The organism is Aeromonas rivuli, assembly GCF_020149575.1.
Classification (GTDB): Bacteria; Pseudomonadota; Gammaproteobacteria; order Enterobacterales; family Aeromonadaceae; genus Aeromonas; species Aeromonas rivuli.
Genome location: NZ_CP079742.1, coordinates 1,829,813 through 2,055,700 on the forward strand (window position 1 = coordinate 1,829,813; position 225,888 = coordinate 2,055,700).

General features: G+C 60.6%; 209 protein-coding genes, 19 tRNA genes, 1 pseudogene and 1 riboswitch (1 of these 230 running past the window's edge). Of the genes and pseudogenes, 121 read left to right on the forward strand and 108 right to left on the reverse strand.

Annotation, left to right across the window (positions count from 1 at the left end):
* Positions 1–447, reverse strand: the start of a protein-coding gene (locus KYK33_RS08625; RefSeq protein ID WP_224432713.1) for a GGDEF domain-containing protein. The gene continues 1,152 nt to the left of window position 1, outside the view; the window shows 447 of its 1,599 coding nt (coding positions 1–447); the start codon lies at positions 445–447; its stop codon lies off the left edge, out of view.
* Between the two features lie 94 nt (positions 448–541).
* Between KYK33_RS08625 and KYK33_RS08630 the strand changes: the two genes are divergently transcribed.
* The 6 genes from KYK33_RS08630 to maiA all read left to right on the forward strand — a co-directional run bounded on the left by KYK33_RS08630 (position 542) and on the right by maiA (position 6,164).
* The gene (locus tag KYK33_RS08630) at positions 542–1,186 is read left to right on the forward strand and encodes a TIGR01621 family pseudouridine synthase (protein ID WP_224432978.1); all 645 of its coding nucleotides are present in this window, start codon (positions 542–544) and stop codon (positions 1,184–1,186) included.
* Positions 1,186–1,926: an HAD family hydrolase gene (locus KYK33_RS08635; RefSeq protein WP_084218258.1), complete on the forward strand. Its 741-nt coding sequence runs from the start codon at positions 1,186–1,188 to the stop codon at positions 1,924–1,926. Before KYK33_RS08630 ends, KYK33_RS08635 begins: the two co-directional genes overlap by 1 nt.
* A 213-nt stretch (positions 1,927–2,139) precedes the next feature.
* Positions 2,140–3,237 (forward strand): 4-hydroxyphenylpyruvate dioxygenase, encoded by a 1,098-nt coding sequence (gene hppD, locus KYK33_RS08640; RefSeq protein ID WP_224432714.1) that lies wholly within the window; start codon positions 2,140–2,142, stop codon positions 3,235–3,237.
* 71 nt (positions 3,238–3,308) lie between these two features.
* The gene (locus tag KYK33_RS08645; protein WP_224432715.1) at positions 3,309–4,448 is read left to right on the forward strand and encodes a homogentisate 1,2-dioxygenase; all 1,140 of its coding nucleotides are present in this window, start codon (positions 3,309–3,311) and stop codon (positions 4,446–4,448) included.
* A 39-nt stretch (positions 4,449–4,487) separates the two neighbouring features.
* Positions 4,488–5,483, forward strand: a complete 996-nt coding sequence (locus KYK33_RS08650; RefSeq protein ID WP_224432716.1) for a fumarylacetoacetate hydrolase family protein — start codon at positions 4,488–4,490, stop codon at positions 5,481–5,483.
* Positions 5,484–5,528: 45 nt separating this feature from the next.
* On the forward strand, positions 5,529–6,164 hold the full coding sequence (gene maiA / locus KYK33_RS08655) for a maleylacetoacetate isomerase (RefSeq protein WP_224432717.1): 636 nt from the start codon (positions 5,529–5,531) through the stop codon (positions 6,162–6,164).
* A 92-nt stretch (positions 6,165–6,256) separates the two neighbouring features.
* On the opposite strand, the gene KYK33_RS08660 is transcribed toward maiA, so the two are convergent.
* The 4 genes from KYK33_RS08660 to KYK33_RS08675 form a co-directional block, all read right to left on the reverse strand.
* Positions 6,257–6,691, reverse strand: a complete 435-nt coding sequence (locus KYK33_RS08660; RefSeq protein ID WP_224432718.1) for a PAS domain-containing protein — start codon at positions 6,689–6,691, stop codon at positions 6,257–6,259.
* 8 nt (positions 6,692–6,699) lie between these two features.
* Positions 6,700–7,755: a response regulator gene (locus tag KYK33_RS08665; RefSeq protein WP_224432719.1), complete on the reverse strand. Its 1,056-nt coding sequence runs from the start codon at positions 7,753–7,755 to the stop codon at positions 6,700–6,702.
* An 84-nt stretch (positions 7,756–7,839) separates the two neighbouring features.
* Positions 7,840–8,733 (reverse strand): LysR family transcriptional regulator, encoded by an 894-nt coding sequence (locus KYK33_RS08670; protein ID WP_042043805.1) that lies wholly within the window; start codon positions 8,731–8,733, stop codon positions 7,840–7,842.
* A 72-nt stretch (positions 8,734–8,805) separates the two neighbouring features.
* Positions 8,806–9,501, reverse strand: a complete 696-nt coding sequence (locus KYK33_RS08675) for a DUF2982 domain-containing protein (RefSeq protein ID WP_042043806.1) — start codon at positions 9,499–9,501, stop codon at positions 8,806–8,808.
* 136 nt (positions 9,502–9,637) lie between these two features.
* Here KYK33_RS08675 and KYK33_RS08680 point away from each other — a divergent pair, with 136 nt between their 5' ends.
* The 4 genes from KYK33_RS08680 (at position 9,638) to KYK33_RS08695 (ending at position 13,926) form a co-directional block, all read left to right on the forward strand.
* On the forward strand, positions 9,638–11,611 hold the full coding sequence (locus tag KYK33_RS08680; protein ID WP_224432722.1) for a putative bifunctional diguanylate cyclase/phosphodiesterase: 1,974 nt from the start codon (positions 9,638–9,640) through the stop codon (positions 11,609–11,611).
* 66 nt (positions 11,612–11,677) lie between these two features.
* Entirely contained in the window at positions 11,678–12,403 is a 726-nt protein-coding gene (gene nfsA, locus KYK33_RS08685; protein WP_224432723.1) for an oxygen-insensitive NADPH nitroreductase, read from the forward strand.
* Positions 12,404–12,581: 178 nt separating this feature from the next.
* Positions 12,582–13,349: a hypothetical protein gene (locus tag KYK33_RS08690; protein WP_042043811.1), complete on the forward strand. Its 768-nt coding sequence runs from the start codon at positions 12,582–12,584 to the stop codon at positions 13,347–13,349.
* A 1-nt stretch (position 13,350) separates the two neighbouring features.
* Positions 13,351–13,926 carry a VOC family protein gene (locus KYK33_RS08695; RefSeq protein WP_224432724.1) on the forward strand — a complete coding sequence of 192 codons (576 nt, stop codon included), beginning with the start codon at positions 13,351–13,353 and terminating at the stop codon, positions 13,924–13,926.
* An 11-nt stretch (positions 13,927–13,937) separates the two neighbouring features.
* Here the strand turns inward: KYK33_RS08695 and KYK33_RS08700 are convergent, their stop codons facing one another.
* Positions 13,938–15,140, reverse strand: coding sequence for an MFS transporter (locus KYK33_RS08700; RefSeq protein WP_224432725.1), 1,203 nt, complete (start codon positions 15,138–15,140; stop codon positions 13,938–13,940).
* A gap of 89 nt (positions 15,141–15,229) precedes the next feature.
* Between KYK33_RS08700 and KYK33_RS08705 the strand changes: the two genes are divergently transcribed.
* Both KYK33_RS08705 and cysB read left to right on the forward strand, forming a co-directional pair.
* Positions 15,230–16,123 (forward strand): LysR family transcriptional regulator, encoded by an 894-nt coding sequence (locus KYK33_RS08705; RefSeq protein ID WP_224432726.1) that lies wholly within the window; start codon positions 15,230–15,232, stop codon positions 16,121–16,123.
* 44 nt (positions 16,124–16,167) lie between these two features.
* Positions 16,168–17,142 (forward strand): HTH-type transcriptional regulator CysB, encoded by a 975-nt coding sequence (gene cysB, locus KYK33_RS08710; RefSeq protein ID WP_042042922.1) that lies wholly within the window; start codon positions 16,168–16,170, stop codon positions 17,140–17,142.
* A 122-nt stretch (positions 17,143–17,264) separates the two neighbouring features.
* Here cysB and ribA read toward each other — a convergent pair whose 3' ends face one another.
* Positions 17,265–17,858 (reverse strand): GTP cyclohydrolase II, encoded by a 594-nt coding sequence (gene ribA, locus KYK33_RS08715; RefSeq protein ID WP_042042921.1) that lies wholly within the window; start codon positions 17,856–17,858, stop codon positions 17,265–17,267.
* Between the two features lie 255 nt (positions 17,859–18,113).
* Here ribA and cmk point away from each other — a divergent pair, with 255 nt between their 5' ends.
* The 6 genes from cmk to pyrF all read left to right on the forward strand — a co-directional run bounded on the left by cmk (position 18,114) and on the right by pyrF (position 23,295).
* A complete protein-coding gene (gene cmk, locus KYK33_RS08720) occupies positions 18,114–18,806 on the forward strand; it encodes a (d)CMP kinase (RefSeq protein ID WP_042042920.1) in 693 nt (230 codons plus the stop codon).
* A gap of 93 nt (positions 18,807–18,899) precedes the next feature.
* Complete coding sequence (gene rpsA, locus KYK33_RS08725; protein WP_042042919.1) at positions 18,900–20,570, forward strand: 30S ribosomal protein S1; 1,671 nt, start codon at positions 18,900–18,902, stop codon at positions 20,568–20,570.
* Between the two features lie 92 nt (positions 20,571–20,662).
* Positions 20,663–20,947 carry an integration host factor subunit beta gene (gene ihfB / locus KYK33_RS08730; RefSeq protein WP_005908129.1) on the forward strand — a complete coding sequence of 95 codons (285 nt, stop codon included), beginning with the start codon at positions 20,663–20,665 and terminating at the stop codon, positions 20,945–20,947.
* A gap of 158 nt (positions 20,948–21,105) precedes the next feature.
* Positions 21,106–21,402, forward strand: a complete 297-nt coding sequence (locus KYK33_RS08735; RefSeq protein WP_005908128.1) for a LapA family protein — start codon at positions 21,106–21,108, stop codon at positions 21,400–21,402.
* Between the two features lie 9 nt (positions 21,403–21,411).
* The gene (gene lapB, locus KYK33_RS08740; RefSeq protein ID WP_224432727.1) at positions 21,412–22,578 is read left to right on the forward strand and encodes a lipopolysaccharide assembly protein LapB; all 1,167 of its coding nucleotides are present in this window, start codon (positions 21,412–21,414) and stop codon (positions 22,576–22,578) included.
* A gap of 15 nt (positions 22,579–22,593) precedes the next feature.
* On the forward strand, positions 22,594–23,295 hold the full coding sequence (gene pyrF / locus KYK33_RS08745) for an orotidine-5'-phosphate decarboxylase (protein WP_224432728.1): 702 nt from the start codon (positions 22,594–22,596) through the stop codon (positions 23,293–23,295).
* Here the strand turns inward: pyrF and rrtA are convergent.
* Positions 23,270–23,848 (reverse strand): rhombosortase, encoded by a 579-nt coding sequence (rrtA, locus tag KYK33_RS08750; protein WP_224432729.1) that lies wholly within the window; start codon positions 23,846–23,848, stop codon positions 23,270–23,272. The genes pyrF and rrtA overlap by 26 nt on opposite strands.
* On the opposite strand from rrtA, the gene KYK33_RS08755 reads away from it, so the two are divergent.
* The 5 genes from KYK33_RS08755 to KYK33_RS08775 are packed head-to-tail and all read left to right on the forward strand — an operon-like array spanning position 23,847 to position 26,684.
* On the forward strand, positions 23,847–24,470 hold the full coding sequence (locus KYK33_RS08755; RefSeq protein ID WP_224432730.1) for a tRNA-uridine aminocarboxypropyltransferase: 624 nt from the start codon (positions 23,847–23,849) through the stop codon (positions 24,468–24,470). The genes rrtA and KYK33_RS08755 overlap by 2 nt on opposite strands.
* Positions 24,471–24,483: 13 nt before the next feature.
* The gene (gene queC / locus KYK33_RS08760) at positions 24,484–25,173 is read left to right on the forward strand and encodes a 7-cyano-7-deazaguanine synthase QueC (protein WP_042042914.1); all 690 of its coding nucleotides are present in this window, start codon (positions 24,484–24,486) and stop codon (positions 25,171–25,173) included.
* 51 nt (positions 25,174–25,224) lie between these two features.
* The gene (gene queE / locus KYK33_RS08765; protein ID WP_224432979.1) at positions 25,225–25,896 is read left to right on the forward strand and encodes a 7-carboxy-7-deazaguanine synthase QueE; all 672 of its coding nucleotides are present in this window, start codon (positions 25,225–25,227) and stop codon (positions 25,894–25,896) included.
* On the forward strand, positions 25,897–26,127 hold the full coding sequence (locus KYK33_RS08770; RefSeq protein WP_042042913.1) for a DUF3820 family protein: 231 nt from the start codon (positions 25,897–25,899) through the stop codon (positions 26,125–26,127).
* Positions 26,124–26,684, forward strand: a complete 561-nt coding sequence (locus KYK33_RS08775; RefSeq protein WP_042042912.1) for a cob(I)yrinic acid a,c-diamide adenosyltransferase — start codon at positions 26,124–26,126, stop codon at positions 26,682–26,684. The genes KYK33_RS08770 and KYK33_RS08775 overlap by 4 nt, the downstream gene beginning before the upstream one ends.
* A gap of 97 nt (positions 26,685–26,781) precedes the next feature.
* Here KYK33_RS08775 and KYK33_RS08780 read toward each other — a convergent pair whose 3' ends face one another.
* On the reverse strand, positions 26,782–27,183 hold the full coding sequence (locus KYK33_RS08780) for an H-NS family histone-like protein (protein ID WP_042042911.1): 402 nt from the start codon (positions 27,181–27,183) through the stop codon (positions 26,782–26,784).
* Between the two features lie 318 nt (positions 27,184–27,501).
* Positions 27,502–27,673: riboswitch (Lysine riboswitch) on the forward strand.
* An 84-nt stretch (positions 27,674–27,757) separates the two neighbouring features.
* Between KYK33_RS08780 and KYK33_RS08785 the strand changes: the two genes are divergently transcribed.
* Positions 27,758–29,332, forward strand: coding sequence for a Na+/H+ antiporter NhaC family protein (locus tag KYK33_RS08785; RefSeq protein WP_224432731.1), 1,575 nt, complete (start codon positions 27,758–27,760; stop codon positions 29,330–29,332).
* 85 nt (positions 29,333–29,417) lie between these two features.
* Positions 29,418–29,999 carry a thymidine kinase gene (locus KYK33_RS08790; protein WP_042042909.1) on the forward strand — a complete coding sequence of 194 codons (582 nt, stop codon included), beginning with the start codon at positions 29,418–29,420 and terminating at the stop codon, positions 29,997–29,999.
* 106 nt (positions 30,000–30,105) lie between these two features.
* Here the strand turns inward: KYK33_RS08790 and KYK33_RS08795 are convergent, their stop codons facing one another.
* Positions 30,106–31,443 carry a flavohemoglobin expression-modulating QEGLA motif protein gene (locus tag KYK33_RS08795; RefSeq protein ID WP_224432732.1) on the reverse strand — a complete coding sequence of 446 codons (1,338 nt, stop codon included), beginning with the start codon at positions 31,441–31,443 and terminating at the stop codon, positions 30,106–30,108.
* Positions 31,444–31,598: 155 nt separating this feature from the next.
* Here KYK33_RS08795 and KYK33_RS08800 point away from each other — a divergent pair, with 155 nt between their 5' ends.
* Both KYK33_RS08800 and KYK33_RS08805 read left to right on the forward strand, forming a co-directional pair.
* Entirely contained in the window at positions 31,599–32,054 is a 456-nt protein-coding gene (locus KYK33_RS08800) for a type III secretion system chaperone family protein (RefSeq protein WP_083940412.1), read from the forward strand.
* 135 nt (positions 32,055–32,189) lie between these two features.
* Positions 32,190–32,277 (forward strand) — tRNA-Ser (locus KYK33_RS08805).
* Between the two features lie 214 nt (positions 32,278–32,491).
* Here KYK33_RS08805 and cspD read toward each other — a convergent pair.
* Positions 32,492–32,710 (reverse strand): cold shock-like protein CspD, encoded by a 219-nt coding sequence (gene cspD, locus KYK33_RS08810; RefSeq protein WP_005907684.1) that lies wholly within the window; start codon positions 32,708–32,710, stop codon positions 32,492–32,494.
* 230 nt (positions 32,711–32,940) lie between these two features.
* Here cspD and clpS point away from each other — a divergent pair, with 230 nt between their 5' ends.
* Positions 32,941–33,258, forward strand: coding sequence for an ATP-dependent Clp protease adapter ClpS (clpS, locus tag KYK33_RS08815; RefSeq protein ID WP_005907683.1), 318 nt, complete (start codon positions 32,941–32,943; stop codon positions 33,256–33,258).
* A 59-nt stretch (positions 33,259–33,317) separates the two neighbouring features.
* On the forward strand, positions 33,318–35,570 hold the full coding sequence (gene clpA, locus KYK33_RS08820) for an ATP-dependent Clp protease ATP-binding subunit ClpA (protein WP_224432733.1): 2,253 nt from the start codon (positions 33,318–33,320) through the stop codon (positions 35,568–35,570).
* A gap of 65 nt (positions 35,571–35,635) precedes the next feature.
* Here the strand turns inward: clpA and infA are convergent, their stop codons facing one another.
* The 3 genes from infA to aat all read right to left on the reverse strand — a co-directional run bounded on the left by infA (position 35,636) and on the right by aat (position 37,343).
* Positions 35,636–35,854: a translation initiation factor IF-1 gene (gene infA / locus KYK33_RS08825; RefSeq protein ID WP_005300033.1), complete on the reverse strand. Its 219-nt coding sequence runs from the start codon at positions 35,852–35,854 to the stop codon at positions 35,636–35,638.
* Between the two features lie 68 nt (positions 35,855–35,922).
* A complete protein-coding gene (locus tag KYK33_RS08830) occupies positions 35,923–36,639 on the reverse strand; it encodes an arginyltransferase (protein WP_042042905.1) in 717 nt (238 codons plus the stop codon).
* Positions 36,636–37,343 carry a leucyl/phenylalanyl-tRNA--protein transferase gene (gene aat / locus KYK33_RS08835; RefSeq protein ID WP_224432980.1) on the reverse strand — a complete coding sequence of 236 codons (708 nt, stop codon included), beginning with the start codon at positions 37,341–37,343 and terminating at the stop codon, positions 36,636–36,638. Before aat ends, KYK33_RS08830 begins: the two co-directional genes overlap by 4 nt.
* Before the next feature lie 20 nt (positions 37,344–37,363).
* Between aat and KYK33_RS08840 the strand changes: the two genes are divergently transcribed.
* The gene (locus tag KYK33_RS08840) at positions 37,364–37,834 is read left to right on the forward strand and encodes an outer membrane lipoprotein (RefSeq protein WP_042042904.1); all 471 of its coding nucleotides are present in this window, start codon (positions 37,364–37,366) and stop codon (positions 37,832–37,834) included.
* 191 nt (positions 37,835–38,025) lie between these two features.
* On the opposite strand, the gene trxB is transcribed toward KYK33_RS08840, so the two are convergent.
* Both trxB and ald read right to left on the reverse strand, forming a co-directional pair.
* Positions 38,026–38,976 (reverse strand): thioredoxin-disulfide reductase, encoded by a 951-nt coding sequence (gene trxB / locus KYK33_RS08845; protein ID WP_042042903.1) that lies wholly within the window; start codon positions 38,974–38,976, stop codon positions 38,026–38,028.
* Between the two features lie 168 nt (positions 38,977–39,144).
* Positions 39,145–40,260, reverse strand: a complete 1,116-nt coding sequence (gene ald / locus KYK33_RS08850) for an alanine dehydrogenase (protein ID WP_224432734.1) — start codon at positions 40,258–40,260, stop codon at positions 39,145–39,147.
* Positions 40,261–40,410: 150 nt separating this feature from the next.
* On the opposite strand from ald, the gene lrp reads away from it, so the two are divergent.
* The 8 genes from lrp to purF all read left to right on the forward strand — a co-directional run bounded on the left by lrp (position 40,411) and on the right by purF (position 51,174).
* On the forward strand, positions 40,411–40,902 hold the full coding sequence (gene lrp / locus KYK33_RS08855; RefSeq protein ID WP_005300047.1) for a leucine-responsive transcriptional regulator Lrp: 492 nt from the start codon (positions 40,411–40,413) through the stop codon (positions 40,900–40,902).
* A gap of 191 nt (positions 40,903–41,093) precedes the next feature.
* Positions 41,094–43,595 carry a DNA translocase FtsK gene (locus tag KYK33_RS08860; RefSeq protein ID WP_224432735.1) on the forward strand — a complete coding sequence of 834 codons (2,502 nt, stop codon included), beginning with the start codon at positions 41,094–41,096 and terminating at the stop codon, positions 43,593–43,595.
* Positions 43,596–43,652: 57 nt separating this feature from the next.
* Positions 43,653–44,261, forward strand: a complete 609-nt coding sequence (lolA, locus tag KYK33_RS08865; protein ID WP_042042900.1) for an outer membrane lipoprotein chaperone LolA — start codon at positions 43,653–43,655, stop codon at positions 44,259–44,261.
* Positions 44,261–45,598, forward strand: coding sequence for a replication-associated recombination protein A (locus tag KYK33_RS08870; protein WP_042042899.1), 1,338 nt, complete (start codon positions 44,261–44,263; stop codon positions 45,596–45,598). Before lolA ends, KYK33_RS08870 begins: the two co-directional genes overlap by 1 nt.
* Before the next feature lie 302 nt (positions 45,599–45,900).
* Positions 45,901–47,196, forward strand: coding sequence for a serine--tRNA ligase (gene serS / locus KYK33_RS08875; RefSeq protein WP_042042897.1), 1,296 nt, complete (start codon positions 45,901–45,903; stop codon positions 47,194–47,196).
* A gap of 234 nt (positions 47,197–47,430) precedes the next feature.
* Positions 47,431–49,020 carry an AbgT family transporter gene (locus KYK33_RS08880; protein WP_224432736.1) on the forward strand — a complete coding sequence of 530 codons (1,590 nt, stop codon included), beginning with the start codon at positions 47,431–47,433 and terminating at the stop codon, positions 49,018–49,020.
* A 123-nt stretch (positions 49,021–49,143) separates the two neighbouring features.
* Positions 49,144–49,635 (forward strand): CvpA family protein, encoded by a 492-nt coding sequence (locus KYK33_RS08885; protein WP_224432737.1) that lies wholly within the window; start codon positions 49,144–49,146, stop codon positions 49,633–49,635.
* A gap of 18 nt (positions 49,636–49,653) precedes the next feature.
* A complete protein-coding gene (purF, locus tag KYK33_RS08890; RefSeq protein ID WP_042042894.1) occupies positions 49,654–51,174 on the forward strand; it encodes an amidophosphoribosyltransferase in 1,521 nt (506 codons plus the stop codon).
* Between the two features lie 84 nt (positions 51,175–51,258).
* On the opposite strand, the gene KYK33_RS08895 is transcribed toward purF, so the two are convergent.
* Complete coding sequence (locus tag KYK33_RS08895) at positions 51,259–51,858, reverse strand: Yip1 family protein (protein WP_042042893.1); 600 nt, start codon at positions 51,856–51,858, stop codon at positions 51,259–51,261.
* 151 nt (positions 51,859–52,009) lie between these two features.
* Between KYK33_RS08895 and miaE the strand changes: the two are divergent.
* A pseudogene (miaE, locus tag KYK33_RS08900) lies at positions 52,010–52,778 on the forward strand (tRNA isopentenyl-2-thiomethyl-A-37 hydroxylase MiaE).
* 159 nt (positions 52,779–52,937) lie between these two features.
* Here miaE and KYK33_RS08905 read toward each other — a convergent pair.
* The 6 genes from KYK33_RS08905 to pspF all read right to left on the reverse strand — a co-directional run bounded on the left by KYK33_RS08905 (position 52,938) and on the right by pspF (position 59,603).
* Entirely contained in the window at positions 52,938–53,738 is an 801-nt protein-coding gene (locus tag KYK33_RS08905; protein ID WP_224432739.1) for a peptide ABC transporter ATP-binding protein, read from the reverse strand.
* Between the two features lie 97 nt (positions 53,739–53,835).
* Positions 53,836–54,834: a peptide ABC transporter ATP-binding protein gene (locus KYK33_RS08910; protein WP_224432740.1), complete on the reverse strand. Its 999-nt coding sequence runs from the start codon at positions 54,832–54,834 to the stop codon at positions 53,836–53,838.
* A gap of 64 nt (positions 54,835–54,898) precedes the next feature.
* Complete coding sequence (locus KYK33_RS08915; RefSeq protein WP_224432741.1) at positions 54,899–55,792, reverse strand: ABC transporter permease subunit; 894 nt, start codon at positions 55,790–55,792, stop codon at positions 54,899–54,901.
* Positions 55,776–56,735 (reverse strand): ABC transporter permease, encoded by a 960-nt coding sequence (locus KYK33_RS08920; RefSeq protein WP_042042888.1) that lies wholly within the window; start codon positions 56,733–56,735, stop codon positions 55,776–55,778. The genes KYK33_RS08915 and KYK33_RS08920 overlap by 17 nt, the downstream gene beginning before the upstream one ends.
* Positions 56,736–56,855: 120 nt before the next feature.
* The gene (gene sapA / locus KYK33_RS08925; RefSeq protein ID WP_224432981.1) at positions 56,856–58,451 is read right to left on the reverse strand and encodes an ABC transporter substrate-binding protein SapA; all 1,596 of its coding nucleotides are present in this window, start codon (positions 58,449–58,451) and stop codon (positions 56,856–56,858) included.
* Between the two features lie 84 nt (positions 58,452–58,535).
* Positions 58,536–59,603: a phage shock protein operon transcriptional activator gene (gene pspF, locus KYK33_RS08930; protein WP_224432742.1), complete on the reverse strand. Its 1,068-nt coding sequence runs from the start codon at positions 59,601–59,603 to the stop codon at positions 58,536–58,538.
* Between the two features lie 195 nt (positions 59,604–59,798).
* Here pspF and pspA point away from each other — a divergent pair, with 195 nt between their 5' ends.
* The 11 genes from pspA to KYK33_RS08985 all read left to right on the forward strand — a co-directional run bounded on the left by pspA (position 59,799) and on the right by KYK33_RS08985 (position 69,585).
* Complete coding sequence (gene pspA / locus KYK33_RS08935; RefSeq protein WP_042042885.1) at positions 59,799–60,476, forward strand: phage shock protein PspA; 678 nt, start codon at positions 59,799–59,801, stop codon at positions 60,474–60,476.
* 3 nt (positions 60,477–60,479) lie between these two features.
* Entirely contained in the window at positions 60,480–60,716 is a 237-nt protein-coding gene (pspB, locus tag KYK33_RS08940) for an envelope stress response membrane protein PspB (RefSeq protein ID WP_005907556.1), read from the forward strand.
* A gap of 192 nt (positions 60,717–60,908) precedes the next feature.
* The gene (pspC, locus tag KYK33_RS08945; RefSeq protein ID WP_224432743.1) at positions 60,909–61,316 is read left to right on the forward strand and encodes an envelope stress response membrane protein PspC; all 408 of its coding nucleotides are present in this window, start codon (positions 60,909–60,911) and stop codon (positions 61,314–61,316) included.
* Positions 61,313–62,728, forward strand: coding sequence for a YcjX family GTP-binding protein (locus KYK33_RS08950; RefSeq protein ID WP_224432744.1), 1,416 nt, complete (start codon positions 61,313–61,315; stop codon positions 62,726–62,728). Before pspC ends, KYK33_RS08950 begins: the two co-directional genes overlap by 4 nt.
* Positions 62,729–62,915: 187 nt before the next feature.
* A complete protein-coding gene (locus tag KYK33_RS08955; RefSeq protein WP_042042882.1) occupies positions 62,916–63,941 on the forward strand; it encodes a YcjF family protein in 1,026 nt (341 codons plus the stop codon).
* Between the two features lie 214 nt (positions 63,942–64,155).
* Complete coding sequence (gene phhA / locus KYK33_RS08960) at positions 64,156–64,950, forward strand: phenylalanine 4-monooxygenase (protein ID WP_224432745.1); 795 nt, start codon at positions 64,156–64,158, stop codon at positions 64,948–64,950.
* A 58-nt stretch (positions 64,951–65,008) separates the two neighbouring features.
* Positions 65,009–65,347 (forward strand): 4a-hydroxytetrahydrobiopterin dehydratase, encoded by a 339-nt coding sequence (locus KYK33_RS08965; RefSeq protein ID WP_042042880.1) that lies wholly within the window; start codon positions 65,009–65,011, stop codon positions 65,345–65,347.
* Positions 65,348–65,508: 161 nt separating this feature from the next.
* Positions 65,509–67,056 carry a transcriptional regulator TyrR gene (gene tyrR, locus KYK33_RS08970; protein WP_042042879.1) on the forward strand — a complete coding sequence of 516 codons (1,548 nt, stop codon included), beginning with the start codon at positions 65,509–65,511 and terminating at the stop codon, positions 67,054–67,056.
* Positions 67,057–67,283: 227 nt separating this feature from the next.
* Positions 67,284–67,841: a YfiR family protein gene (locus KYK33_RS08975; protein ID WP_224432746.1), complete on the forward strand. Its 558-nt coding sequence runs from the start codon at positions 67,284–67,286 to the stop codon at positions 67,839–67,841.
* Positions 67,838–69,106, forward strand: a complete 1,269-nt coding sequence (locus KYK33_RS08980) for a diguanylate cyclase domain-containing protein (protein WP_224432747.1) — start codon at positions 67,838–67,840, stop codon at positions 69,104–69,106. Before KYK33_RS08975 ends, KYK33_RS08980 begins: the two co-directional genes overlap by 4 nt.
* Positions 69,106–69,585 (forward strand): OmpA family protein, encoded by a 480-nt coding sequence (locus tag KYK33_RS08985; RefSeq protein ID WP_224432748.1) that lies wholly within the window; start codon positions 69,106–69,108, stop codon positions 69,583–69,585. The genes KYK33_RS08980 and KYK33_RS08985 overlap by 1 nt, the downstream gene beginning before the upstream one ends.
* A gap of 64 nt (positions 69,586–69,649) precedes the next feature.
* Here KYK33_RS08985 and KYK33_RS08990 read toward each other — a convergent pair whose 3' ends face one another.
* Positions 69,650–70,372 carry a TerC family protein gene (locus tag KYK33_RS08990; RefSeq protein WP_224432749.1) on the reverse strand — a complete coding sequence of 241 codons (723 nt, stop codon included), beginning with the start codon at positions 70,370–70,372 and terminating at the stop codon, positions 69,650–69,652.
* A gap of 112 nt (positions 70,373–70,484) precedes the next feature.
* On the opposite strand from KYK33_RS08990, the gene KYK33_RS08995 reads away from it, so the two are divergent.
* The 3 genes from KYK33_RS08995 (at position 70,485) to KYK33_RS09005 (ending at position 73,744) form a co-directional block, all read left to right on the forward strand.
* The gene (locus KYK33_RS08995; RefSeq protein ID WP_224432750.1) at positions 70,485–71,600 is read left to right on the forward strand and encodes an ATP-NAD kinase family protein; all 1,116 of its coding nucleotides are present in this window, start codon (positions 70,485–70,487) and stop codon (positions 71,598–71,600) included.
* Positions 71,601–71,702: 102 nt separating this feature from the next.
* Complete coding sequence (locus KYK33_RS09000) at positions 71,703–71,981, forward strand: YfcL family protein (protein WP_042042874.1); 279 nt, start codon at positions 71,703–71,705, stop codon at positions 71,979–71,981.
* A gap of 98 nt (positions 71,982–72,079) precedes the next feature.
* Positions 72,080–73,744, forward strand: a complete 1,665-nt coding sequence (locus KYK33_RS09005) for an AMP-binding protein (protein ID WP_042042873.1) — start codon at positions 72,080–72,082, stop codon at positions 73,742–73,744.
* Between the two features lie 84 nt (positions 73,745–73,828).
* Here KYK33_RS09005 and KYK33_RS09010 read toward each other — a convergent pair whose 3' ends face one another.
* From KYK33_RS09010 to KYK33_RS09025, 4 genes are all read right to left on the reverse strand, one after another.
* The gene (locus tag KYK33_RS09010; RefSeq protein ID WP_224432751.1) at positions 73,829–76,930 is read right to left on the reverse strand and encodes an efflux RND transporter permease subunit; all 3,102 of its coding nucleotides are present in this window, start codon (positions 76,928–76,930) and stop codon (positions 73,829–73,831) included.
* Between the two features lie 3 nt (positions 76,931–76,933).
* The gene (locus tag KYK33_RS09015; protein ID WP_224432752.1) at positions 76,934–78,076 is read right to left on the reverse strand and encodes an efflux RND transporter periplasmic adaptor subunit; all 1,143 of its coding nucleotides are present in this window, start codon (positions 78,074–78,076) and stop codon (positions 76,934–76,936) included.
* A gap of 276 nt (positions 78,077–78,352) precedes the next feature.
* Positions 78,353–80,038 carry an aspartate:alanine antiporter gene (locus tag KYK33_RS09020; protein WP_005905620.1) on the reverse strand — a complete coding sequence of 562 codons (1,686 nt, stop codon included), beginning with the start codon at positions 80,036–80,038 and terminating at the stop codon, positions 78,353–78,355.
* Positions 80,039–80,807: 769 nt separating this feature from the next.
* Positions 80,808–80,883 (reverse strand) — tRNA-Asn (locus tag KYK33_RS09025).
* Between the two features lie 133 nt (positions 80,884–81,016).
* On the opposite strand from KYK33_RS09025, the gene uvrB reads away from it, so the two are divergent.
* The 3 genes from uvrB to KYK33_RS09040 all read left to right on the forward strand — a co-directional run bounded on the left by uvrB (position 81,017) and on the right by KYK33_RS09040 (position 84,088).
* Positions 81,017–83,029, forward strand: coding sequence for an excinuclease ABC subunit UvrB (gene uvrB / locus KYK33_RS09030; protein ID WP_041994126.1), 2,013 nt, complete (start codon positions 81,017–81,019; stop codon positions 83,027–83,029).
* On the forward strand, positions 83,026–83,322 hold the full coding sequence (locus KYK33_RS09035; protein ID WP_042042869.1) for a YkvA family protein: 297 nt from the start codon (positions 83,026–83,028) through the stop codon (positions 83,320–83,322). Before uvrB ends, KYK33_RS09035 begins: the two co-directional genes overlap by 4 nt.
* A 124-nt stretch (positions 83,323–83,446) precedes the next feature.
* On the forward strand, positions 83,447–84,088 hold the full coding sequence (locus tag KYK33_RS09040) for a DedA family protein (protein ID WP_224432753.1): 642 nt from the start codon (positions 83,447–83,449) through the stop codon (positions 84,086–84,088).
* A 117-nt stretch (positions 84,089–84,205) separates the two neighbouring features.
* Here the strand turns inward: KYK33_RS09040 and ycaO are convergent, their stop codons facing one another.
* Positions 84,206–85,966 carry a 30S ribosomal protein S12 methylthiotransferase accessory factor YcaO gene (gene ycaO / locus KYK33_RS09045; protein ID WP_224432754.1) on the reverse strand — a complete coding sequence of 587 codons (1,761 nt, stop codon included), beginning with the start codon at positions 85,964–85,966 and terminating at the stop codon, positions 84,206–84,208.
* A gap of 355 nt (positions 85,967–86,321) precedes the next feature.
* Here ycaO and KYK33_RS09050 point away from each other — a divergent pair, with 355 nt between their 5' ends.
* Positions 86,322–87,035, forward strand: coding sequence for a B3/B4 domain-containing protein (locus KYK33_RS09050; protein WP_224432755.1), 714 nt, complete (start codon positions 86,322–86,324; stop codon positions 87,033–87,035).
* Here KYK33_RS09050 and sugE read toward each other — a convergent pair.
* Positions 87,032–87,346 carry a quaternary ammonium compound efflux SMR transporter SugE gene (sugE, locus tag KYK33_RS09055; RefSeq protein ID WP_042042865.1) on the reverse strand — a complete coding sequence of 105 codons (315 nt, stop codon included), beginning with the start codon at positions 87,344–87,346 and terminating at the stop codon, positions 87,032–87,034. The genes KYK33_RS09050 and sugE overlap by 4 nt on opposite strands.
* 358 nt (positions 87,347–87,704) lie before the next feature.
* On the opposite strand from sugE, the gene asd reads away from it, so the two are divergent.
* Positions 87,705–88,820, forward strand: coding sequence for an aspartate-semialdehyde dehydrogenase (gene asd, locus KYK33_RS09060; RefSeq protein ID WP_042042863.1), 1,116 nt, complete (start codon positions 87,705–87,707; stop codon positions 88,818–88,820).
* Positions 88,821–88,974: 154 nt separating this feature from the next.
* On the opposite strand, the gene KYK33_RS09065 is transcribed toward asd, so the two are convergent.
* A complete protein-coding gene (locus tag KYK33_RS09065; RefSeq protein ID WP_224432756.1) occupies positions 88,975–90,138 on the reverse strand; it encodes a trans-sulfuration enzyme family protein in 1,164 nt (387 codons plus the stop codon).
* Between the two features lie 113 nt (positions 90,139–90,251).
* Positions 90,252–91,376, reverse strand: coding sequence for an isopenicillin N synthase family dioxygenase (locus tag KYK33_RS09070; RefSeq protein ID WP_224432757.1), 1,125 nt, complete (start codon positions 91,374–91,376; stop codon positions 90,252–90,254).
* A gap of 250 nt (positions 91,377–91,626) precedes the next feature.
* On the opposite strand from KYK33_RS09070, the gene KYK33_RS09075 reads away from it, so the two are divergent.
* Positions 91,627–93,015 (forward strand): GGDEF domain-containing protein, encoded by a 1,389-nt coding sequence (locus KYK33_RS09075; protein WP_224432758.1) that lies wholly within the window; start codon positions 91,627–91,629, stop codon positions 93,013–93,015.
* Between the two features lie 85 nt (positions 93,016–93,100).
* Here the strand turns inward: KYK33_RS09075 and KYK33_RS09080 are convergent, their stop codons facing one another.
* Positions 93,101–93,739 carry an NAD(P)-dependent oxidoreductase gene (locus KYK33_RS09080; protein WP_224432759.1) on the reverse strand — a complete coding sequence of 213 codons (639 nt, stop codon included), beginning with the start codon at positions 93,737–93,739 and terminating at the stop codon, positions 93,101–93,103.
* A gap of 101 nt (positions 93,740–93,840) precedes the next feature.
* Between KYK33_RS09080 and KYK33_RS09085 the strand changes: the two genes are divergently transcribed.
* Positions 93,841–94,743: a LysR family transcriptional regulator gene (locus KYK33_RS09085; RefSeq protein ID WP_224432760.1), complete on the forward strand. Its 903-nt coding sequence runs from the start codon at positions 93,841–93,843 to the stop codon at positions 94,741–94,743.
* A 90-nt stretch (positions 94,744–94,833) separates the two neighbouring features.
* On the opposite strand, the gene folD is transcribed toward KYK33_RS09085, so the two are convergent.
* A complete protein-coding gene (folD, locus tag KYK33_RS09090; RefSeq protein ID WP_042042858.1) occupies positions 94,834–95,688 on the reverse strand; it encodes a bifunctional methylenetetrahydrofolate dehydrogenase/methenyltetrahydrofolate cyclohydrolase FolD in 855 nt (284 codons plus the stop codon).
* A gap of 215 nt (positions 95,689–95,903) precedes the next feature.
* On the opposite strand from folD, the gene KYK33_RS09095 reads away from it, so the two are divergent.
* From KYK33_RS09095 to ykgO, 6 genes are all read left to right on the forward strand, one after another.
* Positions 95,904–95,980: transfer RNA gene (locus KYK33_RS09095), tRNA-Pro, on the forward strand.
* A gap of 69 nt (positions 95,981–96,049) precedes the next feature.
* Positions 96,050–96,126: transfer RNA gene (locus tag KYK33_RS09100), tRNA-Arg, on the forward strand.
* A 36-nt stretch (positions 96,127–96,162) separates the two neighbouring features.
* Positions 96,163–96,238, forward strand: a tRNA-His gene (locus tag KYK33_RS09105).
* 62 nt (positions 96,239–96,300) lie between these two features.
* Positions 96,301–96,384: transfer RNA gene (locus tag KYK33_RS09110), tRNA-Leu, on the forward strand.
* 485 nt (positions 96,385–96,869) lie between these two features.
* Entirely contained in the window at positions 96,870–97,139 is a 270-nt protein-coding gene (locus KYK33_RS09115) for a type B 50S ribosomal protein L31 (protein WP_042042857.1), read from the forward strand.
* Positions 97,136–97,261: a type B 50S ribosomal protein L36 gene (gene ykgO, locus KYK33_RS09120; protein ID WP_224432761.1), complete on the forward strand. Its 126-nt coding sequence runs from the start codon at positions 97,136–97,138 to the stop codon at positions 97,259–97,261. Before KYK33_RS09115 ends, ykgO begins: the two co-directional genes overlap by 4 nt.
* Before the next feature lie 84 nt (positions 97,262–97,345).
* Here ykgO and KYK33_RS09125 read toward each other — a convergent pair whose 3' ends face one another.
* Genes KYK33_RS09125 through KYK33_RS09135 form a run of 3 tightly spaced genes read right to left on the reverse strand, consistent with a single transcriptional unit; the run spans position 97,346 to position 100,152 of the window.
* Positions 97,346–98,116 (reverse strand): ABC transporter substrate-binding protein, encoded by a 771-nt coding sequence (locus KYK33_RS09125; RefSeq protein ID WP_224432762.1) that lies wholly within the window; start codon positions 98,114–98,116, stop codon positions 97,346–97,348.
* Between the two features lie 60 nt (positions 98,117–98,176).
* Positions 98,177–98,992: a carbon-nitrogen hydrolase family protein gene (locus tag KYK33_RS09130; protein ID WP_224432763.1), complete on the reverse strand. Its 816-nt coding sequence runs from the start codon at positions 98,990–98,992 to the stop codon at positions 98,177–98,179.
* Positions 98,993–99,000: 8 nt separating this feature from the next.
* Positions 99,001–100,152 (reverse strand): methionine aminotransferase, encoded by a 1,152-nt coding sequence (locus KYK33_RS09135; protein ID WP_224432764.1) that lies wholly within the window; start codon positions 100,150–100,152, stop codon positions 99,001–99,003.
* Positions 100,153–100,267: 115 nt separating this feature from the next.
* On the opposite strand from KYK33_RS09135, the gene KYK33_RS09140 reads away from it, so the two are divergent.
* Positions 100,268–101,158, forward strand: a complete 891-nt coding sequence (locus KYK33_RS09140) for a LysR substrate-binding domain-containing protein (protein ID WP_224432765.1) — start codon at positions 100,268–100,270, stop codon at positions 101,156–101,158.
* Between the two features lie 74 nt (positions 101,159–101,232).
* Complete coding sequence (locus KYK33_RS09145; RefSeq protein ID WP_042042851.1) at positions 101,233–101,481, forward strand: DinI family protein; 249 nt, start codon at positions 101,233–101,235, stop codon at positions 101,479–101,481.
* Positions 101,482–101,562: 81 nt separating this feature from the next.
* On the opposite strand, the gene KYK33_RS09150 is transcribed toward KYK33_RS09145, so the two are convergent.
* The 5 genes from KYK33_RS09150 to dcuC form a co-directional block, all read right to left on the reverse strand.
* Positions 101,563–102,339, reverse strand: coding sequence for a DUF2927 domain-containing protein (locus KYK33_RS09150; RefSeq protein WP_224432766.1), 777 nt, complete (start codon positions 102,337–102,339; stop codon positions 101,563–101,565).
* Positions 102,336–102,839 carry a M48 family metallopeptidase gene (locus KYK33_RS09155; protein ID WP_224432767.1) on the reverse strand — a complete coding sequence of 168 codons (504 nt, stop codon included), beginning with the start codon at positions 102,837–102,839 and terminating at the stop codon, positions 102,336–102,338. The genes KYK33_RS09150 and KYK33_RS09155 overlap by 4 nt, the downstream gene beginning before the upstream one ends.
* Positions 102,840–103,010: 171 nt before the next feature.
* Positions 103,011–104,654 carry a hypothetical protein gene (locus tag KYK33_RS09160; RefSeq protein ID WP_224432768.1) on the reverse strand — a complete coding sequence of 548 codons (1,644 nt, stop codon included), beginning with the start codon at positions 104,652–104,654 and terminating at the stop codon, positions 103,011–103,013.
* Between the two features lie 218 nt (positions 104,655–104,872).
* Positions 104,873–106,534 (reverse strand): bifunctional metallophosphatase/5'-nucleotidase, encoded by a 1,662-nt coding sequence (locus KYK33_RS09165; protein ID WP_224432769.1) that lies wholly within the window; start codon positions 106,532–106,534, stop codon positions 104,873–104,875.
* Positions 106,535–106,629: 95 nt separating this feature from the next.
* Positions 106,630–107,982: an anaerobic C4-dicarboxylate transporter DcuC gene (dcuC, locus tag KYK33_RS09170; protein ID WP_042042846.1), complete on the reverse strand. Its 1,353-nt coding sequence runs from the start codon at positions 107,980–107,982 to the stop codon at positions 106,630–106,632.
* A gap of 356 nt (positions 107,983–108,338) precedes the next feature.
* Between dcuC and KYK33_RS09175 the strand changes: the two genes are divergently transcribed.
* On the forward strand, positions 108,339–108,950 hold the full coding sequence (locus KYK33_RS09175; protein WP_224432770.1) for a DUF922 domain-containing protein: 612 nt from the start codon (positions 108,339–108,341) through the stop codon (positions 108,948–108,950).
* 121 nt (positions 108,951–109,071) lie between these two features.
* On the opposite strand, the gene mnmC is transcribed toward KYK33_RS09175, so the two are convergent.
* A complete protein-coding gene (gene mnmC, locus KYK33_RS09180) occupies positions 109,072–111,087 on the reverse strand; it encodes a bifunctional tRNA (5-methylaminomethyl-2-thiouridine)(34)-methyltransferase MnmD/FAD-dependent 5-carboxymethylaminomethyl-2-thiouridine(34) oxidoreductase MnmC (protein ID WP_224432771.1) in 2,016 nt (671 codons plus the stop codon).
* A 90-nt stretch (positions 111,088–111,177) separates the two neighbouring features.
* Between mnmC and fabB the strand changes: the two genes are divergently transcribed.
* Positions 111,178–112,389, forward strand: coding sequence for a beta-ketoacyl-ACP synthase I (fabB, locus tag KYK33_RS09185; RefSeq protein ID WP_042042842.1), 1,212 nt, complete (start codon positions 111,178–111,180; stop codon positions 112,387–112,389).
* Between the two features lie 76 nt (positions 112,390–112,465).
* On the opposite strand, the gene KYK33_RS09190 is transcribed toward fabB, so the two are convergent.
* Together KYK33_RS09190 and ppnP are read right to left on the reverse strand one after the other, a co-directional pair.
* Positions 112,466–112,978 (reverse strand): GNAT family N-acetyltransferase, encoded by a 513-nt coding sequence (locus KYK33_RS09190; RefSeq protein ID WP_224432772.1) that lies wholly within the window; start codon positions 112,976–112,978, stop codon positions 112,466–112,468.
* A gap of 129 nt (positions 112,979–113,107) precedes the next feature.
* Complete coding sequence (ppnP, locus tag KYK33_RS09195) at positions 113,108–113,392, reverse strand: pyrimidine/purine nucleoside phosphorylase (RefSeq protein ID WP_042042839.1); 285 nt, start codon at positions 113,390–113,392, stop codon at positions 113,108–113,110.
* A gap of 269 nt (positions 113,393–113,661) precedes the next feature.
* Between ppnP and KYK33_RS09200 the strand changes: the two genes are divergently transcribed.
* Positions 113,662–114,900, forward strand: coding sequence for a dicarboxylate/amino acid:cation symporter (locus KYK33_RS09200; RefSeq protein ID WP_042042838.1), 1,239 nt, complete (start codon positions 113,662–113,664; stop codon positions 114,898–114,900).
* Between the two features lie 175 nt (positions 114,901–115,075).
* On the opposite strand, the gene KYK33_RS09205 is transcribed toward KYK33_RS09200, so the two are convergent.
* Positions 115,076–115,495, reverse strand: coding sequence for a MerR family transcriptional regulator (locus tag KYK33_RS09205; RefSeq protein ID WP_042042927.1), 420 nt, complete (start codon positions 115,493–115,495; stop codon positions 115,076–115,078).
* Positions 115,496–115,912: 417 nt separating this feature from the next.
* On the opposite strand from KYK33_RS09205, the gene KYK33_RS09210 reads away from it, so the two are divergent.
* Entirely contained in the window at positions 115,913–117,076 is a 1,164-nt protein-coding gene (locus tag KYK33_RS09210) for a thiolase family protein (RefSeq protein ID WP_224432773.1), read from the forward strand.
* Here KYK33_RS09210 and KYK33_RS09215 read toward each other — a convergent pair.
* The 11 genes from KYK33_RS09215 to KYK33_RS09265 all read right to left on the reverse strand — a co-directional run bounded on the left by KYK33_RS09215 (position 117,073) and on the right by KYK33_RS09265 (position 129,497).
* Positions 117,073–118,293 carry an EAL and HDOD domain-containing protein gene (locus KYK33_RS09215; RefSeq protein WP_224432774.1) on the reverse strand — a complete coding sequence of 407 codons (1,221 nt, stop codon included), beginning with the start codon at positions 118,291–118,293 and terminating at the stop codon, positions 117,073–117,075. The two genes, KYK33_RS09210 and KYK33_RS09215, sit on opposite strands and share 4 nt — an antisense overlap.
* Positions 118,294–118,571: 278 nt before the next feature.
* Positions 118,572–119,846 (reverse strand): outer membrane protein transport protein, encoded by a 1,275-nt coding sequence (locus KYK33_RS09220; RefSeq protein WP_224432775.1) that lies wholly within the window; start codon positions 119,844–119,846, stop codon positions 118,572–118,574.
* A gap of 233 nt (positions 119,847–120,079) precedes the next feature.
* The gene (locus tag KYK33_RS09225; RefSeq protein WP_224432776.1) at positions 120,080–121,369 is read right to left on the reverse strand and encodes an outer membrane protein transport protein; all 1,290 of its coding nucleotides are present in this window, start codon (positions 121,367–121,369) and stop codon (positions 120,080–120,082) included.
* Positions 121,370–121,760: 391 nt separating this feature from the next.
* On the reverse strand, positions 121,761–122,516 hold the full coding sequence (locus tag KYK33_RS09230) for a DUF3379 domain-containing protein (RefSeq protein ID WP_224432777.1): 756 nt from the start codon (positions 122,514–122,516) through the stop codon (positions 121,761–121,763).
* Positions 122,509–123,090, reverse strand: a complete 582-nt coding sequence (locus KYK33_RS09235) for a sigma-70 family RNA polymerase sigma factor (RefSeq protein WP_224432778.1) — start codon at positions 123,088–123,090, stop codon at positions 122,509–122,511. Before KYK33_RS09235 ends, KYK33_RS09230 begins: the two co-directional genes overlap by 8 nt.
* On the reverse strand, positions 123,090–124,706 hold the full coding sequence (locus tag KYK33_RS09240) for a BatD family protein (RefSeq protein ID WP_224432779.1): 1,617 nt from the start codon (positions 124,704–124,706) through the stop codon (positions 123,090–123,092). The genes KYK33_RS09235 and KYK33_RS09240 overlap by 1 nt, the downstream gene beginning before the upstream one ends.
* Before the next feature lie 5 nt (positions 124,707–124,711).
* Positions 124,712–126,142: a vWA domain-containing protein gene (locus KYK33_RS09245; protein WP_224432780.1), complete on the reverse strand. Its 1,431-nt coding sequence runs from the start codon at positions 126,140–126,142 to the stop codon at positions 124,712–124,714.
* Between the two features lie 52 nt (positions 126,143–126,194).
* A complete protein-coding gene (locus tag KYK33_RS09250; protein ID WP_224432781.1) occupies positions 126,195–127,139 on the reverse strand; it encodes a VWA domain-containing protein in 945 nt (314 codons plus the stop codon).
* Complete coding sequence (locus KYK33_RS09255; RefSeq protein ID WP_224432782.1) at positions 127,136–127,648, reverse strand: DUF4381 family protein; 513 nt, start codon at positions 127,646–127,648, stop codon at positions 127,136–127,138. The genes KYK33_RS09250 and KYK33_RS09255 overlap by 4 nt, the downstream gene beginning before the upstream one ends.
* A complete protein-coding gene (locus KYK33_RS09260) occupies positions 127,645–128,556 on the reverse strand; it encodes a DUF58 domain-containing protein (RefSeq protein WP_224432783.1) in 912 nt (303 codons plus the stop codon). The genes KYK33_RS09255 and KYK33_RS09260 overlap by 4 nt, the downstream gene beginning before the upstream one ends.
* Complete coding sequence (locus KYK33_RS09265; protein WP_224432784.1) at positions 128,547–129,497, reverse strand: AAA family ATPase; 951 nt, start codon at positions 129,495–129,497, stop codon at positions 128,547–128,549. Before KYK33_RS09265 ends, KYK33_RS09260 begins: the two co-directional genes overlap by 10 nt.
* 183 nt (positions 129,498–129,680) lie before the next feature.
* Between KYK33_RS09265 and fadI the strand changes: the two genes are divergently transcribed.
* From fadI to KYK33_RS09285, 4 genes are all read left to right on the forward strand, one after another.
* A complete protein-coding gene (fadI, locus tag KYK33_RS09270; protein ID WP_042042826.1) occupies positions 129,681–130,991 on the forward strand; it encodes an acetyl-CoA C-acyltransferase FadI in 1,311 nt (436 codons plus the stop codon).
* On the forward strand, positions 130,991–133,138 hold the full coding sequence (gene fadJ / locus KYK33_RS09275) for a fatty acid oxidation complex subunit alpha FadJ (RefSeq protein WP_224432785.1): 2,148 nt from the start codon (positions 130,991–130,993) through the stop codon (positions 133,136–133,138). Before fadI ends, fadJ begins: the two co-directional genes overlap by 1 nt.
* A gap of 373 nt (positions 133,139–133,511) precedes the next feature.
* Positions 133,512–133,652: a TIGR02808 family protein gene (locus KYK33_RS09280; protein ID WP_084218221.1), complete on the forward strand. Its 141-nt coding sequence runs from the start codon at positions 133,512–133,514 to the stop codon at positions 133,650–133,652.
* A 207-nt stretch (positions 133,653–133,859) separates the two neighbouring features.
* Entirely contained in the window at positions 133,860–134,420 is a 561-nt protein-coding gene (locus tag KYK33_RS09285) for a YaeQ family protein (protein WP_042042825.1), read from the forward strand.
* Positions 134,421–134,553: 133 nt separating this feature from the next.
* Here KYK33_RS09285 and minE read toward each other — a convergent pair whose 3' ends face one another.
* Genes minE through minC form a run of 3 tightly spaced genes read right to left on the reverse strand, consistent with a single transcriptional unit; the run spans position 134,554 to position 136,391 of the window.
* Complete coding sequence (gene minE / locus KYK33_RS09290; protein WP_005895976.1) at positions 134,554–134,820, reverse strand: cell division topological specificity factor MinE; 267 nt, start codon at positions 134,818–134,820, stop codon at positions 134,554–134,556.
* A gap of 2 nt (positions 134,821–134,822) precedes the next feature.
* The gene (minD, locus tag KYK33_RS09295) at positions 134,823–135,635 is read right to left on the reverse strand and encodes a septum site-determining protein MinD (RefSeq protein ID WP_005895973.1); all 813 of its coding nucleotides are present in this window, start codon (positions 135,633–135,635) and stop codon (positions 134,823–134,825) included.
* A gap of 18 nt (positions 135,636–135,653) precedes the next feature.
* Entirely contained in the window at positions 135,654–136,391 is a 738-nt protein-coding gene (minC, locus tag KYK33_RS09300; protein WP_224432786.1) for a septum site-determining protein MinC, read from the reverse strand.
* A 106-nt stretch (positions 136,392–136,497) separates the two neighbouring features.
* Here minC and KYK33_RS09305 point away from each other — a divergent pair, with 106 nt between their 5' ends.
* On the forward strand, positions 136,498–136,782 hold the full coding sequence (locus KYK33_RS09305) for a YcgL domain-containing protein (RefSeq protein ID WP_224432787.1): 285 nt from the start codon (positions 136,498–136,500) through the stop codon (positions 136,780–136,782).
* Between the two features lie 541 nt (positions 136,783–137,323).
* Here the strand turns inward: KYK33_RS09305 and KYK33_RS09310 are convergent.
* From KYK33_RS09310 to pabB, 5 genes are all read right to left on the reverse strand, one after another.
* A complete protein-coding gene (locus KYK33_RS09310; protein WP_042044442.1) occupies positions 137,324–138,694 on the reverse strand; it encodes an L-serine ammonia-lyase in 1,371 nt (456 codons plus the stop codon).
* A gap of 292 nt (positions 138,695–138,986) precedes the next feature.
* Positions 138,987–140,369 carry an L-serine ammonia-lyase gene (locus tag KYK33_RS09315; RefSeq protein WP_224432788.1) on the reverse strand — a complete coding sequence of 461 codons (1,383 nt, stop codon included), beginning with the start codon at positions 140,367–140,369 and terminating at the stop codon, positions 138,987–138,989.
* Between the two features lie 140 nt (positions 140,370–140,509).
* On the reverse strand, positions 140,510–141,808 hold the full coding sequence (locus KYK33_RS09320) for an HAAAP family serine/threonine permease (RefSeq protein WP_224432789.1): 1,299 nt from the start codon (positions 141,806–141,808) through the stop codon (positions 140,510–140,512).
* Between the two features lie 216 nt (positions 141,809–142,024).
* On the reverse strand, positions 142,025–142,594 hold the full coding sequence (locus KYK33_RS09325) for a CoA pyrophosphatase (protein WP_224432790.1): 570 nt from the start codon (positions 142,592–142,594) through the stop codon (positions 142,025–142,027).
* Positions 142,591–143,880: an aminodeoxychorismate synthase component I gene (gene pabB / locus KYK33_RS09330; protein ID WP_263480047.1), complete on the reverse strand. Its 1,290-nt coding sequence runs from the start codon at positions 143,878–143,880 to the stop codon at positions 142,591–142,593. The genes KYK33_RS09325 and pabB overlap by 4 nt, the downstream gene beginning before the upstream one ends.
* Before the next feature lie 287 nt (positions 143,881–144,167).
* Here pabB and KYK33_RS09335 point away from each other — a divergent pair, with 287 nt between their 5' ends.
* Positions 144,168–145,694 carry a fumarate hydratase gene (locus tag KYK33_RS09335; RefSeq protein ID WP_042044445.1) on the forward strand — a complete coding sequence of 509 codons (1,527 nt, stop codon included), beginning with the start codon at positions 144,168–144,170 and terminating at the stop codon, positions 145,692–145,694.
* A gap of 352 nt (positions 145,695–146,046) precedes the next feature.
* On the opposite strand, the gene KYK33_RS09340 is transcribed toward KYK33_RS09335, so the two are convergent.
* On the reverse strand, positions 146,047–146,526 hold the full coding sequence (locus KYK33_RS09340; protein WP_224432792.1) for a cell division inhibitor: 480 nt from the start codon (positions 146,524–146,526) through the stop codon (positions 146,047–146,049).
* Between the two features lie 229 nt (positions 146,527–146,755).
* Between KYK33_RS09340 and KYK33_RS09345 the strand changes: the two genes are divergently transcribed.
* Complete coding sequence (locus KYK33_RS09345) at positions 146,756–146,956, forward strand: DUF4250 domain-containing protein (RefSeq protein ID WP_042044437.1); 201 nt, start codon at positions 146,756–146,758, stop codon at positions 146,954–146,956.
* Positions 146,957–147,381: 425 nt separating this feature from the next.
* Positions 147,382–149,856 carry a glycogen/starch/alpha-glucan phosphorylase gene (locus KYK33_RS09350; RefSeq protein WP_224432793.1) on the forward strand — a complete coding sequence of 825 codons (2,475 nt, stop codon included), beginning with the start codon at positions 147,382–147,384 and terminating at the stop codon, positions 149,854–149,856.
* 66 nt (positions 149,857–149,922) lie between these two features.
* On the opposite strand, the gene KYK33_RS09355 is transcribed toward KYK33_RS09350, so the two are convergent.
* From KYK33_RS09355 to trxC, 3 genes are all read right to left on the reverse strand, one after another.
* On the reverse strand, positions 149,923–150,477 hold the full coding sequence (locus KYK33_RS09355) for a cytochrome b/b6 domain-containing protein (RefSeq protein WP_224432982.1): 555 nt from the start codon (positions 150,475–150,477) through the stop codon (positions 149,923–149,925).
* 294 nt (positions 150,478–150,771) lie between these two features.
* Positions 150,772–152,157 carry an SLC13 family permease gene (locus KYK33_RS09360; protein ID WP_224432794.1) on the reverse strand — a complete coding sequence of 462 codons (1,386 nt, stop codon included), beginning with the start codon at positions 152,155–152,157 and terminating at the stop codon, positions 150,772–150,774.
* A gap of 154 nt (positions 152,158–152,311) precedes the next feature.
* Positions 152,312–152,749 (reverse strand): thioredoxin TrxC, encoded by a 438-nt coding sequence (gene trxC / locus KYK33_RS09365; protein ID WP_224432795.1) that lies wholly within the window; start codon positions 152,747–152,749, stop codon positions 152,312–152,314.
* Positions 152,750–152,882: 133 nt separating this feature from the next.
* Here trxC and KYK33_RS09370 point away from each other — a divergent pair, with 133 nt between their 5' ends.
* The 3 genes from KYK33_RS09370 (at position 152,883) to KYK33_RS09380 (ending at position 159,702) form a co-directional block, all read left to right on the forward strand.
* On the forward strand, positions 152,883–155,666 hold the full coding sequence (locus KYK33_RS09370) for a hybrid sensor histidine kinase/response regulator (RefSeq protein WP_224432796.1): 2,784 nt from the start codon (positions 152,883–152,885) through the stop codon (positions 155,664–155,666).
* A 221-nt stretch (positions 155,667–155,887) separates the two neighbouring features.
* Positions 155,888–157,624 carry an ABC transporter transmembrane domain-containing protein gene (locus KYK33_RS09375; RefSeq protein WP_224432797.1) on the forward strand — a complete coding sequence of 579 codons (1,737 nt, stop codon included), beginning with the start codon at positions 155,888–155,890 and terminating at the stop codon, positions 157,622–157,624.
* A gap of 326 nt (positions 157,625–157,950) precedes the next feature.
* Complete coding sequence (locus tag KYK33_RS09380; RefSeq protein ID WP_224432798.1) at positions 157,951–159,702, forward strand: ABC transporter transmembrane domain-containing protein; 1,752 nt, start codon at positions 157,951–157,953, stop codon at positions 159,700–159,702.
* 55 nt (positions 159,703–159,757) lie between these two features.
* Here KYK33_RS09380 and KYK33_RS09385 read toward each other — a convergent pair whose 3' ends face one another.
* On the reverse strand, positions 159,758–160,933 hold the full coding sequence (locus tag KYK33_RS09385; protein WP_224432799.1) for a hypothetical protein: 1,176 nt from the start codon (positions 160,931–160,933) through the stop codon (positions 159,758–159,760).
* A gap of 313 nt (positions 160,934–161,246) precedes the next feature.
* On the opposite strand from KYK33_RS09385, the gene KYK33_RS09390 reads away from it, so the two are divergent.
* The gene (locus tag KYK33_RS09390) at positions 161,247–161,720 is read left to right on the forward strand and encodes a PaaI family thioesterase (RefSeq protein WP_224432800.1); all 474 of its coding nucleotides are present in this window, start codon (positions 161,247–161,249) and stop codon (positions 161,718–161,720) included.
* Between the two features lie 133 nt (positions 161,721–161,853).
* Here KYK33_RS09390 and ybcJ read toward each other — a convergent pair whose 3' ends face one another.
* On the reverse strand, positions 161,854–162,087 hold the full coding sequence (gene ybcJ / locus KYK33_RS09395; protein WP_042042325.1) for a ribosome-associated protein YbcJ: 234 nt from the start codon (positions 162,085–162,087) through the stop codon (positions 161,854–161,856).
* Between the two features lie 261 nt (positions 162,088–162,348).
* Between ybcJ and KYK33_RS09400 the strand changes: the two genes are divergently transcribed.
* Positions 162,349–162,912: a VC2662 family protein gene (locus KYK33_RS09400; protein WP_224432801.1), complete on the forward strand. Its 564-nt coding sequence runs from the start codon at positions 162,349–162,351 to the stop codon at positions 162,910–162,912.
* 175 nt (positions 162,913–163,087) lie between these two features.
* Positions 163,088–163,843, forward strand: a complete 756-nt coding sequence (locus tag KYK33_RS09405; RefSeq protein ID WP_224432802.1) for a DUF429 domain-containing protein — start codon at positions 163,088–163,090, stop codon at positions 163,841–163,843.
* Positions 163,844–163,973: 130 nt separating this feature from the next.
* Here KYK33_RS09405 and KYK33_RS09410 read toward each other — a convergent pair whose 3' ends face one another.
* The 4 genes from KYK33_RS09410 to KYK33_RS09425 form a co-directional block, all read right to left on the reverse strand.
* Positions 163,974–164,798: an EamA family transporter gene (locus KYK33_RS09410; protein ID WP_224432803.1), complete on the reverse strand. Its 825-nt coding sequence runs from the start codon at positions 164,796–164,798 to the stop codon at positions 163,974–163,976.
* A 65-nt stretch (positions 164,799–164,863) separates the two neighbouring features.
* Positions 164,864–166,612, reverse strand: coding sequence for a putative 2-aminoethylphosphonate ABC transporter permease subunit (locus KYK33_RS09415; RefSeq protein ID WP_224432804.1), 1,749 nt, complete (start codon positions 166,610–166,612; stop codon positions 164,864–164,866).
* Entirely contained in the window at positions 166,600–167,619 is a 1,020-nt protein-coding gene (locus KYK33_RS09420; protein WP_396021386.1) for an ABC transporter ATP-binding protein, read from the reverse strand. Before KYK33_RS09420 ends, KYK33_RS09415 begins: the two co-directional genes overlap by 13 nt.
* Positions 167,620–167,872: 253 nt before the next feature.
* Complete coding sequence (locus tag KYK33_RS09425) at positions 167,873–168,877, reverse strand: putative 2-aminoethylphosphonate ABC transporter substrate-binding protein (RefSeq protein ID WP_224432805.1); 1,005 nt, start codon at positions 168,875–168,877, stop codon at positions 167,873–167,875.
* A 298-nt stretch (positions 168,878–169,175) separates the two neighbouring features.
* Between KYK33_RS09425 and phnW the strand changes: the two genes are divergently transcribed.
* Together phnW and phnX are read left to right on the forward strand one after the other, a co-directional pair.
* Entirely contained in the window at positions 169,176–170,282 is a 1,107-nt protein-coding gene (gene phnW / locus KYK33_RS09430) for a 2-aminoethylphosphonate--pyruvate transaminase (RefSeq protein WP_224432806.1), read from the forward strand.
* An 88-nt stretch (positions 170,283–170,370) separates the two neighbouring features.
* The gene (gene phnX / locus KYK33_RS09435; RefSeq protein ID WP_224432807.1) at positions 170,371–171,198 is read left to right on the forward strand and encodes a phosphonoacetaldehyde hydrolase; all 828 of its coding nucleotides are present in this window, start codon (positions 170,371–170,373) and stop codon (positions 171,196–171,198) included.
* 1,062 nt (positions 171,199–172,260) lie between these two features.
* Here phnX and KYK33_RS09440 read toward each other — a convergent pair.
* From KYK33_RS09440 to KYK33_RS09480, 9 genes are all read right to left on the reverse strand, one after another.
* Positions 172,261–173,664 (reverse strand): FAD-dependent oxidoreductase, encoded by a 1,404-nt coding sequence (locus KYK33_RS09440; RefSeq protein ID WP_224432808.1) that lies wholly within the window; start codon positions 173,662–173,664, stop codon positions 172,261–172,263.
* A gap of 128 nt (positions 173,665–173,792) precedes the next feature.
* Positions 173,793–174,527, reverse strand: coding sequence for a UTRA domain-containing protein (locus KYK33_RS09445; protein ID WP_224432809.1), 735 nt, complete (start codon positions 174,525–174,527; stop codon positions 173,793–173,795).
* 213 nt (positions 174,528–174,740) lie between these two features.
* Positions 174,741–174,817, reverse strand: a tRNA-Val gene (locus tag KYK33_RS09450).
* Between the two features lie 15 nt (positions 174,818–174,832).
* A tRNA-Val gene (locus KYK33_RS09455) sits at positions 174,833–174,909 on the reverse strand.
* 21 nt (positions 174,910–174,930) lie between these two features.
* Positions 174,931–175,007: transfer RNA gene (locus tag KYK33_RS09460), tRNA-Val, on the reverse strand.
* A 16-nt stretch (positions 175,008–175,023) separates the two neighbouring features.
* A tRNA-Val gene (locus tag KYK33_RS09465) sits at positions 175,024–175,100 on the reverse strand.
* Between the two features lie 16 nt (positions 175,101–175,116).
* Positions 175,117–175,193 (reverse strand) — tRNA-Val (locus KYK33_RS09470).
* Between the two features lie 264 nt (positions 175,194–175,457).
* Positions 175,458–176,816 (reverse strand): MATE family efflux transporter, encoded by a 1,359-nt coding sequence (locus tag KYK33_RS09475; protein ID WP_042042504.1) that lies wholly within the window; start codon positions 176,814–176,816, stop codon positions 175,458–175,460.
* A 243-nt stretch (positions 176,817–177,059) separates the two neighbouring features.
* Entirely contained in the window at positions 177,060–177,266 is a 207-nt protein-coding gene (locus KYK33_RS09480; RefSeq protein WP_005908580.1) for a YaeP family protein, read from the reverse strand.
* 132 nt (positions 177,267–177,398) lie between these two features.
* Here KYK33_RS09480 and KYK33_RS09485 point away from each other — a divergent pair, with 132 nt between their 5' ends.
* Positions 177,399–178,013, forward strand: a complete 615-nt coding sequence (locus KYK33_RS09485; protein WP_224432810.1) for a riboflavin synthase subunit alpha — start codon at positions 177,399–177,401, stop codon at positions 178,011–178,013.
* Positions 178,014–178,132: 119 nt separating this feature from the next.
* Here KYK33_RS09485 and KYK33_RS09490 read toward each other — a convergent pair whose 3' ends face one another.
* The 4 genes from KYK33_RS09490 to KYK33_RS09505 form a co-directional block, all read right to left on the reverse strand.
* On the reverse strand, positions 178,133–178,336 hold the full coding sequence (locus tag KYK33_RS09490; RefSeq protein WP_042042337.1) for a CPXCG motif-containing cysteine-rich protein: 204 nt from the start codon (positions 178,334–178,336) through the stop codon (positions 178,133–178,135).
* Between the two features lie 209 nt (positions 178,337–178,545).
* Entirely contained in the window at positions 178,546–179,211 is a 666-nt protein-coding gene (gene hxpB, locus KYK33_RS09495) for a hexitol phosphatase HxpB (protein WP_042042338.1), read from the reverse strand.
* Positions 179,212–179,339: 128 nt separating this feature from the next.
* Positions 179,340–180,518: a formate-dependent phosphoribosylglycinamide formyltransferase gene (gene purT / locus KYK33_RS09500; RefSeq protein WP_224432811.1), complete on the reverse strand. Its 1,179-nt coding sequence runs from the start codon at positions 180,516–180,518 to the stop codon at positions 179,340–179,342.
* Positions 180,519–180,589: 71 nt separating this feature from the next.
* Positions 180,590–181,480 (reverse strand): DMT family transporter, encoded by an 891-nt coding sequence (locus tag KYK33_RS09505; protein ID WP_224432984.1) that lies wholly within the window; start codon positions 181,478–181,480, stop codon positions 180,590–180,592.
* Between the two features lie 225 nt (positions 181,481–181,705).
* Between KYK33_RS09505 and KYK33_RS09510 the strand changes: the two genes are divergently transcribed.
* Positions 181,706–182,293 carry an FMN-dependent NADH-azoreductase gene (locus tag KYK33_RS09510; RefSeq protein WP_042042340.1) on the forward strand — a complete coding sequence of 196 codons (588 nt, stop codon included), beginning with the start codon at positions 181,706–181,708 and terminating at the stop codon, positions 182,291–182,293.
* A 90-nt stretch (positions 182,294–182,383) separates the two neighbouring features.
* On the opposite strand, the gene KYK33_RS09515 is transcribed toward KYK33_RS09510, so the two are convergent.
* The 4 genes from KYK33_RS09515 to KYK33_RS09530 all read right to left on the reverse strand — a co-directional run bounded on the left by KYK33_RS09515 (position 182,384) and on the right by KYK33_RS09530 (position 185,048).
* The gene (locus KYK33_RS09515) at positions 182,384–182,560 is read right to left on the reverse strand and encodes a hypothetical protein (RefSeq protein WP_198135277.1); all 177 of its coding nucleotides are present in this window, start codon (positions 182,558–182,560) and stop codon (positions 182,384–182,386) included.
* Between the two features lie 397 nt (positions 182,561–182,957).
* A complete protein-coding gene (locus tag KYK33_RS09520) occupies positions 182,958–183,146 on the reverse strand; it encodes a DUF4250 domain-containing protein (protein ID WP_224432812.1) in 189 nt (62 codons plus the stop codon).
* Positions 183,143–183,613, reverse strand: a complete 471-nt coding sequence (locus KYK33_RS09525) for a MarR family winged helix-turn-helix transcriptional regulator (protein WP_042042342.1) — start codon at positions 183,611–183,613, stop codon at positions 183,143–183,145. Before KYK33_RS09525 ends, KYK33_RS09520 begins: the two co-directional genes overlap by 4 nt.
* Positions 183,614–183,821: 208 nt before the next feature.
* On the reverse strand, positions 183,822–185,048 hold the full coding sequence (locus tag KYK33_RS09530; protein WP_224432813.1) for a UPF0149 family protein: 1,227 nt from the start codon (positions 185,046–185,048) through the stop codon (positions 183,822–183,824).
* Between the two features lie 249 nt (positions 185,049–185,297).
* On the opposite strand from KYK33_RS09530, the gene KYK33_RS09535 reads away from it, so the two are divergent.
* Both KYK33_RS09535 and KYK33_RS09540 read left to right on the forward strand, forming a co-directional pair.
* Positions 185,298–186,242: a CvfB family protein gene (locus KYK33_RS09535; protein ID WP_084218207.1), complete on the forward strand. Its 945-nt coding sequence runs from the start codon at positions 185,298–185,300 to the stop codon at positions 186,240–186,242.
* 1 nt (position 186,243) lies between these two features.
* Complete coding sequence (locus KYK33_RS09540) at positions 186,244–186,630, forward strand: cysteine-rich CWC family protein (RefSeq protein ID WP_224432814.1); 387 nt, start codon at positions 186,244–186,246, stop codon at positions 186,628–186,630.
* 132 nt (positions 186,631–186,762) lie between these two features.
* Here KYK33_RS09540 and KYK33_RS09545 read toward each other — a convergent pair whose 3' ends face one another.
* The 3 genes from KYK33_RS09545 to KYK33_RS09555 all read right to left on the reverse strand — a co-directional run bounded on the left by KYK33_RS09545 (position 186,763) and on the right by KYK33_RS09555 (position 188,480).
* Positions 186,763–187,086 carry an HI1450 family dsDNA-mimic protein gene (locus tag KYK33_RS09545; RefSeq protein WP_042042348.1) on the reverse strand — a complete coding sequence of 108 codons (324 nt, stop codon included), beginning with the start codon at positions 187,084–187,086 and terminating at the stop codon, positions 186,763–186,765.
* A gap of 337 nt (positions 187,087–187,423) precedes the next feature.
* Positions 187,424–188,107: a monofunctional biosynthetic peptidoglycan transglycosylase gene (gene mtgA / locus KYK33_RS09550; RefSeq protein WP_224432815.1), complete on the reverse strand. Its 684-nt coding sequence runs from the start codon at positions 188,105–188,107 to the stop codon at positions 187,424–187,426.
* Positions 188,108–188,156: 49 nt separating this feature from the next.
* Positions 188,157–188,480 carry an HI1450 family dsDNA-mimic protein gene (locus KYK33_RS09555; RefSeq protein WP_042042350.1) on the reverse strand — a complete coding sequence of 108 codons (324 nt, stop codon included), beginning with the start codon at positions 188,478–188,480 and terminating at the stop codon, positions 188,157–188,159.
* A gap of 228 nt (positions 188,481–188,708) precedes the next feature.
* Here KYK33_RS09555 and pdxY point away from each other — a divergent pair, with 228 nt between their 5' ends.
* Entirely contained in the window at positions 188,709–189,572 is an 864-nt protein-coding gene (gene pdxY, locus KYK33_RS09560; RefSeq protein ID WP_224432816.1) for a pyridoxal kinase PdxY, read from the forward strand.
* Between the two features lie 95 nt (positions 189,573–189,667).
* On the opposite strand, the gene KYK33_RS09565 is transcribed toward pdxY, so the two are convergent.
* The 3 genes from KYK33_RS09565 to KYK33_RS09575 form a co-directional block, all read right to left on the reverse strand.
* Positions 189,668–190,009 carry an antibiotic biosynthesis monooxygenase family protein gene (locus tag KYK33_RS09565; RefSeq protein ID WP_042042352.1) on the reverse strand — a complete coding sequence of 114 codons (342 nt, stop codon included), beginning with the start codon at positions 190,007–190,009 and terminating at the stop codon, positions 189,668–189,670.
* Between the two features lie 67 nt (positions 190,010–190,076).
* On the reverse strand, positions 190,077–190,715 hold the full coding sequence (locus KYK33_RS09570) for a GNAT family N-acetyltransferase (RefSeq protein ID WP_224432817.1): 639 nt from the start codon (positions 190,713–190,715) through the stop codon (positions 190,077–190,079).
* A 210-nt stretch (positions 190,716–190,925) separates the two neighbouring features.
* Complete coding sequence (locus KYK33_RS09575; RefSeq protein WP_224432818.1) at positions 190,926–191,324, reverse strand: NUDIX hydrolase; 399 nt, start codon at positions 191,322–191,324, stop codon at positions 190,926–190,928.
* Positions 191,325–191,679: 355 nt separating this feature from the next.
* Here KYK33_RS09575 and KYK33_RS09580 point away from each other — a divergent pair, with 355 nt between their 5' ends.
* The 4 genes from KYK33_RS09580 (at position 191,680) to KYK33_RS09595 (ending at position 194,040) form a co-directional block, all read left to right on the forward strand.
* Positions 191,680–192,525, forward strand: coding sequence for a DUF5718 family protein (locus KYK33_RS09580; RefSeq protein WP_224432819.1), 846 nt, complete (start codon positions 191,680–191,682; stop codon positions 192,523–192,525).
* Positions 192,526–192,725: 200 nt separating this feature from the next.
* On the forward strand, positions 192,726–193,058 hold the full coding sequence (locus KYK33_RS09585) for a YnfA family protein (RefSeq protein ID WP_224432820.1): 333 nt from the start codon (positions 192,726–192,728) through the stop codon (positions 193,056–193,058).
* Positions 193,059–193,093: 35 nt separating this feature from the next.
* The gene (locus tag KYK33_RS09590; protein WP_224432985.1) at positions 193,094–193,555 is read left to right on the forward strand and encodes a GNAT family N-acetyltransferase; all 462 of its coding nucleotides are present in this window, start codon (positions 193,094–193,096) and stop codon (positions 193,553–193,555) included.
* A gap of 44 nt (positions 193,556–193,599) precedes the next feature.
* A complete protein-coding gene (locus KYK33_RS09595) occupies positions 193,600–194,040 on the forward strand; it encodes an acetyltransferase (protein WP_224432821.1) in 441 nt (146 codons plus the stop codon).
* Positions 194,041–194,243: 203 nt separating this feature from the next.
* Here KYK33_RS09595 and KYK33_RS09600 read toward each other — a convergent pair.
* The 3 genes from KYK33_RS09600 to KYK33_RS09610 form a co-directional block, all read right to left on the reverse strand.
* A protein-coding gene (locus KYK33_RS09600; protein WP_224430502.1) for an IS3 family transposase occupies positions 194,244–195,598 on the reverse strand; the annotation gives its coding sequence in 2 pieces (ribosomal slippage) (positions 194,244–195,139 and positions 195,139–195,598; 1,356 coding nt in all).
* A gap of 112 nt (positions 195,599–195,710) precedes the next feature.
* Positions 195,711–197,135, reverse strand: coding sequence for a DEAD/DEAH box helicase (locus KYK33_RS09605; RefSeq protein ID WP_224432822.1), 1,425 nt, complete (start codon positions 197,133–197,135; stop codon positions 195,711–195,713).
* 320 nt (positions 197,136–197,455) lie between these two features.
* Complete coding sequence (locus KYK33_RS09610; RefSeq protein WP_224432823.1) at positions 197,456–197,932, reverse strand: glutathione peroxidase; 477 nt, start codon at positions 197,930–197,932, stop codon at positions 197,456–197,458.
* A gap of 192 nt (positions 197,933–198,124) precedes the next feature.
* On the opposite strand from KYK33_RS09610, the gene KYK33_RS09615 reads away from it, so the two are divergent.
* Positions 198,125–198,733 carry a 2OG-Fe(II) oxygenase gene (locus KYK33_RS09615; RefSeq protein ID WP_224432824.1) on the forward strand — a complete coding sequence of 203 codons (609 nt, stop codon included), beginning with the start codon at positions 198,125–198,127 and terminating at the stop codon, positions 198,731–198,733.
* A 228-nt stretch (positions 198,734–198,961) separates the two neighbouring features.
* The gene (locus tag KYK33_RS09620; protein ID WP_042042362.1) at positions 198,962–199,951 is read left to right on the forward strand and encodes a D-alanine--D-alanine ligase; all 990 of its coding nucleotides are present in this window, start codon (positions 198,962–198,964) and stop codon (positions 199,949–199,951) included.
* 62 nt (positions 199,952–200,013) lie between these two features.
* Here the strand turns inward: KYK33_RS09620 and KYK33_RS09625 are convergent, their stop codons facing one another.
* Positions 200,014–200,448 (reverse strand): VOC family protein, encoded by a 435-nt coding sequence (locus KYK33_RS09625; RefSeq protein WP_042042363.1) that lies wholly within the window; start codon positions 200,446–200,448, stop codon positions 200,014–200,016.
* Positions 200,449–200,613: 165 nt separating this feature from the next.
* Between KYK33_RS09625 and KYK33_RS09630 the strand changes: the two genes are divergently transcribed.
* Both KYK33_RS09630 and KYK33_RS09635 read left to right on the forward strand, forming a co-directional pair.
* Positions 200,614–201,387, forward strand: coding sequence for a tRNA-uridine aminocarboxypropyltransferase (locus tag KYK33_RS09630; protein ID WP_224432825.1), 774 nt, complete (start codon positions 200,614–200,616; stop codon positions 201,385–201,387).
* A 193-nt stretch (positions 201,388–201,580) separates the two neighbouring features.
* Positions 201,581–202,360 carry a TSUP family transporter gene (locus KYK33_RS09635; RefSeq protein ID WP_224432826.1) on the forward strand — a complete coding sequence of 260 codons (780 nt, stop codon included), beginning with the start codon at positions 201,581–201,583 and terminating at the stop codon, positions 202,358–202,360.
* A gap of 133 nt (positions 202,361–202,493) precedes the next feature.
* Here KYK33_RS09635 and KYK33_RS09640 read toward each other — a convergent pair whose 3' ends face one another.
* Entirely contained in the window at positions 202,494–203,342 is an 849-nt protein-coding gene (locus KYK33_RS09640) for a LysR family transcriptional regulator (RefSeq protein ID WP_224432827.1), read from the reverse strand.
* Positions 203,343–203,407: 65 nt separating this feature from the next.
* Positions 203,408–204,298 carry a DMT family transporter gene (locus tag KYK33_RS09645; RefSeq protein ID WP_224432986.1) on the reverse strand — a complete coding sequence of 297 codons (891 nt, stop codon included), beginning with the start codon at positions 204,296–204,298 and terminating at the stop codon, positions 203,408–203,410.
* 264 nt (positions 204,299–204,562) lie between these two features.
* Here KYK33_RS09645 and KYK33_RS09650 point away from each other — a divergent pair, with 264 nt between their 5' ends.
* From KYK33_RS09650 to yjjG, 14 genes are all read left to right on the forward strand, one after another.
* On the forward strand, positions 204,563–205,444 hold the full coding sequence (locus tag KYK33_RS09650) for a helix-turn-helix domain-containing protein (protein ID WP_224432828.1): 882 nt from the start codon (positions 204,563–204,565) through the stop codon (positions 205,442–205,444).
* A gap of 63 nt (positions 205,445–205,507) precedes the next feature.
* Complete coding sequence (locus tag KYK33_RS20140) at positions 205,508–205,630, forward strand: hypothetical protein (RefSeq protein WP_263480038.1); 123 nt, start codon at positions 205,508–205,510, stop codon at positions 205,628–205,630.
* A 79-nt stretch (positions 205,631–205,709) separates the two neighbouring features.
* Positions 205,710–207,347, forward strand: coding sequence for an ATP-dependent endonuclease (locus KYK33_RS09655; RefSeq protein ID WP_224432829.1), 1,638 nt, complete (start codon positions 205,710–205,712; stop codon positions 207,345–207,347).
* Positions 207,348–207,540: 193 nt separating this feature from the next.
* Entirely contained in the window at positions 207,541–208,263 is a 723-nt protein-coding gene (locus tag KYK33_RS09660; RefSeq protein WP_042042372.1) for a hypothetical protein, read from the forward strand.
* Between the two features lie 363 nt (positions 208,264–208,626).
* Positions 208,627–208,703 (forward strand) — tRNA-Met (locus KYK33_RS09665).
* A 94-nt stretch (positions 208,704–208,797) separates the two neighbouring features.
* A tRNA-Met gene (locus KYK33_RS09670) sits at positions 208,798–208,874 on the forward strand.
* An 80-nt stretch (positions 208,875–208,954) separates the two neighbouring features.
* Positions 208,955–209,031: transfer RNA gene (locus KYK33_RS09675), tRNA-Met, on the forward strand.
* Positions 209,032–209,111: 80 nt separating this feature from the next.
* A tRNA-Met gene (locus KYK33_RS09680) sits at positions 209,112–209,188 on the forward strand.
* Positions 209,189–209,268: 80 nt separating this feature from the next.
* A tRNA-Met gene (locus KYK33_RS09685) sits at positions 209,269–209,345 on the forward strand.
* A gap of 80 nt (positions 209,346–209,425) precedes the next feature.
* Positions 209,426–209,502 (forward strand) — tRNA-Met (locus tag KYK33_RS09690).
* A gap of 80 nt (positions 209,503–209,582) precedes the next feature.
* Positions 209,583–209,659, forward strand: a tRNA-Met gene (locus KYK33_RS09695).
* Between the two features lie 80 nt (positions 209,660–209,739).
* A tRNA-Met gene (locus KYK33_RS09700) sits at positions 209,740–209,816 on the forward strand.
* 231 nt (positions 209,817–210,047) lie between these two features.
* The gene (locus KYK33_RS09705; protein ID WP_396021387.1) at positions 210,048–211,556 is read left to right on the forward strand and encodes a M17 family metallopeptidase; all 1,509 of its coding nucleotides are present in this window, start codon (positions 210,048–210,050) and stop codon (positions 211,554–211,556) included.
* Between the two features lie 145 nt (positions 211,557–211,701).
* Positions 211,702–212,376: a pyrimidine 5'-nucleotidase gene (gene yjjG, locus KYK33_RS09710; RefSeq protein WP_224432830.1), complete on the forward strand. Its 675-nt coding sequence runs from the start codon at positions 211,702–211,704 to the stop codon at positions 212,374–212,376.
* Between the two features lie 356 nt (positions 212,377–212,732).
* On the opposite strand, the gene KYK33_RS09715 is transcribed toward yjjG, so the two are convergent.
* Positions 212,733–213,992, reverse strand: coding sequence for an amidohydrolase (locus tag KYK33_RS09715; protein ID WP_224432831.1), 1,260 nt, complete (start codon positions 213,990–213,992; stop codon positions 212,733–212,735).
* 1,026 nt (positions 213,993–215,018) lie between these two features.
* On the opposite strand from KYK33_RS09715, the gene KYK33_RS09720 reads away from it, so the two are divergent.
* The 5 genes from KYK33_RS09720 to rplY all read left to right on the forward strand — a co-directional run bounded on the left by KYK33_RS09720 (position 215,019) and on the right by rplY (position 221,877).
* Entirely contained in the window at positions 215,019–216,089 is a 1,071-nt protein-coding gene (locus KYK33_RS09720) for a helix-turn-helix transcriptional regulator (protein ID WP_042042378.1), read from the forward strand.
* Between the two features lie 72 nt (positions 216,090–216,161).
* Positions 216,162–216,584, forward strand: coding sequence for a CBS domain-containing protein (locus KYK33_RS09725; RefSeq protein WP_042042380.1), 423 nt, complete (start codon positions 216,162–216,164; stop codon positions 216,582–216,584).
* A gap of 151 nt (positions 216,585–216,735) precedes the next feature.
* Complete coding sequence (gene hrpA, locus KYK33_RS09730; RefSeq protein WP_224432833.1) at positions 216,736–220,623, forward strand: ATP-dependent RNA helicase HrpA; 3,888 nt, start codon at positions 216,736–216,738, stop codon at positions 220,621–220,623.
* A 75-nt stretch (positions 220,624–220,698) separates the two neighbouring features.
* Positions 220,699–221,481, forward strand: coding sequence for a hypothetical protein (locus KYK33_RS09735; RefSeq protein ID WP_224432834.1), 783 nt, complete (start codon positions 220,699–220,701; stop codon positions 221,479–221,481).
* A 108-nt stretch (positions 221,482–221,589) separates the two neighbouring features.
* Positions 221,590–221,877 carry a 50S ribosomal protein L25 gene (gene rplY / locus KYK33_RS09740; protein ID WP_005908201.1) on the forward strand — a complete coding sequence of 96 codons (288 nt, stop codon included), beginning with the start codon at positions 221,590–221,592 and terminating at the stop codon, positions 221,875–221,877.
* A 175-nt stretch (positions 221,878–222,052) separates the two neighbouring features.
* Here the strand turns inward: rplY and KYK33_RS09745 are convergent, their stop codons facing one another.
* The 3 genes from KYK33_RS09745 to selD are packed head-to-tail and all read right to left on the reverse strand — an operon-like array spanning position 222,053 to position 224,855.
* Entirely contained in the window at positions 222,053–222,697 is a 645-nt protein-coding gene (locus tag KYK33_RS09745) for an MBL fold metallo-hydrolase (protein WP_224432835.1), read from the reverse strand.
* Complete coding sequence (gene mnmH / locus KYK33_RS09750; RefSeq protein WP_224432836.1) at positions 222,691–223,821, reverse strand: tRNA 2-selenouridine(34) synthase MnmH; 1,131 nt, start codon at positions 223,819–223,821, stop codon at positions 222,691–222,693. Before mnmH ends, KYK33_RS09745 begins: the two co-directional genes overlap by 7 nt.
* Positions 223,818–224,855 (reverse strand): selenide, water dikinase SelD, encoded by a 1,038-nt coding sequence (gene selD / locus KYK33_RS09755; RefSeq protein WP_224432837.1) that lies wholly within the window; start codon positions 224,853–224,855, stop codon positions 223,818–223,820. Before selD ends, mnmH begins: the two co-directional genes overlap by 4 nt.
* Positions 224,856–225,210: 355 nt before the next feature.
* Here selD and KYK33_RS09760 point away from each other — a divergent pair, with 355 nt between their 5' ends.
* A complete protein-coding gene (locus KYK33_RS09760) occupies positions 225,211–225,855 on the forward strand; it encodes a glutathione S-transferase family protein (RefSeq protein WP_224432838.1) in 645 nt (214 codons plus the stop codon).
* The last annotated feature ends 33 nt before the right edge of the window (positions 225,856–225,888 follow it).

Genomic DNA, 225,888 nt, shown 5'->3' on the forward strand with positions numbered 1-225,888 from the left:
CAGCAACTCGGCGTCCTGATGCTCGGGGAACATCATGATGCGTTTGCCACGCATGTCGGCAAGGGTGAGAATATTGCTGTCGCGCCGGGCGAGGAAAATGGACGGAGAGTGCTGGAAGATGGCCGCCAGTGCCAGAAGGGACTCCCCTTCGGCGTACTGGGTCAACACCTCGGTATTGCCGACACCAAAGTCGGCCCGCCCGCTCAACACCTCTGCCACCGGGCTCAGCCCCTTGCCCCCCTGACGGATCTCGACGTCCAGGCCCAGTTCTGCGTAGAAGCCCTTGGCCTTGGCCTTGGCCATGTGATAGCCAACGAATTGGGGTTGATGTAGCCAGCGCAGTTGCAAGACAACACTGTCTGCACCGGGCGCAGTATCTTCGCTGGCCTGAGCCGAGGGAATGGTCTCAAGGCAGAGCAAGATCAAGTAAAATAGGCATCTCATCATCCGTGCGAGTCTTCAATTTGTGAGCCAGTGTGGGGTGTTATTATCGGGCACGTTTGAGTGCCAACTACCATGAGAATACGTCAAAATGTTGCCTATGTATCGCATCCTGTCACAAAACGAACACTTCCTGGTCATCGACAAAGGGCCTGGAATTGGCATGCATGACGAAGGAGGAGACGCGGGTCTGGTGAGCCTGGTGCGAGCCGATACCGGGCTCGAACTCTATCCGGTGCACCGGCTCGACAAGATGACCTCGGGCCTGCTGTTACTGGCCCGTACCCCGCAGGCGAATCGGGCGCTGAGCATGAGCTTTGCGGAGCGGCAAGTGAGCAAGCAGTATCTGGCTCTTTCTGACTGCAAACCCAAGAAGAAGCAGGGCTGGATCAAGGGCGACATGCAAAAGGGGCGAGGTGGCAGCTGGCTGCTGACCCGCAGCCTGGAGAACCCCGCCATCAGCTGGTTCGATTCCACGCCGGTGCGAGAGGGATTGCGCCTGTTTCGCATCAAGCCCCAGACCGGTAAGACCCATCAGATCCGGGTTGCCATGAAGAGCATAGGGGCCCCCATCCTGGGTGATGAACGCTATGGCGGTAGCCCGGCTGAGCGCGGTTATCTCCATGCATGGCGCCTCGACTTTGTCCTCTGGGATACCCCTTTTTCCTTCGAGTGTCCCCCCGAGTCAGGTCCGGCATGTAGCGCTCCTGAACTGGCGGCGGCGATGGCAAGGCTGGCGCCCTGATGCCAGCGCCCGGCGCAAGCCAGGATCCCGCGCTGCGGGAAGGGGGGCTCGGACCCATTGGTGAGGGTCTCATTCTGGCCGACTTCGATGGCACCCTGGCGCCGGGTGACAGCCATGCCGGTCTGCTGCGTTTCATCTTGGTCAGGCGCCGCTGGCCGCTGCTGCTGTTCCCTCTGCTGATCCTGGGGGCGCTGCTTGTTCTTTTACCTGGGAGGTCATTTGCCAGGGGGAGAGGGTGGGGGATCCCGCTCATCTGGTGGAGCATTACCTTGGGTCTCTCTCCCCTGGCCTGGCGAGCCTGGGTGCGTGCTTACAGCGCCAGCCGTCCGGGGCTCTTTGTTCCTGCCAGAGCCTTGCTGGCGGGCTACCATCACAGACTCTGGATAGTGTCGGCCAGCCCCCGGGCCCTGGTGCGAGGCCAGCTTGCCTTGGCACTGGCCCATGAGCCCGACGGCAAGCCATGGCCTGCTCATATTGAGGCGACCCGGCTGCGTTATGCCTTGGGTGGCTTGATCCCGCGCCACTACTGCCATGGCGCCGCCAAGATAACCCCGGTCATGGCCCGGTTGAAGGTCGCGCTCAGCCTGAGTGACAGCCTGCACGATCTGCCGCTGCTGCGCCTGGGCCGCGTGGCCTGGCTTATCAATCCGGCGCCCAGCCTGTTGCGCCGTGTCAGGACTCGATTACCCCATATTGTGGTCAAGCAGTGGCGGCTGCCTGCACTGCCCCCTCGCCCTTGAGCATCTTGTAAGCCAAAGCTGACAGCCTGAATGGGGGGCGGGGCCGTCACTACCCGTTGTCATTGCTTATGTAACTTATTATTTACATTCATTGCCCCGTTCAGCCCGCCGACTATCTGAGCCTGTCCTCTTTCCTTCCCGCGACAGCGCACCTCTAATGAAACAAGTTGTTAACACCCATGTTCAACCAGATTTCGTGCAAAGGAGCGCACCATGATTGCAGCCAAGGCGACCGCCGCCAACACCATCAATCCCCTCGGCACAGACGGCTTCGAGTTTGTCGAATACACGGCGCCCGATGGCAAAGGCATCGCCGCGCTCAAGGCCCTGTTTGTCTCCCTCGGTTTCGCCGAAGTGGCTCGCCACAAACACAAAGAGTGCTGGCTCTATCGCCAGGGGGAGATCAATTTTGTGGTCAACGCCGAACCGCACTCCCAGGCTGAGCAGTTCGCCAGCGCCCATGGTCCGAGCGTGTGCGGCATGGCGTTCAGGGTCGACAATGCGGGCAAGGCGCAGCAGTACGCCCTGGCTCAGGGCGCCAAGCCTTTCGTCGGCAAGATAGGGCCCATGGAGCTCAACATCCCCGCCATCTATGGCATCGGCGAGAGCACGCTGTCGTTTGTGGACCGCTATGGCAGTCGCGGCTCCATCTATGATGTCGACTTCGTCTTCCACCCAGACTGGCAGGCCCGGATGGAGGCGGTTGACGCCGGGCTCTACGAAATAGATCACCTGACCCACAACGTGCAGCGTGGCAACATGGATGTCTGGTCGAACTTCTATGAGCGAGTCGGCAATTTTCGCGAGATCCGCTACTTCGACATCGAGGGCAAATTGACCGGTCTGCATTCCCGCGCCATGACGGCTCCCTGCGGCAAGATCCGCATTCCCATCAACGAGTCCTCCGACGACAAGTCCCAGATAGAGGAGTACCTGCGCCAGTACAAGGGGGAGGGGATACAGCACATCGCCATGGCCTCCAGGGACATCTACCAGACGATCCGCACCCTGAGGGAGAGGGGCACCGCCTTCATGTCGACCCCTGATACCTATTACGAGAAGGTCGACGAGCGGGTGGCCGGTCATGACGAAGATCTGGCGGCGCTCAGGGCGCTGAGCATCCTGATCGATGGCGCCCCTACCAAGGACGGCATTTTGCTGCAGATCTTCACCGATACTGTGATAGGCCCCGTCTTCTTCGAGATCATCCAGCGCAAGGGTAATGAAGGATTCGGCGAGGGGAATTTCCAGGCACTGTTCGAATCCATTGAGCTGGATCAGATCCGCCGGGGTGTGCTCAATGATCAATAAGGTCGGGATGAGCCAATGTGGGATTCACCTCTTGTCCCGTGGCGGGATCAGCCCCGCGCAAGGAGTCCGTCATGCGTAACTGGATCAACTTCCCCCATAGAGAGGGCACGGCATCGCGCCAGGCTCATGCCGACTTGCCCGAGCAGGCCATCTTTGAGCGGGAGCTCGGCCGCTCCGGCTTCTTCGGTCCCGCCACCCACATGCATCACAAGCATGCCCCGACCGACTGGATCAGCTGGGAGGGGCCGCTGCGACCAAGGGCCTTCGATCTCAATGGTCTCCATGCAGAGATAGACTCGCTGTCGCCCTGGGTGGTGCCGGATCTGCTCCATAACGTGCACTGTCGTTACCGGGTCTGGCGGCTGGCGGACAAGATGCCCTTCCTGGTACGCAACGCCGATGGCGATGAGTTGCTGTTTATCCACGAGGGCAGTGGCGAACTGTTCTGTGACTATGGCCACCTCAGCCTGCGCGATGGGGACTATGTGGTGATCCCCCGAGGCACCATGTGGCGCATCGAGCCGCACGAGCCCCTGTTCATCCTGCTCATCGAGGCCACCAATGACAGCTATCAGCTGCCGGACAAGGGGCTGGTGGGCAATCATGCCATCTTCGACTCGGCCGCCCTGGTGGTGCCTGCCATCGACGAGGCGTTTCTCGCCCAGCAAGATGAGCAGCCCTGGTCGCTACAGATCAAGCGCCACAATCAGGTCTCTGTGGTGACCTGGCCCTTCAACCCCCTCGATGCCCTTGGCTGGCACGGGGATCTGACCCTGGTCAAGCTCAACTGGCGTGATATCCGTCCGCTGATGAGCCATCGCTACCACCTGCCACCCTCGGCGCACTCGACCTTTGTGGCGAGCCGCTTCGTGGTCTGTACCTTCGTGCCGCGCCCCATAGAGAGCGACCCCGGTGCGTTGCGGGTGCCCTTCTATCACAGCAACGATGATTTTGACGAGGTGCTCTTCTATCACGCGGGCGACTTCTTCAGCCGCGACAACATAGAAAAAGGCATGGTCACCTTTCATCCGGCCGGTTTCACCCATGGTCCGCACCCCAAGGCGTTCGCGGCAGGGCAGGCCTATGCCAAGAAGTTCACCGACGAGGTGGCCGTGATGCTCGATACCCGGGATGCCCTGCAGGTCGGGGGTCTGTGCGAACGGGTCGAGAATGGCCAGTATGTCAACAGCTGGCAGCCACTGCCGAAATAGCCCCAACCGCATGTTTGCATTGAGAGAAAAGGAACAAGGATGAAACTGGCAACCCTGAATAATGGCCGTCGCGACGGTGCCCTGCTGGTGGTGAGTCGCGATCTGGGCCGCGCCGTGCAGGTACCACAGATAGCCCCTAATCTGCAGGGGGCGCTGGATGAGTGGCACAGATTGGCGCCCCGTCTCGAAGCGGTTTATCAGGCCCTGAACGAGGGGAAAACCGACGGCGCCTGCGCCAGTGCGTTCCCCTTTGACGAAGGCGCTTGCCTCTCGCCGTTGCCCCGCGCCTATCAATGGCTAGACGGCAGTGCCTATGTCAACCACGTGGAGCTGGTGCGCAAGGCGCGCGGGGCCGAGATGCCGGCGAGCTTCTGGCAGGATCCCCTGATGTACCAGGGGGGATCGGACAGCTTTCTGCCGCCCCGTGGCCCCATCTTGATGGCCGACGAGGCCTGGGGTATCGATTTTGAGTCCGAGATCGCTATCGTCACCGACGATGTGCCCATGGGGACGCCGAAAGGCAAGGCGGCTCGCCACGTTCGGCTGCTGATGCTGGTCAACGATGTCAGCCTGCGCAATCTCATTCCGGGTGAACTGGCCAAGGGGTTTGGCTTCTTCCAGTCCAAGCCCTCCAGTGCCTTCTCGCCACTGGCCATTACCCCGGACGAGCTGGGGGAGGCCTGGGCGGATGGCAAGGTGCATCTGCCACTGCGGACTCACCTCAATGGCGCTCTGTTTGGGGCCCCCGATGCCGGGGTGGACATGACCTTCGATTTTCATGATCTCATCGCCCATGCGGCGCGTACAAGGCCGCTCGGCGCGGGCACCATCATCGGCTCCGGCACCATCTCCAACTATGATCGCAGCGCCGGTTCGGCATGCCTCGCCGAGCGCCGGATGCTGGAGATAATCGAGTCGGGTCAGGCAACTACTCCCTTTCTGCGCTTTGGTGATACAGTGTCCATCGCGATGCAGGATCGCAATGGACTGAATCTGTTTGGGACCATATCTCAACGAGTGACCCAAGCGGAATGACATGCAAAGGCGGGCATGCCCTGCCCGCCAGGACAGGGACAGACTATGTTGCAGTTGTATGGATATTGGCGCTCGTCAGCAAGCTATAGGGTCAGGCTGGTGTTGCAACTCAAAGGATTGAGTTACGAACAGAAAACCGTTCACCTGGGCAAGGGTGAGCAGAAAGATAAAGTCTTCAAACGCATCAATCCCCAAGGGCTGGTGCCCTTTCTCATCGATGATGAGATAGAGATAGGCCAGTCGGTGGCCATCATGGAGTACCTTGATGAAACCTATCCCGCTCACCCCCTGATGCCCTCAAAGGCTCAGGACAGGGCGCGGGTTCGCCAGATAGTCAACATGATTGCCTGCGATGTACACCCGCTCAACAACTTGCGGGTGCTCGACTATCTGGAACAGGAGCTGGGTCTGGGGCAGGATCGCCGGGATGAGTGGTATCGTCACTGGATTGATGAGACTTTCCGGGCGCTGGAGCCCCTGTTGATGACTACGGCCGGCGTCTATTGCGTCGGCAACGAGGTCACCCTGGCAGACTGCATGCTGGTGCCTCAGGTGTATAACGCCCGACGCTACCAGATGTCCCTGGATGAATATCCCACCATAGCGCGCATCGTCGCCAACTGTGAACCCTTGCAGGCCTTCGTCAAGGCCGCGCCCGAGCAGCAGCCCGACGCCCCCTGAGGTGACAACCTGAAACGACAGCGCCCTCGCATTGCGGGGGCGCTGTCGTATTGGCCCTTGACGAAGTCAGGGCCGCCTGGTCGCCGAGTGGGTCAACGGGTGGCGCGGGCCTGGCCGAGCAAGATGGCCTCGTCGGTGGCGTCGTAGATCATGACGCCGATATGGGTGACCTGGCCACAGAAGTCTGCCAGGGGCACCAGGGTCAGGTTCTGGTACATGAAGGGGGCCGCCCCCGTGATGGGGCGATAGTTGGAGAAGCGCAGCAGATAGGGGCGCTGTTCCCAGGTACTGAAGGCGCGGTTGTTGAGGGTGAATACCTGATTGGCCTTGCGCTCGAACCAGGGCCTGTCCAGCTCTTCGAACAGGGTGAACAGCTCACGGTCACGCACCTCGGCGGCCAGACGGCCGCTGTGGCTCTCCATGAAGCCGTTCCATACCTGAACCTTGAACTGGCGATCCAGCACGATCAGGCCCACATCCAGGTTCTGGACTATGTTCATCAGCCAGTGAAATTCCCGTATTTCCATGTGAACTCCTAGAGCAGGTGTTGAACCTTGTGATTCATGGTGGCGATGGAGTCCTCGGTGAACAGCAGCAGCAGATCGCACTGCACGCCATAGCCCTGGATCTTGTAGTTGATCTCGATGGCCAAGGTGCGGCGCCAGCGGTTTTTGTTGGTGTCGATGAGCTCGTGGATGGGTCTGTGCTGACCGAGTAATACCGGATGGCCTTGGCTGAAGTGGGTATCGAGCTGGGCACTGAAACCGCGCAGGAAGGCGCCGATCAGCACGTTGGCGGTGTCCATCAGCAGTTCCAGCTCGGCGGCTCTGTCGAGTTCCCCCTCATGCTTCATCAGCCGTGCCAGATCGGTGAAACTGGCATCGTGGAACAGCAGCAGCGCCTCACCGGCGATACCGGCCCCGATGAATCCCTGGCACAGGGCGGAGAGCGTCTCCGAGCGGGCGGCAGAAGAGAGAGCCATGTGCAGCTCCGACACCTCGAGCACATTGACGTTGGGGATGGGCAGGATGACGAAGGCGTCGAGCAGGCGGGCCAGCAGCGCGGCGGCCTGGCCCATGGCGACGTTGGCCAGCTCCTGATAGAGATCCCGAGTTTGGGGGCACAGTTGCAGCTCGCTCTGCGAGGGTGCATCCGCCGTGGCGTCATCGGCGCTGGCCAGGGCCATCACAGGGACTGTCGCGCTATGGAGACTGGCCTGTTCCTGTTTGGGTTGCCAGAAGCCGTGTTGTTGCAAGAAGGCTTGCAGCGTCTCGGGGGAGGCGGGTTTCTTGATGAAATCCAGTGCGCCCAGGGCCATGACCCTGGCATGCGCCTCGGGTTGTATGTCCCCCGAGACCACCAGCACCTTGCTGCGGATCCCTTCTCGCTGGAGGGTCTCCAGCACGCCATAGCCATCCATCTCTGGCATGGTGAGATCGAGCAACACCAGGTCGCCATGACCCATCAGGATCTGCTCCAACCCTTCCACGCCATTGGCTGCCTGGTGCAGGGTGATGGCCCACTCCTTGGGCAAGGCCCGGGCCAGCTGCTTGCGGGCAAAGCCCGAATCATCACAGATCAATACATTCATGGGGCCGCCCTCTTATAAATCCTGAAGATAAGTGTGGCCCGTCCACCTCAGCTGCCATGACATTGGGGTGGGCAACGGCGAGTGCTAGCGATCCCGCCGGTAACGTTCCGAGTACTTTTCGACAAACTCGGCAAACAGCTTAACACGCAGCGGGGCAAAATTGGGTTGCGTCACCAGCATGTAGAAGGGGCGACTAGCGGTTTTCCAGTCGGCGAGAACCGGATGAAGCTGACCTGCCTGCCAGGCCTGGTGTGCCAGATGGAGGGGCACATTGATGATGCCCAGATGCTGGCTGGCTGCCCGTACCGCGGCCTGAGTCTGGCTCACGGTCAATTTGGCCCGGGTGCGGATCTGGGCAACCGCCCCTTCCCGGTCGTTGAGCTGCCAGTGCTGGTGCGGCCAGCAGTAGATGAGATCGTGATCCGCCAGGGCATGTGGGTGCGCGGGCTGGCCCCGTTTTTCCAAATAGAGGGGAGAGGCAAAGAGGCCGTATTCGACCCGGCCCAGCAGGGTGGCATGGGCCAGGGTCTGCGGCAGTTCGCCATGGAACAGCACCAGATCCTTGTCGCCTTCGAACAGCTGTTGATGATCATTGGTCTGGCAGATGTCGAACTCTACTTCTGGATGGTGCAAGGAGAAGTCGGCCACCATGTCGATGAGCAGGGTGCTGGAGAGGGCAATCGGCGCCGCCAGCCGGATAAGACCAGCCAGGTCAGCCTCCTTGCCCTGGATCTCCCCCGTTGCCTGCTCGATCTGGGCCAGTGGCGTACAGAGTCGCTCGTAGTAGCGCAATCCTTCGTCGGTGAGGCGGATCTTGCGAGTGGATCTGTGCAGCAAGGGGTAGCCGAGGGCCTCTTCCAGATGAGTAATGCGGCGACTGATGCTGGCGGTAGGCATGCCCAGGGCACTGGCGGCGTGGGAGAAGCCCCCTTCCTGTACCACCTTGACGAATAAATAGAACTCTTCGATGAACTTCATAGGAGGCATGGCACTCGAGTCAAACAGTGACCTTAAGAAGCGGCCCCCTCCTTGGCAAGGGCAATCACGGCTTTAATTGATCTGGATTAGGTTCGACTCGAGTTGGTACTGATGCAACAGGCGCACGAACTCATCGGGCTCCCGATCCAGGCTGCTGACCGGTACCAGCAGATCGTAACCTATCAGTGTCCGCAGCCGGGTCATGCGGTTGGCCAGCATGGCTATCACCCCCTCGTAGTCCTGACCCTCCCCTGAGCGATAGTGACTCTCTTCGAACAAGTCATCGAACTGGCTGGCGCAGGTGCCTGTCGGGCAGTCGGCCTGCTCGCTCTGCAGCACCTGCATCAGCACGGCCCGTTGCTCGGTGAGTATGCCCACCGCCAGTCGAGGTGTGATCAAGTTCAAAAAACTGTCGTAATCTTTTATCCGCAAGCCAATGTAGGGGATCTCGACCAGATCCCAGCCCAAATGGATGCGGGGTCGATCGATCCGTTGGATATTTACCCATTTGAGAACCCATCCACCCTGTTTGTGGTGATATTGCAAGCAGTCGTGACAGAGAGAGAGACTGAAATGAGGCTCTCTTAGCTTCAATGAGCCGATAAACAGTGTCATCAGACCAGTCAGCAGGCCGCAATAGACAGGGATTAGTGGTTGTTCACTGAATAAAAAAAGTATAGAAATCATGGCAATGGTTACTATTAACCCGAGCAATACCAGCGTGAGTCCGTTTCTTCTGACCATGGGTTGTACGTGCAGTGTTTTCATATGAGGACGACCTTGCCGCTCTTCCTATATTTTCAGTCTAAGCCCCATATCAAGATATGTTGTAGTCAGGCAGATATGGCGCCGTGGACGATCGTTCCTCACTCTCAAGGAACAAGCTGATGAATCACCATAACAGATGAATACGCTCGACGAAGGCACCCTCGACAGCTTTGAGGTGCTGCACACACCTATCTGGGTCTATGACATTCTCCATCACCGCATTTTTTGGGCCAATGAAGCCGCCCTCGCTATCTGGGAGGCGAGCTCGCTCGCCGAACTCAAGGCGCGGGATTTTGGTGCCGACATGGCCGATGCCATCGCTCTGCTGCTGCAACGCTATCTCGGTGATTTCCAGCAGGGGCGCAGCTACAGCGAGTGGTGGAGCCTCTCCCCAAAGGGGGTCAAGAAGCAGGTCTATCTCCGTTTGTCCGGGGTGCAGCTGGCGGGGCGCCTGATGATGATGACCGAGGCGGTGATCGATGCTGACAGCCTCCATCAGCAATCCTCCCTCGCCACCGGTGATACCCTGGCCTGCTTGTTCGATGATGTCGGCCATCTGGTGAGTGGCAATCACCACTTCGACGCCTGCTTCGGGGGCACTATTGATACCCTTGGGCAGGTCTTCTCCGGTAATGACGATGCGTTTTTCAATAAGCTGTCGCGCCTCGATGAGGTAGTGACCGAGGGGGAGTGCCGCACCCTGCGGGGCATGCGCTGGTTCCAGTACCAGTTTCGCCATATCCAGCAGGGGGCGCAGACGCTGCTCACCATGCGAGACATCACGGATCGCAAGCTCGAAGAGCTGGAGCATCGCCATCTCGCCTGGCACGACTCCCTCACCGGCTTGCTCAACCGTTATGGTCTGATGAAGTCGCTGGAGGCTTACTGCGGCATGGGGGGCCGCTTCGCCCTGGTGTTCATGGATCTGGACAATTTCAAGCTGGTCAATGACAACTATGGTCACAAGGCCGGCGATCGCCTGCTCGAGCGGGTGGCGGGTCGTCTCAAGCAGGTCTGTCCGCGCGATGTGGAACTGGCCCGGCTCGGGGGGGATGAGTTTACGGCGCTGGTGCCTCTGACGAGCGGTAGCGAGCGGGCTCAGGAGGTGGCGGATCTGATGCTCTCCCAGATGAGTAAACCGCTGCAATTGAGCGGGGTGCCCGAGGTGACTATCGGCGGCAGCATCGGTATCGCCGTCTACCCGGACGATGCCGATGATGGTGACAACCTGATCACCCGCGCCGACATGGCCATGTACCAGGCCAAGCAGATGGGGCGGCTGCGTTGGCAGCGTTTCACCCCCAGCATGCAGCAGAACCTGCATCGCAAGCTGACCCTCAAGCAGTTCCTGGCCAAGGCCATAGGCCGCCAGGAGCTGAGCCTCAACTATCAGCCCCAGGTCGATGCCGCCAGCCAGCAACTGCTCGGCTTCGAGGCGTTGATCCGCTGGCATAATCCCGTGCTGGGGCAGGTCTCCCCGGGGGAGTTCATTCCCCTTGCCGAGGAGATGGGGCTCATACGCGAGATAGGGGGCTGGGTACTGGATAAGGCGCTGGCCCAAATGGCCCACTGGCAACGTCACTTTGGAGTGCGGGTGCCTGTCTCGGTCAATCTGTCCGGTTTTCAGCTGGCGCCCTCCCTGCCTGAGCAGGTGGCCGCCTCGCTCAAGGAGCATGGGGTGGATCCCCATCTGCTGACCCTAGAGCTGACTGAAACCGTGTTGATGCTCGACATGAACGGCTGCATCGGCATTCTGGATCGCCTGAGTGAGCAGGGGATCAAGATAGCCATCGACGATTTTGGCACGGGTTACTCCTCCCTGGCCTATCTCAACCGCTTGCCCATCGACACCATCAAGCTGGATCGCTCCTTCGTGGTGGGGCTCAACCTGCCGGTGATCCGCGCCACTGTCGCCATGGCAACGGGTCTGGGGCTTGGCATCATGGCGGAGGGGGTGGAGGAGGAGCATGAGCTGGTGGCACTGCGCTCCCAGGGATGCCATGTGTTCCAGGGTTTCCTGTTTGGCAAGCCGATGACGGTGGCCGACATTGAGGAGAGCCGCTTCATCCTCTACTGCCCGGTGGGGGAGTTTGTCCTCGGCCAGTCATAGATAGAAAGAGGGCCTTGGGGCCCTCTGTTTTTTTAGGTTAGAGTGTGGCCCTTATCAGGAGACAGCATGAACCAGACCATAGATCTTATTCTATCCCATCGCTCTATTCGCCAGTTCACACCGGATCCCATCGCGGCCGAGCAGCTGGATCTCATATTGCAGGCAGCCCAGGCGGCGGCCAGCTCCAGCTTCCTGCAAGCCAACAGCATCATACGGGTGACGGACATGGCACTGCGCCAGCAACTTGCCCAGCTGGCGGGGCCCCAGCCTTATGTGGCCCAGGCCGCCGAGTTTCTGGTGTTCTGCGCCGATTTTCATCGCCACCTGCAAATCGTGCCGCATGCCTACACAGGGTTCGTGGAGCAGCTGATGATTGGTGCCATCGATGGGGCCCTGATGGCGCAAAACGCCTTGCTGGCCGCTCAGTCTCTTGGCCTTGGCGGCGTCTATATCGGTGGCATTCGCAACCACCCCGTCGAGGTGGTGACACTGCTCGGTCTACCAAAGCATGTGATCCCGCTGTTTGGCCTCTGTCTGGGTCACCCCGAGCAGCAACCCGAGCAGAAGCCTCGTCTGCCCCAGGCCATGGTGGTGCATGAGAACCGTTATCCCGCGCAACTCGACAGGGAACTGCTTGCCGATTACGATCGCCAGATCCAGGCGTACTATCAGGCTCGCAGCAGCAACAACAAGGTGCAGACCTGGAGCAGCCAAATCGAGGCTACCCTCGGCAAAGAGGCGCGCCCCTTCATGGATGCTTTCCTGCAATCCCAGGGATTTAACCTCAAGTAAGGCCTCATTGGCGGGGGAGGCTACCCTGTTTGGCTCAAGTATTGACGGCGACGGACGATATTAAAGGCGCTCTCTCCTTGATGATGACTGGGTGAGACTGTGAGCCCTGCAGGCTATCGCACTGGGGTAAGCTGTTGTAGGATCAGGCAATTGGATAGGGAAGGAACGGATAAAGCCTATGATTTTAACACTGATATTGCTGTCGATCGGCGCGCTTCTGTTTCTGGTGATCGCCTATAACGTCATGCAGCAATATAAGCAGAAGGCGGAAGCCGACAAGCGCCAGGCCATTGCCAAGCACAAGTCCATCGCCGATGAGACCGAAGAGGTGCTGCTCAACGTCAACCTGGTGCCTTTCTCCAAGAATCTGGTGTTACTGCTCCAGCACAGGATCCTGGACGCTTACCGCGCCATCGCCCAAGTGATGCCGGGGAATGCTCAGATCCGTCAGCGTGTCTTGGATGTGCAGACCCAGATCAAGAATGTGCGGGAGAACTACAGTAGCCACGATGAGGGCCACTTCAAGACGCCGGAATCCGATCGCCAGGCGATCCAGATGCTGCAACTGGTCAAGAAGATGCGCGCCGTGCTGCGGGTCGAACACAACAAGGGCAAGATAGATCCTCAGGGCTTTGCCCAGGAAGATCGCCGCCTCGAACTGATGCAGCTCAAGATCAACATCGCCAACCTGCTCAAACGGGCCATGGATGCCCAGATCCAGGGGCAGTATGGAACCTGCCGCCAGCTGTTCACCAAGGGGCTGGCGGCGGTGAGCAATATCGGCGACAAGGATGCCTATTTGTTGGCCCGGGAGGAGGACATGCGTCAGGGGCTGCAATCGCTGGATGAACACCTGGCCCAGCAGAGTGAGTCCGAGCTGCAAAACATCAAGGATAAAGAGACCGATGAACTCGACATCCTGTTCCAACCCAAGAAGAAGTGGTGACATGACCCATCTCCTCGACGAAAAACTGGGGCCCATGGCCCCTTTTGTTATTGGTCTGCTGCGGGAGCTGGACGCGCTCGGTATCGATCTCTGCCAACCGGAGATCGATCACCTCTGCTATCGCGCGGCCAGCCCGGGTGAATACCTGCTTTTAAGCGACTGCCTGGCCGATGCAGGCGATCTGCTGGTGGAGGGCATGATAGGAGGGCGCCCCATCGCGACTTACCGTTTGCATCAACCGCTGCACATTCAAATGCGCAGCAAAGATGGCGCAGCGATCGACACCCAGGTGCCCTGCATCGAACTGGCAGCGCCCAAGCCGGGTCGCAATCATCAGGCGGGTCTGGAGCATATCGAACTGGTGGTGGCGAGTCTGCCAGCCCTGGTGGCGGCGCATCCCCAGCTTGCCTTCAAGACGGGCAACATGGGGGACAGTCGCAATCCGGATGTGGGACTGATGCTCGGCTCGGGGCAGGTGAAGTTCCACCTGCGCTCCCTCGAAGCTGTCATCGAAGAGGAGATTGGCACGGCGGCCGTGGTGCCGGTGCCGAAGGATTACTTCACGCAGCAAGATTGAGGCCTGTCAATTCAAATGGTCAATGGCTGATCGCGATGGGCCTTCTGGCGAGCCAGCCATAACGAGAGGCCAGCCGTTACCAGCAGCACCAGCTCTATTCCCAAGACCAGACCCGGCAACTGCCCTTGCTCCCAGAAGGGATGCAGATAGAAGCCCCCCAGGCTCGCCCCCAGGTAGTAGGCAACCAGATAGAGTGAAGAGGCCAGTGCCCGGTTGTGCTCCACATGCTGACCGACCCAGGCGCTGGCACAGGCGTGGGCGAGGAAGAAACCAAAGCTCGACACCAGCAAGCCCCCGAGAATAAACGCCAGTGTCTGGCCGAGCAGCAGCAGGCCCCCCAGCGCCATCAAGGCGATCCCCACCAGCAACAGCTGTTCTGCCCCGACTCGTTGGGCGCAGCGGCCGCTGATGGAGGAGGCCAGGGTGCCCGATAGATAGGTCAGGAACAGCATGCCGAGCCACTGGGGCGGCAGGGCGAAAGGCTCGGCCGAGAGCAAAAAGGTGAGGTAACTGAACTGATTGAGGAACACCAGAAAGTTGAGGCCGCCGATGAGGTAGGCGCCGACTAGCAAGGGATTGCGCAAGTGGCTTCCTAGCGCCTGCCTGAGCTGGCCGGGCGTGGCGAGGGCCGGGGTGAAGTTGCGCTGAACCGGTAGCAACCACACCACCAGGGGAAAGAGCAGCACGCTGATGACGCCTATGCCCAGAAACGTGGCGTGCCAACTGTCAAACCAGCCAGCCAACAGGCCGCCGAGCACCCGACCGGCAATGCCTCCCAGGGAGTTGGCGGCGATGTAGATCCCCACTGCCGAGATGAGGGCACGGCGATTGAACTCCTCACCCATGTAGGCGATGGCGGTGGCTGGCAACCCGGCCAGCAGCATGCCTTGCAGGATCCGCAGCAGGACAAGGGATTCAAACTGCTCGACACCGCTTGCGATCAGAGAGAGGGCAATGGCACCGGCCAGGGTCCACAACATGACTCGGCGGCGGCCGAAACGGTCGGCAAGGCGGGCACAGACCAGCAGGGCGAAGGCGAGCCCGGCGGTGCAGCCCGCCAGGGTCCAACTGGAGTAAAGGGAGCTGATGGAGAACGAGTTCGCCAGCATGGGGAGCAGGGGATGGGTCTGGTAGAGATTCAGAAACACCAGAAATGAGCCCAGGCTCAGGGCCAGGGTGGCGCGCAGCCACTCGCGACTTCCTACTTCGATCATGGGGAGACTCCAAGGTTTTCCCTAGATTAGTGGGTCGCCTTCTATAAATATAATATATTTAAGTTATCCAACTCATAACGAGAATTGATATGGACCTCAAGCAGCTCGGCTATCTGCTGGCGGTGCGGGATACTGGCTCCTTCACCCGGGCCGCCCAGCAACTGCATGTGGCACAACCTGCGGTCAGCATGGCCATTGCCAAGCTGGAGCAGGCATTGGCGCTGCGCCTGTTCGATCGCCAGGACAAGTCGGTGCGACTCACCCCTGAGGGGGAGGTGCTCTGTCGTCATGCCGAGCGCCTGCTGTTGCAGATGCATCAGGCCGAGGCCGAAATGGCCGAGCTCAAGGGATTGGAGCGAGGGGAGGTGCGCATCGGCATTCCCTACATGATGGGCTCTTACTATTTCCCACCCATTCTGATGGCCTTCAAGCACCAGTACCCTGGTCTCAAGATCCGAGTGGAGGAGGCGGGGACCCGGGAGCTGCTCAGCCGTATGGTGGCGGGGGAGCTGGATTTGGCCATCTTGATCACCAGCGATCTGCCGCCCGCCCTGGAGGGGGGACAGCTGCTGCGCGAGGAGATGCTGATGGTGGTGGGTCAGGATCACCCCTTGCATGGGGCTCCGAGTGTCACCCTGGCCGAGTACTTTCAACAGGAGCTGGCGGTGTTTCGCCGTGGCTTCTATCACAGGGAGCACATGGAGGCGCTCGCCCAGGGGCTCGGCATAGAACCCAATATCGCATTCGAGAGCAATCTCATCCCCCTGCTCAAGGCGGTGGTGCGCCAGGGCTTTGCGGTGAGTACCTTTCTGCGCATGGTGGTAGAAGAGGACGCTGAGCTGGAGGGGATTGCCTTCGAGCCGCCCATTTTTCTGGATCTCTGCGTCGCCTGGCGGCGGGGGGATCCCCTCTCTCTGGCCAATCGGGCCCTGCGAGATTTCCTGCTGTCACAGCCCATGACAGAAACGAAGGCTAATAACTAAAAGTTTGTTAGTATTAGTTGAAGTCGTCTTTAGAGCCTAACACCATGAAACTCCAACAGTTGCGCTATATCGTGGAAGTTGCCAACCACAGATTGAACGTGTCGGCAACGGCGGAGAGCCTGTATACCTCTCAACCGGGGATCAGCAAGCAGGTTCGCATGCTCGAAGATGAGCTGGGAATTCAGATATTTGAACGCAGCGGCAAGCATCTGACCCAGATCACGCCGGCCGGGCGGGACGTGATCAAGATTGCTAACGAGATCCTCGGCAAGGTGGAGGGCATCAAGTCGGTGGCGAGCCAGCATACTCACCCCGAGCAGGGGACCTTGCACATTGCCACCACTCACACTCAGGCCCGTTATGCCCTGCCTGACGTGATCAAGGGCTTTATCAAGCGTTTCCCCAAGGTCTCCTTGCACATGCATCAGGGCACCCCGACCCAGATCAGTGAGGCCGTGGTGAAAGGGTTGGCGGATTTTGCCATCGCCACCGAGGCGCTGCACCTCTATGAAGATCTCATCATGCTGCCCTGCTATCACTGGAACCGCAGCGTGATAGTGCCTCGTGGTCATCCGCTGACCCAGGTGAGCAAGATCTCCATCGCCGATATTGCGCACTACCCCCTGGTCACCTATGTGTTTGGTTTTACCGGCCGATCCGAGCTCGATACCGCCTTTAACCGCGCCGGTTTCGAGCCAAATATCGTCTTCACCGCCACGGATGCCGATGTGATCAAGACCTATGTTCGCCTCGGGGTTGGCATCGGTGTCATGGCCACCATGGCCCTGGACAAACAGACGGACACGGATCTGGTGGCGCTGGATGCCAGCCACCTCTTTGCTCACAGCACCACCAAGATTGGTTTTCGCAAGGGCTCCTTCCTGCGCACCTACATGTATGATTTCATGACCCGCTTCGCGCCGCATCTGACCAGAGATGTGGTCGAGAAGGCCATCGCCATGCGCTCCAGTGACGACGTGGATGCCATGTTTGCCAACATCGATCTGCCGGTTCGCTAACGGGGACTGGCACTTTAACGATGACGATGGCCAAGTTAAAAGTGCTGTAACGGGCTTTCTCATGCGCAATAAAAACGCCTCCCATCGGAGGCGTTTTTATTGCGTGGTGCAAGAGCGGGGGGTTATTTCTTCAGCATGTGGTCGAGCTTGTTCGCCTTGGTGGCGAGATAAAACTCGTTGTGGGGATTGCGCCCCTCTTGCAGCGGCACCCGCTCGGTGACGGGGATGCCGAAACTCTCCATCGCCTTGACCTTGCGTGGATTATTGGTCATCAGACGCAGACTCTTGATCTCGAGTGCCTTGAGCATGTCGGCGCAGATAGTGTAATCGCGCATGTCAGCAGCAAAGCCCAGGGCCACATTGGCCTCGACCGTATCGGCGCCTTGATCCTGCAGATGATAGGCTCGGATCTTGTTGAGCAGGCCGATCCCCCGTCCTTCCTGGCGCACATAGAGGAGCACGCCCCGGCCGGCTTCGGCAATATGCTGCAGCGCGGCCTGCAGCTGAAAACCGCAGTCGCAGCGCAAGCTGAACAGGGCATCACCGGTGAGACACTCGGAATGAATGCGACCGAGGACGGGTTCATCACCGCTGACATCGCCCATCATCAGGGCGGCATGATCTTTACCTGTGCCAACTTCCTGGAAGCCCACCAGGGTGAAGGTGCCCCAAGGGGTTGGCAATTTGGATTTGGCCACGAGAGTAATGCTACTCATGGGGTACTCCTTAACAACGAGGACGCGAAAAAAGGGGATCAGTTTAGCGCGCCTCGGGCTCCGCGACCATCAGAACCCGTCGGGAAGAGTCTGAATCCCCAGAAGAAACCTTGTACACAAAAACCTCAGTTACGACAGCTTTTACGCGGAACTGTGCGCTGGCGACTGCCAGCGACCTCACATTTGGGTATACTCTGCGCCCATTACCTCATCCCCGCCGGGATGATGCGCAACATCAAGTGCAGGAGATATCTTATGTCCCAAATGGCCCCCGTAATGACAGTCGATGGCCCGAGCGGTGCCGGTAAAGGCACCCTGTGCCAACTGCTGGCCGAACAGCTGGGCTGGCAGCTGCTGGATTCCGGTGCCATCTACCGGGTACTCGCCCTGGCGGCGCTGCATCATGATGTGGAGCTCGAGAGTGAAGCGGCGCTGGTCCCCCTGGCCGCCAATCTGGATGTGCAGTTTCCGGTCGAAAATGGCCACATGAAGGTGGTGCTGGAGGGCGAAGACGTCTCCCGCACCATACGCACCGAGACGGTGGGTAATGCGGCCAGCAAGGTTGCCGCTTTCCCGCGAGTGCGTGAAGCCCTGCTGCGCCGCCAGCGCGCATTTCGTCAGACCCCGGGCCTCATCGCCGATGGCCGCGACATGGGCACTGTGGTTTTCCCCGAAGCAGAGATCAAGATTTTCCTTGACGCAAGCGCCGAGGAGCGGGCCCAGCGCCGCTATAAGCAGTTGCAAGATAAGGGCTTTGATGTTAACTTTGAGCGTCTTTTAACCGAGATTCAGGAACGTGATGACCGCGACAGAAATCGCGCCGTAGCGCCACTGAAAGCGGCTGAAGATGCCCTGGTGGTGGATTCCACCGCGCTGACCATAGAGGAAGTACTGGCAACGGTATTATCCTATGCAAAGCAACAACTCAATGATGTCAGCTCACGCTGACATCAGTCGTCTGCGCCAAGGATGGAGCAGATTATTTCAAACAACCCCGCTGGTGCCGGATTGCTAGTGGATGTTTCATTTGTGACACAAACAATGATCGAATCTTTTGCTCAACTCTTTGAAGAGTCCCTGAATTCCGTTGAAACCCGTCAAGGTTCCATCGTTAAGGGTACCGTCGTTGGTATCAAGAACGGTTTCGTACTGGTTGATGCCGGTCTGAAATCCGAGTCTGCCATTCCTGCTGAAGAATTCAAGAACGCCCTGGGCGAGCTGGAAATCAACGTAGGTGACACTGTCGACGTAGCTCTGGACTCTATCGAAGATGGTTTCGGCGAAACCAAGCTGTCCCGCGAAAAAGCCAAGCGCCATGAAGCCTGGCTGCAGCTTGAGAAGGCTTACGAAGAGCAAGCTACCGTTATCGGTATCATCAACGGCAAGGTCAAGGGTGGTTTCACCGTTGAACTGAATGGCATCCGTGCCTTCCTGCCGGGTTCTCTGGTTGACGTGCGTCCGATCCGTGACACCGCTCACCTGGAAAACAAAGAACTCGAGTTCAAGGTCATCAAGCTGGACCAGAAGCGCAACAACGTTGTGGTTTCCCGTCGTGCCGTGATCGAAACCGAGAACACCTCCGAGCGCGAAAGCCTGCTGGCCAACCTGCAAGAAGGTCAAGAAGTTAAGGGTATCGTTAAGAACCTGACCGACTACGGTGCATTCGTAGATCTGGGCGGTGTTGACGGCCTGCTGCACATCACCGACATGGCGTGGAAGCGTGTTAAGCATCCTTCCGAGATCGTCAACGTTGGCGACGAGATCTCCGTCAAGGTACTGAAGTTTGACCGCGAGCGTACCCGTGTATCCCTGGGTCTGAAGCAGCTGGGCGAAGATCCCTGGGTTGCTATCGCCAAGCGTTACCCGGAGACCACTCGTCTGTCCGGCCGCGTGACCAACCTGACCGACTACGGCTGCTTCGTTGAAATCGAAGAAGGCGTTGAAGGCCTGGTACACGTTTCCGAGATGGATTGGACCAACAAAAACATCCACCCGTCCAAAGTTGTCAACGTTGGCGACCTGGTAGATGTCATGGTCCTGGATATCGACGAAGAACGTCGTCGTATCTCCCTGGGTCTGAAGCAGTGCAAATCCAACCCGTGGCAGCTGTTTGCCGAAACTCACGCCAAAGGCGACCGTGTTTCCGGCAAGATCAAGTCCATCACTGACTTTGGTATCTTCATCGGTCTGGATGGCGGCATCGACGGCCTGGTTCACCTGTCTGACATCTCCTGGAACAACCAGGGCGAAGAAGCCGTGCGTGAATTCAAGAAAGGCGACGAGATCGAAGCCGTTGTTCTGCAAGTGGATCCAGAGCGCGAGCGCATCTCCCTGGGCGTCAAGCAGATCGAAGAAGACCCGTTCAACAAGTACCTGGCTGACAACAAGAAAGGTGCTATTGTGATCGGTAAGGTTACCGAGGTTGATGCCAAAGGTGCCGTGATCGAACTGGCTGACGGCGTTGAAGGCTACCTGCGTGCCTCCGATGCAGCCCGTGACCGCGTAGAAGACGCGACGCTGGTTCTGTCTGTCGGTGACGAAGTTGAAGCCAAATTCATGGGTGTTGATCGTAAGAACCGCACCGTTAGCCTGTCCGTCCGTGCTAAGGACGAAGCTGACGAACGCGTTGCTATCGATAGCCTGAACCAACAAGAAGAAGTTGTGTTCAGCAATGCTATGATGGAAGCGTTCAAAGCAGCCAAGGGTGAGTAATCCTTGATGCGAGAAAAGGGCGGCATCACGCCGCCCTTTTTTATTTTGACGTCATGAATATTGCATGTGATCGGGGAAGGAGATTTAACGTTATGACCAAATCAGACCTCATCGAACAACTGGCTGCGAGCCGCATGCATATGCCGGCTAAGGATGTTGAGGCCGCTATCAAGGAGATCCTTGAGCAGATGGCATCGACTTTACAAAACGGCGATCGGATTGAAATTCGCGGTTTTGGCAGCTTTTCTCTGCACTATCGTGCTCCGCGGGTCGGGCGAAATCCCAAGACTGGCGACAAGGTGGAATTGACGGGCAAATATGTCCCGCACTTCAAACCGGGTAAAGAGTTACGCGAACGCGTCAACCTCGTTGAATAATGCAGAAAACGGCATACCTGAGTATGCCTTTTTTGTTTTTGTCCCTTTAATTGTGCCAATTCACTTGTTTCTGAAAGTCTTTTCCCATTCGCTCTAGAGTCTGCCGTGGATTTTAAGGATAATCATCAGGTCTTTTTCGATACTGACAGGAAGATCCTATGAAGCGTATCTTGGCCCTTATCCCGCTGGTGTTGGTCTTTATCTTCACCCTGGCCCTCGGCTCACAGAATGGTCAGTTGGTGCAATTCAACTATCTGATTGCCCAAGGCGAGTTTTCCCTTTCCCTCTTGCTTGGCCTCTTTTTTGGTACCGGCTTCCTGCTTGGCTGGCTGGTCTTTGGCCTCTTGTTCCTGCGCCTCAAGCTGCAGAATCGCACCTTGAATCGCACCGTGCGTCGGCAATCTCGCCAGTTAGAACTAGCCACTGCATCGGACAAGGGGTCCGGTAAGGAATAACGTTCCTCCATGCTTGAACTGCTTTTCCTGTTGTTACCCATTGCAGCCGGTTACGGCTGGTATATGGGGCGCAGGAGTGTTCGCCAGGACACCCAGAAACAGAGCAACCAGTTTTCCCGCCAATATGTGGCGGGCCTTAACTATTTGCTCTCCGACGAGTCTGACAAGGCCGTCGATCTCTTCATTCAGTTGCTTGAAGTCGACAGCGACACCATCGAAACCCATCTCTCCCTCGGCAATCTGTTTCGTCAGCGTGGGGAGGTCGATCGCGCCATCAAGATCCACCAGAACCTGGTCAGCCGCGAGCTGACGCGCGAACAGCGCCAACTTGCCCTGCAAGAGCTGGCGCGGGATTTTCTGGCTGCCGGTCTGCTCGACAGGGCTGAGGCCATCTGGGTTGAGCTGTGCGAGGATGGCGATTTCGAGGAGACGGCGCTCACCCAGTTGCTGATCATTCATCAACAGCTGCGGGATTGGCAGCAGGCTATTCTGGTTGCCCAGCGTCTGCAAAAATTCCCCGGCAAGAAGCTGGCCGAGCCCATCTCCCATTTCCATTGCGAACTGGCTGAGCAGGCACTGATGGATGGCGACCTGAGTGAGGGGCGTGCTCGTCTGAAGAAGGCATTGGGGGTCAATCCCCATTGCGCTCGAGCCAGCCTGCGTTTGGCCAAGCTGGACATGGAGGAGGGCGATTACCTGCAGGCGAGCCGCGAACTGCTGCGCGTCTTCGAGCAGGATATCGATTTTGCCTCCGAAGCCATGCCACTGCTGAGCGACTGTTATGAAAAGCTGGGCCGCAGTGCCGAGCTTATCCCGTTGCTTGAGAAAGCGGTGGAAGATCACGCAGGGGTGAGTGTCACCCTGGCGCTGGCCAAGCTGGTGGGAGAGCGTGATGGCCTGCACCAGGCTCGTGCCCTGGTATTGCGGCAGTTGCGCCGCCACCCCTCCATGAAGGGTTTCTACCAGCTGGTAGGCTTCCAGCTTGCCAGTGCGGAGCCAGGCCCCGCCAAGGAGAGCCTGGAGCTGTTACAGCAGTTGGTCGGCGAACAGATCAAAATAAAATCAACCCACAAGTGCCGCCAGTGTGGCTTTGCCACCCACTCCTTGTTCTGGCAATGTCCCTCCTGCCGGCAGTGGGGCTCCATCAAGCCGATCCGTGGTCTGGACGGTGAATAACCTATAGGAAGAGAAATGCTAGATCCCAAAGTTCTGGTCGCGCTGGATTATCAGTGTGAAGCCGATGCCCTGGCCTTCGTTGAACGGGTCTCACCGACCCAGTGCCGCCTCAAGGTGGGCAAGGAGATGTTCACGCTGTTTGGCCCCCAGTTCGTGCGTCAGCTGGTTGCCAAGGGCTTCGACGTCTTCCTGGATCTGAAGTTTCACGACATCCCCAATACGGTTGCCAAGGCCGTTGCGGCCAGTGCCGAATTGGGTGTCTGGATGGTGAACGTGCATGCCAGCGGGGGAGAGCGCATGATGCGGGCCGCCAAAGCAGCCCTCGTGCCTTATGGCGATAAAGCGCCGTTGCTCATTGGCGTGACGGTACTGACCAGCATGGAACAAGAGGATTTGCAGGGCATTGGTCTGGATATCAGCCCGGCCGAACAGGTGCTGCGCCTGGCTCGCCTTGCCAGGGCATCCGGGCTCGATGGAGTGGTCTGTTCTGCCAACGAAGCGAGGGAGTTGAAGGCCGCGCTGGGGGATGACTTTACCTTGGTGACGCCAGGAATACGCCCTCTGGGCGTGGCACAGGGCGATCAGCGCCGGGTGATGACGCCCCGTGAGGCAGTGGCTGCGGGGGCGGACTATCTGGTGATTGGGCGTCCGATCACCCAATCGGCCGATCCGGCTCTGACCCTTGCAGAAATCAACGACGATCTCGCCAGCCGCTGACCAAGAGCGTGAGCAGGCCAAGCACCAGGCCTGCTCCCGCACCGACCAGATGTGACCCTATGTGTACCTTGGCCCCGATCAGCATGGCGGCCGGACCATCCCCCCCGGAGTAGTGATCCAGTCCCAGTTTGATGGCAATCCCCAGCAGCATGAGCCAGCCCGAATGACGGCGGTGGCGAATGTCTTGAATGGCCCCCCAAACGAAGAGCCCATGCAGCATGCCGGACAGGCCCATGTACCATTGGGTGTGCGGATAGCCATACCACAGGCCCAGGCCCACGGCGAGACTGAGCACTGCCAGCAGCCGCGGCAAGGCCCAACCCTGCAGGTAATCACAGAACAAGGCATAGAGCACCAGCAGGCCGGCGAGGTTGAGCAGCAGGTGCCACAGATTGGTGTGAGCCAGATTGCCTGTTATGATGCGCCACCCTTCTCCCTGAGCTATCAGCGTCCGGTTGAAGGCGATGAGATCGTTTGGCACGGTAAAGAAGAGGATCAGGCAGGCGAGTGAAAGCGTGATGAGCCAGAATAGCCCGGATTTGACTGACAACATGAAAGGGCCCAACGAACAAAACAGTCGCTACTGTACACGCTGCGTCCGCGCCCTCAAAGCCTGTCTATGCGAATATATTCATCCCGTGGTGAATCGGGCCCCCCTGGTCATTTTGCAACACCCGAGTGAGGTGGGGCATCCCAAGGGTACCGCGTCCCTGCTGGCCGCCAGCCTGACCGAGGCCCAGATCTGGGTCGGGGAGACGTTCAGCGAGCACCCGGCACTGATGCAGTTGCTGGCCACTCGTCCCTGCTATCTGCTCTGGCCCGATGAACAGGCCCGGCCTCTGGCCGAGTTGCGTGCCTTGCCCCCGGCCTCAGCCCAGGGAGAGCCTTGCTTCCTGCTGCTCGATGGCACCTGGCGCAAGGCTTATAAAATGCTCTGTCTGAACCCGGCGCTAGCCGCCTTGCCGCGCATTGCCCTCGCCACCGCCCAAGGCCAGTACCTTATCCGCAAAAAGCCTTTTGCCACGGCCTTGTCGACCCTGGAGGCGGGCTATCATCTGTTATCGCAATGGGAGGGCGACCCGGCCAAATATGCCCCCTTGCCGAATCTGTTCCATCGTCTCAACGAGCAGTGGCTCTCCTATTCGACGCGCAAGCCAGCGGCCCTGCGCCCTTAAGAGGATCTATCAAGTGAGAAAAGCAGTTGTGGTGTTCAGTGGCGGTCAGGACAGTACCACCTGTCTGGTACAGGCCAAGGCGCAATATGACGAGGTTCACGCCATTACCTTCGACTATGGTCAGCGCCATCTGGCGGAGATTGAGACGGCCCGCACCCTATCCAAGGTGCTGGGCGTGGCTGCCCACAAGGTGATGGATGTCACCTTGCTGGGGGAGCTGGCCATATCGGCCCTGACCCGGGACGATATTCCGGTCAGTGGCGAGTTGCAGGACAATGGCTTGCCCAACACCTTCGTGCCGGGCCGTAACATACTCTTCCTGACCCTGGCGGCCATCTATGCCTATCAAGTGGGCGCGGAGGCGGTGATCACCGGGGTCTGCGAGACGGATTTCTCCGGTTATCCCGATTGCCGCGATGAGTTCGTCAAGGCGCTTAACCATGCGGTGGCGCTGGGACTGGATCGTGGCTTGCGTTTCGAGACGCCCTTGATGTGGCTCGACAAGGCCGAGACCTGGGCGCTCGCCGATACGTTCGGCCAGCTGAACCTGGTGCGCGAACAAACATTGACGTGCTACAACGGCCTGATTGGCGATGGCTGTGGGACCTGTCCCGCCTGCATACTGCGCCGCCGTGGTCTGGATCAGTATCTGGCTGATCGGGCAGGCGTCAGCCTGCGTCTGCAACACAAACAGGGGCGCTAGCCTTATTCACCCCGCACGGGGTCACAGTGATTGGTAACCAGTAGTTTTATGATGCTCTACCCGATTAACGAAATTTTTCAGACCATACAGGGGGAGGGGGTGTTCACCGGCCTGCCCGCTATCTTCGTGCGCCTGCAGGGCTGTCCCGTCGGCTGCCCCTGGTGTGACACCCGTCATACCTGGGTGGTGGATCCGGCGCGCCAGGTGCCGGTCAGCCAGGTGCTGGATTGCTCTAACGAATCCGATGGTTGGAGCCCGATGAGCGGCGCCCAGATATTGGCCAGTTTTGCCGAGCTGGGTTATCGGGCCAAGCACGTGGTGATCACCGGAGGGGAACCCTGCCTCTATGATCTGAACGAGCTCAGCGAGACCCTGTACCAGGCCGGTTATCAGCTGCAGATAGAAACGAGCGGTACCAGCGAGGTGCTGACCCATCCGGCGACCTGGGTCACCGTATCCCCTAAAATAGGGATGGCTGGCGGCTTGACTGTGTTGCCCAACGCCTTGGCCAGGGCCAATGAAATCAAGCATCCTGTGGCAATGATGCGACATGTCGAGGAGCTGGATGCCCTGCTCGCCGGCGCCCAGCTGCGCGAGGATGTGGTGATCGCGCTGCAACCCATCAGCCAGAAACCCAGGGCAACCCAGCTTGCCATGGCGGTCTGTATTGAACGTAATTGGCGCCTCTCTATCCAGACTCATAAATATCTGGAAATCGATTAAATGACCGGCTTGCCTGACGAACAGATATTGCTGACTCTGGCCACGCCAATGCCTTATGGCAAATATCGGGGGCGCAGGCTCATCGATTTACCTGAACCTTATCTGGTGTGGATGGCGCGGAGTGGATTTCCGGCTGGCTCTCTGGGGCAATCACTGGCATTGGCGTATGAGATAAAATTAAATGGGCTCGAGTCCATGATACTACCCATCATCGATAGGATATCAGTATGAGAATATATACCCGGCAAGGCGACAAGGGGATGACCCGATTGGCAGATGGTAGCCGCATTGCCAAAAGTCATCAGAGAGTGGCCAGTTATGGCGACATAGATGAATTAAATTCTCATATAGGTCTTCTTGCTGCGAAAATAACCGATCAGCAACCCCAGGTATTAGCCGAGTTGACCCTCATTCAGCAAGAGTTGTTTGACCTGGGAGGTGAATTGGCATTTTCGAGTGAGGCGCAGTCGAGTGCTATTTGGCAGGTCAGGGAGGAGTGGACGACGCGACTGGAATCCCAGATCGATCATTACACTGAACAATTAGCGCCGCTGCGCCAGTTTATTCTACCCGGCGGATCTGAAGCGGCTGCCCTGGCCCATGTGGTACGGACACTGACGCGGCGCTGTGAGCGACAGCTGCTTGTCCTGGCTGAACAGGAGCAGATCAACCCTGCCGTCATCCCCTACGTCAACCGGCTCAGCGACTGGTTCTTTACCCTGGCTCGCTACCTGGTCTGCCAAGAGGGCAAGCCGGAAGTGCATTGGATTAAAGCGGCAGACAGGTAAATACCCAGATGGTTCTGACGACAGAGTGAGCAACCTTGTCTGGAGCAAAAAAAAACCTCGCCATGCGAGGTTTTTTTATAGGGAATGCCTGGATAAATCAGATAGCGAAATCTGCCAGGGATTTACCTGCTTCAACGGCCTTGGCGATAGCGGAAGGCATACGACCCTGACCGGTCCAGGTTTTCTCGACACCGTTATCATCATAACGGTATTTCGGCGGACGCGGAGCGCGCTTGCTGCCTTTAGCCGGTTCGGCGGAAGGAGCCGTGCTAACCAATTCAGCTGGGTCGATCCCCGCGGCTTTCAGCATTTCGGTATATTCATTGATTTTACGCTGACGCTCTTCGCGAGCTTGACGATCGACGGCTTCATCTTGCTGACGTTCAGCAACGATGGCGGAGAATTTCTCCAGCCCTTCTTCCAGTTGTTCCAGAGTCAGCTCACGGCAAGCGGCACGCAGGCTACGGATATTCAGCAGTACTTTCAGAAATTCAGTCATAGTGGTTACCATGCGAGCAAGAAAGGGATAAATATTGGATAACTATTTTCTGGTAATTTATACGTCAGGACGACATTAAGTCAAGTCGAGATAATTAATAAATAATTTCCTGAAATTAAGATCATTATTTTTTAATCCCTGTCGACGGGTTAATTAGGGTGAGAAACCTCATCAAGGTGGGTGTCAGGCTAAAATCTCGTCAGATCTCTCCTTCGTGATATCTCTCACTGCCATTATGCGGAAAGACTTGATTCGAATGAGTATTAAATCAAAAAACTTGATATAAAATGTCAGCACGATAAAATGCCCGCCGAATACCTTTTAAGTAGAGGCGCGCTGCCTATAACTACTCATGCGGAGGGTGATGCCTGTGAAGTATGAGGAAAGGAGCCAGCGCCGAAGTGATCATGCCATCATGCAGGGTCGCTGGGACTGCATCGAACAGGTGCAGTACTGCCATAGTCAATCACTATGGAGCGCTACTGAAGGGGCTGAGGAGTAACCCTTCGCGGGCTCATTTTCTTCTTTATCCTCTCGGTAGATCTCCACCTTATGTTGTAGGTGTCAAGAGATCATGGACATTACCCATTACGCCGATTCGGCGTGGTCCCTCATTCCCCCTTTGGCGGCAGTCATACTGGCCGTCACGACCCGCAAGGTGCTGCTCTCCCTCGGCGTCGGCATCGTGCTGGGCTGCCTGCTGGTAAATCAGTTTGCCCCCCTGGCCAGTGCCGAGTATCTCGGCCAGGTGGCCAAGGGGATATTCTGGGCTGACGGCGCCTTGAATGGCTGGAACGTCAATATACTGATATTCCTGCTGCTACTGGGCGGCATCATCAGTCTGCTGACGGTGTCGGGCGCGACGCTGGCATTTGCAGAATGGGCGGCGCAGCGTATCCAGGACCGACGGGGGGCCAAGCTGCTGACCGGCCTGCTGGTGTTCCTGTTCTTCATCGATGACTATTTTCACAGTCTGTCGGTGGGCACCATCTGCCGTCCGCTGACCGATCGCTTCAATATCTCCCGGGCCAAGCTGGCCTATCTGCTTGATTCAACCGCCGCCCCTGTCTGTGTGTTGATGCCGATCTCCTCCTGGGGAGCTTATATCATCGCCCTCATCGGCGGCATCTTGACGGCCCATGGTATCCAGGATCAGAGTCCCATTTCTGCCTTCGTGCAGATGATCCCCATGAACTTCTATGCCCTGTTCACCCTGGCCATGGTATTGGTGGTGATAGTGTTCCAGCTCGACATCGGTCCCATGCGTGAGCATGAGCAGCGCGCCCTCAAAGGGCAGTTGTGGGATCCGGCCAAGGGTGTGCCCCCCGGCAGCAGCGGCGATCTGCCGGTCTCCAGTCGCGGCCGGGTCCTCGATCTGGTGTTGCCTATCCTGACCCTGACCGCGTCCACCGTCTATTTCATGATGGCCACCGGGGCTGCTGCCCTGGCCGAGAAAGGACTGCCGTTCGGGGTGCTGGGCGCGTTCGAGAATACCGATGTGGGTGCCTCTCTGGTCAATGGCGGCCTGTGCGGGCTTGGGGTGGCCGTGGTGCTGACTCTGCGCATGGGACTGAGCCTGCGCACCTGGCTCGAGGTCATCAAGCACGGCGTCATGGCCATGCTGCCCGCCATCTATATTCTGGTGTTTGCCTGGGCCATCGGCGCCGTCATCCGCGATGTGGAGACCGGTAAATATCTGGCTTCCCTGGCCCAGAGCGGGCTCCCCATCGAGTTGCTGCCTGTGGTGATGTTCTGCCTCTCCGGCGCCATGGCGTTTGCCACCGGCACCAGCTGGGGTACCTTCGGTATCATGCTGCCTCTGGCCGGTGATATGGCTGCTGCCAGCGAGATAAGCATGATGTTGCCGATGCTTTCTGCGGTGCTGGCCGGGGCCGTATTTGGCGATCACTGTTCACCGATATCGGACACCACCATCCTCTCCTCCACGGGGGCCGGTTGCCATCATATCGACCACGTGATGACGCAGCTGCCCTATGCGCTGACCATCGCCATCGGCGCTGCCTTCGGCTACCTGGTGCTGGGGCTGACCCACTCGGTCGGCGCAGGTTTTGTCACCAGCGGCGTCTGGTTCCTCGGGGTGACACTCTTCTACCTGAGAGCCAATCAGAAGGCGGCAGCCACCGCCTGATGAATGATGAGGGGCCTGCGGGCCCCTTTGTTTTTGACGCCATGCTGCGTTAGCATGCGCGCCATAAATTGGTATCGGAGCAGGCATGGCCTCACTACATTACAAATTCGCCGCGATGAATTCGGGCAAATCCACCCAATTGATCCAGGCACACTTCAACTATCTCGAGCGGGGCATGCACCCTCTGGCCATGACGCCAGCCATTGATGACAGATCCGGACTCGGGGTGATCAGCGCCAGGGTCGGGTTGACGTTAAAGGTGGAGGTGTTTAGCGACAGCTGCGATCTGTTCGAGATGGTCAAGGCTCGCCATGCGGAGCAGGCCATCGATGTGTTCATCGTCGATGAGGCGCAATTTCTCACCAAGGAGCAGGTCTATCAGCTGGCCCGGGTGGTGGATGAGGCGGGTATTCCCGTGATTGCCTATGGCCTCAAGATTGATTTTCGTGCCGAGCTGTTCCCGGGCTCCTACCATCTGCTCTGTCTGGCCGACAAGGTGGAAGAGCTCAAGAGCATCTGCTGGTGTGGCAACAAGGCGCACATGAATGCCAGGGTCAATGCCGATGGTCAGGTGGTGCGGGATGGCGCTCAGGTGGAGATAGGGGGCAATGCCCGTTATGTCTCCCTGTGCCGCAAGCACTATCTGGCTGGCCGGGCATTTCGTTAAGTTCAGCTAGTGCAGGCTTGAATTAGGATGAAAAGGGCCCGGTCGGGCCCTTTTCTGATGGTGGGTGCAGCCATGGGAAGTGGCTCAGGCAGGGGAGGCGGGGAGCTTAATCGAATTCGCTGTCGACCGGGGTAATGATGGGATCTGCCACCGGCAGTCGATGAAACAGCTGACGAAAGTGCTGCTGAACCCGGCCTATATCGACAAGGGACATGCCGGAGGCGAAACCGAACCAGACATAGAGACCTGTCAGGTCACGGAACATGGGGGGCAGGTACTTGGGGGCGGCGATCAGCCCCTCCAGATAGTGCTGATAGAGCACAGGAATGTCATCCAGGGTCACCTTGCCCACAAACAGCATGGGCAATATTTCGGGTACGCCCTCCAACACGGCGCTGCGGATGAAGTTGACCGTCTCCACATAGCCCTTTACGTAGGAGAGATCCTTGGTAAAGCAGGCGCCCCCCGCCACCATGCCGCCCCGGAATACGCGTTGGGTGATCTTGTAGGCATCATGCTCGCTCGCGCCCTTGTCCAGAAAATGGCGATAGAGTTCGATGAAGTCCGCGCCATTCTCGGCCATGTCGATGGCCATCACCCTGTCCGAGATGCGTTTAGCCCGGTCCGGGAAAGAGCTGAAGGTCAGAGTCTCTATCAGCACAGCCAACCCCTCCTGGCAGGCGGTGATGCGTGGTGAGCCGGCACTGAGCCAGGTCGCATAAGGTTGCTGTCGGCCATTAAGGGTGGTGCCGACATGAACCCAGCCCTCATGGACTTCCAACACCTGCAGATCCAGCTCGGAGAAGCGGGCATGACTGCTAAGCTTGATATAGTCACCGCCGGCTGCGGCATCCGAGACGATGCCATCGCTCAGCTTTACCTGCACCTGACCGTCGCGAAAGTAACTGGATAGTTTGTCCTGCAGCCGGTCGACCGCTGCCTGCCCCTCAAACTCCTTGGGATAGGGGCGCACCAGATGGCGGGCGCCAGGCAGGGAGAAGATGTCGCACAACCGCTCTCCCAGCTCGCGCAGTGTCTTGCGATCGCCACGCAGATGATCCCGGGCCGAGCCATAGAGACGCTGGCTGTAACGCAGAAAGTCCGGCTGACCGCGTTGGCGCAGCATCTCGATCACCACCATATATTGGTCGACGTTGGCCTGCAGTATGCGGCCCAGATCGTCATGGGGGCCCAGTTTGCGGCGGATCCTGTCCCTGAGCTCCTTGAGCTCCAGGTACTTGTTGCGCGGATCGAAGCCCAGATCCAAGCCCTGATAGAAGTTGGCATCGATGGCGGGGAGTTCACGGCCCCCCTTTGCCAGGAAGTCATGGCGGATATGATGGGGCCATTTGATGGCATCCAGAATGCGGATCGGCTTTTGCAACACCAGCAATTCATCGGAAAGGGACTTGAGGTGCAGGCGATATTTCTCTTGGATGGTCATCGATACTCGGCTGAGGGCTGCGCGCAGGTGGGCTGAGTATATGGACTGTCAGTGTCAAAAAGAAGCGCAAACAGAGGCGGGCAGGGGCCTCTGCTTTAGGTTGGCCACAAATTGGTTTAGACTGCGCCCCTCGCTTTCAAGAGTCCCATAACGTCATGATGAATACACCCAGCTCCGAAATGATAATGCGTTGGTTGCAACAGGCTCGTATCGAGCACTATGTCTGCGATCAGTGTCATGGCATCCATATCGTCTCCCTGCAATCGGTGGAAGGCATTCAGGAGAGCCGCGTCTTTGTCGAAGAGGAAGGACTGCTGTTCTCCTCCGAGCTGGAAATTCGCCCTGCGGCGCTGTTGCCCATGGTGGCCGAACTGGGCCGGCTCAACATGCAGTATCCCTCGCTCAAGGTGTTTCTCGACATCATTGATGACAATCTGCCACGGCTGGTGGTCGGTCATACGGTGTTTACCAAGGCGGGCCTCACGGTTGAGCAATTCATTCTGTTTGTGCAGAGCACCATAGCCGCGACCCATGACGTGGTTGCCGAGTGTGAGCGTCTGGGCTTCCTCAACCTGGTCGATGTGGTGGTTGAACCGGGTTCTGTGCATTAATCCGGCAGTCGAGCGCAAGAGGCGGAGAAAGCCGTTGACGGGCGAGCGGCTTTCCCCTAAATTACGCCCCGTTGTCGCGGCATTGGCCGTGAGCAACCCTGGTGATTGAACAGGTAAAGCAGCAGTCAAGAATTTGGTGAGGTGTCCGAGTGGCTGAAGGAGCACGCCTGGAAAGTGTGTATACGGCAACGTATCGAGGGTTCGAATCCCTCCCTCACCGCCATATTGAAAAGCCCGACTCAGGTCGGGCTTTTTGCTATCTGCTGTTTGCTGTTTGCTGTTTGCCAACATTCGTCACTCTGTCTCATGTTGAGGCTAGAGAACAGCACTGTCTCATCCTTTGTTACGCCTGACTGTGTGAGGAGGCGATTGTGGGCAGTGATAAATAAAAAATCCGGCCTAAATGAGGCCGGATTTTTTATTTATCCAACCTTGGCTCAGATGTTTTGTGCTTCATTCGGCACAATAACAGCGGCATGATTTCCCTTCGGACCCTGCTGCAGTTCAAACTGAACGGCTTGACCCGCTTTCAGGGTTCTGTAACCTTCCATTTGAATGGTGGAGTAGTGGGCGAAGATATCGTCACCGCCCCCTTCCGGACAGATAAACCCAAATCCTTTTGCGTTGTTGAACCACTTGACTGTTCCGGTTGCCATACATCTACATCCTTTTATTGATTACCCTAAAGTCGTTGAGTAACCTGCGCCAGCCCATTATAACTAGTGATATCAACCTAATAATGGTAGGGCGCCGATTAGCAAGTAACCAATTTAGTCCAACTGATGGTCGAGTCAAGAAGTTGTTAACAAGTCATGTGATCCAGTTAACAACTCTATTGACAGCCTGACGCCTGGCGGTAGTAATCTAGAGGTACCCAAGCACAATCATGAGTAAGCAAAAAGAACTCTTTGTTAATGAAGAGATTGCGCAGTCCGAGAAGACCAAGCTGCAGCCGCCATCCATGTACAAGGTGCTGCTCAATAATGACGACTACACCCCAATGGAGTTTGTGGTTGAAGTCTTGCAGCGGTTCTTCCGGATGGATCTGGATAAGGCTACCCAGATCATGCTGAGTGTGCATTATAGTGGTAAAGGAGTCTGTGGCACCTTCACCGCAGAGATAGCGGAGACCAAGGTGGTCCAGGTCAATACCTATTCACGTAATAACGAACATCCACTGCTATGTACGATGGAAAAGGCCTAAACGACATGACGTGATGACAGAACGACACCACATTGTTGCTGTACTTAGGGGAGGTGCCTATGTTGAACAAAGAGTTAGAAAAGACGCTGAACGAGGCTTTCAAGCTCGCTCGCGATGAGCGTCACGAATTCATGACCGTTGAGCACCTGTTGTTGGCCCTGCTGGATAACAGCTCAGCCCATGAGGCCTTGAGTTCATGTGGTGCGGATGTGGAGTTGATGCGCAAGGAGATTGCGGCCTTCATCAATCAGACCACGCCGTTGATTGCCGTCGATGACGAAGATAGAGAGACCCAGCCTACGCTAGGTTTCCAGCGTGTGTTGCAACGCGCAGTATTCCACGTGCAGTCCTCGGGCCATACCGAAGTCAGTGGCGCCAATGTGCTGGTGGCCATCTTCAGCGAGCAAGAGTCCCAAGCCGCTTATTTCCTGAAGAAATCCGATATCAGTCGACTGGATGTGGTCAACTTCCTCTCCCATGGTGTGCGCAAAGACAACAAGCCAGACACCCCGCAAAACAATACCGATGCTGACGATGATGTCTCAGCCGCCCAAATAGAGAGCTTTGCCACTAACCTGAATCAGCTGGTGCTTGAGGGCCGCATTGATCCCTTGATCGGGCGCGATCAGGAGCTGAGCCGCACCATACAGGTTTTGTGCCGCCGCCGTAAAAACAACCCCTTGTTTGTTGGGGAAGCGGGAGTGGGCAAGACCGCGATCGCCGAAGGCTTGGCTTATCGCATCGTCAAGGGCGATGTGCCTGAGGTCATTGCCGGCAGTACCATCTACTCCCTGGACATGGGGTCATTACTGGCCGGTACCAAATATCGTGGTGATTTCGAAAAGCGTCTCAAGGTGCTGCTCAAACAGATCGAGCGCCAGGAAGGGGCCATTCTGTTTATCGATGAAATTCATACCATCATAGGTGCAGGGGCGGCGTCTGGTGGCCAGCTGGATGCGGCAAACCTTATCAAGCCTCTGCTCTCTAATGGCTTGCTGCGCTGCGTGGGTTCCACCACTTATCAGGAATATGCCCAGACATTCGAGAAAGATCGTGCCTTGGCGCGCCGCTTCCAGAAGATCGATATCGTAGAACCGACCATAGATGATACGACTCGCATCCTGATGGGCCTCAAGAGCCGCTACGAGGCGCATCACAGTGTGCGCTACACCGCCAAGGCTATTCGGGCCGCGGCCGAGCTCTCAGCCAAGTACATCAATGATCGCCATCTGCCAGACAAGGCCATTGACGTGATCGATGAAGCCGGGGCAGGGCAGCGTATGTTGCCAGTGAGCAAGCGCAAGAAAGTGATCAATGTGGCCGAGATTGAGTCCATTGTGGCCAAGATAGCGCGTATTCCGGAAAAATCTGTCTCCTCTTCCGATAAGGAAGTGCTCAAGAATCTGGAACGTAACCTCAAGATGGTGGTGTTTGGCCAGGATAAGGCGATTTCGGTGCTGACCGATGCCATTCGTCTTTCTCGTTCAGGGTTGGGGAACGAGCGACGCCCGGTCGGTTGCTTCCTGTTTGCTGGCCCAACCGGGGTGGGCAAGACAGAAGTCACCCAGCAGCTCGGTAAGGCCCTTGGGGTCGAGATGCTGCGCTTTGACATGTCGGAATACATGGAGCGTCATACGGTCTCTCGACTGATTGGTGCCCCGCCCGGTTATGTTGGCTTTGAACAAGGTGGCCTGTTGACCGATGCGGTGATCAAGCACCCCCACGCCGTGTTGTTGCTCGATGAAATCGAGAAGGCACACCCGGATGTGTTCAATCTGCTGCTGCAGGTCATGGATAACGGGACGCTCACCGATAATAACGGGCGCAAGGCGGATTTTCGTAACATCATCTTGGTGATGACCACTAATGCGGGTGTACAGGAGACGCAGCGCAAGTCCATTGGCTTCCAGCAGCAAGATCTCAGCCACGATGCTATGGAAGTGATCAACAAGACGTTCAGCCCTGAGTTCCGTAACCGGCTCGATCACACCATCTGGTTTAATCATTTGGATATGGCGGTGATCTATCAAGTGGTCGACAAGTTCATCGTCGAACTGCAGGTGCAGCTGGATGCCAAGGGAGTATCCCTCGAGATATCGGAAGATGCCCGTCACTGGTTGGCCGAGAAGGGCTATGACAGGGCGATGGGAGCTAGACCCATGGGACGGGTCATTCAGGAACACCTCAAGAAACCCCTGGCCAATGAGATCCTGTTTGGCTCACTGGTCGATGGGGGTATCGTCAAGGTTGAAGTAGTAAATGATAGCCTCAGCTTCGATTTTCAGGTCGATGTTGAAGCCGTGCCTCACTAACTAGAAACCACGAAACGACAAAAAACCCCAACCATCAGGTTGGGGTTTTTTGCTGAATTCCTGGCTTAGCGAGAGCGGAAAACAATACGACCCTTGGAGAGATCGTAGGGAGTCAGAGCGACTGTCACCTTGTCACCAGTCAGGATACGAATGTAGTTTTTGCGCATCTTGCCGGAAATGTGAGCGATAACCACGTGACCATTCTCCAGTTCCACACGGAACATGGTATTGGGCAGGGTTTCCAAGATAGTGCCCTGCATCTCAATACTGTCTTCTTTAGCCATTGAATCCTCTTGATAAGCCACAACAAAAATCCGCTGGATCATGCCGGATTTAAGCCAATGTGTAAAGTTTACTCGGGCTTGGTGACGATATTTTTCCATTCACCCTTAATAAGTCGCTCATGGGGCAGGAAGCGGCTCTTGTATTTCATCTTGCGACACTCCTCAACCTGATAGCCCAAATAGAGCCACTGACGACCAGTCCGCCGCCCCAAATCCAGCTGGCTCAAGATGGCAAAGGTCCCGATGGATCGATCGGCAAAGGCGGGATCGAAGAAGGTGTACATGGCGCTCAAGGCGTGAGGCAAGAGGTCCGTGACGGCCACACCGATCAGCCGGTTATTCTGATGGATCTCGAGATAGAGCGGCGGCATCCAGTCGCAGTGCAGAAAGCCCTTGTACTGGCTACGGCTGGGAGGGTACATGCTGCCGTCCCGGTGTCGCTGGCGGATATAGCGCTCATACAGCTGGTAATACTCGGGCTTGTCGTCATAGCTCAGCACCAGGGAGAGATCCTGGTTTTGTTGCTGGATACGCTTCTGGCTGCGACTGGGCACAAATTGCTCGCTGTGGATACGCAGAGACTGACAGGCGCTGCAACTCGGACAGTGGGGGCGATAGATGTCGTTGCCGCTGCGGCGAAAACCGGCAGTCAACAAGCGTTCGTAACCGTGAGCATTGAGCAGGTCGTTGTCCATCAGTACCAGCAGCTGCTCCTGTTGATGTTCCAGATAGCTGCAGGCATGTTTGGGGGTCAGGCCGACTTTGAGGATCACTTCTTCTGTCATAGGCTGATTGACCTCGCTTGCCAGCACCCCTCACGCAGTGGTTGCTGCCGCAGTGTCGCCAGCGCCGCTAAAAACTGGCTACGGGGCCACTCTTCGATGCCCAGGGTCGCCAGGAAGCTGTTTTGCATCTGGCAGTCGATGAGGGCACCGTCGTGGCATTCGAAATGACGACAGAGGGCCCACATGGCCACTTTGGCGCCGTTATCGATACGACTGAACATGGACTCGCCACAGAAGAGGCGACCGACGGCGATACCATAGAGCCCTGCCTGTAACTGCCCGTCTTGCCACACTTCGATGGAGTGAGCGTGACCCAGACGATGCAGTGCCTGATAGGCCGCTATCATCTCGCTGCTGATCCAGGTGCCACTGGCGGTGGGCCTGGGGGCGGCGCAGGCGGTGATAACCTGATTAAAGGCGCGATTGATGGAAATATCGAATGAATGACGGCGCAAAAACTTTTTCAGGCTGCGCCCCACATGCAGGCGGGAGGGGACTATTACCCCACGGGGATCCGGTGACCACCATAGCAGGGCCTGGTGGGGTTCATTCCATGGAAAGATCCCATTGTGGTAAGCTGCGAGCAGACGAGGAGGGGAGAGATCGCCTCCAATCGCAAGCAGGCCATTGGGCTCATCCAGCGCGTGTTTGGGGTGGGGGAACCGGGTCGGCTCATCATCCAGTTGGGTCAGGTAGCAAGACATAGCATCGAGAGGTTTCATAGATGAAGGCCATTATCCTGATAGTATCCAGCCTGCTGTGCTTTGTCACGATGCAGGCCAGTGCCGAGGTCTATCAACGCAATACGGCGCGCCCGGTCAACCAGGTGGTGTTTGGTCAGGTCGAGACGATGCGCAACATTACCCAGCGTCAGGTGATTGAGTCGCAGCAATCTGGCTGGAAGACGTTGGGTGGCGCCCTTATCGGGGGGCTGATCGGCAACCAGTTTGGCGGCGGCCATGGCCGGGAGATAGCCACCGCAGTGGGGGCCTTGGCGGGCGCCGGTGCGGCGCAGTATTACCAGTCCGGCACTGAGGTGGTGGAGAACAAGTTGGTGGAGCTGCTCATTCGCAACGATCAGGACGCGCTGGTCAATGTGATCCAGGACTTCGATCCGGCCATGGTCTTCGCCCAGGGCGACAAGGTGCGGATCCTCTATTTTGATGATGGGGTGCGGGTCGACAAGACATATTGAGTCATGGCTAGCACAAGGACTCACCCGTGTCGTCAGCCTCTGTCGCTGACCCGAGTGGCAGAGAAGAGGCGGTATTGGCCACAAATCGAGAACAGACCAAAGACGTGATGCGGGGTTTGGATACAACAAAGGCATGCCGAGGCATGCCTTTGTCATTGACAGCATCTGGCCCTGCACAGGGCGAGAGGCGCTTATTGCGCGTCGAGGAAACGCTCGGCATCCAGGGCGGCCATGCAACCAGTACCGGCCGAGGTGATGGCCTGACGGTAGTTGTGGTCGGCCACGTCGCCGGCGGCGAACACGCCTTCAATGCTGGTCTGGGTGGCGAAGCCTTGCAGACCGCCGCGGACCAGCAGATAGCCATTCTCCATGGCCAGCTGGCCTTCGAAGATCTGGGTGTTCGGCTGGTGACCGATGGCGATAAAGACCCCCATCAGCGGCAGCTCAGAGGTGCTGTCATCCTTGGTGCTGCGCAGGCGGATGCCGGTCACGCCCATTTCGTCGCCCAGCACCTCGTCCAGGGTCTGGTAGGTGTGCAGCACTATGTTGCCACTGGCGACCTTGTCGTGCAGGCGCTTGATCAGGATTTTTTCGGCCCTGAACTCGTCGCGACGATGAACCAGGTGCACCTTCTTGGCGATGTTCGCCAGGTAGAGTGCCTCTTCCACGGCGGTGTTGCCGCCGCCGACCACGGCCACTTCCTGGTTGCGATAGAAGAAGCCATCACAGGTGGCACAGGCGGAGACACCGCGACCCTTGAAGGCCTCTTCAGATGGCAGACCCAGATACTTGGCAGAGGCGCCGGTAGCGATGATCAGGGCATCACAGCTGTACTCACCGCTGTCACCCTTGAGGCGGAACGGACGCTGGTTCAGGGACACTTCGTTGATGTGATCGAACAGGATGCGGGTATCGAACTTCTCCGCATGTTCCTTCATTCGCTCCATCAGCGCCGGACCGGTCAGCCCTTCTGCATCACCGGGCCAGTTCTCCACTTCCGTGGTGGTGGTCAACTGGCCACCTTGCTGCATGCCGGTGACCAGCAGGGGATTGAGGTTGGCACGGGCGGCGTAGACGGCGGCCGTGTAGCCTGCCGGGCCTGAGCCCAGGATCAGCAGCTTGCTGTGAATGACTTCGCTCATGGTGTGATTTCCGAGACGTAATGAGTTTGCGCGATTGTAGGGAATTCGTGATCCGGGGTCAAAGGGCAGTGCGTCGATTGTGTTAATCGCCCGCCCTGAATATCAGCCATAAAAAAACCGCCCATCGCGGGCGGATTTTCACTCATCTCGACTTGTTGGCAAGGGAGATCAGTTCAACAGGGTCAGGGGGTCGGTGAAGGCAAGGCCATGGGCCTCGGCGACCTCGGCACAGGTCAATTTTCCCGCCATCACGTTGAGGCCGTTCAGCAGGTGCTTGTCGGCAAGCAGAGCGGCTTTGTAGCCTTGATCTGCCAGACGGATGATGAAGGGCAGGGTGGCATTGTTGAGGGCGAAGGTGGAGGTACGCGCCACGGCCCCGGGCATGTTGGCCACGCAGTAGTGCACCACCTCATCGACGATATAAGTGGGATCCTGGTGTGTGGTGGCATGAGATGTCTCGACGCAGCCACCCTGATCGATGGCGACATCGACAATGGCCGAACCTGGCTTCATGCGGGCAATATGGTCACGGGTGACAAGTTTCGGCGCAGCGGCGCCTGGGATCAGCACACCACCAATCACCAGATCGGCGCTTAACACGTGGCGCTCTATGGCTTCGCTGGTGGAGTAGATCACCTTGGCGGCGCCCTGAAACTCGCTGTCGAGGCGACGCAGGGCATCAACACTGCGATCCAGGATGGTGACATCGGCACGCATGCCAACGGCCATGCGGGCTGCATTGGAACCGACCACTCCGCCACCCAGTATCACCACCTTGGCCGGCTCGACCCCGGGTACGCCGCCGAGCAACATACCGCTGCCGCCACGGGATTTCTCCAGCGCCTGGGCGCCGGCTTGAATAGACATGCGACCGGCAACTTCGGACATTGGGGCCAGCAGGGGCAAGCCGCCACGGTCATCGGTGACGGTTTCATAGGCGATGCAGATGGCGCCGCTGCTGATCAACTCTTGGGTCTGGGGCAGGTCTGGCGCCAGGTGCAGATAGGTAAACAACACCTGGTCGGGGCGCAGCATGGCACGCTCGGCGGCCTGGGGTTCTTTGACCTTGACTATCATCTGTGACTTTGCAAAAACATCGGCAGCAGAGGCCAACATTTCGGCGCCAGCAGCTTGATAATCTGCGTCGGTGAAGCCGATGCCAGTTCCCGCCCCGCTTTGGACGAAAACAGTATGGTTTCGTGCTGTCAGTTCACGTACACTGGCTGGAACCATGCCTACGCGATATTCATGGTTTTTTATTTCTTTAGGTACACCGATAATCATGCTATCCCTCGTCTATAGATTGGTGTTTTATGTTGCCACATTGTTAAGCGACATTTGCGCCTAGTATATTCAGGTATTGACAGGATTTGTGACCATAATTATAAAATGACTGGTGATTCTTACCAAAAAATAGCCAAAGGATGGAATAAAATGATGGAAGCTAAGAGTCGGCTAAAGGATTTGGACAGGATTGATCGCAACATTCTTAATGAACTGCAAAAGGATGGCAGGATTTCGAATGTTGAGTTGTCCAAACGAGTTGGCCTGAGTCCCACACCCTGTCTGGAACGGGTTCGTCGTCTGGAGCGACAAGGCTATATCGAAGGATATGCCGCTATTCTGAACCCTCATTATCTGGATGCTTCTCTGCTGGTGTTTGTGGAAATCACCCTGAACCGGGGCGCCCCGGACGTGTTTGAACAGTTCAACAAAGCCGTTCAAGTACTCGAAGAGATCCAGGAATGTCATCTGGTCTCCGGTGATTTCGATTACCTGCTCAAGACCCGCGTCAGCGACATGTCTGCCTACCGCCGCCTGCTTGGGGAAACCCTGTTGCGACTGCCCGGCGTCAACGACACGCGCACCTATGTGGTGATGGAAGAAGTAAAACAGAGTAGTCGACTGGTAATCAGTACTCGATAGAGTATTTTGTTCTGTGATGTGTCACGCAATTGATGCATCATAAAAATGAGAAACGAGCGGCCAGTCCGCTCGTTTCTGCTTGTCGAGTCTGTCGCGTCAATGGGCAGACAGGCTGACAAACGATAGGTTTTTCAGGGATACTGGGCCCCCTTGTCCCACGCGTTATTTTGTTTTCAGAAAGGAGCCGGAGTTTGGCCGAGAAAAAGCTGTTTACTCCTTTATCAGGCACCCAACGGATCTTCGAAGCCGTCTTGATCGCCATCACACTGTTGGCTGCCTACCTCTTGCTTGCCCTGCTCACATACCACCCCGCCGATCCCGGCTGGTCCCAGACCTCCTGGGAAGGGGATGTGAAGAATCTGGCGGGGAGCGCCGGTGCCTGGATAGCCGATATCACCATGTTCACCTTCGGGGCCTTCTCCTACTTGGTGCCGCCCTTGTTGGTACTCTTGGGTTGGAGTCTGTTCTGGCGACCGAGCCGCTTGCTGGAGGTCGATTACCTGACCCTGTCGGTGCGCATCGTAGGCTTCATCCTGACGGTGCTTGGCATGTCGGCCATCGCCAGCATGAACTTCAACGACATGCAGAACTTCTCGGCCGGTGGCCTGGTCGGCGATGTGATTGCCTCGGCCGTGATCCCTCTGTTTGGTGGCGTCGGTGCCAACCTGATGCTGCTCTGTTTCGTGGCAACAGGCATCACGCTGTTCACCGGCTGGTCCTGGCTTACCATCGTCGAGCGGATCGGCAGCGCCTGCACGGGGTCGGTGTCTGCTATCTACCACCTGCCCACGACCCTGGGACACTGGCTCAGTGGCGGTTGGCGCCAGCCTCGTTATGACGGGCCGGATCCACTGCTGGAAGGCAGTGCCGGTACCCTGGCCCTGGATGATGAGGACGATGAGCCTCACAGTGGCTGGCTGCGCGGTGCCAAAGGGCCCCAAGGCGGCAAGGGGAAGAGGGCGGCCAAATCCGAGGAGTGGTTGCCTGAGCTGGACGAAGATACCTTCCAGTTCGACCCGGATTTCGATGATGAGGACGACGCGCCCGCTCCGGCCCCCGTCAAACGTGGCCAGCGTCCTCGTCAGCCGGTGGTAAAGGCCAGCGAAGAGGAGATGGACCTGCCTTGGGCTGACAATGGTGACGATGCACCAAGCCCTGCGGCGGCCCGCCCTCCTGTCTCCAAACGCACCGCCATGGCCAACATGGCGCCGCTGCCGAGCCTGGACTTGCTCGACCGCCCCCCGGCCAAGACCCAGTCGATGAGCCCGGAGGAGCTGGAGCGCATGGCGCGTCTGGTGGAGGCCAAGCTTGCCGACTATAACGTGCAGGCCAAGGTGGTCGGCGTCTACCCGGGCCCTGTCATCACCCGCTTCGAGCTCGACCTTGCCCCAGGCATGAAGGCGAGCAAGATAACCAACCTGTCGCGGGATCTGGCACGCTCGCTCTCTGCCAGCAGCGTGCGGGTGGTGGAGGTGATCCCCGGCAAGACCTTCATCGGCATCGAACTGCCCAACCGGGTTCGCCAGACGGTCTACATGCGCGAAGTGGTGGATTGCGAAGATTTCCACAACAGCGAGAGTCCTCTGACCATGGTGCTCGGCCAGGATATCGCCGGTGAGCCCGTGGTGGTGAATCTCGCCAAGATGCCGCACCTGCTGGTGGCCGGTACCACCGGCTCGGGCAAGTCGGTCGGGGTGAACACCATGATCGTCTCCATGCTCTACAAGGCGAGCCCGGACGATCTGCGCTTCATCATGATCGATCCCAAGATGCTGGAACTCTCGGTCTACGAGGGGATACCGCATCTGCTTACCGAGGTGGTGACCGACATGAAGGACGCCGCCAATGCCCTGCGCTGGTGCGTGGGCGAGATGGAGCGTCGCTACAAGCTGATGTCGGCGGTCGGGGTGCGCAACCTCAAGGGCTATAACACCAAGGTGCAGATGGCATCTGATGCGGGCAACCCCATGCGCGATCCGCTGTGGCGTCCGGGGGACTCCATGGATCAGATGGCCCCCGAGCTCGAGAAGCTGCCGCACATCGTGGTGGTGGTGGACGAGTTTGCCGACATGATGATGATCGTCGGCAAGAAGGTGGAAGAGCTGATCGCCCGTATCGCCCAGAAGGCGCGGGCCGCCGGTATTCACTTGATCTTGGCGACCCAGCGTCCCTCGGTGGATGTGATAACGGGCCTCATCAAAGCCAACATCCCGACCCGGATCTCCTTCCAGGTGTCGAGCAAGATAGATTCCCGCACCATCCTGGATCAGGGCGGCGCTGAATCCCTGCTCGGCATGGGGGACATGCTTTACATGCCGGCCGGCACCTCCAACCCGACCCGGGTGCACGGCGCCTTCGTCGATGACCACGAGGTGCACAAGGTGGTGGCGGATTGGAAGCTGCGCGGTGAGCCCAACTACATCCAGGAGATCCTCTCCGGTGAGTCGGAGGAGGGCGGCAGCGGCGATTATGGCAGCAGTGGTGATGAAGAGTTGGACCCGCTGTTCGACGAGGCGGTGGCCTTCGTGGTGGAATCCCGTCGTGGTTCAACCTCCAGCGTGCAGCGCAAATTCAAGATTGGCTACAACAGAGCGGCCCGCCTCATCGAACAGATGGAGAACCAGGGCATCGTCAGCAGCCCCGGTGGCAACGGCCAACGGGATGTGCTGGCACCGCCTCCGGTACGTGATTGATAGCGTGTGTGTCCTGGCCATGCCCTTAGCGGGTGTGGCCTTTTAGCGAGAGACCTTATGAAAAAACAGTTATTGATGGGAACCGTGCTGCTCATCGCCAGCAGCCAGGTGTGGGCCGATGCGGCCAGTGATCTCAAGCAGAAGCTGGCAGCCGTCAACCTCTTCTCCGCCCAGTTCCAGCAGACCGTCTTTGACAGCAAGGGCAAAGAACTGCAAAAAGCGAGCGGCGATCTGCTGGTGTCGCGCCCTAATCGCTTCAACTGGCACACCACCTCACCGGACGAGAGCCTGATCGTGGCCGATGGCAAGGATGTCTGGATCTACGATCCCTTCGTCGAACAGGTCACCGCCCTCAAGTTGCAAGATGCCGTGGTCAATACCCCTTTCATCCTGATCGCCAGCAGCGATGACAAGTACTGGAAAAACTACGACGTGACCGAGCAGGATGATGTGTTCACCGTCACCAGCCGCAATCAGGACGAACTGATCGCCTCCTTCAGAATTACCTTCGATCGGCAGGAGAACATCAGCCGCTTCGACGTGAAAGAGGCCCAGGGTCAGTGGAGCGAGTTCACCCTGAGCGGCTTCAATCGCAAGCCGGCGCTCAAGGGCAACGAGTTCGTGTTCAAGACGCCCAAGGGGGTCGCGCTGGACGACCAACGCTGATGAGCAATCTCTCTTTGGACTTCTCATCGGACTTTCGTCCACTGGCCGCACGGATGCGGCCGCAGACTCTTGACCAGTACATAGGCCAACAGCATATCCTGGGACCGGACAAGCCCCTGCGCAAAGCCATCCTGGCGGGACACTGCCACTCCATGATCCTGTGGGGCCCCCCCGGCACCGGCAAGACCACCCTCGCCGAACTCGTTGCCCACTACTGCCAGGCCGAGGTGGAGCGGCTCTCCGCGGTCACTTCCGGCATCAAGGAGATCCGCGCCGCCATCGACAAGGCCAAGGAGAACAGCTGGCGCGGAGTGCGTACCATACTGTTCGTGGATGAGGTGCACCGCTTCAACAAGAGTCAGCAGGATGTGTTCCTGCCCCACATCGAAGATGGCACCATCACCTTCATCGGCGCCACCACCGAAAACCCCTCGTTCGAACTCAACAACGCACTGCTCTCCCGGGCCCGGGTCTATCTGCTCAAACGGCTGGAAGAGCAAGATATCCTCGCCATGATCAGTCAGGCCCTGACCGACCCACGGGGCCTCAATGATCCGACCCTCACCTTCGCCCCCGGGGTGAAGGAGGCGCTGGCCAAGGCGGTGGATGGGGACGGGCGCAAGTCCCTCAACTATCTGGAGCTGCTGGGGGACATGGCCGAGGCGAACGGGGAGGGGGAGAGAGTGATCGACAGCGCCCTGCTCGCCGCCGTAGCGGGGGAGCACGTGGCGCGCTTCGACAAGGGGGGCGATCACTTCTATGACCTCATCTCGGCGGTGCACAAGTCCATTCGCGGCTCGGCCCCCGATGCGGCGCTCTACTGGTATGCCCGCATGGTGAGCGCGGGCTGCGATCCGCTCTACATCGCTCGCCGGCTGCTGGCCATCGCCTCGGAAGATGTCGGCAACGCCGATCCCCGTGCCATGCAGGTGGCGCTGTCGGCCTGGGATTGCTTCCACCGCATCGGCCCGGCTGAAGGGGAGCGGGCCATCGCCCAGGCCATCGTCTATCTCGCCTGCGCCCCCAAGAGCAATGCGGTCTACACCGCCTGGAAGGCGGCGCTGCGAGATGCCAAGGAGCAAGCGGATTTCGAGGTGCCACCGCACCTGCGCAACGCCCCGACCAAGCTGATGAGCGATCTGGGTTATGGCGCCGAATATCGCTATGCCCATGACGAACCCGGTGCCTATGCTGCCGGCGAGAGCTACTTCCCGCCTGAACTGGCCGGCACGCAATATTACCAGCCGACGGATCGCGGGCTTGAGAAACAGATCGCCCAGAAACTCGATTATCTGCGTGAGCTGGATGGGCAGAGTCCCCGCCGAAGAGAGAAGTAGGGGACCGGTCTGGAGATTGGCACGCCAATCGACAGGATCGGCGAATATTGGCCGCCTTGTGCCCTCAAACTTGGCAAAAACGACAGCAATAGTCCCTGTTCGGGCAGGGGGGCGGTCTGCTACACTGCCCCTCTGACCCCGTTTGTCTCGGCCTTGCGCCATCTTCTTGATGTCGAACGCCTGATTTTGCAGGCTCGACTCTGAAGACCCGGGGTGCGCCAACCGATGTTAACTTCCGGATCTGTTCTCTCGCCAGGTTTGATAACCCAGGCCCAGATCCCATCTGAAAAAGTAGGTAAACCATGCTGGATCCCAAATATCTGCGCAGCGATATCATCGATGCTGCCACGCGTCTGGCGACACGTGGCTACGTTCTGGACGTAGCGGCGGTCAATGCTCTGGAAGAGAAACGCAAGGATCTGCAGTCCCGCACCCAGGAGCTGCAGGCCGAGCGCAACGCCCGCTCCAAGTCCATCGGTGAGGCGGCTCGCCGTGGTGAAGATGTGGCGCCGCTCAAGGCCATCGTGACCCAGATCAACGACGAGCTGGAAACCAGCAAGGTCGAACTCGAGGCCCTGCTGCGCGATATCAAAGCCATCGCCGATGGCATGCCGAACCTGCCAAGCGACAGCACCCCGGTCGGTCGCGACGAGAATGACAACGTCGAAGTACGCCGTTGGGGTACCGTCCGTGCATTTGATTTCCAGCCGCGGGATCATGTGGAAGTGGGCGAGGGCCTCAAGGGGCTGGACTTCAAGAACGGCGTCAAGCTGTCGGGTTCGCGTTTCGTGGTGATGAAGGGGCAGATTGCCCGCCTGCACCGCGCCCTGGCGCAGTTCATGCTGGACTTGCATACCCAGCAGCATGGCTACACCGAGTGCTACGTGCCCTATCTGGTCAATCCGGACAGCCTCTATGGCACCACCCAGCTGCCGAAGTTCTCCGAAGATCTGTTCAACACCGGTATCGTCTCCGACGCCGAAGAGGGCAGCAAGGAGCGCAAGCTCTCCCTGATCCCGACCTCGGAGGTGCCGCTCACCAACATGGCCCGTGACGAGATCTTCGATGAGCAGGAGCTGCCCATCAAGATGACGGCGCACAGCCCCTGCTTCCGCTCCGAGGCCGGCTCCTACGGTCGCGATACCAAGGGCCTGATCCGCATGCACCAGTTCGACAAGGTCGAGATGGTCCAGCTGGTACACCCGGAGCAATCCTGGGATGCGCTGGAAGAGATGGTCGGTCATGCGGAGAAGGTGTTGCAACTGCTGGAGCTGCCGTATCGCGTGATGGCGTTGTGCACCGGTGACATGGGCTTCGCCGCCGCCAAGACCTACGATCTGGAAGTGTGGCTGCCAGCCCAGGACACCTACCGCGAGATCTCGTCCGTCTCCAACTGTGGCGATTTCCAGGCGCGCCGCATGCAGGCGCGGGTGCGCATCGATGGCAAACCCCAGCTGATCCATACCCTCAACGGCTCCGGCCTGGCGGTGGGTCGTACCCTGGTGGCGGTGATCGAGAACTACCAGCAGGAAGATGGCCGTATCGCCATTCCGGCGGCCTTGCAGTCCTACATGGGCGGCCTGACCCACATCGGTTAACCAGCCCCATTTGAATGTCATAAGCCATGGATTTCCATGGCTTTTTTGTTTTTGAATCCCTTATTCATCTTCTATTCAGTGCACCGGGGGTAAAAGGCTCGCGGTCAATTCATCGCGGATTGATTCGGCTCGGTGATCAGGGTGCGCACTTCGTCCTTGCTCAGGTTCACTAGAAACGCAGGCGTATCGGCTGCACCGGCCGATTGCATGTTTCAAATGAATAAGGAGTAATTGATGACGTCGAGGACGACACCATTGGCGCCCGCGCGCCCCGGCCTGTTCAACCGCTTTTTGAACGGGGTCGAATGGCTTGGTAATCTGCTACCACATCCCATCACACTATTTGCCCTCTTCTCCCTCACTCTGATTGTGGCCTCCGGCATCGCCGCCTGGCTGGGCGTCAGCGTGGTGGATCCGCGCCCGGAAGGGGCGCCCGGCCGCAGCGTCGACGGCATGATAACCGTAGTCAGCCTGCTCAGCGCCGAAGGCTTGCAACGCATCGTCTCCAACCTGGTGACCAACTTCACCGGCTTCGCACCGCTGGGCACTGTGCTGGTGGCGTTGCTCGGGGTGGGCATTGCCGAACACTCCGGCCTGCTCAGCGCCGCCATGCGGGGCATGGTGATGAGCGCCTCCCGCCGCATGGTCACGCTGACCATCGTCTTTGCCGGGATCATGTCCAACACGGCGGCCGAGCTTGGCTACGTGGTGCTGATCCCCCTGGCGGCCATGATCTTCCACTCCCTGGGTCGCCATCCTCTGGCGGGTCTGGCGGCGGCCTTTGCCGGTGTCTCCGGTGGCTACTCTGCCAATCTGCTGCTTGGCACCGTGGATCCCCTGCTCGCAGGCATCACCCAGATAGCGGCCCGCATCATCGATCCCGGTTATGTGGTCGGCCCCGAGGTGAACTGGTACTTCATGTTCGTCAGTACCTTCCTCATCACCGGCCTGGGCGCCTGGGTGACCGAGAAGATAGTCGAACCCAAGCTCGGTAAATATGACCCGAGCGAGGCGAGTGTCTCTCTGGATCAACAGGCAGAGTCCCTGACTGCCCGGGAGAAGCGTGGCCTCTGGTCGGCCCTGGTGGCCGTGCTGGTGGTCAGTGGCCTGCTGGCGCTGACCGTGGTACCAGCGGATGGCATATTGCGCCATCCTGAGACGGGGGCCATTGCGGGCTCTCCCTTCCTGCACGGCATTGTCGCCTTCATCTTCGTCTTCTTCGCCGTGCCAGGTTTTGTCTACGGCAAGGTCGTGGGCACCATGAAGAGCGACAAGGACGTGATCAAGGCGATGTCCACCAGCATGAGTACCATGGGCATGTACATCGTCCTGGTGTTCTTCGCGGCCCAGTTCGTTGCCTACTTCTCCTGGACCAACTTCGGGACAGTGTTTGCGGTCAAGGGGGCAGGGGCCCTGCAGGCTCTGGGCCTGACCGGTCCCGGTCTCTTCTTTGGTTTCATACTGATGTGCGCCGTCATCAACCTGATGATTGGTTCGGCATCGGCCCAGTGGGCGGTCACGGCGCCCATCTTCGTGCCCATGTTGATGCTGATTGGTTACTCCCCTGAGGTCATCCAGGCGGCATACCGGATCGGGGATTCAGTGACCAACATCATCACCCCCATGATGAGCTACTTCGGCTTGATCCTGGCGGTGGCGGTGCGTTACCAGAAATCCTTAGGGATAGGCACGCTCATTGCGACCATGCTGCCCTATACCCTGGTATTCCTGCTGGGCTGGAGCCTGCTGTTCTATGTCTGGGTGTTCGTGCTGGGGCTGCCGGTCGGCCCGGGCGCCGCCACTTTCTACCCGGCACAGGGCTAAGTCATCAGGGGCGCCAACTGGGCGCCCCTTCATTTTTGGCGGGGAAGGGAAGAAGTTTCCCAAGCAATCCGCAATCGTTTTTGTTAGAATTCGCCGCAATTTTGCAAGACACACGAACGACTCATGGTTTGGATTGATTACACAATTTTGGGCATCGTTGCCCTCTCAGCCCTGATAAGCCTGGTGCGTGGTTTCGTCAAGGAAGCCATGTCCCTCGTTACCTGGTTTGTCGCCTTCTTTATCGCCAGTAACTTCTACCCCGATCTCGCCGTCTTCTTCACCTCCATCACCGATCAGCTGCTGCGCAATGGCTTGGCCATCGCGGCCCTCTTCGTCGCAACCCTGATCCTTGGCGCCATCGTCAACTATGTGGTGGGGGAGCTGGTCAACAAGACGGGGCTATCGGGTACGGATCGGGTACTCGGCATCTGCTTCGGTGCCCTGCGTGGTGCGCTCATCGTCAGCGCCCTGCTGTTTTTTATGGATACCTTCACCAGCCTGCCTCAGGCGGATTGGTGGCAGGGATCCCGGTTGATCCCCGAATTCGGGCTGGTCATCCAGTGGTTCTTTGATTTCATGCAGAACTCATCGAGTTTTCTTAAACAGGTACAGTGACTTCGAGGTAGCAAGGACATGTGTGGTATTGTCGGTATAGTTGGCACCACCCCCGTCAATCAGGCCCTCTACGACGCCTTGACGGTGTTGCAGCACAGGGGCCAGGACGCCGCCGGGATCGTGACCATTGATAGTGGAAACTTCCGGCAACGCAAGGCCAACGGCCTGGTGAAGGACGTGTTTGAAGTGCGTCACATGCAGCGACTGAAAGGGCATATCGGCATTGGACATGTCCGATATCCCACCGCCGGCAGCTCCAGCGCCGCGGAAGCCCAGCCTTTTTACGTCAACTCCCCCTATGGCATGGTGCTGGCCCATAACGGCAACCTCACCAACGCCAAAGATCTGAAAGAGCAGCAGTTCAAGGTCGCTCGCCGCCACATCAACACCACCTCGGACTCCGAAGTGCTGCTGAACGTGCTGGCTCACGAGCTGGATCTGTGCGACAAGATGGCGCTGCGTCCGGAAGATATCTTCCAGGCCGTGCGCAAGACCCATCAGCAGATCCGTGGTGCTTACGCCGTGGTCTCCCTGGTGATAGGCCATGGCCTCATCGGCTTCCGTGATCCCAACGGCATACGCCCGCTGATCCTGGGTCGCCGTATCGATGAACAGGGCCAGCTCGAATACATGCTCGCCTCCGAGAGTGTGGCGCTCGATGCCATCGGGTTCGAGACGGTACGTGACGTCGCCCCGGGCGAGGCCATCTACATCACCGAGCAGGGCCAGCTCTTCTCCGAGCAGTGCAGCGATGCGCCACAGATAAACCCCTGCATCTTCGAATACGTCTACTTCGCCCGCCCTGACTCGTGCATCGACAAGGTCTCCGTCTATGCCGCGCGTCTCAACATGGGCCGCAAACTGGGCAAGAAGATCGCCCGTGACTGGGACGATCTGGACGTGGATGTGGTCATTCCCATCCCGGAAACCTCCTGTGATGTGGCGTTGGAAATCGCCCACACCCTGGGGCTGCCTTACCGCCAGGGCTTCGTGAAGAACCGCTACATAGGCCGGACCTTCATCATGCCGGGCCAGACCCAGCGCAAGAAATCGGTGCGCCGCAAGCTCAATGCCATCGGCTCCGAGTTCAAGGGCAAGAAGGTGTTGTTGGTGGATGACTCCATCGTCCGCGGCACCACCTCGGAGCAGATCATCCAGATGGCCCGCGAAGCTGGCGCCGCCAAGGTCTACTTCGCCTCGGCCGCCCCCGAGATCCGCTTCCCCAACGTCTATGGCATCGACATGCCAACCGCCAACGAGCTGATCGCCCATGGTCGTGAAGTGGAAGAGGTGTGTGCGCTTATCGGTGCCGACGGGCTGATATTCCAGGATCTGGAAGATCTGGAAGAGGCGGTGCGTGAGCTGAACCCGGAACTGCGTCACTTCGAGACTTCGGTGTTCAACGGTAACTACGTGACTGCGGATGTGGATCAGGCTTATCTGGATCACCTCAACTCCCTGCGCAACGACGACAACAAGGCGGTGCGTGAGTGGCAGGAAGAGACCAACAATCTGGAAATTTTTAACGAAGGTAGTTAAACGTTTTCCAGGTTGTGTGAGACAGCATGCAAGACAACGGAGGCCAATGGCCTCCGTTTTTCATGGGCGTTAGCCGCATTCCGGCTAGCTGGTAAAGACGGGCCCCAGCCCCCAATCCCAGACGAGCACAGTCCCCGCCATCAGGCAGACCAGCAACACCAGGCCGCAGGTCACCATGGAGCTGGCATAGATGAAGCCTTGCTCCTCGGGGATATGCATCAGTATGGGGATGCCGGTGTAGAGCAGGTAGATGGACCAGGCCAGCCCCACCAAGCCCACCAGCATGATGAACCACATCACGGGATAGAGGGCGGCAAAGCCGGTCATGAACAGCGGGGTTGCCGTGTAGGCGGCCAACTCGAGGGTCTGGGACATATTGGGGTTGGCGCCGAAGGTGCGGGCCATCCAGAGTGCCAGTACTGCCAACAGGACGACGGCGACCATGAGCGCCAGATACATGGCGCTCGCCATCCAGACGCCGCTACTCATGGTCAGCATGATGGGATCGCCGCGACCCACTTGCCAGCCAATGTGCACGGCGGAGAAGTAACAGCAGACGGCGGGGATCAGCGCCATCAGCGCGACATGGGTGAGGCTGTGGCCGACGGTTTCCTGGTGGTCGTCTATGTCGTGCCACTCATCTTTCGGGTGGGCGTAAAGCCCCCATATATGGTTCAGGATCATGATATTACCCCTAAATATGGCGAACCTCGGCTGGTTTGCCCTGCCATTAGTTATTGTTAATGATCTCCTGGTCGTCAAGGCGGGGGCTGGACTCGAGTTCCCCGCCAAGATCCGGTAACATGGCGCCCCCATCCCGTATCGAGGTCATTCGATGGACGCCTTGCTCGCGCCAGTTCGCCAATTTCTGCACTGTGACACCCCGGATGAATGGATTGAGGTTGCGCGGGATCCTGCCAATCTGCCCACACTGCTCATCGACCATGCCAACTGCGAGAACAAGGCCGCGCTCACCGCTCACAGTCTGGTGCGTCGTTACTGTCTGCCCAAGGGCAAGCGCCACCTATTGCCCAAGCTCGATTTTTACCGGGAGCTGGATGCCTTGCCTGAGAAGGCGCAGATCCTGGGCAAGCGCACCATGGGGGAGGAGGCCAGGACGGTCTTTGACGAGCTGGAGCGCAACGAACTGCTGGTAAAGATGGTGCGTCTCATCCAGGAGGAGTTGCACCATTTCGAACAGGTACTTGAACTGATGGCGGCGCGCGGCATTCATTACGGCGCCGTGAACGCTTCCCGCTACGCGCGCAGCCTGCTGCAACATGTGCGCACCTATGAGCCTGCCGCCGTCGTCGACAAGATGATCATCGGCGCTTATATCGAGGCGCGCTCCTGTGAGCGCTTCGCCAAGTTGGCACCGCATCTGGATGAGGAGCTGAGTCGTTTCTATACCTCTTTGCTGCGCTCTGAGGCCCGTCACTATCAGGATTATCTGGCGCTGGCCGAGCAGTATGCCGGTGAGGATATCAGCGAGCGTGTCGCCTTCTTCGGCGCCCTGGAGGCGAGTCTCATCCTCACGCCCGATGAACAGTTCCGCTTCCACAGCGGTCCCCCTTGTCAGATCTGACAGTGGCTGCACCCAGTAGGGGCACCTATCCTTGCAAGGGTTCCTGAACACAAGCGACGCAAGTGTCATGTTTGAGCGCAATTCCCGGCCACAGTGCCGGGTTTTTTTATGGGGAAAATAAGGGGGAGGGAAGAGTGGCTATGCCGCCAGCCGAGACGGGCGGCTGGCGGCGGCAAACTTAGCGGCGATATTCGTTGTTGTAGTTCTGGATAAGCTTCTTGGTCACCCCATGCTGGGGATCGGCAAAGACCTTGAGGGTCTTGCCACGCTCGACCACCTGGCCATCATGCATCACCAGTACCTCGTCGCTGATGTGGCTCACCACCCCCAGATCGTTGGCCACCAGCACGTAGCTGAGCCCCATGGTCTCCTGCATCTCCAGCAGCAGGTTGATGATCTGGGAGCGTACCGAGATATCCAGGGTCGACAGGGCCTCGTCGGCGACCACTATCTTGGGATTGAGGATCAGTGCCCGGGCCAGGGCAACCCGCTGTTGCTGGCCCGCCGACAGCATCTGGGGGTAGAAGAAGGCGTGATCCGCGAGCATGCCCACCATGCGCAGGGTCTGCATCACCTTCTCCTCCCGCTCCTCTTCACTCAGCTCGGTATTGAGGCGCAGTGGTGTCTCCAGGATCTGGCCCACCCGGATCTTGCGATTGAGGGAGGAGTTGGGGTCCTGGAAGATCATTCGCAGCAGCTTGCAGCGGGCCTGATAATCCCCATGGCGCATCAACTGCCCCTCGATGTGGATCTCGCCGCTGGACGGTTCAATCATGCCCGCCAGGATCCGCGCGAGGGTGCTCTTGCCGGAACCCGCCTCACCGACGATGGCCAGGGTCTGGCCCACCTCGAGATCGAAGGAGAGCGGCTTGACGGCCTGTACGGCGCGGGATCGAAACAGGCCGGTACGGTTCTGATAGGTCTTGCTGAGCGACCGGACCTGGAGCAGAGAGGGGGAAAAAGTGGGCTCGTTCAACACAGGTATGACTCCGGGATCAGCATAACGACGGGAACATGGATCCGCGTCCTGGGGTGAATGCGCTCAGGCATTGCGGTACGCAACGGGAGGCTGGCCATCATTTCTTGGGCTCCTCCATGTTCAGGGGGAAGTGACAGCTGAACTGATGGCCCTTGATCTTGCTCATCAAGGGGGTCTGCACGCAGAGCTTCTGGGCGTGGGGGCAACGGGGCCCGAGTCGACAGCCGATCGGCAAGTGCTGCAGGGGGGGGATCACCCCGGGCAGGGTCTCGAGTCTGGACTTGTGACGCACCAGCTTGTCAAAATCCGGGATCGACTGGAGCAGGGCATGGGTATAGGGGTGATGGGGCGATCCCAGGATCTGCTCCCGTGTGCCCACTTCCACCATCTGGCCGCAGTACATGACATTGATGTTGTCGGTCAGGTTGGCGATGGCGGCGATGTCGTTGCTGATGATGAGGATGGTGGTGTTGCCCAGCTTGTTCATCTTGTCGAGCAGACGCAATATCTGGGAGTGGGTGGTGGACTCCATGGCGCTAGTGGGCTCGTCCGCCACCAGCAATCGCGGCTGGTTGGCAATGGCCATGGCGATCATCACCTTCTGACACATGCCGTCCGACAGCTCATGGGGATAGGCCCGCATCACCTTGCGGTGATCTTTCACGCCGACTCTGTGCAGCAGGGCGATGGCCTGCTTCTTGCGCCATTGGAAACTCTGCCAGAGCTTGCCCTTGAAGGCGGTGGTGGGGATGGCAGCCTCCAGCTGGGTGCCTATCACCTCCGAGGGATCCAGGCAGCTGGTGGGATCCTGGAAGATCATGGCTATCTCGCGACCCATGATGCGGCGTCGCTCCCTGGGCTCCATGGTGAGCAAGTCCATGTCATTGAAGCGCATCCGATCGGCCCGCACCGTCCAGTTATCCTTCTGGATACCGACAATCACCTTGGCCACCAGACTCTTGCCCGAGCCGGATTCCCCCACCAGACCGCGGATCTCCCCCTCGCTCAGGGTCAGGCTCACCTTGTCGACGGCCTTGACCTTGCCCTGGGGCGTGTCGATTTCGATGGTGAGGTTGCGTATATCAAGCAGTGGCATCAGGCGATCCCTCCTGTGAGAGGGGTGGAGATGCCCGGGCTGCGAATATCATGGTTCACCCGCATCAGTCATTTCCCTCTTTGAGTGCTTCTCTTATTCCTTCACCGACCAGGTTGGTGACCAGCACGCTAAACAGGATGGCCATCCCTGGCAGAGTGACTGTCCAGGGCGCCAGATAGATGAGGTCGCTCGAGTCGGCCAGCATGGTTCCCCACTCAGGTTGGGGGGACTGGGCACCGAGGCCGAGGAAGCCCACCGCCGATATATCCAGTATGGCAGCCGACAGGGTGCGGGTGGTCTGGGCCACCAGGGTCTCGACGATGTTGGGCAGCACGGCCAGCCGCATGATGCGCCAGGGGGGCGAGCCGTCGAGGCGGCTGGCGATGATGTACTCCTTCTGCATCTCGGTATGGACGGCGTTATAGGTGGCGCGGATGAAGGGCGGGATCAGCGCGAGGGTGATGGCGATCAGGGTATTGCCAAGACCGGGGCCCAGGATGGCGACCATGATGATGACCATCAACAAGGACGGAATAGAGAGCAGGGTATCGAGCAGATGGTGCAGCACGCTCGATTTCAGCCCTCGGCTCATGCCGGCCAGCATGCCGATCAGGGTGCCGATCACCATGGCGATCGTCACCACCCCCAGGGCATAGCCGAAGGTGAGCCGGGCGCCGACCACCAGTCGCGACAGCATGTCGCGGCCCAGATCATCGGTGCCGAGGAAGTAGTCGATATTGCCGCTGTTGGCCCAGGAGGGAGCCAGCAGCAGATGCTCGCTGTGCTGCTCATCTATGCCATAAGGGACCAGCAACGGGCCAATCAGGGTCAGCAGCAGCAGGGCGACAAAGCACCAGAGCCCGGCCATGGCCAGTGGATTACGCCGGTAGGCCGCCCAGGTCTGCTCCAGGGGGGAGAGGATCCGCAGCTCGGGGTAGAGATTATCCTTGTCTTGCATACAACTCCTTGCGCCGCGCCGGATAGATGAGCGTGGTCAGCAGGTCGGTACTGACACTGATGAAGATGACGAAACCGGCGACCACCAGGGTGGCGCCACGGATGGCGGCATAGTCCTGCAGGGCGATGCTGTTGATGAGCCAGCGTCCTATGCCATGCCACTCGAACACCACTTCGGTGATCATGGCGGAGGTGAGTACACTGCCGAGCTGCAGGCCGAGCAGGGGCAGCACCGGGGGCAGGGCATTCTTCAGGCCATGGCGCCAGACAATCTGGCGGCGGGAGAGGCCGCGACTGGCGGCAGCCTTGATGTAGTTCTGCTTCATCACGTCGATGAGGGAACTGCGCACATGGCGGATCACCTCTGTGGTGGGCACCACGGCTAGGACCAGAGAGGGCAGTATCATGTGGCGCAGGGCATCGTGCAGCGCGGCATCACGCCAGGGCTCCTCGCTCAGCAGCACATCGACCAGGGCGACCCCGGTGATCGATGGCACGTCATAGAGCAGACTGAGCTGGCCGGAGGCGGGCAGCCAGCCGAGATCCAGGGAGAAGAACATCACCACCAGCAGCGCCAGCCAGAACACGGGCACCGCGTAGCCGATGAGGCCGGCGGTCATGATGCCCATATCCAGGCCACGGCCCTGATAGAGGGCCGCCAGGGTGCCCAGCGGAATGCCGATACACAAGGAGATGGCAAAGGCGGCGACGCACAGGCTCAAGGTGGCCGGGAAGTAGTGGCGGATCTCATCGAGCACGGGGCGCCCCGAGACGCTGGAGACCCCCAGGTCTCCCTCGAAGATATGGCGCAGGAAATCGGGGTAGCCGCTCCAGAAGCTCGGTTGCTGGCCGAGCAGACGGTAATCGAGCAGATAAGCGACCACCGTCAATGCCAGCAGGGTGATGAGCAGCAGATTGATACGACGCAATATGTAAAACAGCATGCTAGTGCCTCTGCGACGGGATGAAGAGGGCGTCCCCCTGGGGACGAATGAGCAGGCCAGCGCTGTCAGCAGGCTGGTCGGAGGCTAGCCATGGCAGGGATGATGTCCGGATTGGCATGCTCATTTGCGGTGGACCTGATTGAAGGAGGTGCCACCGAAGGGCATCAACTCCAGCCCCAGCACGTCCTTGCGACTGGCCTGGATACGCAGGGCATGCGCCAGGGGGATCAGGGGCAGCTGCTCGTTGAGCATGCGCTGGGCATAATAGTAGTTGCGCAGCCGGAACGAGAGCTTGCCGCTGCCCACCGCATCGTCGAGCAACTGATCGAAGGCCGGGTTGCACCAGCGGCTGTCGTTGTTGCCCTGGGCTACGGCGTTGCAGCTCAGCAGCTGGCGGAAGAAGTTGTCCGGATCGGCGTTGTCGGCCATCCAGCCCGATAACAGGCTGTCGTAATTCCCCTTGCTCAGACGCTGCTCTATGACGGGAGCCTCCTGCTGCACGATGCGCAGCCGTATGCCCACCTCGGCGAGATCGTTGCGGATGAGCTGAGCCGTCTTCAAGGCGTCCGGGTTGTAGGGGTGCGAACCTGGCGGCACCAGTACCTGCATCTCGAAACCCTGGGGCAGTCCCGCCTCCTTGAGCTGCGCCCGCGCCCGGTCGAGATCCTGCTTGCGACTCGGCGAGCTGGGATCATAACCCCAGGAGCGCGGCGGCAGCAGGCTGTTGGCACTCTGGCCAGTCCCGAAATAGACCGCTTGCAACAGATTGGGCACATTGATGGCACTGGCGATGGCCTGGCGTACCTGCACCTTGTTGAAGGGCGCTTTGCGGGTATTGAGGGCGAGGAAGGCCACGTTCATGCCGGGCTGCACCGCCAGGGTGAGATCATCATGCTGCTGGATCACCGACAGCTGACTGGCGGAGGGGTAGCTCATCACGTCACATTCACCGGTGAGCAGCTTGGCGAGCCGCTTGGAGGATTTGGGGGTGATGTCATAGACCAGCTGTTCGAGGGGGGCCGGGCCGCGCCAGTAACCGGGATGGCGCTCGAAGCGGATGAACTCGTTGTGGCGATACTCCTTGAAGCGAAAAGGGCCAGTCCCTATGGGGCGGCTGTCGAGCAGGGCGGGGGTACCGGCGGCCAGCATGGCCTGGCCATACTCGGCAGAGAGCACCACCGCATAGTCACTCGCCAGGGTGGCGAGGAAGGAGGCATCGGGGCGATTGAGCTCGAATACCACCTGATAGGGGCCCGTCTTGCGCACACTGTGCAGCAGATTATCCAGCCCCAGGCTGGTGAAATAGGGGTAGTGGCCGCCAGAAACATGGTGATAGGGGTTCGCGCTGTCGAGCAGCCGCTGCCAGGTGAACAGCACATCGTCGGCGTTGAGGGGGCGACTGGGGGAGAACCAGGCGGTGTGATGGAACAACACATCCTGACGCAGGTTCAGGGTGTAGATGAGCCCATCCTCGCTCACCTGCCAGTCGCGGGCCAGACTGCCGTGCAGCGCCAGGGTATAGGGATCCGATTCCAGCAGGCGATCGTAGAGGGGGCGGGCGCTGGCATCCAGGGTTGCCCCCGAATTGGCCAACTGGGGATTGAAGGTCTGGGGCGCCCCTTCGCTGCAGTAGATGAGCCCCGTTGTGGAGGCTTCCGTCTGTTTCTGACAGCCGCCAAGCAGTACGAGACTGGCGAGCAGCAGTGGTGTGAGCATTCTCATTATGAAACCATGTCGTTAGCAAGTTGGCGAAGCCGATGGCCCCCACGGCGGCGACCTGTCACAGGACGCTCCACCTTTTCAGACGGGGTCATTGTCCCCGTCCAGCAGCTGATATTTGCGTAACATCCCGCGAAACTGGTGGTAACTCAGGGTCAGCAGTTGGGCGGCTTTGCGCTGATTATACTGGGATTGTCGCATCGCTTGCTTGAGTAAATCTATCTCGACGCTCGCCACCTGGGTTTTCAGATCGCAAGGCAGGGTCGGCAAAGAGAATGAAAAAGCCTCATTTGTATCAGCTGTATCCGCCTCTTGCCCCGTGGATCCTCGGACCGGCTCGATGCCGGTGGTGGACGCGGTGCGCCGCGCCCCGGGACGCCAGGGAGAGTCGAAGGGGTTTATCACCAGTTCGCCGAGGGCCAGCCTGGGATTGGCCTGACGATAGATGCTGCGTTCAATCACGTTCTTGAGTTCGCGCACATTACCGGGCCAGTCGTAGTCGTGCAACCGTGCCTTCGCCTCCCGGGAGAAACCGGCGAACAGATCGTAACCCAGCTCTCGGGTCATGCCGTGGGCAAAATGCTCCGCCAGCAACAGGATGTCGTCGCGCCGCTCACGCAGGGGGGGAAGGGTGATGACATCGAAGGCCAGCCTGTCGAGCAGGTCATGGCGAAAGCCGCCACGTTCGGCCAGGGCAGGCAAGTCTTCATTGGTGGCGCACACCAGCCGCACATCCACGCTGAGCGCCTTGGCACCGCCAACCCGTTCGAACTCACCGTATTCGATGACCCGCAGCAGCTTCTCCTGAACCCGGGCGCTGGTGGTGGCCAGCTCGTCGAGGAAGAGGGTGCCCCCATCGGCGCGCTCGAAACGGCCCTGATGGCGCTTGGCGGCGCCGGTGAAGGATCCCGCCTCGTGGCCGAACAGCTCGGTTTCCAGCAGGCTCTCACTCAAGGTGGCGCAGTTGATGGTGACAAAGCTTTGATCCCAACGCGGCGAGAGATAATGTAGGCGATGGGCGATCAGCTCCTTGCCGGTGCCCCGCTCGCCGATGATGAGCACGGGTTTGCGCAGTGGCGCCAGCCGTGAGGTCTGTTCAACGATCTCGAGGAAGGCGTTCGACACGCCAAGCAGGCTTTCCGTGGCCATGATGTTCCCTGTGGTTGGTAAAAGCTGGTCAATCTTACCAAGAGTTGGTTATTTTTATCACCCTACTGTTCTTCATTCGAGTCATGTGGCATGGTGTTCCTAGATAAATCATTGGGTTAGCGATATTTAAATATTTGGCATGGTGGTTGCAATACTCGAATGGTAAATCACTCATGCAATCAAAGGAGTCTCATCATGAGCATTTTTTCCCGGTTAGCCGACATCATCAACTCCAACCTGACGGCGCTGCTGGACAAGGCGGAAGATCCGCAAAAAATGGTGCGCCTGATCATTCAGGAGATGGAAGATGAGTTGGTCAAGGAGCGCTCCAACCTGGCTCGCTTCCTGGCCGATCAGAAAGAGATTGGCCGCCAGGTCGCCCGCCATCAGGAGCGGGTCGACGAGTGGCAGAGCAAGGCCGAGCTGGCCCTCTCCAAGGGGCGTGAAGATTTGGCGCGCGCCGCCCTCATCGAGAAGAAGAAGCAGGCTGAGCTTGGCGATAACCTGGCGCGTGAGCGCCAGGCCGTGGACGCAGGCATCGACAAGCTGGGTGACGAGATCCGCCAGCTCGAAGCCAAGCTCGAAGATGCTCGCGCCCGTCAGAAGGCCATGGTCATCCGCACCGAGGCGGCCAGCAGCCGCTTGAATGTGCAGAGCCAGGTCGCCCGTGGCGGCAGCCAAGGGGTGGTCGACAAGTTTGAACGCATGGAGCGCCGTATTGACGAGATGGAGGCCCGCGCCGATCTGGGGCAGTCCGACAAGACCCTGGCGAGCCAGTTTGCCGAGCTGGAAGTCGACGATCAGATCAGCCGCGAGCTGGATGCCCTGCGCCAGAAGATGGGTCAGGCCAGCGACGGCAAACAGGGAGAGTAATGCATGGAAGACATTCTTGGCATATTCGTGGCACCCATCATGGTCTTCATGGTGGTGGTCGCCCCCATCTGGCTGGTGCTGCACTACAGGGCCAAGGGGCGGATCGGGGTCGGACTGGCCGATAACGAACGGGATCAGTTGCAGGGCCTCTTGCAAAAAGCCGACAAGATGCAGGAGCGGGTCGGGGCCCTCGAGTCCATTCTGGACGCCGAGGTACCTGGCTGGAGGAACAAGGTATGAGCTTCTCTATGCTGAATGATGAGTCCCGTATGGGTATATTCGGGGTCTCGGTATCCAGGCAGGACGCCGAGGTACCTGGCTGGAGGAACAAGGTATGAGCTTCTCTATGCTGAATGATGAGCCCCGTATGGGTGTGTTCGGAGTCTCGGTATCCAGGCAGGACGCCGAGGTACCTGGCTGGAGGAACAAGGTATGAGTGAATCCTTTGGACAAGAGAGCCGCCGCAATCTCTACCGCGATCCCCAGAAGGGGCGTATCGCCGGTATCTGTGCCGGTCTCGCCGAGTACTTTGGGGTCGAGACCTGGATAGTGCGATTGCTGGCCATCAGTGGCCTCATCTTCGCCGGTTTCATCACCTTCACCGCCTATATCGCGGCCTGGTTCCTGCTCGACAAGAAGCCGGTGTTGCTGACGCCCGACTCGCCGACTCCTGCGGAGAGCCGGATGAAGGCCCATAGCTGGCAGGCGGGCATGACGCCGCTGCAGGCCCTGGACAAGGTGAGCCGCGAGCTGGCCGCCCTGGAGCCCAGGGTGCAGCAGATCGAGAAACTGGTGACCTCCAAGGAGTTCACCCTGCAGCGAGAATTCAACAAACTTTGATACGCACTCTAGAGAGAAAGCTCTCGGCCTTGCAGCACAAGGCCGAGGACGCGGTGAATCGGGTGCGTGACAGGCACCTGCGTCTGGCGGTGACCGGCTTGTCGCGCAGCGGCAAGACCGCCTTCATCACCGCCCTGGTCCATCAGCTCGAGCATGCCGCCATCGATGGCCGCCTGCCCCTCTGGGATGCCGCCCGTCAGGGGCGTCTGCTGGGCGCGCGCCGCGTGCCTCAGCAGAATCTGCACATTCCCACCTTTCCCTATGAGCGGGGGCTGGGCAGCCTCTTCGCCCATCCCCCCGCCTGGCCTGAGGCGACCCGTGGCGTGGCCGAGGTTCGCCTCGAGCTGCGTTATCGCACCCGCCACCCTCTGCGTCGCCACTTGGGGGAGGTATCGACCCTCTATCTGGACTTGGTGGATTACCCGGGGGAGTGGTTGCTGGACCTGCCGCTGCTTGAGCTGAGCTACGAGCAGTGGAGCGAGCAGGTGCGCGAGCAGCTCAAACGCCCCGCCTTGCAAGCCCTGGCCGCGTCCTGGCAGCTGACCGAGCAGGGTCAGCCTTGGCGAGCGGAGCAAACATTTGATGAGGGGGAGGTGGCGCGTCTCGCCGAGCGTTACACCGACTATCTGCATGCCTGCAAGCGCGAGCTGGGGCTGCACCTCATTCAGCCCGGTCGTTTCGTGCTGCCGGGGGAATATCAGGGGGCCCCCATGTTGCAGTTCGTGCCCTGGGTCTGGGAGAGCCCCGCGGGAACCCTGGGGGAAGAGAGCCTGTATCTCACCCTCAAGCGGCGCTTCGAGCAGTACAAGCAGCATCTGGTGCAAGGCTTCTACGAGCAACATTTCGCCGGTTTCGATCGCCAGATAGTGCTGGTGGACTGTCTGCAACCCCTCAACGCCGGGGCCGAGAGCTTCGGCGACATGCAGCAATCCATCGCCCGCATCATGGAGAGCTTTGCCTATGGCAAGAGCAGCTGGTGGCGCCGCTTGTTTGCGCCGCGCATCGACAAGCTGCTGTTTGTGGCGAGCAAGGCCGATCACGTCACTCCGGATCAACATGCTCCCCTGGTCTCCTTGCTGCAGCATCTGGTGCAGAGCGGACGGGGTCAGGCGCGCTTCGAAGGCATCGTGACCGAGTGTCTGGCGCTGGCCTCCATCAAGGCGACCGACGCGGGCAAGGGCATGGCGGGCGGGCGCGAGTTTCCGGCCATCAAGGGCACCAGTCTCGCCGGTGAGCCACTGCTGATATTCCCGGGGGAAGTGCCGGCCCAGATCCCGTCTGCCGCCTGGTGGCAGGGTCAGCAATTCGACTTCCAGGCCTTCCGTCCTCTGCCCATGAGCCCCCATCAGGCGATGCCCCATATTCGCCTCGATGCCGCCCTGGAGTTCTTGCTGGGCGACAAGCTGGAATAGCGGCCACTGGGGTCCATCAGGGCAGAACGCCATGGCCTTGCATGATATGTCTCTATGCTCCCCGGCATGTCTGCTGGGGAGCGGTTGGAATAAATTGGCCCGGTTCGGGACACACAGTGTTGTGATCCCGGGTCTAGGGATCCATTGAATAACTCCCAGCTCAGAGGTTGGGAGAGAGGAGAGCGGCATGAATGAGCTAAAACAGGAGCCCAGGTTGCAGGGCAGAGTCGTGCTGGAAGAGCCGCTCACTCCCCCGGAGCCCGCCCCCCTTGCCAAGGCTCAGGTGCTGGAGGATGAGAGCTTCGAGCGGCTGGAAGCCCTGGATGAACTGACCGAGGTTGAACCCGCCTTGACGGTGCGCCCCCGACGCCGGCACCGATTGCTGGCCTGGGGCCTGGGGGCGGTCGGTCTGCTCTCCCTGGGGCAGTTTGTCGGCTTTCTCTATGAGAGCTTCCTCGCCTCGCCATTCTGGGGTGGAGCCTGGCTTGTCGCCTCCGGCCTGGTGCTGGTCGGCACCGCGACCGTGGTCGGACGCGAGTGGCTGCGGCTACGCAAACTCAAGCGGCGCCAGGATGTACGCTCCAAGGCCGAGGATCTGCTGGCCCATCAGGGGGTGGGGCAGGGGCAAGCCTTTTGCGAAGGGCTGGCGGTAAAAAGTGGCGACAAGGGGCGGGAGGGCTATCAGCACTGGCTCGCCCAGCTCGACGAGAGCCACAGCGATCGCGAGGTGCTGACCCTCTACAGCCAGCTGGTGCTGACCGAGCGCGACAAGCTAGCCCAGGCCCGGGTGGCCAAGTGGTCGGGGGAGGCGGCGGTGCTGGTGGCACTGAGCCCCCTCGCCGCCGTCGACATGATGCTGATGCTGTGGCGCAACCTGCGGATGATTGAAGATATCGCCGATGTCTATGCCATCGAGCTCGGCTACTGGAGCCGCATTCACCTGATCCGTCAGGTATTTCGCAACATGCTCTATGCCGGCGCGACCGAGCTGGTGACCGAGGTGGGCATGGATCTGCTGGGGGCGGAATTGACCGCCAAGCTCTCGGCCCGGGCGGCGCAAGGGGTGGGGGCCGGTCTGCTCACTGCCCGGCTTGGCCTGCGCACCATAGAGGCGTGCCGCCCGCTGCCCTGGTGCGCGGACGAGAAGCCCAGACTCTCCGAGATGCGCAAGGGGCTGGTGCGCAAGATAGCGGGCTACCTGAGCAAGGGGTAGTCGGGGGAGTAGCCCGCTTGTCACATTTTCTTTACATTCATCAATGCGCAGCCGACCCTGGGTCGGCTGCTTTTTTAGGGGAGAAATCGTTACAGTGATCCCATCAGGCCCTGCTGTCAGTGGTGGGGCAAGATAACCTCTTCTGAGCCAATGGGAGTGGCTCACGGACATGGCGACCGACTCGCTATCGCCACCGATGTCGCAGGATGCCAGCATGGGAAATCACTACAGTGCCCGCCAAGCGGATAGCCAGGGATTCATCGACTACAGCGACGATGAACATGCGACCTGGCAGATATTGATCGAGCGTCAGTTGCCTTGTCTGGCCGGGCGGGCCTGCGCCGAGTATCAGGCCGGGCTGGACCTGCTCGAGCTGCCCCGGGATCGCATTCCTCAGCTGGGGGAGATCAATGCCGTGCTCGCGCCCTGCACCGGCTGGTCGGTGGTGGCGGTGCCGGCGCTCATCTCCTTCGACCGTTTCTTCGAATTGCTCGCCCATCGCCAGTTCCCGGTGGCCACCTTCATCCGCCGCCGTGATGAGCTCGATTATCTGCAAGAGCCGGACATCTTCCACGAGATCTTCGGCCACTGCGCCATGTTGACCAATCCGGCCTTCGCCGATTTCACCCACACCTATGGCCAGCTGGGGCTCAGTGCCAGCAAGGAGGAGAGGGTATTCCTGGCCCGGCTCTACTGGTTCACCGTGGAGTTTGGTTTGCTGCAAACCGAGCAGGGGCTGCGTATCTATGGCGGCGGCATCCTCTCCTCCATCGGCGAGACCGCCTATGCCCTGTCCGGCACGCCGCGCCGCGCCCCTTTCGCGCTGCAAGATGTGCTGCGCACCCCCTATCGCATCGACATCATGCAGCCCCTCTATTATGTGCTGCCGAGCCTGGACAGCCTCTATACCCTGACCCGGGAGGAGATACTGGCGCAATTGACCAGGGCCAAGGAGCTGGGGCTGTTCGAGCCCCTCTATCCCCCCAGGCAGATCCAGGCCGCACGTTGAACCCGATCATCCAGGCATGGTGCCTGACATCCCGCTTTCGTTAGAGAAGGAGAAAAACATGTCTGAACTGGCAACCCAGCGTTGTGAGGCCTGCCGGGCCGATGCCCCCAGGGTGAGCGAGCATGAATTGGCCGAGCTGATGCGCGCCCTTCCCGACTGGCAGCCGGTGAGTGAACAGGGTGCACTGCAACTGCGCCGTGAATTCACCTTTCGCAACTTCAAGGAGGCGCTCGCCTTCACCAACCGGCTCGGCGAACTGGCCGAGGCGGAGTTTCATCACCCGGGGATCCTGACCGAGTGGGGCAAGGTGACGGTGACCTGGTGGACCCACAAGATCCACGGCCTGCACCGCAATGACTTCATCATGGCGGCGCGCACCGACAGCTTGTTCAAATAGTGCACGCCAGCCCTCTCAAGGGGGACGGCAGTGACGGCGTCGTGGGCCTGCCCGGTGCAAACCGGGGCGGGCCCTCATTTTTACCGGGCAAGTCTCGCACTGGCGGGGGGGAGACGTTATTATCACGCCCATCATGAAGTTAGCCAGGAAGCCTGCCTCGAATGCGTCTTGAAGTCAGCTGTGAAGACCGCCTGGGTCTGACCCGGGAATTGCTCGATCGTCTGGTGGAGCACAATATCGATCTGCGCGGCATCGAAATCGATACCACAGGCATCATCTACCTCAATTTCCCCGAGCTGGAGTTTCGCGACTTCCAGCACCTGATGCCCGAGATCCGCCGCATCCCCGGGGTACATGACGTCAAGACCATCCCCTACCTGCCCTCCGAGCGGGAGCATCACGAGATCCGCGCCCTGCTCAAGGCGCTGCCGGATCTGGTGTTCTCCCTCGACAGTCGCGGTCGCATCACCCAGGTCAACCAGTCGGCCCTGACCACCCTCAACCTGCCACAGGAGGAGGTCAAGGGGGTAGCCCTCGGCTCCCTGATCAAGGGCTTCGCCTTCACCCGTTGGCTCGAGTCGAGCGACATCAAGCCGCAGACCTGCAAGCTGAGCCTGGGTGGTGAGGAGTACCTGGCGGATCTGATGCCGCTGTTCGTGGCCGAAGAGAAGGGCAAGCAAGCCCTGGCGGGCGCCGTGGTGGTGCTCAAATCTGCCCGCCGGGTCGGTCTGCATTTCAGCGCCCTGCATGCCATCGAGGTGGGCGGTTTCGAGCATCTGCAGGCAGAGAGCCCCAAGATGAGACAGGTTCTGACTGAGGCCAGCAAGTTGGCGATGCAGGATGCTCCCTTGCTCATCGTCGGCGAAACCGGCACCGGCAAGGAGCTGCTGGCCCGCGCCTGTCATGGGGCCAGCCTGCGCTCCAGCCACCCCTTTATGGCCCTCAACTGTGCCGCCATGCCCGACAACGTGGCCGAGAGCGAGCTGTTTGGCTATGCCCCCGGCGCCTTTGGCAATAACACCGAGGGCAAGCGCGGTGTACTCGAGCTCGCCAGCGGCGGCACCCTGATGCTCGATGAGATAGGGGACATGTCCGCGCACCTGCAGACCAAGTTCCTGCGCGTGCTGCAAGACGGGGTGTTTCGCCGGGTCGGCGACGAGCAGGAGGTGAAGGTCAATGTGCGCTTCATCTGCACCACCCAGAAGCAGTTGCTGGATCTGGTGGCCGAGGGCAAGTTTCGCGAAGATCTCTACTACCGTCTCAACGTGCTGAGTCTGGCGCTGCCCCCCCTGCGCGAGCGCAAGGCGGATATCATGGCCCTGGCCCAGCAGTTCGTCGCCCGTTTCGCCAGCGAGTTGCAGCGCCCGCGCCCGCGCTTCACCCGTAACATGGCCGAATACCTGACCGCCTACCGCTGGCCGGGCAACGTGCGTCAGCTGCGCAACTGCCTCTACCGCGCCATGACGCTGCTGGAAGGGGACGAGATTGGCCCCGAACAGATAGACCTGCCGGTCGCCCCCGATGCCATGCCACTCATCGACGAGTGGTTCGAAGGGGCACTGGACGAGGCGGTCAAGCGCTTCGAGAGCCGCTTGCTGGCGCGTCTCTACCCGGCCTTCCCCTCGACCCGCCAGCTCGCCAAGCGCCTCGGGGTCTCCCACACCGCCATCGCCAACAAGCTGCGGGAATATGGCATCGGCAAGAAGTAACAGACCCGCTCTTCAGCCGATGCAAAGGGGCCGTTTGGCCTCTTTTTCTATGGAAAGAGGCCAGAACCTGTCTTGATCTATCATGGCCTTGGAGGCCAGCGCTGTGGATAACGGCGTCATGCTGGCGCTGGCGGTTGACAGGAAGCGCCGTGGCACGGCACTGTCGGGCTAACCCTGTGGTTCAGGGACATGTTAGGATCTGTTCGGCTATCTCTATGATCAAACCTATGCACTTATCGTATCTGCTTCATCTGTTTGCCGGTCTCTTCCTGCTGGCAAGCTCCCTGGCTCTGGCCGATATCCAGACCCCTGGCCGTCCTGGCACCCAGGCCGAGCTGCGCGTGGAACACGTGCGCCAGACGGTGCTCGATATTCTCAGTTATACCCGCTGGCCTGTGGAACCCCCGGTATTGCGACTCTGTGTGCTGGGGCCGACCGAGTATGCCGATAGCCTCTTTCATCTCCGCCAGCAAGCCAATGGCCGCCGGGTCACGGTCAGCCGCTACAGTGTTGGCGATCCCCTGATCCCGGGGCATTGCGATGTGATCTATCTGGGGGATGTCACCGAGGCCGAACGGCTGGCGCTGTTTGCCCATTTGCAAGGCCATGCCGTACTCAGCATCAGTGAGAAGGATGGCCCTTGCAGCACCAGCAGTGTCTTCTGCCTGCAAGTGAGGGATGAGCGAGTGCGCTTCAACGTCAATCTCGATGCCCTGGCCCTGAGCGGGGTCAAGGTGCATCCCGCCGTGCTCAAGCTGGGCCGGGCTGACGAGGCGCGACCATGATCTCCTTCATCCGCCTTGGCAAAAAACGGCTGACCCTGCGGCAGAGCCTGGATCGCACCCACCTGATGGTCTCCCTGACGGCGGTCTGCCTGGTGGGGGGCTTGCTCACCGCCATGGCCATGCTCTCGCTGCGTTTTTACACGGATCACAATCTTGACCTGGTGGCGCGCGCCATCGGCTATACCACGGAGGCCGCTGTGGTGTTTCAGGATGGGGAGGCGGCCCGGGAGGCGCTGCAAAATATTGCCTCCCATGAGGATGTGGCCGAGGTGAGCATAGTGCTCGCCTCGGGGAAGTTGCTGGCCTATTGGTCCAGACCCGCCTCCTTGCCCTGGTTCGCCCTGGAGCGGCAGTTGGCCGAATTGGTGCTGCCCGGGCCCATCGAACTGCCCATGATCCACAATGGCCATGAGGTTGCCCGTATCAAGCTGGTTGGTCATGGCCAGTATCTGCTCAGCTTCCTGGTACAGGTGCTGGCGGCCATGCTGGTCTGCATGCTGCTCAGTACCCTGGGGGCGCTCTATATTGCTCGCCTGATGCAACGATCCATCACCACACCGCTGAGATCCCTGGCACAGGTGGCCCATGGGGTCAGCCGCGAGCGTTCCCTGAAACTGCGGGTGCCCGAAGCGAGCATCACCGAACTCAATACCTTGGGCCAGGATTTCAATTCGCTGCTCGATGAACTCGAGGCCTGGCAGGCCCATCAAGAGCGCGAAAATGCCAGCCTGTTGCACCTGGCCACCCACGACAACCTCACCGAATTGCCCAATAGGGCGCTGTTTGAAGCGCGCCTGCAACAGGCGGTGAACAATGGCCGGGCCCGAGCCGAAAGCTTCTCCCTGCTCTACCTCGATTGTGACAACTTCAAGCAGATCAACGACAACCTGGGCCATGGCACCGGGGATGAGGTACTGGTGGCCATCGCTCGGCGTGTCCAGCATCAGCTCAGGCCACAGGACTTGGTGGCGCGCCTGGGGGGGGACGAATTCGTGGTGCTGCTCAGCCCCATCTCGGCCGATCGGGATGTGGTCGATATCATCAATCGCATCGGCAAGGCCATGGCCGAACCCATTGCCCTGGCCGATGGCAGTCGGCTCGATTGCACCCTCAGCATAGGGGCTGCCCATTTCCCCACCGATGGCGACAGCGCCGAGGCCCTGTTGCAGCACGCCGATCACGCCATGTATCTTGCCAAGCGACAAGACAAGGCGCAGCGGGCCAGGGAGTCAGAGGTTCACACACCCAAAGAGGAAAGTAGGTAATGAAGATGGTTATTCGTGTCGCCCTGACCGGGCTGCTGCTGACGCTGCTTGGTGGCTGCGCAACCCAGACGGGCCTGAGCGCCGAACAGCTCGCCATGCTCAAGGAGCAGGGGTTTCGATTGACCGAAGAGGGCTGGACCCTGGATCTCTCCAATCGGGTATTGTTTGCCAACGATGTGGGCCGACTCAGCGAGCAGACGCAAGGGGCTGTGCGTACATTGGCCGACAATTTGCAACTGGTCGGTTTGAACCGGGTGCGGATCGAAGGTCATACCGACACCAACGGCCCGGCCGATTATAACCAGCGGCTCTCTCTGACCCGTGCCCAGTCGGTGGCCGATGTCATGGTCCTGGCCGGCATGGTTCCGGCCAACCTGATCATTCAGGGGCGAGGCGAGGTTGAACCCATCGCCGACAACAAGACCCGTGAAGGCAGGGCCCAGAATCGTCGGGTATCCATCATAGTGCCCAACCAATAACAGGACGTTTTGGCAGACAATAAAAAGGGCGCCACAGCGCCCTCATTTGTTGGACGAATGGCTCTCAATCCGGCCTGGAGTTGTGGCTGCGCAGACGGATATTGATCATCTCCACGACGAGGGAGAAGGCCATGGCAAAGTAGATGTAACCCTTGGGAATATGCAGATCCAGACCTTCTGCCATCAGGGCGACCCCGACCAGGATCAGGAAGGCAAGGGCCAGCATCTTGATGGTTGGATGCTCATCGACGAAGTCACCGATGGATTTTGCTGCAAACATCATGACCCCGACTGCGATCATGATGGCCAAGACCATGACGGGAACATGGTCGGCCATGCCGACGGCGGTAATGACAGAATCCAGACTGAAGACGATGTCCAGGATAGCGATCTGTATCAGTATGCTGACGAAGCTGGCCCCCACTGTCTGGGCGGTACTTGCTTCGGCCGCCCCCTCCAGGGAGACATGGATCTCATGCACGCTCTTGGCAATGAGGAAGAGGCCACCAATGAGCAGGATCAGATCACGGCCGGAGATCGCCTCGTCCAAGATGCTGAACATCGGATCGGTCAGGCGCATCACCCAGGCGAGAGAGAGCAGCAGCAGGATGCGGGTACCCATGGCGAGGCCAAGGCCAATCACTCGGGCGCGCTGACGCTGCGCTTCAGGCAGACGTCCGACCAGGATAGAGATGAAAATGATGTTATCTATGCCCAGTACGATCTCGAGCAGTGTCAGGGTCGCAAGGGCAACCCAGGCGGTGGGGTCAAGCATCCATTCAAACATGATGTAACTAGCCTTGTGAGTGAATAAAAAAGCGGTGCATTCTAACAGTGCTTATCACGTTGTACCATGGTGCCATCGCGTGATCCCAACCCTTGGCCCTGAGAGGAAGAACATGTTTCGGTTAGGTCTGATAGTGAATCCCGTGGCCGGCATAGGTGGTCAGGTCGCCCTCAAGGGCAGTGACGGCATGCTGGGCGAGGCACTGGCCCGGGGTGCCGTGCCCAGGGCCAATGAGCGTACCCGCCAGGCGCTGCAACCGTTGATTGGGTTGGCTCACTCTTTTGAGATAGTGACGGTGGCCGGTGAGATGGGAGGGCGCCTGGCGGATGAGCTTGGCCTGCCCCATAGGGTGATCTATGACCCCGTTTCGCTCCAGACGACACCGGAAGACACCAGAGCCGCGGCACGTTTGATGATGCACGCTGGCGTCGATCTGCTGCTGTTTGCTGGCGGTGATGGCACGGCCCGGGATATCTGCGCCGAGGTGGGAGAGCAGCTGCACGTGCTCGGTATCCCGGCTGGCTGCAAAATTCACTCTGGGGTCTATGGCGTGACCCCTCAGGCGAGCGGCCGGGTTGTGGCCCGGATGATCGCAGGTGAGCTGCTCAGCCTGATGGAGGGGGAGGTGATGGACATCGACGAGGTCGCCTTTCGCGAGGGGCGGGTGCGAGCCCGCCATTATGGTCAGCTCAAGGTTCCGAACGATCTGCGCTACGTGCAGTCGGTCAAACAGGGGGGCCGGGAGAGTGAAGAGCTGGTGCTCGACGAGATAGCGGCCGAAGTGATGGAGCAGATGGAGCCCGATACCCTCTACCTGATGGGTTCAGGGGGGACCGTTGCGGCCTGCATGGACCGGCTGGGTCTGGAAAATAGTCTGCTCGGTGTGGATCTGGTGGAAAATGGTCAGCTGATCGGGCAGGATCTGGGCGCTCACGAGATCCTGACCCGGACTCGTGGCCGCCACTGCCGACTGATCATTACCCTGATAGGCGGACAGGGGCACCTGTTTGGTCGCGGCAACCAGCAGCTCAGCCCGGAGGTGATCCGGGCGGTCGGTCTGGACAACATCCTGGTGGTGGCGAGCAAGCGCAAACTGGCGGCGTTGGAAGGGCGTCCTCTGCTGGTGGATACCGGTGACGAGGCGCTGGATCGCGCGCTGTGCGGTTATCAAAGGATCACGACAGGATATAGGGATCAGGTCATCTATCCGGTGGCCAACCCACAATAGCACTGCAAGGATGCGGCATGCCCTGTGGAGCCCGATCAACCGGATCAGGGTTCCAACCCCAAGTTATCTTGCCGGCAATCCCGGCGAATGAGGCTGCGTTAAATGACGATTCATGAATTTGAACACAAATTGTTGGCACTGATAGACAGCATGGTGACCACGGCGACCGAAGATGAGCTATTTGCCGGGGGTTATCTGCGGGGCCATATCTCCCTGGCGGTGGCCAGGGCCGAGCTGGAGGGCAAGACGCTGATCCGGGATGTGAAGAGCTACGTGCTGCGCAGCCTCAACGACGCCATCTTGCAGGGGGAGTTGTCGGAGCAGGATGAGACCCTGGTACAGGCCATGTGGAAGCGACTGCAACTGCAGGCAGAAGCTTGATCCCAGACACATTTCAAACACAAGTTTAAGGTTGTGCTTTCCCGAAGGTTAACAAAAGGTTAATAATAAACTACCTCATTTGTTTCAGGGAAAGCACCATGACCAGCGCCTCTACCATAGCCCAACGGCTGCCGCTCGAGATGCTCTATCAGTGGGAACAACAGTGCCCGGATCGAGTCTATCTTCGTCAGACCATCAACCGTCAGTATCAAGATTTCAGCTGGGCCAGGGTCGCCGACGAGGCGCGCCGTCTGGTGACAGCCCTGCGCGCCCTGGGGTTCGAGCCCGGGGACAAGATAGCCCTGCTCTCCAAGAACTGCGCCCAGTGGTTCATCGCCGATCTGGCGCTGCAGATGGGGCAATATGTGAGCGTCCCCATCTATCCCACCGCCAACATAGACACCATTGAGTATGTGCTGCGTCACAGCGAGGCCAAGGCGGTATTCGTCGGCAAACTCGATGACTGGCATAGCCAGGAAGCGGGTCTGCCCGCGGAGCTGCCCCGCATCGCCATGCCCTATGACACCATGCCGGCCCAGCACCAGTGGGATGCCCTGCTGGCCAGCCACGAACCGGCCCGGGATCTGGCCCCGCAACGGGGCGAGGATCTGCTCAGCCTGGTCTACACCTCCGGCAGCACCGGCAAGCCGAAGGGGGCCATGCTCAGCGTCGAGCGTTACGCCTGGTCTTGCGAGAAGCTGGTCGAGGCCGTGGGGCTGCGGGAGGCCGATCGCGGCTTCTCCTACCTGCCGCTCGCCCACATCACCGAGCGGGTCTACATCTATGGCGGCAGCCTGTTTAGCGGCGCCGAGATAAGCTTCCCCGAATCCCTGGATACCTTTATCGAGGACGTCAAACGCTGCCGTCCTACCGTATTTATCTCTGTGCCCCGGCTCTGGGCCATGTTCCGCATCAAGATCCACGAAAAACTGCCCCAGAAGAAGCTGGCCCTGCTGCTCAAGATCCCCTTTGTCAGCACGCTTATCAAACGCAAGCTGCAACAGGGTCTGGGGCTGGATCAGGCACGGGTGCTGGGCTGCGGCTCAGCCCCGGTGGCTCCGGCGCTGCTCGCCTGGTATCACAGCATCGGCCTCAATATCACCGAGGCCTGGGGCATGACGGAGAACCATGCTTACGCCACCCTCAACTACCCCTTCCGGGCCGACAAGATAGGCACGGTCGGCAAGGCGGGGCCCGGGGTGCGCATCCAGATCTCGCCGGAGGGGGAGATCCTCTGCCGCTGCGAGGGCATGATGCTGGGCTACTACAAGGATCCGGAACACAGCAGCGAAGCCATCGATACCGAAGGCTGGCTGCGCACCGGAGACATGGGCAAGCTCGACAGCGAAGGCTATCTCACCATCACGGGGCGGATGAAGGATGTGTTCAAGACCGCCAAGGGCAAGTATGTGGCCCCTGTGCCCATCGAGGGGCTGCTCGGTCAGGAGTCCATCATCGAGCAGCTGTGCGTGATCGGTTATGGCATGCCGCAGCCCATCGCCCTGGTGCAGCTCTCGGAGCAGGCCATGAAGGGGAACAGTGCCCAGATAGATGCCGAGCTGGAGGCCGCCCGTCAGCGGGTCAACGACAAACTCGAATCCCATGCCAGGCTGCGGGGCATCTTGGTGGTCAAGGCCCCCTGGAATATCGAGAACGGCGTGCTGACCCCGACCATGAAGATCCGTCGTCATCTGCTCGAGCAAAAATATGCCGAGCTCGGGGATCAATGGCCCAAGGATCGCAACATAGTGCGCGAGAGTTGAGGCCAGTCGGTGATTGGCCGTTCACATCATGAAGAGAACAAGGGGGAGCTGAGGCTCCCCCTTGTGGTGATGGCTGTCCCGGCGTCAGAGTGTCGACTTGCGGTGGCTGAGCTTGAACACCAGCAAGAAGAACAGCGGAATGAAGAAGATCGCCAGCAGGGTGGCGCTGAGCATGCCGCCCAGCACCGAGGTGCCGATGGCGTGACGGGCATTGGCCCCGGCGCCACTGCTGAGCACCAGGGGCAAGACCCCGAGCATGAAGGCGAGGGAGGTCATGATGATGGGCCTGAGCCGCTGGCGGCAGGCGGTCATGGTCGCCTCGAGCAAGTCCATGCCTCGTTCGTGCAGCTCCTTGGCAAACTCGACGATGAGGATGGCATTCTTGGCGGTGAGCCCCATGGTGGTGAGCAGGCCCACCTGGAAGTAGACGTCGTTCTCCAGGCCCCGCAGACTGGTGGCCAGCACGGCGCCCAGCACCCCGAGCGGCACGGCCAGGATCACCGAGAGCGGCACGCTCCAGCTCTCATAGAGCGCCGCCAGGCAGAGGAAGACGATCAGGATGGAGATGCCATAGAGCATGGGCGCCTGGTTGCCAGCCTGGCGCTCCTGGTAGGACATGCCGGTCCAGCTGATGCTGACCCCGTGGGGCAGGGTGCTGGCCATCCGCTCGATGGCGGCCATGGCTTCCCCCGTGCTGTGCCCCGGGGCCGCTTCACCGACTATCTCAACGGCAGGGTTGCCGTTATAGCGCGCCAGCTGCGGCGCCCCATAACCCCAATGGGTGCTGCTGAAGGCGTTGAAAGGCACCATGTCCCCCTTGGTGTTGCGCACGAACCACTTGTCGAGATCCTGGGCTGACATCCGATCGGGGGCATCCGCCTGCAGATAGACCTTCTTGGTGCGACCATGGTCGACGAACTGGTTGACGTAGGAGGAGCCCCAGGCGATGGAGAGGGTGCGGTTGATCTCATCGACGTTCAGCCCCAGGGCCATCGCTTTCTCGTAGTCGATGTCGATGAAGAACTGGGCGTTGTCATTGAGGCCGCTGGGTCGCACCTTCTGCAGAGCAGGATCCTGACTCGCGGCCTTGAGCAGCTGGTTGCGGGCGGCGATCAGCCGCTCATGCCCCAGACCGCCATTGTCTTCGAGATAGAAATCAAAGCCGGTGGCGTGGCCCAGTTCACGGATGGAGGGCGGGTTGACGGCGAACACCATGGCATCGTCAATCTTGCTGAAGGTCTTCATGGCGCGGCCTATGATGGCGTTGACATCCTGCCCCGGTTGTTGGCGTTGATCCCAGGGTTTGAGAGAGACAAAAGCCATGCCCGCATTCTGGGCGTTGCCCGAATAGCTAAAGCCGGTGATGCCGAGCACCGTTTGCACCGTCGCTTGCTCATGGGTGGCGAAATAGTGCTGCACCTTGGCCACCGCCGCCTCGGTACGCTGCTGACTGGCGCCGGCGGGGAGCTGCACCATCACCATGAAGTTGCCCTGATCCTCTTCCGGCAGGAAGGAGGAGGGGAGCAGATGGAACATCCAGCCCAGGGTGATCAGCAGTGCCACATAGAGGATCAGGCTGCGGCCCGAGCGCTGCAATATCCGGCTGACGCCCCCTTCATAGCGATGGGCGAGCCACTCGAAGCGGCGGTTGAACCAGGCGAAGAAGCCGTGCTGGTGAGGCTGGTGATCCCCCTTGAGCAGGGTGGCGCACAGGGCCGGGGTCAGAATCATCGCGGTCAGCACAGAGAGCGCCATGGCCGAGACGATGGTCAGGGAGAACTGGCGATAAATGGCGCCGGTTGACCCTTGCATGAAGGCCATGGGCACGAACACCGCCGAGAGCACCAGGGCGACGCCAATCAGGGCGCCGCTGATCTGGGTCATGGACTTGCGCGTCGCCTCCAGGGGGCTCAGCCCCTCCTCTTGCATGATGCGCTCGACGTTCTCCACCACCACGATGGCATCATCGACCAGCAGACCGATGGCGAGCACCAGGCCGAACATGGTCAGGGTATTGATGGTGAACCCCAGGGCCGACATGATGCCGAAGGTACCCAGCAGTACCACGGGCACGGCGATGGTGGGGATCAGGGTCGCCCGCAGGTTCTGCAAGAAGAGGTACATCACCAGGAAGACCAGCACTATGGCCTCGAGCAGGGTCTTGATCACCTCCTCGATGGAGATCTTGATGAAAGGCACCGTCTCCATCGCCTTCACCATCTTGAGGCCAGGCGGGAAGCTTTGCGAGAGCGTGGCCAGCTTGGCATCGACCGCCTTCTGGGTATCCAGGGCATTGGCGCCGGTGGCCAGCTTGATGCCCATGGCCGAGGCGTTGTCCCCATCGAGGCGGGCGATCTTGTCATAGCTTTCACCGCCAAGTTCGAGGCGCGCCACATCGCTCAAGCGAACCTGGGAGCCATCCTGGTTGACCTTGAGCAAGATGTTGCGAAACTGCGCCAGGCTTTCGAGGCGGTTGCGGGCGGTGATGGTGGCATTGATCATCTGGCCCTGGATGGCCGGGGTGCCGCCAATCTGCCCCACGGTCACTTCGCTGTTCTGGGCCTTGATGGCGTTGGAGATGTCCAGGGGGGTGAGCTGGTAGCTGGTCAGCTTGCTGGGATCGAGCCAGACGCGCATGGCGTATTGGGTACCGAACTGGGTGACGTCACCGACCCCTTCCAGGCGGCTGATGGGATCGAGCAGGTGGGAGCCGACATAGTCGGCGATGTCCTGGGAGTTCATGCTGCCATCATCGGACTTGAAGGCGATGAGGCTCATAAAGCTCGAGGAGCTCTTGCGCACGCTGATCCCTTGCTGCTGCACCTCGGCGGGCAACTGGCTATTGGCCTGCTGCAAGCGGTTTTGCACCTGGACCTGGGCGATATCCGGATCCGTACCCGCCTGGAAGGTGAGGGTGACGGAGACGTTGCCGGCAGAGTCGCTGGTGGCGGACATATAGAGCAGGTGGTCGAGCCCCTTCATGTTCTGTTCGAGGATCTGGGTCACGCTGTTTTCCACGGTCGAGGCCGAGGCCCCGGGGTAGACGGCGTTCACCTGGATGGCGGGGGGGGCTATGGTCGGGTATTGGGCGATGGGCAGGCCCATGATGGCAAGTACCCCGCCCAACATGACGAGGATGGCGAGCACCCAGGCGAAGACGGGTCTATCGATGAAGAAACGTGACATGACTTACCCCGCAGCCTGAGTGGAAACTGGGATGGCGGCCGTGGCCTTGACCGCCATGCCTGGACGCAGTTTGACCTGGCCGGAGACGATGACCCTCTCTCCCGCCTTGAGGCCATCTGCTATCACCCACTGATCCCCCCGACTCGCGCCCAGACTGACCTGGCGCGGCTCTACCTGGTTGTTGGCATTGACCAGCAGCACGGCGCCCTTGCCACCAGGCAACTGGGTCACGCTGGTCTGGGGCAGCAGCAATCCGGTGCCGGGCTTGTCATCGGCAATGGTGGCACGCAGGAACATGCCCGGCAGCAGGCTCTGCTGGGGATTGGGGATGATGGCGCGCAGGGTCAGGCTGCCGGTGGACTCATTGACGCTCACATCGGCAAACGCGAGGCTGCCGCTCTGGGGATAGGATTTCCCGGTCTGGGTCTGCAGGCTGACTTTTTTCGGCGCCGCCCCCGGGCGCAAGCTGTCGCTCACGTCTCCCAGGGTGTTCACCGCCTGGGTCATGTCCAGATAGATGGGATCCAGCTGCTGTATGGTGGCCAGGCTGTTGGTCTGATTGGTGGTGACCAGCGCCCCCTCGGTGACTTGAGAGATGCCGATCCGCCCCGAGATGGGGGCACGTACCTGGGTATAGCCGAGTTGGATCTTCGCCTGTTCCAGGCTGGCCTGGTCGATACCTGTCTGCGCCTTGGCCTGCTGCCAGGTCGCTTCGGCCTGATCGAACTGTTCACGGCTGATGAGGCCGCGCTTGACGAGCGCCTGATAGCGAACATAGGTCTTGTAGCCCACCTCGGCATCGGCCTTGCTCTTGGCCAGCTGGGCACTGGCACTGTTGAAGGCGGCTTGATAGCTGGCGGGATCTATCTGGTAGAGGGGATCCCCCGCCTTGACGTTGGCCCCCTCTTCAAACAGACGGTGGAGGATGATGCCGGACACCTGGGGGCGGACCTCGGCGATCCGGGAGGCCGAGGTGCGTCCCGGCAGGCTGATATCCTGACTCAGGGGCTGGGGAGTCAGGGTCAGGGTCTGCACTGATATGGGGGAGGCGATGGTCTTGGCGTCGGACCCCGCTTGGCCACAGCCGCCGAGCAGGATACCGAGGGTCAGGGCGATCGCGAGACGAGAATAGGAGTGAGGGAGCATGGTGGCCTCCGGCTGAGAAAAAGAGAATGAGAATTGCGTCACATTAAAGCGCGGGCCAGCTTTGTGGAGATGGGTATGACTGTCAATGGCAGTTGCCGGGATCAGACAGCCTGGGTTCAGCTACGAGGGAAATATCCCGAAAAGAGCGCCGAGGGGCCGGACAGAGGGGCGGGGAGAAGAGCGCAAGAAAGGCAAGTCAGAAAGTGGGGGCAGAGGCTGCACCCTGGCCGAGGGGATTGAACAGGGGGCAGATGATGCCCCCTGTTCAAACGCGGCTTAGAACCAGAAGCCGATGATAAAGGATCCGGCCAGGGTGAGCATGACGTTGGCCACCGCGTAGGTGCCCGCATAGCCGAGCGCCGGGATCGAGCTGTTGGCCGCCTCGTTGACCACGTCCATGGCGGGGGCGCAGGTCCGGGCCCCGGTGATGGCGCCGAGCAGCAGGGCCGGGTTCATCTTGAGCACCCAGACCCCGAACAGGTAGCCCACCAGCACCGGCAAGGTAGTGACCAGCATGCCGGAGAAGAGCACCACGGCGCCGACCTGGCTCAGATGATCCAGAATGCCGCCACCGGCCTTGAGGCCCGTGCTCACCATAAAGACGGCCAGGCCCAGATCCTTGGCCAGACGCAGGGCGCCCGGCGGCACATAGCCGACCGTCGGGTGGTTGGCGCGCAGGTAACCCATAAGGATCCCCGCCAGCAGCAGACCGACAGCGTTGCCAAGGCCAAATTCCAGCTGACCGAATACCAGGGAGACGGAACCTATCAGCAAGCCGAGCACGAAGAAGGTGGTGAAGGCCACCAGATCCGTGGTCTGGCTGTGAATGCTGATGAAGCCTATCTTGTTGGCAAGATGCTTGACCCTGATCTTCTCGCCGCTGATCTGCAGCACATCGCCCTTTTGCAACATGATGTTGCGATCGAAAGGCATCTCTATCTGGGAGCGCACCACCCGGTTCAAGAAGCAGCCTTTTTCGGTGAGATTGAGCTCCACCAGATGGCGGCCCACCACGGAATCGTTCTTGACCACTATCTCTTCGGTGACGATTTGCAGGTCAAGCAGGTTCCTGTCAAACACCTCCTTGCCGTTGCGATAGCTCACATCCAGCTTCTCGTGGCTCTCCGGATAACCGACCAGGGCTATCTCGTCCCCTTCCTGAATGACGGCGTCACCATCGGGGCTTGCCAGTATGCCGTTGCGGCGGATCCGCTCCACATAGCAACCGGTGTGGGGATAGATACCGGTCTCACGCAGGGTGCGGCCCCCGATCCAGGCGGCAAGTTCCGGGCCGACCCGGTAGGCGCGGATGATGGGCAGGTAGGTCTTGCGGTTCTCATTGTCAGACAGGCCGCGCTCGCGGGCTATCTTCTGCGCCTCTGTGCTGAGATCGAGTCGGGCCAGGGAGGGCAGGTAGCGCACCACCAGCATCAGTCCGACCAGGCCCACCAGATAGGTGAGCGCATAGCCGATGCCCATGTTGTCGAGCACGGGCTGCATGTCGGTGCCATGGGGCAAGTTCAGCAAGCCGCTGCGCAGGGCATCCTGGGCCCCGACCAGGGCAGGGGTCGAGGTGAGTGAGCCTGCCAGTATGCCCGCCGCCATGCCGGGTCCCAGATTGAAGAACTTGGCCAGGCCCACCGTCAACAGCAGCGCCGTGAGCAATATCACCAGGGTCAGGGTGATGTAGTGGATGCCATCGCGCAGGAAGACGCTGAAGAAATGGGGGCCCGCCTCTATGCCGACACAGAAGATGAACAGCATGAAGCCGACATTTTCCGTGGTGGCGGAGAATTGGAACCCCATCTGACCGAACAGCAGGGCGGTGAACAGCACCCCTATGGTGTTGCCAATCTGGAAGTTGCCTACTCGCACCTTGCCAAGCAGCAGGCCGAAAGCCAGTACCACGAACAGCAGGAGGGAGTCGCTTTGATGTAGCAGTGTCACGAAATCTATGGTCATGCCCGGACAAACCGAGAGAAAAGTGGGGCCGATATTGTGCCGGATCCCCCGCCAATAAAGAAGTGCCGGTTGGGACAAAGCTGCAAATTGGGTGACAACATTCAGGCGGTAGATTGCCTTGGGGGGAAAGGGCGGGTTTTTCCGTCTGTGAGAAGCGCTGTCAATTAGTGATTCATGCTGTCTATTCCAGGAGACCCGCGTTGCCGATCGGAATTTATAGAATCCTGTATCACGTAAAAAATAGCAGTGATTACAGAGCAAGCTGCTGCCGGTTTGGCACGCAGGTTCCGAGTGTCAGGATCCTGACATGGTGCCAAATGTGCAACTGACCCACTGCGTCTGGGGTTGGTAATCCTGCATCAAAAAAGATCCTTTGGACGTCAAGAAAAACCGATCCGGGGCGGCGCTGCAAAACAGCATAAAATCGGGTTTGCTGCGGAGGACCAAGATAAATAGGGGCTGAATGAGCCAAACCCACGCCGGGTCTGGGCTGGCGTGACTTACCCACAGATTCTGTGGATAACCCTGTGTGTGAAAATTGAAAAAAGGCCGCTAGCCCACGCCAATACTGGGCTGCAAGTGCTGTTCAAAAAATACCGGCAAATAATTGTTTGCATAAAAATCAAATAGTTAGATGCAGCAGAACAAAACGCTGCAGGGGGAGTGAGGGCGAATAAAGGGGAGTGCTGTCAAGCTGTGGCAGCTTGTGCATTAAATTTGGTAGGGAGGGGCACTAAAGTGGATAACTTGCACCGAGATGGTGAGGAATTGGCTCCCTCGACTGGACTCGAACCAGTGACATACGGATTAACAGTCCGCCGTTCTACCGACTGAACTACGAGGGAACATCAGGCAAGGAGGAGCACTATACAGATGTCGAAAGGCGGGGTCAACCGCCGACTGGGGGAGGAGAGCGATACCCGGTGGGGGGCAACTCGGGGTACACTTGCCCTTTGCCGATTTTTGTCCGGAGTCTTCATGAGCAAGTCGTTTCAACTCGTCAGCCAGTTCTCCCCTGCGGGGGATCAGCCGGCCGCCATCAGCCAACTGCTTGAGGGGATAGAATCCGGACTCGCCCACCAGACCCTGCTTGGGGTGACCGGCTCGGGCAAGACCTTCACCATGGCCAACGTGATAGCGACCCTGAACAGGCCCACCATGATACTGGCGCCCAACAAGACCCTGGCCGCCCAGCTCTATGGGGAGATGAAGGAGTTCTTCCCCGAGAACTCGGTGGAGTACTTCGTCTCCTACTACGACTACTACCAGCCGGAAGCCTATGTGCCGACCACGGACACCTTCATCGAGAAGGATGCCTCCATCAACGATCACATCGAGCAGATGCGGCTGTCGGCCACCAAGGCACTGCTGGAGCGGCGGGACGTGATCATCGTCGCCTCGGTGTCAGCCATCTATGGCCTGGGGGACCCCCAGGCCTACCTGAGCATGATGCTGCACCTCAAACTCGGCGACATCATCAACCAGCGAGACATACTGCGTCGCCTCGCCGAGCTGCAATACAGCCGCAACGATCTGGCCTTCCAGCGCGGCACCTTCCGGGTGCGTGGCGAGGTGATCGACATCTATCCGGCGGAATCGGACAAGCTGGCGCTGCGGGTCGAGCTGTTTGACGAAGAGATAGAGCGACTCTCCCTGTTTGACCCCCTGACCGGCGCCATCGAGCAGACGGTGGTGCGTCATACCATCTATCCCAAGACCCACTACGCCACCCCCCGCGAAACCATCCTCGGTGCCATCGATCACATCAAGGAGGAGCTCAAGGGGCGGCGCGAACAGCTGATCTCCCTCAACAAACTGGTGGAGGAGCAGCGCATCAGCCAGCGCACCCAGTTCGACATCGAGATGATGCAGGAGCTGGGCTACTGCTCGGGCATCGAGAACTACAGCCGCTACCTGTCGGGGCGCGCGCCGGGGGAGCCGCCGCCCACCCTGTTCGACTACCTGCCGGGGGATGGTCTGCTCATCATCGATGAGTCCCATGTGACCGTGCCGCAGATAGGCGCCATGTTCAAAGGGGACAGATCCCGCAAGGAGACCCTGGTGGAGTACGGCTTCCGCTTACCCTCTGCCCTGGACAACAGGCCGCTCAAGTTCGACGAATTTGAGGCCCTGATGCCACAGACGGTGTTTGTCTCGGCCACCCCCAGCCCCTATGAGCTGGAAAAATCCGGTGGTGATGTGGTGCAACAGGTGGTGCGCCCCACCGGCCTGCTCGATCCCGTGATTGAAGTGCGTCCGGTCGGCACCCAGGTGGACGACCTGCTCTCCGAGATCCGGCTGCGGGTGGCGGTGGACGAGCGAGTGCTGGTCACCACCCTGACCAAGCGGATGGCGGAGGATCTCACCGAATACCTGGCGGATCACGACGTGCGGGTGCGCTATTTGCATTCGGACATCGAGACGGTCGAGCGGGTCGAGATCATCCGCGATCTGCGGCTCGGCAAGTTCGATGTGCTGGTGGGCATCAACTTGCTGCGCGAAGGGCTCGACATGCCGGAGGTCTCCCTGGTGGCCATACTGGATGCCGATAAAGAGGGCTTCCTGCGCTCCACCCGTTCACTGATCCAGACCATTGGCCGGGCCGCTCGCAACCTCAACGGCAGGGTCATCCTCTATGGGGATCGCATCACCAACTCCATGAAAGTAGCCATCGAGGAGACGGAGCGGCGCCGCGCCCTGCAGCATGCCCATAACCTCGAGCACGGCATCACCCCCAAGGGCCTCAACAAGGCGGTGGGGGACATGATGGACATGGGGGGCAGCCGCATCTCGGGCAAGGCTGGCAAAGGGAGTCGCAAGGCCGCCGAGCCGCAAGGGGAGTACCATGCCCGCACCACCAGCGAGATCACCAAGGAGATCAAACGCATGGAAGAGCAGATGTTCCAGCATGCCCGGGATCTGGAGTTCGAGCAGGCCGCCGCCCTGCGCGACAGCATCCAGCGACTGCGCCACGAGTTGATTGAAAGTTGAGGCCGCTGCGCGCCCTGCTCGGGATTGGGCCCAAGTTACGTCGCCTCTATCTGGGCTTTCGCCACCCGGCCACCCCGCTCTGGGCCAAGGGGTTGGCACTGCTGGTGTTCGTCTATGGCCTCAGCCCTCTCGATCTGGTGCCGGATGTCATTCCCGTGCTCGGTTGGGTGGATGATCTCACGCTCTTCATCTGGCTGATCTGGGGCTGGGAGTCCTGCTTGCCCGCCGAGGTGCGTCAGGCCATTGCCGAAAAAGCGGGGGAGAAAAAGGGGAAACAGGAGGGGGATGAGTAGCCAGGCGCCAGCCTGCGCTGCCCCAGATGTTGGTCATGGTTTGCGGCGAAATTGTGGTAAGGGAGGGGAAGGGGTAGACTCGGCCCCTCTGTCATCATCCATCCCTTAATACCGAGCCCGATCCATGGATCTTATCTTGTTCCTCGTCGACTTCATCTTGCACATAGACATCCACCTCAAGGCACTGTTTGCCGATTACGGCGTCTGGATCTATGCCATTTTGTTTCTCATCATCTTCTGCGAGACGGGGCTGGTGGTGATGCCCTTCCTGCCCGGTGACTCCCTGCTGTTCGCCGCAGGCGCCCTCACGGTAGACAGTGCCCTGGATGTGCATCTGCTCAGTGCCCTGCTGGTGCTGGCCGCCATACTCGGCGATCTCACCAACTACACCCTGGGTCGGCTGTTTGGGGAGCGGCTGTTCAGCCGCCCCGACTCACGACTGTTCCGTCAAGATTATCTGCACCAGACCCACGCCTTCTTCGACCGCCATGGTGGCAAGGCCATCATCATCGCCCGCTTTGCCCCCATAGTGCGTACCTTCGCCCCCTTCGTGGCAGGCATGGGCAAGATGAGTTATCCACGTTTCATGGCCTTCAACGCCGTGGGTGGCCTGTGCTGGGTGCTCTCTTTCGTCTATGTGGGCCACTTCTTCGGCAACCTGCCCCTGGTCAAGGAGAACTTCACCCTGCTCATCTTCGTCATCATTGGCATCTCCCTGCTGCCCATGGTGATCGCCGCCCTGCGCGCCAGGCTGGGCAAGGGGTGAGCGGTGCAGTCAGCAAGGGGTGAGGATAGGGCCGCTGCGGCCTGGGTGACTTAACCCTTAATGACATAAAAAAACCGGGCCACGTGGGCCCGGTTTTTGATGGCTGCGGCGCAGCACTCACTGCCAGTTGGCGTTGCGCTTGGCTTTTTGCAGCTTCTCATAGGCTGCCAGCAGTTTTTGGTGCAGCGGGAACTGGCTGAGGGACTCATCGGCTGGCTCCAACCCGTGGAAGCGAGCCTCGCCGCTGGCATGGGCCCACGCCTGTGCCAATGCCTGTTCGCCATACATGCGGGTGAACACGGCTCTGTACTGCTCTGGCTCGCGTTCCTGGTCCAGGAACAGCTCGACGCAACTTTTGAGGGCGCGGTAGTAGTTGGCACGTTCAGGGCTGAACACCGACTGGTTGTACTCCATGGTCCAGTTGATGAGATCCAGCGCCGTCTCCAATTCGCCTGCGGCCAGGGCCAGCATGGCCTTGAGTTCACCGATGCGCAGGGTGTGCAGGGCGGTGCCCTTGGCGGCAGCGATGCCAAGCAGCTCGCGCACCCGGGTACGCTCGTCGTGACCTTCCTCTTCCAGCTGATCGTAGAAAGCCATGTACTGCTCGGCGTCCCACTCCAGGGACGGCAGGGCCAGGATCACTTCCCGCAGGTTGGCGCCCATGTTGTTGTTGGCCAGCAGCAAGTCTTCGGCCGGGTAGATGTCGGACATGCCGGGTACCAGGATGCGGCAGGCGTAGACGTCCAGGTGCTCGTAGTCGGCGATGTAGACCGGCTGCTCCAGCTCGTGGAAGATGCCTATCAGGTGATCGAACTCCTGCTGGGAGGTGCCCCGGAAATCCCAGTCGGCGAACTCGAAGTCTGACTCCTCTTTGAACAGATCCCAGTTGATGAGACCGGAAGAGTCGATGAAGTGTGTCTCCAGATTGTGGTGATCCGCCACCTGCTCGTTATCAAAGGAGGGAGCGACGAAGACATCCAGATCCTTCAGGCCACGGCCTTGCAGCAGCTCGGTGACGGTACGCTCGAACGCGACTTCGAAGCGCGGGTGGGCACCGAAGGAGGCGAAGCTGGTGCCGTTACGCGGGTTGAGCAGCACCACGCAGATGACCGGATAGCGACCGCCCAGGGAGGCATCGAAGCTGTAGATGGGGTAGCCTTCGGCCTCAAGGGCGGCGATGGAGGCCGCAATGCCGGGGTAACGGGCGATCACCTCCGCCGGGATCTCCGGCAGGCTGATGGCCTCGGCGATAATTTTGTTTTTCACGTGACGCTCGAACACCTCGGACAGCCCCTGGGTGCGGGCCTCGGTCTTGGTGTTGCCGGCGCTCATGCCGTTGGAGACATAGAGGTTGCCGATGATGTTCATCGGAATGTAAACGGTCTGATGATCGGACTGGCGTTCGAAGGGCAGGGCGACGATGCCGCGCTCCTCGTTGTTGGATTGCAGGTCCACCAGCATGTCGGCGGTCACTTCCCCTTCCGGGTTGTAGAAGTGACGGGTGAAGTCGTCGAGCAGACCCGCCGGGAAGTGATCGCCCTCGATGGGGAACCACTGCTCGTTGGGGTAGTGCACGAAGTCGCCATCGGCGATTTGCTGGCCCAGATAGAAGTCGGCGAAGAAGTAGTTGGTGGAGAGACGCTCGAAGTACTCGCCAAGCGCCGAGGCCAGGGCCGCCTTCTTGCTGGCCCCTTTACCGTTGGTAAAGCAAAGAGCGCACTCCTTGTCCCGGATGTGCACGGACCAGACATTGGGCACGGGGTTGAGCCAGGAGGCCTCTTCAATATCAAACCCCAGGGCCTGCAATTTGGTCTGGAAGCGCTCGATGGAGTCTTCCAGCGCCGCGTCCTTGCCGGGAATAAAAGTGTGGTCTGTCATCACGATATCCTGATTTTTATTGGCTCATGTTTGGTCGCAGATAATAGCATGAGTCGCAAGAGATGCGGCCTAGACAATGGCGCTGTCCGCGCTCTTTTCAGTGCCTGAAAGGGGAGTGGACAAGGTTGTTGCGCCTGTTGTGGCGAGCGACAAGTGCGAGCCTGCCTGACCATCATTAGAAATTCTTAATGATATTAAGAAAAAGTAGATTTAATTATGTCTGGCCGTTGCGCATCATGCTGCCACGTTTTGCCGGGTGAACACGGCGTGATAGCGCCCATTGCTGCTGCGACAAGTTGTTCGCCTTCACTATTCCTCTATCGGCTCGGCCGTTGATCACGAATTGGGAGTCCCTATGCCATCCATGACACCGCGAGTGGGGTCTGACATCACCACGCTGGCGCCCGGCTTCAGAGCCCTCAGCATCCAGGTCGATGCGGCCGCCATCACCGATATGAGCGTGGGTGCCCAGGCATTAAAGCGGGCCTGCCAGTCCGTCGCGGCGGGAGGTGCGCCCTGGGCGCACGCTCATCTGTCGGCGTGGGCCGAGGTGTTCAGGCGGTTCGGTGCCAAACCACAACGCACCCCTTGCTCGGCAGAAGCCCTGCGAAAGAGAGTGCTGCGGGAGGGGACACTGCCTAGCATCGATCCTATCGTCGATCTCTACAACGCCATTAGCATCGAGTATGCCATTCCGGTCGGAGGGGAAAATCTGGTGGCCTATGAGGGGGTGCCCCGTCTGGTGATTGCCGATGGCAGCGAACGGTTTGACACCATGAAAGGGGGGTTGCCTGCGCAGGAAACACCCGAGCCGGGGGAGGTCGTCTGGCGGGATGACATGGGGGTGACCTGTCGCCGCTGGAATTGGCGGCAGGGTGTCAGAACCCGACTCAGCGTGGAGTCTGAGCAGATGTGGTTCATTCTGGAGAGTCTGCCGGAGATGCCGCTGGCTGCCTTGCAGGAGGCCGGCGATCGGCTGATCGCCGGCTTGCTGGAGATGATGCCCGGGGCCCGGATAGAGAAAGCGCTGATTGGCTGCCAATCCGGGACAGAGAGGAGGGCCAGTTAGCCGATGGCCTTGAGACCCAGTATGCCGCCGATGATGAGCGCCAGGCAGAACAGTCGCGCCGCCGTGGCGGGCTCGCCAAACAGCCAGATCCCCATCAGCACTGTGCCGACTGCGCCTATGCCGGTCCAGACGGCGTAGGCGGTGCCAAGGGGCAGATGCCTGACCGCCAGGGCCAGCAACAAGACGCTCACCCCCATGGCGGCGAGGGTCAGCAAGGTAGGAAGGGGGCGGCTGAAGCCGTCGGTGTATTTGAGGCCAATGGCCCAGGCGACCTCGAACAGACCGGCGATGAGCAGCAATATCCAGGGCATAATAAGGGGTATCCATCAGGGGGCAGGGTCGTCCCTGCCAGCGGTCAGGCAGCGGGGTCGTCCCCGCCGGGCGCGATGGCCGTTGGGACTCATATTGCCAGAGCCGGATCGCGCTTGCCAAGGAGAGGCGCCTCCCCGGGCCTCATCGCTTGATATTGCAGCAAACGGCAGGGAATATTGCGCAAATCGACTTGCGTCCCTCGCCACAATCCGTAATGTGGATAGACACATTTTTCGCAGCAGAATTTTATCTGTTCAGGATCTATATGGCGCCACTTTAGCGTCAGGAGGCGAACGCCTCCCGGGTCGGAACGATAGAGGCTCCGCACTATCAAGTCGTTATCCAGGGTAGGACATTATGAAAAAAGTAGGTTTGGTCGGTTGGCGTGGCATGGTGGGCTCTGTCTTGATGAGTCGAATGCAGGAAGAGCAGGATTTTGCGCACATTCAACCCACCTTCTTCACCACCTCCCAGGCCGGTGAGGCCGCCCCCAACTTCGGCGTCGATGCCGGTCTGCTCCAGGATGCCTTCAACATCGCGGCGCTGGCCGAGCAAGAGATCATCATCACGGCCCAGGGCGGCGACTACACCAAGGATGTCTATCCGCGCCTGAAAGCCGCCGGTTGGCAGGGGTACTGGATTGATGCCGCCTCCTCCCTGCGCATGGAAGAAGAGGCCGTCATCATCCTGGATCCGGTCAATGGCGATGTGATAGCCCAGGCGCTGGAGGCCGGCACCAAGACCTTCGTCGGCGGCAACTGCACCGTCAGCCTGATGTTGCTGGCCCTGGGCGGTCTGTTCAAGGCCGATCTGGTGGAGTGGGTGAGCGTGGCGACCTACCAGGCGGCCTCGGGTGGCGGTGCCCGTCACATGCGCGAGCTGATCACCCAGATGGGGATGTTGCGTGATGAAGTGGCGGTCGAGCTGGCGGATCCCGCCTCCGCCATTCTGGATATCGAGCGCAAGGTCACCGAGAAGACCCGCTCCGGCGACTTGCCGGTGGACAACTTCGGTGTGCCCCTGGCTGGCAGCCTGATCCCCTGGATAGACACCAGACTCGACAACGGCCAGAGCCGGGAAGAGTGGAAGGGTCAGGCCGAGACCAACAAGATCCTCGGCATCGAGGCGGCCCCGGTGCCCGTCGACGGTCTGTGCGTGCGCATTGGCGCCCTGCGCTGCCACAGCCAGGCCTTCACCATCAAGCTCAAGAAAGATGTGCCGCTGGCCGAGATTGAAGCCCTGTTGGCCAGCCACAATGACTGGGTCAAGGTGATCCCCAACGAGCGCGACATCAGCGCCCGCGAGCTGACCCCGGCCGCGGTGACCGGCACCCTCAACATACCGGTTGGCCGCCTGCGCAAGCTCAACATGGGCCCGGAATACCTGGCCGCCTTCACGGTCGGTGATCAGCTGCTGTGGGGCGCCGCCGAGCCGCTGCGCCGCATGCTACGCATCCTGCTGGCCCGTGGCTAAGGGATGACAGCCACCGGCTCTCTGGATGAAATGCGAGAGCCGTTGAGCTAGCGTGCTCGAAACAAGAAGGGAAGGCAGCTGCCTTCCCTTCTGCTCTCTGTGGCTGGCCATCATGACGCCAAGCTCAAGCTCAAGCTCAAGCTCAAGCTCAAGCTCACGTGTGGGCCAGGGCCGCGGCCAGGTCGGCAATCAGGTCATCGGCATCCTCGACCCCAATGCTCAGCCGGATCAGATCATCGTTGACCCCGGCGGCCACTCGGCTGGCCTCATCCATGGCAGCATGAGTCGTGCTGGCCGGGTGACAGGCCAGGCTCTCCAGATCCCCCAGACTCACCGCCTGCACGAAGAGCTGCAACTGATCGAGCAGGCGGGCACAGCGGGGGAAGCCCCCCTCCAGCTCTATGCTGATCATGGCGCCGTAACCTGTGGCGATCTCTCCCAGCACCCCATGGCCGGGATGATCGGCGAGTCCCGGATAGATCACCTTCTTGACGCCAGGGTGCGCGGCCAGGAACTGGGCCACCCGCTGGGCGTTGTGCAGGTGCGCATCCAGGCGCAGGGGCAGGGTCTTGACCCCCCGTTGCAGCAAGTAAGCCTCCTGGGGGCCAATGGGGGAGCCCAGGTGCTTGAGTGCCACGGTGCGGATGCGTGCCATCAGTTCGTGGCGGGCGGCCACCACCCCGGCGATGATGTCGCCGTGGCCGCCGAGATACTTGGTGCCGCTGTGCATGACGATGTCGATACCCAGTTCAAGGGGGCGCAGCAGATAGGGGGTGAGGAAGGTGTTGTCGCAGACGGTGAGGGCACCGACCCTGCGCGCGGCGTCGACCACAATGCGGGGATCCACCAGCTTGAGGGTGGGATTGGTCAGGGTTTCGAACAGTACCAACTTGGTGCCCGGGTGGATATTGGCCAGCAGATCCCGGTCGCTGTCATAGCCGGTGATGCGGATACCCGCGCGGCTGAAGGTCTGCTTGAGGAAGGCCTCGGTGCCACCATAGAGGGGACCGACATAGGCCACCTCGTCCCCGCTGTCGGCCAGGGCATAGAGAATGGCGCTCACCGCCGCCATGCCGCTCGCGACCACCAATGCCTCGTCAGCACCCTCAAGGGCGGCGAGTTTCACCTCCAGCTCGGCGGTGGTGGGGTTGGCGAAGCGGCTGTAGATGTAGCCTGGCGCTTGCCCGGCGAACCGCTCCTTGCCAGCCTGGGCCGTGAAATAGCTGAAGGTGCTGCTCTGATAGAGCGGGGTCGTCAGGGCGCCGGTCTGGGGATCGAGCCGTTGGCCGCTGTGTACGCTCATGGTCTTGAATTTCATCATCTCTCCGTCATGGCCAGTGGGCTGGCCTCTCATAGCCCTGGGCGCGGCTGCGCAGGGTGAATGGGGTGTCCTTGTGGCGACCGATCGCCATAAGGGGATAAGGGGGCCGGTTATGCGGGCGTTCGCCGCCGGGGCTCCCGGGCCGGTGGGGTGGCATAGTGGCGGGCCGCCACATCCGGGTGGGAGCGCAGTCGTCCCTTGAGCACGTTCTCCCCCACCTGATAAAAGAGCGGGTTGTCCGGATCGCTCTGGAGCCCTGTCGCCTCGGCCGCGAGGGAGGGGGGCAGCGTCAGCAAGGGCACAGCGGCATCGAGCCGGGCCGCCATGAAGAAGGCACAGGAGAGGCGCGACACCCCCGGGGGCGGGCTGACCACCCGATGCAGGGTGGCCTTAAGGTAACCGTTCGAGGCGAGTTCCAGCAGTTCACCGATATTGACCAGCAAGGCTCCCGCTCGGGGGGGCGCCGGTGTCCACCCCTGTTCGGTCAGGACCTCGAGTCCGCCGTGACTATCTTGCAGCAGGAGCGTGAGGTAGCCGGGATCCTTGTGGGCACCCACCCCCTGACCGTCATCCTCGTCCCGTCCCGGGTAGTGGATGAGCTTGGTATGGCGATAGGGGAGCGGGCTCAAGCTCTCATCGAAGGCATCGGCCGGTTGCGCCAGGGCTTCTGCGAAGGCGCGGATCAGGGTCAATCCAATCAGGGTCAACTGCGCCTGCCAGCCCAGCAGGGCCCCCCTGAGTTCGGGCAGAGCGGAGGGCCACAGGTTGGGGCCCTGTAATCCTTGCCAGGGGTGGTGCAACAGGGCATCGGGCAGGCAGGGCTCTTCGGCCATGATGTCGAACTGCTCACGCCAGTCCGGGCGGGCCCGGGTCAGCTCGACCCCCACCCGGTTGTAGCCGCGAAAGTGGGGGGAGTGCACCATCTGCACCTCTTGCTTCTGGGCATCGCTCAGGGCAAAGAGCCGGGCTGCCAGGGCCAGTAGCTCGGTCTGCTGGCCCAGATCCAGCCCGGTGTTCTCCAGATAGAAGAAGCCGGGGTCGCGCGCCGCCCGGCGCAGCGCCATGAGGGCCTGGTCCCGGTGCGGGGATCCCGGCAACAACTGGCCGTAATCCAGGGTGGGCAGACTGCTGGTTGGCGCAATGGGCGCGGATGAGTCATTGACTGGCCGGGGCGCAGGGGAGAGCACTGGGTTGGAAGCATGACGTGAGTCACACAGGGGGGAAAGCAATACCATGAGCACCTCCAACTGGGATCCTGGGATGACAGCGTCGCAGAGCGCGGCGCCATTTGGGTTGGAAGGATGCTATCCCTTCGGATTTAGATGGCAAAACAACAAATAATTCTTAGTTATAGACAAAAATCGAAATAGAGTTCGGTTTTGCGGTATTAATACTGTTCTATTGCAACACCAAACCACTCTTGGCTTGGCGTCGGGCGCTCACTCCCTTAGTATCGAGGCTCATTTGCCACGCAGGGAGATCCTCTTGTCTATTGATCCCGGGCCGGCCAGCCCCTCACTCCAGACTGGATCACGTCTAGGCCGCGAGTTTGCTGCCCTGATGTGCCTGCTGCTGATCAGTGCCCTGCTCACCTGGATCGGGGTGGCCGCGCGCGGTGGCAGCAGCTTCTCCCTGCTCTGGCCCGCCAATGCCGCCCTGGTTGGCATCTTGCTGCGTTACTATCCCAGGGCTGGGCTGGTGCATCTGCTGGTGGCGCTGCTTGGCTTCCTGCTGGTCGATGCCTGTTATGGCACCCCCTGGCGCAAGAGTCTGCTGCTCAACGGCGCCAATATTCTCACCGTCGCCATCGCCTGGCTCAGCCTGCGTCGTCAGGGGTGGGGTCCCGAAGGCCTGATCAGCGCCACGGCGATCCCCAGACTGATGCTCCATTGCCAACCCGCCATCCTGGCCGGGGCTCTGTGTGGCGGCGCCGCCGTGGTCTGGCTGGGCAGTTCGACCGGCTGGAAGAGCACCATCATGTGGTATTTGGCCGAGCTGATTAACTTCTCGGTGTTATTACCCAGCCTGTTGACGTTGCTAGGCTCCTGGCGGCAATGTCGCCAGGAGATGTGGCGCGACCGCCGCTATCTTGTTCCGGCATTGCTCTTCTTGCTGTTGATCCTGCTGCTCGACAAGCATCTGGGGGGCCCCGGTCTGCTGGTGTTGCCGGTGCCCGCCCTCATCTGGCTGGCCCTCTCTGGCAACCGCTTCTTTACCTGTCTGGCCACCTGCGCCGCCTCCCTCTATATGTTCACCGTGCTCGATGACCAGCTGCTGCATCAGTGGAGCAAGGACGCGGCCACCGTTTACTCCTTTCGTACCGGTATCTCCATACTGGCCCTGAGTGCCATCACCACGGCCTGCGCCGTGGCCGAGCGGGATCAGCTGTTCGCCCGCCTGCAGCAAGTGGCGAGTCATGATCATCTGACCGGGGTGCTCAATCGCGGCGCCTTCAGCGAGGCGACCGAGCAACGTCTGGAACGTGAAGGTGGAGCCCTGTTGCTGCTCGATGTTGATTTCTTTAAGAAGATCAATGATGAACACGGTCATCCCACGGGGGATACCGTGTTGGTGCAGCTTTGCCAACGACTCGAGGGATTACTGCCACCCCGGGCCCTGCTCGGGCGCATGGGCGGCGAGGAGTTTGCCGTCTTGCTCCCGCCGGGAGGGGAGAGCGAGCTGGCGGAGCAGGTCGATCGCCTCATTCAAGGGGTGGCTGATCGTCCCCTGGTGCAGGCAATGCGGGTCACCATCAGCGGCGGCTTGCGGCAGGCCTCTCCAGGGGAGAGCCTGAGTGAGCTGCTGGCCGACGCCGATCTGGCGCTCTATCGGGCCAAACAGACGGGACGCAACCGCTGGTGTCGGGCGACATGAGCCAGCTTGTCTGATGCAAAAAGAGTAGGGAGGCCATGGCCTCCCTACTCTTTTATTGAGCGCATATCGCGCTCCATGGGCAGGTTCAGTAGCCCAGGGTGAAGCGCTGGCGCAGGTGGACTGGGTGCTCGGCCTCATTGAGGATGGCATCGGCCAGATCGCCGACAGAGATCTCGGCCGGTTTATCCTCCAGGAACAACACCTGATCGCCCCCCAACCGATATTGACCAGTGCGCTCCCCCGGCACCAGCATGATGGCCGGGGAGACGAAGCGCCAGTCGAGCTCAGACTCGCTGCGCAGTGCGACTAGCCCATCGCGAGCCGCCAGGGCCCCCTGGCGCCATTCGGCCGGAAACTCGGGGGTATCGACCAGCTGTACCCCGGGGGCCACTTCCAGACTGCCGGCACCGCCGACCACCAGCAGCCAGCCTGTTACCGCCTTGGTCGCCTGCACGATGGCGGCGGCCCCTGTGAGGTATTGCTCATAGATGTCCGGGGTGGCCCAGCCCGGGTTATAGGCGCTGATCACCCGATCGTGACCTGCGATCGCCAACGCCAATGCCTGGGGATCCTGCGCATCTACCCCCATCACCTGGATCTGCGGATGGGGAGCAATCTTGCTGGTGTCACGGACGATGGCTGTGACGCTGTGACCCCGGGTAATGGCTTGCTCGAGGATGGCACGGCCGACAAAACCAGTGGCGCCTATCAGGGCAATCTTCATGGGAAACTCTCCTGCACAATTAAGATAGGGCTAGCCTACGCCTCCCGGTATGATTTAATAATCTGGTAAAATATTCACTCACTCATAAGCAGGGCTTAACAATGGAGCAGCTTAAACGCTATGCCATCTTCGCCGCCGTGGTGGAGGCGGGGACCATGACGGGGGCAGCCAAGGCCCTGGGCATGACGCCCTCGGCGGTCAGCCAGCATATCAGCCAGCTCGAGACCCTGCTTGGCCTCACCCTGTTGCACAGATCCACGCGCCGTCTCGACCTGACCGAGGCGGGAGAGGTGGTGTGGCAGGGTTGCCAGTCCCTGCGCCAGACCCTGGCTCAGACCGAACTGCGGCTTGGGGAGGTGCGCGACAGCCTGATGGGGGAGGTGAGGATAACGGCCCCCGTGGGCATGGCGGGTCTGCCCCTGGCCCAGGCTCTCTCCCCTCTGTTGCAGGCGCATCCCGGTTTGCGCCTCATCATCATCGCCGATGACGAGAAGCGTGATCTGCTCAAAGAGCGCATCGATGTGGCACTGCGAGTCGGCACCCTGGCCGATTCGAGTCTGGTGGCCCGTCGCCTCGGCGAGACGCGCATGCTGCTGTGTGCATCACCGGCCTACCTGGCCCGGCGTGGGGTGCCGACTCGCCTCGCGGAGTTGACGAGTCATGACTGGCTATTGACCGATCTGCCCGGGGCTGGTTTGACCCTGCCGGATGAACAGGGGGTGCCGCAGCCGCTGCGGCTCGCTCCCAGGGTGCTGTGCAACAACGTGCTGCCCCTGCGCCAGTTCGCCCTGGCGGGGCAGGGCATTGCCTTGTTGCCCGAGACCGAGGTGGTTGACGATCTGGCGCAAGGACGCCTGCAGGAGGTGCTTCCCGATCACCGGATGGCGACCATGGCGTTGCATGCCATCACGCCTGAACGAGAGGTGTCTCACAAGGTGCGGCGGGTGCTGGCGGCGTTACAGGATCATTTCGGACGCAGCGCCGAGGTGCATCGAAGAAAGTGACGCAGTGAGGCTGAGCGGTTGGCGGACGAGGGATGTGCAAAGAGAGAAGGCAGGCCTGGGCCTGCCTTCTGTTACTTAGAGCCTGGGCTCTTAACTGTGGTAGTCACGGCAGGCTATCAGGGTGTTCTCCATCAGGCTGGCCACCGTCATGGGACCGACGCCGCCCGGAACCGGGGTGATAAAGGCGGCATGGCTGCGGGCGGTGGCGAACTCGACGTCACCCACCAGGCTGCCGTCGGCGAGGCGATTGATGCCCACATCGATCACCAGGGCGCCAGGCTTCACCCACTCACCCGGGATGAAGTTCGGTTTGCCGACGGCGACGACCAGCAGATCGGCGCGGCGAACCTGGGTCTCAAGATCCTGGGTGAAACGGTGGCAGGTCGTGGTGGTGCAACCGGCCAGCAGCAGCTCGAGGGTCATGGGGCGACCGACGATATTGGATGCCCCCACCACCACGGCGTGCAGACCATGGGTCTTGACGCCGGTGGCTTCGATCAGCGTCATGATGCCCTTGGGTGTGCAGGGGCGCAGGGCGGGAATGCGCTGTGCCAGTCGGCCGACGTTATAGGGGTGGAAACCATCGACGTCTTTGTCGGGACGGATCCGCTCCAGCACCTGAGTGGTGTCGAAGTGGGCGGGCAGCGGCAGCTGTACCAGGATGCCATCGACCTCGGGGTCCTGGTTCAACTGGTCAATCAGGGTTAGCAGCTCGTCCTGACTCGCCTCGGCACTGAGATCGTAGGAGCGGGAAATGAATCCTACTTCCTCACAGGCGCGGCGCTTGCTGCCGACATAGACCTGGGAGGCGGGATCGGCCCCTATCAGTATCACAGCGAGCCCGGGGGCACGCTGTCCGGCGGCGAGCCGCTGCTGGACTTCGGTTGCTACCTGATTGCGAATCGTTTGCGCAACCTGTTTTCCGTCAATGATTTTGGCAGACATCGTTCTTCACTCACCATGGGTTCAACTGTGCGCATTGTCGCATTTTTTTATCCGGGATGTTAGCGGCGCGATGCGGGCGGGCAAGAAGTAGACACTTGAATTTATTGATGGAAAAATTCGTTGACGCTGGCTCGAGCGCTTGGGTATGATGCCCGCCCGTTGCCCATCAGCCTTATCGCAGATAAGCTGTTGGCTGCAAGTTAAGTGAAGTATCTCGGTGATTAGCGCAGCCCGGTAGCGCATCTGGTTTGGGACCAGAGGGTCAAAGGTTCGAATCCTTTATCACCGACCATTTTTATCGACAATGCTTTATGTATGCCCAATCCATGGTGCTGACACATAGAGGGTCGTTGAGCAAAATGCGCCCTTAGCTCAGTCGGATAGAGCAACGGCCTTCTAAGCCGTGGGTCGCAGGTTCGAATCCTGCAGGGCGCACCATCTTGCTGCGGCAAGCATGGTCAGATGTTTTCAGTGGTGGCTGTAGCTCAGTTGGTAGAGTCCCGGATTGTGATTCCGGTTGTCGTGGGTTCGAGCCCCATCAGCCACCCCATTATTGTTGTCTGTTGGTATCTTCCGCGTTTAGCAGGGTGCGAGCAGTACAGAGTCAGCTTTGCGGAAGTGGCGAAATTGGTAGACGCACCAGATTTAGGTTCTGGCGCCCTAGGCGTGAGAGTTCGAGTCTCTCCTTCCGCACCATCATTGATCGATAGAATCGCTTGGGTCAGGGTTTTTGTTCCCCTGTCCAAGACAAAAAGGCCCGTCAGTGACGGGCCTTTTTGCATTCGGCTGCCAGCGCGTGGCCAGCTGATAGGCGAGGATGGCTGTGTCGGCTCCAGACTGACTCGCCATCGCTCCCGTTGTCATCACGGGAATCTATCCCTTCATCCTCTTCGCTGCGGTTTGCCAGTTCTCGTGGCCGATGGGCATGCTGCGTTCGTTATTCTTTTCTCTTTTCTCTTTTCTCTTTTCTCTTTTCTCTTTTCTCTTTTCTGGATTCTGGATTCTGGATTCTGGATTCTGGATTCTGGATTCTGGTCTGTATGATCTGTCGAAATAGCTCGGGACGGTCCGGCTTGACGACTCCCCGATGGTCTGCTGGTGCAAAATGCTTGATGGCTATTGATAACTGTTCTTGATTGGGGTAATTTGTGTTTCGTTATAACATAACAGTCGAGGCGATTATGAAACCCAATATGCATCCCGAGTACCGCAAGGTGCTGTTTCACGACGTGACGGCCAACACCTATTTCCTGGTGGGCTCCACCCTGAAGACGGATCGCACCCAGGTCTGGGAGCAGGATGGTCAGGCGTACCCTTATCTGACGCTGGATGTGTCCAGCGCGTCCCATCCGTTCTACACCGGCAAGCAGAAGCAGGTGGGTACCGAGGGGCAAGTTGCTCGCTTCGGTCAGCGCTTTGGCGCTTTCCTCGGCAAGCAGGGGGCGGCATGAAGGTTCTCGCATCCCTCAAATCGGCCAAGACGCGTCACCCGGACTGTCAGGTTGTGCGCCGCCGTGGCAAGTTGTTCGTGATCTGCAAGAGCAATCCGCGCTTCAAGGCGCGGCAGGGATGAAGGGAGGCCGCTGGCCTGCCTTCAATCTGAAGGGCGACCCAGGGTCGCCCTTTTTGTCTCTTCGTGGGCAGCCGCAGTCTGCCATTAGAGCAGATTTTCGAGCTGATACTTCTTGAGCAGCTTGTCGAAGGTGCCATCGGCCTTGACGCTATCGATGGCGGCATCAAATTCCCCCTTGAGCTTGTCGTTGTTTTTGCGCAGCGCCACCGCCACCCCTTCACCCAGGATCTTGTCCTGAGTGCCATTGAACTGGGGACCCACGAATTCAAACTGCTTGCCCATCTCCTTGTCGAGGAAGCCGACCTTGAGTTGCACCATGTTGCCGAAGGTGTAGTCGGCGCGGCCAGATTGCAGATCCAGCATGGGGGACTGGGCATTGACGTAGCGTTTGATGCTGGCCACGTCGCCATAGCGGGCGGTGATGAAGTTATCCTGCGGGGTGCCTTCCTGTACGGCGATCACCTTGCCCTTGAAGTGGGCCGGATCCTCGCTGAAGTCGGCAGCTTTGTCGCTGCGGCCCACGAAGCGGTTTTGCATCATGTAGTAGACCTTGCTGAAGTCGACCTTCTGACGGCGCTCATCGGTGATGTTCATGGAGGACATGATGGCGTCGTATTTACGTACCTGCAGGCCCGGCAGCAGGGCATCCCAGGGTTGGTTGATTACCTCGCACTCGGCCTTCATGGCCGCGCACAGGGCGTGGGCCAATTCGACTTCGAAGCCGCCAACCTTGCCGCTGCTGTCGACCATTTCGAAAGGGGGATAGGTGGCATCGGTGGCGATCACCAGAGGTTTGGCGGCGGCCTGGCCTGTGGCGGCCAGCGCCATCAGCATCATTATTGCGTTGAGTTTCATGGTCAATCCCTTGAGTGTGGCGTCATGCGCATAGTCGTGAGTAGTGAACAGGGGTCGGCTTCATGGGCCGACGCTTATCTTGCGATGATGGAGGGCCGGTAACTGGCGACGCAGTGTGCGCTGGGCAGCCAGATCCAGGGTGGCGATGGCCATGCCCTGACCCTCTTCGATCCGGGCCAGGATGCGGCCCCAGGGATCGATGATCATGCTGTGGCCGAAGGTACGGCGTCCGCCCGGGTGATCTCCACCCTGCGCCGATGCCAGCACGAAGGCCAGGTTTTCCACCGCCCGAGCCCGCAGCAACAGCTCCCAGTGCGCCTGTCCCGTGGTGTGGGTGAAGGCGGCGGGCAGGGCGATGAAATCGGGCGCAGGCCCGAGCCGGAATAGCTCGGGGAAGCGCAAATCGTAACAGATCCCAAGGCGAAGCTGACCCCAGGGCAGCGCGTGGCTCACCACCGTCTGGCCCGGGCTCATGGTCGTGGCTTCGTCGTAGTGTTCCTGCTCGGTGGAAAACCCAAACAGGTGCAGCTTGTCATAGCGAGTGGCGAGCGCCCCTTGCGGGTCGATGAGCAGGCTGCTGTTGTGCATCTTGCCAGGTTCCTGGCTTGCCAGCGGCAGGGTGCCTGCCAGGATCCAGATGTGAAGTTCCCGGGCCAGATCTTTCACCCAGGCCAGCAGAGGGTGGCTCTCTTCGGGGGCGGCAAGGGCAACCCTGGCCCGCTCATCGCCGGGCATCAGATAGAAATATTCCGGCAACTGGGCAAACACGCCCCCCTCGGCCGCAGCCTGGCGCAACAGGGCCTCTGCCTGGGTCAGGTTGGTGGCGAGGCAATCCCCGGACACCATTTGCAACACGGCGACGCGCACTGAATCCATGGTGCCTCCTAGACGCCGCACAGGCGCTCGGCGCCCGCCAGCAGGGTGTCGTCATCCTTGGAGAAGGAGAGGCGAATGACCCGTTGATCCGTGCCGTCGTGATAGAAGGCCGAGACCGGAATGGTGGCGACCCCGTGATCGCGGATCAGCCGCTGTACGAACAGGCTGTCTGCTTCGTCGCTGATCCGCTCGTAGCTGGCCAGCATGAAGAAGCTGCCCGCCGAGGGCAAGAGGGTAAAGCGTGACTCGGCCAGGGCCGAGACCAGCAGATCCCGTTTTTGCTGGTAGAAGGCCGCCAGCCCTTGATAGTGAGCCGGTTGCTGCAACAGATGGGCGAAGCCGTACTGCATGGGGGTGTCTGCTGCGAACATGGCGAATTGGTGCACCTTGCGGATCTCCTCCATCAGCGGACGGGGGGCCACGCAGTAACCCACTCGCCAGCCGGTGACATGGAAGGTCTTGCCAAAGGAGAAGACGGCGACGGAGCGCTCAATCAGCTCGGGGTAACGGATCACGCTCTGGTGCAGGGCGCCATCGAATACCACATGCTCGTAGACCTCGTCGGAGAGAATAATGATGTCGGTGCCGCGCACCAGGCGGGCGAGCCGCTCTTGATCCGCCGCCTGCCAGATGGTGCCGGTCGGGTTATGGGGGGTGTTGAGCACTATCATGCGGGTGCGGGGGCTGATGCGTGCCGCCACCTCATCCCAGGGAATAGTGAAGTCCGGTGCCTTGAGGGCGATGACCACGGGGGTGGCGCCCTGCAACTGGATCATGGGGCGATAGCTGTCAAACGCCGGCTCGAACATGATCACTTCATCACCGGGGTGCACCAGGGCCGTGATGGCGCAGAACAGGGCCTCGCTGGCGCTGGCGGTGATGGTGATCTCCTCGCCGACATCATAGGTGTGGCCATAGCTGGTCGCTATCTTGGTCGCCAGTTGCTGGCGCAACTCGGGCAGTCCCGTCATGGGCGCATATTGGTTTTCACCGGCCAGCATCGCCTCGTGGGTGACCCGGATCAAGTCGGGGTCACAGGGGAAGCTCGGCGCTCCTTGAGAGAGATTGATGCTGGGATGGCGGGCGGCCAGATCCCCAATCACGCTGAAGATGGTGGTACCCACCTGGGGCAATTTGCTGATGATGCGGGGAGAAGACATGGTGCCGTCACCTGAATATGTGAAAGATGTCTCTCTTTTAGCCCTCTGGGCCCTTGTCCGGCAAAGGATTATTCGGCATGGTACGCATGAGTTTTTCTCAAGCATGGAGGCTTGTATGTTAACGACCCTGCCCCGTAGTCAGTTGCCCCTGTATGGTTTGCAAGTATTCGAGTGCGCAGCCCGTCACCTGAGTTTCACCCTGGCGGCCGATGAGCTGTGCGTGAGTCAAGGTGCCGTGAGCAAGCAGATAGCCCAGCTGGAGACGCGCCTTGGTCATCTCCTCTTCCTGCGTGGTACCCGCTGCCTGAGTCTCACGCCGGCCGCCGAACGGCTGCTGCCCTTCGTCAGCGAGGGGCTGGCCCGCATGGGGGAGGGGCTGGGCGCTCTGCAAACCTTGCCACGGCAACAGGCGATCAGCATCAAGGTGCCCTCCTGTGCCAGCCGCTGGTTGCTGCGCCGCTTGCAAGACTTCGAGGGGGAGGCGGTCGAGGTACGCGGCAGCCACAGTCACGGCATCGACTTTGCCCGCGAGCCCTTCGATCTCGCCATCGTCTATCAACCCACTCAGGCCCGGCTGCTTCACAGCCAGCCGCTGTTTCGAGAGCGGTTGACTCCTATCTGCGCCCCTGCCTTTGCGGCCAAATACCGGCTGTTTGAGCGCCCCATCACCGATCTGCTTGCCCTGCCGCTACTGCATGCCAGTGCGGACAGACGGGATTGGCGGAACTGGTTCGCCGCCTTTGTCGACACCCCCTGGTTGCCTCAGGGAGGGCAGCTGTTTGATACCCTGGATCTGGCGATGAACGCGGCACTGCAGGGCTTTGGTCTCTCCCTCGGGGATCCCACCATAGTGGCGGAGGAGTTGGAGACGGGGGCGCTGGTGGCCCCCTTTGCCCCGATACTCAGCACGGATCATGAATATGCGCTGCTGGCTCGCCCCGACAGCCAGCGGCCCGGGGTGCGCGAGGTCTATGGGTGGCTGCAGGGCCGTCATCTTCATCCCTGACATTTTTCGTCGAGTGCGCTTTACAGACACCAAAAATACTGTATAAAATTACAGTATCAACATGAGAGGTGCTTATGCGTCTGGAAATCATCATCGACAGGAAAAAACAGGTCTCCCCCGATACCATGGCCGCCCTGGAGCAAGAGTTGCTCAAACAGCTGGGCCGCCGCTTCCCCGATATCCAGGTGCGGGTGGCGGGGGGCAGCAACATGGCGCTCAACATCACCCGGGCCAGCAAGGAAGATAAAGAGCTGGTGGAGGAGCTGGTGCAGGAAGTGTGGGAAAACGCCGAGAGCTGGCTGCCGGAGTCGAGCGCTGCCTGATACGCCTCAGATGACAGCATGAGGATGCCTGGACGCTGTTTCCCCGGATCTGGTCGATGGGTGCGTTGGGGGAGGGAGAGCCTAGAGCCCGGCCCACCGCTTGAGGCTCTGCTCCTGTACCCGGCGGTTCGCCTGCTGTATGTCCCCTTGGGTTTTGAGGCTCTTGAGCACGGCAGGCAGAGCGGCATCCACCTCGGCTTGAGTCATGCCGGGGCTCAAGGCCGGGTGGTAGGCCATCTTGAGCAGGAGATAGTCGAGCCCGGTCAGGAAGCTGTCGGTGCTGCGGTCATTGAACACGGAGGGGAAGACGGCGTCCGAGTCATTGGGCAGTCCCATGACCTGGGTGAGCTCTTCCACCACGCAATCGAGAAAGCGTCCCTTGTCGCGACTGGCATCGACCGGGATGATGATACTGGCCCGGCTGATGGCGCCTTCCCGGTCGGTGGCATAGTTGGCGAGGCACAGGCCATCGGCGAGGGCAGCCTGGACCGCAGGGTTCTGGCCCATCAACTGCCTGGCCCAGCGGGTCACTTGCGAGCGACGGGTCATCACCAGGGTGAGATTGGCCTTGGCCGGATCCTGCACCAGCGCCACGCTGTGACCCGTGATATGGCTCAGGTGCGCCGCCTGGATGTTCACCACCTCGGCTTGCAGCGGTTTGTCGCCAACTTCATTGACAAGCAGGATCCGTATCGGCTCGCGCCAGCGGTTGAAGTGATCCTGCCCCCTGTCCTGATACTCCCGCTTGAGTGCCACCTGATGAAAGCTCGCCACCAGATAGGCATCCTGTTGCCAGCGCTCCAGGGCCTGGGCGCTGTGCAGGGCAAGCAATAGCAGCAGGCCACCCAGATATTTCACTGGGCGCCCTTCTCCAGGTCTCGCCAGGTGAGCCAGAGCCGCAGATCGAATTCCAGCTGGTGATAGTCGGGCTCCATGTGCTGGCAGAGCTGGTAGAAGGCCTTGTTGTGATCCTTCTCCTTAATGTGTGCCAGCTCATGCACCACGATCATCTTGAGAAAGGCAGGGGGGGCGGCTTTGAACAGGGCGGCGATGCGGATCTCGTTCTTGGCCTTGAGCTTGTTGCCCTGCACCCGGCTGACATAGGTGTGCAGACCCAGGGCATCCTTGATCACGTTGATCTTGCCATCGAAGATCACCTTGGCCAGGGGCGCCGAACTTCTGAGATAGCGGTTCTTGAGATCCATGGTATAGGCGAGCAGGGCCTTGTCATTCTGGATGCTGTGGCTGTCCGGGTAACGCTTGGCGAGAAATGCGCCGAGCTTGCCGCCCTCGATCAACTGCAACACCTGAGCCTTGAGGGGCTCTGGATAACCGCCAAGATAGGTCAGTGCCGTCATGGAACTCCTGTCGGGTGAATGAGACAGATAAAAAGGACGCTCATTGTAGCCAATGAGCGTCCTTTTTTATATCCGGGCTTGGGTCAATCTCAACCGGCGCCGCAACCCGGAGTACCTTGACCAACCCCTTGCGGCTCTCCTCAGCGGGGGATGGTGGGCCTTGTCATCGGCTCAGTGGCGGCGATAGAGGCCGGGATCCACCTCGCTGTAGTTGTCTTGCAGATAGCGATAGAAGGCCTGGGTGGAGGGAGGGGACGCAGGCTTGAGCCCCTCGGCCAGCTTTTCCGGCTTGGCAATGATGAACTTGGGTTGCTGGCGCTGCAGATCCTGGAGCACACGCTCACGCACATCATAGGGCGGGTTGACGTTGCTGAAGAAGAGATAGGCGGAGGCGGGCTGGCGATCCGTCCAGAGGTAATACTGGGGCTGAATGGCATCGACCCAGATCTTGTCCCGCGGGGTGGTCTCGGCCAGGATGCGATCGACACGGACTTGCGCGGCGACATTGAAGGGGCGTCCCTTCTGGCTGCCCTCCCAGGCGTTGTTGATCATCAGGGCCAGCATGGCCAGGCTGGCGAGCCAGGGGGTGGCGGATCGCACATCCCAGGCCCGCCACAGGGGGAGCAGGATCAACACGGGCAGGGCCCACAGCAGGCTGGTGCCGAGCACTTCGCTGACCCTGTCCAGGCTCCACTCCTTGTTGCTCCAGCCAAACACCAGTTGCTGGGCCAGCAGCCAGCTGGCGGTGAGCACCACCAGCGAGATGCAGAACAGACCCATCAGATCGCTCTGTCGCTCACTGCGATCGAGCAGGCAGGCCAGCGGCAGCAGTCCCAGCTGAAGGTAGAGGACATCATAGTGATCAAACACATGGCCGGAGACGGAGTTGGCTATCAGGGTGAACAGCACGCCAAACAGGGTGGCGAACAGGGCGGGCAGATGCCACTCCTGACGTCGGCTCATCATCAGCAGCACGAAGGCGGGCAGCAGCATGATGAGACCGGTACGCAGCAGACCGACCGCCCCCACATAGACGGAGAAGCCGTTGCCATAGCTCCCCTCGAAGAAGATATCGAAGGCGTAGTATTTGAATTCGGCCAGCAGTTGATGGTGCTGGAAGTAGCCATAGAGGGGCCCGCCTACCAGCGCCAGTCCAAGCAGGCTGGAGATCAGCAACAGCAGGGCATCACGCCACTGCTCACGCAGGCACCAGCAGAGGAACAGGGTCAGATACCAGGCTCCCCAGAGGGCACCGTTGTTGGCGCGCATCCAGGCGACGATGGCGAAGCTGAGCCCGGCCACCAGGGCTGGCCACCAGCGAAACTCCTTGTCCAGCAGCAGGGTGAGGAAGGCCCACTGGGCGATCAGCGCCAGGTGGAATGTCCAGTCCTCGGTCATGTTGCCGTAGTAATAACGGGTGCCATAAAGTGCCAACACCGCCAGCATGGCGCCGAGCCTGGCCTGAAATGACAGTCCGAGCTGATTGAAGGCTTGCCAGCTTGCCAGCAGGCCGAGCCAGCACAGGACCAGCTCCAGCAACCAGATGCCGCGAAAGCCATCCAGTCGGTAACCCAGGGCATCCAGGGCAAAGATCATGGGGCCCTTGATGTCGATCATGTCGCGATAGAGCACCCCACCTTCGCTCCACATCTTGCCCATGACGGCAAAGAGCGAGGCATCAAAACCCGGGGCCATGTCATAGAAGAGGGGATTGCGCAGGCAAAACAGACAGGCGATGAGCCCGGTCAGCAAGACGGCAAGGGGCCGCAGCGGCGGATTATTGCGAGAAGAAGAGAAACGAATGGTGTGGTTCATGAAGCCTTGATCCTTTGCCTGAGCATGCGAAAGCGGGCCTATCTTGCCGAGCCCGGGCCCCCGATGCAATGGGGGCGCGGGTCGGGGAGAAAATAATCCCGCTTGCCGAGCGACTCTTGGGGATTCTCGAACTAAAAACAGCCACTTATCACAGGTTAGTGTGCGTTTGGCTCTGCGCCAATCATCCGTTTCTCTGGGCTAGGAGCGAGTGGGTCAGCTTAATCTGGCCCAGCGCCAGCCCGGTAGTGGATCAGCGGCGCCGGGGCGGGCAGCTCGGGGTGCTGGCGTGCCCAGCGAATAAACGCATCGGCCAGGGTGATGCCCAGTTCCTGGTTGTGCTGGGTCAGGGTGCGGGCGAGCGCCGTATAGCCCTCCTTGCCGGACGCCGTATAGGCGCTTGAAACGCCACGATAGACATGGTTGGCCTCCACCGGTTGCCAGTGGCCGGGTGCGGCCTCCCACTCCAGCTGGCGGATACGCTCGCCCTTGGGCAGGGCGGCCAGATAGTGGAAGCGGATCCCGGCGGTGTAGGGGAAGCTGCCGCTGCCATTGCCGACCACGCCATTATCGGTGGCATTGTCGATGGCGCCCTCCAGCGCTTCCGCCAATTCATGACCATGCACCCGATAGAGGGTGAGCGGGATGGCGAAGGGTAACAGTTGACCGGCGATGTCGGCCTCGGTGAGCGGGCCCTGCTCGAGGGAGCAGCGCACGCCGCCCCCGTTGTGGAGCGCGAAATCGACCTGACCCACCTGCTCGCGCGCCCCGGCCAGCATGGCGGCGGCAACCAGCGGTGCGACCTGGCTGCCATGGGGCAGTCTGGCATCGGGGATCCGTTGATGGAGCAGCGGCTGGCTGAGCTGGGTCACCACCTTGGCCGCCATCTCTTCGAGGGCGGGGCGGTAGCGGCGCACCATGTGATCCTCGATGAGGGCGTCTGGCGCGCAGAAGCGCAGATTGGCAGGCACCGGGCTGCTATAAGGCCAGGGTTGCCAGGGCAGCCACTCTATCTGCCCCTTGCTGGCGATGACCCGGCCCTGGCCGTCGAAGCTGAGTGCACAGACTCCCAGGCTCTGGGCACTGTGACCGGCGTGGAGCAGGGCCACGCCATTGACCATCAGCGGATAATCCCCCTCGCTCGGCAGTCCCAGCGCCGCGAGATCCCCAAGCAAGCTGTGGGTGTGACCGCCAATGATGAGGCTTATCTCGGGGAAGCGTGCCGCCAGCAGCTTGTCTTGCTCCAGACCCAGGTGACTGAGCAAGATGATGTGGCGTATGCCCTGACCACGGATCGCGCCAAGGTGCCGGGTCAAGGTCTCAGTCACCCCATGAAAGCGGGTATGTTCGTCCGGGTTGGCGATGGCCGCCATCTGGGGAAGCGTGATGCCGAGCAGGGCGAAGGGGACGCCGGCCAGCTCGCGTACCAGCCAGGGCTGGCTGGCATCATGGAGATGCGGCAGGCCCCGCAGTGGGAGCGGGCAGTCGGCAGGCTCCTGACTGCTATCGAGGTTGGCGGCGAGCACGGGGAAATCAAGCTGACGGAGAAACTCCACCAGAGGGCCGTTGCCGAGATCGAACTCATGATTGCCGAGCACCATGGCATCGGGGGCGAGCAGGCTCAGCAAGTCAGCATTGGCGCGACCCTTGAAGCGGTTGAAATAGAGTGAGCCCTGGAAGGTATCACCGCCATGGAGCAACAGACAGGGAGTGCCTGCGGCTGCCGCCTCGCGGCGCAGCTGGTTGACTCGGGTCAGCAAACGGGCATAGCCGCCGCTCTGGCATAGCCACTGGGCCTGCCCCGGCGGGCTGAAACGTACTTGGGCACCATCGAAGTGGGAGTGACAGTCACTGAAATGGGCAAGTTGAACCGTCGTACTCATATCGGTCCTCCTTTGGGGGAAAAGAAGGGGGAGAGTCTACCTTAGGTGCGGGAGGGGATGCCAGCCCGGCCCTCGAATGGGCCGGGCGGACAAGTTTAGGCGGGTACCATGATCTGAGTGGCAATCAGCACCACGGCCAGGCCGACGGCGACCGGCACCGAGGTGCGCTTGACCACCTCGAATGGCGAGAGATTGCCCATGCCCGCACAGGCAACCACTACCCCCGACACCGGGGATATGGTGCGACCCAGGTTGGAGGCTTGCAGCATGGGGATGACCAGATAGGCGGGGTTGATGCCAAGACTGGTGGCCAGATTGGGGATCAGCTCCACGAAGGCGTAGAAGGGGGCGTTGCCCGAGCCTGTGGTGAAGGCCGCCAGGGTGGTGATCACCACCAGGGAGAGCATCATGACAGTGCCGCCGGTGCCGAGATCCTGGGCATGAGCCAGCAGAGTATCGATGAAGCCGATGGTCATCAGCCCCTGGGCAAAGACCCCGGCGCCGACCAGCAGCATGACCACGCCGGCAAAGGCATCGGCCATGTGGCGCCAGCAGATCTGCAGGCCATCGAGCAGCCCCTTGCCATCCCGATGGCGAGCCAACTCCAGCAGCGCGGCCAGGGTCAGGCACATGACGATGATGGTGACGATGTCGAGCTGGGGGCCCAGCTTACCATCGAAGATCAGCACCCCGATGATGGGGGCAAACGGCAGTATGGCGTAGAAGGCGGGGGCGTCGGTGATGAGATCGCTGGCCGCCACTTTCTCGTTCACCTCACCGGATCGCTTATCCAGGTAACGCTGCCAGAAGAAGTGGGCGACCGCCATGCAGGCGATGGCGATCAGCGAAATGGGCAGGGTCAGCTTGAAGGCAAAGTCGAGCAGCTCCATGTTGGCGGCCTGGGCGGCGATCACTACATCTCCCGAGGTGGGGGAGAGAATGATGGCGGCGGGGGAGGCGCACACGGCGGCGGCAGCGCCCCGGGAGATGCCCATGTTGACCATGAGCGGGAACAGGGTCGCCATCAGCAATACGCCGAGGCCCGTGGCCGAACTCACCGCCAGGGACATGGCGCAGGCGACCAGATAAGCCGCGACCAGCAGCACATAAGGGGATTTGATGACCCCCAGTGGTCTGCTCGCGATCTTGACCAGCATGGTGTTGGCACCTATGTGGCTCATGTAACCGGCGAAGCCGCACAGCACCATGATCAGCATGCCCAGACCACCGCCCCGGCTATTGAGCAGGAAACGGACATATTCGAAGATGTCGGTGATCACGTTGCCTGTGCTGGGCACGCTGGCAGGCAGCACAGGTTTACCGAGCAGGGCTGTGATGGCCAGCAGCAGCAAGCCGCCACTGAGCAGTATGCCGGTGGCCGAGTAGCCCTTGAAGATGCAGCGACCCACGAGGAGGGTCACCAGGGTGCCAATAATAAGTTCAACCATATCCAGGTTCCTGTTGGTCAATGGAGGCTAAGTGCGGCCCTGAACGCCTGCGGCACGGCACTGTGGTGGTGGGGATTCGTTCGGTGGAGGCTAATGTAACCAGCAAACTTGTCTGTGATGTTGATTAAGGTCAGCAAATCATGGTGCTAGACCGGCTCTTTACCCGTGACATGATGAAAGCGGGTCATGCCGCACATATTTTTTATGATGCAATGTGGAGATCGAGAGGACGGCAAGTTGCGAAGATGAACGACAGCTATCATGATGATACTTGCGCAGGGCGCCAGTTAATTAATATATTGATTATTCATCATATTCATACACCAGATGGCAACGATGAGGCGGCGTAGATCACCATGGGCAAGTTGTGCAACCTGGCTTGGGGACTGAGTCTGCTGTGGAGCGCCGCGGTGGGGGCCACCCAGGCCCATTATACCGGGGTCAAGATAGAGCCGGACATCCGGGTCGACTTCCAGTTTTACAAGGTCAAGGGCGCCACCATGCAGGCTGCCCTGGCGCAGGCGTCCAGCATCGGCCCCAAGGGTAGCGTGGGCCAGCAAGGGCTCGGCATGGCCAGCTATCAGCTCGACTGGTCCATGCTGGCCTATCCCCTGGCCGGGCGCTGCAACCTCAACGGCGTCACGGTGAGGACGCGCATCAAGGTGATGGTGCCCGAGTGGGTCAACAAGTCCCGGGCCAGTGTGCGCGAGCAGCAAAACTGGAACATCATGGTCGGCGCCATGCTCGACTACGAGAGTCGTCACAAGGACATAGTGCAAGAAACCGCCAGTGCCATCGGTTTCAAATTGTCGCAGTTGCCGCGTAGCAACGATTGCGCCGCCTTGCGCCATCAGGGGGATCTGCAGGGGCAGGCGCTGCTGGCCGAGGCCAAGTCCCGCTTCGCCCGGCTCGCCGAGCAGACCGATCATGGTCGCAAGCTGGGGCTGAGCTGGCCCTTCAATCCCTGAGCGCGTGACGATAACCCCGCTTCCTCATGAGAGGATGACCAGGCCAGATAGCAGACGCCGCCAGTGGAGTGATCCCCTGGCGGCGTCTTGTTTTATCTCTCTTTTTAGCCTGTGACCGGGCTTAGCGCACGGGCTTGCCCTTGAGCCATTTGCGCACCCAGTAGCGTGCGGGATGCAGGGCGGCCAGCAGATCCGTGGCCAAGGGCAGGGGATCGCCGCAGATCTCGCTGGCGAGCAGCTCACCACACAGTGGCGCCGAACAGAGCCCGCGCGACCCCAGCGCCCCCAGCACGAACAGGCCCGGGTAGGTCGGCAGCGCGTGTTCGGGGCGCGCCTTGAGCGCTAGCGACTCCAGCTCGCTCAGGGCCTGGACCCGGGCAACGGCGCCCACTACCGGCAAGTGATCCCGGCTGGCGCTGCGCACCCCGACCCGGGCCTCATTGCCGCTGACATCCACCTCGTCTGGCCACTGCTGACTCGGCAGGCAGGCGTGCAGCCGGGCCTTGTTGTGAACCTGCTCGGCGGCGCTGAAGGCCAGGCTGCTCTGGTTACGGCCATAGCTGGCACCGATGCAGTGATAACCAGCATGGCCAGGGGTGAGATAGCCGTCATAGCAGAGTACCGTCTTGAGCTGCTGCAACACCGGGTTGGTCGGCACATGGCTCACCTGACCGCGCACCGGGTAGAGGGGAAGTTCCGCAAAGGGGAGCAGGGCGGGCAGTTGATGACCGGCTGCCACCACCAGATTGGGGGCCTGCCACTGGCGGCCATCGGCCGCGGTCACGTGCCAGCCATCGCTGTGCTCGTCGACAGTGGTGATGGGGGTGCCATATGCCAGCTGGAGCAGGCCGCTGGCCTGCGCCTCATCGAGGGCGGCACGGGTCAAATCAGCCGGACAGAGCCAGCCCCCCAACGGATAGCTGACGCCACCAAGGCCCATGGGCAGGCCGCAGGCTTGCGCCACCTCGGCGTCGGTCAAGGGGCGCATCAGCTCGGGGGGGAAGGGACCTAGCGCCATCTTGTCCAGTTTTTGCGCCGACTTCTCATCAAAGCCCAGTTGCACCACGCCGCACAGCTCGAAAGCGATGGGGTGCCGTTTGGCCAGCTGTAACAGTCGCTGGCGGGCAAAGCCGAAGGCGAGGGCATAGAAGCGTGACAGGGCGTCGTGTTCGCCGCCCAGCAGCGGATAGAGGGCCCCCTGGCGGTTGCCGGAGGCGCCGGTCGCAGGCTTGTCATCTTCACACAACAAGGTGACGCGTCGGCCCCGCTCCACGAGCGACAGTGCCGTCATGGCCGAGGCGATGCCCCCTCCGATGATGAGCACCTCGCCGGGGCGCCCCGCGGGACGGGCGTAGCACGGGGCCAGGCTCGGGGCATCTTGTTTGCCCTGGCGATAACCGGCCAGCATGGTGCGCTTGTTGCCATGGCCCCTGACCTTGTTGATGTGAAAACCGGCGTCAATCAGACCGCGGCGCACGAAACCGGCGCAGGTAAAAGTGGCGACGCTGGCACTGGGTCGGGCGAGGCGGGCCAGATCGTCAAACAGCGCCTGGGTCCACATCTCGGGATTCTTGGCCGGCGAGAAGCCATCCAGATACCAGGCATCGATGAGGCCATCGGCGGGGCAGGGCCACTGGGGCAGGGCGTCTTTGATGTCGCCGAGCCAGAGATCGAGGCGCACCCGTCCCCCTGCAAACAGCAGGCGATGGCACCCCTCGACCGCCAGCGGCCACTGGGCGACCAAGTCGGCGCTGAAGTCGGCCAACTCGGGCCAGACGGCGAGGGCCTGGGCCAGATCGTCCCTGGTCAAAGGGAATTTTTCGACGCTGATAAAGTGCAGACGCGAGCCGTTGCCGGCTTGGGGGCCATGTTCCAGAAAGGCGGCCATTGTGGCGAGGAAGTTAAGGCCGGTGCCAAAACCTGTTTCACCCACCACAAAACTGTCACTGTCGTGATGGCAGAATCGTGCTGGCAGGCCATTTTGCAGTAAAAAGACGTAGCGGCTTTCACTTAGACCGTTATCATTGGAAAAGTAGACATCGCCGAAGTCACTGGAAATCGGAGTTCCCGCTTCATTCCAGTCTAATTGGGCATGATGTAAGGATGTTTGACTCACGTTTTCCTCTGCTCGCGTCACTTGATCGCGGGCATTCTACGTGAAAGCAGACCAGTTTGGCAGCCGAAAGCGGGTAGACTTGGCGCCAGTTTTTCCAGACGAGATGAATTAATGAGAAGAGCAGTGATCACCGGTATCGGCGTCATCTCCAGTATCGGCAACAACAAGGAAGAAGTGCTGGCCTCCCTGAAAGCAGGTAAATCCGGCATCACCTATTCCGAGCAGTTTGAACAATACAACCTGCGCAGCCGTGTCTGGGGTAACATCAAACTCGATCCCTCTGAGCTGATCGACCGCAAGGTCATGCGCTTCATGGGTGACGCCGCAGCCTATGCTTATCTCTCCATGCAGCAGGCTATCGCGGATGCCGGTCTGCCGGACGATCAAGTCTCCAACGAGCGTACCGGTATCGTGGTCGGCTCCGGCGGCGCCTCCGGCAAGAACACCTCCGAGTCTGCTGACATTGCCCGGGAGAAAGGGGTCAAGCGCGTGGGTCCCTACATGGTACCGCGCACCATGTCCTCCACCACCTCTGCCTGCCTGGCCACCCCCTTCAAGATCAAGGGTGTCAACTACACCATCAGCTCCGCCTGTGCCACCTCTGCTCACTGCATCGGCCACGCGCTGGAACTGATCCAGCTTGGCAAGCAGGACATCATCTTCGCCGGCGGCGGCGAGGAGCTGGACTGGTCCTCCACCATCCAGTTCGATGCCATGGGCGCCCTCTCCACCAAGTACAATGACAACCCGGAAAAGGCATCCCGTACCTATGATGCGGACCGCGATGGTTTCGTCATCTCCGGTGGTGGCGGCATCCTGGTGGTCGAGGAGCTGGAACACGCCCTGGCCCGTGGTGCCCACATCTACGCCGAGATCACCGGTTACGGTGCCACCTCCGACGGCTACGACATGGTCGCCCCGAGCGGTGAAGGCGCGGTGCGTTGCATGAAGATGGCGATGCAGGAGGTCGGCACCGTGGACTACATCAACACCCACGGTACTTCCACCCCGGTCGGTGATACCAAGGAGCTGGAAGCCATCCAGACCCTGTTTGGCAGCACAGCGCCCAAGCTCTCCGCCACCAAGGCCATGACGGGCCATGCCCTGGGCGCCGCCGGTGTGCACGAGGCCGTCTACTCCCTGTTGATGATGCAGCATGGCTTCATCGCCCCCAGCATCAACATCGAGACCCTGGACGAGAAGGCCGTGGGTCTGCCCATAGTGCGTGAGTACGAAACGGCGGATCTCAATACCGTCATGTCCAACAGCTTCGGCTTTGGCGGTACCAACGCTTCCCTGGTATTCAGCAAGTTCAAGGGCTGAATCCCGTCGGGATAAATAACAGAAGGGCGCCTCAGGGCGCCCTTCTTGTTTTTGCTTATCCGGCTTTATGGTCGCATCAGGCCAAGGGGGGTTGGCAGGCCTGGTCCAGCAGCCGCTCCATATAGAGAGCACCATCCCCGTATTCAGCCAGGGACTTGCGAGACTGAGCCGGGGCAAAGCCCTGGCGCAGCCAGAAAGCGGGGGCATCCTGCACCGCTACCAGTCCGAGCCTGGCGTAGCCCGAGTGGCTGGCATGGCGCAACGCCTGATCCAGCAGGGCCTGGCCCAGCCCCAGACCGCGCGCTCTGGTCGAGATGGCGAGATCGTGCAGGTAGAACTCTTCATCGCCAGTCAGTGCCGCCATGGGGACCGAGAGAGGGGGCGGCTGATGTGCGTGCCAGGGGTGGCAGAGCAGATAGCCGAGCACGGCCCCCTTTATTTCGCCAACCCAGCAACACTGGGGGGCGAGTTCGGCCTTGTTGCGCATGACGCTGAGAGGCTCCGGAGCCAGTTGGCGGTAACACTCGGCCTGGATGGCCATGATCTGGGGCCAATCTTCGGATGTGATGGGGCGGATCTGGATGCTCATGACGGTCGATTGAATCCTGATAACGGCCTCATAGCTTAACCAAGGGAGGGGACAAAGAGAAGGACCTCTCTGGCTGCGATGTCGTCATGAAAAAAGGGGCCTCAGCCCCTTAATCTTCAATATATTGATTTAACTTAAAAATTCACACAGATAAGCGCTCGGTGTGCTCACCTTGAGGGAGAAGGAGGAGTGGCCTGGTACCTCGAAAGCCTCCCCCTGGCCATAGGTCTGCCAGTCGCTGGCACCGGCCAACTGTATGGTCAGACTCCCCTTGATCACCGTCATGCGCTCGGGGGCGGCGGTATTGAACAGGTAATCGCCGGCTGCCATGACACCAACTGTGGATTGCTCACCGTTTTGCTCGAAGCCGATGGATTTTACATTTCCGTCAAAATACTCGTTTACTTTCAGCATCTTTCTATCCCTGTATATGCGGTTACCGAGTCAAGCTAGCACAGATAATAGTCTGTGGGCATAGTAAAATCGTGATTTTTTAACTTGTTCCTTTTGAATCTTAACTTTGTTGCAAACTTATCAATAAATCTTCGTCATAAATTAGCGATTTAAAACAGCAGATAAATATGAGATAAAACCGCCCGGCAGGGGAATGAGCAGCAGTTCATTCCCCTGTTTGGTGAATTGCACTAGGAAAGTGTGACATTTATTCGTTTAAGGAACATGTTGTGTTAACTAAAGGACTTATTAAGAATATTGGCTTCCAGGTTGTGGTTGCCATGCTGCTGGGCACGCTGGTCGGATTGCTCATGGGCGAGCAAGCCTCCGTCTTTGCCCCCCTTGGTAGCCTCTTTATCCAGCTCATCAAGATGCTGGTGATCCCTCTGGTGGCCGTGGCCATCATCTCGGGGGCCGCCAATCTGGGCGCCAGCCCGGCGGCGGGCAAGATCGGGGGCACGACCCTGGTATTCTTCCTCGGTACCTCTGCCCTGGCCGTTTTCCTGGCGCTGATGATGGGACAAGTGTTCCAACCGGGGACCGGGGTCGATCTCAGCTCGATGAAATCACTCTTCTCCGGCGACTATGCCGACAAGGGTGAGCTGCCGGATGCGGTTGCCACCTTGCTTGGCATGATACCGACCAACGTCTTCCAGTCCCTCAACGAGGCGAACATTCTGCAGATCCTGGTGTTCTGCATGTTCCTCGGCATTGCGCTGGCCAAGCAGCCGCAGGCGCGGGTCAAGCCGCTGATCGATGGCCTCAATACCCTGGTCGATGCCTTCGTATGGATGATCAACAAGGTGATGCTGATAGCACCGCTGGGGGTATTCGGTCTGATGGCCGATGCCATCGGCACCTATGGCTTTGACGTCCTCTCGCTGGTATTCAACCTGTTTGTGGTGTACGTGGCCGCCATCCTGGTGTTCGGTTTCATCATCTACCCGCTGCTGATCGCCGTCTTCTCCAACACCCCTGTGCTCAAGTACCTGTCGGCCATGAAGAAGGCCCAGGTGGTTGCCTTCTCTACCGCGTCCTCCATGGCGACGCTGCCAGTCACCATGGAAGTGTGCGAGAAAGAGCTCAAGGTGAGCAACAGCACGGCCGCCTTCGTGCTGCCCCTGGGCGCGACCATCAACATGAGCGGCAACGCTATCTATTACGGTCTGGTCGCCATCTTCTTCGCTCAGGTGTTCAACATCGATCTCTCTCTGGGAGCCTGGGTTGCCATCATACTGACCTCCACCCTGGGGGCCATCGGTCAGGCAGGGGTGCCGGGTCCGAGCTTCCTGGTGGTGGCCGTGCTGCTTGCCGCGGGCATCCCCATAGAGGGTCTGCCGCTGCTGTTTGCGCTGGATCGTCTGTTTGACATGATCCGTACCGCCCTCAACATCACCGGCGATGCGGCTTGCGCCATCATAGTGGACAGATTCAGTCCGGATTATGATGCTGCCCGCTGGCAGAAATAGGATCAGGGCGATTGACCTGACGGATCCCCTGTTTGGGAGCCATTGACAACAAGAGGGGCCATCATGGCCCCTCTTTTTTATCTCTGCTGTCCTGAGGCTGGCGATACCGTCCGAGCCAATGGTGCGCGGGGTAGTGCCAGCTGTGACGCGCCCTGAGCCACGACTCCTTGCCTTCTTATCCGTTGGCCCCTTCACGCTCTTCGCAGCCAAGCTGCTGCAAGGCGTGTTGGCAGCGTTGCTTGGCGGCGTCCAGTTCCAGCAGCACCATCTTGATGTCCTCCAGCTGCTGGCCCAGGGTCTGGCGCTTCTCCTCGATCAGGGAGAGCATGCTGCGCAGTTGGGTGCGGCTGCTCTTGTCGGCGTCATAGAGATCGAACAGCTCGCGAATGTCGGCCAGGCTGAAACCCAGGCGTTTGCCACGCAGGGTCAGCTTGAGGCGCACCTTGTCCTGACGGCTGTAAATGCGGGTCTGACCCTGACGGGTCGGAGTCAACAGGCCCTGATCCTCATAAAAGCGGATGCTGCGGGTGGTGACATCAAACTCTTTGGCCAGCTCGCTGATGCTGTAGCTGCGGGCCTCATCCTTGGGGGGCATCCTGGTATCGTCCTGGCTGTCAATCTTGGTTGGCACCTTACCCAAAGCGCTGCTTGCTCGCAAGTGCTTGTCCTTCAAGGGACATCCCCTTATGTTACCGATATGTAATGAGCAGAGTCAGCGAGATGGAGTGTGTGTCTTTCAAAGCACCGCGCTTCAACATCAAGTTGGTGAAATGTCATCAGGAGAGTCAGCGAGATGGGGTGTGTGTCTTGCAAGGGGCCGCGCTTCAACATCAAGTTGGTGAAATGTCATCGGGAGAGTCATCGAGATGGGGTGTGTGTCTTGCAAGGGGCCACGCTTCAACATCAAGTTGGTGAAATGTCATCGGGAGAGTCATCGAGATGGGGTGTGTGTCTTTCAAGGGGCCGCGCTTCAACATCAAGTTGGTGAAAAGTCATCAGGAGAGTCATTGAGATGGATATCGTCATAGTTGCCGCCAAACGCACCCCCATGGGGGCCTTCCAGGGAGCCCTTTCCACCTTGAGTGCCGCCGAGCTCGGTGCCTGCGCCCTGGCGGCCACCCTGAAGGCGGCGGGTGTCAACGCAAGTAGGATAGACGAGGTGTTGATGGGCAATGTGCTGGCGGCGGGCATGGGGCAGGCTCCGGCACGTCAGGCAGCCCTTGGTGCGGGTCTGCCGGTGAGCGTGCCTTGCACCACGGTCAACAAGGTGTGTGGCTCGGGCATGAAGGCGGTGATGTTGGCTGCCGACAGCCTGCGCCTGGGGCAGGGGGAGATGATATTGGCGGGGGGGATGGAGAGCATGAGCCGTGCCCCTTACCTGCTCGACAAGGCGCGCAGCGGTTTTCGCATGGGCCATCAACAAGTACAGGACAGCCTCTTCCTCGACGGTTTGCAGGATGCCTACGACGGCCAGTTGATGGGGGTCCATGCCCAGGCGAGTGCAGATCGGGCCGCCATGAGCCGCGCCGATATGGATGCCTTTGCCATGGGCTCCCTGGAACGGGCCTTGCGCGCCCAGCGGGAGGGAGACTTTGCCGCCGAGCTGGCCGAGGTCTATCAGGCAGGCAAACTGCTGCTGGCCGAGGATGAGCAACCCGGCAAGGCGCGTCCGGACAAGATCCCCAGCCTTCGGCCTGCGTTCAAGTCAGATGGCACCATCACGGCGGCCAACAGCAGCTCCATCTCGGATGGGGCCGCGGCGCTGCTGCTGATGCGTGAAGAGACGGCACTGGCCCAAGGCTTGGTGCCGCTGGCGCGGATCCGGGGTTATTTGAGTCATGCGGGTCTACCTGCCGAATTCGTTTCGGCGCCGGTGAGCGCCATCAATCGCTTGCTGGCTCAGCTTGGCTGGCGCAGTGACGAGGTGGATCTCTACGAGGTGAACGAGGCCTTTGCCATGGTGAGCATGCTGGCGATGCAAGGATGCGGTATTGAGGCCGAGCGACTCAACGTCAATGGCGGCGCCTGCGCCCTGGGTCACCCCCTGGGGGCGAGTGGCGCCCGGGTGCTGGTGACCTTGATCCATGCCTTGCGAGCACGGGGACTGAAGCGGGGCATGGCATCCCTGTGCATTGGCGGCGGCGAAGCCACCGCCCTGGCACTGGAGCTTGTCTAGTCTCTGTTCATGGCGCTCAGCTGCTCGTTCACCCAGGCGGTGGCGCTCAGATAGAGCTGGCTGACCTTCTCTTCATTGAGGCCCAGGCGTGCGGTGCGCATCTGCACCCTGGGCCAGTTTGCATTCTCATAATCTTCACAAAACGCCAGATAGAAGCCGAGCTGGCCCTCGCGGGTCAGCAGGGCCTGGCGGATCTCGTCCGTGATGGGCACGCTGCCGAGCAGGGTTCCCATGGATTGCTCCATCAACACATCCAGCAAGGAGAAGAGCCCCGCCATAAAGGCTTGCTGACTCTGGGGGGCCGGGGCATGGGCCAGGGCCAGCAGCTCGCAGAAGCGGGCCCGGATGAGCGACATCTGATAGAGCTCGGCACTCTTGCCCTGACCGGCACTGCTGGCCGCTATCAGGGTCACGAAGCGCTTGAGTTGGGCATGACCCAGATAGATGGCCGCCTGGCGGAAGGAGGCGATGGGCTTGCTGCGCCCCTTGAGGTTGTTGACGTAACGCAGCAGCTTGAGGGAGAGGGAGACATCCTGGCCAAGCAGTTGCTCTATCTTGTCGAGATTGGGCTCGGGTTGATTGACCTCGTTGAGCAGCTGGATCACCACCATCTGGGTCGGCTGCATGGTGGCGCGCTTGACCATTTCGGGGCGACTGAAGAAGAAGCCCTGAAACAGACTGATGCCCAGGGCCTGGGTCTGTTCGAACTCCTGCTTGCTCTCTACCTTCTCGGCCAGGTAGGTGAGGGCCAGGTGCTGATGGCGGCGGATAAAGTCGTCTATCTGGGACAGGCTGCTCAGACGCAGGTCAAACTTGATGATCTGGATCCAGGGCAGGAAACGCTCCCAATCCGAGGACATGCTGAAATCGTCAAGGGCCAGCCGGTAGCCGAGCTGGTTGAGCTGTTTGACCTTGGCCAGCAGGGCATCATCGGGCATCGCATCTTCGAGGATCTCGATCACCACCTGTTCGGGGGGCAGACACTCCGCCAGTCCATCCAGCAAGGAGTCATGGGAGAAATTGATAAAACAGGGCCGCCCGCCGAGCAGCTGGTCAATGTTTTGCTGCAAAAATTGCTCGACCACCAGGCGTGAGGTGGCTTGCTGGGAGGAGATGAGCGGGAAGACGTTGTCCAGGCTATCGCGAAACAGCAGCTCATAGGCATGGGTCCGCAGTTTGCTGTCGAGGATCGGCTGCCTGGCCACGTAGGAATACATGGAACTCTCCGTGATGAATGTTGGCTTGATAGTATGGCGAAGCGGCGGACTATGCCAGCTTGCCGGGGACAAGCAAGGGTAATAACGCCTGGGGCTCGCGGCGACAGGTCAGTATCTGGCGATTGCCCGGCAAGGGCGTGCTCGGCTCGATCTCTTGAGGGGTGAGGGGGCGGCGTCAATCCTGCGTGGTGGCGTGATGTTAGTCCTGTCGCCCCAGGAGAAAGAGGCTCCCTTCCGGGAGCCATGGGTCATGATCATTCACTCGTCGGCCGTGGCGATCAGAACAGATAGTTGAGCTGCAGGCCGGCCAGCCAGGCGTCCCCTTCGGAGCTGCCCTCGAAGGTGGAGGTGGTGGCGGCTATGCCCGGTTTGAGCTCCATGGACTCACTGACTGCCGCCTGCTTGCCATCGATAAAGGTCAGTCCCAGATCCAGGCTCAGCGCCGAGCTGAAGCGATAACCTGTGCCCAGGCTATACCAGACACGATCCGAGTCCGGGATTGAGATGGTGCGACGTTCGGCGGGCACCGGGCTCTTGTCATAGGCGAGACCGGATCTCAGCTGCCAGTCCGGGGTCAGCTGATAGGTCAGGCCCAGGGCATAGCGCCAGCTATCCTGCCACTGCTCATCCTTGATGTGCATGGTGCCGTGATGATCCAGCTCGGCCTCGAGCTGGGTAAAGCGGCTCCAGTTGGTCCAGTTGATGCTTGAATGGACGGCCAGCGCCGGGGTGAGCTGATGGAACAGCGCCAGCTCGGCACTGGCTGGCAAGGCGAGATCCAGCTTGCCCTTGTCCTCGAAGGGCCGCCCCTGTTCATCGATGCCAATGGCATCGCCCTCGAGGGTGAGGGTCACATCATGGCGATAGGAGAGGCCGACCCGGGTCTGTGGCGAATACTCATAGAGTGCGCCCAGGTTCCAGCCCAGGGCCCAACCATCCCCCTTGAGGTGCTTGGCGATCATCTCATTGGCGGGGAAAGTGCCCCCCACTTCGCCTTCGCCCTGAATGGCATTGAGGCCAGCGCCAAGGGACCAATGCTGATTGAGGCGATAAGCCAGGGCCAGCCCCAGATCCACAGTGCGAATGTCGGAGACATTGCCGAAGTGTCCGGCGTTGTAGGGTGCGGGCATCTCGACCCCCAAGCCGAAGTAGGCGTTGGCAGACAGACCCAGTCGCCACTCTTCATTGAGGGGAATGATGAGCGACAGATTGGGCACCCAGGCGGCATCGGCGATGTCATGGGCGCTGGCATCCAGGGTGACCGGGCCGTGGGCGGTCGGTACCCGGGTCTCTCCTTCGATGTTCACATCGGGACGGACATAGACGACGCCGCCTGAGAAGGCCATCTGCTCGAAGCGGGTCATGGCCGCGGCATTGCGCGACAGCACGCTGGCATTGTCTGCAATAGCGGCCTCACCGGCGAAGGCGCGCCCCATGCCGGTGGCAGATTGCTCGGCGAGCTGGAAACCGGCGGCGTGCACCAGGGTGGGGCAAAGCAGCAGGGCGAGCAGACTGGGGGTGGACGGACGAACTACAGTGTTTATTACGCTCATATCAGCATTTTTTATTGTATATAAAATGGAGGCGGGATTTTATATGGTACGACCACCATTGCAATCCGGCGTATGGTGCCGCGCTAAAAAGAGGAGGAAATCCTGAGAACGAACGGATAACAGGCTGATAAAAAAGGAAAAGCGTACAGCTGTTTGCTACAGATGTACGCCGAGTTGGCTGAGTGGCAAAAAAAAAAAGAGCGCCCCAGGGCGCTCTTTTCGATGCTCGGTTATCAGAACATCATGTTGAACTGGGCAGAGGCCAGGAAGGCGTTGCCGTGGGAGGTGCCCTGCCAGCGCAGGGGGCTGTCATGGCCGGTCAGACCTTCGTTGACATCGACGGACTTGCCATCGATATAGGCCATGCCGAAGTCGATGCTCATGTCCGTATCGATGTGGTAGGTGGCGCCGGCGCTGTACCAGATACGATCCGAATCAGGAATACTCAGGCTGCGGTATTCGGCCTCGATGGGGGTGTTGTCGTAGGCGAAACCGATGCGCGCTTCCCAAGCCGGGCTGACATACCAGGTGCCGCCGAGTGCATAACGTACCGAGTCCTTGAACTTCTCTGGCTTGTAGAGGCAGACCCCGGCACCGTCGGTGCTGACACAGCTGTCGCTGGTGGCGTTCAGCTCTTCGAAGGAGCTCCAGTCGGTCCAGTTGACCGAGTAGTGCACGGCAAATTGCTGGTTCAGACGGTGGTAACCGGCAAATTCAGCCTGCGCAGGCATGTCCAGCCCCAGTTTTCCATCAACGGTCTGGAAACGGGAGGAGGTGCCTTCGTAATCACCTTCGAAGGTGATGTCGACCTGGGAGCGGTAGGTCAGAGCGAAGCGGTTGTTCTCGTTGTACTCATACATGGTGCCGACGTTCCAGCCCCAACCCCAGTCATCACCCTTCATGTGGGCGAGTTTGGTACTGGGACTGACAGGGGCGCCGCCGAGCTGTTGACTGACGACGGGGGCCAGGGCACCGGCACGGCGGTTCAATTCAGCTTCGGCATAGACCAGATTCAAACCGGCACCAACGCTCCAGTTGGAGTCGATGCGGTAGGCGATGTTGGGGTTGAAGTTGATGGTCATCAACTCGGTATTACCCGCCACTGCGCCACCGGTGAAGTCATCCGAGTACTCGGTAGAGAGGCCGTAGTTGGAGAACATCGCCAGACCCCAGGCCCACTGTTCATTGATGGGCTGGATGAAATAGGCGGCCGGAACGAACGCATCCGGGGCGATATTGCTCTCGCTGGAATCGATGGCACCGGCAATTTTGCCATCGACATCCACATCCGGGTGGATATAGGTGCCAGCGACAGAGACCGCCATCTTGTCAAAGCGGGTCATCGCAGCCGGGTTGCGGGCCAGTACGGCGGCGTTGTCGGCAATGGCGGCTTCACCGGCAAATGCACGACCCAGGCCGGAGGCTGAGTGTTCATTGAGCTGGAAGGCAGCTGCAAAGGTTTGGGTGCTGGCCAGTGTGAGGGCGGCGGCAATCAGGCTTTTCTTGAAAAAGGCAGTAGTCATGGAGTTCTCTCTATTTTTTGGCAGATTTTTTGCCATGCAATCCCGGCGCAATCGCCGTAAAAGCTGACAAGATCTGTTGTTATGTTCGCATCTTCCCAATAGTTGCTGGTGTGATTCTATGGATCTGGTAGGAGGTAAGAAATCAGACCAGTGAGAGCAGAATACATAAAAGTGTCTATTGTGTTAACGATTTGTTTGTTGTTGGCGCCAAAACGAGCAAATAAAGGCCTTATTGTTGTTTTAAACGGCGATTAAGCGTGGAGGTGCCAGATAAATATTTTGGCATCTTGGTGGTCAATGGTGCCGAACAGGGGAGGAACAAGGGGGGAAAATGGAAAAAACACGCAGAGTACATCGTACTCTGCGTGTGTTAATGGTGGGAACCCAGCCTCTAAATGGACCAGTGCAGGCGGGACTCAATCTGCCGGGATATGGGTTCCAGCGACTCGCCCATCTCGCCAATCAATACCAGGTTGGCGCCCTTGAGTTTGATGATTTCGCCCTTGAGCTGGCCATCATCGAAGTTGTGCTCGAGCTGCAGTGGCACATGCTTGGGCACCAGGAAGAGGGTGACAGGTCCCATCTTGCCTTGTAGCACCATGTGCAGGGCAGGGCCCTGATAGAAGGCGCAGTGGTTGACATAGGTGATCCTTGCCATGCCCTGCATGTTCATCAGGGTCGCCCCATACTTCTCCATCTTGGCGTTGATGGTTTGCAGCGACACCTGTTCATCGACCCCCTGGATAAAGGGTTCCTCACCATAGACGTGGGCCAGGGCCACCTGGGCCAAGGATGCCTCGCTCGTCTGGGTGAGGGGCCAAGGCAACCAGCGGGTACTGACCCCGACCAGGAAGGCAACGGAGGCGGCGATGGCCAGCGGTTTCCAGCCCGACGTCTTGCGCCGTGGCAGTGTCACAACGGGCGCGTCGGGGATGGGGTCGGCCAGCATGGCTTGCCTGAGCAGCAGGCGTTCTGCCAAACCGGCGGGGACCTCCACCTCCATCGCCTTGCCGAGTTGACGGTCGAACTGCTTCATCTCCTCGAGCCATTTGCGATTGGCGGGAGAAGCATTGGCCATGTCGGCAAACTCTTCCCGGGTGTCGTGAGGATCGACGACAGCCTGACGACGAAACTCAAGCTCATCCATTGCTGTGCCCTCTTGATTGTGCGGATGACTCCATGACCTCTCGGATCTGATTGCGTGCTCGAAACAGTCGGGTCATGACGGTGTTCTTGTTCAGGCCCAGCTGTTGGGCAATCTCTTCGCCGCTAAAACCGCCTACCACTTGCAGCAACAAGGGCTCCTGATACTCCTCAGGCAAGCGGGCAATGTGGCGGCGGAGCCATTCGTGCTCCATTTCCTGTTCGCTGTGCAGTGCCCCATTATCGCTTTGGGGGAACTCATCCAGATCGATGAGATCGAACTGTTTGCGCTCAAAGCGGCGTGCATTCTCCCGCCTCAAGATGGTGATGAGCCACGCCTTGGCGGCCTTGTCATCGACCAGGCTGTCGATTGCCCGCCAGGCGCGCAGATAGGTCTCCTGCACCAGATCTTCCGCGACATGAGGGTCCCGACACAGCCAATAGGCATAGCGGTAGATATCCCCATGCAGGGCATTGACCAGGGCTTCGTATTTTGTCTGTTTATCCGCCATACCCTCATTGACCGGGGATGGCGTCGGTTCCTTTCCCACTTTCTTGCGAAATAGCGATATCGCCATCAGTGCGCCTCCTTGTGGTGATGTGTGTCGTTCAGCCAGGCGACTCGCCTGAGTAAAGTGGCGACCCCTGGCGTCTCATAGGCACAAAGGCCAAGGGCGAGCGCTGCGCCATCAAAGTGAGTGAGTGTACCAAAACAGGCAGCCTCCAGGGTATAGAGCCGTGCTGCTAGCGCAGGATCCAGCGGCATATCCCGCAACCAGGTAATAGCAGGGTGCCTGGGAGGGGGCCAGCGCAGCTTCGCCCAACGCAACAGAGCATGGCGACTCGCGTCAGAGTCTGCTTGGCAGAGGGATCGCTGCAGGGCATAAAACGCGCGCCATCGAGTCTGACGGCGCAGACTGCCAGTCAGCAGCAAGGCGAGCAGCGTCCAGCCGAGCAGAGAGAAGGGGCCAAGGCGGGTGGGCCTGGGTGGCTGAGTATCCGGCCGGTCGGCAGGAGATGGCGTAAAACTCAAGGGTGTGGCCGCCAACGTCAGCCGCTCCTCCCGCCCGGTCTGGGTGTTGAACCAGGGCAGCTGGATCTCGGGCAGCAGGTAGACGCCGGGCGTCTGGGCGCGCAGCGCCTGGCGCCACTCCTGTTCAAAGAGCAAACGACCGTTGGCAAGAAAGCGTTCATGGCGATCTCCCCCATCCCCCAGTACCTTGAGCCCCGCCACCTGCGGTGCGGGGATCGCCACGCGGTTGCCATCTCCATCTTCGAGGCGCAAACGCAGAGTACGGATGATGGGCTCGCCAAGGGCGACGCTCTGCGCCGGCGTAAATTGCTGGCTGAGGGTGAGGCGCCTGGCCACCAGCGGCAGGGGGGCCTTGTCTACTTGTATGATGGTGGGGGCAGCGCGACCGGAGAGGGGTTCTGCATGGCCATCAAGCTGGTAATTCGCCTGAAGCCTGGGCGCCATCAGGGTGAACTGGCCCGGGCTCCTGGCCTGCAATAGCCAGCGGCGGGTCAGCACGCCGCTCTCGCCGGGCCGGGCAGAGGGGTGCCACTCATCATCCCCCAGACGTCGAATGGTGAGATCCGGGTGCTCGGGTTCGTTGAGGCTGGGATCCACTATCTGATCCGGCAACCAGAGCCTGAGCTCATAGATGAAGGGCTGCCCCGGGTAGAGGGGACCCTGATGATCAATGCTGGCACGCAGTACCACCCTGGGCTCAGGGTCAGCCGCACTGGTCTGGTTGAGGGACTTGCCCGGGAAGGCAAGGGGGGCAAGATGCCAGGGGCCCAGCTTGAGGGCGGGCAGGCTATCGGCGCTCCCGTGCAAGGGGATCAACCAGCGGGTCTGCGGCCCGGACTCGCTCATGCTCTCTTGCCGGGAGATCCGGCCCACGGCGAGCTGGCGCAGCAAGGGTTGGATGTTCAGGGCATCGAGGGGCCAGTGTCCAGGCGCATCTATCAGCAACAACCAATCCTCGGCGCCCTCCTGAGGCAGCAGTTCGACCCTGGGCGCGGCAGAGGGGGCGAGCTTGTCTCCCTGTGTGCCTGGCACAGTCGATGAGGCTGCGGGCGGCGCCGACTGCACGTCCGCCCCGGTTGCCCCTTGCACCGATGCCAGAACGAAGAGAAGAGAGAGCAGGGCACGACAGAGCCTGCTCTTGGACGCTATTAGCCTGCGCAACGGGTTCACCACTGTGACACCGGCAACGTCTGCAGGCCTCGGCGCAGGGCCTCTTTGCGCAGTCGCTCCTTGAGCAGGATCACGGGGGGGGCCGGTTCGGCGGGGGCGTCCGGCTGGCTCTTTGACTCGTCGGGGGCCCTGTTCGGACTGGCTTGGGGCGGTGGGACACTGCGCTCGAGCAGCGCCAGGTTGTAGCGGGCATCGTGATGGTCCGAGTCGAGGGAGAGGCAGGCCTGGTAGGCGAGTTTGGCCTCTTCCAAGCGACCCAGTTGCACCAGGGCATTGCCACGATTGTAGTGGGCGGTTGGGCTCTGTTGTGCGCTATAGGCCGCCAGGGCCTGCTCGAAATCACCAAGGCGATACCAGGCATTGCCACGCCAGATGGGGTCGCGCAGCGCCATGGCCGCTGTGCGGTAATCCCCCGCCTGATATGCGGCCTGTGCCTCGGCCTGATCAGGTTGAGGGTCGGCTGCCTGCACGGGTGGCTGGAGCGGCAAACAGAGCAGCAGCGCCAGCCAGAGGGCGCCGCGTCTGGCCAGCAGCACGAGCAGCAACAGGGGCAACAGCAGCCAGGGCCCCAGATCCTGCCGATGTGCGGGATCTGGGGCCAGGCTGGTGGGCAGGGGAGCGAACTGAGGCGGGCGACTGCCCAGGGGGTACAGCTGACCGCCGAGGCGACTGGCTAGATCAGCCATCAGTGTGCTGTCAGGGGCGGGCAGGCTGCCCTTGCCCAATGCTTGAGCCAGCTCGGGGGAGAGTGTGACGGGCTGCGCCGTCGCCGCGAGCAGTATGTCGAGCCGGGGGGCGCCCGCCTGACGCAGGCACTGCCAGCGACTCTGGCAGGGCCAGTGGTCGGTAATCCGCCGGGCTTGGGCCTGGGTCAGGGCATCGGTTACCAGCAGCAGGCGGGCGCTCTGACCAGGGGGGATCTGCGCCAACCCCAGGGCCAGGGCTCGCTCTGGATTGGCCCCTTGCAGCGGCATGATACTGGGGCGCAAGTCCGGCAACAGGCGAGCGATGGCCTCGTGATCCCGGGTGGCCGGCATGGCGAGATAGGCATCGGCGGCAAACAGGATCAGGGCGATACGCTGCCCCTGGCGCTGGGCCAGCATATCTTGCAGCAGCAGGCGCACCCGAGTGGCGCGATCCGGTGCCAGATCCTGGGCCTCCATGGAGCGCGACAGGCTCAGCAGCCAGATGTCCAGAGGGGGGGCGGCCTGGGCGGCCCGGCCCCGCTCCAGCGCCGGGCCGCCCAGGGCCAGGATGGCGGGCAGCATCGCCCACCAGCGCCAGGGCACGGCAGGTTTGGAGTCTGGCAACAGATAGCGCCGCATCAGGGGGCTGAGCTGCGGAGAGTGACGGCGCAGGCGCCAGCCAAGCCAGAGCCAGGGTATCAAGGCCAGCAACCACCAAGGGCGCAGCAGGACTAGTTCCATGAACGAGGGCCCCCACTCGAAGGGGCTGATCTGCGGAGCACCGTCTTGTCCTTCATCTTGACCTCCCCTTCACGCCTGACCACAACATCGGCAGCAGAAGCAGCAGCGTGAACAGGGCCAGTGGCCATGGATAGAGCTCGGTCAGCGGGCGATAGCTGTGACTTGCTCTGGCTGCGGGTTCCAGCTGTTCGAGGCTCAGATCCATGGCGATGAGATCGTCCTGAGTGCGCGCGCGGAAGTAGCGGCCCTGCCCCAGGGTGGCCAACTCGGTGAGCAGGGGCTCGTCAAGCTCTGTACTGGGATCGGGCTGGGCCGGGGCCAGCGCCTGACTGTCGGGATCCGCCCCCACCCCCAGCGTATAGATCTTGAGTCCGGCAGCGACGGCCTGGCGCGCCTGGGCCAGGGGATCGGCACTGCCTGCGGTGTTGCGGCCATCGGTGATCAACAATAGCGTCGCATCGCGATCAGGCTCCTTGTGCGCGTTGGCGAGGGCGAGGGCGATGGCCTCGCCGAGCGCCGTGGTGCGCCCGACCAGATCAAAATCCAGCTCATTGGCCAGAGTCAGCAGCGCTTGGGTCTCCTCCGTCAGGGGGCTGAGCAGGTAGGCGTGGTCGGCAAAGACGATGAGGGCGATCCTGTCACCCTGCCTGGTCAGGATCAGCTGCCTTATCAGCTTGCGCACCGCGCTCAGTCTGTCTTGCTGCTGACTGCCATCAAACATGTCCGGGGTGCGCATGCTGTCGGAGAGATCCACGGCCAGCAGCAGATCCCGACTGCCCTGATACTGGACGATGGGCTCCCCCATCAGTTGAGGTCGGCACAGGGCCAATACCAGCGCCCCCCACAGCAGGGCGCCATACCAGCGTGGCAAGCCGCCCTGGGGACCTTGCAGCGCAAAGCCGTCATGGTGCAACCGGGGGCGATGCAAGGGGGGCAGGGAGCGAACCAGCAGGGGCAGCGCCAGGGCGAGGGCAAACCAGGGCCAGGCCAGGATCATGGGGTCCCCCTCGGGTGCACGAGTCGGCCGAGCAGCAGCTGGCGACCCAGACGCAAATAGTCGGCATGGAGCGCCTGACACTGGGCGTGACTCGGCTGGCGGTGGCCATAGAGCCACTCATCCCAATGGTGCTGCCAGCGTTGAAAATCGGTCGGTCCCTGGCTGTCGAGCCAGGCGAGCCACTCTGCCCCTTGCAAGCTGCGACTTGCTGGCCAGCGGCGCAGCCCCTCCTGGCGCAACCTGTCGTGCAACTGGCCGAGCCAGAGACGCCGATCGCTGGCTGGCGGCGCTGCGAGGGCCTGGCGCCAGCCCCAGTACCGCCATAGCCTGCGTCCAAACCAGGCGAGGGCGGCGATCAGCAACAGGGTCAGGGTCAGCAGGAGCAGGGCGCCGAGGCGCGGGTCCAGCCAGCCTGCCTCCAGGGGAGGGCCTGGATGAATGTCCCTGATCTGCTGGGCTATCTGTTGCGTGATCGATGCTGTGAAGGGGGGCGCGGCATCCATGGTCATAGGGATGGCCACTGGGCTTGCAGGCTCAGGCCGCTGTCGAGCAGGGTCAGCCGCTGTACCAGGGGCAGCAGCCGGGCCTGACTCAGGGCCAGCTGTTGCTGCGCCTGGTGCCGATAGCGGCGCACGAACTGAGGATTGCTGCCATCGAGCCAGCCTGGGCCGAGGGGGCTCATCACCGGCAGCCGTTCAGTGCCACCCAGCTCGGCTTCCAGAGGATCGCGGATCTGCCAGTAATGGATATCGTGGCGCCGGGCGATGAGTCGGAGTTGCAGTTCTTGCCCAGGGGGCGGGGGAAGGTGGTCACTGATGATGGTCAGACGCGCCCCATGGGGCAGACGGGGGCGTAGCCGCTCCAGCGCCTGCGCCAGGGTGATTGGCAAGGGGCGGCGCCCAAGCCCTGCCTGATAGTGCAGGCAGATGGCTGGCAACAGCGGCAGAGGGGAGCCCTTGCAGGCGAGGGTCTGGGGAGTTGCGCCGTGGATATGCAATGTCTGGGGATGATGTTCCCCTCGCCAGAGTAGCGCTGCGGCCAGCTCGCAGGCCAGCTGGGCCTTGAGCCGCTCTCTCGAACCGAAATAGAGGGCAGGGGAGAGGTTGAGCAACAACCAATGGTGTTGTTCCTGCTCCTCTTCATAGAGGCGGGTGACGGGGCGACCTAGCCTGGCGGTGACCCGCCAGTCGATGTGGCGCACCTCATCCCCGGCCTGGTAGGGACGCAGCTCACGAAAGTTCAGGCCGGGTTGACGACGCTGGGCGCCGCGTTGGGCAGGGCCCTTTCGCCTCATTGGCTGCTGTGTCTGGGCCAGCAACCGGGTGGCGAGCAGGCTTGCGAGGGGCAGTTGCAACTCGGGCGGCCAGCTGCCGAGGGGCGGATCTGCCAGGGGGGAGGCGCCGTGGCTCAGGGACATGGCACCCAATCCAGCAGGCGGCGGACTATCTCTTCGGCATCGATTCCTTCGGCCTGAGCCTGGTAGCTTGGCAACAGGCGATGGCGCAGCACCGCCGGGGCCAACTGCTGGATATCTTCTGGCACCACATAGTCCCGCCCGGCCAGCCAGGCACGGGCGCGGGCGGCGCGGGCCAGGCCCAGGCTGGCTCTGGGGCTGGCGCCAAAATCAATCAGATTGCCCAGTTCGGGGGCTATGCCACTGCCGGGGCGGGTCGCGCACACCAGCTGCACCAGATAGTTGGCGAGCCTGGGCTGCATCATGACATCCAGCACGGCATCGCGCGCACGTTGCAAGGCATCGGGGCCGATGAGGCAGGGGGAGGGGGGCAAGGTCTCGCCCCGCTCATTGAGCTGCAGTATGGCGAGCTCCAGCGCCGGGCTGGGGTAATCGACATTGAGCTTGAGCAAGAAGCGATCGAGCTGGGCCTCGGGCAGGGGGTAGGTCCCCTCCTGCTCGATGGGGTTCTGGGTCGCCGCCACCATGAACAGGCCAGGCAGGCGCCAGCTCTTCTTGCCGACGGTGATCTGGCGCTCGGCCATGGCTTCGAGCAGGGCGGATTGCACCTTGGCCGGCGCCCGGTTGATCTCGTCCGCCAACACCAGATGATTGAACAGGGGGCCAGGTTGGAACTGGAAACTGGCATCCTGAGGGTGAAACACCTCGCTGCCGGTGAGATCGGCTGGCAGCAGATCCGGGGTGAACTGAATGCGGGCGAAACGTCCCTCGATGGCGGTCGCCAATACCTTGACCGCCCGGGTCTTGGCCAGACCCGGCGCCCCCTCTATCAACACATGGCCTTCACATAACAGGGCGATAAGCAGGCCGTCGATGAGTTCGCCCTGCCCCAGGATCTGGCTGGCAATATGGTCGCGTACTTGTCGAAATTCGGCCAGAGCCATGAGATAAACCTATTGTTTTAATAGAAGTTGATCTTTTTATACTCCAGATACCCTCAGGGTGCGAGAACCGAGCCCCTCCCGGTGCAGATTTAGTTTCAATCAGCCGTATGAAACTTGTGAGCGGATTGTTAAGATGTGGCGCAATGAGGTCTGACCTCTACCTGATTAACCCAAGGAGCCAGGATGAAACAGCCTTTACAACTGACCACTCGCCAGGGCGAACGGATTGCCGTCGTGGCGGGTCTGCGTACTCCCTTCGCCAAGCAGGCCACCGCCTTTCATGGGGTGCCGGCGGTGGATCTGGGCAAGCTGGTGGTGAGCGAGCTGCTCGCCCGCACCAATCTAGACCCCGCCCTCATCGATCAACTGGTGTTCGGCCAGGTGGTACAGATGCCCGAAGCGCCCAACATAGCCCGCGAGATAGTGCTGGGCACCGGCATGAGCGTCAGCACTGACGCCTATAGCGTGTCGCGCGCCTGCGCCACCAGCTTCCAGGCGGTGGCCAATGTCACCGAATCCATCATGGCCGGCACGGTCGACATCGCCATCGCCGGCGGCGCCGACTCCTCTTCTGTGTTGCCCATCGGGGTCAGCAAGCGGCTGGCTCGCGCCCTGGTCGATCTCAACAAGGCGCGCACCTTCGCGCAAAAATTTGCCATCCTGCGCCGACTCGGGCCAAAAGACTTGCTGCCGGTGCCCCCGGCGGTGGCCGAATACTCGACCGGCCTCTCCATGGGGCAGACCGCCGAGCAGATGGCCAAGAGTCATGGCATCAGCCGTGAGGCGCAAGACGCCCTGGCGCACCGCTCCCACAGCTTGGCCGCTCAGGCCTGGGCCGAGGGCAAGCTGGCCCAGGAGGTGTTTGCCGCCCATGTGGCGCCTTACAAGGCGGCCCTTGAGCGCGACAACAACATTCGCGAAAGCTCTGACCTGGCAAGCTACGCCAAGCTCAAGCCGGTGTTTGACCGGGTGCATGGCTCCGTCACCGCCGCCAATGCCACCCCGCTCACCGATGGCGCCGCCGCCGTGCTGCTGATGCGTGAAGGACGTGCCAAGGAGCTTGGCCTGGAACCCCTTGGCTTTATTCGCAGTTTCGCCTTCTCCGCCATCGATGTCTGGCAGGACATGTTGATGGGGCCCTCCTACGCGACCCCCATCGCCCTGGACAGGGCGGGCATCACCCTCAGCGATCTCACTCTGATCGACATGCATGAGGCATTTGCCGCCCAGACCCTGGCCAACGTCAAGATGTTTGCCAGCCGGGATTTTGCCCGGGACAAGCTGGGCCGTGACAGCGCCATTGGCGAGATCGACATGGACAAGTTCAACGTGCTGGGGGGCTCATTGGCCTATGGCCACCCCTTCGCCGCGACCGGCGCACGCATGATCACCCAGACGCTCCATGAGCTGCGCCGCCGCGGCGGTGGATTGGGACTCAACACCGCCTGCGCGGCGGGTGGATTGGGTGTGGCCATGGTGTTGGAGGTGGAATGATGAGCGAGCAAACTTTTTCCCTGAATATTCGTAAAGACGGCATCGGCATCCTCACCATGGACGTGCCGGGGGAGAGCATGAACACCCTCAAGGCCGCCTTCGTCGAGGAGATCCGCGCCGTGCTGGAGGGGGTGCGAGCCAACAAGGATCTGATCGGTCTGGTGATCGCCTCCGGCAAGAAGGACTCCTTCATCGCCGGGGCCGACATCAGCATGCTGGATGTCTGTACCAGCGCCGCAGATGCCCAGACACTGTCCCGAGAAGGGCAGATCATCTTCGCCGAGATCGAGAATCTCGACATCCCGGTGATCGCCGCCATTCATGGCCCCTGCCTGGGGGGCGGGCTGGAGCTGGCACTGGCCTGTCACGGCCGGGTCGCGAGCGATCATGGCAAGACGGTGCTCGGGGTGCCCGAGGTGCAACTCGGCCTGTTGCCGGGATCCGGCGGTACCCAGCGTCTGCCGCGCCTCATCGGCGTGGCCAAGGCGCTCGACCTGATGCTGACTGGCAAGCAAGTCAGGGCCAAGCAGGCGGGCAAGATGGGGCTGGTGGATGAGGTGGTTCCGCTCTCCATATTGATGGAGGCGGCCATTGCCTTGGCGCGCAAGGGCAAGCCGCGCCATGTTTTGCGGCGAGACGTGCAAGGCAAACTGCTCGAGACCAACAAGCTGGGCCGCAATGTGCTGTTCAGCCAGGCGCGCAAAGGGGTCAGGGCCAAGACCCGTGGCAACTACCCGGCCCCGGAACGCATCCTGGAAGTGGTGCGCATCGGCATGGAGGAGGGGATCCAGGCTGGCCTGGCTGCCGAGTCGCGCTGCTTCGGTGAACTGGTGATGACCCCGGAATCCGCCGCCCTGCGCTCGCTCTTCTTCGCCACGACTCAGATGAAGAAGGAGGTGAGCTATCAGGGAGCCGCGCCACGCAAGATAGGCCATGCCGCCGTGCTGGGCGGTGGGCTGATGGGGGGCGGCATTGCCTATGTCACCGCCACCAAGGCCGGGGTGCCGGTGCGGATCAAGGATGTGGCGCAGGCGGGGATCAGCAACGCCATGCGCTACAGCTATGACCTGCTTAACAAGAAGCTCAAGCGCCGCCATATATTGCGCAGCGAACTGGAGAAGCAGATGAGCCTGCTGTCCGGCTCCCTGGATTTCTCCGGCTTCTCGAGGGTCGACATGGTGGTGGAGGCCGTGTTCGAGGACTTGGCCCTCAAACACCAGATGGTGCAGGAGGTGGAACGCGAGTGTGGTGAGCAGACCATCTTCGCCTCTAACACCTCCTCCCTGCCCATCCACCAGATTGCCGAAGGGGCCAGCCGCCCGGACAAGATAGTGGGCCTGCACTACTTCAGCCCGGTGGACAAGATGCCGCTCGCCGAGATCATCCCCCATGCAGGCACCAGCGCCGAGACGGTGGCCACCACCATCGCCTTTGCCCGGGCCCAGGGCAAGACTCCCATCGTGGTCAAGGATGAGGCGGGCTTTTATGTGAACCGGATCCTGGCCCCCTACATGAACGAGGCGGCGCGCCTGGTACTGGAAGGGGAACCGGTCGAGGTGCTTGATGGCGCCCTGCTCGACTTCGGTTTCCCGGTCGGCCCCATCAATCTGCTCGACGAGGTGGGCATCGATGTGGGGGCCAAGATCTCCCCCATCCTCGAACGGGAACTGGGGGGCGAGCGCTTCCAGGCGCCAGCGGCCTTTGACAAGCTGCTCAAGGATGACCGCAAGGGTCGCAAGAATGGCAAAGGTTTCTACCGCTATGGCAAACCGGACCTGCTGAGTCGACTCACGGGCAAAGGGAGCAAGAAGCAGGTCGATGAGAGCGTCTACGAGCTGCTCGGGGTCAAACCTCAGGCCAAGCTTGCCAAGACCGAACTGGTGGAGCGCTGCGTGCTGCTGATGCTCAACGAGGCGGCCATGGCCCTGGATAGCGGCGTGATAGCCTCGGCGCGGGATGGTGACATTGGCGCCATCTTCGGCATCGGCTTCCCTCCCTTCCTCGGTGGCCCCTTCCGCTACATGGATAGCCTGGGGATTGCCGAGCTGGTGGCTCGCCTCGAACACTACCAACAGCGCCATGGGGAGCGTTTCGCACCCTGCAGCCGACTCAAGGCGATGGCGGCCGAGGGGCAGCGTTTCTATTGAGAAACCCCAGATCAACGGGAGCTATCCACCGGCTCAGGGGTCAGTGACCCCATGATGAACAAAGAGGCGACCCTGGGTCGCCTCTTTTTATGGGCGTCTTGACCAGGCGTTGCCGGTTTGATGCCGTTCCGGAGGGGATCAAGGGGAGGGGAGTCGATCACCTGGCCGCTGATCCGGGGGTGGAGCGGCAGATCCCTGCACTTTTTGCCCCCAAAGATTGATCTAGCGCAATCTTACCCCCTATATATTCCTTTGGTGGCATAGGCGGAGGCGGCGTATTAGGCTCAAATAGGAACGAAAGTAGTCAGAGTGCGGCCAGCGCCGCCATGGACATTCGCGCCAGAGATGGGCGTCACAGGACAAAGGACACATCATGAGCTTTCTTGAACAAACCATCTGGACAATATTGGGCTATGGCGTCATGCCCTTCATCTTCCTGAGTGGCTTCGTGGCGGTGGCTGTGACCTGTTGCGTGCTGCTCAACGCATTCGGGGTGCAGTCCGCCGAGAAGTGAGCCCCATATCCTGCCTGCCCGATCTATTCGGGTCACAACAATGCCAGTCTTCTGACTGGCATTGTTGTCTCTGGGGCCGGATGCAGGGCTCGAGATGCGCGCCGGAGGCTGGGGCGATGAGCATGGAGGTCGAACCCGGGAGAAAATTTGATTACACTGGCGGCCAGTGTAATAGCGTCTCGTATTTTGCATCCCATAAGGTCCCTCATGGCTCTCAAGGCAACCGTATTCAAGGCCCAGCTCTCCCTCTCTGACATGGACAGGGGGCTCTATCAGGATTTCTCCCTCACCCTGGCTCGTCACCCTTCCGAAACCGACGAGCGCATGATGATCCGTCTCGCGGCCTTTGCCTGGCATGCGGCCGAGCGGCTCGAATTCACCAAGGGGCTGTCGGCGGACGATGAGCCCGAACTGTGGCGCAAGAGTTACTCCGATGAGATTGAACTCTGGATTGAGCTTGGCCAGCCCGATGAGCGCCGTCTCAAGAAGGCCTGTAACCGCTCGCGCCAAGTGGTGCTCTATCTCTACGGCGGCCGGGGTACCAGCGTCTGGTGGAAGCAGAATCAGGGCAAACTCAGTCAGCATGACAACCTCAGCATCATAGAGCTCAGCGACAGTCAGACCCTGCCCCTTGCGGCCATGATAGAGCGCACCATGCAGCTCACCTGCACCATCTCAGATGGTCAGCTGTGGGTGAGCAATGGCAAGGCGGAGGTGACGCTGGATCCTCTGATGCTACAGGGCAAGCAGGCACACGAGCTGGTCTGAGCCCCCTGCATGTGCAGGACACTCCTCAGGGGTTCGCCGAGCGGCAAAGGGTGATTAAGCGATAAAAAAGAACCGGATCCTGGGTCGGGATCCGGTCTCATTGAGGGAAGGGGTCACGCATAGGGCGCCTGGCTTATCCCTTCTTGTCATCGGCGAAGGTGATATTGAGCTCGAGTACCGACAGCTCATCACTCTTCTTGTCCAGCTGTACCGTGATCTTCTCAGGATCTATCTGCACGTACTTGCGGATCACGTCGAGGATATCTTGCTTGAGCTGGGGCAGGTAATCCGGCCCCCCTCTGGAAGAGCGCTCGTGGGCAACGATGATCTGCAGGCGCTCCTTGGCCGTCTGGGCCGTCGCCTGCTTCTTGGTCGAACGAAAATAATCAAAAATAGACATGCTTAACTCCCGAACAGACGGCTAAAGAAGCCCTTCTTTTCTTCTTGCAGGAAACGGAATTCGGTGGCGTCTCCCATCAGACGGGAAACTGCGTCTTCATAGGCCTTGCCCGCATCGGACTCTTTGTCCAGGATGACGGGTTCTCCCGAGTTGGAGGCGCGCAGCACCGCCTGGGATTCCGGGATGACCCCGAGCAGCGGGATGGCAAGGATCTCCTGCACATCTTGCACACTCAGCATGTCACCACGGCTGACCCGGGTCGGGCAGTAGCGGGTGAGCAGCAGATGCTCCTTGATGGGATCTTCACCGCGCTCGGCCCGGCGAGACTTGGAGGCCAGGATCCCGAGGATCCGGTCCGAGTCGCGTACCGAGGAGACTTCCGGGTTGGTGGTGACGATGGCCTCGTCGGCAAAATAGAGCGCCATCAGAGCACCGGACTCTATCCCGGCGGGGGAGTCGCAGACGATGTACTCAAAACCCATCTCGCCCAGCTGATCCAGTATCTTCTCCACGCCTTCCTTGGTGAGGGCATCTTTGTCTCTGGTCTGGGAGGCGGGCAGGATAAAGAGATTCTCGCTGCGCTTGTCTTTGATCAGGGCCTGATTGAGGTTCGCCTCGCCATTGATGACGTTGACGAAGTCATAGACCACACGGCGCTCACAACCCATGATGAGGTCGAGATTACGCAGGCCGATATCGAAATCGATGACCACCGTTTTGTGACCACGCTGGGCCAGCCCTGTACTCAATGCCGCGCTGGTGGTGGTCTTGCCAACGCCACCCTTGCCGGACGTAACGACTATGATTCGCGCCATTCTCGCTTCCTTGTAACTCTATTTGATTCGGTCTATTCGGAGTTGTTCTTGATCCAGCCGGATATGCACCGGCTGCTCAGTCTGGCCTGCTGGCAACGCATCGCTGAGCTGGAAGGTGCCCGCGATGGAGATGAGCTCGGCCTGTAATTGTTGGCAATAGATACGGGCATCGGTATTACCGCGCGCCCCGGCTATTGCCCGGCCCCGCAGGGCCCCGTAGATATGAATGCTGTCATCGGCCAGGACTTCGGCGCCTGGACTCACTGAACCGAGCACCACCAGCGAGGTTCCCGCCGCATAGATCTGCTGGCCGGACCGAACCGGGCCCACATGAACCTTGCTGGCAAGCAGGGGGGCGGGCACAGTGCTGGGCAGTGGCAGCTCGACGACGGGCAGGTCGTTGGCGGTGGGTCTGGTCACAGCCTCAGGCAGGGGATCCCCCTTGCGGCTGCGGCCCGAGGCCATGACGGCCAGGCCTGCGGCCTTGGCGGCTATCTTCATGGCCTCGCTCTTGGCCCCTGTAATGCCAACCAGTACAAAGTCTTCCGACTCGACCAGCGCCTTGAGTTCGTCAAAATCCGGTTGTTGCTCGAGTTTTTCCACATTGAGCACCAGGGGCGCGCAATTGAAAAACTGGGGCGCCAATGCCACCTTGGTGGCCAATAACTGGCGTATCTTGTCCGGCGCGGCATCGTTGATATGCAACACAGAAATAGTGAAGGTAGTCCCTTTCAATTCGTTATCGCGCTCAACCATGACTTTCCCCGAGACAGAGACGGTAATCCGTTATTGTTATTGATGGCCTGATGTTATAGTTTGCCCACTTCCGAGGCAATAAACTCAATGGATTATATCAATTTCCATGTTGTGTGCAGTCTATAAAAGTCGCAAAAAAGCAGACACCTATCTCTTTGTTGAAAAAAGGGATGATTTTTCCCGGGTTCCGGCCCCCCTGATGCAGACCTTCGGCACGCCGCAACTGGTGCTGATGACCAAGCTCACCCCAGGCAAGCCCCTTGGCATGGCCAGCGTGAGCCGGGTGATGGAGGCGCTGAAGCTGCAAGGCTTCTACCTGCAGGTCCCCCCGCCGGTGGAGAATTTGCTCGAGCAGCACAAGCTGGCGCAAACGCCCCCACAGACCTCCTGATATTGCCGGACGCAACTTGTCGTTTGGCACTGTTGCGTCCTTGAGCGGGATGTTTTAATCCCGCATATCACAATTCGCCTTGTTTATTAGGCTCAGATCCACCCTGGCATTATTGCTGGCGGCCCCTGAGGGCGGCCGATAATGTCTGCGCGAGTGGAGGATGATAAAGTCTTTCGCCTTCGAATGAGCCTTGAAAATAATATTTTCAAACAGCGACCAACTTGTATAAATATACAGTTGTTTTCCCCCACCATTATTTTCATCGTCCCCCTTCTTCGTCTGAGTGTTCTCCTTTGACTCATTTGTGGGCAACGCCACCTCTTTTGGGGCAGGCTTGCCGTGAGCCGGAGACCAGGCGACTGGCCAAGATCTGAGGGGAGGGGCGGCAGCGAGGGCCGATCAATGCCAGTGGGAATGGCGGCAAGGGGACTGGGGATCCCGTGGTGAGGCGGTGATGGGGGCCGCCTGCCTCTTGGCGTGGCACATGACAGGCAGCAAAAAGGCGGGATGTATCCCGCCTTTTTCATGATGTGCGAAGCACTTATTCGCAGGCGACTTGCATCACCTTGATGGCCAGACCGCCACGGGAGGTTTCCCGGTACTTGGAGTCCATGTCCTTGCCGGTGATGTACATGGTCTCGATCACCTTGTCCAGGGAGACCCGCGGCTTGGAGGTGCGACGCAGGGCCATGCGCGAGGAGTTGATCGCCTTCATGGAGGCGATGGCGTTGCGCTCGATGCAGGGCACCTGCACCTGGCCACCGACCGGATCGCAGGTCAGCCCCAGGTTGTGTTCCATGCCGATCTCGGCGGCTTCACACACCTGTTCCGGGCTGCCACCCATCAGTTCGGTCAGACCTGCGGCGGCCATGGAGCAGGAGACACCCACTTCGCCCTGGCAGCCGACTTCGGCGCCGGAGATGGAGGCGTTCATCTTGTAGAGCATGCCCACCGCAGCGGCGGCCAGATAGAAACGGGTGTATTCGTCGCGGCCAACCGGCTGGATGAACTTGTCGTAATAGGCCAGTACGGCGGGGATGATGCCAGCGGCGCCATTGGTGGGGGCCGTGACCACACGACCACCGGCGGCGTTCTCCTCACTCACCGCCAGGGCAAACATGTTGACCCAGTCGATGATGCTCATGGGATCGCTCGACAGGCTCTCGTTGGTGGTGAGCTGACGATAGAGGGGCGCGGCGCGGCGCGGTACCCGCAGGGGGCCGGCCAGTATCCCTTCGGTACGGCAGCCGCGCTCTATGCCTTCACGCATGGTGGTCCAGATCTTGCCAAGTTTCTTGTAGATCTCTTCCGGGGTGTTGAAGCACTTCTCGTTTTCCATCATCAGGGCGGAGATGGAGAGGCCGGTCTGGCTGCTGTGGGCGAGAAGTTCGGCGGCGCTCTTGAACGGATAGCTGACGGGCATGTCACCGCTGTCGGCCTTGCCGAAGTTCTCTTCATCGACGATGAAGCCGCCACCGATGGAGTAGTAAGTCTTGCTGTAGAGCGCGGTGTCTTCGATGAAGGCAGTCAGCTTCATGCCGTTCTCATGCAGAGGCAGTGCCTCATCATGGAACACCATGGCTTCGCGGGGGAAGCTGACGGTATGGCAGTGCAGGCCGATCGGCAGGCGGCCTGTCTGCTCGACCCGGGAGATGAACTCGGGGATGCCGTCGATATCGACATTTTCTGGCAGGTTGCCGGCCAGACCCATGATGATAGCGGTATCGGTATGGTGACCCTTGCCGGTCCAGGAGAGGGAACCATAAACGTCAACCTGGATCCGGGTGATGTCGCGGATCTTGCCGCCAGCACGCAATTCATCCACAAACTGCTTGGCCGCTTTCATCGGGCCGACAGTGTGGGAGGAGGAGGGGCCAACACCGATTTTGAAAATATCAAAAACGCTGATCATCTAATAGTTACCTCTGGGTAGAAGCCGACGTGTTGCCAGCTTGCAAAAAGGGGGTGATCCATGGCGCTTGCGTCGTGACATCGCCCTAAGGTCCTGGACCTGATAACGGCAGTGTAACGCGACTCGCCTTAAAAAAAGTTGAAATAGATCTATTTTTGTTGAATCAAAGGCCGCGAGTATAAAATTTATTTTGATGCTTATCCATTTTGTTAAGCGCTTCGCAAACGTTTTGCAAAAAAATACCCGGCCAGGCCGGGTATCGCAGGATAAATGAGGCTCGAATGGCCTTTTGTTAACACTCGGTGATGTTCACCGCCAGGCCACCCCGGGCCGTCTCCTTGTACTTGGTCTTCATGTCGTTGCCAGTTTCCCACATGGTCTTGATCACCTTGTCGAGGGACACCTTGTGCTCACCGGTACCGCGCAGGGCGAGGCGGGCGGCGTTGATCGCCTTGACCGCGCCCATGGCGTTGCGCTCTATGCAGGGCACCTGTACCAGGCCACCGACCGGATCGCAGGTCAGGCCCAGATTGTGCTCCATGCCTATCTCGGCGGCGTTCTCGACGATGGCCGGGCTGCCGCCGAGCAGTTCGGCCAGGGCGCCTGCCGCCATGGAGCAGGCGACCCCGACTTCACCCTGACAACCCACCTCGGCACCGGACAAGGAGGCGTTCTTCTTATAGAGGATGCCGATGGCGGCGGCGGTGAGGAAGTAGCGCACCAGCAGATCGTCATCCACGGTGCGCACGAAGCGATCGTAATAGTGCAGCACGGCGGGAATGATGCCGGCCGCGCCATTGGTGGGGGCCGTCACCACTCGTCCCCCCGCGGCATTCTCTTCGTTGACGGCCAGGGCAAAGAGATCGACCCACTCCATCACCATCAGCGGATCTTTATTGAAGTTGGTCTCGGCGCTGAGCTGACGAAGCAGCGCCGGGGCACGTCTGCGCACCTTGAGTCCGCCGGGCAGTACTCCCTCCTGCTGGCAACCCCGCGTCACGCAACCTTTCATCGCCTGCCAGATCTTGCGCAGGCCAGCGATTATCTCTTGTTCGCTGCGAAACACCTTCTCGTTGGCCAGCATGAGCCCGGACACCGAGAGGCCGCTCTCCTGGCAGTGGGCCAGCAGCTGGGCGCCGCTGTCGAACGGGTAGGGAATGGGGTGATCCGCCTCGAATTTGGCCGCCTCTTCGCGGGCGTTGGCGAAGTGGCTCTCTTCGATGATGAAGCCGCCACCGATGGAGTAGTAAGTCTGGGACAGCAACAGCTCCTGACCGTCATAGGCGCGCAGGGTCATGCCGTTGGAGTGGGCGGGCAGGGTCTTGCGGCGGTTGAAGATGATGGCGCCATTGCGGGGGAAAGCGCTTGGCTGCTCGCCGGCCAGCATAAGGGTCTGACTCTGCTCGACCCCGGTCAGGAAGGCGGGGATCCCTTCGATGTCGACACTGTCCGGTTCAAAGCCTGCCAGTCCCAGAATGATGGCCTTGCCGGTGCCATGGCCTTTGCCGGTCTGGCCGAGGGAGCCGTAGCATTCTGTCTCGACCCTGCCGGTGCGAGCCAGCAGCTTAGCTGCCTTGAGCTGGGTCACGAAGGCATGGGCGGCCCGCATGGGACCAACGGTGTGGGAGGATGAGGGGCCTATTCCGATGGAAAACAGGTCGAAGACACTGATCATGACATCACTCCGATTATGGGTTTTGTCTAAACATTGTAAATTTTTTGTAGTCGATGGGAAGAGGGGGAGCTGAGGGATGTGATGGCCGCATGAAAAAGGGCTGCCGAGGCAGCCCTTTTGATCCCGTTATCCGCGTCGGCTTAGCCGAACAGCTGATAGAGGATGGCGGAGATGGCGATGAGGCCCATGGCGGTCACGAACACGTTGCTGATCTGACCCTGATACTTGGCCATGGCAGGGACGCGCTTGATGGCGTACATCGGCATGATGAACAGTATGGTGGCGATGATGGGGCCACCCAGGGATTCAATCATGCCCAGGATAGAGGGGTTGACCACGGCAACGACCCAGAGGGTGATGATGAAGAAGCCGATGATGATCATGTCGATCAGCTTGTGGTTTGCCTCTTTACCCGAGCTGCGCAGCTGCTGGACGATCAGCCCTTTGAGACCTTCACGGGCCCCCAGATAGTGACCGAAGAAGGAGGAGACGATGGCCACGAACGCCACCAGAGGACCGAAGTAGGAGATGATCGGGCTCTCGTGCTGGTTGGCCAGGTAGGAGAGAACGGCGATGTTCTGGGCCTTGGCTTCAGCCAGCTGGGCCGGGCTCAGGCTCATGACGCAGGAGAAGACGAAGAACATCACGAAGCCCAGCAGCAGCATGGCGGTGCGCTTCAAGATGGCATCGGACTTGGCCACGGCATTGTCGCCGTGTTCGCGACGTTGCGCCAGGGCGAAGCTGGAGATGGCCGGGCTGTGGTTGAAGGAGAACACCAGTACCGGGATGGTCAGCCACAGGGTGGTGGCGAAATCCTTGCCGGAGGGAACCTGGGAGAGAGCGGCACCGCTCCACTCGGGGATCAGGTAAAGGGAGATGCCCGCCAGTATGGCGATCAGGGGATAGACCAGGAACTGGGTCACCTTGAGCATCAGCTTCTCACCGGCCAGCATCACGGACATCATGCCCATGATCAGCACGATGGAGAGGATCCAGCGCGGGGGCGGCGTCATCTGCAACTGGTTGACGATGAAGCTGTCGACCGTGTTGGTGATGCCCACACCGTAGATGAGGACGATGGGGTAGATGGCAAAGAAGTAGAGCAGGGTGATGAGCTTGCCAGCGCCGACGCCGAAATGCTCTTCCACGACTTCAGTGATATCTGCGTTCGGCTTCTTGGAAGAGAGCACGAAACGGGCCAGACCACGGTGGGCCAGATAGGTCATGGGACCGACCAGCAGCGCCATGCAGACCAGCGGCCAGAAGCCACCCATACCCGCATTGATTGGCAAGAACAGGATGCCGGCACCGACGGCGGTACCAAACAGGCTGATGACCCAGGTGGTATCCTGTTTTCCCCAACTACGAGATTGAACGGAGCTTGTTCCTTGCTCCTTGGCGACCGCAGCGTCCTGTGCGTGAGAGACGGTATTTGACATGTGTCTGACCCCAGATGTGTAGTTTTTATTAATCCGGCGCAAGGATACTGGCTTTGCAGGTAAAAATGTTGATCAAATTCACTTTTCCATCGTCGAAACCCGTACTTTTTTATGGAAACGTGATCAAAAGAAGATAATTTCAATTTTTGTTTATCATTTACGGTGTTATTTGAATGTTAAATCCCGCATTTGCTTCGACATTATGTAACGAAAAGGTTATCGCGCTATCTGGGCGATGAGTTGCCTGATCATGCTGGCGGTGGCTCCCCAGATGTATCTGTGCTGCCAGGGGATCCAGTGGAGCTCATAGTGCTGGCCACGGCGCTGTACCGGCATGCTGACATAGTTGCCCAGGTCTTGCAGATGGGCGAGGGGGACCTCGAAGGCGGCGGTGACCTCATCGGCATTGAGTTGCAACCGGTAGTCGGCGTCGAGCAGGCCAACCACGGGCAGCACCTCGAAGCGCGATACCGTAGGCAGCCTGGGCAGATGGCCGAGCAGCTGGATCTGATTGGCGGCGATGCCTATCTCTTCCTGGGTCTCCCGCAGCGCCGTCTGGTAGAGAGTGTCATCGCCGGGGTCCTGGCGCCCGCCGGGAAAACTGATCTCCCCGGCGTGGTGGCGAAGGTGTCGGCTGCGTTCTGTAAGCAAGAGGTGCAGGCCATCGGCCCGCTCGACCAGGGGCATCAACACCGCCGCCGGACTCAGTGCCGGGGCAGGGGCGCGCAGGGGGGCGAGCGGCAGGCGTTGCAGCAGGAAGCGGGTCAGCAGCTCGGCGTGGGTCATGACGGTGGCTGCTCGAGCAAAGGCAGGATCCGCGCCAATTTATCAAAGGTCTCCTGGTATTCGCTGTCGACCTCGGAGTCGGCGATGATGCCGCCCCCCGCCCAGCAGTAAAGATGTCCTTCGGTGGCGAGCAGGGTACGAATGCAGATGCTAGTGTCCATGCGGCCATGCTGGCTCAGATAGCCAATGCTGCCGCAGTAGCCGTTGCGTCTGTGGGGTTCGAGCTCCTCGATGATCCCCATGGCGCGGATCTTGGGGGCCCCTGTGATGGAGCCGCCAGGGAAGCAGGCACGCAGCAGATCCACCCCTTGCCAGGGGCTATCCAGCTCCCCATGAATGGTCGACACCAGGTGATGTACCGCCGGGAAGGATTCGACGGCAAATAGCTGCGGCACACAGACGGTGCCCGGTCGGCTGACCCGTCCTATGTCGTTGCGCAGCAGATCGACGATCATCAGATTCTCGGATCTGTCTTTGTCGGCGCTCGCCAGTTCCCGGGCGCTGGCGGCATCGGCCAGGGGATCGGATTGGCGGGGGCGGGTGCCCTTGATGGGTTTGGTCTCTATATGACGGCCATCGAGCAGCAAGAAACGCTCGGGGGAGAGGCTCAGTACGGCGCTACCCGGCAGGCGCAAGAAGGCGGAGAAGGGGGCGGCATTGGCGGCGCGCAGCCGCAGGTAGGCGAGCCACTCGTCACCCTGATAGGGGGCCTTGAAGCGCTGGGTGAGATTGATCTGGTAGCAATCCCCCGCGGCCAGGTAATCCTGAATGCGGGCGAATTTGGCGCCATATTCACTGCGACTCATGTTGCTCTGCCAGGGGCCACGCAGCTGAAAGGCTGAGGGCTCAGGCGCTCGTTGCGCATGCCACCAGGCGAGACGGCGGGCCAGCCCGGCGGCATCCCCCCAATGTACCAGCTGCCACTGCTGATGGGCCTTGTCATGAATGAGGGCCCAATCATAGATGCCGACCGCCATGTCGGGGACGGTCAAATCGGCCTCGGCCTGCACGGGCAGCCGCTCGAAGTGTCGACCCAGATCGTAACCAAACAGCCCCAGGGCGCCGCCGATAAAGGGGAGACTGCAACCAGGGGGCTCGCACTCCCCGAGCAGCGCTTCTTGGGTGCGGGCCAGCAGGCTGAGCGGGTCTCCCGTCAAGGTCTGTGAGGCGCCATCTTGCCACCGCTGAGTCAGCGCGTCCCGGGTCGTCAGGGTCGCCCGGGGATCGGCGGTGATGATGTCGAAGCGATTGTCCGGGCCCATGGCTCCCATGGACTCGAGCAGCATGGCCCAGGGCTGATGTTGCAGCCGGGCAAACAGGGTTGCCCCGTCAGTTGTGTCAGGGAGGGGGTGAATGTGCAGTGCTGGTTTCATTTTTTGTTACACAGGCAACAGTTTGCGCGCTGGTCCCTAGCCGGTATGGGGGGCTAAGCGTATCATAGTGGCCGCGAATGTTAGAACAGACACGCCGCGCCTCGACAGGGGAAGGGAGTTGAATGTCTCTCCCTGGCGCGGCCAATATGGAAGCCCTTGCTTTGCTGCCGTTCGTGAAGACAAGGACCAGTGAGGATGATATGAGCATCATAAAAAAACAGGATTTTATCGATTCCGTCGAAGGCGCCCTGCAGTACATCTCCTACTACCACCCCCTCGATTTTGTCAACGCCATGAAAGAGGCCTATGACAAGGAAGCCAACCCGGCGGCCAAAGATGCCCTGGCCCAGATCCTGATCAACTCCCGCATGGCAGCCGAGGGACGCCGTCCGCTCTGCCAGGATACGGGTATCGTTACCTGCTTCGTCAAAATCGGCATGCAGGTGCAGTGGGAGTCGGATCTCACGGTGCAACAGATGGTGGACGAAGGGGTGCGCCGCGCTTACACCAATCCCGATAACCCGCTGCGGGCCAGCATAGTGGCCGACCCGGCCGGTAGCCGCAAGAACACCAAAGACAACACCCCGGCCGTGGTGCACATCGACATGGTGCCAGGGGACAAGGTTGAGGTGAGCGTCGCGGCCAAGGGCGGTGGCTCAGAGAACAAATCCAAGATGGCAATGCTCAACCCCTCGGACGATATCGTCGAGTGGGTGCTGAAAACCGTGCCCACCATGGGCGCGGGCTGGTGCCCGCCTGGTATGCTGGGTATTGGCATTGGCGGCACCGCAGAGAAGGCAGCGGTGCTGGCCAAAGAGTCGCTGATGGAGCACATCGACATTCAGGAGCTCAAGGCGCGCGGTGCCCAGACCACGGAAGAGAAGCTGCGTCTCGAGCTCCATGACAAGGTCAACAAGCTCGGTATCGGGGCTCAGGGGCTGGGCGGCCTCACCACAGTGCTGGATGTGAAGATAAAGTCGGCGCCGACCCATGCGGCCTCCAAACCCGTGGTGATGATCCCCAACTGCGCCGCTACCCGCCATGTTCACTTCGAACTTGACGGCTCAGGCCCTGCCGAACTGGCCGCCCCCTCGCTGGCCGACTGGCCCGAGATCACCTGGGAAGTGGGTGACAATGTGCGCCGGGTCAATGTGGATACGGTGACGCGCGATGAGATAGCGACCTGGCAGAGCGGCGAAACCGTGCTGCTCTCTGGCAAGATCCTGACCGGACGGGACGCCGCCCACAAGCGCATCGCCGACATGTTGAAAAATGGCGAAGGTCTGCCAGAGGGGGTCGACTTCACCAACCGCTTCATCTATTACGTCGGCCCGGTGGATGCGGTACGAGACGAAGTGGTCGGCCCGGCCGGCCCCACCACCTCGACCCGGATGGACAAGTTCACCGAGATGATGCTCGGCGACACGGGGCTCATCGGCATGATAGGCAAATCGGAGCGTGGCCCGGCAACGGTCGAGAGCATCCGTCAGCACAAAGCGGTTTATCTGATGGCCGTCGGTGGCGCCGCCTATCTGGTGGCCAAGGCCATCAAGAAGGCGCGGGTCGTCGCCTTTGCCGACCTTGGCATGGAAGCCATCTATGAGTTCGAGGTGGAGAATATGCCGGTCACCGTGGCCGTGGACTCCAGTGGCAATAATGTCCACGAGACAGGTCCGGCCATCTGGTCAGCCAAGATTGCCGAGCTCGACGGCAAGCTCTCTTCCTGAGTCATCAAAAGCGCCAACCCAGATCCAGACATGATCTGGCACGGCGTCAGCTCACACGGCGGCCCCAGGGCCGCCGTGTTGTTTTGGCAAGATGCTCCCGGGACTCCTCCCCATCACCCATCTGTTGCTCCTCTCTCCCTGAGAATGAAACATCGGCCCCTGACCGGGCTGACGAGGCGTTATACCGCCAAGCCTCCCCAACCCCATCGAAACGATCGTCAACCGATGCGCCACAGAGCGATGGCTGCCACATGGGTGGCCTGCACGCTGCACTCTGAAATCGGCCAAGCCGTCATGAACCTCAATCGCTAGCACTGATGGCCTCTATACGGTTGTCTCACCGCGAGGGGGGTCAGTGGTTGAGGTAGATATCTTGCCCTGCATAGTGCACGGCCTTGTCGGTGGCGGCCTGAGCATGGAAGTAGTGGGTCAGCACCCCATGGTGCTGGCTCAAGTGATGGAGGCGGCCGGTGTCCAGACTGATGGTCTCTGGCAGCCAGGTCAGTACGGCGGCGCAGCGACTCTGGCTGAGGGCTTGTTCCAGGGTGCGCTGCCAGTTCTTGATCTTGTGGCCATGGACGACCAGCACATGGGCTGGATTGATGCCATTGGCTTGCAGTTGGGCCGCAATGGGCAGACCCGGGGGGGCGATCAGCAGGATCCAGCCTTTTGCCGCCTGGCTCGCCTGGCTCAGGGCGCCCAGCAGTTGCGAGCCACTGAACTCGGCCCCCGCGGCGGGGGAACTTGGCCGGCGACTCAGATAGCGGGTCGGCCAGGGTTGGGTCAGTCCGGCGATAAGGGGGGCAAGAGGGCGGCTCATTGGCTGGTTCATCTGCGTTTCCTGTATGAATTACCATGCTGTATGGGTATACAGTAGTTGTATCTCCTCCATCAGACAAGCCGTTTATGCTCAAAAATGTGACATTGGTTGCATGCTATGCCCATATCTTATTGATATATATAATTTAAATTTTTATCCAGGGCGTGTGCCTTGTGTGAAAAATGGACAACCCTGCGATAAGGGACCATGGTTATACAGGGTTTAACAGAGGAGCCGTACCATGGATGCCAGTACTTTGCAGCGCCTCGATGCCAATATCTTGCTGGGCATCGTCAATGAGAAGCTAAGGCTCGAATGCGACAATCTCGACGAGCTGCTTGCTTACTACGACATGAGCGAGGATCAGCTTGCCACCCGTCTGCAGCAAATTGGCTATCAATATGACGGGGTCAGCAACCAGTTTAAATCCAGGCTTTTGTGAGTCCGATTTAAGCTCGGTCAACTCGCCAGGATAAAACAGCCGCCTATCTGGCGGCTGTTTTACAATCGGGGACGGGATCATTGAGGAAGGTTGAATTGAAAACGATTTCAAGGTGTTAACTATTTTCAGATATTTTCAAGCTATTTGAAATCCATGCAAGCGCTGAAAACCTATTCATAGTTTTTATTTTGAATTTAATTTATAACAGTATGAATTATAAGTATTTTGTTGTTGTTTTCGAAAGGGGTGCAGGAAAGGGTTTTCATGGTAAAACTGTCATTTATATACGTTAAACTGTGACTTGCGTTAACTTTTCTGGCAACGTCATTAGCTAGTATGCCCACGCCGGAACATATTCTCAGATAACAATAACCCCGGTCCCTGGCGGGCAATCAAATTATTTAAGTAACGAAGGAAACAGCGTTATGGCTACCAAGAAGAAGACAGAGCTGGATCTGCAACTGAACAAGGATCAGCTCAAGGCGAGCATAGTGCGCCATCTGCGCGCTACGCTGGGCACTAGCGAACAGAAAGCCTCACCTCAAGCCTGGTGGAAGGCGACCGCCGCCGCCGTCAATGAACAGGTGTACGAACGGCTGACCCGCACCCAGCAGACTCATTTCAACAAAGATACCCGAGCGATCCACTACTTCTCGGCCGAATTCCTGATGGGGCGACTGACCTCCAACAACCTGCATAACCTCTCCCTCTACAGTATCTGTGAAGAGGCGTTGCGCGAGCTGGGCCTGGAGCTGACCGATCTGTGCGAGCAGGAGCCTGACATGGCCCTCGGCAACGGTGGTCTGGGTCGGCTCGCCGCCTGCTTCATCGATTCACTCGCCACCCTGAACTACCCGGCGGTAGGTTATGGTCTGCATTATGAGCACGGCCTGTTTCGTCAGGAGATCCAGGATGGTCGCCAAATTGAGCGCCCGGACTCCTGGCGTGAATATGGCAACCCCTGGGAGATCTGCCGTCCCGAGTCGGTGCAGGAGATCCCCCTGTATGGCTACGTCGAGACGGTCTTTGGCGACAACGGTGGCCTGAAGAAGGTGTGGCATGCCGGTCGCAAGATCAAAGGGGTGCCTTGGGATATCCCCGTGGTCGGTTTTGGCGGTCACACCGTCAACATATTGCGGTTGTGGGAGTCCCGCGCCTCCGAGTTCTTCGATTGGGATGTGTTCAACGCCGGGGGCTATGTCGACTCCCAGGCGGAGAAGGCCCAGGCCGAGACCATCTCCAAGGTGCTCTACCCGAACGACGAGACAGATGCAGGCAAAGAGCTGCGCCTGATCCAGCAGTACTTCTTCTGTGCCTGCTCCATCAAGGACATCATGCGCCGCTACAAGCGGGTGCATGGCAGCGACTTCACCAACTTTGCCGCCCAGATTGCCATCCAGCTCAACGATACCCACCCGACAGTGGCTATCCCCGAACTGATGCGGGTGCTGGTGGACGAAGAGGATCTGCATTGGGATGCGGCCTGGGCCATCTGCTACCAGGTCTTCTCCTACACCAACCACACCCTGCTGCCAGAGGCCCTGGAGAAGTGGAGCGTCAGCCTGTTCGAGAAGGTGTTGCCCCGTCATCTCGAGATAGTCTACGAGATCAATGCCCGCTTCCTTGGGGATCTGGTCGAGGTCAAGTGGCCGGGGGATGATGCCATCAAGACCAAGCTCTCCATCATCGAAGAGGGGGAGGTACGCAAGGTGCGCATGGGCAACCTGTGTGTGATCGGCTCCTCCAAGGTGAACGGCGTGGCCGAAATCCACTCCAAGCTGGTGAAAGAAGATCTCTTCCCCGAATTTGCCGCGCTCTGGCCCGACAAGATGTGCAACGTCACCAACGGGGTCACCCCCCGGCGCTGGTTGCTGGCCTGCAACCCCGAGCTCGCCGCCCTCTATGACGAGGTGGTGGGCAAGGAGTGGCCACTGCAGCTGGACAAGCTGCGCGGCGTGGTCAAGTTTGCCGACGACAAGGCGTTCCAGCAGCAGTTCATGACCATCAAGCGTCATAACAAGGAGAAGCTGGTCAAGGTGATCAAGGCCGAGACCGGGATCGAGGTGGATGCCAATGCCATCTTCGATATCCAGATCAAGCGCCTGCATGAGTACAAGCGTCAGCAGCTGAACCTCATCCACATCATGGCCCTCTATCGTCGCCTGCTGGCCAACCCCGACTATGACATGCACCCGAGGGTGTTCATCTTCGGATCCAAGGCGGCGCCTGGTTACAAGCTGGCCAAAGACATCATCTATGCCATCAACAAGCTGGCGGAGCGGGTCAACAACGATACCCGCATCCAGGGCAAGTTGAAGGTGGTGTTCATGCCGAACTACCGGGTCAGCCTGGCGGAGAAGATGATCCCGGCGGCGGATGTCTCCGAGCAGATCTCTACCGCAGGCTACGAGGCGTCGGGCACCGGCAACATGAAGCTGGCATTGAACGGTGCCATCACCATCGGCACCCTGGATGGCGCCAACATAGAGATAGTGGAGGAGGCGGGGGCCGAGCATTGCGCCATCTTCGGTCTGAACGTGGATGAGGTGAAGGCGTTGAAGGCGCGGGGTTACAACCCCTATGACTTCTACTATGCCAACTCCGAGCTCAAGGCCGTGCTGGACTGGTTCGATACCGACTACTTCACGCCGGGCAAGCCGGGGGAGCTCTCCTCCATCAAGCGCTCCTTGCTGGAAGGGGGGGATCCTTACCTGACCCTGGCCGATTTTGCCGCCTACTCGGACGCGCACAAGCTGATCGATACCTGGTATCGGGATCCGGCGCTGTGGGCCAAGAAGGCGATCATCAACTCGGCCACCATGGGCAAGTTCAACTCCGACCGCTCCATCCAGGATTATGTGGATCGGATCTGGAACCTGAGTGCCTGCAAGATCGGATAATCCCCATCAGATCTGAAGAACCCCGCATTGCGGGGTTTTTTTATGCCATTGGCCAGGCAGCATGTTTCAACGCTTGTCGGTAATCTCGGTCTCTGTCGGCACGCGCTTCCTGCCGGTGATCATGGCCCTGATCAGATCGCCCCGGGTCAGGCGATCGAGGACGATGACCGCCAGCACATGGATGAAGATGGCAATCTGCAGCGCCTTGGCGAAGATCTCGTGGAGTTCTTCGATGAGATCGTCACCAAACAGCTGTTCGTACCCCGTCATGATCCCGGTGACGGCGGTTCCCACCAGGCAGCCCAACAGCAGCAGTACCATCAAGGCACCGAGCGGATTGTGGCCGAGATAATAGGGGTGTTTCCCCTGCAAGGTCGCCTGCAGGTAACGGGTGATGCGGGCCGGGGTGGGAAACCACTGGGCAAATCGAGCGTAGTCAGCGCCGACAAGGCCCCACAGGATGCGCAGCAGCAACAAGCCAGCCAATGCGTACCCGACATAGCGATGATTGCGCTCTCCCTCCTCCAGAATGAACAGGTTGAGCAGGCAGAGCAGGACGGTGGCCCAATGGAAACCTCTGATCAGGGGATCCCATACCGCGATCTCATTGCTGCTTCCCATCGTGTTCGCCATGACATTCTCCTCTCGTTGTGATGCATCCAGATCCCTGGCGTGCCGCTGTCCGCATCATGAAGGCGCTTTCTTAAGGTCGCATTAAGGTCGATGGGAGACGGGTAGAAAGGAGGTAGCCAGGACCCGTCATCGGGGCTGGCGCGGCCATTGCGTGGCAAGGGGAGCAATCGACAGGGTCGGGGATGCCATAAGCAAAGCCCCGACGATGCGGGGCTTTGCTGTTCGTTCAAGGGTTCAGGGACGCTACCCGACCCGCCAGTACTGGCAGGCTCATGAGCCTGATCAGTGCAGTATGTCACCCATGAAGTACGCCAGCATGGTCAGAATGACGGTGAACACCAGGTTCAGCACCAGGCCGGCCCGCATCATCTCCCGCTGCTGGATATGACCGCTGGCGAAGACGATGGCATTGGGCGGGGTGGCGACCGGCAGCATGAAGGCGCAGGAGGCTCCGACGGCAATCAGTACCGACATGACGATGGGGGAGACACCCAGCGCCTCGGCCACGCCGGCGAACAGCGGCACCAGCAGGGCGGCGGTGGCGGTGTTGGAGACCAGCTCGGTCAGGAAGATCACGAAGGTGGCCAGACAGAGCAGGATGATAAAGATAGGCATGGTGGCGAGGGCGCTGGACAGGTGCTCGGCCAGGAAGGCGTTGGCACCGGTTTGCTTGAGGATCGCACTCAGGGTCAGGCCACCGCCGAACAACAGCAGCACACCCCAGTCGGTGTTCTGGTTGATGTCGTCCCAGCTGGCGACCCGGCTGACGGCGATGGCCAGGATGGCGCCCATGGCGATCAGGGTATCAAATTGGGGAATGCCCCCCAGCGCCTTGGCGATGGGTTGCGATCCTATCCACAGCAGTACGGTGGCCAGGAAGATGCACAGGGTGGTCTTGCGCTGGCCAGTCCACTCGATGGTGACCTTCTCGGCACTGACCTGGTGGGCGAGGTTGGGGCGCACCACCAGATAGAGCAGACCAATGCCCACCGGCATGAAGATCAGCACCACGGGGATGCCGAACTTGAGCCAGTCGGTGAAGCCGAGGCCCATCTGGGCGGCGGCGATGGCATTGGGGGGGCTGCCGACCAGGGTGCCTATTCCGCCGATGCTGGCGCTGTAGGCCACCCCCAGCAGGACGAAGACCAGGGTACGGCGCTCTTTCTGGATATCGATGCCCTTGAGCATGCCGAGGGCGAGCGGCATCATCATGGCGGCGGTGGCGGTGTTGCTGATCCACATGGAGAGGGCGGCCGTGATGGTGAACAGCACGAGGGCGCCCCAGCCGAGGTGGCCCTTGGCAAGTTGCATCACCTTGGCGGCTATCTGGGTATCGAGCCCCTGCTTGGACAAGGCGGCGGCCAGTGCGAAACCGCCGAAGAAGAGGAACAGGACAGGGTTGGCAAAGTCGGTCAACGACTTGCTCATGTCGAACACCCCGAGCAGGGTGGCGAGTACCGGAATGGCGATCGCGGTGATGGTGATGTTGACCGCTTCGGTCAGCCAGAGGATGGCGATGAAGATCAGGATGCCGATCCCCTTGTTGACCATGGGTTCAAACGGGAGCCAGGCGAGCATGGCACAGAGCAGCAGGACGTCCAGGATGACAATCCCGGCCTTGATGTCCAGCCAGCGTGATGGGGCGGAAGGGGCGGCAGAGGTTTGCATGTTATGCTCTCGGTTAATTTATGGTTGTTGTTGTGTTGCCGAGGTTACGACTGTTGGGGCGTTTCAAACAGGGGGAGATCCCCAAATTTTGGAGGGGCTCACAGAGCTGTTCGCATCCCTCACAAAAATGAAACACAGCTGAAACAAAGGTGCATCAATCTGTGGTGGTTTTCTCGGCAAGCCACTGCTTGAACCCCATCTTGGGGAGCGAGCCTGATTGCCTGGCGATCAGCGCACCCCTATGAAACAGCAGCAGGGTGGGAATAGTACGAATGCCATAACGGGCAGCTATCTGGGGTTGCTGCTCGGTATCGAGTTTGACGAAGCGTATGTTGGGTTCGAGTTCGCGGGCCACCTCGGCAAAGACGGGGGCGAACTGCTGGCAGGGGCCACACCAGCTGGCCCAGCAATCGACCACGACGGGCAGATCGGACTGGATCAACAGATCGAAGTGGCTGCTGTCCCCCTCGACGGGGGTACGAGCAAACAGGGGCTGTTGGCAGCGGCCACATTTTGCATCGTTCTGCAATTTTGTGCTAGGCAGCCGATTGCGGGTCAGGCACTGGCTACAATAGGTGGTAATAGTTGTCATTGGGCGCTCCTCCTGGTCGTTATGTGTTGATTTAGCACATCCATTTCACTTTCAGGGCTCGCTGGCGCTAACATGGCAGCGCCTCGATATCTTCTGCCGGCGGGAGCACGTCATACATGAGAGTGAAAACGGGATGAATAGTAACACAAGGTCTAACCGCCTGATCTTATGTGTGGTCATCGCCACCCTGCTGCTGTTTAGCGGCTACTGCTGGCGCCTGCTCATCCAGCAGCAACGGGCTTTCGACTTGAGTGTGGCCGCCGAGATGATCCTCAATCGGGTCAATACCGACACCGTCTATCTGTTGGGGCACGAGCAAGCCAATGATGAACAGGTGCAACAACGCCTCGAACAACTTTCGGTCAATCTGGACAGGTTTGTGCGCAAAGTGCAGCAGGATCCAGATTCTGCTGGCAACTCCTATGCCCAGGCGCTGCTTCAAAATGTTGAGCGCTATCTACTCGACTTGACCCGCCTCTCCTCCATGGAGATGGGGCTGTCGTATATAGAAAAGCCCTTCCAGCAGCAGTTGCAGACAGTGCTGAGGGAGGCCGATGCCAGTCTGCAGTTGGCCTTGCATAGCCTGGCGCAACAGGTTCATTACCTGAAACGCAACTGGGATCCTGCCGATCAAAAAGCCATCAACCAATTGCTGCAGCAGTTGGAGACGCACAGCGACAAGGTGCCGTCCCTGCGCAGTCTGATCTCGCTCACTCAGGATGTGACCGAGCAAGTTGCCGCCTACCATGAGCTGCGCAATCAGGTGATCGACATGCACGAGCTCGAGGGGCTGGTCGACTGGAAGCAGAACAAGATCCGGCAAGCATCTGAGCTCAAGAGCCGCTTCTTCCTGCTGGTGTTGGCCGGTGCCCTGATAAGTTTTGCCCTAGTGGCCCTGACCCTGTGGCGACGCAACCAGCGGCTGAGCGAACTCTCCCGGGAGACCGGACTGCTGGCCCAGGCCAAGAGTGATTTTCTGGCCAACATGAGCCACGAGATCCGCACCCCCATGAATGCCATCATCGGCTTCAGCACCCTGGCGCTGCAGACCCCCCTCAGCCAGCAACAGCGGGATTACCTTGGCAAAATAAAGTCCTCCTCAGACACCTTGCTGCTGCTCATCAACGACATTCTCGATTTGACCAAGGTGGAATCTGGCAAGCTGAGCCTGGAGGAGATCGATTTTGACCTGGCCGAGCAGATAGATTCCCTGGCGGGCATGTTCGCCGACCTGGCGGAGCGCAAGCAGGTCGAGGTGATCATCAACAAATCGGTGGCGGTGCCCGATTTTCTGCGTGGCGATCCCTTGCGCCTGGGGCAGGTATTGGTCAACCTGGTCAACAACGCCATCAAATTCACCGAACGTGGCGAGGTGGAGGTTGCCATTACCCTTGCCAGTGTCGATCCCATGCGGGTGCGTTTTAGCGTGCGTGATACCGGCATCGGCATCGCCGAGGAGAAGCAGGTTCAGCTATTCCAGCCCTTTACCCAGCTGGAGGCGGGCAATACCCGTAAATATGGGGGCTCTGGTCTTGGCCTCAATATCTCCCAGCGGCTGGTGGAGCTGATGGGCGGCAAGATCACGGTGCAGAGCAAGCCGGGGGCCGGCTCTTTGTTCCAGTTCGAGATCCCGATGCACAAGGCGCTCTATGGGGTTTCGGGGCGGCGGGTCTTCTTCGAGCAAGAGCCGCTCGTTCTGGTGATGGATGACAACGAGCTGGTGCTTGAGCTCATCAGCGGCATGCTGGGGCGCTCCGGGGCCAGAGTGATACAGGCCAACAGCGTCTCGCGGGCCCGGATGGTGCTGCGTGAAGAGGGTAATAACCTGCAACTGGCCATCTTTGACTGGCGAATGGGCCAGGAAGATGGCCTGGACCTGGCGCTGGAGATGAGTCAGCACAGTCAGTGGCGACTCATCCCCATTCTGATGACCAGCGCCTGGGCCAAGGAGGGGCTGCAGGTACGGATGGAGAGCATAGGCCTCAACCATTTCCTCGCCAAACCCATGACGGAGAACGCCTTGCTCGCCAAGGTGGATGAATTGCTCAATGGCAGCTCTTTCGACAGGCGGATGCGCCAGGCGGAGGTCCAGGGGGATCAGCAGAATTTCCATGACTTGCTCAAAGGCACCCGGGTGCTGTTGGCGGAAGACAACCGGGTCAATCAGCAGCTCATCCTCGAGTACCTCAAGCGGGTCGATGTGCAGGTGACTGTGGTCAGCAACGGGCGCGAGGCGGTGGAGCGGGTCGCCGAGCAGCCGTTCGATGTCATCCTGATGGATTTGCAAATGCCGGTGCTCGATGGACTGGATGCGACCCGCCAGATCCGCAAGATGGTCGACAAGCACGATGTGCCCATCATCGCCCTCACCGCCAGTGCCATGCCCGGCGACCGGGAGCGTTGCCTGGGGGTCGGCATGAATGGCTATGTCACCAAACCGGTCAGCAAGCTGGATCTCTACAACAATCTGATCCAGTGGCTCAAGCAGGTACCGAGTGGTCAGGCTGTGGTGGTCAAGCCCCCCGAAACCATGGATTTACTGGATTTGCCCGATGCGCTGCATCGACTCGATCAGGACAGGGAGGCCCTGCAGATCCTGTTCAAATTGTTCATGTCGGAGCATAAAGATGACCTGTGGGAGATCCGCTCAGCCTTGCGCAGGCCAGCACCCAAGGTGGCGCTGGGGCTGTTGCACACCCTCAAGGGGGTATCGGCCAATATCTCTGCCAGGCGACTCAATCTGATCGCCGCCGAGCTCGAATGGCGGCTGCATCAGGAGGAGGAGCTCAGTGAACAGGACCTGGATCGCTTGCAACATATCTTCAGCCAGACCCGGGATAGGGTATCTCACTACTTGATGACGGGGGATGGCAAGGAGATGCTCGCCCATGGCGAGGGGCGATTACCACGCTTCTAACCCGGCTGGACAGCCATGCAACGAGGGGCCTGATGGCCCCTCGTTGCTGACTGCTCCCCGCGCCGGCGTTGAGCAGGCGGGGCTCATCAAATGGCAATTATTCTCACGGCCGCCACTTCGCGCTATCATGTTGGCGCTGTGACCATGCCCGTTTGGGCATCATCTTCGCCCGCCATGCGGGCCCTTGCCTGTGGCACCGCCTTCATCATCAAGGATCCTGTGTGAGCGTATTTCTTCGTCTGGGTTGGTTTTTCAAGGAGCAGTGGCGACGTTATCTGATCGCCATCTCGCTGCTGGCCGTGGTGGCGCTGCTGACGGCGATCCCGCCCAAGATAGTGGGCTGGGTAGTGGACGGCATCGGCAGTGGTCAACTCGATCAGACCAAACTGAACCAGTATCTGCTCGGGCTGCTTGGCCTTGGCGTCATCATCTATCTGCTGCGTTACGTCTGGCGGGTCATGCTGTTTGGCGCCTCTTACCGCCTCGCTTACGTGCTACGAAACCGGCTCTTCGTCCATTTCACCCGCATGAGCCCGGATTTCTACCAGCGCCATCGCACCGGGGATCTGATGGCCCACGCCACCAATGACATCCAGGCGGTGGAGATGACGGCGGGCGAGGGGGTGCTCACCCTGGTCGACTCCATCATGGTGGGGGTCCTGGTGCTTACCATCATGTGCAGCCAGTACTCCTGGCAGCTGACACTGCTTTCGTTATTGCCCCTGCCGGTGATGGCTTACTTCATGAACCGCTTTGGCAAGCAGATCTACAAGGCGTTCAAGTCGGCGCAGGGGGCCTTCTCCCGGCTCAACAACAAGACCCAGGAGGCACTCTCTGGAGTGCGGGTGCTCAAGTCCTATGCGGTGGAGTCCCTCGAAGATGAGGGGTTTGCCGCCCTGACCCGGGAGGCGGGGGAGCGCAACATGGCGGTAGCGCGCATCGATGCCAAGTTCGATCCCGTCATCTATCTCTGCATCGGTTGCTCCTATTTCCTGGCGGTGGCTGGGGGCAGTGCCCTGGTGCTCAAAGGCGACATGACCCTGGGGGAATTGACCAGCTTTACCATGTATCTCGGTCAGCTCATTTGGCCCATGTTTGCCATTGCCTGGCTGTTCAACATCATAGAGCGGGGCAGCGCCGCCTACTCGCGTATCGAGCATCTGCTTGGGGAGCGGGGCGAGATCAACGAACCCGAGGCTCCCGTGCCCTTTACCGGTGCCTTTCCGTTGCAGGCGCAGGCTCTGGGGTTTGCCTTGAAGGAGCGCACCTTGCTCGCCGATATCCAGTTCACCCTGACCGAGGGCGGCATGCTGGGTATCGTTGGCCGCACTGGCGCCGGCAAGAGCAGCCTGCTCAAGTTGTTGATGCGCCTTGCCAATCCGAGCTCAGGCACCATCAGCATGGGGGGAAGTCCCATCGATGGCTTATCTCTTGAGGTGCTGCGCAGCCAGTATGCCTATGTGCCGCAAGAGCCCTTCCTTTTTTCAACCACCATCGCCGCCAACATCGCCCTGGGCTGTCCCGAGGCGAGCCAGCAGGAGATTGAGCGGGTGGCGCGCATCGCCTGCGTGCACGATGACATAGTGCGCTTTGCCAAGGGATATCAGACCGAGGTGGGCGAGAAGGGGGTTACCCTCTCTGGCGGCCAGAAACAGCGGCTCGCCATCGCCCGCGCACTGCTGCTGGCGGCGCCGATCTTGGTGCTCGACGACGCGCTCTCCGCGGTGGATGCCCATACCGAGCAGCAGATATTGATGGCCCTGAAAGCGCACCGACGTACCCTGATCCTGGTCAGCCACCGGATGACGGCGGTGGAGCAGGCCAACGAGATATTGGTGCTCGACAAGGGGCATATCAGCGAGCGAGGCAGCCATGCGGCCTTGATGGCCCATGATGGCTGGTATGCGGACATGGTGCGCTACCAGCGTCTGGAGCATGACTTGGAGGAGAGCCTGTGAACGCGATGATGAAAGAGTGCCTCGCCATCTACGCTGCCCATGCGCAGAATTGTCATCTCAACAGGGTGCGCTATCAGCCTCTGGGGCAGGATGTGGAGGAGAGCCTGTGAACGCGATGATGAAAGAGTGCCTCGCCATGTACGCTGCCCATGCGCAGGATTGCCATCTCAACAGGGGGCGCTATCAGCCTCTGGGGCAGGATGTGGAGGAGAGCCTGTGAACGCGATGATGAAAGAGTGCCTCGCCATGTACGCTGTCCATGCGCAGGATTGCCATCTCAACAGGGGGCGCTATCAGCCTCTGGGACAGGATGTGGAGGAGAGTCTGTGAATCCGACCATTAAGCGACTGCTGGGTTATTGTGCGCAATATCCGGCCTGGCTGACCCAGGCGGGCATCTGCCTGCTGCTCGCCACCGGGGCCGAAGTGGCAGGCCCGCTCATCATCAAGCTGTTTATTGATGATTACCTGGCGCCGCGCAATCTTGATTGGCCGATGATTGCCACCCTGGGGGCCAGCTATCTGGGGCTGCAACTGCTCTCGGCCGCCGGTTTCTATCTGCAATCCTTGCGCTTCAATCGCATCGCCCAAGGGGTGGTACAGCGCCTGCGCGAACAGGTATTTGCCACCGCCATCCGCCTGCCCGCCAGCTATTTTGATACGCATCGCTCGGGGTCGCTCATCTCGCGCATCACCAACGACACCGAGGCCATCATGAACCTCTATGTCCAGGTGATAGGCCTGCTGGTGCAGAAGCTGGTGCTGCTGTGCGGCATCCTCATCTCGATGGCGCTGCTGGACGTGCGGCTGATGCTGGTGTGTGCGGCGTTGCTGCCGGCCGTGGGGGCGGTGATGTGGCTCTACCAGCGGTTAAGTGTGCCCGTGGTGCGCGAGACCCGCAGCCTGCTGTCGGACATCAACAGCCGACTCAACGAATCCCTGCAGGGGATGCCCGTCATCCAGGCCATGGTGCAGGAGGTGCGCTTTGCCAACCAGTTTGCCGAAGTAAACCAGCGCCACTGGGCGGCGCGGCTCAAGAGCCTCAAGATCAACGGCATACTGCTACGCCCTCTCATCGATCTCTTCTACATGATGGTGCTCATCGGTCTGCTGGCGCTCTTTGCCCATGAAGGGGCGAGTGTGGGGGAGGCCATTCAGGTGGGGGTGCTCTATGCCTTCATCAGCTATCTGGGGCGCATGATAGAGCCCCTCATCGAGATGACCAACCAGCTCAACCAGTTGCAGCAAGCCATGGTCGCGGGGGAGCGGGTGTTCGCCCTGCTCGATGAGGGGCGAGAGAGTACCGAGGGCGCGGTTGTTCCCCTGGCTGGCCGAGTGAGCTTCCAGGAGGTGGATTTCTCCTACGATGGCCAGCAGCCCGTGCTGCAGGGGGTGGGTTTCACCGTCTCCCCCGGCCAGATGCTGGCGCTGGTGGGCCACACCGGCAGCGGCAAATCCACCATCATCAGCCTGCTGATGGGGTTTTACCCCATAGGGCGCGGCGAGATCCGCTTTGATGACAGCCCCCTGGCCAGGCTGTCACTGGCGGCGGTGCGGCGCAGCATAGGTCTGGTGCAGCAAGACCCCTTCATCTTCGTCGGCACCCTGGCCGAGAACCTGCGTCTGGGCCGCGATGGCATTGATGAGGCGAGGCTCTGGCAGGCCCTGGGTGAGGTACAGCTGGCCGAGTTCGTGGCCCAATTGCCCGATGGAATAGAGACCCAGCTGGAAGAGGGGGGCAAGAACCTCTCCGCCGGCCAGCGTCAGCTGCTCTCCTTTGCCCGGGCTCTGGTGGGGGATCCCCGTATTCTCATCCTGGATGAGGCGACGGCGAGTGTGGACTCCCAGACCGAGCTGGCCCTCTCCAAGGCGCTGGCGGCGGCGCGTCGGGGGCGCACCACCATAGCGATTGCCCACCGACTCTCCACCATAGTGGATGCCGACGAGATCCTGCTGCTCACGCGCGGCCAGGTGAGTGAACGTGGCAGCCACCAGAGGCTGATGGCCCAGCAAGGCCACTATGCCCAGCTGTTCGAGATGCAGAGCCAGGGGGCCTGGCTGGAAGAGAAACGGGCCTGAAGCCCTGCATAAAAAACAGCCGGCAGATGCCGGCTGTTTTGTTATTGGGGGAGGATCAGACCGTAGCTTTGCTCCGTGCGATCTGTTTGGGTTGCAGAGGCGGGAAGTCATCGTTGAAGAAGGTGTCGGCCTCTTCAATTTGTGCCTTGCGCTGCTTCTGAATGAAGGCGTCGAAATCCTTCTTGATCTCGGGATCCTTGAGCGCTTCGTAGTCAAACACGTTGGCGGCGTAGAGATAGTTGAAGTAGATATCGACAAATTCGGCGCTGGCACAGGCCGAGGTGAACTTGCTGTTCTGCCTGTCGAAGTTGATGCGGTACTGCTTGATCTTCGGCACATAGACCAGCTCGGTGCCTACCTTGAAGACTTCCACCGTGATCCCGACGGTGATGGTCTTGTAGAAGTCCTTGTTGTTCTCCACCCCGAAGCGGATGGCATCCCCCTGTTTTTCCAGGAACTTGTTGAAGCTGGCCAGGGCGCTGGTGCCCTGACTCACCACCACATCCATGATGAAGTTGATGAAGTCGGTGGCGATGCTGAGCCCCTTGATATGGCGGCTGTAGCTCTGCTGGTCGATCTTGCTTGGCCCCATCAAGGGTATCTTGGAGAGCGCAAGGGCCCAGAGGTCGGCATCTGTCTTGTATTGCTCGCCATAGGCTTCGGCGTAGCGGTTGATGTAAGAGGTGACCACCGAGGTGATGGCGATGAGATACGCCTTCTGCTCGGCCAGCTTGGCCATGACGGCGGGGTCGGTCAGCAGCTCGTTGGCCACGATGAACTCGACCAGGCCATCCTTGTCGGCATAGGGATCGTTGCCGACCGACTTGCTCTGGGCCAGACGTGCATCACCGAAGAAGGCATTGGCCTCGGCGAACTGATCGCGGGTATTGAGGCGGTTGGCACTGGCTTCGGGCAGCAGGCGGCAGAGCACCAGCTCGGCACTGTAGTCCGACTCGCGCAGGGTAAATTGGATCTGATTGCCGAAGGTCTTCTTATAGGCATGATTGAAGTCGATCAGCACCGAGTTGCAGCCGCAGTCCATGGCGAAATCCACCGAATAGCTCAGGGGGCCTGAGGGCAATGGCCGGCTCATCCGGCCCTTGACAGACAGGTTTGCATAACACTTGAGGTACTCCTTGCCAAAGAGCTCGTAGGCACGATTGTTGTTGAAATCCAAAGAGAAAGTACCTGCGCTCTCACCGCCATTGAACAACTGTTTATCGTTACTCATCTCTATATCCTTTTAAAGAAAATGGACCCTGTGATTGACCCTGGCTGGCTGCCCAGCTCAGGGCCTGAAGAGCCTAGTGGCGGAAAGAGCAGAACGTTACTGTTATATATGTCAGTTGTGACCCTGTCGGGCTGAACTAGTGGGGCTGGATGAGGTTAAAAGAGGGCGGTTTCAGAGCGTTAGCAGGTCGATGTCGAGGGGGAAGAAGTCGGTTGAGGGGAAAATAACCTCAATGAGGGGGATATCTGCCCTTGAATATGAATTGTCATACAGGCAACATCTCGTTCACACCCACTCATCGGATCAGTTAGCAATGGACCTGCAACGCCTCAAGGCCAACCTTGGCCTGCGCCTCTTCGCCTGGCGCTATATCCCTCTCATCGGCTTCTGTGGCCCCGTCATCGAACAGATGGATGAACGCGCCCTGCGCATTCGCATGCCCCTTGGCTGGCGTACCCGCAATCATCTGGGCAGCATGTATTTTGGCGCCTTGGCAACCGGCGCCGATCTGGTGGGTGGGCTGCTGGTGATGGAGAAGGGGCGGGCCAGGGGCAAGAAGGTGCACTTTGCCTTCAAGGATGTGCAGGGAGACTTCCTCAAGCGTCCCGAGGGGGATGTGCAGTTCGACTGCGCCGCCGGCGCATCGATTGACGCCATGATTGACGCCTCCCTGGCCAGCGGCCAGCGTATCAACCGGCCTATCGAGGTGGTGGCCAGTTGTCCTTCACTCAGCGGTGATGAGCCAGTGGCGCGCTTCGTGCTGACCTTGTCAATCAAGGCCAGTTAGCGAGCAGGGTTGCCGCGAAGAGGGCCCATCGGGTGTCGAGGCAATGGCAGATGCTCGGCCGATGGCGTCACCAGGGAGATCAAGAGAAGCTCGGACAGATGCCGCCAGCGGGCGCTGACGGCAGGCTGGGGGATTACGCTATCACCGGGCTCAGGCCAGCCTTGACCACCACCTTGCTGCCATTGAAGTTCACCACCTGCTCGGCCACTATCTTGCAGCGCTTGCGCGTCTCTACTTGTCCATCCACCTCGACCAGGCCTTCGGCAACCAGTGCCTTGGCGGCGCCGCCGCAATCGGCCCACCCCTGGTGTTTGATCAGATCGCACAGGGCAACGAAGGGGTGGCCTTCCAGCAGAAACGTCTCCATGGGAACTTCCTCTATTTATGATGCATAAGCGCAGGGCGGCCATTTTAGGCAGTTAACCTCCACATGGAAAGGGTTAGCCGCATCGATGCCATGATTGGGAGGAACTGAGGGGCCCGGTTCACCATAGCGGCGAGTGTCGCGCGTCGCAGGGTTGGTGGTGCGGGGTTCGACCAGACTGGTCGCAGCGCAGTCGGGGTGGGCTCGTGTCCCGGATGCCAGCTTGCTAGGCTAGCAACCCAGATCCTGCGCCAAGGAGTGCCCATGAACAAGCTGACCACACTGATTGCCTGCTCCACCCTGACCCTCGCCGGGGTAGCCGAGGCGGCCACTCCCATTCAGATCTCCCTGCCCGGCATCAACCTGCCCGCCTCCCAGCAGGTAGAAGGGGCGCGCGCCTCCTTGCTCTATGGTCGCACCGCCTCTGTGAAGGGCCTCGACCTGCCGGTGTTTGCCTTGTCGGATGTCAACAACTTCACCGGTTTGCAGCTGGGTGTTTTCTTTGGCGCAGGCCGGGTGCGCAATCAGTTCAACGGTGTTGCCATCAACGCCCTCAACTGGCATGACGGTCAGGACAGGGGCGTGAACCTGGGTTTTGTCAACCTGACCAATAATGTGCAAGGCCTCAACTGGGGAGCGGTCAACATCGCCCGTGGCAATGCCCTGGCCAACGTCGGTTTCGTCAACTATGCCGAACGCACCACCTTCCAGATAGGCTTCATCAATGCCACCAAGCATCTGGATGGCCTGCAGATCGGCCTGGCCAACTACGCCGAGAATGGCATCTTCCCCATCCTGCCCCTGATCAATTTCAAGAAATCCTTCTGATAGCACGCCGTCATCCCTTTATGAATGGCTGCGTCCTGTTTACCCTGTGCCCCTTCAGATCACCCATGAGGGAGCCTGGCCTATGAGCCCGAATACAGAGCGGAACACGATGGATAACGAGGGGGAGTCCGTGGCCTCGCACGGAGATGAGCATCACTCTCATATGGCACCAGACATGCTTCCTTGGCATCACTGGGATGCCATCGGCATTGGCTGGGATGTTCGTGGCTGGCAGGGCAAGGCCCAGGCGGTGGCACTGGCGGGATGGCGCCGGGAGGATGACAGCCTGCACTGGCTCGGGGTCTCGCCGCTGTTTCGGCTCAGTTCACGGGGGGTAGCTGATATCTTTTCGTTACTGATGCCGTTGCTCAAAAGCAAGGCAGGTTGCGATGAGTTGCTGAGTCACCCCCGTTTCGCCTTGGGAATGGATGCGCCACTTGCCTTTCCCCGAGGGTTTACTGCTTTGCTTCGGGGGGAGGTGCAGCAGATCGCCATTCCGGCGCGGGAGATAGACAACCCCTATGCCTATCGTGACTGCGAGCGCTGGCTCCATGAGCGCTATGGCAAGAAGCCACTCTCGGCGAGTTTCGACAGGCTTGGCAACAATGCCACCCTGGCGTTGGCCATGGCTCCGGCCCTGACCCCGTTACAACGGGTGCCACAGAAGGTCCCTGCGGCACCTCGGGCGCTGCTCGAGGTCTATCCCGCCCTGGCCAAGCAAGGGGGCAGGGCATCCTGCGCCCGTCCCGAGATCCATCTCCTCCTGCCCAAGACGCTGCAACCGGGCACGGATCAATATGACGCCGCCCTCTGTGCCCTGATGGCGCTGCAATATGCTGCCGGAGATAAAGTGAAAGCATTGCCTCCCTTGCAAGGCCCCCCTGCCGATTTTCCCCTGGACGAGGGGTGGATCTACCATTTCGTTCCCTGATCGGGCGTGCTCAGACCACACCTGGATCGTGGCGGAGGATTTCTGGCTAAGCGGGATAGACTCAAAAGCGCAGATCAATGCACTCAGCTATCAGATCGCACAACGCGCTGTGCAAGGTTCGCTCTCGCCTTCAACCTAGCCGCAGCAGCAAGACACCGCCAAGCAGGGTGAGGGCGGCCAGCCATTTGCCACGGCCGAGGCGCTCCTGAAAGCAAAGGGCGCCAATCAGGAAGGAGATGAGGATGCCGCTCTCGCGCAGGGCGCTGACCTGCGCCAGAGGCGCCTGGGTCATGGCCCACACCACGATGGCGTAAGCCAGGGTCGAGCAGGCGCCCCCCAGCAGGGCGAGCCACCAGCCCCGCCTCAATATCGGCCAGATCGCCCCCCCGAGGGCACGGCGCGCCAGCGCCAGCATCAGCCCCCCCTCCAGAGTCACCAACCAGAGCACATAGGCCACCGGCTGACCGCCGCTGGCCCGGGCCCCCATGCCATCGACCAGGGTGTAGCAGGCGATGAGGCAGGCGCACTGCCAGGGGCTGGGATCCCCCCTGTTCATTCCCTTGAGTCCAAGCAGGATCAGTGCGGCGGCGATGAGGGCGATGCCCGCCAGTGCCGTTCCTTGCGGCATGCCTTCGAGCAGCAGCGAGGGGATGAACAGCAGCAGGATGGCGCCGCCGCGCATCAGGGTATAGCTCTGGGCCAGGGAGCCAGCCCCATAGGCGCGGGCCAGCAGCTGGTAATAACCGACGTGGAGCAGGGCCGAAACCAGCAGAAAAGGCCAGGCGGCCGGGGCGGGCAGGGGCAGCCATGGCAACAGGGGCAGGGCGATGATGGCGCAACCCTGGCTGACCAGCAGCGTCATGGCGCCCTTGTCGCGGGCGCCCTTGATCAGGGCATTCCAGCTTACATGCAGCAGTGCTGAGCCGAGAACCAGGCTAAAGACGAGGGGGGACATAGGACTCCAATGTACTCAGTGAGACGGACAGGGCCAACTGGCCCTGTCTCTTGCTTGCCCTTGATTCAGCGCTGACGCCAGCGCTGGGTACGCAGCCCAAGGCAGTGTGACAGCAGGAAATAGACCCCCTTGGCCGCCATGGCGGTGAACATCAGGAGCACGGCCATGGCGGCTGCGCTGCCGGTCTGGCCCGCATCGTCCAGATTGAGGATGGCGATGGCGGCGGGCAGGGTATCGGGGGAGTAGAGGAAGACCAGGGCCGAGGTGGTGGTCAGGGCATTGACGAACAGATAGATGGCGACATCGAGCAGGGCCGGGCTGCACACCGGCAGCGTGATGCGCCAGAAGGTGAGGTAGCGAGGCAGCTTGAGGGAGCTGGCCACCGTCTCTATCTCGCTCGGCATCTGCTTGAGGGCGGCCTGCATCGTCATCTGGCCGACCGTGTAGTAGTGACACAGGGAGTTGATGACGAGCAGGGTCATGGTGCCGTAGAGCAGAGCGAGGGGGTTGCCTGGCTGGTTGAAGAAGAAGATGTAACCCAGTCCCAGCACCATGCCGGGTACCGCCATGGGCAGCAGCCCCAGCAGACTGATGAGGCGGCGCAGCCAGCCAAAGCCATCCCCCTTCTCCACCAGATAGCTACCCAGCATCACCAGGGCACTGCCAAACAGGGCGACCCCGGCCGCCAGGGTGAGGGAGTTGAACCAGGGCTGCCAGCCATAGGGGGTGGTGCTGGCAAAATCATAATGACGCAGGCTGAGGGTCAGATCCCAGGGCCAGAAGCTGATCAGGGAGCCATAGATGGCGACCCCTATCAGAGTGACGATGAAGAGGGCGATGAGAGAGCAGAAGATCAGGCAGCAGCCGTCACGCAGCTTGTGGGGGGCGGGGCGGTAAATGACGGCGTTGCTGGCAAGCTGCCCCCGCTGGCGACGGGCGAGCCAGCGATCCAGGCCGAAGGCGAGCAGGGCAGGCAGCAGCAGGAAGACGCTGGTGACCGCGCCCATGGTGAAGTTCTGCTGGCCTACCACCTGCTTGAAGATATCGGTGGCGAGCAGGGAATATTGACCCCCGATCACCTTGGCAACGGCAAAGTCGCATACCGCCAGGGTGAACACCAGCACCAGGGCGCTGAGGATGCCATAACGGGCATTGCCCAGGGTGATGAGCACGAAACGGCGCCAGCTTGGCAGCTTGAGCACCCGGGCGGCCTCGTAGATCCGTGCATCCGCCGTGTTCAAGGTGGTACAGAGTAACATCAGGGCATGGGGGAAGCACCAGAAGCCCAGGCCAAGCAGTATGCCGATGGGGCCATAGATGGACTCCCCCATCAGCCAGGATTTAAGCATGCCCTGGTTGCCAAACAGATAGATGAGGCTGATGGCGGGCAGCAGGGAGGGGGCCAGGATCGGCAGGTTGGCCAGCAGGCGAAACCATCGCCGTCCCGGCATGCAGCTGCGGGTCAGGGCGAAGGCGTAGCCGAAGGCGAGCAACACCACCCCGGCGCTCACCGTCAGCCCGATCAAGAGGGTGTGACCGGCGGAGGCGCGCAGCTGAGGAGAGGCGAGATAGTGCTGAAAGTTGGCCAGGCCGACGAACTGGCCGTTGCCGTCCTGCACGCTCTTTTGCAGCATGGCCAGCAGGGGGGCGGCCAGCCCCAGCAGCAGGAAGAGGCTGACGGCGAGCAGCAGGGCCAGAGTCAGCAGGCGATCCGCACGCCACTGGGACCGGGCAAGCAGGGAGAGGGTCGACATGGGGACTCCGAACAGGCACAGAGGCTCAGACTGGGGGTGGGGGGAGTTCAGGCGTGGCATGTGGGCTCCGGGCGGAAGTGATGCAGCTGATCCCGGGGGATCTCCAGGTGCAGGCGGCGGCCAGGGGCGAGATCCAGCGCCGCGAGCTCCCGCAATGGCACATTGACCTGCAGCGGTTCGGTCAGGGCGGGGTGATGGCAGGCGACCCGCATGTGATTGCCCTGGAAGGCGCAGTCCGAAATCTCGACCGGCAGTTGCCCCCCCAGAGATGAGAGGCGCAGCGCCTCGGGACGAATGCCGAGTTCGCCGCCTATCCCTTCCCCCGGACAGGCGAGCAGGCCTGGCAGGAAGTTCATCTGGCCGACGAAGTTGGCGACGAAGCGGCTGGCCGGGGCCCGGTAGATCTCCTCCGGGGTGCCGAACTGTTCGATGCGCCCGGCGTTCATCACCAGGATGCGATCGGCCATGGTCAGTGCCTCCTCCTGATCATGGGTCACCATGATGGTGGTGATGCCAAGGCGCCGTTGCAGGCGCTTGATCTCGTCGCGCAGATGCACGCGCACCTTGGCATCCAGGGCCGAGAGCGGCTCGTCGAGCAGCAAGAGGCCGGGGGAGAGGATCAGCGCCCGGGCCAGGGCGACCCGCTGCTGCTGGCCGCCGGAGAGCTGGGCCGGGTACTTGTCCTTGGCCGCCTCCAGATGGACCAGGGCCAGCCACTCGGCGACCCGGGTGGCGATGGTCTGGCTCGGCAGCTTCTGCTGGCGCAGGCCGATGGCGATGTTTTCGGTCACCGTCAAGTTGGGAAACAGGGCATAGGACTGGAAGACGATGCCAAAATCGCGGGCCTCGGGGGGGAGCAGGGTGACATCCTGGCCCCCCTGGCGAATGGTGCCGCTGCTCGGGGTCTCCAGCCCGGCGATCATCCGCAGCATGGTGGTCTTGCCGCAGCCGGAGGGGCCGAGGAAGCAGACGAACTCCCCCGCCTCGATGGCCAGGGAGAGGGGGTTGACGGCGGTGAAGCCATCGAAGTGCTTGGAGAGGTGTTCGAGTTGCAGATAGGCGCTCATCAGAGGACTCCTTCTTGGTGTAGACCAGATTATCCCGTCGTCAGATTGCAGCTTGATGACAATGGCGGCGAGGGAGAAAAAGGGGCGAGTCCCGGCAACGTCAGCGGCGCCCTTGGGCGCCGCTGTTGCTTTATCTTCGATCCGGCCGCTCTGCCGCCTGCCGGTGGGGATCACAGTCGTGGGGCAACCCTGATCAAGGGGCGCCGAACTCGGACTTGCCGCGGAGTGACAGAGCCAGTTGACCCGATGCGGATCACTGGGCCTCGGACTTGCCATCGAAGCGGCTGCTCCAGTCGGCGAGGATCTGGCCACGCTCCCTGGCCATCTTGGCGAAATCGAGGGGGATCATCGCCTGCTTCACGTCCGGGTAGTTGGGCACAGGTTTGCTCAGGGCTGCGATGCCGACCACGGGGTAGTTCTGGCTATAGAGGCGGTTGGCGCTCTCGCCGATGGACCAGTCAACCAGCGCCTTGGCGGCGGCGGATCCTTCGTTGACCAGCGCCACGGATTCGGTGTCCCAGCCGATGCCGCCCTTGGGCAGGATCACGCTGATGGGGGCGCCCTGAGTCTTGAGTTTGGCTCCCCGCAGGCTCATGGAGATGCCTGCCAGCACCTCGCCCTGGGCCGCCTGCACGCAGGGCTTGGAGCCCGAGTGGGTGTACTGGGCTATGTTGCCGTGCAACTTCTCCATGTAGGCCCAGCCCTTGTCATCCCCCAGGCTCTGCAACCAGGCGGCGACCATCATGAAGCCGGTGCCGGAGGAGGCGGGATTGGGCATGGCAATTTTCCCTTTGAACTCGGGCTTGAGCAGATCGTCCCAGCTGGTGGGGGCCGGGATGCCGAGGGATTTGCCCATGGCCTCGTTGAAGCAGACGGCGTTGAAGAAGGCGTCGTTGCCATACCAGGCCGGGTTCGCCTCCGGGTCGCGCAAGCCCGGATCCAGGGCCTCGGCCCCGACGGGATGGTAGGGCTTGATCACCCCCTCCTGTTTGAGCAGGGCGAGGGAGGATCCCGCCAGCCCCCACACCACATCGGCCTGGGGCCGCGCCTTCTCGGCCAGCAGCTTGGCGGTGATGACCCCGGTGGAGTCGCGCACCCACTTGATCTCGATGTCGGGGTGGGCCTGTTCGAAGGCCTGCTGATAGGGACCCATGATGTCGGTCTCAAATGCCGTATAGACGGTCAACACCTCCTTGGCGTGGGCGGTCGTGGCGAGGGTCATCATGCCCAGCAGGGCGGCGAGCTTGGTCATCTTCATCGAACTTTCCCTATTGCGGTGGAGTGGGGAGACTGGAGCGGGAGACCCGCGCCACCAATCTGGTTCATACCAGATGGTTGGATTGGCATGCTAGGAAGGAAAAATGACGGCTGGATGACGATGCGATGGCAATACTGTGACTCTTGCTGGCCAGTAATAACTGGCCATGACTGGGCTATATGAAGCTTTGATGAAGATTGCAGCTGGGCGCTTTACCCCCGCAAGTGGCCCTCATACCATGGCGCTTAATGGTATAGACCAGAGTGAATTGCCCACTAGCTGCCGACGATGAGGCCATATGAACAAGGACAATCCCTACCTGCTGCTGACCCCGGGTCCGCTCTCTACCTCCCGCACCGTGCGTGAAGCCATGCTCAAGGATTGGTGTACCTGGGACGACGACTACAACCTGGGGGTGGTGCAGGCCATCCGTGCCCGGCTGGAGGCACTGACCGGCTACCCGGATCTTTACAGCAGCGTCTTGATGCAGGGATCGGGTACCGCCAGCGTCGAGGCCTGCCTGGGCAGCGTGATCGGCCAGAACCACAAGTTGTTGATCGTCGACAACGGCGCCTATGGGGCCCGCATGGTCGAGATAGCACGCAGGCTAAACCTACTCCATCGGGTCTACCATCTGGACGAATATCAGCCAGCCGACCCTCAAGAGCTGGCCCGCCTGCTGGCCGAGGATGACACCATCAGCCATGTGGCAATGGTGCACTGCGAGACCACCACTGGCCTGCTCAACCCCCTGGAGGCTGTTGGCCGGGTGGTGCAGCAGGCGGGGCGCTGCTTCATCGTCGATGCCATGTCGAGCTTTGGCGGCATTCCCATCGATTTTCAGCGCGCCGGTATCGACTTTCTGATCAGCTCGGCCAACAAGTGCATCCAGGGTGTGCCCGGGTTTGGTCTGGTGCTGGCCAGACGCAGCCGGTTGCTGGCCTGCGAGGGGCTTGCCCGCTCCCTCTCCCTGGATCTGTTCGACCAGTGGCGAGTGATGGAGCAGGGGGGTGGCAAGTGGCGCTTCACCAGCCCGACCCATGTGGTGCGCGCCTTTTATCAGGCACTGCTGGAGCTTGAGCAGGAGGGGGGGGTAACCGCTCGTCATGCCCGCTATTGCGAGAACCAGCGCCGCCTGGTGGCCGGTATGGCGGCCCTGGGGTTCCAGCCCCTGCTCGCTGCGGCGAAGATGTCCCCCATCATCACCGCCTTCCTGGCCCCGACGGCGCCGGGCTACGACTTCAAACGCTTCTATGAGCGGCTCAAGGGGGCTGGGTTTGTCATCTATCCGGGCAAGGTCTCCCAGGCCGACTGTTTTCGCATCGGCAACATAGGGGAAGTCTATCCCGCTGACATAGATCGCCTGCTGGTCGCCGTGGCCGCCAACTGTGACTGGCAGGCCTGATCAGGCCACCGGGGGCGCCCCCTGATGTCAGGCATCCCATGCCATGCACCACCCATGACGGCAAGGCCACCCTTGCCAGGAGAGCACAATGAACAAGCAGTCAGTGAACAAGCAAGTGGAAGCCGTGATCCTCGATTGGGCCGGCACCGTGGTCGATTTTGGCTCCTTTGCCCCGACCAGCATCTTCGTCGAGGCCTTCGCCCGCGCCTATGAATTCGAGGTGACCCTGGCCGAGGCCAGGGTGCCCATGGGTCTTGGCAAGTGGGATCACATCCAGGCCCTGGGCCGCCTGCCTGGGGTGGATGCGCGCTGGCGCGCCCGCTTTGGCCATTCCATGAGCGAGGCCGAGGTAGATACCCTCTATCACACCTTCATGCCGTTGCAGCGGGCCAAGGTGGCCGAGTTCGCCGAGCCCATCCCGGGAGCCCTGGCCACCATCGCCTGGCTGAGGGAGCGGGGCATCAAGATAGGCTCCTGCTCCGGTTACCCGAGAACCGTGATGGAGGCCCTGCTGCCCGCCGCCGCGGACGCGGGTTACCGCCCGGATCATGTGGTGGCCACCGATGATCTGCCCGCAGGGGGCAGGCCCGGCCCCTGGATGGCGCTTGCCAACGTCAATGCCCTGGCGGCGGGCTCGGTGCAGGCCTGCATCAAGGTGGACGATGCGGCCCCCGGCATAGAGGAGGGGATCAACGCCGGCATGTGGACTGTCGGCCTGACTCTCTCCGGCAACGAGGCGGGGCTCACCCTGGCCCAATATCAGGCCGCCAGCCCGGAGACCCTGGCCGTGTGCCGAGCCAAGGCGGCCCCCAGACTACAGCAGGCGGGGGCCCATTTTCTTATTGATACCTTGGCCGACTTGCCCGCCGTGGTGGAAGAGATCAATCGCCGATTGGGGGCGGGGGAGAAACCCTGAGCCATCGTCACGGCAGCGTGTCAGATGATACAAGAGGCCCGCGATGCGGGCCTCACTGCCTGAGGGAACAATGGTGGTCTGCGGATGCTGCGCATGCAAACAGGCCGCTGCGTCCCATGACTTGGCCCGCCTGCGACGCACACTCCCTCATGGGCTTAGTGCTCTGTATCCGCTCTATCTGCTCTATCCGATGTCAGGCTCCTTTTCCGGTCTCGTCCTCCTTCATTCATTCTCTCTTCGCACGCACCATAGGCCTTGGGCGCAGTGCCCTGGTCCCCTATCAGGGGTATCAGCGTCGGGATACGCGGCTGCTGGAGTGAAAAATCATCATATATGCCATCAAACCAGGATCGTCAGGAAAGGATCCACACCCTGCCACCTCGCAGCAGCAGGCCGTCTACAGGGCGGGGCGAGGGAGGAGGAGCCGCTGGGTTTATAGCAGCTCAAGCGAGGCACTCGCGGAGTAGAACCAGAAGCGGCAGCCGCAGTGCTGGGTTGGAGAGGCGAGATAATCACGTGAAGCGTCAGTGGCAGGGGGGGCCGGTGTGACTAGAAGTGACTGTATGAAGAGGCGAGACAAGCAGGTGAGCTGTCAGTGGCAGGCGAGCTGGTGTGACTAGACGTGACTGTATGAAGAGGCGAGACAAGCAGGTGAGCTGTCAGTGGCAGGGGGGCCGGTGTGACTAGATGTGACTGTATGGAGAGGCGAGACAAGCAGGTGAGCTGTCAGTGGCAGGGGGGGCCGGTGTGACTAGACGTGACTGTATGAAGAGGCGAGACAAGCAGGTGAGCTGTCAGTGGCAGGGGGGCCGGTGTGACTAGAAGTGACTGTATGGAGAGGCGAGACAAGCAGGTGAGGCGTCAGTGGCAGGGGGGCCGGTGTGACTAGACGTGACTGTATGGACGAGGCAGCCACTTATCCGGGCTGATGAAATAGGCGCCCTATGGAAAAGTGAGCACCGCTTCTCGGCCTCATTGTGCCGTTGCCGTTGCCTGTGCCTGGCATGGGCCAGGCACCACCCCGCCGAAAGGGGGTGGTGCCAAGGGGATAAGTGGCGCGGATCAGCCCTTGTCCGCCTTGCCGGCCGCCTCGGCGAGACGGGCAAGATGGCGAGCCCAGCCGGGCACGGGGCGCCCCTCGTCCTCGGCCTGCTCTTTGCGAAGTATGGCGCGGCGCACCAGGTTGGCGCCGAGCCAGCGTATTGGCTCCGGTGGGAACTGGCCCCGGGGACCTCTTGCCAGGGGGCAGTGGCGCCACTCGTTGTCGAGATCCAGCGCCAGGGCGGCGAGGATCTCCCCGCCCATCCAGCTCTGCACCACGCCGTTGCCCGAATACCCGGCGCCATAGAGGACATTGGGGTGATCCTCGAGATGGCCGAAGAAGGGCAGGCCGGTGGCGCTGCGATCAGAAGGGCCGGTCCAGCTGGCGGCGATAGGCAGACTCGCGAGGGAGGGAAAGAAGCCGTCGAGGCGGCGGCGCAGATCGGCGGCGAAGGCGCTGGGGCGATCGAACCAGGGGTGGAGGCGGTTGGCGAACGCGAAGCGGTTGCCCCCTTTGCCCAGCATCAGGCGCCCGGCCGGGGTGCGCCGGTAGTAGTGCACAAAGGTGCGGCCATCCACCACGCTGATCCCGTCCCTCAGCCCCAGTGCATCCAGACGCTCGGGGGCGGGCTCCGTGATCACCATGTCGGAGGAGACCAGGATCAGGTTGCGGGAGAACTGGCGAAACTGGCCCGGCAACCAGGCGTTGATGGCGAGGATCACCTTGTCGGCCCTGACGCTGCCCAAGGGCGTTTCGAGCAGAGGCCTGGCGCCGTGCACCAGCCGGGTCATGGGGGTCTGCTCATGGATGACAATGCCAATGGCCAGGGCGACCCGGCGCAACCCGCGTACCAGCAGGGCGGGTTGCACGCTACCCGCCGCCGGGCTGAAGTGGCCCGCCAGGTGCGCCCTGGAGCCGGCGCGGGCTTGCACTTCCTCCTGGGACAAGGATTGCCAGCGGCTGATATCTGCCCGCTCGAGGGCGGCGAGGACAGGGGTTAATCCTCCCAGCTGCGCCGGGCTGGTGGCGGTGTAGAGGGTGCCATCGAGACGCAGCTGCGCCTCGATGCCGTGATGCTGGCAAAAGTCGCGGATGGCAAAGACTGCCTGCTCGGATGCCTGTACCAGCCGGGCGGCCTCCTGCTCACCAAACTGGCGGCGCAGGGAGGGGTACTTGGTGGACCAGGTGAGCAGGCAGCCGCCATTGCGCCCTGAGGCGCCACTGCCGCACAGCGCCCGCTCTATGATAACCACTCGCAGGGCCGGATCCTGCTGCTTCAATTTGATGGCGCTCCACAGGCCGGTGTAGCCGCCGCCGACGATGGCGATGTCGGCCTCGATGTGTTGCCCGAGGGGGATGGGGTCGGCTGGTTGTTCCAGGGCCAGGGCCTCGGCCAACCAGAAGGGAAGTGTTTCTTGGGTCATGGTCTGCCTATTGGTCTATACCAAAAGGCGCCAGTATGGGGGCCGCCGATGACGTTGCCATGACGGCACAGTGACAGCCTGATGGCAGAGGAGTAGAGGGCAGAGCAGGAATAAGGCGACGGTTGCGCTCAGGGGTTTTGGACGAGGGGCGAGTTGACTCGTTCCAGCTCGATGGCCAGGGCGTCATGGCGCCAGTATTCGTGATCGAGTTCATAGAGACGGCCAGCCTCATCGAAGTTGAGACGACGGATGAAGAGGGCGGAGGAGCCAGGGGTGAGGCCGAGCAAGCTGGCGCGCTCCCCCTCCAGAATGATGGGGTAGAACTGGATCTGGGTACGTGCCAGGTAGAGCTGGTAGTGCTCCTCGAACAAGCGGGTCAGGGATTGGCTCAGATCGTGGCGAGCAAGATCCGGGCAGCAGCTGGCGCAGATATGGTTCTCCTCGAGCAGCACGATGCGCCCATCCAGGCTGCGCAACCGCTGCAGGTTCCAACTCTTGGTAAAGGCGGGCAACCCCATGGTCTGGGCCGCCTCGGGGGCCGGGTAGGCGAGCTGGCAGCTGAGCAGCCGGGTATGACCCAGGCGTCCCTGGGCCGTGACCAGCTCGTTGAAGCTGGCCCGCTCGGTCGGGTTGTAGCGCAACCTGGGAGGTGACACATACCAGCCGCGGCGATTCTCCCGATAGATGAGCCCCTTGCCCTCGAGCAGTGCCAGCGCCTCGCGCAGGGTGACTCGAGTCGTAGCGAAGGTCTGTGCCAGTTGACGCTCTGCGGGCAGCTTGCCCTGGGCCTGGATGCGACCGGCCAGGATCTCTTGCTCGATGGATTGACTGATTATCTGATAATGAAGAGCCGGGCTTTGCATGGCTGATCCTGTGATGGAGGCAAGGAAGACAAAAGCGGAAGAGCCGAAGGGTGGTGTCCCCCTGGCGGTCTCATTGGATGACATTCAGATGTCAGCCTGATGACAAGGGACAATAAGGTGCGCTCCCCGAGGCGTCAAGGGCGCTGCCGTGATGGAGGAGGGGGGGGCAGAACGCAAAAATCCCGCACAAGGCGGGATATTTGCGATAAATCATGGTGCGTCCTAGTGGATTCGAACCACCGACCCCCACCATGTCAAGGTGGTGCTCTAACCAGCTGAGCTAAGGACGCATGAATATCAAAATGTGGTGGGTTTAATTGGATTCGAACCAACGACCCCTACCATGTCAAGGTAGTGCTCTAACCAACTGAGCTATAAACCCACGGCTGCTATCGCAGTAATATGGTGCGTCCTAGTGGATTCGAACCACCGACCCCCACCATGTCAAGGTGGTGCTCTAACCAGCTGAGCTAAGGACGCAAAAATTCTGTGCTGATGGTGCGTCCTAGTGGATTCGAACCACCGACCCCCACCATGTCAAGGTGGTGCTCTAACCAGCTGAGCTAAGGACGCATCGCATATCAGAAAGTGGTGGGTTTAATTGGATTCGAACCAACGACCCCTACCATGTCAAGGTAGTGCTCTAACCAACTGAGCTATAAACCCACTCGAAGAGATGAATTCGCACCAGGGACACGATCTACATCACGTCATGGCATTGCTCTGACCAACTGAGCAACGAACCCACTTCATCACGCCAGCTGTGCTGACGTGGACGGCATACTACCCATGGCCCCCAAGGCTGTCAACAGCCGCTATGCACAAAGGGGACTGTTTGCCCAGTTCTTGTGCAGCCTGTTGATTTTGCAGGCGAGCCGTCCAAAAAACCTGCCATCAGACAGCGAAAGTAGCAAGCCGCCACCAGGAGGCTCAGGAGGCGCGGGGAGTGGCAAAGCGGCCATAAATCACCCTGAGCCTGGCACCCAGCATCAGGGCCGCACCGGTCAGGCCGACGATAAAGCCGACCCAGAAGCCCTGTGGTCCCATGCGCGGCACCACCCAGTCGGTGAGCCCCAGTATCATGCCGCTGGGCAGTCCCAGACCCCAATAGGCCACTATGGTGATGTAGAAAATGGCTTGGGTATCCTTGTAACCGCGCAGGGCGGCGGCGGCAATCACCTGTACCGAGTCCGAGATCTGATAGATGGCGGCGAAGAACAGCAGCAGGGCCGCCAGGGTGATCACCTTGGGATCCTCGGTGTAGATGGCGGCAATCTGCTCGCGCAACAGCACCGTCAGGGCGGCGGTGCCCGCGGCGACAGTGATGCCCAGCATCAGGCCGGTGCGGGCCGCAACCCGGGCGTGATCCGGCAGCCCTTCTCCGATGCTGTGGCCGACCCTGATGGTCACGCCTACTCCAATCGATAAGGGCAACATAAACACCAGGCTGGAGAAGTTGAGGGCAATCTGGTGGCTGGCCACTATTTCGGCGCCAAAAGGCGCCAACATCAGGGCCACCACGGTAAACAGGGTCACCTCGCAGAAGATGGCCATGGCGATGGGGAAGCCTAAGCGGAACAGGCGCCAGATCCGGCTGCCATTGGGGCGGCAGAGATTGGCAAACAGCGCAATGCTCCGAAAATGGCTGGAGAACTTCACATAGAGGATCATGGCCAGCAGCATGGCCCAGAGCACGATGGCGGTGGCCACCCCGCAGCCGACACCGCCGAGCTTGGGCATGCCGAAGTGACCGTGGATGAAGATGTAGTTGGCCGGGATGTTGACTGCCAGCCCCACGAAGCCGATCACCATGGTGGGCACCGTATGGGAGAGCCCCTCACTGAAGTTGCGCAGCACCTGGAACATCACGAAGGCAGGCAGACCCCAGAGAATGGCATGCAGATAACCGGCGGTCTTGGCCGCCATGACGGGATCCACCTTCATGTACTCCAGTGCCAGCGGGCTGACATAGAGTGCCAGCATCGCTATCGGGGTCACCATCAGGGCGAGCCAGAACGCCTGGTGCACGGCCGGGCGAACTTCATTCCGCTTACGGGCGCCATTGAGCTGGGAGACGATGGGGGTGAGCGCCATGATGATGCCCTGCACCAGCAGGATCACCGGCAGCCAGAAGCTGGAGGCGACCGACACGGCGGCGAGGTCGACCGCACTGACCTGACCGGCCATCACGGTATCGACGAAGTTCATGGCAATTTGCGCAACTTGCGCCACCAGAATAGGACTGGCAAGACGAATGAGTTGCCTCGCCTCGGACCAATAACGTTGCACTGACACCTCCGGTGGGAACAGCTTGGGCATGACATGATGGAACAAACGAGAAGATCGGTGCACCAGAACGGGGCACCGAGTGAGTCATTCTAACGGCAACTGACCGTCAAGCGAAACGATTGAGTGGGTTCTGCCCCCTATGGGGTAATCTGCTCGGCTGCTCGCGAAGAGAGATTGAAGAGGAGGGGCGGGCCCGACGGATAAGAGCTTCCCCTGCGCCATCACAGGGGAGCGCTGGCGCGATCAGGCGTCTTCGTGATCGCTGATCAACAGGTTGGCGGCGGCGTAGGCGGCCTGCTGGCGCAATTCGGCGGGTACCCGTTCATCCCGGGCCACCGCATCCAGGGCACGGATGCTGGCGGCGATCGCCTGAGGGACATAGCCCTGATCCCCGGATCCAATCTGGTTATAGGCGATGCGAATAGCTTCACAACATTGATACACCTGCATTATTTACTCCTTGGTAGCCTGAGTGAGCACCTCGCCACTATAGCGAGCAGGGGCTGGCTTGTCAGCCGGTGCCCTTGTTTGCAGGGCGGAGCGAGGTTAACCTGCCTCCTTTGTCGTAGCAGGAGACGAGACATGTTCACCGGCATAGTGCAGGGGACCGCCGAACTGGTGGCCATCGAAGAGCTGCCCAACTTTCGCACCCACGTGATCCGCATGCCGAGCCCGGCTTGGGGCGAGGGATTGGCATTGGGGGCCTCGGTGGCTCACAACGGTTGTTGTCTGACCGTGACCCGCATCGAGGGGGAGCTGGTCAGCTTCGATCTGATGCAGGAGACCCTGCGCCTCACCAACCTCGGCGCACTTGCGGTAGGGGACAAGGTCAATGTGGAGCGGGCCGCCCGCTTTGGGGACGAGATCGGCGGTCACGCCATGTCCGGCCACATCATGGGCACGGCAGAGGTGAGCGCCGTCATCGACAGCCCCAACAATCGCCTGGTCTGGTATCGCCTCGCCCCTGCGCTCATGAAATACGTGCTGACCAAGGGCTATATCGGCATCGACGGCATCAGCCTGACCGTGGGCGAGGTGCGGGGGGCTGAGTTCTGCGTCAACCTGATCCCCGAGACCCTGGCCCGCACCAACCTCGGTTGGGTCAAGGCGGGCTGGCAGACCAACATAGAGATCGATCCCCAGACCCAAGCTATCGTCGATACGGTGGAGCGGGTGCTGGCACAGCGCCCGTCCTGATCCTGGATGGGTTGCCGGTCGCCAAGGCCAGATAAACAGAGCCCGCATGATGCGGGCTCTGTTTATCTGCGGCCAGGTTCAGGAGGGCCGTCATGGCTGGCAGGATGAGTCGTCGAGGCTCAGAACAGCTGTTCGTCATCCGCATCCACAAACAGCTGCAATCTATCCCGCGCCTCGTCCCGGTGCAGACGCAGGTGGATGGGATTGCAGCAGGCCATGCAGTCTTCATAGAACTCCTGATCCCCCTGGCTGGCATCCAGTGCCACTTGGGTGTGGTGGCCGCAATGGGGGCAGACGATCCGTTTGTTGATGTAGTCGATCATGGTGATCTCCCTAAGGCCAAGAGTGAATGGCCAACGCCTAGAGTCTAGTCAGTGGGACGCCCGCAGACTGGGATCCCGCGCATAAAGGGAACTTGTGGTGGGGGCGTGGCGTGGGATGCAGGGAGAAGATGGAGCGGATGGCAGTGGGAGTGCAATGAGGAGTGCAATGAATAGCGCCGTGCAGCCAGTGCCTGCACGGCGTATGGCCTCTATTTGCCAGCGACCCAGCAGGCCAGCTGCCCGGCATCGAGCTCGCTCAGGCAGTCGAGTCTGTGATCGGCGATGGCGAGACGAGGGTCATTGATCAACGCAGGATCGGGCACAATCAGCGCCCGCATCGAGGCCGCCTTGGCCGCCAGCAGCCCGGTGAAGCTGTCTTCGATGGCGAGGCAGTGCACCGGCTCAACCCCGAGCTTCTCGGCGGCATGAATATAGACATCTGGATGGGGCTTGCCGAAGCGTTCCACCTCGGCGGAGTGCACCGCCAGGAAGCGATCGCGAATGCCGAGCTTGCCGAGCACAGCCTCCACCATGGTGAAGGGGGAGGAGGTGGCCAGGCCAATCTTGAGGCCACGGGCCTCGATGAGGGAGAGGGCCTCCAGCACGCCCTCCTTGGCCTGACCTTCCTGCAGGATGAGTGCTATCACCTGATCCAGGATGCGCTGCACCACCTCTTCCTGGGTCGGGCCGCTCCAGGGACGCAGGCGATACCAGTGGGCCACCAGCTGATCGATGCGCACCCCTATGGTGGAGTTGCAGTCTTCCTCGGTGTGGAAGTGGCCCAGCTCGGAGAACACGGCCATCTGGGCCCGTTGCCAAAAGGGTTCCGAGTCGATCAGAACACCATCCATATCGAAGATCACGGCAGTTAACATCTTGTACTCCTGACATAGGTGAAGGGGGGATTATAAGCCTGACGCCTCAATGGAAAAGGGGCAGAAGCCCGCCCCTTGCGCCGGATCACGTAGATAAACGTTTGTGTTTACGCGGCAAAAAGTGCGCTCTAGAAGAGCACCTCGATCCTGGCGGCGACAGCCTTGGCGCGCTCGACCGCCTCTTCGCACCCTTGCCCACGAGCCAGCGCCACCCCGAGACGACGGCGACCGGCGATCTCGGGCTTGCCAAAGAGACGCAACTGGGCGCCCGGCACCAGGGCCAGCGCCTCGGCAACCCCCTGATAGCGGATATTCTGGCTGTGGCCATCGCGCAGCACCACGGCCGACGCGCTCGGCCCGAACTGGGTGATGGTGCCGACCGGCAGCCCCAGGATGGCGCGCACATGGAGGGCGAACTCGGAGAGATCCTGAGAGATCAGGGTCACCATGCCGGTGTCATGGGGGCGAGGGGAGACCTCGCTGAACCAGACGTTTTCCCCCTGCACGAACAGCTCGACCCCGAACAGGCCGTAGCCGCCGAGGGCCTCGACCACCTTGGCGGCTACCTCCTTGGCGCGGGTCAGGGCCAGCTCGCTCATCGCCTGGGGCTGCCAGGATTCGCGGTAGTCGCCCTCTTCCTGGCGGTGGCCTATGGGATCGCAGAAGTGGATGCCATCCACGGCCCGCACCGTGAGCAGGGTTATCTCGTACTCGAAGGGGACGAAGCCCTCGACGATCACCTTGCCACGGCCGGCGCGGCCACCCTCCTGGGCATAGGTCCAGCTCTCGTCCAGCTTGGCGAGATCCCGCAACAGGCTCTGGCCCTTGCCGGAGGAGCTCATCACGGGTTTCACCACGCAGGGCAGGCCTATGGCCTGGACCGCGGCGACAAACTCTTCCTGGTTCTGGGCGAATCGATAGGAGGAGGTGGGCAGACCCAGCTCCTCGGCGGCGAGGCGGCGGATCCCCTCCCGGTTCATGGTGAGCTGGGTGGCGCGGGCATTGGGCACGACCCTGACCCCTTCCTGCTCAAGCTGCGCCAGGGTATCGGTGGCGATGGCTTCAATCTCGGGGATGATGAGATCGGGTTTGACCTCGGCCACCAGGGCGCGCAGGGCGTCGCCATCGAGCATGTCCAGCACATGGGAGGCGTGGGCCACCTGCATGGCGGGGGCGTGGGGGTAGCGGTCGGCGGCGATCACCTCGATCCCGAACCGTTGCAGCTCGATGGCCACTTCCTTGCCAAGTTCCCCCGAGCCAAGCAGCAGGGCGCGGGTGGCGCCGGGGCGGGTAGCGGTTCCAAACATGTGATCTCTCCTGAAGTCGATGTGGTTGATGGCCAAGAGTTAGACAAAAAAAGAGGCACCCATGGCGTACCTCAGGAAACGGATCTGTGGGCGCGCTGCTCCAGATGGGTCAGCAGCGTGATGGCGCCAATGATGATGGCGGCGCCTAGCCACAATCGACCCGGTGGTGCCCAGCCAAACACCAGCCAGCCTGCCAGCACGTTCATCGGCAATTTGGCAAAGTCGAACGGCTGCACGAAGGAGGCCTCGGCCACGCTGTAGGCGCGGGCGATGGACATCTGGGCCAGCGCCGAGAGTACGCCGGAGGCCGCCACCAGCAGCCACTGGGTTTCGCTCGGCCACTGCCATTCCGGCAGGGCCAGCATGGCGTTGAACGGGGTGCTGAAGATGAGCAGGTAGACCACTATGGTGTGGGACGACTCGCTCGCCGCCTGGTAGCGCACCAGCAGGGAGTAGCCGGCCCAGAACAGCGCGGCCGCCACCGGCAGCAAGGAGGCCCAGCTGAAGTCGTCGGTCCAGGGAGCCAGGATCAGCATGGCTCCGACAAAGCCCGCCAGGGTGGCCAGGATGCGCGCCCGGCTCACCTGCTCCTTGAGCAGCAGGGCAGACCCCAGGGTGGCAAACAGGGGGGAGGTCATCAGGAGCGCTATGCCCTGCCAGATGGGCACGGGCACCGCCAGCGCCCAGAGCCAGAACTGGATGCCGATGACTGCCAGGGCGACCCGCAGCAGGTGCAGGCGGAACTGGTTGGTCAGCAGGGATTGGCGCAGGCCGTGGCGGATCAGCCAGGGCAGCAGGCAGACCAGGGCTATCAGATATTGATGGAAGGCAACCTGGGTCGAGGGGAGGTCCAGTTTGAAGCTGACATATTGACTGAGGCTGTTGACGGCGGCGAAGCAGAGGCCTGCCACCATCATCCAGATGGCACCGGCAAAGGGGGCGTGGTTGCGGGAGGGTTCCATGGGATCCGGGTCGCTGAAAAAAGTGCGGCGGATCATAACGGCAATCGTTTGTCCTGCCAAGGGCAGGGCCATTGGCCGCACTCCTTAGGGTTGATAGAACGAGTTATCATCAATTTTTTTGAATAAGTTGAGCATCTATTTTCGCTATCAGGCCGGAAACGCAGTGTTTATAGTAACCCCATCGACAGTCCTGCTGTCCAACTGACAATCAAATGGAGCATTACCATGGCGAATATCCTCGTACTCAAATCCAGCATCCTGGGTCAATACTCACAATCCAATGCCCTTATCGACGGCTATCTGGCCGAGCGTCAGGGAGACAAGGTGCAGGTGCGTGATCTGGCGGCCCTGGATCTGCCGGTGCTGGATGGCGAGCTGGCCATGGGTCTGCGCGGCGGCGAAAACCTCAATGAGCGTCAACTGGCCGTGCTGGCGCAGTCCGATGAACTGATTGCCGAGCTCAAAGCGAGTGACCTGGTGATCATCGCGGCCCCCATGTACAACTTCAACATCCCGACCCAGCTGAAAAACTGGATTGACTTGATTGCCCGTGCCGGCGTCACCTTCCGTTACACCGAAACCGGTCCGGTCGGCCTGGTCGACAGCACCCGCGCCCTGGTAGTCAGCCCCCGTGGCGGTTTGCACCTGGGTAACCCCACCGATCTGGTCACCCCCTACATGCGTACCGTGCTCGGCTTCATCGGTATCAACGAGGTGGACTTCATTTATGCCGAAGGCATGGGCATGGGCCCGGAAGCACAAGCCAAGGGCATTGAAACCGCCAAGACCCAGTTTGAGGCATTGGCCTACTGAGGGTTGAGCTAAACGGCGCAACCTGCTCCCAACAAAAAACGCAGCCTCGGCTGCGTTTTTTGTTTCGATGATCCGGGCATCAGGCTTGGACTACTCCAGGATAAAGCGGCGACAGCCGCCCAGAACCAGCAGCAGGACCACAACCAGCGAGCCAATGAGCACCAGGCTTAACCACTGTTCGGCATTGCCGGGCAGGGTCGGGGTGAACAGGCTGATCATCAGCAGGGCGCAGAGGGTGATCAAGCTGGTCTGTCGGGTTGGGATCATGGGTACCTCCTTGTGGGTTGTGCGAGAGAGTAATCGCCGCAGATGACAGTTTGATGCATCCGTGCACCAGGCTGTGTGGCGTCCCGCCCTCATATCGAGGTGCTGATCAGGCACTTCTCTATGGGGAGGGAATCTTATCCTAGCAGTTTTTTTGGGCCGGGATCGACGGGGGCGTCGCGCTGTGATCCCGATCTCGGTTGAGATGAGATCGGATCCGCCGATGATGGGGCTATCCCCCCTTTGTCGAGGGTGCTGCTGATGGCGGCCTGCTCTGCGATGGACGGGATTCAGGGATGGTTGCAGGTCGCAAGCGACGGGATGGGGCGCCTGGCGCCGGTATCTTGGGGCTATCTGAGGCCTTCATCGGCACCGTTTGCCCGGGCTCTACTCCGTTGCCTTAGCGAAACTGCTTCTGTTGGGCCTGATAGTGAAAATCGCCACTGGCGAGACGGGCCTCGAGGGCAGCTCTGTCGATATCCTGGGCCCGGCACAGATCGTCCAGATCAGCGTAGTGATCCCGCAGCTGCATATTGACCAGACTCAGCAGCATGTTGACGTCCATGGTATTGAAGCGTTGCAGATTCATGGTTGCTGCTCCTCGTCGAGCTTGTGCAGCTGCTCCATGGCCTCGTTCACGCTCTGCAGATGCTGGCGTATGCTTTGGCGCGCCTCGCTTGGCAGATAGTCGGTCAGGGTATGCTGCCAACTGCTCGCCTCGCTCTTGAGCTGGGAGAACAGGGTCTCGCCCTGCTCGGTGAGGGAGACCAGGCTGACCCGTTTGTCCTGTTCGCTGCTCTGGGCTTGGAGTATGCCCTTCTCACTGAGGCGATGGATCTCCCGGGAGATGCGCACCTTGTCCATGCCGCTGGCTTCCACCAACTCTTTCTGGCTGATGGGGTAGTTGGGGCCAAGCACCATCATCAGGCGCCACTGGGGCACGGTCAGCTGGTAGCGGGCCTGATAGAACTGCTCGAAGGTCTCCCGCACCATTTCGGCGGCGTGCACCAGCTGGTAAGGGGGATAGTGCGCAAGCAGACCGATGAGTTTTTGCATGTGAACTCCTGCTGTTATCACTGCATCGGATGCAGTTTCTCTTGATACTTTGATGATACGTAACTCAGGAGCCTTTGTCTGAAAAAGGGCCCGAGAATTGTGCACTGGCGCACGGCGCAGCAGGCAAAAGGTGCAAAAATGCGTTCCAAATGACCATCCACGCCCTGTCAGATTAGCCCTATCTCCCAGCTTCGCCTGGCACTTTGCCTTATTTTGCCTGCGCCCGTAGCCAGAGCAGTGCTCCCTCTGCCAACCAGGCGGTGCGTCCCTGCAGGGCATAGCTGGCGGCCTCGTCCCGGCTCCCGCTCTGCCAATAGTGAGGCGCCTGCTTGGGCAGTTTGCGCTGGCCGAGCAGGTATGCTGGCACATGGGCATTGCTGGCCAGCGCCCGGGCCAGGCTCTTCTTCGCCTGGTCTGGCTCTTTGCGAGCAAACCACATCAGGGCCTGACTGTAGAGCAGGGCGCAGGAGGCCTCATCGAAGCGGGTCAGCAACGCCTCGAGGGCGTGCCACTCTGCCGTCATGGCATAGAGGCTCGCCAGGGGATAGCGGCAACCGGGTTCATCCAGACGGCAGCGCGCCAGCAAGGCTTCATACTCGCGGCGGGCCTGGGGCAGCAACCCCAGCTCGAACAGGCAATCGGCTCGTCCCGCCCAGGCGGCGAGCAGAGGGCGCGCCTCCTGGGCCACCCAGCCGTGCCCCTCCAGCCCTTGCCAGAATGGGTCATCAAAGCGCGGCTCGGCATCCTGAATGATGCGCTCGAACCAGACCAGTCGCGCCTGAGGCGAGCGGCAGGCGTTGGCTTGCTCGAACCAGCTCTGCCACTGCTTGGCCTGTTCGCTGGCCGGGGTGTGTGGTTCTTCTTGAGGCTGGGACCACTGGTGGGCCTCCAGCAAGCCATTGAGCGCACTCTTCATCTGCTGGCGCTGGCGCTTGCAGAAATCGAGGAAGGGCAGCTCGCTCGCCGCCGCCTGGTGCAACATGCGCGCCAAGGAGAGGTCCCGAAACAGGCTGAGCTCGGCGGCCAGGCGCAGGCGGCGCTGGGTGACGGGATCATTGAGATTGGTGGGGGTGGGCCAGCAGGCCAGCCCCTGGCTGAAGCCGTAGCTCCATTGACCCAGGGGATGGCTGGTCTCGAATACCTGTTCGGGCCGATCATTTGACAGACGACATTGGCTGGGCAAGGAGAGCGTTCTCGCATCGGCCTGGGCCTGGAGCTCCTCGATGAGGTGAGCAAGGGCAAGCTCGCTCTTCTCATCGAGGGTTGCCGTGCGGCCCTGGGCCAGCAACCCCTGGAGCGGCGTCTGCCAGTCTGGCTGCTGGGGGCCTGTGAGGCGGGCACAGAGAAAGCCGTGCAGCGCGGGATAGCTCATGTCGTCACCACTTTGCTGCTGCAACCAGCTATTGAGCAGGCGGGTTCGATTGGCGGGGGTCATCAGGGCTCCTCTCTCGATGGATGGCATCTGTACCAGGCACGGTGACACGGCATAAATGGCGGCGTAGTCTAGCCAAAAATGGAGAAGAATGCAGTAAACGGCGGCGAACAGCTGCTATTATCAGCAATCCGGCGAGTGCCTTCGGGACGAAATCCGAAGCTGCCTCGACCAAAAACAGTGCTTGAGAGTGGCAAATGTCGCCCCATATCTCTGCAAGAGACTAGGCCCAGGCCGGCCCTTTGCGGTAATATGCGCGCCCATCCGGGCGCAGTCCGGGGACAGACTGTCCGTGAACTAAAGAGACAAGAGAGCACCATGATACAGATTGGCAAGATGAACAACCTCACAGTGATCGAACTCGAAGACAGGGGCGCCTGGCTTGCCGCCGGTGAAGAGTACGGTGAGCTGCTGCTGCCCAAGCGTCAATTGCCTGACGGGGTTGCCGAGGGTGATGAGGTTGCCGTCTTCCTCTATCTGGATGCCGATTGCGAGCCGGTGATCACCACCGACAAGCCGTTCGCCATGGTGGGCCAGCTGGCCGGTCTCAAGGTGGTCAACGCCAACAAGATTGGTGCCTTCCTGGAGTGGGGCATGAAGAAAGACTTGTTCGTGCCGACCCGGGAGCAGAACAAGCCGATGCAGGTCGGCCACGTCTATCTGGTCTATCTGATGCTCGACAACGAAGGGCGCATGGTGGGCACCAGCCGCATCGAGCGTTTCCTTGCCCAGGAGCAGCCGCCCTTCAGGGTGGGGGATCAGGTGACGGCCCTGCCCGGTGAGCACACTCCCCTTGGCATCAAGGTGGTGGTCAACGATCGCTACCCCGGCATGCTGTTCAAGAACGAGGTGTTTGGCCGCGTGATGACAGGTCGTCCCCAGACGGCCTGGGTCAAGCAGGTACGGGCCGATGGCAAGCTGGATCTGACCCTGCAAAAACCGGATATCGGTGAGCGGATGGACGATGCGGGCGGCATCATCATGACGCGCCTGCGCAAGCAGGGCGGCGAGCTGGCGCTGGGGGACAAGAGCGAGCCGGAACTCATCTCCAAGCAGCTGGCCATGAGCAAGGGTACCTTCAAGAAAGCCATCGGCGGCCTCTACAAACAGGGCCTGATCGTGATTGAGCCACACTGCATTCGTCTGGTTGCCGCCCCCGCGGCGCAGGATGAGACGGCTCAGGGCGAGCAGGACTGAGATGGCGAGCCCCTGCGTCCAGCGCTGTGAAGCCAGGGACGATCGCTGTCTGGGCTGTGGCCGCACCTTGAGCGAGATCGGGCGCTGGTCCTCCATGACGGAGGTCGAGCAGCTCGCCATCATGGCGACCCTGACGGCCAGGACGCTTGCCTCGCCGAGCCCAGTGGTGGCCGTGATACCGGGGCTCGAACAACCTGAGTCTGTTGATCCGGCTTCGACCCATGTCTGCCCCGGCTGTGGCGAGCCTGCCTACTGCGCCGTCGCGGCGGGCAAGGAGATCGGTGAGTGCTGGTGCAGCCAGTTACCGGCTCTGCCCATGAGCGATGCGCCTGCCTGCTGGTGCCAGGCTTGCCTGGGCAAGGCGCTCCATGCCGAGCCGTTGGCCTGAGCCATCCCGGGTGAGTCAGTTGCCAACGAAAGAAGGGCGCCGCAAGGCGCCCTTCTTCGATCGTCATCTTCGCAGATCCCCGTGCCAGTCTGGCGGTGCGGGGCTATGCTGGCGAATCGTCAAGGTCAGGCATCAGGCCTGTTCGTGGCGAAACCAGCGGACATGAACCTCATCGTCACCCTGCTGGCGGGGCAGCAGGTAGCTGGCGTAGATCACCTCGAACTCCTCTTGATGATCGAGCAGGCCTATCCATACCTCGGCCCAGCGTTCCAGATCCACGGGCACTCCCAGTTCCCGTGACCAGTCGGCGTTGGGCAGGGTCGCCTCCACGGCGCCGCGCTGTTCGAACTCCAGGGTAATGTCGACGATCTGTTCGGGCGCCAGCATGTCGGCGGCCTGTTCGAGAAACTGATCATAGGCCCATTCGACCAGCTGATCCGGGGTACGTTGTTCCATGAAATCACTCCAGATGCTTGAGACGCGATACTGTAACAAGGATTGGCGTCGGCAGCCAGCGGGCCCTGTGCTGGCCCACCTCTGTGCAGGGCACTATGCTGATGACCGGGATGGGCGAGAGTGGGTCGAGCGTCCAGACCTTCAGGAGAGTCATGATGAAGCGACGAGGGCAGCGGTTGCAAATTCGGCGCAGGCGGGAGACCTGGTGGTGGCACTATCTGCCTCTGCATCAGGATACAGTGGGTGGTCATCTGGGCCCCCCTGCCTTGGGGACACCTGGGCAAGAAGCGAAGAGCTGATGCCGCCCGGCATCAGGTCGGGCAGCTGACCCTCGGTTCTACTCTATCCCGTGTATCCGATTGAGCGTTACTTGGCCTAACTGGCCCATCTGGCGCCGGATCCAGGCCGCCCGCTTGGCCACATAAGGGGAGGGGGGCGAGACGCGATAGCGCCAGGGATTGGGCAGGGCCGCCGCCAGCAGGGATGCCTCATAGCGGGTCAGTCTTGCCGCAGGTTTATGGAAGTAGTGACGGGCCGCCGCCTCGGCGCCATAGATGCCGGGGCCGAACTCGACGATGTTGAGATAGACCTCGAGGATCCGGGACTTGTTCCAGCCCAGCTCCATCAAGAGGGTGAACCAGGCCTCCCCCCCCTTGCGCACAAAGCTGCGATCGCTCCACATGAAGAGATTTTTGGCGGTCTGCTGGCTGAGGGTGCTGGCGCCGCGCACCCGCCCTCCCTGTTCGTTGTGTTGCCAGGCCGAGCTGATGGCCGCCATGTCGAAACCGTTGTGATCCGGGAAGTGTTGATCCTCGGCCGCCACCACCGCCAGTTGCAACTGGGGCGAGATGGCATCGAGCGCCACCCAGTCATGTTCCACCTGCTTGATGGGGGCCGGGGGGGAGATGGCCCGTTCGATGCGCCAGCTCCAGATGGGGGGATCGATGAAGCGCAGCAGCGCGACCATCACCACCGACAGCAGCAGCGCGCCGACCAGAATGCGCCACAGCCAGCTCAGCATGGTGTCAGCTCGGCATGGCACCGGCAACGGAGAGGGGCGACCGGCATGGTTAGTCGGGCAACCATTCGATGTGGCAGAATTTCTCGTCCACGGCACGGGCAATCAACATGCGGGCGAACAGGTGCTCGACCTCCTGCTCGCTATTTTCCAGGCCGACCCAGATCTCGGCGTAGTCGGCGTCCGTCACCTCAAAACCCACATCCGCATCCCAGTCATCACCCGGCTCGGCTTCGGCCAGCAGGCCACGATCGTTGTAGGCCTGGTTGAACAGGGCTATCTCGTGCTCGGGCAGGTTGTCTGAGGCGAGCTCCATAAAGAGTTCGAGGGCGGTATTGAGCAGGGTTTCGACGCTGTGCTGCAAGGGTGTGGACATATGAGTTCCGGTTGATGGCTGATAAGGGGCGGCCAGGCCGCGGGCGCCATTAAACCACAGAGTCGACCCCTCATAAATAGTCAGCCCGCGATATGCCTTGCCCGTCGGCTGTTGCCCCTTGCTGCCCGATCTTGTCGCCAGATGCGGCGAAGGGGACGGGGGCTGGCCGTCACCGGCCTTCATCCGTTATATTGCGCGCTCCTCTATTTTCTGCCTTCGAGCCTTGCCATGAAACGAATTCTCTCCATCCAGTCCCATGTGGTGTTTGGCTGTGCCGGTAACAGCGCCGCCGTCTTCCCGATGCGCCGCCTCGGCATGGAAGTGTGGCCGGTCAATACGGTGCAATTTTCCAATCATACCCAATACCAGGCAGGCTGGCAGGGCATGGCGTTGCCAGCGGGCCATATCCGAGCCCTCGGGGAAGGATTGGCCAATATCGAGGTACTGGCTCAGTGCGACGCCGTGCTGAGCGGCTATCTGGGCTCGGCCGAGCAGGGGGACGAGATCCTCGCGGTGGTGGCGGCGGTCAAGGAGGCCAACCCGCAAGCACTCTATTTCTGCGATCCCGTGATGGGTCACCCTGAGAAGGGGTGCATCGTCGCCCCCGGTGTCACCGATTTTCTCACTCACAAGGCACTGGCGATGGCGGACATGCTGGCGCCCAACTTGCTGGAGCTGGAGACCCTGTGCAGTCTGCATATCGACTCTCTGGCGGGGGCGCGTGCCGCCGCCCACAGTCTGCTGGACAAAGGGGTTCGTCTGGTGCTGGTTAAACACCTGGGCCGGGCGGCCAGCGAGCCGGGACGCTTCGAGATGCTGCTCTGTACCCCGGCGGGGGATCACCTGATCCATCGCCCCCTCTATGATTTCCCCCGCCAGCCGGTCGGCGTCGGCGATCTGATCAGCGCCTTGATGCTGGCCAACCTGCTGGCCGGCTTTGATGCCGTCAGCGCCTTCGAGCGCACCAATGCCGCCGTCGATGCCGTCCTGCTGCACACCTGGCAGCAGGGGGCCTATGAGTTGCAGCTCATTGCGGCGCAGGCCGCCTTCGCCGATCCCGAGATAAGGGTGCGGGCCGGATCGCTGGGGTGAGTCTGCGTCCTTGAACGGGGTACTGAGAAGTGACAAGAGGGCTCCCATGGGAGCCCTCTCTCATCTGGCTTTGTGCTCAGACACACCTCCCCGATTCAGGATGCCTGCTCGCGCCCCGGATAGAGCAGGGGCTGGCCCGGGGCCTGGGCCATGACCCCCTGGTAATGGAGCACGCTCGGGAAGGGGTGATAGAAGCGATGCAGCAGGGTCTTCCACTGCTGGTATTGCGGCGAGGTGCGAAAGCCCTCGGTGTGATCTTCAAGTCTCTGCCATTGCACCAGCAGCAGGTAGTGGTTGCCCTGCTCCATGCAGACTTGCAACTGGTGACCCAGATAGCCCGGCATGGCGCTGATGAGGGCGCTGGCCTCGGCGAAGGCGGCCTCGAACTCGGCCTCCCGGCCCGGGATGATGGTGAGTGGGGCGACTTCCAGTATCATCTTGACTCCTTCAATGGGGGAGCTTGCGCCAGCCTTCGCGGGCTGGCGCAAGGGGGGCGTGCCAGGCTCAGTCCAGTGACAGCCGTTTGTAGAAAAATTGTGTCGCGGCCAGGCTGCCATCGCCATTGATGGCGAAATCGGGGATCTGCCCCGCGGCCTGATATCCGAGTCGCTGATAAAGATGGGAAGCGACATCACCGACCCGGGTGTCGAGCACCAGCAGGCGGCGCTGTGCCTGGATGGCGCCCTGCTCCATGACGCCCATCAAGGCGCGCGCCAGGCCATGTCCCCGGGCGCCAGGGGCCACCATCAGCTTCTCTACCTCGGCCCTGTGGCTGCCATTGGCCTTGCCACAGAGCGAGAGTTGCACGCTGCCAAGCAGCGCGCCCCCTTGCTGAGCCGGAGCCAGCGCCAACCAGAGTCGACGATCCCCCCTTTGCAGCCCCTGCTCGACCCCTTGCCAGTAGGCCCTGGCCTCGGCGAGGCTGATGGGCGGCAAGAAGCCGATGGAGGCACCATCCTGAACGACCTCCTGCAGCAGTCGGGCGAGGGGCAGTTCATGTTCGGCCAGGTGAGTCAGATGCAGCAATTGCCAGGGGGTGGCAGGGGCATGGGCAGCATCCATGGACTCAACAGCGCCAGTTTCCTTGTCAAGGATGGGCGTGGTGCTGGTCAGACAGGGGGTAGGGTCAGACAGTGAGGGCATCCGTGCAATCCTCCATGAGTGCACCCCATGGGTGCAATCATTCATCGTGAAATGACGTTGGCGGTGACGCGGTCAACGCAGCGCCGCCGCTTCAGCCAGGGGCGGTATGTCGCCGTCATTGGGATGGACGGCCCAAGACTCCTTATAACAAGTTGATGTCGATGCTGTCGAGCATCGCTCACCCTGATGCATGCACTGTGAAGAGCGGACTCAGTCGATCAGATCCTGCTCGTGCAGCCAGTTCACCACCAACAGGGCGGGGGCGGAGAGACGCTCCTTGTCCTGGCTCCCCAACCAGGCCAGCTCGGCGATTTCAGCGGCCGGGGTGGGTGTCCCCTGACCCTCGGCAAAGAAGCAGCGCAGCCGCACCATGACGCCATCAGCCTTGCCATCGGCCTGGGCCTGAAAATCGCCCGCCAGGCGCAGGGTCGTGGGGGCGAGCCCAACGCTCAGCTCTTCGGTGATTTCACGCAGCAGGGCTGCTTCGTCACTCTCGCCGGGATCGCGTTTACCGCCCGGAATATAGAAGAGGCGCTTGCCATGAGAGCGTACGCACAGCAAGCGGCGTTCTTGAATCGTTAGCCAGGCCAGCTTGTCTATCTGAGTCATGGTCTTCTCCTCTTGAGTCATGATGTCCGGGCAGGGCGCGCCTGCGCGGGTCTTCTGCCCGCCGGGCTAGGATGCCTTCGCGGTGGCAGGGGATGGTGGGCAGCCTAACAAAGTTGGCGCACTCGCCCAAGGGGCATGCCGGGCCGGGTTGGAAACGGAGTGTTTCCGGGCATGGAGGATGCTTTGCCGCGAGACGCCGTCAGATGGCGCCCAAAAGTTCGCCCTGGCGCACAGGATGGCGCGCCGGGGCTGGGCGGGACTCGGCTGCTGTGTTTTAATTCCTGCCACTTTAGCGGTAGTTACCCGGCGCCATAGGCGCGAATTTCCCGGGTGCGACAAAAGAGGATGTAGAGAGATGCGAGTCACAGCACAGCGCAATTTTATCGGACTCGGGGTGGCGGGCAACTTCGCCGGTCATCTGGAGCAGGCGGGCGAGGCGGCGGACTTTGTTGCCGTGCAGGTGGTGGACAAGGTGGCCCCCAAGGCGCTGTTCCCCTTCTATGTGCCGTCCCATCCGGGCCAGCTCGGCGTCTTCCCGTTAAGTGAAGCGGCCATCTTCCTGCCAGAGGCGGCGGTGAGCGGCGACGAAAAGGTGCAGATAGAGCCGGAAGTGGCGCTCTGGTGCGAGCTGGAATATGCGGGGGAGCAGGTGGTTGCCATCCATCCCAAGGCGTTTGGCGCCTATAACGACTGCTCCATCCGCCGTCCCAATGCCAAAAAAATCAGCGAGAAGAAGAACTGGGGCCCGGAGAGCAAGGGACTGGCCGCCCATTTGTTGCCCCTGTCCCATTTTGCCGCCGGCTGCGAGCTCGATGATTACCGCATCGCCTGCTATCTGGAGCGTGATGGCGAGCTGCATGGCTACGGGATAGACAGCGCGGCGGTGGATTACAGCTACTTCCATCAGCAGTTGCTGGAGTGGGCAGTCGACAAGTTCAACCATCAGCAGGACGCAGGCCCGGCCGAGCATATCCAGGGGCTGCTGGCCCAGGCGGGGCGTCCGGTCCACGCCCTGATCAGCATAGGCGCCACCCGCTACACCCCGTTCGGCGAGACCCATTTCCTCCAACCCGGCGACACCTCCTGCGTGCTGGTCTACCCGGCCAGCCGCTACAGCGAAAGTGACATCCGCACCGCGATCCGCAGCCGCCAGTTCGGCCCGGATGTGTCGGCGCTGCTGCAGGCGGTCAAGACCCGCTGATCCCCTCGGCCCTCTCCCTTCCCGGGAGAGGGCCCGATATGGCTGCCCCGCACTCAACCACCTGGCTATCCCTCAGGGCCTTGCCGCCATCTTGTTGGCTCTTTAGTGGGCCGAAATCAGAAGCCGATTGAAGCGCGCCGATATAACAGTATGATTTGCCAAGAGAAGCGCTCTTATCGGCAAGGATGATTGAACCGCACATGATTGAACTCAAAACCATGGCCCTGTTTCTGGTGACGGCGGTCGCCGAGATCCTCGGCTGCTACCTGCCCTATCTGTGGCTGACCCAGGGCAAGAGCATCTGGTTGCTGCTGCCAGCGGGCCTGAGTCTGGCCCTGTTTGCCTGGCTGTTGTCACTGCATCCGACCGCCGCCGGACGAGTCTATGCCGCCTATGGGGGCGTCTATATCTTCGTGGCCATTCTCTGGCTCTGGGCCGTGGATGGCATCAGGCCGACGCTGTGGGATCTGGTCGGTGCCGGTGTGGCCCTGGCAGGGATGGCCATTATCATGTTTGCCCCCAGACCCGCATAGGGCGCCGGGGAACATAGAAGATCAGGAGGGTTGCCATTGTGGTGATCAGAGAGTGCAAGGAAGAGGATCTGGCGGGCCTGCTCACTCTTTACGCCGAACTCAGGCCCAATGATCCCGTGCTGGCGCCGTCGGTGGCGAGGGAGGCGCTGAGGCGACTGCTGGCCGAGCCCGGAGTGCGACTCCTGGTGGCCGAGGTGGAGGGCCAGCTGGCCGCCAGCTGTCAGTTGGGGGTGATCCCCACCCTCACCAATGGCGGCAAACCCTTTGCCATCATAGAGCATGTGATCACCGCAGCGGCCTTTCGCCGCCAGGGCCTGAGCCAGCAGGTGATAGCCCGGGCGCTCGCCATCGCCTGGGAGATGGAGTGCTACAAGGTGATGCTGCTGTCGGGGGAGGGGCGTGAGGAGGCCCACCGACTCTATGAGATGCTGGGCTTCAAGGCGGGTATCGAGAAGGGCTTTGTCATCAAGCGCACCGACGCCATGGCAGCTCGATAGGGGCCTGATGGGCCAGCCATAGAGATCAACAGGAGAACCAGCATATGAAGATTGAACCGGCAGAAAGCGGCGATCACATGACGCTTATCGCCATCTGGGAGGCCTCGGTGCGCGCCACCCATCACTTCCTGCAAGAGGAAGACATCGCCACCCTGAGGCCCCTTATCCTCGAACACTATTTCGATGCCGTGCGCCTCTATTGCGCCAGGCAGGATGGGGTTATCGTCGGCTTTATCGGGGTGGCTGAGGGCAACATCGAGATGCTCTTCATCGCCCCCGAGGCGAGAGGGAGCGGGGTCGGCCGCCAGCTGGTGGACCACGCTATCCATTGCCTGGGGGCGACCCGGGTGGACGTCAACGAGCAGAATGCCCAGGCCCTCGGCTTTTATCGGCGCATGGGCTTTGCCGTGGTGGGGCGCTCTCCCCTGGATGGCCAGGGCGAGCCCTATCCGCTGTTGCACATGGTGCTGACCGCCCAGGAGTGAAGGCGCTCTGAATGTGCCGCGACCAAAGGGGAGGGCACGCAGCCCAATCTCGATTTTGCCAACCGCGATGGGGCAGGGTCGGGCGTGGGCTTTGGCGAACAGTCGGAGCGGATGCTGGAGCGCTGCGACACGGTCTTCTCGCAGGATAAATGGCATCAATAAAAAAACCGCACGAGTGAAGTGAACCCCATTTATTGGACACGTTAGTTGGCGGATAACATGGCCTGAGTTCGGTACTGTACCGGGCTCAGGCCGTTTAGTTTCACTTTGATCCGCTCATGGTTGTAGTAGTGGATGTATTCATCCACCACACGTTTCAACTGCTCTGTATCTTCGTACTCTTCGTTGAACCAGCATTCGCTTTTCAGCAGTCCAAAGAAGTTCTCTACCACCGCATTGTCCAGGCAGTTCCCTTTGCGTGACATGCTTTGCTTCACGTCCCTTGACGATAATCGCGTCTGATAGCTGGCCATCTGATATTGCCAGCCTTGATCCGAGTGCAGCACCGGCGCGTCTGTGGGCCCTAATGTCGCCAAGGCGTCATCCAGCATCTTGTCCACCAACCGCATCCCCTGGTGCGTTGCCATCTGCCAGGCGATGATCTCGCTGTTATAGAGGTCCAGCACCGGCGACAAGTACAACTTCTGCCCTTTGAGATTGAACTCCGTCACATCGGTGACCCATTTTTGGTTCGGGGCATCGGCGTGAAAATCACGCTGCAAGAGGTTCGGGGCGATATGGCCGTATGTCCCCTTGTACGACCGATATTTCTTGCGGCGCAGGTTAGAGGCAAGGTCCTGTTCTCGCATGAGTTTTCGCACTGTCTTGTGGTTAATTAGGCACCCTTCGTTGCGCAGCGCCAGGGTGATCCGCCGATAACCATAACGCCCCTTGTGGTGATGAAACAGCGCCTTGATCCGTTGCGCTTCATGCTCATAGGTCCCTGCGCTGGTACCTGACTTCACCTGCCAGTAGAAGGTGCTGCGTGGCAACCAAGCGATATGCAGCAGCGTTGCCAGCTGATGGTCCTGCCTTAGCTCGGAAACTATTTTTGCTTTCTCTGCTGCTTTTCCCGAGCCAAGGCATGCAGCTTTTTTAGATAGGCGTTCTCCGCCCGCAGGTATTCGAGCTCTTCCTGGGCACTGTGGAAAGTGGGATAGGGGGCGGTGAGCGGTTTGTTCGGTGGTTTTTTTCCTGAAGCCATGATGCGCTCTGTGCGTTTGTCACTAAGGGCCATGATACCGCCTTCACGATAAAGCCGCGCCCACCGACTGACGGTGCAGGCCGCGGCGATCTTGAATGCTGCGGCCGCCTTGCGAGAAGATGCATTATTTTCCTGCATCCAGTGCAGTACCTCCTCTTTGAACTCAGCAGAATAAGCTTTGGTCGTGATGGTCAAGCCATCTTCACCACTGACTTTCCAGTGCTCAGTCCAGCGGCGAACGGCGCCATGATCGACACCAAACAGGGCGGCCGTCTTTTTGGCACCGTCATGACCGTTGAGATAGTGAAGAACGACCTGACGCTTGAAGTCGGTCGAGTATTTTTGCTTTGCCATAGAAACGAAGAACCCCTACTCGTTGGGTGTCCAACTTTCGGGGTTCACTTCACGAGTGCGGTTTTTTTATATTTCAGGCCTGGCGGTACAGAGTCGCCGCACAGAGGCTCTCTTACTCCTCGTTGGAGTTGTCCTGATAGCCATCGCGCTGGGTCTTGGGCAGGCGGCGCATCGGGGCGAAGCCGGTGTCTTCACCGCCACGCTCTTTCTGACGTGCCGGCGCCGCCGCTTTACTGCCAACTGCCTTGGGTTTCGGCTTGGCGGCGGGTTTTCCCCTGGCAGCAGGCTGCTCCTTGGCGGCTTTTTCTCTGGCCTTGACGTTGTGCTTGGCATTGACGTGGCCACCACGGTCGCGGTTTTGTATCGGCTTGTTACTGGGCAGGCTCTGGCGCGTCACTTTGCCGCTAGGCTCGTACCCTTCCTGAATTTCGCTCGGGATGCTTTGGCCTATCAAGGACTCTATGGCCTTGAGCTGGTCCAGCTCATCCAGACTGACCAGGGAGATGGCTTCGCCACCCCGACCGGCCCGGCCGGTACGACCGATCCGGTGAATGTAATCCTCGGCCACTTGCGGCAGCTCGAAGTTGATCACGTGCGGCAGCAGATCGATGTCGAGACCGCGGGCGGCGATATCGGTGGCAACCAGTACCCGCACCTTGCCCTCGCGAAAATCGGCAAGGGCCCGGTTGCGGGCGCCCTGGGTCTTGTCACCATGGATGGCGACGGTATTGAGGCCGTCTTTGACCATCTGCTGGGCGAGGCGGTCGGCGATAAGCTTGGTGCGCACGAATACCAGCACTCTTTGCCAGTTGCCCCGGCCAATCATGTGGGAGAGCAGCTCGCGCTTGCGCTCACGATCCACCTTGATGACACGCTGGTTGACTTGTTCGGCGGTGCTGTTGCTCGGGCTCACCTCGATGAGGGTCGGGCTCTTGAGCAAGTCATCGGCCAGCGCCTTGATTTCGTCCGAGAAGGTGGCGGAGAACAGCAGGGTCTGCCGCTCCTCCGGCAGTGCCTTCATGATGCGGCGAATGTCGGTGATAAAGCCCATGTCAAGCATGCGATCCGCTTCATCCAGCACCAGCACTTCCAGCTCGGTCAGGGTGAGGGCGCGCTGGGTCAGCAGATCCAGCAGGCGACCGGGGGTGGCGACCAGAATGTCGACCCCGAGCTTGATGGCCTCGAGATTGGGTTTGATGCTGACGCCACCGTAGGCTATCAAGGTCCGGAACGGCAGATGATTGGCGTACTTGATGATGCTCTCACCGACCTGGGCGGCCAGCTCGCGAGTCGGAGTCAGGATCAGGGCGCGGACCTGACGGCGTCCGCCACGGCCATGATTGGCCAGCAGACGGTGCAGCATGGGCAGGGTGAAACCGGCTGTCTTGCCGGTCCCGGTCTGGGCGCCGCCCAGCACATCCTGGCCTGCCAGAATGGCCGGAATAGCCTGTTGCTGGATAGGGGTTGGCTGTGCGTAACCCAACTCCTTGACGGCACGCAATATGTGCGGCGACAGGCCCAGTTCGTTAAATGACATCTTAGAGAGAGACTCCTGACATTGAGCATTGGCTCAGCTGGGATCGACGCGCGCCATTGGCGCCACCAACCCCGAAGAAACTGCGATAGCGGTGGCGTCGTGAGAGGAACCACCGGAAACACACATTGCGGTGGCACCTTGGGGCGCACCAGCCGATCAGCATGGGCGCATAATATAGCAGAGATCGCGGCCAAGGGCAGCCGCCATCGGTGACAAGACTCCTGACCCAGGAGTGTACGGGTGGGGCGTTGCGACTCAAAGTCTATCTGAGGCAACGTGCAGCGTGATAATGGGCGGTTAATGACTCGGGCTGAACGGGCTCAGAGCAGGGCTGCGATGTCGGTGGCCAGGGACTCCGGGGTTGTCTGGGGGGCATAGCGAGCTACCACCTGGCCATCACGGTTGATGAGAAACTTGGTGAAGTTCCATTTGATCGCCTCCGAACCCAGCAGGCCCGGTTGCTCGGCCTTGAGCCAGCGATAGAGGGGGTGAGTACGGGGACCATTGACCTCGCACTTGCTCATGATGGGGAAGCTGACCGGGTAATCCAGCGTGCAGAAGCGGGCTATCTCGTCGGCCTCACCGGGTTCCTGGCCACCAAACTGGTTGCAGGGAAAGCCGAGTATGGTCAACCCCAGGGGTGAGAACTGACGATAGAGGGCTTCCAGGCCGGTGTATTGGGGCGTAAAACCGCAGCGGCTGGCGACGTTGACCACCAGGATCACCCTATTTTGCAACTCGCGCTGGGGGTATTCGCTGCCATCGAGGCGGGTGAGTGTTAGCTTGCTCAGGGTCATATTGATGCTCGTCGTCTGTGGTTAATCGCCCAGGATCCTGAGGCAACGCTAGCTGAGCCGGTGGTGCAGAGCAAGGGGGCGGCGGAAAGGGCCTTCATATTGATGCTGAGGCTCGTATCGAGTTGCAATCCGGTTTGTGAGCCGCCCCAAAAGCCGATAAAAAGCGCCACTGCTACTTTTTGAGCCTATCCCGTGGATTACAACGCCGTCATGGATGCCATTTACACCCAGGGTTGGGTGATAGTGGACGATTTTCTCTCCGCCGCCGAGGTGGATCTGCTGCGTGCCTGCCTGCCCGATGAGTGGCAACAGGCCGGCATTGGTCGTGAGGGGCAGCATCAGGGCAATCCCGAGATCCGCCGGGATCAGATCCACTGGTTGGATGGGGAGCTGGGGGCCCCGGTGGCGGCCTATCTGGCGCGCATGGAATCCTTGCGCATCGCAGCCAACCGCATGCTGATGCTGGGACTCTTTGATTACGAGGCCCATTTTGCCCGTTATCGACCCGGTGATTTCTACGCGACCCACAGGGATGCCTTCGCCGGGCGCTCCAACCGCCGCCTCACCTCCGTCTTCTATCTCAATAATGGTTGGCAGCCGGACGATGGCGGCGTGCTGCGCGTCTATGACGACAGTGAACAGCATCTGATGGATGTCTCTCCCAAGGGGGGGCGACTGGTGTTGTTTCTGTCCGAGGAGTTTCCCCACGAGGTGCTGGCCGCCCGTCAGGAGCGTTACAGCATCGCGGGATGGTTCAGGGTCAATGGTACCGCCCCTGGCCGGGTCGACCCGTCCCGTTGATCTCCGCCTTGCAGGGCCGCGTGGCCGCGGGCCTGAGGTTGACAGAAATTGGCGCTTTGTTGGCCAGTAGCGCGGCTTTGTGCCCGGTCTTAGCGTCCGGGCGCTGCCATCAGCTGACAAGGCGTATTCTTGCTTGCTACACTGGCCGCACTTGGCTTACGTCCGGTGGCTGGTTTCCTGTTCGCCGCCGAGGATGACGCGGCCGCTTCTCCCAAGGGATCCCAATCAATGAAGAAGATGCATGTCTTGCTGCTGTGCGGCGGCGGTGGCTCCGAGCACGAAGTCTCTCTGCGCAGTGCCAATTTCATCGAGCAACAACTCGGCCTCCTGCCCGGCGTCGACGTGACCCGGGTCGAGATGTTTGCCGATCGCTGGCTCAGCGCCGACGGCCGCGAGTGCAAGCTGGGGCTCGACAGGCTGCTCTCTTTTGACAGCGTGGCGCGACCGGTGGATTTCGTGGTGCCCTGTATCCACGGCTACCCGGGCGAGACCGGCGATCTGCAATCTTTCCTCGAGCTGGCCGGTCTGCCCTACCTGGGCTGCGATGCCGAGGCGAGCAAGCTCTGCTTCAACAAGATCAGCACCAAGCTGTGGCTCTCCGCCCTGGATATTCCCAACACCCCTTATCTGTTCCTGACCGAGCAGGATGAGACCAGCCTGAATGAGGCCAAAGCCGCTTTGGCCAACTGGGGCAGGGTCTTTATCAAGGCCGCTTGCCAAGGCTCCTCGGTGGGTTGCTACTCAGCCAGCAATGAAGCCGAACTGGTGCAGGGCATCAAGGACGCCTTCGGTTACTCCGAGCAGGTCCTGATCGAAAAAGCGGTCAAGCCCCGGGAGCTGGAAGTGGCCGTCTATCAGTACGGCGATGAGCTGGTGGCGACCTATCCGGGCGAGATCTGCGTGCCGACCGACAAGTTCTATACCTACGAAGAGAAGTACAGCAGCGCCAGTCACACCGAAACCGCCCTGCATGCCGAAGGGCTGACCCAGGCCCAGTCTGATGCCATCCAGGCCTATGCCCTCAAGGCGTTCCGTCAACTGAAACTGACCCATCTGTCGCGTATCGACTTCTTCCTGACCATCGATGGCGAGATCCTGCTCAACGAGATCAACACCTTCCCGGGCATGACTCCCATCTCCATGTTCCCGAAACTGCTGGAGCATCATGGTCACAGCTTTGCGCAGTTCCTCGAAGGCATAGTGCGCAAACCCGCATAAGGGCAGGGTGTGGAGACACAACAAGCGAGGGGCCCCAGGGCTCCTCGCTTGTTGATGGCGGTTTATGTCTGTGAACACTCCCCGGCTGCCGGGGTAAACAGCCAGATATGCGCCCCTTGGGGGTCGGCTATCAGGGCCATGCGCCCGACGCTGGGAATATCCATGGCAGGGACCACCAGGCTGCCGCCATGCTGGGTCACCCTGGCGACTCGGGCATCCACATCATCGACTGCGATGTAGGTCGCCCAATGAGGTGGCACCCCCTCCATCTGCGGATTGCCGCGAGTGGCCTGTACCCCGGCGATGGGCCGACCGTTGGCGACCAGCATGGGGTAATCAAACCCCTCCATCGCCGTCTGCTGCACCTGCCAGCCTAGCACCTCGGTATAGAAGCGGATCCCCGCCTCGCTATCGGGCACATAGAGTTCGTGCCAGGTAAAGGTACTGCCTTCGGCCAGGGCGTGCTCCCGGGCCTGGTCATTGCTTTGCTCCGTCATATCGCTCTCTCCTTTAGAGGTCACCCCCGAGTGGCGTGACCGTGCGGTGTTGAGTATAGAAAGGGTCCCCCTGTCTGCTGGCTTTATGGGAGAGGCCTTGCCGCCCAGGGACACCCTCGCTACAATTCCGCCCCTTTTTGTCCTCTTTTGTGCCGAGTCTCCTTCATGAAGCCAGTCCCCGATCATGCCGTCAATCGCCTGCGAACCTGGCGCAAGAGTGTCTCTACCCGTCCTTTCCTGGCCCGGGGCGGGAGCGTGCCACGCTGCGAGGCCTGTCAATTGCGCCGGGACTGGTGCGCCTGTGACTGGCGTCCCGAGCTCAAGGCCGAGGCGGGTTTCTGCCTGTTGATGTATGACAGCGAGCCGATGAAACCCTCCAACACGGGTCGTCTTATCGCCGATGTCTTGCCTGACACCACCTGGGCCTTCCTCTGGTCGCGCACCGAGCCCCATCCCGGGTTGCTGGCGCTGCTCAGGGATCCCGAGTGGCAGCCGTATGTGGTGTTTCCGGCGAGCGAAAAGGCGCCAGCGCGCCTGACCGAGCAGGTACTGCCCACGCCCGGCAAGCGGCCGCTGTTTATCTTGCTCGATGGCACCTGGCCAGAGGCACGCAAGATGTTCAACAAGAGCCCCTATCTCGATGCGCTGCCTGTGCTGAGCGTGCGTCCAGAGAGCCTCTCCACCTATGGCATGAGGGTGGCCCCCAAGGAGCATCAGCTCTGCACCGCCGAGGTGGCGGCTTGTGTGCTGGAAGTCGCGGGGGAGGTGCAGGTCGGGCTTGGCCTGCAACTCTGGTTCAACCTGTTCAGCAGCCGCTACATGGCCGGGCGGGTCAATCGCTGGCCGGGGGAGGAGGATGCCGCCCTGCAGCAGGCGCTGCTCCCTTTCTTGAGTCCGATGGAGGAGAATGATGAAAATCGGGAATCAACCCCCGCTTGAGTCATGAGCACTGGGATGATTCGACCCGAGAGCCGGCCAATGCCCGTCAAATAAAAGATGAAAATAAGGAATTGATTGGCTGCCATTGTTTCGTTATGTGAATGAGTGAGCCGCGCTTAGGATAGGCGCAACCGGCTCCTGCACGCCTCCTCTTGGCAGGATAGGAGCCCTGTCTTGTCTGACTGAGGTGCAAATGGAGTTTGAGCTTACTACCCTGATCCTGCTGTTCGGCGTCGCCCTGGCCGCCGGTTTCATCGATGCCATCGCCGGGGGCGGCGGTCTGCTGACGGTGCCCGCCCTGCTGGCCACCGGCATGCCGCCCGCCCTGGTACTGGGCACCAACAAATTACAGAGCAGCTTCGGCTCCTTCTCCGCCACCTGGTTCTATGCCCGCCGGGGCTTGATTGAGTGGCATATCATCTGGCCCGCGGTCATTTTCACCTTTATCGGGGCGGCACTGGGCTCCCTGGCGGTGCAGACCATAGATGCCGCCATTCTGGAGCGGCTGCTCCCCTTCCTGCTGGTGGCCTTTGCCTGTTACTTCTACTTCTCCCCCAGGGTGAGCGATGCGGAAAGCAGCCGTCGTCTTACCCCCATGCTGTTTGCACTGCTGGTTGGCGGCGGGGTCGGTTTCTATGATGGCTTCTTTGGTCCGGGTACCGGCTCCTTCTTTGCCATCGGCTTCGTCGCCCTGGCGGGGTTTGGCATGGCGCGGGCCACCGCCCACACCAAGTTGCTCAATTTCACCTCCAACATCGCCTCGCTGATCTTCTTTGCCCTCGGTGGCAAGGTGGTGTGGAGCGTCGGCTTCTCCATGGCGCTTGGGCAGTTCATTGGCGCGCGATTTGGCTCCAAGCTGGTGCTGATCAAAGGGGTAAAGCTGATCAAACCCTTGCTGGTCACCATCTCCCTGCTGATGTCGGCCAAGCTTATCTGGAGCCAGTATCCCGCCCTGTTTAGCTGGCTGCACTGAGTCCGGTGCAGGTCTGCGTCCCTTGACCCTCTTTTCGCTGGCACTTCGCCATCAGGAGGCCGCGCCTGCACGGGCGCGGCCTCTCATCTTTGCACTGTGGTCAGAACATGGGGCATTGATATAAAGGGCCTTATCAGCCGCTCAGGGGCCTTAGTTGGGCGAAGTGGCGAGTCAGGGCCTGGATCAGGCGGCTGGCTCTGTCTCGTTTCAGGCTGCTGGGCCGGTAAATGAGGTGGATGGGGCGACTGATGCCGGGCAGGGGGCGGGCTTGCTTGCCCTGCTCGCCGACCAGGGCAAGCAGCCCTTCGGGCAACATCACCGGCCCCATGCCCGCCTTGGCCAGCTCGATCAGCGCCAGATAGGAGTCGAGCTGCATGCGCGGCGCCAGCCCCAGCTCGGCCAGGGGGGCGACCAGATAGCGGTTGACCGGGTTGTCCAGATCCATGGTGAACAGGCTGGCAGCCGGGCCTCTCTCCTCCTCACTCCCCACCAGATAGAAGGGTTCATCCCTCAGCAGCTCGGCGTGCAAACCGTGTCCGGGGGGCAGGCGTCCGGCGCAGATCCCGAGCAGGGCCTCCCCGGCCCGCACCCGCGCCAGGATCACCGGGGTGTGGTGGGTGGAGATCAGCAAGTAGGGATCCTGGCGCAGGTAGTCGGCCATGAAGGGGGCCAGGTAGCCAGCCAGCAGGGTCTCGGAGCAGGCAACCGGCAGGGGATGGGCATCGGTGAGGGTCTGGCTGTCGGCCAGCAGTCCCTTCATCTCTGCCAGGGTGGGAGCGAGACGGGTCAGCAGCTCGTGGGCCTGGGGAGTGAGCCTGATCTGGCGGCCATCGGGTTCGATCAACTTCTTGCCGAGCCGCTGTTCCAGCTGGCTGATGCGCTTGCTGACCGCCGACTGGCTGATATAGAGGCGGCTGGCCACCTTGCCCATGGTGCCCTCCGTGGCCAGCAAAAACAGGGTATCGAGCCCTTCCAGTAACATAGTGTCGTGCCTCCCGAACATGTCCGGCCCCCACCTTAGGGGCTTGTGGGACGAGAGGCAAGGGGTCAGACCGGTTGGGGTTTGAGGCGCCTGGGCAATCCGAAGATCACCAGATTGCCGAGCAGGCAGACCGCCATGCCGACCATGGAGACCGGTTGCCAGACAAAGCCCTCATACAGGGTGGAGAGACCCAGGGCCACCAGAGGAAAGAGCACGGTGGCATAGGCCGCCTTGCTGGCCCCGATCCGCCCGACCAGGGTCAGATAGGCGGTAAAGGCGATCACCGAGCCGAACAGCGCCAGATAGAGCAGGGCCCCCCAGTAACGGGTGCCGGTCGGCCAGACCAGCTCTTGACCCAGCAGTTGCACCCAGCCCAGCAGCAGTATGACCCCGTACAACATGCCCCAGGGCACCATCTGCAACACGGTGAAACCCTGGCGCTGACCCCGGGCCGAGACCAGATTGCCGAGGGAGAAGCAGAGGGTTCCGGCGCAGGCGAAGGCGAGCCCCTTCCAGGCCTGGGCGCCCAGATCGCTCGACATCAGGCTGGGCCAGAACAGCAGCAGGGTGCCGGCCAGTCCCATCACTGAGCCCTGCAGCCATTGACGGCTGGGTTTCTGTTTCTCGAACAGCCAGAGGTTGAGGCCGTTGAAGATGCTGGCACAGGCGAACACCACCGCCGAGAGGCCGCTGGGGATGTATTGGGTGGCGTGATAGAAGCAGAGGAAGTTGGTGGAAAAGAGCAGGGCGCCGAGCAGGGCGGCATAGCCCTGGCCTTGTTTTGGCAGACGGGGAAACTTGCCGCTCAGGGTGAGCAGGGCAAAGAGTGCCAGGGCCGCCAGGGCGAAGCGATAGAGCACCGAGACCTCGATGGGGATGGGGCCGAGTTGCCAGGCGATGGCAATCCAGGTGCTGCCCCAGATGAGCACGGTGGCGAGATAGAGGGTCAGATTCATCATGGTGATCCTTAGGAAGGCGACGGCAATGGGTAAAGGGAGGAGCTCGGCTCTCTCACTATGGTCTTAGCATGGCCTGCCCTGGCCCGTGCCGGGTTACAGGATCTTGCGGTTATTTTGCCTAGGGGCGCCCCGGTGGCTGCCATCTGCCGGGGAGGGCGGGTAGACTGAGCACTCACCGGTCAGCGAAGGGCTGCCCGAGGAACCCTGTGGCGCCAGCTGGCTAGCCCCGGGTTCAGAGATCTTCAGGATGAGAGAGGCGACATGGCTGCAGGGGTATTCGATGCATTGGTCAGCACGGGGGCGCGGCTCGAGGCCCACCACTGGCTGGAGCCAGGGCTCGGGCTGGCCAGCTGGCGCAACTGCTTCGATCAGACGCGCTACCACAGACCCGGCCATCACACCCTGAGCGTCTATCTGCAAGGGGGTGAGCAGACGGAGCGGCTCGATGGCCCTGGGGGCCATGGCGGCGTCGGCAAGATTTGCCTGATGCCGGATCACCACAGATCCGAGTGGCTGGTGCGCGAGGAGTTTCGCTTCTTTCATCTCTATTTCAGCCCGGCACACCTGACGCGGATCGCCGAGGAGGTCTGCGATCGGGAGGGGCGCCACCTGCAGCTCTATGACAAGACCTTCATCGACGATGCCGTCTTGATGAGGCTGGCCAACCAGCTTCAACACCTGGACTGGCAGGAGGCGGGCAATCGGCTGGCTCTTGGCGAGATCTGCAATCAACTGCTGCTGCACACCTTTAGTCATCACACCCAGGAGGCGCCAGCGCTGGTGCTGCCCAAGGGGGGATTGGCGCCAGCAGTGGCGCGGCGGGTGTGTGATTACATGGCCGGACGTCTTGCGCAGCCCATCTTGCTTGGCGAATTGGCGGCCGAGGCCAGCCTGAGCGAATTCCACTTCAGCCGCATGTTCGCCCAAACCTTGGGTACCTCTCCCCATCGTTATCTGCAGGGGCTGCGATTGCGCCGTGCCAAGCAGCTCTTGCTGGCCGGGGCCTCCCTGGGGGAGGTGGCGAGCCAATGTGGTTTCTCGTCTGCGGCCCACCTGGGTAACCGCTTTCGTGATGATTTTGGTTTGAGTCCGGGGCAGTGGCGCAGCCGCTTGTCATCGGATTGTCATGGTGGGTGGAGATAGTGGCGGCGCGCTCATCAACCCGTGTGCCACTGCCATGATCCCACCTCATAAAAAGGAAGCCTCTTGAAACAAAGCAAACGTCAGGCTCGCAGCCGCCACCTCTGGTTCAGTCACTGGAACGCCCCTCGCTGGTCCCTGCCTCTCCCCTGTGTCCCCGAACCCGAAGTGCCTCACAGTTCTCGTTGAAATCTCCCCCCTGCCATAGGCAGTGGCCGGCAAGTTTGCCACTATGACTCCCAGACGTTGATTGCTGTCATGGGGCGCTATGTTTCTGGAACGTATCGAGATAAAAGGCTTTCGCGGGATAAACCGCCTCTCGCTCAGCCTGGATAACACCACTGTGCTCATCGGTGAGAACGCCTGGGGGAAATCGAGCCTGCTGCGGGCACTCTGGTGTCTGCTGGGTCAGGAAGCCGAGCCCTATCAGTTCAATGCCGATGACTTCCACAGACCCGAAGATCCCGAGCTGGCCCCGGCGCGCAGCCTGCAACTGGTGCTCACCTTCAGCGAATACCGACCGGAGATGTGCCTGCGTTCCCAGCGCCTTGCCCGTCTCGCCCCGGTCTGGATGTCTCACAAAGACAAGTTCCATCGCATCCACTATCGAGCCAGCGCCGAGTTGCACGATGATGGCAGCGTGTTGAGTCGCCATGACTTTCTCGATGGCATCGGCAAGGTGCTGGAGGGGGTGGAGAGCGGGCCTCTGGTCACTCTGCTCATCACCATGAACCCGGTGTTTCGGCTGCGCGACGCCCGCAGCGCCCAGTTCGGCCAGGAGGCCCAGCCCTGGCCCGAGCCCAGCGAGCATCACCTCGGCAAGCTGATGGAGAAGATGGGGGATGAGCCTTCACGCATCGGTGAAGAGGAACTCAAGGAGGCGCTCAGCGCCGTGCGCCAGCTGACGGATCACTACTTCAAGGCCCTGGCCCCCATCAAATACAAGCCGCGCAGCCAGCGGGAGATCATCAACAGGCCCATGACACTGCGCAACCCCGGCAACCTGCAGAGCCTGTTGCGTAGCGCCGACAACCGGGCACTGCAACTGGCCATGGCGGGCATGGCGGGGGCCCTGCTCAATGCGCGCGGCAATCGGGAGCTGGAGCAGGGGGCCAGGCCCATCATGATTGTGGAGGATCCGGAGAGCCGGCTTCATCCCACCATGCTCTCCCTGGCCTGGGGGCTGCTTGAGCAACTGCCGGCGCAGAAACTGCTCACCACCAACTCCGGCGATCTGCTCTCCTCCTTGCCCTTGAATCAGGTGCGCCGTCTGGTGCGCCGCCAGCAGGAGATCCTCTGTCATCAACTCGGGGGGGAGCGCTACAGCAGCGACGATCTGCGCAAGATCGCCTTTCATGTGCGCATCAACAGACCCATGTCGCTGTTTGCCCGCTGCTGGTTGCTGGTGGAGGGGGAGACCGAGATCTGGCTGCTGTCAGAGCTAGCCCAGCTCTGCGGCTACAGCCTGCGGGCCGAAGGGGTGCGCATCATCGAGTTTGCCCAGTGCGGCCAGGCGCCCCTCATCAAGGTGGCCCGGGACTTTGGCATAGAGTGGCACCTGCTCACCGACGGCGACGAGGCCGGGATGAAGTACGCCAGCTCGGCCCGATCCCTGCTCAAAGGGGAGCGGGAACAGGATCGTCTGACGCAGCTGCCTGCCGCCGACATCGAGCACTACCTCTATCAGAACGGCTTCGAGGCGGTGTTTCGGCGCGAAGCCGGGGTGGGGGGGCGATCCTCACTCAGCGCCAGCCGCATCATCAACAAGGCGATACACCATCGCAGCAAGCCCGGCATGGCATTGGCCGTGGTGGAGGAGGCGGAGCGTCTGGGCCCAGGCCATATCCCCGTGGTGATCCGCCAGCTGTTCAAGCGGCTAGTGGCCCAGGCGAGGGGCCAGGGCTGACCTCCGATGCCTTTGTGGCAATTCACCGGGCGTTCAAGGGGTTAGTGGCCCAGGCGAGGGGCCAGGGCTGACTCCCGATGCCTTTGTGGTAATTCCCCGGGCGTTCAAGGGGCTGGTGGCTCCGGCGAGGGCCAGGCGTTTGGTTCCGCTTTGAGTTTGGGTATACTCGCCCCCTTCATCACAGGAGGCGTTCATGTTATCCCAATTACCCCTATGGCTTTATCCCCTGAGTGGCCTGATGGCACTCGGGGCCCTCGCTTGGCTGGCACTGGTGCTGTGGCGCGGGGATCTCTGCCCGGGTCAACGCTCGCGTATCCTCCAGCAGAGCTTCTCGGTCTGGGTCATCAGTGGCCTCTCGGTGATGCTGGCGGTGGAGGCGAAGGCGCCCCAGTGGCAAGTCTGGCTCGGTGGGGCGGCCCTGATACTGGGCATCGGCGTCTCCTTGCTGCAATCGAGACTGGAGGGCAAACGCGCCATCCCCGCCACCTGGCTATTGCTGCCCGCCTTGCCCCTGAGCCTCTATGGACTGGGACTGCTGGCTGCGACTGGCTGGGTGAGTGGTCTGTTGCAGATGGTGCTGCTGGGCGCCGCCTTCGCTCACCTGATGCTGCTGCGAGCCCGCCACCGGTTGCAGGCGTTCAACACCTTGTTGCCCATGGTGGGGCTGGGGGCGGCGATTGCCAGCCTGCTCTGGTTTGTGGCCCTGATGTTGATGAGTCAGCCGAGTGACGCCGTGCTGAGCGCGCTGTTGCCCTGGATCCTGACTCAGACCCTGCTGCTTGTGGCCACCTTGCTGCTCTGGTTCAGCCCTGTCTATCTGCGGCGCGAGACTGCCCCCGTGGTGCTATCGACCACCCTGTGCGGCCTGCTGATCGCCGAGATAGCCGCCACTGGCGCCTTGCAGATGCTGAACTGAGACCGCTTATTGCATTGAGACGGCGGAGCCTGGCTATCAGGCAGGCTGGGCTCTCCTGTCGACCAGCAGGGGCTTGTTGCCCTGACGGGAGGGTCACTGTGGCGCGCCAAGGAGATCGACGGCGTCGACCCTGGGGAAATTAAGCCGTTTGTGGGCCAGAGCGGGCACCCCAATGGCAGCCGAGCTTGCTGGCCTTGAGGGGGGCGGGTGAGGTTTCAGAGGCAAGGGCTTGTTTCATCGCATAAAAAGGCAGCATGGTGCTGGTAAAAGGGGCTGTTAGCGCCGCATTAATCTACACCTTCAACTTTATCAAGATTTTTGCTTGCAATATTTGCGCTGGCGCCTATTATTGGCGACCTCAGACGCGGGGTGGAGCAGCTCGGTAGCTCGTCGGGCTCATAACCCGAAGGTCGTTGGTTCAAATCCAGCCCCCGCAACCATCTGATACTCAAGGTGTTTATCGCCAGGCGAAGATGACTTGAGTGAAGCAATACCCAACCAGACAACTGCTCAGTCTTGTTGGCACAATTCGGACGCGGGGTGGAGCAGCTCGGTAGCTCGTCGGGCTCATAACCCGAAGGTCGTTGGTTCAAATCCAGCCCCCGCAACCACACACAGTCTTGCTGTTCACCTATGAACATCAAGGCGCACTCAAGCTGGCAACTGCTCTGCCAACTTGGGACAATTCGGACGCGGGGTGGAGCAGCTCGGTAGCTCGTCGGGCTCATAACCCGAAGGTCGTTGGTTCAAATCCAGCCCCCGCAACCACACACAGTCTTGCTGTTCAACTATGAACATCAAGGCGCACTCAAGCTGGCAACTGCTCTGCCAGCTTGGGACAATTCGGACGCGGGGTGGAGCAGCTCGGTAGCTCGTCGGGCTCATAACCCGAAGGTCGTTGGTTCAAATCCAGCCCCCGCAACCACACACAGTCTTGCTGTTCACCTATGAACATCAAGGCGCACTCAAGCTGGCAACTGCTCTGCCAACTTGGGACAATTCGGACGCGGGGTGGAGCAGCTCGGTAGCTCGTCGGGCTCATAACCCGAAGGTCGTTGGTTCAAATCCAGCCCCCGCAACCACACACAGTCTTGCTGTTCAACTATGAACATCAAGGCGCACTCAAGCTGGCAACTGCTCTGCCAGCTTGGGACAATTCGGACGCGGGGTGGAGCAGCTCGGTAGCTCGTCGGGCTCATAACCCGAAGGTCGTTGGTTCAAATCCAGCCCCCGCAACCACACACAGTCTTGCTGTTCACCTATGAACATCAAGGCGCACTCAAGCTGGCAACTGCTCTGCCAGCTTGGGACAATTCGGACGCGGGGTGGAGCAGCTCGGTAGCTCGTCGGGCTCATAACCCGAAGGTCGTTGGTTCAAATCCAGCCCCCGCAACCACACACAGTCTTGCTGTTCACCTATGAACATCAAGGCGCACTCAAGCTGGCAACTGCTCTGCCAGCTTGGGACAATTCGGACGCGGGGTGGAGCAGCTCGGTAGCTCGTCGGGCTCATAACCCGAAGGTCGTTGGTTCAAATCCAGCCCCCGCAACCATTTTATTCTGTTCGTCTCTCTCCATTGCTCCCCCTTTTAGCTGGCTAGACTCCCTCATCGGGGTTGCCTGCTCGTTGAACGACCGCGTGCTGCCTGTCACTGATCTATGCCCTTTTTCATTGTCTGTATCCCATAAGCACTCCGCTCAATGAGCTAGCAGCATGGCGATCTTTGCCTTCACTCAGGTATCATCGGCGCTCTTCTGTTTTTTCATGGATGAGGCTGCACCATATGCTCGATTTTTCCTATCAGGCCCCCAAGATAGACAACGATCCTCGGGATCTCGATCAGTTTATGGAACTGAGTTCCTCCCTCAAGTTATTGATCTGCCATCAGAGTCTGAAAGATACGCTGCTTGCGCGCCCCGAGCTGGTTGCGGCCAGCCTGCAAGCGGCCCTGGGGCAGGAGGGGCCTTATCTGTGCCCGATCATCGACTCTTCTGATCCGCAAGGGCTGCTTATCCTGATCTTCAGCCCGGCGCTGGGAACAGGCCATGAGCGCTTCAAACAGATCCGGCAATGGATAGCCCCCCTTGCCCAATACCAGACCGAGCAGCTGAGTCTGCATCTGGAAGGGTTCGAACCCGCCGAGAGGGCCCGACTCGGAGAGGTACTGCTTGCCTCCCTGCTGGCCGCCAACGTGACGCTGCCGAGCCAGAAGCGCGAGGCCAAGGCCAGGATCCCTTATCGCCTGCTCGCCAGCTCCCCCGCATTTCCCCTGGATGTGGCGCGTTTGTGTGCCGAGGCCGAAGGCAATGCCCTGGCCCGCCATCTTGGTGTGCTGCCCGCCTCCGTGCTCGATGCGCCCGGCTACCGGCAACGGGTGAAAGAGATGGCCGGTGTCGAGGGGTGGCAGTGTCAGGAATATGATGAGGCAGCCTTGAAGGCACTGGGGGCGGGGGCTTTTCTCGCCGTGAGCCGCGGCTCTCAGGATGGCCAGGGCGCCATCGTGAAGCTCAGTTATGAACCCGCAGGGGCCACCCGGCAGCTGGCCCTGGTGGGCAAGGGGATCTGTCACGACTCGGGCGGCTACAACCTGAAAGTGGGGGGCTCCATGTATGGCATGCACCTGGATATGGGTGGCAGCGCCGTGGCGCTGGGAACCCTGCTCGCCATTAGCCGGGCCAGGCTGCCGGTGAGGGTGCACTGTTGGCTGGCCATCGCCGAAAACCACATAGGCCCGGCGGCTTATCGCCCTGGTGAGGTGGTGACCGCCTGCAATGGCACCACCATCGAGGTGGTGGACACCGATGCCGAGGGGCGCATGGTGCTGGCCGATGCCCTGGCGCTGGCGGCGCGAGACGAGCCGGATCTTATCATCGACTACGCCACCCTGACCGGCGCCTGCAAGCGGGCGCTGGGCAGCCGTTACAGCGGTGCCTTCACCAACCAGGCCGAGTGGCTGACCTGCCTCATTGCGCTTGGGCAAGAGAGCGGGGAGCGGGTGTGGCCCTTCCCGCTCGACAGTGATTATGATGAGGCGCTGGAGAGCGAATGGGCGGATCTGTTGCAGTGCGCCCCCGGTGCCTCGCCGGATCATATCGATGCGACCCGTTTTCTCAGCCGTTTCGTGCCAGCCAACACCCCCTGGTTACATCTGGACTTGTCCGGCTACCGCAACAAGGGGGGCAATGGGGTGGTGGGCAGCGAGGTAACGGGCTTTGGGGTACGGTTTACCCTGGCACTGCTGGCCGACTGGCAGGCTGGGATCCTGACTGGATCCCGCCCGCGCCCTGGCTGATAATGGCGCCCTGCTTGTCGGCCCGCTCGTCAAAGATGAGTGGCTTTGGCCTCGAAAGGCCACTCATTGCCAGGGGTTGACCACTGTTGAGCCCGTTTGGCCGGGTCAGCGCCAGCGTTCATTTTCCATGTAGTAAAGGATTGATATGAAGACGCCATCTTATGACTGGGTACTCTTTGATCTCGATGAAACCCTGCTGGATTTCCCGGTGGATCTCGCCTTGGAGCAGACCTTGCAGCTGCACGGTATCGTCGCGAACGAGGCGCGGATGAGTGAGTATCGTGAGCTCAATCATCGACTGTGGGGTCAGTACAACAGTGGTGAAATAGATGCCCAGCATCTGCAACAGACCCGTTTCTCCCCCTTCGTCCCAGCAGGGCTCGACCCCCTCGCCATGAATAATACTTTTTTGCAGCAGATCATTGCCCTGAGTCAGCCCCTGGATGGCGTACTGGAAACCTTGCTGCAACTGAAAGAGCGGGTGAGCATGGGCATCATCACCAACGGTTTCAGCCTGCCCCAGCGCGGCCGTCTGGCCAAACTTGGCTGGCACGACTGGTTCGCACCGCTGATCATCTCGGACGAGGTGCGAGTCACCAAACCGGCGGCGGCCATCTTCGAGCAGAGCCTGGCGCTGATGGGGAGACCGGATCCGGCCCGGGTGCTGATGGTGGGAGACAATCCCAAGACGGACATAGCCGGCGCGGCGGCCATGGGGCTGGCCACCTGCTGGTATAACCCCCAGGGTCAGGCGGGGGACTGTGCCCCGACCCACGAGATCCGCCACTTCAGCCATCTGGCCGAGATAGTCCTGGGATAACGGCGGTAATAATGCTGGGATAAAACAGCGATGTCCCGCTCGACAAAACAGGCAGCCTCTTGGCTGCCTGTTTTGTTGTGTCATTGCGGGATCCTGCCCCTATTCATCAGGCCGGGCCAGCCTGGGCTGGATAACACGCGCCAGCAGATTGACCCCTGACCCCATCACGGTTTTATCGACGTTGAACGTTGAACGATGGATGGAGGGCACCGAGGACGGTTCCCCCATGAATCAAGAGATAGCCAGCTTGTGCTGGATAACACGCGCCAGCAGATTGACTCCATGTTCCATCACGGTTTTATCGACGTTGAACGCGGGATGATGGATGGGGGGCACTGAGGACGGTCCCTTATGCATCAAGAGATAGCCAGCCTGTGCTGGATAAAACGCGCCAGCAGGTTGACCCCCGATTCCATCACGGTTTCATCGAAGTTGAATGCGGGATGGTGGTGAGGCGCACTGAGATCGGCACCCAGGATGAGATAAGCGGCCTGACCACCATTGCGCTGCACCCGTTCGATGAGGAAACCGGCATCTTCACTGGCACCGAAGCGGCGGGTGTGCACCGTATTGAGGGCCATGGCGGCGGCCAGGGGGAGCAACTCTTCAATCAGCTCAGGGCTGTTGTGGATGCCGATGGCTTCCCCTTGCTTGCGAATGAGATAACTCACCCCCTGCATCAGGGCGGCCCCCTCGACGATGCGTTGTACCTGGCCAAAGACATAGTCGTTGAGCGCCGGGCTGGCGCCCCGGGTTTCTCCTTGCAGGCGAGCCTGGCCGGGTATCACATTGCGACCGCTGCCACCACTGAGCTGGCCGACGTTGATGCGGGTCATGCCGTCGCGATGACGGGGGATGCCGAGCATGGCGGTGGTCGCCATACAGGCCGCCGCCAGGGCATTGCGGCCCGCATTGGGCTCGAGCCCGGCGTGAGCCGACTCCCCCATGAATTCCACATCAAACTTGGTCGAGCAGAGAAACTCGGTAGGGTTGAGGACCAGCTCGCCGCTGGTGGCATGAATGCCTATGTGCAGCGCCAGCAGCGCGTCCACATCATCGAGCTGGCCACCTGCCGCCAGCGCCTTGCCGCCACGGCATCCCTCTTCCGCCGGCTGGAAGAACAGCTTTATGCGTCCCCCAAGCTGCTCGGCCTGGGCCATGATGCGCTCTGCCAGTACCAGGCCGATGGCGGTGTGGCCATCATGGGCACAGGCGTGCATCCAACCGGTATTGTGAGACTGCCATGCCTCCTGGGTGGGTTGGTGCTGCTCGCCACTCTCTTCGTCCACCTCAACGGCATCTATGTCGAAACGAAACCCCAGCGTCGGGCCGGGCCGTCCGCTATCCCACAGGCCCATCACGCCGGTCAGGTTCTCGATGCGTGCCAACCAGTCGGGGTTGGCACCTTGGCGCAGGGCTCGCTCTTTCTGCGCTGCTACGTCGATCTGGCGGCCCATCACCAAGGAACTGGCCAGCAGGGCATCTCCCAGCATGACGGTGAAACCGAGTTCATTGAGGCGGTGTGCGATGAGGGCGCTGGTGCGAAATTCACACCAGGCTGCTTCTGGCAGACGATGCAGATCGCGGCGCCAGTGGCGCAGGGTGTCGATAGTCATAACGGATCCCGAGAACAACTGAAGAGGGTTATTGTGGCCCTGGGGTGGGGCAGAGTAAATCGGTGATGGGGCCGCCCATAAGAGGTCGGACGAGCATGGGCATCATGGGGAAATGCAGAAATGGCGCAAAAAGCACAAACAAAAAAACCAACCGTGAAAAAGTCACAGTTGGTGTCGATTAAACAGTCGTTTTCTGGTCAGTCAGTGAGGCACAAGGCGCCTCGCATGGCTCAAAACTGGGACAGTGAAGGCAGGGAAACTGCGACCAGAGTGAAAAACACAGTGAAAACTGCTGTAACTAAGAATTCGGTCATATCTTTTCTCCCTGGCTGGCTGTTGATGGATCCAAGATAACACAAAGGGAGATTAAAACAATGGCTCTTTGTGATAAATGGGGCATTTTTATGGCTTGAGCAACCAAGCGACCGTTTTTGCATGCTGGTGTTTGAAATGCACCCAAGTCGATGTGGTTAATGGAATGTTTCGACGGAAAACCATTTTAAACTCATTATTTTCAATAGCTTATTGTGCATTGATAACAGGTTTATGAATGGGTTTTGAATGAGGCTTTTTAGGTTTTACCACTTTTAGAGAGCGTAAATGGCGATCCAGCCCAGTCAAAAGCTGTCGCCGAGCGCTGTTTTTGGCCGTCAGACGGTGCCATGCCCCTCTGTAAGCAGATTTTTTGTAGGTGTCGATTTTATGATCTTATCTAACCCCATGACACTGCTCAGGCTTTGCCCCGACAGAGCAGGGCGGTGCGATCAGACAGATAGCCGGGCGTGGGGAGCATGAAAGGAGCCTATCAAGAGGGTGAGCGAACAAGGCGGGAGCGGAGGAAAGCGATCAACAGGGCAGGGGGACGACATCGTATGGGCCTTTGCTTAATAAGCGATGACTGATGAACACTTAATTGTAAATATAATGAGGCAGCTGCTCTTGTAATTATTCATTTGGCTACTTTTCGCTGTAGTCAATGCGGAGTAAGATGCCTGCTCAATAAAAATAAGAATTAGGAGTTCGGGTGTGAAAACATTAGTAAGCGAGAGGGTATCGCCTTATATAAATCAATTATATGAATGCGGTATTAATGATTCTGACATTAAGCTGGTCGTGGACAAGTTTCGTCATGATCTCGGTGGCAGTTCAACCCTGTTTTTATTGCGCGATGATGACAAGAGCGACGGGATCAAGCTGTTTGCCAGCGGCTTGAACGATGCTCAGCAGCATTTCTATCTGCAGCATCATCGTCAGGATCTCTGGTTCAATCACTACCTGGATAAAGGATGCCAGGGGGTGGTCAGCGCCAACGAGATCTCCGACAACGCCGGCCTGCTCGCCAGCTTTGGCGCCCAGTTTGCCTTAGGGGGCGTGTGCCGGGTCAAGGATCATGGCTTGAGCTCTCTGTGCGGTTATCGCAGTGGGGCCCAGAGCGATTTCAACCTGCAAGAGAGGCATCTGGTTGCCGATACCTATGCCGGTCTTGCGGCCTGGAGTCAGCACTATTGGAATCTGCTTGCTCTGGAAACCCAGAATTACCAGCTGCAACAGCTGGTGCGTAACCACAATAAGCCGAGCGCCATCATTGATGGCAAGGGTTATATCCATTATTCCAATATGGCATTTAACCGCATCACGGATGAAAATGTGGAATTGCGCACCCTGACGGGCTTGTTCTCCCTGCATAGCAAGGAGCTGCAGCGTCAATTCAAAGAGATGCTTGCCGGCTTTGCCTATCTGCTGCCCGGGGCAAGCGCTTATCTTTCCGTACCCCGCCAATCCAATCTCAGGCCCTTGTTGATCCAGTGCACCCTGATGAGTGGCCTGACCCGGTTCGAGCGTTATGTGGAGTTGGTGCTGCGCGACCCTGAGCATGCGTTTAATCCCGATATCGAGGCCCTGGCCAGTCTCTATCCACTGACCATAGGGGAGAAAGAGCTGCTGATGCTGATGAGCAAGGGATACAGCAGCAATGACATCGCCCAATTACGGGGCGTGAAAGTGGAAACGGTGCGATCCACCCTCAAAGGGGTCTTCAAGAAGACTGATTGTCACAGCCAGAGCGAGCTGTTGTTGCTGCTGCAATCCATCTCCTGACATCGGCGAGCTATGCTAGACATGAGGCCGCCAATATAAGGCGGCCGAGCCAGATTTCTTAGGGGGTTCAACATGAAAGCATTAATGGCCAAGGACTATATGCAGGTGAGGCCCATCACCTTCAAGGCTGAGATGATGGTGCAATCTGCCGTCGCCAAGTTTATCAACAGCAATCAACTGGGCGGCCCTGTCATCGATGAGGCAGGTCACTTGATAGGCTGGGTCTCTGAGCAAGATTGCATCTCCGTCATGCTCAAGGAGGCCTATCACTGCGAGCAGGTGGCTCAGGTCAAGGATGTGATGCGCAAGGATGTGCTGACGGTCAACCCTGACACCAGCATGCTGGAGCTGGCCGAGATGATGCTGGGTCAGAAACCCAAGATGTATCCGGTGCTGGAGGGCGGCCGCCTGGTGGGGGTCATCAGTCGCCATGATGTGATGAAGGCCATTCACAATCAGCTCGATACCTGCTTCCTTCCCCGGGCTCACCACTGACAGCTCTTCACCGAGGCAGGGGTCTTCCCCTGCTTTTATCCTGACCCGCAACCTGACCGCGTTAATGCTTGCACCGCTCCCGCCCGCTCTTTAGGATCTCCCCCAGCTATCGATATGGCCCCCAGCGGGCTTTCTATAAGGAATCTGTACCTTGTCTCTCTCTATCGAGGCGCTGCGCCGCCGTCTTTCTGCCTGCATGAATCTGGATGCCCGCCGTCTATCCAGTCGACTTCATGGGGTCAAGAAGCTGCCACAAGACAAGCAAGAGTCTGTGCTGGAAACCATTGCCGCCGATCTGGACGCCGCCGAGCAGCGTTACCAGTCCCGCCTGGCCGGGGTGCCTGCCGTTACTTATCCAGACAACCTGCCGGTCAGCCAGAAGCAGGCGGAGATCGCCAAGGCGATTCAAGAACATCAGGTGGTGATCATCGCCGGGGAAACCGGCTCGGGCAAGACCACCCAGATCCCCAAGATCTGTCTGGCACTGGGGCGCGGGGTGAAAGGTTACATCGGCCACACCCAGCCGCGCCGCTTGGCGGCCCGCACCGTGGCGGCCCGCATCGCCGAGGAGATGAAGTCCGAGCTCGGCCAATATGTCGGCTACAAGGTGCGCTTCACCGATCAGGTGAGCGAGCAGACCCACATCAAGCTGATGACCGACGGCATCCTGCTGGCGGAGATCCAGCACGACCGCATGTTGACCCAGTACGACACCATCATCATCGATGAGGCCCATGAGCGCAGCCTCAACATCGACTTCATCCTGGGCTATCTCAAGCAGCTGCTGCCCAGGCGCCCCGATCTCAAGGTGATCATCACCTCGGCCACCATCGACCCCCAGCGCTTCTCCCGCCACTTCAACCAGGCGCCGGTGATCGAAGTATCGGGCCGTACCTATCCGGTGGAGGTGCGCTATCAGCCGCGCCCGGAAGGGGGTGACGATCGCGATGAGTTGCAGGGCATCTTCGATGCGGTGCAGGAGCTGGCCAAAGAGGGCTTGGGGGACATCCTCATCTTCATGAATGGCGAGCGGGAGATCCGCGACACCGCCGATGCCTTGAACAAGCTGGGGCTGCGTGACACCGAGATATTGCCGCTCTATGCGCGCCTCTCCAACAGCGAGCAGAACAGGGTGTTTCAGCAGCACGCCGGGCGGCGCATCGTGCTCGCCACCAACGTGGCGGAGACCTCCCTCACGGTGCCAGGCATCCGTTACGTGATAGATCCCGGCACCGCCCGCATCAGCCGCTACTCCTGGCGCACCAAGGTGCAGCGCCTGCCCATCGAACCCGTCTCCCAGGCCAGCGCCAACCAGCGCATGGGCCGCTGTGGCCGGGTCGCCGACGGTATCTGCATCCGCCTCTACTCGGAGGAAGACTTCAACAACAGGCCCGCCTTTACCGATCCCGAGATCCTGCGCACCAACCTCGCCTCCGTCATCTTGCAGATGCTGGCGCTGGGGCTGGGCAACATGGAGGCCTTCCCCTTCGTCGAGCCGCCGGAGTCGCGCCACATCAAGGATGGCCTCTCCCTGCTCAACGAGCTGGGGGCGGTCAAGGCGCTGCCGGCAAACAGGGAGCAGGACGGCAAGCTGCAACTGACCGAGACCGGTCGCCAGCTGTCGCGCATTCCCCTCGATCCACGGCTCGCCAAGATGGTGATCACCGGGGCGCAAACCGGCTGCCTGAGCGAGGTGATGGTGATCACCGCCGGCCTTAGCATCCAGGATCCTCGCGAGCGCCCCATGGAGAAGAAACAGGCCGCCGACGAGCAGCACAGGCGCTTCGAGGACAAGGAGTCCGACTTCCTCGCCTTCGTCAATCTGTGGAACTACCTGAAAGAGCAGCAGGATGCCCTGGGCAGCAACCCGTTCCGTCGCATGTGCCAGAAGGAGTTCCTCTCATTCCTGCGGGTGCGCGAATGGCAGGATATCCACTTCCAGCTGCGCCAGACGGTGAAAGAGCTGGGCTTCAAGAGCAATTCGGAGCCCGCGGATTTCAAGACGGTACACTGCGCCCTGCTGACCGGCCTGCTCAGCCATATCGGCAACAAGGATCTGGAAAAGCCGGAGTTTCTCGGCGCTCGCAATGGTCGCTTCCATATTTTCCCGGCTTCGGGACTGTTCAAGAAGCCGCCCAAGTGGGTGATGGCCGCCGAACTGGTGGAGACCTCGCGCCTCTATGCCCGGGTCAACGCCAAAATTGAACCCGAGTGGGTGGAACCCCTGGCGGCGCACCTCATCAAGCTGCACCACAGCGATCCCCACTGGTCGAAGAAAAGTGGCGCCGTCATGGCCAAGGAGAAGGTGACCCTCTACGGCCTGACCCTGGTCAATGAGCGTCTCATCAACTTCAGCACCATAGACCCGGCCCTGTGCCGCGAGCTGTTCATTCGCCGCGCCCTGGTGGAGGGGGACTTCGAGACCCGCCACCGCTTCTTTAGCGACAACCGCAAGCTGCTGGCCGAGGTGGAGGCGCTGGAGCACAAGTCGCGGCGCCGCGACATCCTGGTGGATGACGAAGACCTGTTCCGCTTCTATGATGCGCGGCTGCCGGAGGATGTCATCTCCAGCCGTCACTTCGACAAGTGGTGGAAGGAGGCGCAAAAGCAGAACCCCGATCTGCTCAACTTCGAGAAAGAGATGCTGATGAAGGGGGATGCGGCCCACATCAGCGACTTCGATTACCCCAACTTCTGGCAGCAGGGGCGCCTCAAGCTCAAGCTGACCTACCAGTTCGAGCCGGGGGAGGCGGCCGATGGCGTCACCCTGCATATCCCGTTGCCGCTGCTCAACCAGGTCGAAGTCAAAGGCTTCGAGTGGCTGATCCCGGGTCTGCGTCATGAGCTGTTGGTGGCCCTCATCAAGTCGATGCCCAAGCCGATGCGCAAGAACTTCGTGCCGGCCCCCAACTATGCCGATGCGCTGCTCGCCAGCATCAATCCCGAGCAGGGGCCGCTGCTGGACGAGATGGAGCGCCAACTGCGGCGCATGACCGGCATCACTGTGCCCCGGGAGGCCTGGGACTGGGCGGCGGTGCCCGATCACCTGAAACTCACCTTCCGGGTGGTGGACGACAAACACAAGAAGGTGGCTGAGGCCAAGGATCTGGAGGCGCTCAAAGAGTCCTTGCGTGGCCGGGTGCAGGAGACGCTCTCCCAGGTCGCGGATGATGACATCGAGCAGTCCGGCCTTACCCTGTGGAGCTTCGGGGAGCTGCCCAAGGAGTACAGCCAGAAACGCAGTGGCTTTGAGATGAAAGCCTATCCGGCGCTGGTGGATCAGAAAGATTCGGTCGCCATCCAGCTGGTGGAGAGCCCGGTTGCCCAGCAGCAACTGATGTGGAGCGGCCAGCGTCGGCTGATCCTGCTCAACGTGCCATCCCCCATCAAGTACCTGCAGGAGAAGCTGCCCAACAAGGCCAAGCTGGGGCTCTATTTCAACCCGTTCGGCAAGGTGGCGGAGCTCATTGACGACTGCATCGCCTGTGGCTGCGACAAGCTCATCGAGCGCCACGGCGGCCTGGCCTGGGACGAGGCGGGCTTCGAGGCGCTCAAGGAGTTCGTGCGCGCCGAGCTGAACGATGCCGTGGTCGAGGTGGCCAGCCAGGTGGAAGCCGTGCTGACCCTCTCCTTTGATATCAAGAAGCGCCTCAAGGGCAAGATGCAGCTCGATACCGCCTTTGCCATGTCCGACATCCAGTTGCAGCTCGACAAGCTCATCCACAAGGGCTTCGTCACCGAGACCGGCTGGCAGCGATTGCCGGATCTGTTGCGCTACCTGCGCGCCATCGAGCGGCGCATGGAGAAGCTGGCCATCGATCCCAACCGGGACAGGGCTTACATGCTCAAGGTGCAGAGTGTCGAGAACGATTACAAGGCGCTGCTTGCCAAGATGCCCAAGTCCCAGCCGATCCCCCCCGAGGTGGCCAACATCCGCTGGATGATCGAGGAGCTGCGGGTGTCGTTCTTTGCCCAGCAACTGGGCACCCCCTATCCGGTCTCGGATAAACGGGTGCAGAGTGCCATCGCTCAGTGCTAACCTGATGGCACGGCGGGGTTGACAGGGAAAGTCGCCTTGCTAGCCATTGATTAGTCGAGATAAAAAGGAGCAGGCATGCTTGGACTCTGGTTAGGGATGGCATTGGTGAACATCAGTGGGTATCAACCCATTGCCGAGCAGACCTGGGTCAGCCTGAACCCTGAATATTATCCGCTGCGCCAGGCGCCACCGCCCATCTTTGCCGCCTGGCACGGCAACCAGTATCCCCCCCTGGCCAGTCGCCAATACAAGGGGCATTGGCAAGTGCTGTTCCCGGCAAGATTGGTCCCTCCATTCGACTTGTTCGAGGGGCAGGCCCAGCTTTCCCGTGCCTATCTGGCCCGGTTGGAGCGTATCGACGAGATGGCTTATGGCATCGCCAGCGTTGAACCGGCGAAACCGGCCACGCTCAATCAGGAGCAGCGGCTCGAACAGGCCACCAGCCATGTGCCCGTGCTGCCCGAGTTCACACTTCCCAATCAATATGGCCTCCTGCTGGCATCCCCCCTGCTCAGTGACCGGATGCCCCATCAGGGGCAGGTACAGCCTCAGGGCCAACCGGAACGGGTCGAGTCAACCCTGGCAAGAGGGGAGGAGAGCGGTGGCATCTGTCACAGGGTGGCACCCGGCGAGACCTTGTGGCGCATCGCCAGCACCCTGGCCAAGGGGGAGGGCGGGGACACCTACAGCTATCTGCTGGCGCTCTATGAAACCAATCGCCAGCAGCTGGGAGCCAAGCCTGTGGTCAAGACCGGGGATGCCCTGCGCTGCCCGGCGCCACAATTGCTGGCCCGTTTCGAGGCGCTCAGCCCCGCCGAGCGTCATCAGCAGTTCAATCGACTCGATGGCAGCCTGTAACCTGTCTTGTCACTGCCGTGATAGCCATGCTACTATCCGCGCTCGTTTTGCGAGGTGCTGATCGGTCGCAGTCAGCATCATAAAGTCATCTACATAGAGATAACCAATATGTCTTTCATATTCGAAGCTGAAGTCCGTTCTGACCTGGGGAAAGGTGCGAGCCGCCGCCTGCGTCATGCTGACCAAGTTCCTGCCATCATCTACGGTGCAGGCAAAGAAGCAGTGTCCATCACTGTTGACCACAAAAAATTCATCATCGCCCAAGCCAAGCCGGAGTTCTACGAATCCGTGCTGACCCTGAAAGTGAACGGTGAAGAAGTCAACGTGAAAGTGAAGGCTATCCAGCGTCACCCAGTGAAAGCCAAGCTGGTGCACATGGACTTCATCCGCGTCTAAGCCTCGCTTGGCACGTGATAAAAACACCTCCCTTGTGGAGGTGTTTTTTTATGTCTGCTTTTCACTTGAAAGGCGGGTGGCGAGCGTGCCTTGCCCGCTCAGTGTTTCGGCAGGTTGTCACCACCTATCACCTCCACAAGCAGGGGGAACCGCCCTTCGGGGTGTTTCCCCTTGATCACCAGACGGGCTGGGTGAGATAGGGATTGCTGACCCGCTCGCGGCCAAAGGTCGAGCTGGGACCGTGACCCGGCACGAAGACGATGTCATCGCCGAGGGGCAACAGGGTCTCGGTGATCGAGCGAATGAGGGTGGCGTGATCGCCACGGGGAAAATCGGTGCGACCTATGCCACCGGCGAACAGCACATCGCCGACCCAGGCGAGCCGCTCACGCTGGCTGAGCAATACCACATGACCCGGGGTGTGGCCGGGGCAGAAATAGACCTCCAGCTCGCAGTTGCCGACTGTCACCTTGTCACCCTGCGCCAGCCAGCCGTCCGGGTTGAAGGCGGGGGTGTGGGGGAAGCCGAACATCTGGCTCTGCTGGGGCAGCATGTCGAGCCAGAAGGCATCTTCCTGGTGGGGGCCGATGATCTTGACCCCGGTCTGCTCGCGCAGGGAGTCGGCGGCGCCCACGTGGTCGAGGTGGCCGTGGGTCAGGATGATCTTCGCCAGCACCAGATCGTGCCGGGCGATGGCGGCCAGCAACTTGTCAGCCTCGCCACCGGGGTCGATCAGCGCGGCCTGGCGGGTCTCGTCACACCAGATGAGGGAGCAGTTCTGGGCGAAAGGGGTGACCGGGATCACCTCGAACTTCAACATGGGGATCGCTCCTGATTGATCTCGGCGGCATGCTGCTCGGCGAAGAAGGCGAGGCAGGCCTGCTTGTCACCGCGAAAGCGGATCCGCTCGCGTTTGTTGTTGAGCTGATAGAGATACATGGGATCGTAGTAACGAGTCAGCAACAGCCGGATCCAGGCCAGGTGCAGCGCGGTATTGCCGCTGCTGGCCTGCTCCGCCAGGGCGGTTTGCATCAAGCCATCCAGCTCCCGGTGATCCTTGTCGCCGAGCCGCTTCTTGAGGCGCGCCAGGGCTTCGGTCAGGTAGCCGGCAAACAGCGGCCAGCCAGCCTCTGGCCCGTGCATCTCCAGATAGCGTGACCAGAGATCCTGCACGTAGTCGACCCGGATCTGTTCGGCACGCTCTTCCTGGGGCACATCCACCACCACCAGCGGGGCTTGGCACATGGCCTCATACAGGCTCAGTGGCAGGGCGCAGCGGCCGATGAGGCGACTCTCGTCTTCCACCACGAAGGCCTGCTCGCCCAGGTGACGGCGCTTGAGCAGCTCGATGGCCAGCTTGTTCTCGAAGTTGATGTTGCTGGGTTGGCCTCCCGGCAACTGGCCAAAGGAGGAGCCCCTGTGATGAGCATGACCCTCCAGATCCACCGCCTGGACAACCTGCTCCAGCATATGGGTCTTGCCGGAGCCGGTCATGCCGGTCAGCACTGTCCAGCCACATTCGGCCGAGGCGCTCTCCTGGGTATCTATCAGAAAGCGGCGCAGCTCCTTGTAGCCACCGGCCACCCGGGGGCGGGTGACCCCGGCCTCATGGAGCCACTGCTGCACCGTCTGGGAGCGCAGGCCGCCGCGAAAGCAGTAGAGCAGGGCATCGGGCTGCTGGCGCAATTGCGCCAGCCAGCCATCGAGACGCGCTGCCCGCACGGCGCCCCCCACCAGTTTGTGGCCGAGGGCAATGGCGGCCGCCTGGCCCTGCTGCTTGTAACAGGTGCCAACCTTGGCGCGTTCTTCATCGGTCATCAGCGGCAGGCTGACGGCATGGGGGAAGGCCCCCTCCTTGAACTCGACGGGGGCGCGCAGGTCGATGAGTGGCACATCCTTGAGGAAAATAGTGGCCAAGTCCGTGGCGAGTGGCAGCGAACTCATTGAATGACCTCGATAAAGCGTTCGCCATCCTTGACCATCAGCTCGCCGACCGGGGAGAGGGAGAGCCCGGCCGCACGGGCGATGCTCAGCAGCGCGGCCTCGCTCTCTTTACCGACGGCCACCAGCAGGCCGCCGCTGGTCTGGGGATCGCACAGGATATTGCGGGTGCGATCACTCATGGCATCGAGCTTGTCACCATAAGAGTCGAAGTTGCGCAGGGTGCCGCCCGGCACGCAGCCCTCATCCAGGTAGTAATCCACCTCGTCCAGCAGCGGCAGCGCCTTGAAGTTCAATCTGGCGCGCAGCCCGGATCCTTCGCACATCTCCAGCAGGTGGCCCGCCAGACCGAAACCGGTCACATCGGTCATGGCATGCACGCCGGGCAGGGCCGCAAACTGCTGACCAATCTTGTTGAGGGTGCACATGGCCTCGGGGGCCAGTTGCTCATGCTCGGGTTTGAGCTTGCCCTTCTTCTGGGCCGTGGTGAGGATGCCGATGCCAAGGGGCTTGGTCAGATAGAGAATGTCGCCCACCTGGGCGGTGTCGTTCTGTTTGATGGCATCAAGCGGCACTATGCCGGTCACCGCCAGGCCGAAGATGGGCTCGGGGGCATCGATGCTGTGGCCGCCGGCCAGGGAGATCCCCGCCTCGTGGCACACCTGGCGACCGCCATCGATCACTTGCTGGGCAATCTCGGGCGCGAGAGTGTTGATGGGCCAGCCGAGGATGGCGATGGCGACGATGGGTTTGCCGCCCATGGCGTAGATGTCGCTGATGGCATTGGTGGCGGCGATGCGGCCAAAGGTAAAAGGGTCATCGACGATGGGCATGAAGAAGTCGGTGGTGGAGACGATGCCCTGGCCGTTGCCGATATCGACCACGGCGGCGTCATCCTTGCTGCTGTTGCCGACGATCAGGGTCGGATCGTCGAAGCCCGGGATCTGGCTCTTGAGAATGGTGTCGAGCACCTTGGGAGAGATTTTGCAGCCACAGCCAGCGCCGTGGCTGTATTGGGTCAGACGAATGGAAGACATAGTTACCCCTTATGCAGAGGCGCTCGTGGCGCCATCTTGATAAACGCGCGGGCTCTGTCGCAACAGCAGGTATCGCAACAATGCACCGCAAATACGGGTGGCCTCGGTGCCAACGGGGGCAGCGATGTCAGGTCGCCATGAATGGCGACCAGGCCGGACGGGGAGGAAGGGGCGACAAGGTGCGCCAGAGCAGCCCCGCCAAGGGCCACAGGACGGGACATTATGCCACAAAGGGGATAAGGGGTTCGAACTGGAATTCACCCCATGGGCAGCGAATGGTGAAAGGGGCACCTCGGGGGGAAGCGCACTAGACTATGACGGGTTGACCGCCGACATGATAGCCAGGACCCATCAGATGAAACTCTACGCCCACCCCTTCTCGTCTTACAGCCAGAAAGTGCTGATCGCCCTCTACGAGAATGCCATCTCGTTTGACTATCGGAACCTCGAAGATCCGGCGGCCAACGCCGAGCTTGTCGCCCTCTGGCCGCTCAAGCGTTTCCCGGTGCTGCTGGACAATGGCCGCACCATCCTCGAGAGCAGTACCATCATCGAGTACCTCCAGCACTATCACCCCAGCCCCGTTCAGCTGATCCCGGAGGGGGAGGCGGGGCTAGAGGTTCACATGCTCGATCGCCTGTTCGACAACTATGTGATGACGCCGATGCAGAAGGTGGTACTGGACGGCTTGCGTCCAGATGGTGACAAGGATGCCTATGGGGTGGCACAGGCGCGCGATTTGCTGGGCAGGATCTACCCCTGGCTCGACGATCGCCTGGCCGGACGCCGCTGGATAGCCGGTGAGCGCTTCACCCTGGCCGATTGCGCCGCCGCCCCCTCACTCTTTTATGCCGACTGGGCCCACGAGATCCCCTCTCTCTATACCCGGCTGCGGGACTATCGCGCTCGGCTGCTGAGCCACCCCTCCGTCGCGCGTACCGTGGACGAGGCGCGCCCCTACCGCCACTATTTTCCGCTCGGGGCGCCCGCGCGCGACTAGCGACATGGGCCAGGCCCATGGTGATCGGTACTG

Excerpts from the sequence above, each read along its gene's own strand:
- KYK33_RS08630 (WP_224432978.1), top strand. The coding sequence starts at position 542 with ATGTATCGCATCCTGTCACAAAACGAACACTTCCTGGTCATCGACAAA.
- KYK33_RS08635 (WP_084218258.1), top strand. The coding sequence starts at position 1,186 with ATGCCAGCGCCCGGCGCAAGCCAGGATCCCGCGCTGCGGGAAGGGGGG.
- hppD (WP_224432714.1), top strand. The coding sequence starts at position 2,140 with ATGATTGCAGCCAAGGCGACCGCCGCCAACACCATCAATCCCCTCGGC.
- KYK33_RS08645 (WP_224432715.1), top strand. The coding sequence starts at position 3,309 with ATGCGTAACTGGATCAACTTCCCCCATAGAGAGGGCACGGCATCGCGC.
- KYK33_RS08650 (WP_224432716.1), top strand. The coding sequence starts at position 4,488 with ATGAAACTGGCAACCCTGAATAATGGCCGTCGCGACGGTGCCCTGCTG.
- maiA (WP_224432717.1), top strand. The coding sequence starts at position 5,529 with ATGTTGCAGTTGTATGGATATTGGCGCTCGTCAGCAAGCTATAGGGTC.
- KYK33_RS08660 (WP_224432718.1), bottom strand. The coding sequence starts at position 6,691 with ATGGAAATACGGGAATTTCACTGGCTGATGAACATAGTCCAGAACCTG.
- KYK33_RS08665 (WP_224432719.1), bottom strand. The coding sequence starts at position 7,755 with ATGAATGTATTGATCTGTGATGATTCGGGCTTTGCCCGCAAGCAGCTG.
- KYK33_RS08670 (WP_042043805.1), bottom strand. The coding sequence starts at position 8,733 with ATGAAGTTCATCGAAGAGTTCTATTTATTCGTCAAGGTGGTACAGGAA.
- KYK33_RS08675 (WP_042043806.1), bottom strand. The coding sequence starts at position 9,501 with ATGAAAACACTGCACGTACAACCCATGGTCAGAAGAAACGGACTCACG.
- KYK33_RS08680 (WP_224432722.1), top strand. The coding sequence starts at position 9,638 with ATGAATACGCTCGACGAAGGCACCCTCGACAGCTTTGAGGTGCTGCAC.
- nfsA (WP_224432723.1), top strand. The coding sequence starts at position 11,678 with ATGAACCAGACCATAGATCTTATTCTATCCCATCGCTCTATTCGCCAG.
- KYK33_RS08690 (WP_042043811.1), top strand. The coding sequence starts at position 12,582 with ATGATTTTAACACTGATATTGCTGTCGATCGGCGCGCTTCTGTTTCTG.
- KYK33_RS08695 (WP_224432724.1), top strand. The coding sequence starts at position 13,351 with ATGACCCATCTCCTCGACGAAAAACTGGGGCCCATGGCCCCTTTTGTT.
- KYK33_RS08700 (WP_224432725.1), bottom strand. The coding sequence starts at position 15,140 with ATGATCGAAGTAGGAAGTCGCGAGTGGCTGCGCGCCACCCTGGCCCTG.
- KYK33_RS08705 (WP_224432726.1), top strand. The coding sequence starts at position 15,230 with ATGGACCTCAAGCAGCTCGGCTATCTGCTGGCGGTGCGGGATACTGGC.
- cysB (WP_042042922.1), top strand. The coding sequence starts at position 16,168 with ATGAAACTCCAACAGTTGCGCTATATCGTGGAAGTTGCCAACCACAGA.
- ribA (WP_042042921.1), bottom strand. The coding sequence starts at position 17,858 with ATGAGTAGCATTACTCTCGTGGCCAAATCCAAATTGCCAACCCCTTGG.
- cmk (WP_042042920.1), top strand. The coding sequence starts at position 18,114 with ATGTCCCAAATGGCCCCCGTAATGACAGTCGATGGCCCGAGCGGTGCC.
- rpsA (WP_042042919.1), top strand. The coding sequence starts at position 18,900 with ATGATCGAATCTTTTGCTCAACTCTTTGAAGAGTCCCTGAATTCCGTT.
- ihfB (WP_005908129.1), top strand. The coding sequence starts at position 20,663 with ATGACCAAATCAGACCTCATCGAACAACTGGCTGCGAGCCGCATGCAT.
- KYK33_RS08735 (WP_005908128.1), top strand. The coding sequence starts at position 21,106 with ATGAAGCGTATCTTGGCCCTTATCCCGCTGGTGTTGGTCTTTATCTTC.
- lapB (WP_224432727.1), top strand. The coding sequence starts at position 21,412 with ATGCTTGAACTGCTTTTCCTGTTGTTACCCATTGCAGCCGGTTACGGC.
- pyrF (WP_224432728.1), top strand. The coding sequence starts at position 22,594 with ATGCTAGATCCCAAAGTTCTGGTCGCGCTGGATTATCAGTGTGAAGCC.
- KYK33_RS08755 (WP_224432730.1), top strand. The coding sequence starts at position 23,847 with ATGAAAGGGCCCAACGAACAAAACAGTCGCTACTGTACACGCTGCGTC.
- rrtA (WP_224432729.1), bottom strand. The coding sequence starts at position 23,848 with ATGTTGTCAGTCAAATCCGGGCTATTCTGGCTCATCACGCTTTCACTC.
- queE (WP_224432979.1), top strand. The coding sequence starts at position 25,225 with ATGCTCTACCCGATTAACGAAATTTTTCAGACCATACAGGGGGAGGGG.
- KYK33_RS08770 (WP_042042913.1), top strand. The coding sequence starts at position 25,897 with ATGACCGGCTTGCCTGACGAACAGATATTGCTGACTCTGGCCACGCCA.
- KYK33_RS08775 (WP_042042912.1), top strand. The coding sequence starts at position 26,124 with ATGAGAATATATACCCGGCAAGGCGACAAGGGGATGACCCGATTGGCA.
- KYK33_RS08780 (WP_042042911.1), bottom strand. The coding sequence starts at position 27,183 with ATGACTGAATTTCTGAAAGTACTGCTGAATATCCGTAGCCTGCGTGCC.
- KYK33_RS08785 (WP_224432731.1), top strand. The coding sequence starts at position 27,758 with ATGGACATTACCCATTACGCCGATTCGGCGTGGTCCCTCATTCCCCCT.
- KYK33_RS08790 (WP_042042909.1), top strand. The coding sequence starts at position 29,418 with ATGGCCTCACTACATTACAAATTCGCCGCGATGAATTCGGGCAAATCC.
- KYK33_RS08795 (WP_224432732.1), bottom strand. The coding sequence starts at position 31,443 with ATGACCATCCAAGAGAAATATCGCCTGCACCTCAAGTCCCTTTCCGAT.
- KYK33_RS08800 (WP_083940412.1), top strand. The coding sequence starts at position 31,599 with ATGATGAATACACCCAGCTCCGAAATGATAATGCGTTGGTTGCAACAG.
- cspD (WP_005907684.1), bottom strand. The coding sequence starts at position 32,710 with ATGGCAACCGGAACAGTCAAGTGGTTCAACAACGCAAAAGGATTTGGG.
- clpS (WP_005907683.1), top strand. The coding sequence starts at position 32,941 with ATGAGTAAGCAAAAAGAACTCTTTGTTAATGAAGAGATTGCGCAGTCC.
- clpA (WP_224432733.1), top strand. The coding sequence starts at position 33,318 with ATGTTGAACAAAGAGTTAGAAAAGACGCTGAACGAGGCTTTCAAGCTC.
- infA (WP_005300033.1), bottom strand. The coding sequence starts at position 35,854 with ATGGCTAAAGAAGACAGTATTGAGATGCAGGGCACTATCTTGGAAACC.
- KYK33_RS08830 (WP_042042905.1), bottom strand. The coding sequence starts at position 36,639 with ATGACAGAAGAAGTGATCCTCAAAGTCGGCCTGACCCCCAAACATGCC.
- aat (WP_224432980.1), bottom strand. The coding sequence starts at position 37,343 with ATGTCTTGCTACCTGACCCAACTGGATGATGAGCCGACCCGGTTCCCC.
- KYK33_RS08840 (WP_042042904.1), top strand. The coding sequence starts at position 37,364 with ATGAAGGCCATTATCCTGATAGTATCCAGCCTGCTGTGCTTTGTCACG.
- trxB (WP_042042903.1), bottom strand. The coding sequence starts at position 38,976 with ATGAGCGAAGTCATTCACAGCAAGCTGCTGATCCTGGGCTCAGGCCCG.
- ald (WP_224432734.1), bottom strand. The coding sequence starts at position 40,260 with ATGATTATCGGTGTACCTAAAGAAATAAAAAACCATGAATATCGCGTA.
- lrp (WP_005300047.1), top strand. The coding sequence starts at position 40,411 with ATGATGGAAGCTAAGAGTCGGCTAAAGGATTTGGACAGGATTGATCGC.
- lolA (WP_042042900.1), top strand. The coding sequence starts at position 43,653 with ATGAAAAAACAGTTATTGATGGGAACCGTGCTGCTCATCGCCAGCAGC.
- KYK33_RS08870 (WP_042042899.1), top strand. The coding sequence starts at position 44,261 with ATGAGCAATCTCTCTTTGGACTTCTCATCGGACTTTCGTCCACTGGCC.
- serS (WP_042042897.1), top strand. The coding sequence starts at position 45,901 with ATGCTGGATCCCAAATATCTGCGCAGCGATATCATCGATGCTGCCACG.
- KYK33_RS08880 (WP_224432736.1), top strand. The coding sequence starts at position 47,431 with ATGACGTCGAGGACGACACCATTGGCGCCCGCGCGCCCCGGCCTGTTC.
- KYK33_RS08885 (WP_224432737.1), top strand. The coding sequence starts at position 49,144 with ATGGTTTGGATTGATTACACAATTTTGGGCATCGTTGCCCTCTCAGCC.
- purF (WP_042042894.1), top strand. The coding sequence starts at position 49,654 with ATGTGTGGTATTGTCGGTATAGTTGGCACCACCCCCGTCAATCAGGCC.
- KYK33_RS08895 (WP_042042893.1), bottom strand. The coding sequence starts at position 51,858 with ATGATCCTGAACCATATATGGGGGCTTTACGCCCACCCGAAAGATGAG.
- KYK33_RS08910 (WP_224432740.1), bottom strand. The coding sequence starts at position 54,834 with ATGCCACTGCTTGATATACGCAACCTCACCATCGAAATCGACACGCCC.
- KYK33_RS08915 (WP_224432741.1), bottom strand. The coding sequence starts at position 55,792 with ATGCAAGACAAGGATAATCTCTACCCCGAGCTGCGGATCCTCTCCCCC.
- KYK33_RS08920 (WP_042042888.1), bottom strand. The coding sequence starts at position 56,735 with ATGCTGTTTTACATATTGCGTCGTATCAATCTGCTGCTCATCACCCTG.
- sapA (WP_224432981.1), bottom strand. The coding sequence starts at position 58,451 with ATGCTCACACCACTGCTGCTCGCCAGTCTCGTACTGCTTGGCGGCTGT.
- pspF (WP_224432742.1), bottom strand. The coding sequence starts at position 59,603 with ATGGCCACGGAAAGCCTGCTTGGCGTGTCGAACGCCTTCCTCGAGATC.
- pspA (WP_042042885.1), top strand. The coding sequence starts at position 59,799 with ATGAGCATTTTTTCCCGGTTAGCCGACATCATCAACTCCAACCTGACG.
- pspB (WP_005907556.1), top strand. The coding sequence starts at position 60,480 with ATGGAAGACATTCTTGGCATATTCGTGGCACCCATCATGGTCTTCATG.
- pspC (WP_224432743.1), top strand. The coding sequence starts at position 60,909 with ATGAGTGAATCCTTTGGACAAGAGAGCCGCCGCAATCTCTACCGCGAT.
- KYK33_RS08955 (WP_042042882.1), top strand. The coding sequence starts at position 62,916 with ATGAATGAGCTAAAACAGGAGCCCAGGTTGCAGGGCAGAGTCGTGCTG.
- phhA (WP_224432745.1), top strand. The coding sequence starts at position 64,156 with ATGGGAAATCACTACAGTGCCCGCCAAGCGGATAGCCAGGGATTCATC.
- KYK33_RS08965 (WP_042042880.1), top strand. The coding sequence starts at position 65,009 with ATGTCTGAACTGGCAACCCAGCGTTGTGAGGCCTGCCGGGCCGATGCC.
- tyrR (WP_042042879.1), top strand. The coding sequence starts at position 65,509 with ATGCGTCTTGAAGTCAGCTGTGAAGACCGCCTGGGTCTGACCCGGGAA.
- KYK33_RS08975 (WP_224432746.1), top strand. The coding sequence starts at position 67,284 with ATGCACTTATCGTATCTGCTTCATCTGTTTGCCGGTCTCTTCCTGCTG.
- KYK33_RS08980 (WP_224432747.1), top strand. The coding sequence starts at position 67,838 with ATGATCTCCTTCATCCGCCTTGGCAAAAAACGGCTGACCCTGCGGCAG.
- KYK33_RS08985 (WP_224432748.1), top strand. The coding sequence starts at position 69,106 with ATGAAGATGGTTATTCGTGTCGCCCTGACCGGGCTGCTGCTGACGCTG.
- KYK33_RS08990 (WP_224432749.1), bottom strand. The coding sequence starts at position 70,372 with ATGTTTGAATGGATGCTTGACCCCACCGCCTGGGTTGCCCTTGCGACC.
- KYK33_RS08995 (WP_224432750.1), top strand. The coding sequence starts at position 70,485 with ATGTTTCGGTTAGGTCTGATAGTGAATCCCGTGGCCGGCATAGGTGGT.
- KYK33_RS09000 (WP_042042874.1), top strand. The coding sequence starts at position 71,703 with ATGACGATTCATGAATTTGAACACAAATTGTTGGCACTGATAGACAGC.
- KYK33_RS09005 (WP_042042873.1), top strand. The coding sequence starts at position 72,080 with ATGACCAGCGCCTCTACCATAGCCCAACGGCTGCCGCTCGAGATGCTC.
- KYK33_RS09010 (WP_224432751.1), bottom strand. The coding sequence starts at position 76,930 with ATGTCACGTTTCTTCATCGATAGACCCGTCTTCGCCTGGGTGCTCGCC.
- KYK33_RS09015 (WP_224432752.1), bottom strand. The coding sequence starts at position 78,076 with ATGCTCCCTCACTCCTATTCTCGTCTCGCGATCGCCCTGACCCTCGGT.
- KYK33_RS09020 (WP_005905620.1), bottom strand. The coding sequence starts at position 80,038 with ATGACCATAGATTTCGTGACACTGCTACATCAAAGCGACTCCCTCCTG.
- uvrB (WP_041994126.1), top strand. The coding sequence starts at position 81,017 with ATGAGCAAGTCGTTTCAACTCGTCAGCCAGTTCTCCCCTGCGGGGGAT.
- KYK33_RS09040 (WP_224432753.1), top strand. The coding sequence starts at position 83,447 with ATGGATCTTATCTTGTTCCTCGTCGACTTCATCTTGCACATAGACATC.
- ycaO (WP_224432754.1), bottom strand. The coding sequence starts at position 85,966 with ATGACAGACCACACTTTTATTCCCGGCAAGGACGCGGCGCTGGAAGAC.
- KYK33_RS09050 (WP_224432755.1), top strand. The coding sequence starts at position 86,322 with ATGCCATCCATGACACCGCGAGTGGGGTCTGACATCACCACGCTGGCG.
- sugE (WP_042042865.1), bottom strand. The coding sequence starts at position 87,346 with ATGCCCTGGATATTGCTGCTCATCGCCGGTCTGTTCGAGGTCGCCTGG.
- asd (WP_042042863.1), top strand. The coding sequence starts at position 87,705 with ATGAAAAAAGTAGGTTTGGTCGGTTGGCGTGGCATGGTGGGCTCTGTC.
- KYK33_RS09065 (WP_224432756.1), bottom strand. The coding sequence starts at position 90,138 with ATGAAATTCAAGACCATGAGCGTACACAGCGGCCAACGGCTCGATCCC.
- KYK33_RS09070 (WP_224432757.1), bottom strand. The coding sequence starts at position 91,376 with ATGGTATTGCTTTCCCCCCTGTGTGACTCACGTCATGCTTCCAACCCA.
- KYK33_RS09080 (WP_224432759.1), bottom strand. The coding sequence starts at position 93,739 with ATGAAGATTGCCCTGATAGGCGCCACTGGTTTTGTCGGCCGTGCCATC.
- KYK33_RS09085 (WP_224432760.1), top strand. The coding sequence starts at position 93,841 with ATGGAGCAGCTTAAACGCTATGCCATCTTCGCCGCCGTGGTGGAGGCG.
- folD (WP_042042858.1), bottom strand. The coding sequence starts at position 95,688 with ATGTCTGCCAAAATCATTGACGGAAAACAGGTTGCGCAAACGATTCGC.
- KYK33_RS09115 (WP_042042857.1), top strand. The coding sequence starts at position 96,870 with ATGAAACCCAATATGCATCCCGAGTACCGCAAGGTGCTGTTTCACGAC.
- ykgO (WP_224432761.1), top strand. The coding sequence starts at position 97,136 with ATGAAGGTTCTCGCATCCCTCAAATCGGCCAAGACGCGTCACCCGGAC.
- KYK33_RS09125 (WP_224432762.1), bottom strand. The coding sequence starts at position 98,116 with ATGAAACTCAACGCAATAATGATGCTGATGGCGCTGGCCGCCACAGGC.
- KYK33_RS09130 (WP_224432763.1), bottom strand. The coding sequence starts at position 98,992 with ATGGATTCAGTGCGCGTCGCCGTGTTGCAAATGGTGTCCGGGGATTGC.
- KYK33_RS09135 (WP_224432764.1), bottom strand. The coding sequence starts at position 100,152 with ATGTCTTCTCCCCGCATCATCAGCAAATTGCCCCAGGTGGGTACCACC.
- KYK33_RS09140 (WP_224432765.1), top strand. The coding sequence starts at position 100,268 with ATGTTAACGACCCTGCCCCGTAGTCAGTTGCCCCTGTATGGTTTGCAA.
- KYK33_RS09145 (WP_042042851.1), top strand. The coding sequence starts at position 101,233 with ATGCGTCTGGAAATCATCATCGACAGGAAAAAACAGGTCTCCCCCGAT.
- KYK33_RS09155 (WP_224432767.1), bottom strand. The coding sequence starts at position 102,839 with ATGACGGCACTGACCTATCTTGGCGGTTATCCAGAGCCCCTCAAGGCT.
- KYK33_RS09160 (WP_224432768.1), bottom strand. The coding sequence starts at position 104,654 with ATGAACCACACCATTCGTTTCTCTTCTTCTCGCAATAATCCGCCGCTG.
- KYK33_RS09165 (WP_224432769.1), bottom strand. The coding sequence starts at position 106,534 with ATGAGTACGACGGTTCAACTTGCCCATTTCAGTGACTGTCACTCCCAC.
- dcuC (WP_042042846.1), bottom strand. The coding sequence starts at position 107,982 with ATGGTTGAACTTATTATTGGCACCCTGGTGACCCTCCTCGTGGGTCGC.
- KYK33_RS09175 (WP_224432770.1), top strand. The coding sequence starts at position 108,339 with ATGGGCAAGTTGTGCAACCTGGCTTGGGGACTGAGTCTGCTGTGGAGC.
- fabB (WP_042042842.1), top strand. The coding sequence starts at position 111,178 with ATGAGAAGAGCAGTGATCACCGGTATCGGCGTCATCTCCAGTATCGGC.
- KYK33_RS09190 (WP_224432772.1), bottom strand. The coding sequence starts at position 112,978 with ATGAGCATCCAGATCCGCCCCATCACATCCGAAGATTGGCCCCAGATC.
- ppnP (WP_042042839.1), bottom strand. The coding sequence starts at position 113,392 with ATGCTGAAAGTAAACGAGTATTTTGACGGAAATGTAAAATCCATCGGC.
- KYK33_RS09205 (WP_042042927.1), bottom strand. The coding sequence starts at position 115,495 with ATGCCCCCCAAGGATGAGGCCCGCAGCTACAGCATCAGCGAGCTGGCC.
- KYK33_RS09210 (WP_224432773.1), top strand. The coding sequence starts at position 115,913 with ATGGATATCGTCATAGTTGCCGCCAAACGCACCCCCATGGGGGCCTTC.
- KYK33_RS09215 (WP_224432774.1), bottom strand. The coding sequence starts at position 118,293 with ATGTATTCCTACGTGGCCAGGCAGCCGATCCTCGACAGCAAACTGCGG.
- KYK33_RS09220 (WP_224432775.1), bottom strand. The coding sequence starts at position 119,846 with ATGAGCGTAATAAACACTGTAGTTCGTCCGTCCACCCCCAGTCTGCTC.
- KYK33_RS09225 (WP_224432776.1), bottom strand. The coding sequence starts at position 121,369 with ATGACTACTGCCTTTTTCAAGAAAAGCCTGATTGCCGCCGCCCTCACA.
- KYK33_RS09230 (WP_224432777.1), bottom strand. The coding sequence starts at position 122,516 with ATGGATGAGCTTGAGTTTCGTCGTCAGGCTGTCGTCGATCCTCACGAC.
- KYK33_RS09235 (WP_224432778.1), bottom strand. The coding sequence starts at position 123,090 with ATGGCGATATCGCTATTTCGCAAGAAAGTGGGAAAGGAACCGACGCCA.
- KYK33_RS09245 (WP_224432780.1), bottom strand. The coding sequence starts at position 126,142 with ATGGAACTAGTCCTGCTGCGCCCTTGGTGGTTGCTGGCCTTGATACCC.
- KYK33_RS09250 (WP_224432781.1), bottom strand. The coding sequence starts at position 127,139 with ATGATCCTGGCCTGGCCCTGGTTTGCCCTCGCCCTGGCGCTGCCCCTG.
- KYK33_RS09255 (WP_224432782.1), bottom strand. The coding sequence starts at position 127,648 with ATGACCATGGATGCCGCGCCCCCCTTCACAGCATCGATCACGCAACAG.
- KYK33_RS09260 (WP_224432783.1), bottom strand. The coding sequence starts at position 128,556 with ATGTCCCTGAGCCACGGCGCCTCCCCCCTGGCAGATCCGCCCCTCGGC.
- KYK33_RS09265 (WP_224432784.1), bottom strand. The coding sequence starts at position 129,497 with ATGGCTCTGGCCGAATTTCGACAAGTACGCGACCATATTGCCAGCCAG.
- fadI (WP_042042826.1), top strand. The coding sequence starts at position 129,681 with ATGAAACAGCCTTTACAACTGACCACTCGCCAGGGCGAACGGATTGCC.
- fadJ (WP_224432785.1), top strand. The coding sequence starts at position 130,991 with ATGAGCGAGCAAACTTTTTCCCTGAATATTCGTAAAGACGGCATCGGC.
- KYK33_RS09280 (WP_084218221.1), top strand. The coding sequence starts at position 133,512 with ATGAGCTTTCTTGAACAAACCATCTGGACAATATTGGGCTATGGCGTC.
- KYK33_RS09285 (WP_042042825.1), top strand. The coding sequence starts at position 133,860 with ATGGCTCTCAAGGCAACCGTATTCAAGGCCCAGCTCTCCCTCTCTGAC.
- minE (WP_005895976.1), bottom strand. The coding sequence starts at position 134,820 with ATGTCTATTTTTGATTATTTTCGTTCGACCAAGAAGCAGGCGACGGCC.
- minD (WP_005895973.1), bottom strand. The coding sequence starts at position 135,635 with ATGGCGCGAATCATAGTCGTTACGTCCGGCAAGGGTGGCGTTGGCAAG.
- minC (WP_224432786.1), bottom strand. The coding sequence starts at position 136,391 with ATGGTTGAGCGCGATAACGAATTGAAAGGGACTACCTTCACTATTTCT.
- KYK33_RS09305 (WP_224432787.1), top strand. The coding sequence starts at position 136,498 with ATGTTGTGTGCAGTCTATAAAAGTCGCAAAAAAGCAGACACCTATCTC.
- KYK33_RS09310 (WP_042044442.1), bottom strand. The coding sequence starts at position 138,694 with ATGATCAGCGTTTTTGATATTTTCAAAATCGGTGTTGGCCCCTCCTCC.
- KYK33_RS09315 (WP_224432788.1), bottom strand. The coding sequence starts at position 140,369 with ATGATCAGTGTCTTCGACCTGTTTTCCATCGGAATAGGCCCCTCATCC.
- KYK33_RS09320 (WP_224432789.1), bottom strand. The coding sequence starts at position 141,808 with ATGTCAAATACCGTCTCTCACGCACAGGACGCTGCGGTCGCCAAGGAG.
- KYK33_RS09325 (WP_224432790.1), bottom strand. The coding sequence starts at position 142,594 with ATGACCCACGCCGAGCTGCTGACCCGCTTCCTGCTGCAACGCCTGCCG.
- pabB (WP_263480047.1), bottom strand. The coding sequence starts at position 143,880 with ATGCTGCTCGAGTCCATGGGAGCCATGGGCCCGGACAATCGCTTCGAC.
- KYK33_RS09335 (WP_042044445.1), top strand. The coding sequence starts at position 144,168 with ATGAGCATCATAAAAAAACAGGATTTTATCGATTCCGTCGAAGGCGCC.
- KYK33_RS09340 (WP_224432792.1), bottom strand. The coding sequence starts at position 146,526 with ATGAACCAGCCAATGAGCCGCCCTCTTGCCCCCCTTATCGCCGGACTG.
- KYK33_RS09345 (WP_042044437.1), top strand. The coding sequence starts at position 146,756 with ATGGATGCCAGTACTTTGCAGCGCCTCGATGCCAATATCTTGCTGGGC.
- KYK33_RS09350 (WP_224432793.1), top strand. The coding sequence starts at position 147,382 with ATGGCTACCAAGAAGAAGACAGAGCTGGATCTGCAACTGAACAAGGAT.
- KYK33_RS09355 (WP_224432982.1), bottom strand. The coding sequence starts at position 150,477 with ATGGGAAGCAGCAATGAGATCGCGGTATGGGATCCCCTGATCAGAGGT.
- KYK33_RS09360 (WP_224432794.1), bottom strand. The coding sequence starts at position 152,157 with ATGCAAACCTCTGCCGCCCCTTCCGCCCCATCACGCTGGCTGGACATC.
- trxC (WP_224432795.1), bottom strand. The coding sequence starts at position 152,749 with ATGACAACTATTACCACCTATTGTAGCCAGTGCCTGACCCGCAATCGG.
- KYK33_RS09370 (WP_224432796.1), top strand. The coding sequence starts at position 152,883 with ATGAATAGTAACACAAGGTCTAACCGCCTGATCTTATGTGTGGTCATC.
- KYK33_RS09385 (WP_224432799.1), bottom strand. The coding sequence starts at position 160,933 with ATGAGTAACGATAAACAGTTGTTCAATGGCGGTGAGAGCGCAGGTACT.
- KYK33_RS09390 (WP_224432800.1), top strand. The coding sequence starts at position 161,247 with ATGGACCTGCAACGCCTCAAGGCCAACCTTGGCCTGCGCCTCTTCGCC.
- ybcJ (WP_042042325.1), bottom strand. The coding sequence starts at position 162,087 with ATGGAGACGTTTCTGCTGGAAGGCCACCCCTTCGTTGCCCTGTGCGAT.
- KYK33_RS09400 (WP_224432801.1), top strand. The coding sequence starts at position 162,349 with ATGAACAAGCTGACCACACTGATTGCCTGCTCCACCCTGACCCTCGCC.
- KYK33_RS09405 (WP_224432802.1), top strand. The coding sequence starts at position 163,088 with ATGCTTCCTTGGCATCACTGGGATGCCATCGGCATTGGCTGGGATGTT.
- KYK33_RS09410 (WP_224432803.1), bottom strand. The coding sequence starts at position 164,798 with ATGTCCCCCCTCGTCTTTAGCCTGGTTCTCGGCTCAGCACTGCTGCAT.
- KYK33_RS09415 (WP_224432804.1), bottom strand. The coding sequence starts at position 166,612 with ATGCCACGCCTGAACTCCCCCCACCCCCAGTCTGAGCCTCTGTGCCTG.
- KYK33_RS09420 (WP_396021386.1), bottom strand. The coding sequence starts at position 167,619 with ATGAGCGCCTATCTGCAACTCGAACACCTCTCCAAGCACTTCGATGGC.
- KYK33_RS09425 (WP_224432805.1), bottom strand. The coding sequence starts at position 168,877 with ATGAAGATGACCAAGCTCGCCGCCCTGCTGGGCATGATGACCCTCGCC.
- phnW (WP_224432806.1), top strand. The coding sequence starts at position 169,176 with ATGAACAAGGACAATCCCTACCTGCTGCTGACCCCGGGTCCGCTCTCT.
- phnX (WP_224432807.1), top strand. The coding sequence starts at position 170,371 with ATGAACAAGCAGTCAGTGAACAAGCAAGTGGAAGCCGTGATCCTCGAT.
- KYK33_RS09440 (WP_224432808.1), bottom strand. The coding sequence starts at position 173,664 with ATGACCCAAGAAACACTTCCCTTCTGGTTGGCCGAGGCCCTGGCCCTG.
- KYK33_RS09445 (WP_224432809.1), bottom strand. The coding sequence starts at position 174,527 with ATGCAAAGCCCGGCTCTTCATTATCAGATAATCAGTCAATCCATCGAG.
- KYK33_RS09480 (WP_005908580.1), bottom strand. The coding sequence starts at position 177,266 with ATGCAGGTGTATCAATGTTGTGAAGCTATTCGCATCGCCTATAACCAG.
- KYK33_RS09485 (WP_224432810.1), top strand. The coding sequence starts at position 177,399 with ATGTTCACCGGCATAGTGCAGGGGACCGCCGAACTGGTGGCCATCGAA.
- KYK33_RS09490 (WP_042042337.1), bottom strand. The coding sequence starts at position 178,336 with ATGATCGACTACATCAACAAACGGATCGTCTGCCCCCATTGCGGCCAC.
- hxpB (WP_042042338.1), bottom strand. The coding sequence starts at position 179,211 with ATGTTAACTGCCGTGATCTTCGATATGGATGGTGTTCTGATCGACTCG.
- purT (WP_224432811.1), bottom strand. The coding sequence starts at position 180,518 with ATGTTTGGAACCGCTACCCGCCCCGGCGCCACCCGCGCCCTGCTGCTT.
- KYK33_RS09505 (WP_224432984.1), bottom strand. The coding sequence starts at position 181,480 with ATGGAACCCTCCCGCAACCACGCCCCCTTTGCCGGTGCCATCTGGATG.
- KYK33_RS09510 (WP_042042340.1), top strand. The coding sequence starts at position 181,706 with ATGGCGAATATCCTCGTACTCAAATCCAGCATCCTGGGTCAATACTCA.
- KYK33_RS09515 (WP_198135277.1), bottom strand. The coding sequence starts at position 182,560 with ATGATCCCAACCCGACAGACCAGCTTGATCACCCTCTGCGCCCTGCTG.
- KYK33_RS09520 (WP_224432812.1), bottom strand. The coding sequence starts at position 183,146 with ATGAATCTGCAACGCTTCAATACCATGGACGTCAACATGCTGCTGAGT.
- KYK33_RS09525 (WP_042042342.1), bottom strand. The coding sequence starts at position 183,613 with ATGCAAAAACTCATCGGTCTGCTTGCGCACTATCCCCCTTACCAGCTG.
- KYK33_RS09530 (WP_224432813.1), bottom strand. The coding sequence starts at position 185,048 with ATGACCCCCGCCAATCGAACCCGCCTGCTCAATAGCTGGTTGCAGCAG.
- KYK33_RS09535 (WP_084218207.1), top strand. The coding sequence starts at position 185,298 with ATGCGCGCCCATCCGGGCGCAGTCCGGGGACAGACTGTCCGTGAACTA.
- KYK33_RS09540 (WP_224432814.1), top strand. The coding sequence starts at position 186,244 with ATGGCGAGCCCCTGCGTCCAGCGCTGTGAAGCCAGGGACGATCGCTGT.
- KYK33_RS09545 (WP_042042348.1), bottom strand. The coding sequence starts at position 187,086 with ATGGAACAACGTACCCCGGATCAGCTGGTCGAATGGGCCTATGATCAG.
- mtgA (WP_224432815.1), bottom strand. The coding sequence starts at position 188,107 with ATGCTGAGCTGGCTGTGGCGCATTCTGGTCGGCGCGCTGCTGCTGTCG.
- KYK33_RS09555 (WP_042042350.1), bottom strand. The coding sequence starts at position 188,480 with ATGTCCACACCCTTGCAGCACAGCGTCGAAACCCTGCTCAATACCGCC.
- pdxY (WP_224432816.1), top strand. The coding sequence starts at position 188,709 with ATGAAACGAATTCTCTCCATCCAGTCCCATGTGGTGTTTGGCTGTGCC.
- KYK33_RS09565 (WP_042042352.1), bottom strand. The coding sequence starts at position 190,009 with ATGATACTGGAAGTCGCCCCACTCACCATCATCCCGGGCCGGGAGGCC.
- KYK33_RS09570 (WP_224432817.1), bottom strand. The coding sequence starts at position 190,715 with ATGCCCTCACTGTCTGACCCTACCCCCTGTCTGACCAGCACCACGCCC.
- KYK33_RS09575 (WP_224432818.1), bottom strand. The coding sequence starts at position 191,324 with ATGACTCAGATAGACAAGCTGGCCTGGCTAACGATTCAAGAACGCCGC.
- KYK33_RS09580 (WP_224432819.1), top strand. The coding sequence starts at position 191,680 with ATGCGAGTCACAGCACAGCGCAATTTTATCGGACTCGGGGTGGCGGGC.
- KYK33_RS09585 (WP_224432820.1), top strand. The coding sequence starts at position 192,726 with ATGATTGAACTCAAAACCATGGCCCTGTTTCTGGTGACGGCGGTCGCC.
- KYK33_RS09595 (WP_224432821.1), top strand. The coding sequence starts at position 193,600 with ATGAAGATTGAACCGGCAGAAAGCGGCGATCACATGACGCTTATCGCC.
- KYK33_RS09605 (WP_224432822.1), bottom strand. The coding sequence starts at position 197,135 with ATGTCATTTAACGAACTGGGCCTGTCGCCGCACATATTGCGTGCCGTC.
- KYK33_RS09610 (WP_224432823.1), bottom strand. The coding sequence starts at position 197,932 with ATGACCCTGAGCAAGCTAACACTCACCCGCCTCGATGGCAGCGAATAC.
- KYK33_RS09620 (WP_042042362.1), top strand. The coding sequence starts at position 198,962 with ATGAAGAAGATGCATGTCTTGCTGCTGTGCGGCGGCGGTGGCTCCGAG.
- KYK33_RS09625 (WP_042042363.1), bottom strand. The coding sequence starts at position 200,448 with ATGACGGAGCAAAGCAATGACCAGGCCCGGGAGCACGCCCTGGCCGAA.
- KYK33_RS09630 (WP_224432825.1), top strand. The coding sequence starts at position 200,614 with ATGAAGCCAGTCCCCGATCATGCCGTCAATCGCCTGCGAACCTGGCGC.
- KYK33_RS09635 (WP_224432826.1), top strand. The coding sequence starts at position 201,581 with ATGGAGTTTGAGCTTACTACCCTGATCCTGCTGTTCGGCGTCGCCCTG.
- KYK33_RS09640 (WP_224432827.1), bottom strand. The coding sequence starts at position 203,342 with ATGTTACTGGAAGGGCTCGATACCCTGTTTTTGCTGGCCACGGAGGGC.
- KYK33_RS09645 (WP_224432986.1), bottom strand. The coding sequence starts at position 204,298 with ATGAATCTGACCCTCTATCTCGCCACCGTGCTCATCTGGGGCAGCACC.
- KYK33_RS09650 (WP_224432828.1), top strand. The coding sequence starts at position 204,563 with ATGGCTGCAGGGGTATTCGATGCATTGGTCAGCACGGGGGCGCGGCTC.
- KYK33_RS09655 (WP_224432829.1), top strand. The coding sequence starts at position 205,710 with ATGTTTCTGGAACGTATCGAGATAAAAGGCTTTCGCGGGATAAACCGC.
- KYK33_RS09660 (WP_042042372.1), top strand. The coding sequence starts at position 207,541 with ATGTTATCCCAATTACCCCTATGGCTTTATCCCCTGAGTGGCCTGATG.
- KYK33_RS09705 (WP_396021387.1), top strand. The coding sequence starts at position 210,048 with ATGCTCGATTTTTCCTATCAGGCCCCCAAGATAGACAACGATCCTCGG.
- yjjG (WP_224432830.1), top strand. The coding sequence starts at position 211,702 with ATGAAGACGCCATCTTATGACTGGGTACTCTTTGATCTCGATGAAACC.
- KYK33_RS09715 (WP_224432831.1), bottom strand. The coding sequence starts at position 213,992 with ATGACTATCGACACCCTGCGCCACTGGCGCCGCGATCTGCATCGTCTG.
- KYK33_RS09725 (WP_042042380.1), top strand. The coding sequence starts at position 216,162 with ATGAAAGCATTAATGGCCAAGGACTATATGCAGGTGAGGCCCATCACC.
- KYK33_RS09735 (WP_224432834.1), top strand. The coding sequence starts at position 220,699 with ATGCTTGGACTCTGGTTAGGGATGGCATTGGTGAACATCAGTGGGTAT.
- rplY (WP_005908201.1), top strand. The coding sequence starts at position 221,590 with ATGTCTTTCATATTCGAAGCTGAAGTCCGTTCTGACCTGGGGAAAGGT.
- KYK33_RS09745 (WP_224432835.1), bottom strand. The coding sequence starts at position 222,697 with ATGTTGAAGTTCGAGGTGATCCCGGTCACCCCTTTCGCCCAGAACTGC.
- mnmH (WP_224432836.1), bottom strand. The coding sequence starts at position 223,821 with ATGAGTTCGCTGCCACTCGCCACGGACTTGGCCACTATTTTCCTCAAG.
- selD (WP_224432837.1), bottom strand. The coding sequence starts at position 224,855 with ATGTCTTCCATTCGTCTGACCCAATACAGCCACGGCGCTGGCTGTGGC.
- KYK33_RS09760 (WP_224432838.1), top strand. The coding sequence starts at position 225,211 with ATGAAACTCTACGCCCACCCCTTCTCGTCTTACAGCCAGAAAGTGCTG.